The organism is Psychrobacter sp. 72-O-c, from assembly GCF_904846605.1.
In the GTDB taxonomy this organism is placed as follows: domain Bacteria; phylum Pseudomonadota; class Gammaproteobacteria; order Pseudomonadales; family Moraxellaceae; genus Psychrobacter.
The window spans coordinates 1-174,392 of record NZ_CAJHBI010000001.1; the positions used below are offsets into that span (position 1 = coordinate 1).

At 43.1% G+C, this 174,392-nt stretch carries 124 protein-coding genes, 1 other RNA gene and 1 pseudogene; 67 read left to right on the forward strand and 59 right to left on the reverse strand.

The features are described from left to right. A partial coding sequence (locus tag JMX97_RS00005) for a transposase (protein WP_201553879.1) occupies positions 1 to 405 on the forward strand: 405 nt, incomplete at its 5' end. Positions 406 to 530: 125 nt separating this feature from the next. On the opposite strand, the gene JMX97_RS00010 is transcribed toward JMX97_RS00005, so the two are convergent. Next, entirely contained in the window at positions 531 to 1,859 is a 1,329-nt protein-coding gene (locus tag JMX97_RS00010; protein WP_201553880.1) for a trypsin-like peptidase domain-containing protein, read from the reverse strand. A gap of 281 nt (positions 1,860 to 2,140) precedes the next feature. Here JMX97_RS00010 and JMX97_RS00015 point away from each other — a divergent pair, with 281 nt between their 5' ends. Together JMX97_RS00015 and JMX97_RS00020 are read left to right on the forward strand one after the other, a co-directional pair. Beyond that, positions 2,141 to 2,995, forward strand: coding sequence for a Nif3-like dinuclear metal center hexameric protein (locus JMX97_RS00015; protein WP_201553883.1), 855 nt, complete (start codon positions 2,141 to 2,143; stop codon positions 2,993 to 2,995). 1,132 nt (positions 2,996 to 4,127) lie between these two features. Beyond that, positions 4,128 to 5,336: a transglycosylase SLT domain-containing protein gene (locus tag JMX97_RS00020; RefSeq protein ID WP_201553884.1), complete on the forward strand. Its 1,209-nt coding sequence runs from the start codon at positions 4,128 to 4,130 to the stop codon at positions 5,334 to 5,336. 171 nt (positions 5,337 to 5,507) lie between these two features. Here JMX97_RS00020 and JMX97_RS00025 read toward each other — a convergent pair whose 3' ends face one another. The 3 genes from JMX97_RS00025 to JMX97_RS00035 form a co-directional block, all read right to left on the reverse strand. Further along, positions 5,508 to 8,486, reverse strand: a complete 2,979-nt coding sequence (locus JMX97_RS00025; protein ID WP_201553885.1) for a LysM peptidoglycan-binding domain-containing protein — start codon at positions 8,484 to 8,486, stop codon at positions 5,508 to 5,510. A gap of 263 nt (positions 8,487 to 8,749) precedes the next feature. Then, entirely contained in the window at positions 8,750 to 9,244 is a 495-nt protein-coding gene (locus JMX97_RS00030) for a hypothetical protein (protein WP_201553886.1), read from the reverse strand. 348 nt (positions 9,245 to 9,592) lie between these two features. Continuing rightward, on the reverse strand, positions 9,593 to 10,741 hold the full coding sequence (locus tag JMX97_RS00035; protein WP_201554053.1) for a hemolysin family protein: 1,149 nt from the start codon (positions 10,739 to 10,741) through the stop codon (positions 9,593 to 9,595). Positions 10,742 to 11,453: 712 nt separating this feature from the next. Between JMX97_RS00035 and yajC the strand changes: the two genes are divergently transcribed. From yajC to JMX97_RS00065, 6 genes are all read left to right on the forward strand, one after another. Next, positions 11,454 to 11,732, forward strand: coding sequence for a preprotein translocase subunit YajC (yajC, locus tag JMX97_RS00040; protein ID WP_201553887.1), 279 nt, complete (start codon positions 11,454 to 11,456; stop codon positions 11,730 to 11,732). A 527-nt stretch (positions 11,733 to 12,259) separates the two neighbouring features. Next, on the forward strand, positions 12,260 to 14,137 hold the full coding sequence (gene secD, locus JMX97_RS00045; protein WP_201553889.1) for a protein translocase subunit SecD: 1,878 nt from the start codon (positions 12,260 to 12,262) through the stop codon (positions 14,135 to 14,137). A 9-nt stretch (positions 14,138 to 14,146) separates the two neighbouring features. Further along, positions 14,147 to 15,409, forward strand: coding sequence for a protein translocase subunit SecF (gene secF / locus JMX97_RS00050; RefSeq protein ID WP_201553891.1), 1,263 nt, complete (start codon positions 14,147 to 14,149; stop codon positions 15,407 to 15,409). Between the two features lie 198 nt (positions 15,410 to 15,607). Then, positions 15,608 to 17,044, forward strand: a complete 1,437-nt coding sequence (locus JMX97_RS00055) for an MATE family efflux transporter (protein ID WP_201553893.1) — start codon at positions 15,608 to 15,610, stop codon at positions 17,042 to 17,044. Positions 17,045 to 17,246: 202 nt separating this feature from the next. Continuing rightward, complete coding sequence (locus JMX97_RS00060) at positions 17,247 to 17,891, forward strand: AzlC family ABC transporter permease (protein ID WP_201554055.1); 645 nt, start codon at positions 17,247 to 17,249, stop codon at positions 17,889 to 17,891. After that, positions 17,881 to 18,240: an AzlD domain-containing protein gene (locus JMX97_RS00065; RefSeq protein WP_201553895.1), complete on the forward strand. Its 360-nt coding sequence runs from the start codon at positions 17,881 to 17,883 to the stop codon at positions 18,238 to 18,240. Before JMX97_RS00060 ends, JMX97_RS00065 begins: the two co-directional genes overlap by 11 nt. Positions 18,241 to 18,359: 119 nt before the next feature. Here the strand turns inward: JMX97_RS00065 and purF are convergent, their stop codons facing one another. From purF to JMX97_RS00120, 11 genes are all read right to left on the reverse strand, one after another. Next, positions 18,360 to 19,895 carry an amidophosphoribosyltransferase gene (gene purF / locus JMX97_RS00070; protein WP_201553897.1) on the reverse strand — a complete coding sequence of 512 codons (1,536 nt, stop codon included), beginning with the start codon at positions 19,893 to 19,895 and terminating at the stop codon, positions 18,360 to 18,362. A gap of 276 nt (positions 19,896 to 20,171) precedes the next feature. Beyond that, positions 20,172 to 20,669 (reverse strand): CvpA family protein, encoded by a 498-nt coding sequence (locus tag JMX97_RS00075; RefSeq protein ID WP_201553899.1) that lies wholly within the window; start codon positions 20,667 to 20,669, stop codon positions 20,172 to 20,174. Between the two features lie 84 nt (positions 20,670 to 20,753). Further along, complete coding sequence (locus JMX97_RS00080) at positions 20,754 to 21,788, reverse strand: quinone-dependent dihydroorotate dehydrogenase (protein ID WP_201553900.1); 1,035 nt, start codon at positions 21,786 to 21,788, stop codon at positions 20,754 to 20,756. Positions 21,789 to 21,977: 189 nt separating this feature from the next. Further along, positions 21,978 to 22,562 (reverse strand): DUF4870 family protein, encoded by a 585-nt coding sequence (locus JMX97_RS00085; RefSeq protein ID WP_227671378.1) that lies wholly within the window; start codon positions 22,560 to 22,562, stop codon positions 21,978 to 21,980. Positions 22,563 to 22,797: 235 nt separating this feature from the next. Further along, positions 22,798 to 23,358 carry a type II secretion system protein GspM gene (gene gspM / locus JMX97_RS00090; protein ID WP_201553906.1) on the reverse strand — a complete coding sequence of 187 codons (561 nt, stop codon included), beginning with the start codon at positions 23,356 to 23,358 and terminating at the stop codon, positions 22,798 to 22,800. A 136-nt stretch (positions 23,359 to 23,494) separates the two neighbouring features. Then, positions 23,495 to 24,832, reverse strand: coding sequence for a type II secretion system protein GspL (gene gspL, locus JMX97_RS00095; RefSeq protein WP_201553907.1), 1,338 nt, complete (start codon positions 24,830 to 24,832; stop codon positions 23,495 to 23,497). Between the two features lie 172 nt (positions 24,833 to 25,004). Continuing rightward, positions 25,005 to 25,463, reverse strand: a complete 459-nt coding sequence (sixA, locus tag JMX97_RS00100) for a phosphohistidine phosphatase SixA (protein WP_201553908.1) — start codon at positions 25,461 to 25,463, stop codon at positions 25,005 to 25,007. 57 nt (positions 25,464 to 25,520) lie between these two features. Next, positions 25,521 to 26,897, reverse strand: a complete 1,377-nt coding sequence (locus JMX97_RS00105) for an NAD(P)H-dependent glycerol-3-phosphate dehydrogenase (protein WP_201553909.1) — start codon at positions 26,895 to 26,897, stop codon at positions 25,521 to 25,523. A gap of 173 nt (positions 26,898 to 27,070) precedes the next feature. After that, positions 27,071 to 27,664: a nitroreductase gene (locus JMX97_RS00110; RefSeq protein ID WP_227671385.1), complete on the reverse strand. Its 594-nt coding sequence runs from the start codon at positions 27,662 to 27,664 to the stop codon at positions 27,071 to 27,073. 84 nt (positions 27,665 to 27,748) lie between these two features. Continuing rightward, positions 27,749 to 28,849 carry a cell division protein ZapE gene (zapE, locus tag JMX97_RS00115; RefSeq protein WP_201553912.1) on the reverse strand — a complete coding sequence of 367 codons (1,101 nt, stop codon included), beginning with the start codon at positions 28,847 to 28,849 and terminating at the stop codon, positions 27,749 to 27,751. A gap of 229 nt (positions 28,850 to 29,078) precedes the next feature. Beyond that, the gene (locus JMX97_RS00120; protein ID WP_201553913.1) at positions 29,079 to 29,738 is read right to left on the reverse strand and encodes an alpha/beta hydrolase; all 660 of its coding nucleotides are present in this window, start codon (positions 29,736 to 29,738) and stop codon (positions 29,079 to 29,081) included. A 317-nt stretch (positions 29,739 to 30,055) separates the two neighbouring features. On the opposite strand from JMX97_RS00120, the gene JMX97_RS00125 reads away from it, so the two are divergent. The 3 genes from JMX97_RS00125 to xseB all read left to right on the forward strand — a co-directional run bounded on the left by JMX97_RS00125 (position 30,056) and on the right by xseB (position 32,502). Further along, a complete protein-coding gene (locus JMX97_RS00125; protein ID WP_201553914.1) occupies positions 30,056 to 30,436 on the forward strand; it encodes a hypothetical protein in 381 nt (126 codons plus the stop codon). Between the two features lie 170 nt (positions 30,437 to 30,606). Continuing rightward, complete coding sequence (gene xseA, locus JMX97_RS00130) at positions 30,607 to 32,175, forward strand: exodeoxyribonuclease VII large subunit (protein WP_201553915.1); 1,569 nt, start codon at positions 30,607 to 30,609, stop codon at positions 32,173 to 32,175. Positions 32,176 to 32,244: 69 nt separating this feature from the next. Further along, the gene (xseB, locus tag JMX97_RS00135) at positions 32,245 to 32,502 is read left to right on the forward strand and encodes an exodeoxyribonuclease VII small subunit (protein ID WP_201553916.1); all 258 of its coding nucleotides are present in this window, start codon (positions 32,245 to 32,247) and stop codon (positions 32,500 to 32,502) included. Between the two features lie 10 nt (positions 32,503 to 32,512). Here the strand turns inward: xseB and pncB are convergent, their stop codons facing one another. The 5 genes from pncB to JMX97_RS00160 form a co-directional block, all read right to left on the reverse strand. Beyond that, positions 32,513 to 33,772: a nicotinate phosphoribosyltransferase gene (gene pncB / locus JMX97_RS00140; protein WP_201553917.1), complete on the reverse strand. Its 1,260-nt coding sequence runs from the start codon at positions 33,770 to 33,772 to the stop codon at positions 32,513 to 32,515. A gap of 334 nt (positions 33,773 to 34,106) precedes the next feature. Further along, the gene (gene msrAB / locus JMX97_RS00145; RefSeq protein WP_201553918.1) at positions 34,107 to 35,924 is read right to left on the reverse strand and encodes a bifunctional peptide-methionine (S)-S-oxide reductase MsrA/peptide-methionine (R)-S-oxide reductase MsrB; all 1,818 of its coding nucleotides are present in this window, start codon (positions 35,922 to 35,924) and stop codon (positions 34,107 to 34,109) included. A gap of 421 nt (positions 35,925 to 36,345) precedes the next feature. Continuing rightward, a complete protein-coding gene (locus JMX97_RS00150) occupies positions 36,346 to 37,278 on the reverse strand; it encodes an ATP-binding cassette domain-containing protein (RefSeq protein ID WP_201553920.1) in 933 nt (310 codons plus the stop codon). A gap of 82 nt (positions 37,279 to 37,360) precedes the next feature. Then, positions 37,361 to 39,331 carry a glycine betaine ABC transporter substrate-binding protein gene (locus JMX97_RS00155; RefSeq protein ID WP_201553922.1) on the reverse strand — a complete coding sequence of 657 codons (1,971 nt, stop codon included), beginning with the start codon at positions 39,329 to 39,331 and terminating at the stop codon, positions 37,361 to 37,363. A 338-nt stretch (positions 39,332 to 39,669) separates the two neighbouring features. Continuing rightward, complete coding sequence (locus tag JMX97_RS00160; RefSeq protein ID WP_201553924.1) at positions 39,670 to 41,148, reverse strand: coniferyl aldehyde dehydrogenase; 1,479 nt, start codon at positions 41,146 to 41,148, stop codon at positions 39,670 to 39,672. A 360-nt stretch (positions 41,149 to 41,508) separates the two neighbouring features. Here JMX97_RS00160 and JMX97_RS00165 point away from each other — a divergent pair, with 360 nt between their 5' ends. The 3 genes from JMX97_RS00165 (at position 41,509) to JMX97_RS00175 (ending at position 44,037) form a co-directional block, all read left to right on the forward strand. Continuing rightward, positions 41,509 to 42,429 carry a lipoyl protein ligase domain-containing protein gene (locus JMX97_RS00165; RefSeq protein ID WP_201553925.1) on the forward strand — a complete coding sequence of 307 codons (921 nt, stop codon included), beginning with the start codon at positions 41,509 to 41,511 and terminating at the stop codon, positions 42,427 to 42,429. Positions 42,430 to 42,814: 385 nt separating this feature from the next. Further along, positions 42,815 to 43,345: an inorganic diphosphatase gene (locus JMX97_RS00170; protein WP_201553926.1), complete on the forward strand. Its 531-nt coding sequence runs from the start codon at positions 42,815 to 42,817 to the stop codon at positions 43,343 to 43,345. A gap of 227 nt (positions 43,346 to 43,572) precedes the next feature. Further along, positions 43,573 to 44,037, forward strand: a complete 465-nt coding sequence (locus JMX97_RS00175; RefSeq protein ID WP_201553927.1) for a hypothetical protein — start codon at positions 43,573 to 43,575, stop codon at positions 44,035 to 44,037. Positions 44,038 to 44,263: 226 nt separating this feature from the next. Here the strand turns inward: JMX97_RS00175 and JMX97_RS00180 are convergent, their stop codons facing one another. From JMX97_RS00180 to JMX97_RS00195, 4 genes are all read right to left on the reverse strand, one after another. After that, positions 44,264 to 45,151, reverse strand: coding sequence for an SDR family NAD(P)-dependent oxidoreductase (locus JMX97_RS00180; protein ID WP_201553928.1), 888 nt, complete (start codon positions 45,149 to 45,151; stop codon positions 44,264 to 44,266). A 177-nt stretch (positions 45,152 to 45,328) separates the two neighbouring features. Then, complete coding sequence (gene dusB, locus JMX97_RS00185; RefSeq protein WP_201553929.1) at positions 45,329 to 46,369, reverse strand: tRNA dihydrouridine synthase DusB; 1,041 nt, start codon at positions 46,367 to 46,369, stop codon at positions 45,329 to 45,331. A gap of 97 nt (positions 46,370 to 46,466) precedes the next feature. Next, on the reverse strand, positions 46,467 to 48,515 hold the full coding sequence (locus tag JMX97_RS00190; protein ID WP_201553930.1) for a BCCT family transporter: 2,049 nt from the start codon (positions 48,513 to 48,515) through the stop codon (positions 46,467 to 46,469). A 369-nt stretch (positions 48,516 to 48,884) separates the two neighbouring features. Further along, positions 48,885 to 49,352, reverse strand: coding sequence for an HIT family protein (locus tag JMX97_RS00195; RefSeq protein WP_201553931.1), 468 nt, complete (start codon positions 49,350 to 49,352; stop codon positions 48,885 to 48,887). 313 nt (positions 49,353 to 49,665) lie between these two features. On the opposite strand from JMX97_RS00195, the gene JMX97_RS00200 reads away from it, so the two are divergent. From JMX97_RS00200 to JMX97_RS00210, 3 genes are all read left to right on the forward strand, one after another. Then, positions 49,666 to 50,418, forward strand: coding sequence for a hypothetical protein (locus JMX97_RS00200; protein WP_227671377.1), 753 nt, complete (start codon positions 49,666 to 49,668; stop codon positions 50,416 to 50,418). A gap of 179 nt (positions 50,419 to 50,597) precedes the next feature. After that, positions 50,598 to 52,484, forward strand: coding sequence for a dihydroxy-acid dehydratase (gene ilvD, locus JMX97_RS00205; RefSeq protein WP_201553934.1), 1,887 nt, complete (start codon positions 50,598 to 50,600; stop codon positions 52,482 to 52,484). 266 nt (positions 52,485 to 52,750) lie between these two features. Next, entirely contained in the window at positions 52,751 to 54,001 is a 1,251-nt protein-coding gene (locus JMX97_RS00210; RefSeq protein WP_201553936.1) for a cation:proton antiporter, read from the forward strand. Between the two features lie 9 nt (positions 54,002 to 54,010). Here JMX97_RS00210 and JMX97_RS00215 read toward each other — a convergent pair whose 3' ends face one another. From JMX97_RS00215 to JMX97_RS00230, 4 genes are all read right to left on the reverse strand, one after another. After that, positions 54,011 to 55,438, reverse strand: a complete 1,428-nt coding sequence (locus JMX97_RS00215; RefSeq protein ID WP_201553937.1) for a serine hydrolase domain-containing protein — start codon at positions 55,436 to 55,438, stop codon at positions 54,011 to 54,013. Between the two features lie 189 nt (positions 55,439 to 55,627). Further along, on the reverse strand, positions 55,628 to 56,266 hold the full coding sequence (locus JMX97_RS00220; RefSeq protein WP_413786377.1) for a serine/threonine protein phosphatase: 639 nt from the start codon (positions 56,264 to 56,266) through the stop codon (positions 55,628 to 55,630). Positions 56,267 to 56,342: 76 nt separating this feature from the next. Beyond that, positions 56,343 to 57,260, reverse strand: coding sequence for a MaoC family dehydratase (locus JMX97_RS00225; RefSeq protein WP_201553938.1), 918 nt, complete (start codon positions 57,258 to 57,260; stop codon positions 56,343 to 56,345). Positions 57,261 to 57,639: 379 nt separating this feature from the next. Then, positions 57,640 to 59,040, reverse strand: a complete 1,401-nt coding sequence (locus JMX97_RS00230; RefSeq protein WP_201553939.1) for a 3-oxoacyl-ACP reductase — start codon at positions 59,038 to 59,040, stop codon at positions 57,640 to 57,642. Positions 59,041 to 59,679: 639 nt separating this feature from the next. Between JMX97_RS00230 and JMX97_RS00235 the strand changes: the two genes are divergently transcribed. After that, positions 59,680 to 61,497: an acetyl-CoA C-acetyltransferase gene (locus tag JMX97_RS00235; RefSeq protein WP_227671376.1), complete on the forward strand. Its 1,818-nt coding sequence runs from the start codon at positions 59,680 to 59,682 to the stop codon at positions 61,495 to 61,497. 330 nt (positions 61,498 to 61,827) lie between these two features. Beyond that, positions 61,828 to 62,841 carry a polyphosphate kinase 2 gene (gene ppk2 / locus JMX97_RS00240; protein ID WP_265089420.1) on the forward strand — a complete coding sequence of 338 codons (1,014 nt, stop codon included), beginning with the start codon at positions 61,828 to 61,830 and terminating at the stop codon, positions 62,839 to 62,841. Between the two features lie 132 nt (positions 62,842 to 62,973). Here the strand turns inward: ppk2 and JMX97_RS00245 are convergent, their stop codons facing one another. The 10 genes from JMX97_RS00245 to rsmG form a co-directional block, all read right to left on the reverse strand. Beyond that, positions 62,974 to 63,321 carry a PilZ domain-containing protein gene (locus JMX97_RS00245; RefSeq protein ID WP_201553940.1) on the reverse strand — a complete coding sequence of 116 codons (348 nt, stop codon included), beginning with the start codon at positions 63,319 to 63,321 and terminating at the stop codon, positions 62,974 to 62,976. A 51-nt stretch (positions 63,322 to 63,372) separates the two neighbouring features. Next, positions 63,373 to 64,503 (reverse strand): DNA polymerase III subunit delta', encoded by a 1,131-nt coding sequence (locus JMX97_RS00250; protein WP_201554073.1) that lies wholly within the window; start codon positions 64,501 to 64,503, stop codon positions 63,373 to 63,375. A gap of 105 nt (positions 64,504 to 64,608) precedes the next feature. Then, the gene (gene kdsB / locus JMX97_RS00255; RefSeq protein ID WP_201553941.1) at positions 64,609 to 65,463 is read right to left on the reverse strand and encodes a 3-deoxy-manno-octulosonate cytidylyltransferase; all 855 of its coding nucleotides are present in this window, start codon (positions 65,461 to 65,463) and stop codon (positions 64,609 to 64,611) included. 57 nt (positions 65,464 to 65,520) lie between these two features. After that, a complete protein-coding gene (lpxK, locus tag JMX97_RS00260; RefSeq protein WP_201553942.1) occupies positions 65,521 to 66,735 on the reverse strand; it encodes a tetraacyldisaccharide 4'-kinase in 1,215 nt (404 codons plus the stop codon). 177 nt (positions 66,736 to 66,912) lie between these two features. Then, positions 66,913 to 68,700, reverse strand: a complete 1,788-nt coding sequence (msbA, locus tag JMX97_RS00265; protein ID WP_201553943.1) for a lipid A export permease/ATP-binding protein MsbA — start codon at positions 68,698 to 68,700, stop codon at positions 66,913 to 66,915. Between the two features lie 248 nt (positions 68,701 to 68,948). Next, a complete protein-coding gene (locus JMX97_RS00270) occupies positions 68,949 to 69,380 on the reverse strand; it encodes an ExbD/TolR family protein (protein WP_201553944.1) in 432 nt (143 codons plus the stop codon). A 231-nt stretch (positions 69,381 to 69,611) separates the two neighbouring features. Continuing rightward, entirely contained in the window at positions 69,612 to 70,325 is a 714-nt protein-coding gene (locus JMX97_RS00275) for a MotA/TolQ/ExbB proton channel family protein (protein ID WP_227671373.1), read from the reverse strand. Positions 70,326 to 70,460: 135 nt separating this feature from the next. Then, positions 70,461 to 71,612, reverse strand: a complete 1,152-nt coding sequence (locus JMX97_RS00280) for a ParB/RepB/Spo0J family partition protein (RefSeq protein ID WP_201553946.1) — start codon at positions 71,610 to 71,612, stop codon at positions 70,461 to 70,463. 193 nt (positions 71,613 to 71,805) lie between these two features. Next, the gene (locus tag JMX97_RS00285) at positions 71,806 to 72,585 is read right to left on the reverse strand and encodes a ParA family protein (protein WP_201553947.1); all 780 of its coding nucleotides are present in this window, start codon (positions 72,583 to 72,585) and stop codon (positions 71,806 to 71,808) included. A 124-nt stretch (positions 72,586 to 72,709) separates the two neighbouring features. Next, positions 72,710 to 73,429 (reverse strand): 16S rRNA (guanine(527)-N(7))-methyltransferase RsmG, encoded by a 720-nt coding sequence (gene rsmG, locus JMX97_RS00290; RefSeq protein WP_201553948.1) that lies wholly within the window; start codon positions 73,427 to 73,429, stop codon positions 72,710 to 72,712. A 415-nt stretch (positions 73,430 to 73,844) separates the two neighbouring features. Between rsmG and JMX97_RS00295 the strand changes: the two genes are divergently transcribed. The 3 genes from JMX97_RS00295 to JMX97_RS00305 all read left to right on the forward strand — a co-directional run bounded on the left by JMX97_RS00295 (position 73,845) and on the right by JMX97_RS00305 (position 78,806). Next, positions 73,845 to 76,592 carry an AAA family ATPase gene (locus JMX97_RS00295; protein ID WP_413786378.1) on the forward strand — a complete coding sequence of 916 codons (2,748 nt, stop codon included), beginning with the start codon at positions 73,845 to 73,847 and terminating at the stop codon, positions 76,590 to 76,592. A gap of 235 nt (positions 76,593 to 76,827) precedes the next feature. Further along, entirely contained in the window at positions 76,828 to 77,961 is a 1,134-nt protein-coding gene (locus JMX97_RS00300) for a helix-turn-helix transcriptional regulator (RefSeq protein ID WP_201553949.1), read from the forward strand. Positions 77,962 to 78,152: 191 nt separating this feature from the next. Further along, entirely contained in the window at positions 78,153 to 78,806 is a 654-nt protein-coding gene (locus tag JMX97_RS00305) for a TerD family protein (RefSeq protein ID WP_201553950.1), read from the forward strand. 162 nt (positions 78,807 to 78,968) lie between these two features. On the opposite strand, the gene JMX97_RS00310 is transcribed toward JMX97_RS00305, so the two are convergent. After that, positions 78,969 to 79,949 carry an ion transporter gene (locus JMX97_RS00310; RefSeq protein WP_201553951.1) on the reverse strand — a complete coding sequence of 327 codons (981 nt, stop codon included), beginning with the start codon at positions 79,947 to 79,949 and terminating at the stop codon, positions 78,969 to 78,971. Between the two features lie 723 nt (positions 79,950 to 80,672). On the opposite strand from JMX97_RS00310, the gene JMX97_RS00315 reads away from it, so the two are divergent. Continuing rightward, positions 80,673 to 81,302, forward strand: a complete 630-nt coding sequence (locus JMX97_RS00315) for an OmpW/AlkL family protein (protein ID WP_201553952.1) — start codon at positions 80,673 to 80,675, stop codon at positions 81,300 to 81,302. Between the two features lie 202 nt (positions 81,303 to 81,504). Here the strand turns inward: JMX97_RS00315 and JMX97_RS00320 are convergent, their stop codons facing one another. Together JMX97_RS00320 and aceE are read right to left on the reverse strand one after the other, a co-directional pair. Next, on the reverse strand, positions 81,505 to 83,292 hold the full coding sequence (locus JMX97_RS00320; RefSeq protein WP_201553953.1) for a 2-oxo acid dehydrogenase subunit E2: 1,788 nt from the start codon (positions 83,290 to 83,292) through the stop codon (positions 81,505 to 81,507). 36 nt (positions 83,293 to 83,328) lie between these two features. Continuing rightward, a complete protein-coding gene (aceE, locus tag JMX97_RS00325; protein WP_201553955.1) occupies positions 83,329 to 86,142 on the reverse strand; it encodes a pyruvate dehydrogenase (acetyl-transferring), homodimeric type in 2,814 nt (937 codons plus the stop codon). Positions 86,143 to 86,966: 824 nt separating this feature from the next. Between aceE and JMX97_RS00330 the strand changes: the two genes are divergently transcribed. The 8 genes from JMX97_RS00330 to JMX97_RS00365 all read left to right on the forward strand — a co-directional run bounded on the left by JMX97_RS00330 (position 86,967) and on the right by JMX97_RS00365 (position 107,438). Beyond that, positions 86,967 to 87,431 (forward strand): hypothetical protein, encoded by a 465-nt coding sequence (locus JMX97_RS00330; RefSeq protein WP_227671371.1) that lies wholly within the window; start codon positions 86,967 to 86,969, stop codon positions 87,429 to 87,431. Between the two features lie 56 nt (positions 87,432 to 87,487). After that, positions 87,488 to 89,500, forward strand: a complete 2,013-nt coding sequence (locus tag JMX97_RS00335; RefSeq protein ID WP_201553957.1) for a DUF11 domain-containing protein — start codon at positions 87,488 to 87,490, stop codon at positions 89,498 to 89,500. 155 nt (positions 89,501 to 89,655) lie between these two features. After that, entirely contained in the window at positions 89,656 to 94,992 is a 5,337-nt protein-coding gene (locus JMX97_RS00340; RefSeq protein WP_201553959.1) for a DUF11 domain-containing protein, read from the forward strand. A gap of 1,086 nt (positions 94,993 to 96,078) precedes the next feature. Next, the gene (locus tag JMX97_RS00345) at positions 96,079 to 97,617 is read left to right on the forward strand and encodes a hypothetical protein (RefSeq protein WP_227671370.1); all 1,539 of its coding nucleotides are present in this window, start codon (positions 96,079 to 96,081) and stop codon (positions 97,615 to 97,617) included. Between the two features lie 671 nt (positions 97,618 to 98,288). Further along, positions 98,289 to 98,753 carry a hypothetical protein gene (locus tag JMX97_RS00350; RefSeq protein ID WP_201553962.1) on the forward strand — a complete coding sequence of 155 codons (465 nt, stop codon included), beginning with the start codon at positions 98,289 to 98,291 and terminating at the stop codon, positions 98,751 to 98,753. A gap of 79 nt (positions 98,754 to 98,832) precedes the next feature. After that, entirely contained in the window at positions 98,833 to 100,935 is a 2,103-nt protein-coding gene (locus JMX97_RS00355; RefSeq protein ID WP_201553963.1) for a hypothetical protein, read from the forward strand. Between the two features lie 167 nt (positions 100,936 to 101,102). After that, the gene (locus JMX97_RS00360) at positions 101,103 to 106,493 is read left to right on the forward strand and encodes a DUF11 domain-containing protein (protein ID WP_201553964.1); all 5,391 of its coding nucleotides are present in this window, start codon (positions 101,103 to 101,105) and stop codon (positions 106,491 to 106,493) included. A gap of 111 nt (positions 106,494 to 106,604) precedes the next feature. Beyond that, entirely contained in the window at positions 106,605 to 107,438 is an 834-nt protein-coding gene (locus tag JMX97_RS00365) for a hypothetical protein (RefSeq protein WP_201553965.1), read from the forward strand. Positions 107,439 to 107,639: 201 nt separating this feature from the next. On the opposite strand, the gene JMX97_RS00370 is transcribed toward JMX97_RS00365, so the two are convergent. The 4 genes from JMX97_RS00370 to glpK all read right to left on the reverse strand — a co-directional run bounded on the left by JMX97_RS00370 (position 107,640) and on the right by glpK (position 112,651). Then, entirely contained in the window at positions 107,640 to 108,332 is a 693-nt protein-coding gene (locus JMX97_RS00370) for a TetR/AcrR family transcriptional regulator (protein WP_201553966.1), read from the reverse strand. A gap of 218 nt (positions 108,333 to 108,550) precedes the next feature. Then, positions 108,551 to 109,579 (reverse strand): endonuclease/exonuclease/phosphatase family protein, encoded by a 1,029-nt coding sequence (locus tag JMX97_RS00375; RefSeq protein WP_201553967.1) that lies wholly within the window; start codon positions 109,577 to 109,579, stop codon positions 108,551 to 108,553. Between the two features lie 483 nt (positions 109,580 to 110,062). After that, positions 110,063 to 110,572 (reverse strand): hypothetical protein, encoded by a 510-nt coding sequence (locus JMX97_RS00380; protein ID WP_227671382.1) that lies wholly within the window; start codon positions 110,570 to 110,572, stop codon positions 110,063 to 110,065. Between the two features lie 474 nt (positions 110,573 to 111,046). Further along, positions 111,047 to 112,651, reverse strand: a complete 1,605-nt coding sequence (gene glpK, locus JMX97_RS00385; protein WP_201553969.1) for a glycerol kinase GlpK — start codon at positions 112,649 to 112,651, stop codon at positions 111,047 to 111,049. Between the two features lie 516 nt (positions 112,652 to 113,167). On the opposite strand from glpK, the gene JMX97_RS00390 reads away from it, so the two are divergent. The 5 genes from JMX97_RS00390 to JMX97_RS00410 all read left to right on the forward strand — a co-directional run bounded on the left by JMX97_RS00390 (position 113,168) and on the right by JMX97_RS00410 (position 119,575). Continuing rightward, on the forward strand, positions 113,168 to 114,844 hold the full coding sequence (locus JMX97_RS00390; protein WP_201553970.1) for a TolC family protein: 1,677 nt from the start codon (positions 113,168 to 113,170) through the stop codon (positions 114,842 to 114,844). Positions 114,845 to 114,917: 73 nt separating this feature from the next. Then, positions 114,918 to 115,796, forward strand: a complete 879-nt coding sequence (locus tag JMX97_RS00395; RefSeq protein WP_201553972.1) for a YihY/virulence factor BrkB family protein — start codon at positions 114,918 to 114,920, stop codon at positions 115,794 to 115,796. Between the two features lie 66 nt (positions 115,797 to 115,862). Then, a complete protein-coding gene (locus tag JMX97_RS00400; protein WP_201553974.1) occupies positions 115,863 to 117,074 on the forward strand; it encodes an HlyD family secretion protein in 1,212 nt (403 codons plus the stop codon). Between the two features lie 3 nt (positions 117,075 to 117,077). Continuing rightward, on the forward strand, positions 117,078 to 118,379 hold the full coding sequence (locus tag JMX97_RS00405; RefSeq protein WP_201553975.1) for an ABC transporter permease: 1,302 nt from the start codon (positions 117,078 to 117,080) through the stop codon (positions 118,377 to 118,379). After that, a complete protein-coding gene (locus JMX97_RS00410) occupies positions 118,379 to 119,575 on the forward strand; it encodes an ABC transporter permease (protein WP_201553976.1) in 1,197 nt (398 codons plus the stop codon). Before JMX97_RS00405 ends, JMX97_RS00410 begins: the two co-directional genes overlap by 1 nt. A 157-nt stretch (positions 119,576 to 119,732) precedes the next feature. Here the strand turns inward: JMX97_RS00410 and sthA are convergent, their stop codons facing one another. Further along, entirely contained in the window at positions 119,733 to 121,292 is a 1,560-nt protein-coding gene (gene sthA, locus JMX97_RS00415) for a Si-specific NAD(P)(+) transhydrogenase (RefSeq protein ID WP_413786379.1), read from the reverse strand. A 247-nt stretch (positions 121,293 to 121,539) separates the two neighbouring features. Next, complete coding sequence (locus JMX97_RS00420; protein ID WP_227671369.1) at positions 121,540 to 122,436, reverse strand: pyruvate, water dikinase regulatory protein; 897 nt, start codon at positions 122,434 to 122,436, stop codon at positions 121,540 to 121,542. 792 nt (positions 122,437 to 123,228) lie between these two features. Here JMX97_RS00420 and ppsA point away from each other — a divergent pair. From ppsA to JMX97_RS00450, 6 genes are all read left to right on the forward strand, one after another. After that, positions 123,229 to 125,613 carry a phosphoenolpyruvate synthase gene (gene ppsA, locus JMX97_RS00425; protein WP_201553978.1) on the forward strand — a complete coding sequence of 795 codons (2,385 nt, stop codon included), beginning with the start codon at positions 123,229 to 123,231 and terminating at the stop codon, positions 125,611 to 125,613. A 161-nt stretch (positions 125,614 to 125,774) separates the two neighbouring features. Continuing rightward, positions 125,775 to 126,776, forward strand: a complete 1,002-nt coding sequence (locus JMX97_RS00430; protein ID WP_227671364.1) for an RDD family protein — start codon at positions 125,775 to 125,777, stop codon at positions 126,774 to 126,776. A 306-nt stretch (positions 126,777 to 127,082) separates the two neighbouring features. After that, positions 127,083 to 127,502 carry a 30S ribosomal protein S6 gene (gene rpsF, locus JMX97_RS00435; RefSeq protein WP_201553979.1) on the forward strand — a complete coding sequence of 140 codons (420 nt, stop codon included), beginning with the start codon at positions 127,083 to 127,085 and terminating at the stop codon, positions 127,500 to 127,502. A 16-nt stretch (positions 127,503 to 127,518) separates the two neighbouring features. Further along, positions 127,519 to 127,746, forward strand: coding sequence for a 30S ribosomal protein S18 (gene rpsR, locus JMX97_RS00440; RefSeq protein WP_201553980.1), 228 nt, complete (start codon positions 127,519 to 127,521; stop codon positions 127,744 to 127,746). 25 nt (positions 127,747 to 127,771) lie between these two features. Then, a complete protein-coding gene (gene rplI / locus JMX97_RS00445; RefSeq protein ID WP_201553982.1) occupies positions 127,772 to 128,281 on the forward strand; it encodes a 50S ribosomal protein L9 in 510 nt (169 codons plus the stop codon). Between the two features lie 353 nt (positions 128,282 to 128,634). Then, positions 128,635 to 129,984, forward strand: coding sequence for a questin oxidase family protein (locus tag JMX97_RS00450; protein WP_201553984.1), 1,350 nt, complete (start codon positions 128,635 to 128,637; stop codon positions 129,982 to 129,984). Positions 129,985 to 130,170: 186 nt separating this feature from the next. On the opposite strand, the gene ssrA is transcribed toward JMX97_RS00450, so the two are convergent. Both ssrA and JMX97_RS00460 read right to left on the reverse strand, forming a co-directional pair. Continuing rightward, positions 130,171 to 130,529, reverse strand: a transfer-messenger RNA (tmRNA) gene (gene ssrA, locus JMX97_RS00455). 132 nt (positions 130,530 to 130,661) lie between these two features. Further along, positions 130,662 to 131,333: an alpha/beta hydrolase gene (locus JMX97_RS00460; protein WP_201553986.1), complete on the reverse strand. Its 672-nt coding sequence runs from the start codon at positions 131,331 to 131,333 to the stop codon at positions 130,662 to 130,664. Positions 131,334 to 131,712: 379 nt separating this feature from the next. Here JMX97_RS00460 and JMX97_RS00465 point away from each other — a divergent pair, with 379 nt between their 5' ends. The 3 genes from JMX97_RS00465 (at position 131,713) to JMX97_RS00475 (ending at position 134,690) form a co-directional block, all read left to right on the forward strand. Beyond that, a complete protein-coding gene (locus JMX97_RS00465) occupies positions 131,713 to 132,546 on the forward strand; it encodes a response regulator (protein ID WP_201553988.1) in 834 nt (277 codons plus the stop codon). Positions 132,547 to 132,599: 53 nt separating this feature from the next. Continuing rightward, positions 132,600 to 134,324 (forward strand): two-component system sensor histidine kinase CreC, encoded by a 1,725-nt coding sequence (gene creC / locus JMX97_RS00470; RefSeq protein ID WP_201553990.1) that lies wholly within the window; start codon positions 132,600 to 132,602, stop codon positions 134,322 to 134,324. 180 nt (positions 134,325 to 134,504) lie between these two features. Then, a complete protein-coding gene (locus JMX97_RS00475; protein ID WP_201553992.1) occupies positions 134,505 to 134,690 on the forward strand; it encodes a hypothetical protein in 186 nt (61 codons plus the stop codon). Between the two features lie 127 nt (positions 134,691 to 134,817). Here JMX97_RS00475 and aroC read toward each other — a convergent pair whose 3' ends face one another. Further along, entirely contained in the window at positions 134,818 to 135,921 is a 1,104-nt protein-coding gene (gene aroC, locus JMX97_RS00480) for a chorismate synthase (RefSeq protein ID WP_201553994.1), read from the reverse strand. Positions 135,922 to 136,061: 140 nt separating this feature from the next. Beyond that, positions 136,062 to 137,240, reverse strand: coding sequence for a 50S ribosomal protein L3 N(5)-glutamine methyltransferase (gene prmB, locus JMX97_RS00485; protein WP_201553996.1), 1,179 nt, complete (start codon positions 137,238 to 137,240; stop codon positions 136,062 to 136,064). 520 nt (positions 137,241 to 137,760) lie between these two features. On the opposite strand from prmB, the gene JMX97_RS00490 reads away from it, so the two are divergent. Continuing rightward, the gene (locus tag JMX97_RS00490) at positions 137,761 to 139,197 is read left to right on the forward strand and encodes a L,D-transpeptidase family protein (protein WP_201553998.1); all 1,437 of its coding nucleotides are present in this window, start codon (positions 137,761 to 137,763) and stop codon (positions 139,195 to 139,197) included. Between the two features lie 168 nt (positions 139,198 to 139,365). On the opposite strand, the gene JMX97_RS00495 is transcribed toward JMX97_RS00490, so the two are convergent. Continuing rightward, positions 139,366 to 139,584, reverse strand: coding sequence for a hypothetical protein (locus tag JMX97_RS00495; RefSeq protein ID WP_201554000.1), 219 nt, complete (start codon positions 139,582 to 139,584; stop codon positions 139,366 to 139,368). 392 nt (positions 139,585 to 139,976) lie between these two features. On the opposite strand from JMX97_RS00495, the gene JMX97_RS00500 reads away from it, so the two are divergent. The 5 genes and pseudogenes from JMX97_RS00500 to JMX97_RS00525 all read left to right on the forward strand — a co-directional run bounded on the left by JMX97_RS00500 (position 139,977) and on the right by JMX97_RS00525 (position 147,248). Then, on the forward strand, positions 139,977 to 141,722 hold the full coding sequence (locus JMX97_RS00500) for a TIGR00341 family protein (RefSeq protein WP_227671362.1): 1,746 nt from the start codon (positions 139,977 to 139,979) through the stop codon (positions 141,720 to 141,722). Between the two features lie 195 nt (positions 141,723 to 141,917). Then, positions 141,918 to 144,590, forward strand: a complete 2,673-nt coding sequence (alaS, locus tag JMX97_RS00505) for an alanine--tRNA ligase (RefSeq protein WP_201554002.1) — start codon at positions 141,918 to 141,920, stop codon at positions 144,588 to 144,590. Between the two features lie 296 nt (positions 144,591 to 144,886). Then, on the forward strand, positions 144,887 to 146,173 hold the full coding sequence (locus tag JMX97_RS00515) for an aspartate kinase (protein WP_201554004.1): 1,287 nt from the start codon (positions 144,887 to 144,889) through the stop codon (positions 146,171 to 146,173). 368 nt (positions 146,174 to 146,541) lie between these two features. Beyond that, positions 146,542 to 146,709, forward strand: a pseudogene (csrA, locus tag JMX97_RS00520) (carbon storage regulator CsrA); the annotation flags it as partial. A gap of 164 nt (positions 146,710 to 146,873) precedes the next feature. Further along, the gene (locus tag JMX97_RS00525) at positions 146,874 to 147,248 is read left to right on the forward strand and encodes a HopJ type III effector protein (RefSeq protein WP_201554008.1); all 375 of its coding nucleotides are present in this window, start codon (positions 146,874 to 146,876) and stop codon (positions 147,246 to 147,248) included. 172 nt (positions 147,249 to 147,420) lie between these two features. Here JMX97_RS00525 and JMX97_RS00530 read toward each other — a convergent pair whose 3' ends face one another. Continuing rightward, positions 147,421 to 147,732, reverse strand: coding sequence for a YeaC family protein (locus JMX97_RS00530; protein WP_201554009.1), 312 nt, complete (start codon positions 147,730 to 147,732; stop codon positions 147,421 to 147,423). A gap of 41 nt (positions 147,733 to 147,773) precedes the next feature. Continuing rightward, on the reverse strand, positions 147,774 to 148,778 hold the full coding sequence (locus tag JMX97_RS00535) for an NAD(+) kinase (protein ID WP_227671361.1): 1,005 nt from the start codon (positions 148,776 to 148,778) through the stop codon (positions 147,774 to 147,776). Between the two features lie 320 nt (positions 148,779 to 149,098). On the opposite strand from JMX97_RS00535, the gene JMX97_RS00540 reads away from it, so the two are divergent. Then, on the forward strand, positions 149,099 to 149,821 hold the full coding sequence (locus JMX97_RS00540; protein ID WP_201554013.1) for a Bax inhibitor-1/YccA family membrane protein: 723 nt from the start codon (positions 149,099 to 149,101) through the stop codon (positions 149,819 to 149,821). A 138-nt stretch (positions 149,822 to 149,959) separates the two neighbouring features. Here JMX97_RS00540 and JMX97_RS00545 read toward each other — a convergent pair whose 3' ends face one another. Then, a complete protein-coding gene (locus JMX97_RS00545) occupies positions 149,960 to 152,851 on the reverse strand; it encodes a heavy metal translocating P-type ATPase (protein WP_201554015.1) in 2,892 nt (963 codons plus the stop codon). Positions 152,852 to 153,326: 475 nt separating this feature from the next. On the opposite strand from JMX97_RS00545, the gene mrcB reads away from it, so the two are divergent. From mrcB to purH, 6 genes are all read left to right on the forward strand, one after another. Beyond that, on the forward strand, positions 153,327 to 155,813 hold the full coding sequence (mrcB, locus tag JMX97_RS00550) for a penicillin-binding protein 1B (RefSeq protein WP_201554017.1): 2,487 nt from the start codon (positions 153,327 to 153,329) through the stop codon (positions 155,811 to 155,813). A 34-nt stretch (positions 155,814 to 155,847) separates the two neighbouring features. Then, entirely contained in the window at positions 155,848 to 156,684 is an 837-nt protein-coding gene (locus JMX97_RS00555; protein ID WP_201554019.1) for a tetratricopeptide repeat protein, read from the forward strand. Positions 156,685 to 156,803: 119 nt separating this feature from the next. Then, positions 156,804 to 157,730 (forward strand): 50S ribosomal protein L11 methyltransferase, encoded by a 927-nt coding sequence (gene prmA / locus JMX97_RS00560; RefSeq protein ID WP_201554021.1) that lies wholly within the window; start codon positions 156,804 to 156,806, stop codon positions 157,728 to 157,730. A 182-nt stretch (positions 157,731 to 157,912) separates the two neighbouring features. Beyond that, positions 157,913 to 159,220, forward strand: coding sequence for a zinc-ribbon and DUF3426 domain-containing protein (locus JMX97_RS00565; protein ID WP_201554023.1), 1,308 nt, complete (start codon positions 157,913 to 157,915; stop codon positions 159,218 to 159,220). A gap of 278 nt (positions 159,221 to 159,498) precedes the next feature. After that, positions 159,499 to 159,798: a DNA-binding transcriptional regulator Fis gene (gene fis, locus JMX97_RS00570; RefSeq protein WP_201554094.1), complete on the forward strand. Its 300-nt coding sequence runs from the start codon at positions 159,499 to 159,501 to the stop codon at positions 159,796 to 159,798. 279 nt (positions 159,799 to 160,077) lie between these two features. Next, positions 160,078 to 161,658, forward strand: a complete 1,581-nt coding sequence (gene purH, locus JMX97_RS00575; protein WP_201554025.1) for a bifunctional phosphoribosylaminoimidazolecarboxamide formyltransferase/IMP cyclohydrolase — start codon at positions 160,078 to 160,080, stop codon at positions 161,656 to 161,658. A gap of 304 nt (positions 161,659 to 161,962) precedes the next feature. Here the strand turns inward: purH and JMX97_RS00580 are convergent, their stop codons facing one another. Together JMX97_RS00580 and JMX97_RS00585 are read right to left on the reverse strand one after the other, a co-directional pair. Continuing rightward, a complete protein-coding gene (locus JMX97_RS00580) occupies positions 161,963 to 163,837 on the reverse strand; it encodes a SurA N-terminal domain-containing protein (protein ID WP_201554027.1) in 1,875 nt (624 codons plus the stop codon). Positions 163,838 to 164,167: 330 nt separating this feature from the next. Then, positions 164,168 to 164,440: an HU family DNA-binding protein gene (locus JMX97_RS00585; protein ID WP_201554029.1), complete on the reverse strand. Its 273-nt coding sequence runs from the start codon at positions 164,438 to 164,440 to the stop codon at positions 164,168 to 164,170. Between the two features lie 527 nt (positions 164,441 to 164,967). Here JMX97_RS00585 and JMX97_RS00590 point away from each other — a divergent pair. From JMX97_RS00590 to fdx, 8 genes are all read left to right on the forward strand, one after another. Next, positions 164,968 to 165,612 (forward strand): hypothetical protein, encoded by a 645-nt coding sequence (locus tag JMX97_RS00590; protein ID WP_201554031.1) that lies wholly within the window; start codon positions 164,968 to 164,970, stop codon positions 165,610 to 165,612. A gap of 655 nt (positions 165,613 to 166,267) precedes the next feature. After that, positions 166,268 to 166,768 carry an Rrf2 family transcriptional regulator gene (locus tag JMX97_RS00595; protein ID WP_201554033.1) on the forward strand — a complete coding sequence of 167 codons (501 nt, stop codon included), beginning with the start codon at positions 166,268 to 166,270 and terminating at the stop codon, positions 166,766 to 166,768. Further along, positions 166,765 to 167,991 (forward strand): IscS subfamily cysteine desulfurase, encoded by a 1,227-nt coding sequence (locus JMX97_RS00600; protein WP_201554035.1) that lies wholly within the window; start codon positions 166,765 to 166,767, stop codon positions 167,989 to 167,991. Before JMX97_RS00595 ends, JMX97_RS00600 begins: the two co-directional genes overlap by 4 nt. 140 nt (positions 167,992 to 168,131) lie before the next feature. After that, the gene (gene iscU, locus JMX97_RS00605) at positions 168,132 to 168,545 is read left to right on the forward strand and encodes a Fe-S cluster assembly scaffold IscU (protein WP_201554037.1); all 414 of its coding nucleotides are present in this window, start codon (positions 168,132 to 168,134) and stop codon (positions 168,543 to 168,545) included. Between the two features lie 257 nt (positions 168,546 to 168,802). Further along, on the forward strand, positions 168,803 to 169,123 hold the full coding sequence (iscA, locus tag JMX97_RS00610; protein ID WP_201554038.1) for an iron-sulfur cluster assembly protein IscA: 321 nt from the start codon (positions 168,803 to 168,805) through the stop codon (positions 169,121 to 169,123). 180 nt (positions 169,124 to 169,303) lie between these two features. Further along, complete coding sequence (hscB, locus tag JMX97_RS00615) at positions 169,304 to 169,885, forward strand: Fe-S protein assembly co-chaperone HscB (RefSeq protein ID WP_201554045.1); 582 nt, start codon at positions 169,304 to 169,306, stop codon at positions 169,883 to 169,885. A 198-nt stretch (positions 169,886 to 170,083) separates the two neighbouring features. Beyond that, positions 170,084 to 171,961, forward strand: a complete 1,878-nt coding sequence (gene hscA, locus JMX97_RS00620) for a Fe-S protein assembly chaperone HscA (RefSeq protein ID WP_201554047.1) — start codon at positions 170,084 to 170,086, stop codon at positions 171,959 to 171,961. Between the two features lie 174 nt (positions 171,962 to 172,135). Then, on the forward strand, positions 172,136 to 172,474 hold the full coding sequence (gene fdx / locus JMX97_RS00625; protein WP_201554096.1) for an ISC system 2Fe-2S type ferredoxin: 339 nt from the start codon (positions 172,136 to 172,138) through the stop codon (positions 172,472 to 172,474). Positions 172,475 to 172,616: 142 nt separating this feature from the next. Here the strand turns inward: fdx and JMX97_RS00630 are convergent, their stop codons facing one another. Both JMX97_RS00630 and JMX97_RS00635 read right to left on the reverse strand, forming a co-directional pair. Continuing rightward, positions 172,617 to 174,017 (reverse strand): adenylate/guanylate cyclase domain-containing protein, encoded by a 1,401-nt coding sequence (locus JMX97_RS00630; RefSeq protein WP_201554049.1) that lies wholly within the window; start codon positions 174,015 to 174,017, stop codon positions 172,617 to 172,619. A 226-nt stretch (positions 174,018 to 174,243) separates the two neighbouring features. Beyond that, positions 174,244 to 174,392, reverse strand: a 149-nt coding sequence (locus tag JMX97_RS00635; protein WP_201554051.1) for a zinc ribbon domain-containing protein, incomplete at its 5' end; no start/stop codon positions are given.

Genomic DNA, 174,392 nt, shown 5'->3' on the forward strand with positions numbered 1-174,392 from the left:
CAGTTCTTATCAACCTATATCTTTGGGGCTTTCTGTCCTGCTACAGGCAACAGTGTTGGACTGGTTCTGCCATTGGTAAATAAACATACCATGCTCTTGCATATGCAAGAGATTAGTAAAGCGGTTCCCGAAGGTCGACATGCCGTTGTGGTGATGGACGGGGCGTTGTGGCATCAACCAAGCTTGAATCTACACAATGTGACCATGCTTAAACTGCCGCCTTATTCACCTGAGTTAAACCCGTCTGAAAACGTTTGGCAGTATCTTAAGCAGAACGAGTTGTCTAATCGCTGTTATGAGAGCTATGAGTCTATTGTTGATGCGGCTTGCTGTGCTTGGAATAAGTTGCTTGAGCAGCCAGAGAGGGTTCGCTCCTTGACTACTCGAACTTGGGCGCAACTTTAATTATTGGGATTGGTATAAGTTATAAGTCCTTTAAAAACCCTTTAAAAATAAGCAATAAAAAGCGCGCTATCTTAAGCAAGATAACGCGCTTTTTATTGCCTGAAGATTACTTTAAACATTCATTCCTACTGAGATTGGGGCGCACCGTCTCTCTCAAACAACTGTAGCAACTCTTCACGCATACGAACCCGCTCTTCTTCCGACATCGTCGGCTGGTTTTGATTTTGGCCGTGATAGCTTGGCTGATCCTCAAAGCTTTCATCATTGATAATTTCGGGCGTTTCAACAACTTCTTGCTGTGGGCGCTCGGCTAGCAAAATTTTGATTTGTTTGTTTTTGCCATTACGCAATATTTGTGCGGCTAGCTCAGTCGTTGGTGGTTTGCGAGCAACATACTGAATCAAGGTATTGGCGTCAGTCATCTCAATCCCATCAATAGTTAGGATAATATCACCAACCCGTAGACCACTTTTGGCCGCAGGGCCTTGATCGATAACTTTAAGCACTTCTACACCGGTTGAAGTCTCAAGGCGAGTTGGATCACGCAGTTGTGATTGTATCTCGATACCCAACCAGCCGCGGCTGACACGGCCGTCTTTGATCAAAGCATTCATTACCTGCTCAACCAGCGCCGTTGGAATGGCAAAGCCAATACCCATAGAGCCGCCGGAGCGTGAGAAGATAACGGTATTGATACCCACCAATTCACCACGAGCATCGACTAGCGCACCGCCAGAGTTACCGGGGTTAATAGCAGCATCGGTTTGAATAAAGTCTTCAAATTTATTGACCCCCAGTCCGGTACGACCCGTCGCTGAAATGATACCTTGGGTGACCGTTTGCCCAACGCCAAAAGGATTACCAATAGCCAATGCTAAATCGCCCACTCGAATGGGCACTTCACGAAATCCAAGTGGCGTAAGACCAGTCATATCAACTTTAATTACCGCCAAGTCACTATCAGGATCGGTACCGATAACTTTGGCACGGCTCTTGCGACCATCATTAAAGGCCACGGTAATCTCATCGGCTTTTTCTACTACATGAGCATTAGTGACGATATAACCATCCGCTGATACAATAACCCCAGAACCTAAGTTGGTAGGCCCTTGACCGGCTGCTCCGCCACCATGATTTTCAAAAAAACGGCGCAATACGGGATCATCCATATAAGGATGTTCCGCCATCACTTGGGTGGTATAGATGTTAACCACTGACTGCGAGGCACGAGCAACCGCGTTATGATAAGAAGAGATAGGTGCGGGCGTGTCGGCAACAGGCGCGGATGCTTGCTGCTCAGCAGGCGTGGTTCTAGGTGGCTCCCACGTTGCCTCCGACGGGGTCTTCATACTCGTGAACAACCAAACAAACGCTGCAATCAATACCAACAATAAAATCCAAGGTAACCATTTTAAAAAAGCGGCCTTATCTTTGGTGTTTGGGGATGACGACATATAGAAAACCTCTATAAATTTTATATAAACAAGCGTTGATAAGGGCTATCAGCTGAGTGCTTCAGATGGACGCATTCACGTATGCAAATTATAACTGGCAACGCAGTCTAATAGTAATGCATCGTGTACCATTTCAGTTAGTGTGCTTATCAGAATATTTTCAGCGGTATGATAATATGACTATTACAAGGGTTTTGGCTATTACTCTATCTATTTAAACTGTCAATAATACCGACAATTCAGCAAACCCACTAATAATTAAAGCACAACAGGAAAATATAATGACAACCAAAAATACTATAGTTGAACCATCGAATACATCGATAACCGCGCAAGCATTAACGCAATTTTGTGATGAGTACTTATCTGCTGACGCCTTTAAAGACTACGCTCCCAATGGCCTGCAAGTTGATGGTGGACGACCTATTCGACGTATTATCACTGGTGTTACTGCTTGTGAGGCCTTAATTGACGCCGCAATTGCAGCTAACGCCGAAGCCATTATGGTACATCATGGTTATTTTTGGAAAGGGGAACCTGCCCCCATAGTAGGCATGAAAGGTCAACGTATCCGTAAACTGATGCAGCATGGCATCTCTTTAATCGCCTATCACCTCCCCCTTGACGGGCATCCCGTCGTCGGCAATAACGTTAAACTTGCTGAGATGCTAGGCATGACCATTACTGGAGCACTGTACCCTAATGAGTCGCATCCGGTAGGCAATATTGCCACTTGTACCCCGCAAAGTGCGCAGAGTCTAATTACTTGCATCACTCAAGCATTAGGCAGAGAACCGCTGCATATCTCAAGTAGCTATCAACATTCTAATATTCCCACTGGTATCCCGACTGATAGCGAAAATAATACTGCCGACTCAAAGCTGCTTGAGCGTATCGGAATATGTACTGGCGGCGCACAAGACATGATTGAACAGGCAGCAGCAATGGGCTGTGATGCTTTTATCTCAGGTGAAATCTCAGAACGCACCACCCATATTGCACGTGAGCTTGGCATCGATTATTTTGCCTGCGGTCATCACGCTACAGAACGCGACGGTATCCAAGCATTGGGTGAGTTAATCGCCCAACATTTTAAACTACCAGTAAGCTTTATTGATATTGATAATCCAGCCTAATAAGTGACTAAATAAATGGTTAAGCTCATGGAATAACGCATGATTATGATGTATTCATCCATTAAAACATAAGACTTATTATGATTTGAAAAGCCAATGAACGTTATTTCCTAATTCAACTTTGCGTAATAAATACAATATGATAGAGCTTGACCATTTTATTAAAAATAAACTTTAGTTTATTAATTACAGTATTAAATAGATTGTTTTTTAACCGTCTACAGCCTAATTGTTAAGTTTTATCGCTCTTTTCTTAACTTAACTTGAATACTGCGACTAATAACCGCATATTAGTTACTTGTAAAAGAACGTTTTGTCATGAAACTTCCCATTTATTACAGCTTCCGGTTATAGCGCTAGATAAATGGTCATTATTTACATACTCATCACATCATATGATATATAGCTTCGAATATACGAAATAATCATTTTTTGTTTGCTATTTACCAATAATAATGACTGATGAGAATCGAAATAATTACCTGTAGAAACACTGTGATTGCACTATATATACTCAGCGTCACCGTATCTCTTATATTTAGCATAGCAACAACGGTATAGCACGATTTTATAAATTAATTTATTAATTGAGTGACAAATTTTATAAAGTCGGTTATTTATTCGTGTTGCTAGAACATAGCGTATCAGGAAAGACTATGCCCTATAAGTTATGTATAGAGTATACAACCACTGATAATAGCGCATTAAAAGTTGATTCAAGTGTTAGTTGTATTTTTTAACGACTACATCAACGTCAGTATTACTGCCCACGCCTATGTCTCGATAACTTATTCATGACCTTACCTATGTTTAATATAGTTGTTTAACCTGTTTTTGAGTGAAGGATCATTTAATTTTTATCCTTATTCGTGCTGTGCGTCATTACTTTTAATTTTACGCTAGCAAATGGGTTATACCGCCATTTTTATATTGTTTTTTTGTATGACTAACTCATGCAAATAACCTCTGTCAATGGCTTCTATATTCAATCAAAGTGATACCACTCTTATGCTATTAATAAGTGTGATGTCATTTAAGATGTAACTTTAGCGTATGCCTGTCCTATGATTATAGGTCTACGCTGATAACGCATTTTTACGGTAAGTAGGATGGCTAAAATTAGGAGACCTCAATGCAACGTATTACTTATCGTGTCAAAGTATCTGCGCAAGGTGCCAAACGCCGTATCTCTTACCTACTGCGTCCGGCCAAGCGCTCACTTAGCACCAGAAGTAACCTCGTTCCATCCGTTCCCCACCTTTCATCATCTCGTTTTGGAAAGTCTAAAAAATTAATACAAGCATCTAGCATTGCTTTGTTATCCCTACCTGCCGAGAGTCTAACGACAATGGGCGATCCGGTGCCAGCCTATGATCAGGTCATGCTGGAACAGACGTTAACTATCGCGGCTGTGCCTGGCGACAGTACCTACTTTGCCACCGATGGCTTCCAACATGGCTTCGGTTATGACTTGGTACGCAGCTATGCTGATGAGCTTGGGGTCACTGTTGATCTAAAAGCCTATGCTAGTGAGGAAGCGGCACTAAGAGCGCTACAGTCGGGTGATGCGGATATGGCGCTAACGACTGCTAGTACCCAGCTAAGAAGTCAGCTTGGCTTATCCTCGGTGAATTTAAGCTGTGGTTATGATACCAGCTTGACTGAAAATGGCTTGAACCCAAAAATCAACTGGACGTTTAACGGAGCAAATGATCCGTTAGCACAAAAAGCCAGCTATTTTTTATGTAATGGTATCAAGCTAGAAGAGACCCAAAAACTAGCGGCATTCTATAACCAAAGCTTACTCAAAGATGCTTATAGTCAAGAGCATTTTAAGACCACCCTGACTGAGAAACTGCCTGATTATCAGTCTTCTTTTGAAGAGCAGGCGCAAAACTACAATCATGATTGGGAGCTATTGGTAGCGATGGGCTATCAAGAGTCGCATCTTGATGCCAATGCCGTATCACCAACAGGGGTGCGCGGTCTTATGATGCTGACTAATAGCACGGCAAAAGCCATGGGAGTCTCTGACCGCGTTGACCCTAGCCAGAGTATTAGTGGCGGCGCGCGCTATTTAGAGCAAATGAAGTCCGACTTTGCGGATGTGCCAAAAACAGATCGTATTTGGTTCGCGCTAGCCGGCTACAACATGGGTCCGAATGCAGTAAAGCGCATTCAGCGTGAGCTTAGTGCTGACGGTATTGATGACAAGAGCTGGGCGAACGTCTATGCCTATCTATCAGAACATAGAGCATCGAATAGCCGTTACGGTCAGGCTATGCACTATGTAAGCAACATTAGAAGTTATCTTGAAACTATTAAAACCGAGACCGTTTAAGACCGAGACCGTGTAATTAATACTGGAATGGTTTGATAACACTTTCTAAAAAAGACTTTAAATAAGAAATTTTTAAATAAAAAATCTTCAAATAAAAAAGCTGCCTTATCACTAAGGCAGCTTTTTCTATGAGTTAAAATCCAGTTAAAACCATAATTTTTCTAGCAGATATTAACGATTTGGTACGGTCAGACGCTGACCACGCTGTAACATTGTATCTGGCGCGATCTTATTCATATCAGCCAGCTCTTGCGTTGAGACCCCATATTTCCGTGCCAATCCAATCAAGCTATCGCCTGAGCCAACGGTATAACTGACCGTGACTTTCGGGACCTTGATGGTTTGCCCACGCTGTAACTGTGCATTAGCCGCGATATTATTGGTCGCCGCTAAATCTTCTACTGAAACACCCAAGCCACGTGCTAAAGCAATCAAACCATCACCTGACTGAACTTTATAGTTTTCTGTATTACCCAGCTTCTTGCCACTACTGCTAGTAGTCGCTGTATTGCTGCTCTTGCTAGTTGGGATACTCACGCTACTACCACTGGTAGGAATAGTGATAGTACGGCCAAGTATCAAGTTTGAGGTACTGCTCAAACCATTCGCTGATGCTAAGTCGCTCAAACCAATATTATAGCGTTTGGCAACCCCAGTCAAAGTATCACCCGACTGCACTTTGTAGCTGGTCGGTTGATCGTTTAATTGACGGTTTACTTCTGCTTTAGATACCGGCACTTTAATCGTCTGTCCACGTTGCAAACGAGCCTTAGCATCAAAGCTGCTGTTAACGGCTGCCACTTGCTGTGCACTAACTCCTATACTATTGGCAATACCGATTAAAGTGTCACCTGACTTTACCTTATAATTACTGGTAGGTGTTGAGCTGCTTGTATTACTACTGGCAGCAGTAACGTCTGCGCTGGCAGGCACTTTCAGCGTTTGACCCACATACAGCGAGTCTGTGGTACCAATGCTATTGAGACTGGCTAAAATATCGATTGAGACATTGAATTGCCGTGACAATGCAATCAGACCATCGCCAGATTGTACTCTGTAGTTTTTAGTCGCGCCTGTTGGCTTGCTGCTAGGTTTCGAAGATGGTGCCGCTGGCGTACTTACAGGTGCGGTCACTTTACCTGATATCAACCATAGCTTCTGGCCTCTTAACAAGTCAGCACGGCTGCTCAAATTATTATAGGTTGCCAACTGGGTCACTGACAAACCAAAACGGTTAGCGGTACCAATAAGAGTATCGCCCCCTTGTACCACGTAGCTTTCTGGTTGATTTGCGCTGTTCGTACTGGCACTGCTCAGTGGTTCAATTGTTTTGGCATTATACAGATATAAAGTACTACCAGAGAGCAATTTTGAGCTGGCATCTATTTGGTTCCATTCTGCGATATCACGCCAGCTAACACCGGCTCGGCTGGCGATATTAGACAAAGTATCGCCACGTTTTACAGCGTAGGTGGTACGTTGACCTTGCGGTTTTGGTTTGCTGGTTGAGGTTTTAGGGAAGCTAAGCTTTTTCTCTTTGCCGCTAGCTTCTAATATAGACTGCTGCGTCTGTACTGCCGATAATTTAATGTTACCGTCAATGGCGCTAACCACATTCGTTTCAGGCGTTTGTGTCTGAATTTGATTAACAATAAAGTCGCGCTCTTCTTTACTTAGTGGCGGTTCTTGAACAATGGTATTATTTTGGGTAATCGTGGCTGAGGTGGTCGGTAAGCTATTACTTCTTTTTAGCTCAGCATTGATTTTACTGGTTTCTTTACTGGTCAGAGGGGGTTCGGTACGGACTGACGCGTTACTACTATAAACAGAGCTACTAGTGGGCGTACTGGTTGGGGTGATATAGCTGGTCGTCTGCTGAGGTACGCTAGCACTGGCTGCATAATCGGCTAAACCACCACCCGTAGAGGGCAATGATGAGCTGGTATAAGGCTTGTTATTATAGCTAGGAGACGTTGGACTTGAATAGCTAGGGGCAGTCGCATTACTATTAGCGTTGCTTGAAGCAATGACATTGCTGCTACCATTACCTCTCAATGCACTTAACTTAGCATCGAGATTAAGACTGACATCATTAGGAATGATGATCCGCTGTGGACCTGAAGAATCAATACGTGATGAAGTTAGAGCTGTATTGAGCTTTTCCAGCTCATCGTAACTAACTCCTGTTAATTGTGACACTTCAGCTAAGCTCACACCATAATTGGCTGGCACACTACGAAAATGCTGTCGGTTGGCAATCGCTGGCAAATAGACACCATATTGCTCAGGCTTAGCGACGATTTCAGCAACGGCTAAAAAGCGTGGGACATAGTTCATGGTCTCAGTAGGTAATCTGAGCGACCAATAATCGGTTGGCAGACCTTGAGCAGCATTAGCATCAATGGCTCTTTGAACACGCCCAGGGCCGGCGTTATAAGCGGCTAAGGCCAACTCCCAACTGCCAAATTGATTGTGTAGTGCGGTCAAGAAGTCATAAGCGGCGCGTGTCGATTCGATCACATCACGGCGACCATCATAGCTACTACTTTGATTCAGACCATAAATACGGCCAGTACTCGGAATAAATTGCCATAAGCCTGCCGCAGCAGCGCTACTCGTGCCACTAGGATCATAGGAGCTTTCAATAACAGGTAACAATGCCAACTCAGTAGGAATATTACGACGCTCAGCTTCACGTACGGTATGGTACAAGTACCGACTGGCGCGCGCAGTCAAGCGGTTTAGGTAATCCTGCCGGCTGGTAAACCAGCTCTTTTGTCCTTCGATACGCTGGTTATAAACGGCTTTACTCCCATTCATCTGGTAGCCAGCACGTAAGCGATTCCACAAGTCCCCGTATTGTTGAATGGCAAGTCTATTGTCTTCAACCATCGTCATATCGGATGCTTCCAATAAATCTGCTAGCTCATCTAAGCTATCAGCATCTAAATATGCGGTTGAATAGTCAGCACTGGTAGTTGGTTTTACAGACTGGTTCGCAGGGCGTTTGCTGACCACAGGCGAGCTATGGGTAGCACCGGTATTTTTCACCGTCGACGTGTTACTACAAGCACTAATGAGTAAGGCCGACACCGCAAGTGTCAGTGGTAAAGCGATAAAGGAGCGAGAAGTTGATGACACAGTAGACATGATAGTAGAAGCTTCCTAACGACAAGAATAGATAAAGGAATAATTAATTGACAGTATAGTATGCAATATAAACCAAAGACCAGTTTAATGTAAAAGATAATGGACAAGACTGACGGGAATGCTGATACCAGTCATCTCTATTCACCCCGATTACCAATCGCGTTTACTTATTACCTCAACTAATCACAGATATTAATGACCGGTTTACTAATGATTAACTCACTAACCACAGCTATTAATCAATAGTTATTAATGGCTAGCTACTAATCAATAGTCACTTGCGATACAGCGCGTAAGAGTACCGCGTTGCCCGTTGATAAGGCCAACGTTACTCTAGAAGTAGTCACAAATGAGACATTTTTACCGTCTTTTACCCAGCTCTCATTTGTGGTTACATTGGCTTTAGCCTGTGATCCAGCAATAACAATGTTATCAACAGTGATATCGTAGCGATAATTCGAGGTTTGGTTCCAGCTGTTTTGCAATAACCTTAAATACGCATCTTTGTCTAAGCTGGTAGATTTGCCTTTTCTTGACAATGAGATCAGCGCATCATCAGAAACCAGGCGCGCCACTTGGTTGGTATTTTGGCTGTTGGCGGCTGATTTCATAGCCGAGGCGTAGTTTTGTACTAAGCCTTCGGTCATAGTAGCCGCTTGTGCACTGATGCTTGCTGTACTTGCTACAGCGATTAAAGCAGTGGCGCTAGCAGCTTTGATCAATAGAGCAAATAGCCCTTTTCCCCATAATCGTTTCATCATAGTCCTTAGGTAGCGTGGCCTTCCATTAGCACAGTTTTTAGTTAGCACAACTCTTAGTTAAAAAGCCTTTAATAAAAAAGCTCTTATCGATATTATTTTCGTCATCGTGGTTAGCCAATAATATGCTTTAGCCTAGCATTTAATCCTCACAGCCATGTAACACCATGTGTAATTCTTGCGTGTACCCTAATCCTGAAGTGAACATAATGAATTTGCCCATAACGGGTAACAGTTAGGGTCTTATGTTGTTACCGCTAGCATTCCCATTGCGGTGTTTATAATGCTACTTTTATCCTATTGCGTTTAAGTTAGCACTATACTGAGTATTCTTCTTTAGAGCTTGATCTAAGTATTAACATCATCATACCCTTCATCATCACTAAGCTTCATACCTAAGCGCTCTACTCGCCTATCCATCATTTGCCGTGCCAGTGCCTGCATGTCTTCTACTCGGTCTATCTCATCAACAATTTCAAGACCTAATAAAGTTTCGAACACATCTTCTAAAGTAACCAGTCCTTTTACTTCACCATACTCACCGACGGTAATAGCGATATGAATACGATTTTTTAGCATCAAATCTAATAAATCAAACAGCTTCATTTTTGAGAATACATAAGTAATGTCTCGTTGAAACTGAGTCAATGGCTTGTGCATGGCATGATTAACTTTCGCTAATAGCATATCCGTTTTTAATACAAATCCGGTGATATTATCAAGCTCACCATCATAGATTGGCAAGCGTGAAAAAGTTAATTTTGGTCGATCAGCCATTACTTCGGCAATAGTTTTGGTTTGCTCAAACGCCAGCATTACCGAGCGCGGCGTCATAATATCCTCAACCTTAATCGCGCCGAACGCTAATAAGTTACGAATGATACGCGCCTCTAGCGGATCGATTTGGCCTGCTTCCTCACCGATACTGGCAAGGGCAGAAAACTCTCGACGACTAAAAACGTTAGCCTCTTTACCGCGTACCAAGAACCTAGTCAAACGCTCGGACAACCAAATAATCGGGTATAAAATGACAATAATACCGCGTACAAAATAGGTTACCAGACCGCTTAGCTGTCGCCAATACATAGTACCTAACGTTTTTGGGATAATCTCTGAGAATATCAAAATAGCAAAGGTCATGATCGCAGAGAATACCCCAAACCAGGCGCTGCCGAAAACGATCGTTGCCTGCGCACCTGCTCCAATAGAGCCTAAGGTATGAGCCATAGTATTCAGGGTCAAAATAGCAGCTAGCGACTGATCGATATTATCGACTTTTAGGCGTCTTAGCATGTCTGCTTTTTTAGGATTGCTTTCCTGAACATCGGCAATATATGAAGGAGTCATGGTCAGTAGTGCAGCTTCTGCCAATGAGCAGATAAAGGAGATACCAATGGCTATTAAAACAAACAGCATCAGAAATAGGACATTGGCAGTGGTTGGCTCTGCTAGCGTCTCGGCTGCCATTGCAGGATAAGGCAACATCGTCACCAGCATTGCTAACAGTAAAGTTGCAAGTGCTCCTATAGCTCCAAAACGGCCTTGATAGCGCGTCGTCGGGGGAGGTTTAGCAGACGCTTCTTTACGATAAGCGCGTGGACGACACAAACGTGGTGTAAACAAAAAAGTGGTGGACAAGTTAGGTAACCTAAACAAAAAGAGAGAACGAAAAAGGATGAAATCTGCGACCATATATAAAACATTAACTAAGTACTGTTTATCATCTATCTCACTAAAAACTGCTACTAAACACGGCATCAATTGATATTACTAATCAATTTTTATAAAATTTAGTAGAGATAAAAATAGCCATTTGATATTAGCATTGATACTGCTGTTTAACAATAATTTGTGATGATATCTGTTTTTTTCATGCTATCTGTTTTTCAAAAACAACAATTTATTATAGATAAACTAATGTAAAGTAAATACAGCACTTAAGTATGACTGTTAATATTAACACCGCTCGTTATTACAGTCGATGTTTATGGCATCTCATACGCCTGAATTCAATATCTATCTGCCTATTAGTTTTGTACATTCTCCTCTTTAATAGGCCAAAAGGATTGTCGTGATAGATAACGACTGATAGTATGCCGATGCGTCAAGAAAAATACGTTCATCCCATGATTAACAGTTACTAAGTCTGGTATTTTTTGTTACTATGCGTCTAATTTTATTATTGTCTATTATATATTGAGAGAGAGATATGGAAGTATTCGGTCAAATCTTATTACCAGTAGCATTTTTTGCCATTTTTTACTTTTTGGTAATCCGTCCGCAGTCTAAACGTACTAAAGAACACCGCGCGATGGTCAGCTCTTTAACCGTTGGCAGTGAAATAATCTTTGCGGGTGGTCTGATGGGTCGTATTAAAAGTCTTGAAGATATCTATGCCGTTGTTAGCTTAAACAATAATACCGATGTTAAGGTGCAACGCGCGTCTGTGATTTCAGTGTTGCCTAAAGGTACTATTGAGAGCGTATAAATAACAGCGATTATGACTTATGGTAGTTGTTAACAACCATGATTGATCACAGTCAGATTTGATTACTTTCTGACTGCTATTAGAGTCGTTGTATTTATCTATTATCATCGTATTTATAAAAATGACCGTTCATTGTTTACGGTCATTTTATGCTATTAGCCAGTCAATTAAAGCAAGAATACAGTCAAACAGGCTTCATTTAATGGGCTTGTCGTTACACCTTAAATTTTTAGAAATGGCTCAACTAGTTTTATAAATAACTTAACTTGCAGTTATAAAAGTAATATAAGCTTTTAGAAAAAGCTAAGTAGCTATTCTTAGAAGCTATATCGCTTTGCACCTTAAAATATTTTATACGCTACCGTTTTATGCTCTATTATCATAGCGGATGATCGCGATGGTGGGCAATTGCAAATGATAAAGATGCCAATTACTAAACATGGCAGTCACCCATTGCGATCGCTAACATCCCATCTGCTAACTTGTGGCCTGCGTCGCCAGTACTTTATCAACCTAAAGAAGTGATTATGCAATATCCCGCTTGGAAATATTTCGTCATCCTCATCGTGCTAATCGTTTCCGGTCTGTATGCTGCCCCAAACCTTTACCCTGATGAACCTGCCGTGCAGATCACCAGTGCAGCGGCAGGTACACAGCTGTCTGAGGGTATCTTGACCCAGTCACAAAGCCTGCTAGAAGAAGCTGGCGTGAGCTATCATGATGGCACATTTGAGGGTAATAGTGCCTTGGTACGCGTCGACAATCCAGTCGAGCAGCTCAAAGCACAAGAAGCATTAAGACAGAACTTGGGTGATGACTATGTGGTGGCACTCAACTTAGCGCAGACAACGCCGCAGTGGCTACGTGATATCGGTGCTAAACCGATGAAGCTAGGACTAGATTTACGTGGCGGTGTCCGCTTTGTGTTAGAAGTCGATATGGATAAGGCGCTCGAGCAGCGCCTAGAAAGTGCTAGCCGCGATGTGCGCCGTGAGCTACGTGCTGAGCGTATTGCGGTTAAGGGTATCAAAACACAGGCGCAAGGTATCGTGCTACATTTTGCCGATACGGATATTCGTAATCGTGCCCAAAACATCCTACAAGGATCAATGGGTAATAACTTTAGTCTCCAATCCTCTATTGATGATCAAGGTCCGGCGCTAATCATGGCGTATAACGATGCGACATTAGATGAGATTAACAGCTATGCGGTCAATCAGAACTTGACTACCTTGCGTAACCGAATCAGCGAGCTTGGTGTTACTGAAGCTTTAGTACAGTCACAAGGTGCCAGTCGTATTGTGGTTGAGCTGCCTGGTGTGCAAGATACTGCTGAGGCCAAGCGTGTGTTGGGTCGTACTGCAAACCTTGAATTCCGGATGGTGGCAGAAGACAGCGAAGACTTCATGGGCGGGATTCCGCCTGCTGGCACTGAAGCCTTTCCGTTTAGAACGCTTGATGGTCCACCAGTACTGTTAGATCGTCAAGCTATTGTCACTGGTGATAAAGTGACTAATGCTCAGACTGGTCTTGATGAAGGTGGTATGCCCGAAGTCAGTATCACCTTAGATAGTGCTGGCGGCAAGCTGATGCAAGATGCCACGCGTACTGCAGTTGGCCAGCAAATGGCCGTATTATTTATCGAAAACAAGCAAAAAATTACTTATGAAGAAGATCCTACTACTGGTGAGACGGTCGAAGTACGAACGCCTTATGCTGAAACTAAAGTGATCAACCGTGCCAATATTCAAGCAGTACTTGGCTCGTCTTTCCGTATTACTGGTTTAGACAGCAGTGCTGAAGCGGCAGAGCTTGCTTTGTTATTGCGCTCAGGCGCATTAGCGGCACCCATGTACTTCGTGGAAGAACGCACTATCGGCCCGTCATTAGGACAAGAGAACATTGACAAAGGTCTGTTTTCTACCCAAGTTGGCTATCTGTTAGTTTTTGCCTTTATGATTATTTTTTACCGCTTATTTGGTGTGATTGCTAATGTGGCACTGGCAGTTAACGTCATTATCATTATCGCTATCATGTCTATTTTAGGCTCATCACTGACCCTACCTGGTATTGCGGGTATCGTATTAACTATTGGTATGGCGGTCGATGCCAACGTGCTGATTTTTGAGCGCATACGCGAGGAGCTGGCAAATGGGGTGCGGCCCAAATCTGCTATCGTGGCAGGCTTTGATCGTGCCTTTAGTAGTATTTTCGATGCCAACATCACCACTTTATTAGTCGCATTTATCCTGTTTGCTATTGGTACCGGTCCAATTAAAGGTTTTGCGATCACTTTAGCAATTGGTATTATTAGCTCATTATTTACTGCAATTTTAGTCACGCGGGCACTGGTACAAATTGCTTACGGTAAGCGCAAATCTATCAAACGTTTGAGCATCGGCTAGGAGAAACATATGGCGATTGAAAAGAATAATCCCACGAAAAAACCAAACACGCCGACCTCGAACAGCTCAGGCGGTGGTTCAGATGACGATAAACGTCGCCGCCGTAATAAGCCGCGCCGTGATGGTAAAGGTAGCAACAACCAAACCAATAAGTCTACTGCTTCGAAATCGAGTAAAGGCAAAGGTCGTCGCGCCGGTCAAAACAGTCAAGCATTAGCAACACAAGGTCCTAATTCTACTACTGATATCGATCCTAATATCTCGGCAGATGACGCAGCTGATGACGCGGCAGCAAAAGCAGAAGGTGGCATCAAAGCCATTGGCAATCAGCGCCTCATTCCCTTTATGAGTTTAGAAAAGCCGATGGCGATTTTATCTATCGTTTTAATTATCGGTAGTATTCTGGCTATTGCGATTAATGGCCTTAACCTAGGTCTTGACTTTACCGGCGGGGTCTCAGCAGATGTGCGCTATGAGCAGCCAGCTGAACAAGTGGAAGTGGTTAAAGCACTTGCTGATAATGGCTTTGATGATTCCGTAGTGCAGTATCTTGGTACACGCCAAGAGCTGTTAGTGCGCCTGCCACCACAGTCAGATAATATCAATGGCCTAAATGCTAGTTTGAATCAAGCGCTTGATTTACCCAATAATAATGCTGAAATTAGTAACGTTAATATTATTGGTAGCCAAGTCGGCAACGAGGTGTACTTAAACTCATTAATGGCAGTGGCCTTAGCGCTAACCTGTATGCTGGGCTATGTTGCCCTACGCTTCCAGTTTAAGCTAGCAATAGGCGCAGTAGCTGCCCTCTTCCATGATGCTATTGTGACGGTCGGTGTTTTTGCATTATTCGGTTTCCCATTTGACTTAACAGTACTGGCCGCTGTACTCGCGCTTATCGGTTATTCATTGAACGATACTATTGTCGTCTATGACCGTATTCGCGAAAACTTTCGCCGCGTCCGTGGTATCAGCCCTCGTCAAACGATTGATTTATCATTAACAGAAACCTTACGCCGTACCATTATGACCATCTCAACAGTGATGTTAGTGGTGTTAGCCATGATGTTCCTAGGCGGTGATGGTTTATTCTGGTTCGCGGTAGCACTGTTCATTGGCTTGATTGCGGGTACTTATTCTTCAATCTATATTTCAAGCTCTATTCCTCTAAGTATGGGATTATCACGTGATGATTTTGTGGTAAAAGTAAAACCAGAGTTTGAAGAAGAAATTGTTACCTTTAATGATCCAAAGATGTTTGAACAAGATTGATAGTTAATTAGGGCTAACAGTCAAAATTTTTAGTCTATTAACCTTATAAGTATTATCATGACAAAAGCACCTAATAAATAGGTGCTTTTGTCTTTATGTGACTATCGAATCGTAGCTTTTTTAGAGCACTCCCACCCTATCGCCAAAGTTTAAGGTGACGGGCAACATTTTCTGTGTTTCAGCATAAGCGACCCTAGAATGCCAACTGCTACGCCGTCTCGCGCCATGCCGCCTATTGATACCCGCTACTCGCGGATCATTGCCATTGCCTTGCCGGTCTTATTGGCCAATCTAGCCATGCCGCTACAAAGCGTCATTGATACGGCGATTGTTGGCAATATGAACGATACGGCTAAGCTTGCGGGTATGGGTTTGGCGATACAGCTGTTGTCTCTATTACTGGTTAGCTTTAATTTTTTGCAATATGCCTCATCTGGGCTGTCCGCTCAGGCACTAGGGCAACTGGCTAATAATGGTGAGCCGTCGACAACCAACACCTCGAAAAATGACACCTCAAGTAATAAGCTGCAGAAGCAATCACCACTACTGTCTATTTTACAGCGAGCATTAGTATTAGCGTTTATCATTGGGGCAATACTACTACTCGCTAAACCGTGGCTGATTGATTTTGGTTTACAAGCGTTATCAGCCAATCCTAAAAGTGGACTTGCGGCAAAAATTTATCTAGACGTACGATTTTGGGGTGTGATAGCTGAGCTGATGAACTTTGCTTTTATTGGCTGGTTTGCAGGGCAAGGTAAGACCCGTTATATGCTATATCAACAAGGTTTTATCGCGATACTCAATATCATTCTTACCTTGTTCTTTGTCTATGGCATGCAGATGGGACTGGTAGGCGTGGCACTAGGGACGACTATCGCCTTCTGGTTGGGAGTTGTTCTAGCTTTATGGCTGAGCCGCCGTCACTTGCAACTGACCTGGAGAGCGCTATTTACCGCTGACCCGCAACATTTTGCTAAAGAGAAAATGCTTAGGCTATTTTCGCTAAATAAAGATATTTTTATTCGCACGTTAATTTTAACCTTAAGCTTTGCATGGATAACACGCTTATCGGCTCAGAGTGGCGATTTGATACTGGCCGCCAATGCTATTTTATTACAAGTGTTAAGCATTTCAGCCTTTGCGCTTGATGGCGTGGCGGTCTCAGCAGAGACGTTGAGTGGTCAGGCCGCAGGACGGCGTGATTGGCCGCGCTTTCGTATTATTGTCAAGCGCACCGGTGTGGTCAGCTACGGTCTTGCCTTGATATTAAGCGCGATATGGTGGCTTGCGATGCCAACATATTTGCAACTAATGACCAATATTGAGCCAGTCTTTACCCTTGCTTATAATTATCATGTGTATGCGGTATTGCTACCCTTAATCGGTGTCGGGGCATATTGGCTCGATGGAATATTCTTTGGATTAACCGCTGGCAATGTGATTCGTAATGCAGCATTAATATTAGCCGTTATCTTTTTTCCGCTCAGCTGGCTACTCTATCAACAATGGGGTATGACCGGTATTTGGCTAAGTGTTTGGTGCTTATTACTCCTACGGTTCATTATTCTTAGTGGATTTTTATACCGCGCTCATATCACTGGTAGCTATGAAAAATTACAGCCCCATTTATAAGCAGCACGAGTTATAAGCAATGCAAATTATAAGCAGTACAACTATTTAAAAGTCGTCATTCATTATCAAACCAAAACAACGACTACAAAATTAATAATCGAGCTAGAAAAATTTAGGACATCCTGTGACCACTTATTCTAAGCAGCAACGAGAGCCGTCCTATCAATGGGCTGAAGGCTTTAAAAAAAGTATTCCGGTAGCGATGGGCTACCTGCCTGCGGGTATTGCCTTTGGCGTATTGGCTCAAGTTGCAGGCGTACCAATATGGGCGACCATTATGCTCAGTATCGTACTGTATGCGGGTGCCGCTCAATATGCCTGCTTGCCTATGCTTAGCGCCGGATTGCCAATTGGTAATATCGCGACCAACATTGCCGCTATTAATTTACGCCACGTATTTTATGGTGTACCTCTATTACAATACTTACCAACCCATAAACTTGCCAAAACTTATTGCTTATTTGCCCTCACTGATGAGACTTTTTCAGTGATGACCAGTTTGCCTGCGAATACCCGGCAAGCACTTATACTGCCGGTAAGCTTATTTAACCAAAGCTGGTGGGTACTGGCGAGCGCCGTTGGAGTAATGATAGGCAGCGCTCTCAATGATCTAGTACCAAACTTGGACTTTGCGCTTATTTGTTTGTTTGTGATTTTAGCTTATGAGCAGTTTCAGAGTATTAAACGTTATTTTCCGATTGGAATTGCCGTTATCGCCTTAGTTATCGCCTCACTATTTACCAGTCATTGGTTGTTATTAGTAGCGATTGCGATTTGTATGTTGCTGATCTTAACGCGTGCATTTTGGATACAGCGGACAGTAATAGGAGATTCTAATGACCAGTAGCTATCTGATTTTCGCAACCTTGGCAATGGCAGGAGTCACGTTTATCACTCGTGCTATTCCAGCACTGATACCACAAAAACTACTTGATAAACCTTGGTTACATCGTCTTAATGAGAGTTTACCGCTATCCGTTTTGATATTATTAATCTTAACCAGTCTTTCTTACCAAGATTTATCAGCGAATATTGGCTTGAGTAGCACGGAGCTGCATTTATTGTTGGCGCAAATTGGTGCCCTACTACTAGTGTTGCTGGTCTATCATGTCAGTCGCCAGCTGCTAGTGAGTATGGTGGTTGGTATCGCCGCTATTAATGGGTTATTGTGGCTATTTAACTATTTTTTAGGTTAGTTTATTGTTAGATGAGTTAGTACAAATTAACTTAGTTTTAACGAAAAAGGCTGAATTCCTTATAGAATTCAGCCTTTTTGTATTTTAAAGTCAGTATTGTTTTTTAACCGTTTGGTAAATTAAAACTCTTCTACACCCATCATATCAACGGGGGTATCAGCAACAATCTGCATCCCCTTCTTACCTGTTTTAGCAGTTTCATTGCGCTGATCTTGTAGATGATCAAGATAGGCTTCGTTAATTTGACCCGTAACATAACAGCCATTGAATACTGCACAGTCAAAACCTTCAACCTTACTATACTTAGTATCTTTTACCGCATCGATAAGATCATCTAAATCTTGAAAAATTAAGCGGTCTGCACCGATAATATCACGTACTTCTTCTACAGTATGACCTGAGGCAATCAGTTCGCTACGTACCGGCATATCAATACCATAGACATTAGGGTATTTCACAGGCGGCGCCGCACTGGCAAAAAACACCTTTTTAGCGCCTGCATCGCGTGCCATTTGAATAATTTCATGACAAGTAGTACCACGGACGATAGAATCGTCGACTAACAAGACATTTTTGCCCTTAAATTCTAATGGTACAGGGCTGAGTTTTTGACGTACAGATTTTTTACGTTGCTGCTGACCTGGCATAATAAAGGTACGACCGATATAGCGGTTTTTCATAAACCCTTCACGGTACTTGATGTTCATCTTTAGAGCTAATTCCATCGCGGAAGTACGCGAGGTATCAGGAATAGGTATGACCACATCAATATCGTGATTTTCACCCCATTCAGCAAGGATTTTATCCGCCAGTTTCTCGCCCATACGCAACCGTGATTTATAGACTGAGATATTATCCATAATCGAATCGGGACGCGCAAAATAGACATATTCAAAGATACAAGGCGTATATTCTTGCTGCTCCACACACTGATGAGTATGTAATTGATGATTTAAGTCAATAAAAATGGCTTCCCCTGGTTTAACATCACGAATAATGCTAAAACCTGAGCCAGTAAGCGCTACTGATTCTGAGGCAACCATATACTCAGTACCGCCATTAGCCGCCAAACGCTCACCAAAAATCAGCGGACGGATACCGTTTGGATCACGGAACGCGAGTAAGCCATGACCAGTTATCAGTGCGACCACACCATAAGCCCCTTCACAGCGACTATAAACCGCTTTTGTTGCTTCAAAGATATCATCAGCAGTCGGATGAGTTTTACCTAAGTTTTGCATTTCGTGCGCTAACACATTCAACAATACTTCAGAATCTGAGTCGGTGTTTAAATGGCGGCGGTCATCTTGATACAAGGACTTGGCCAAGCTCTCGGCATTGGTCAAGTTGCCATTATGTGCCAAAGTAATACCATAAGGTGAGTTGACGTAAAATGGTTGAGCCTCAGCGCTGCTTGAGGTACCAGCAGTAGGATAGCGGACGTGACCGATACCAAACTTTCCGACCAACCTAACCATATGATGGTTCATAAAAACGTCGCGTACCATGCCGTTTTCTTTACGTAAATATAAGCGCCCGTCCTGCAAAGTAACAATACCTGCCGCATCTTGTCCGCGATGCTGCAACATGGTTAAGGCATCATAAAGAATTTGGTTGACTGGCTCATGAGCTGCAACCCCAACGACTCCACACATAGTTATGTCCTATTTTAGATCATACATTAGTAACGCAATGACGGCACCATTACTGACAATAATATCTGTCAGACGATCGGCACTGATGATTTTTTTGCTGAAATTAGGCTGTTATAAATTAGGCTTTTACTAAAAATAAAGTCTTGCTGATAGGCAAAAAAGATAAGTTATTGATGATTAATAAACTGCCTTTATAGGCGCTAAATGCTGTTAAATAATTTTTTATCAAGGTCAGTTAATCAATACTCGATTTATCGAAGCTCAGTCTATCAAAGCTTACGACTGATTAACTTGGTCCCAAGCAACCCCGAACGCATCTGTTACTAAAGTTTTTGCCATTGGCGCATAAGGTAGCAATTCAGGAGCAAGTACTGAAGTCTGCCATTGTGGCATCTGTACTAATAAAGGGGCGCTGACACTAAGTATGACCAATATCATCAGTACATTTTTGGCTGCGCCCAGTACGCCGCCTGCCATCTTATCAACTACCCCAAGCCGCAAGGTTTTAAGCACCCCTGAAAATACAAAGGCCACTATGTGCATGATGGCTAATACGACTATTACTACCAATAAAAAGGCCGATGCCATTTGTAAGACAGGGTTTTGAACGATACCTGCTAGTTGTGGAGCAACAGCGCTTGCCAACTGGGTAGCCGCAATAAGGGCAATAAACCACCCAATTAAACCTAATGCTGTCTTAATCAGCCCAACCTGAAAGCCTCGCCATAAGCCAATTAAGACAACGATGGCAATCACAATATCCAGACCACTCATGCTTTCCGCCTCATTATTCTATTAACTTCAGCCTATTGATTGTGTTTATTTGCTGTCCGTTTGGTATTTTTAGGCCGACTTTATCTAACTTTCCATTGCATCATAATAACCACCGATTGCCTGAATACAAGACTGTACCAGTCCGGGGCCTCTATAGATAAGACCAGTATAGAGTTGCACCATATCTGCGCCTGCTTTAATCTTCTTAACGGCTTTTTCACCACTATCAATGCCACCAACGCCAATCAAAGCTACTTTACCATCTAGCTGGTCAGCAAACTGTTGTAAAATTTGAGTGCTAATGTGGCTGACGGGACGACCTGATAAGCCGCCTGTTTGATTGCCGTCGTGCAAATCTTCGACACCGACCCGGCTCAAAGTAGTATTGGTCGCAATCAAGCCATCAATCTCAAAATCTAATAACTGCTGGGAAATATAATCGACTTGTAGCGGATCTAAATCAGGCGCGACTTTTAGTACTAGTGGCACATAAAAACCATACTCTGTTGCCAACTGATCATGACGGTTCTTAATAGTATCTAATAAATGAGTTAACGCTTCACCACTTTGTAGGTCACGTAAATTTGCAGTATTTGGCGATGAGATATTGACCGTAATGTATGAGGCGTGAGGATAGACACGTTCTAAACAATAGACATAATCATCAGCTGCATTTTCGACCGGCGTACTGGCATTTTTACCGATATTAATTCCAATATTACCTTTATATTTACAGCGCTTGACGTTTTCAATAAGATAATCAACGCCTTGATTATTAAAGCCCATCCGGTTAATAATCGCATCCGCTTGCTTAAGTCTAAATAATCGCGGTTTATCATTGCCAATTTGCGGCTTTGGAGTCACAGTACCTACTTCAATAAAGCCAAAACCTAACTCTGCCAAGGCGTCAATATAGTCGCCATTTTTATCCAAACCTGCTGCTAGTCCGACCGGATTAGAAAACTGCAATCCCATACAATCCGTCGGCTGCATAGATTGGCCATAGACCAAACCTAAAGCACGCGCTTTATGGGCTTTATCCAATAAAGACAAGGTCATGTCGTGAGCGTGTTCAGGATCCATCTTAAATAAAAACGGGCGAAGTAAGGCATAAGACATAGTGGCGATAAACCCTGCTTAAAGAGAAATAATGAATGGGACAAAATGAATAGGATCAGGCGCTGCGATTATATCAGCTTAACAGGAATAAGACCAAAGTTTCATACGCCAACACTTTATATAAAAGGGTTGGCAAGCGCTCATAAACAAAGACTTAATTATCATCATAAAGGTCTAATTTAATAGCAATTAGGGTACGGGGCGACCATCTGTCAGCGCAATCCAGCCGCGTATAATACGGTAAAGATGCCAAACAAACGTAAAGACCATAATCAACAGACCAAGACCGGTGAATAAAAATGAGCCAATGGTTATATTACCACTGTCCGCCATGATACCGACCCCCAAACCGCCCAGTGCAAACACGATCAATAGTGCTCCGATGGCAAACAAGACAATACTGTACCAGAAAGTCTTAATTTGCCAATCAAAATGGGTTGCTAACCATGTGCCATTGGCATCGTGCCGCTTCGCATAGTTCATCACAATCGGTACAATCCACAGCAGTCCTGCGGTAAAATAGCTGACCACATACAATAAGTAAGTCACATGGTTGTAGGTGATTAAAGAGCGGCGCTTATTATCACTCATCATGCCATTTTTTCCCTGTCGTGTAAGCTCGTGATTGGTCTGCTCATAATTAGGCTGCTCATGATTATACTGGCCACCAAAAGAGGCTTCATAGTCAGTAGTAGGATCAGCTGTCTGAGATTGACGATACAGACGCTCGTTAGATTGAAGGTCAGGAGATTTAGGATCAGAAGAATGATTCATAATAAATATCCATAACTTAAAATAACTTCTAATAATAACGTAGCCACTAGGTATTTAATTGTGGCGGATAAGACTGTTTTCAAGATACAGATATTGAAGTATAAATTCTAGAAACCGTTACCAAAAGATAAGACGCTATCGCCTAAACCCTAGCCTATCATTAAAATTAAAGGCTTATGAGACTGCAATGCCACTAAGAGGCTGTATTTAAAAGACCCTATTTAAGAAACAGTACTTAGGAGACAACCGTCGCTTGTACTTGAATAGCTTTAGTGGCTAGATCTTGCTGCATAGATAGCTGAGTAAATTGCCAGCCTTGCTGTTCAAGCTTGCCAAGTGCCGCGCTCACTACCGCTTGGCTAGGATGAGTAAAGCTCAGTTGCACCGCGTCCCCAGCAGCAACCACTTGTGCGTTATTGATACTAGAGGCATTCAATAACGAGCTGACACTACTGGCAGGTGGCATTTCTGCATCACCGCTTTGCGTATTAGCAGCGCTTAAAGCATTGCTATTAATATTGCCCGCTTGCGTACGTAGCCAAAAATAATCAGCGACCTGCTCTTGATAGTCAGACTTACTGTCTTTAGCCGCTTGATGAACGCTATAGCCACCATAGCCACCAACGAATAGTAGTAAAAATACTAACAATATACCTAAGGCAACTTGATCACGTGGCGGCAAGGCTTGCCAGCGTGTCCACAGCATATTCTGATAGCTGTTCATACGCTCTGATAAGACGTTCGCAGAACTACTGTCTTTAGCACGACTTTTGGCGCGACGCTGTAATAGTTTCATTACCTGACCTTTATTACTAGATGGGTTGCTGATGGATGAATTGCTAATAGTTGGGTTGGTAATAGATAAACGTTTAATGGATAAATAAAACTAAAGTTAAACCAGGCTAAGATTAAGCATATCTCCAGTCAAATAATTAAGAGTCAGCCATTTTATCCTGTGTCGCGCTGTCTTCCATGATATTTACTGTGATTTGACCACTAAACTGCCCTTGCTCATTACTATTGACCCGCTCTAAATTGGCAGTCAAACCTTGTGCAACCAGGGTACTGGTAAACTGATCAAGACTACCACGATCCGGCGAAATCAAGGTAAAGCTAAGCGCAGACGGCTGCATAACTAAGGCTTGCGCTTGCATTGAGGATTGTTTAATCAGTGGTGATATTCGTGCCAATACCGCCATATGCGAGGCTGGTGCTTGACTGTCGCTACGTAGTTTTGGTTGCAGTTGCACTTGTAGCTTGGTACGCGTGCTGAGTGGTTCATTAGGGAACCAAGACTGATACTGGTCAGCAACCGCTATCTTAGTGGCAACCGCCGCTTCGTTATAGCGATAACTTTGCACACCATCGGTCGCAATTTGTAGCACTAATGCCGATAACGCTACCATCATCGCCACGCGTAGATAAGGAGACAGCTGCGAGTCCGATGATTTGGTAAAGAAATTAAGCGCATGGCGCTCAGGACTGTCAACAGGCGTAGGAATAGTGGGCAGCGTGGTTAATAGCAATTTGTGCTCAGCTATAAGCGCTGCTGTTTGCTCGGTAATAGTGGTTACTGCTGTTCCTGACATGGGTTCTGATGCTGATGTGGTCTTTTGTAAAGCTATACTACTATCATTATCTACAACGTCAGCAAACGCATTAACAGAAGCATTGGTTGGAGAGCTGATTGAGGAGCTGCCAGACGATTCAATAGATGGCAACACACAAACTTCGCTCAAATGCGGCAATCTTTCAAAAATTAAAGGTAAGTAGCTGACTGCCATCCCTTGAAGTAGCGATTGCCGTAGTAGCATCGTCTGCTCATCTTGATATAAGACAACTTGCTGCCCGGCGCCCTCTTCTGGAGTGGGTAACAATAAAAAATCAGGCAGTAACGATATAATGCTTAATCCAGCGAGAGTAGCACTCTGTTGCCAAGTCTCAATATCACTTTGAGCCAGTGCATATAGATAATGGGCATTGGCATGACTCATTTGCCGGACTAACAGCTGTTCAACAGGTGTTAATGACGTTTCTTCAAATAAATATTGCTTACCGCTACTGCCTAATTGTTTAAGCTGAGCAGTATTGAGCGCCGTATCTACTTGTAATACATGACTTGAGGGAAAATACAAACACAGTGATTTATGTCCACGAATACTATAAACATCATGCAACTGCTGCCAACCATCGACTGACTGCCACTGTTTTGTATCGGCATGCCAAACAGTTAGCGAACTATGCTGCGCTCTTAACCAAACGTGTAACACTAAGCGCGTCCTTACTTGTTAAACTGCTAATTTATTTAACTACTGATTTGTTAAAACAGGGATAAAAGTAAAATCTAAACGGTTGTTATAAAAGTTGCTATTAAACTTGTCGTCGATATTAAACAGCATTGATGCTCAATTAAATAACAATATGGCAGTGCGGCTATAAATCTTAGTGCGGCTGAACAGGAATAAAGCGGTCAATCTCAGTTGCCATTCCCGACATTACAAATTCCATTTCAAACACCCTAGCCTCACCTAAAGAAAAGCTCTCAGGGTGATCACCAGTCAGAAGACCAGCAATATTAGCGACGATAGACATGTGACACACTACCACCAAACACTCTGCTTCAATATTCGCCAGTTCGGCTAAAGCGGTACGTGCGTCATCAGAAGGCGTAATATTATCTTGCACAGTGGTGACAACGTCAGGCGCGCGCGATTGCAATTGAGCTAGGGTCTGCTGCGCTCTATCATAAGGACTAACCACAAAAGAATCTGGCGCGTAGCTTTTAGTAATATAATCTGCCGTTTGCGCAGATTGCTGTTGTCCGAAATCGGTCAATTGCCGCGCGCTATCTGGGCGCGTTTCATCTTCTGCTTGACCGTGACGCATCAATATAATTTTCATATCATTCCCTGATTTAGGTCTCGATTGAAACCTTTATTCCTATTATTTTTATAACGTTTAGTCTTTATTTTTATTAACATTACTATCTTTAGAAGCTTTATCTTTATCAGCTTTATCTTGAGCCAGTTCATTGTCGGAAGCATCAGTGTGCGAGTCGTCATCAACCGAGTTATTGCTTATCGCTTGCATTTGTGCCGTGAGCGCGGCATTGCTATGGTCATGAGGCATCACAAACTCGACGTCGCTACGAAATCCCGCTTCCATCAAGTGCAAAGCGACGCCAAGTGCGGCTTTATCTTCATAAATTACCGCATATAGAGCATGGGTAATGGGCATATAAATACCCTCTTTGCTGGCTTTTTCGTGCACCTGCTGAATAGTGTTTACCCCTTCAGCCGTCTGGCCCAGTTTCTTAATTGCGGCATCGATACTCATACCGCGACCAAGCATATTGCCAATGCGGTAATTACGGCTTAACTCTGAACTACAAGTAGCATATAGGTCGCCAACACCAGATAGGCCTAAGAATGTCAGCGGATTAGCGCCCATGTCGACCCCAAAACGGCTCATCTCGGCTAAAGCACGCGTTAACAACATCGCTTTGGTATTTTCACCTACTTCATAAGCGGCTGCCATACCCATCGCAATCGCATAGATATTTTTAAGCGTGCCACCAAGCTCAACACCGCGAACATCATCACTGGCAAATACTCGAAAAAATGCACTGTGTAGCGCCGCTTGTACCGCATGACGTAATGGCTCAGAATTACTGGCAATCACGGTTGCGGACGGCATACTTTTCATAATTTCTATGGCTAAGTTGGGTCCTGACATGACTCCAAAATTGACCTCAGGCAGCTCATCTTTGATGATGTCACTCATGAAGGCAAAAGTATCTTTTTCCATACCTTTGGTCAGTGAAACGATCGACTGCCCTGTGATAAAAGGAGCGATACTTTTTAAAGTCTCACGAAAAGCCAAACTGGGTACAGCAATGAAGATGATGTCTTTATCTTTGACTGTCTCTTCTAAATCATGGCTGTATTTGAGGCGATCATCAAGTTTATAGCCGGGTAGATATTTTTTATTCACCCGGAGCTTGGCCATCGATTTGACGGTACGCTTATTACGTACCCATAGCGTGGTATCACAGCCATTACGTGCGGCTAAGTTTGCCATCGCCGTCCCAAAACTACCGCCACCTAAGAACGCTAGGCGCAATTTAGCAGGGTTGTTGTGGATTTGCGCCATGTTTTTGGCTACAGCAGTCTCAACGGTACTAGGATTTAGTTTTTTACGGCCAAGACCTGACGCAGCACGTTCAATGATACTTGCCAGCAACCTATTTTGTTTTTCAACAGTATTTTTCTCTGCTTCGCTATTGTCAGTACTTGCATCTGTATCGTTAGAATTATTATCAGTTGAACTGGTCATAATCATTTATCCGTGTTAGCCGACTTATATGGTTTATCGCTATTATTTATAGCACATGTAGTGCACATATGGTGAGGCTAATTTGCTTAATTAAAAGCAGCCTATTTGATAGTATTAATATTTTGATAATGCCAAAGTAATGCGAAAGCTTTGATATTGCCAACGTTTATTTATCACTCAAAGCGTAGCAACGGCTCAATATCCATAGGTTTACGTACGGGTTTATCACAGGGGCTGGTGCCAGTATAAACAAAAGCCGTGACATAATCATCTTCTGCAACTCCGAAATATTCTTTTACCGCAGGCTCATTACACAGCAGACCCGTACGCCATACGGTACTGAATCCTTGCGCCTTTAAAGCCAGAATAAGATTTTGTACTGCCGCACCCGCGCTCAGCATTTGCTCGAAGGGTGGTACTTTTTTATGGTCTTGCATCTTAGTAACGACGGTAATAATAACGGGTGCACGTAGCGGCATATTGTAAGTTTTTTGCTGGGTTTTCTCAGACAGTGTCTCGCCTTCTCTAACCGCTTTCGCTTCAGCAGCAGCAAGGAATGCGCGCCCTAGTTGATGACGGGCATTGCCTTCAGTGACAATAAAGCGCCACGGTTTCAGCTTTTTGTGATCAGGCGCAGTAGCCGCACACTCAATGGCAGCTTTAATCTGGGTATGAGTAGGCGCAGGAATATCTAGATTACCAATACTACGTCTTGATTTAATCCAATTGATCAGCTGTTCGTCAGTGACTTGGGCGTTATCTGACATCTCATCTTCGATACGAGCCTGCTCGTTATTTTGCTGTATTTTATTATCGTCAAGCGTGCTCATGAGTTATCCTTATCTGTAATTTTAAGCCGCGTCATCAAGGCGATGTTTCATTTTTAGGTAGTCTTCTGACTGCATCTCGAGTAGCCGCGAGCGGGTACGCTGTATTTCAAACGTTAGCTTTTCGCCTTGATATAAATCAAGAATAGACTGCTCTGCCCGAATCAATAACTTTACGCGGCGATCATAAAATTCATCAACCATATAGATAAAACGGCGAGTCGGATCGCGAAGATCATCATCTAGTGCGGGAACTGCATTGACCAGTACCGTGCTAAATTGACTGGCAATTTCAATAAAGTCAGCGGCTGAACGCGGCTGCATGCATAAATGGCGAAAGTCACAAAACAATATATTTTCAGTGCGAGCGTTGATTTTAACTTCACGGCCATTAATGGTAATGGGTTCATTGCTAATCTTTAAGTTATTCGAGAGACTAGCAAAGCGGTTGGCCAGCCAGTGATGGTTGCTTTTGGTCATAGGCGACTTATATAGCTCGGCTTGCTGCAATACTCGCAGGCGGTAGTCAATACCAGAGTCAATATTCATTACGGTAGTATGACGCTCAACCTCAGCAATCGCAGGCATAAAACGGTCGCGATGTAGGCCGTCTTTATATAGTCCCGATGGCACAATATTTGAGGTAGCCACCAAAGTAATACCACGGTCAAACAGCATGGTAAATAAATCACCCAAAATCATGGCATCGGACACGTTAGAGACAAAAAATTCATCAAAGCAAATAATGACCGCTTCTTCATAAATAATATCTGCAACTTTCTCCAGTGGGTTACTTTCGCCTTGTATCTGGTTAAGCTCATGATGCACACGCTGCATAAAATGATGAAAATGTTGGCGCATTTTGCGATCGATGGTTAATGAGTCATAAAAAATATCCATCATCCATGTCTTACCACGCCCAACGCCTCCCCACATATACAAACCTTTTGGTGCCGCAGGTTTGGATTTTAGAAAGCTAAAAAACCCTTTTTTCTGTTCCGCAGTATCGTTGAGCTGGTGATATAAATCATCTAGGTAGCTCATGGCCTGATACTGCTGTTCATCTCGGGTAAAGTCATCAGTACTGATGGCTTGCTCATAGCGCTGCAGTGGAGATAATCTCATAATGCGACTCGTCATTAGACAAAATAAATAATAAAGTAATATGTTGATACCGTCAGTTGCCACTAACTTATGGTTTTCACACTGAGACAGTGGCGACTGATATGTCAGAATGGCTCATCATAGCCATTCTTTAGGTTAACACGGCTTAAGGCATTGCTTTAATAAATAGGTATTGCTATAAAATTAGTGCTGTTAAATACGATAAAAATAATTATATTTTGGGGAAGAGCTAATCTACGTTACCAAAGCTATGCTGCTCTAATAAGCGCTTGAGTTCAGACAATCGACCATGGAAAAAGTGCCCAGCGCCTTCGACTACACTGACCTCAATTCCCAAACGTTCCGCAAAGGCTTGCATATTAGCCGGATCGATTACCTCGTCAGCGTCACCATAAATCTCAAAAGTCTTTTCAATAGGCAAGCTTAAATTTTCGCTACTATTCTTCTCTATCGATGGTGAGATAAGGGCAACTTTGGCAATCTCAAAATCGCTCAAACCCCACACATGCGGCGATAATAGAACTTGTTCAGCGACACGTGCTGTTACGTAGCCCCCAAAAGAAAATCCACCAAGCCATAACTTACGCGCATTGGTTTGCCCAGCAATCCATTGTAGCACGGTCATGGCGTCCAGCACTTCCCCTTCAGCATAATCATGTTCACCGGTTGACTGCCCCACACCGCGAAAGTTAAAACGTACCACATGCATACCATGATCGCGCGCAAATCGGTACATAGTAGTAACGACTTTATTATTCATTGTCCCCTCGAACAGCGGATTAGGATGGCAAAGTAGCGCCACCGTATCAGTACTAGAATCGTTTGGGTTGTCTTGTTGCCACAGCGCATCGATCTCTAACACGCCGGCAGGAGCAGGAATTAATGGCATAAGTTTAAATACTAGTTAAAAAGTTGATTCAATTATCCTAGATATGATTTATATTTCAAGTGATTTGCTGTGTACTGACAAGATTTGTCCTATTTCACAGTGATCCGTAGTACTTTTTACAGTTAGCGGCCCCTCTTTAAGCAGGCATTCAATAACTAGAATAATTTTGCAACGAAGTTACAATAAAACTCGAAACATGGCCGCAACACCGCACACAATAACCGTCTAGACGCTCATGATACAAATAGGGTAACTTCATAATATTTACTGCCCAGATTTTGATTTGTTTTACTTTTGACTTTTCACAGGAACCTTTTATGACTATTTTAAACACAACGTTTACCAAAACAGCCACTTTAACGGCAACGTTAGCCGCTGCACTCGCTTTGAGCGCTTGCCAAAGCACCCCATCATCACCAGTAATTCAGCGTGCCAACTCTATTTATGAGACCACAGGTATTGCCACTACCAAAGTGAAAGCCCAACAAAACGCGCTCGACAGTGCCAAGAATACCTGCCGCAGTAAACAAGTTATTGTCGTTGAGGATAAGGTTAAATATAATGGCATTTTAGATGAAAATACGGGTCGTATGATTGGTCAAGTGGGCGCAGTCGTCGGTTCGATATTTGGTACCGGCTCGCCTAACTTATCTCGCGATGATGATTATGAATATATGATTAAATTCCGCTGCCAATAAGTGTTGATGCTAATAAATTAAGATAATAAGCTGTTAGCAAATAAGTATGCGATAAGGACACCGTCTTAATCGTATGCTTATTGGCTTTCTTTTTATATATACTCTGTTGGCCAGCAAGCTTTTAAGCTAAACTCTCAACCACACCTATTATCTATAATCGGTCTGATATTATGCGCAAACCCAATTTGGCACAAATCAATACTAAACACGCCAAAACATTAGCCCCTGCCAAGGACTTAGCGACCCTCGAAGCCGAGCTTGCTGAGCGAGAAGGCAGTCTTGAAGAAAACCTTGAAGATACCGTGCTGCGTCTCAGTGATTACTTGGCGGCGGTTGGGATGGTCATCAAACAAACCTTTGATCACCGCGTTTGGGTCAAAGCTGAGATTCGCAATTTGTCTAGCAAAGGTGGACATTACTACTTTGAGCTGGCTGAAAAAGACGATGATGGTAAAGTGGTCGCTAGCTGCCGTGGTAACCTTTGGCGCTTTAAAGCCGCCCGAGTCTTGGCAAAGTTTGAGCGCGCAACGGGTATGGCACTCAGCCGTGACCTGACTGTTCTGCTCAAAGTGTCCGCAGGCTTTCATGCGCAATATGGCTTTTCATTAACGATTGAAGATATAGATCCCAGTTATACCTTAGGTGATTTGGCGCGGCAATATGCCGAGATGGTAGACCGTTTGGCTGGCGAAGGGCTGGTGAATCTGAATCAGCAACTGCCAGCCCCATTTGATATCGAACATGTCATCGTTATCGCCCCTGAAAAGGCCGCAGGATTGGGCGACTTCCAAGCCGATGCGGACAGATTGGCAACAGCAGGTGCTTGTCAGTTTCATTACCATAATGCGACCTTCCAAGGCAATCACGCGCCAGCCGAAATACGCCAAGCGATTATCAGCGCCCAGCAACAGTTCTACGCCACTTATCAGCGTCTGCCAGATTTACTGGTTATTATTCGCGGTGGCGGTGCGGTGGGTGATCTTGCCTATCTGAATGATTATGAGCTGGCAGCCTTAGTCGCCGAGCAGCCTGTCCCGGTGTGGGTAGGCATCGGTCATGAACGCGATAAGGTTATTTTAGATGAAGTGGCTCACAGTAGTTTTGATACGCCATCGAAAGTCATTGCTGCCATTAGTGCTCATTTAGCACAGCTGGTCACTCAAGTGCTCCATTACCAAGCACAAATCAAACAGTCAGCCCAGCGTCAACTGACTCTGGTTGAGCAACAAACCGCGCGGCAATTAAGCCAAATACAATCACAAACTATCGGGCGATTGACGGCAATGCGAAAAGATAGCAATTTTGCTTGGCGTAGTATTCAACAAAGTGCTCAGCGGCAGGTCAAGCAAGCAGCAAGACTGACTACTGAATGGCAAGCTCAAACAAAAATAGCGGCTTATCATCAATTAACAAGCGCGCATGTTGAGTGTGACAGCTATCAAAAAACTACCATGAAGAATGCCCAACAGCAGGTTATTCAGGCACAGCGTAATAGTGAGCACCTACGTGATATCGTGCTATTACATCGACCTTCTCGCGTGCTTAAGCAAGGCTATACTATGCTTACTGATGAGAAAGGCAAAAAGATACTAACAAGTAGCGACCAGCTCCACCCTGAGCAGACCATTCATATTATCTTAAAAGATGGTAAAGCAACGGCGCGTGTTTTGGATGTTAAGAGTACTGATATTGAAAGTGCTCATCTTGAGACCGCAGCAATTGATAGTTTGCCAAAGTAATAACACATCCTTATCTAGCTATTTTTTTCATACTTTATTATTTACTACTCTAAAACCTTAGGAACTATTATGAGCACTGCCCCCACTCGTAAACGCAAAAAAGCCGCCCCAAAAACCTTTAAGGCAGCTTACGATATTCTGAAAACCAATGCCGCTGAGCTACAGCAACAAGATGAGCCTGATATTGACAACTTAATGACTACCGTTGAAGAATCAATCACCGCTTATCGAGTCTGTGAAACTCGCATCAATGCGGTTCAACGTGCCTTAGATGCTGCCTTTTCTGAAGAAGATAGCACCACTATCGAAGACAGCAACGCTAATTAACGTTTGGTTTTTATTCAGTTTCAGGTTTAGGTTCATCAACATCAAATACTTGGCGCAAATAAGCCAAATAGGTATCGTTATTAATCATGGTTTTGCCAGGGCTATCAGATAGCTTAGCAACTGGCTGGCCGTTACATTCGACCAGTTTTAGGACGATATTAAGCGGAGTCAAGCCCATATCATTGGTCAGATTGGTACCAATACCAAAGCTGGTCTTGATACGGTCTTTAAAGTATTGATGCAAATCCCATGCTTTATTGAGATCCAAACCGTCACTAAAGGTCAATATCTTAGTATTCGGGTCTATTTTTAATTTTTGATAATGGGCTATGGCTTTATCACCCCAGATATAAGGGTCGCCGCTATCATGGCGTAGCCCATCAAAGAGTTTGGCAAAGTACAAATCAAAATCACGCAAGAACGCATCCATTCCTACTACGTCGGTCAAGGCAATGCCCAAATCACCTCGATATTCATGCACCCAAGCTTCAAGGGCCGCTTTTTGGGAGTCGCGTAAACGCACATCTAATGCCTGAAAAGCCTGCATAAACTCATGCGCCATGGTTCCTATCGGGGTCATTCCTAGTGTTTTGGCAAGCAGAACGTTTGATGTGCCACTGACAATATTGGGCTCAGCATTATGTAACGTAGCCACCACATGCGCCTGCCAAACCTTACTAAAGCGCCGACGCGTACCAAAATCTGCAACAATAAAGGGTGGTGCATTGGTCTTGTGCTTCTGAGTTGTCTGCTGTTCAGCCTTTTGTTGCTTAGCATAGCCATGCAACAGAGCCACTTTTTCATCGAGCCGCCGCTGCCCTTCTTCAATCACAGTGGGATCTGATAATGCATTGAAATACAGCTCATTGACGATAGCCAATACAAACACTTCAAAGAACATCGCCTGAATCATCGGCCCTTCGATGTCAATAATCAAGCGACCTTGAACATCGGTGCTGACCGTAATAAAGCGACGCTTAAGTTTGAATAATTCCAGGTAATCAACAAAATCTGAGCGCATAAAACGTAAGTCACGCAAATAATCTAGCTCATCGGGCAAAAAACGCAATTCACATAAGCTGTCTAATTGCTGCTCTAAAGCGTCCTTAATATCGGCAAGCGGATAAGCAGCATCCTTGTTATTGCGACAGCGAAAACGATACACACCATGAGTCTGCGGAAACTGATGCAGCATGGCTTGTAGCATAGTAAATTTATACAAATCGTTATCAAGTAATGAGGTAATAATAGGTGCATGGGTAACGGTCATGTTACAGCCTTAAACGCAAAAACAAGAAATGAACATCGCTCAATTAGTTAAGCGACAAAATATGGGGGCGAGTGTTACTAAACGCGGTTAATAATATTGTGTATGGATGAATAATGAACTATTAATAAGCTATTGAGTATAACGAAATTTAGGGTGCTTTTCTGAGTTCGCACGCTATAACAGCAAAACTACTACGATTAATAAGATTATCTACAACCCCGTTTATATCACATAAGCTATAAAAAAAGACGCTAAGGATATCCTTAACGTCTTCTTTGCAAATTAGATTGTATTTATATAATAGCTATTAATAAATAGTAATCACTGTTGATAACTACGATTTCGCCGGTTTAACCAACTTCACTAATGGCGCGTAGCCTGATTGCGGCATGACATCGACTGGAATGAACTGCAACGCTCCGCCATTGATACAATAACGCAGACCGCCGCGATCTTTGGGTCCATCAGGGAATACGTGTCCCAAATGAGAGTCAGCTACCCGTGAGCGGATCTCGGTACGTACCATATTAAATGCTTTATCGTCATGTTGAGTAATCACTTGCATATCGATCGGCTTGGTAAAGCTTGGCCAGCCGCAACCTGAAGCATATTTATCCGTTGATAAAAATAGTGGCTCACCGCTCACAACATCCACATAAATACCTGGCGCAAATAAATCATCATATTCATGGCTGAATGCCCGCTCAGTACCGGCATTTTGAGTAATATCATACTGCGCTTTAGTTAATGTATTTTTGAGCACATTCTTATCGAATCCAGCATAGCGCTTGGCTGCTAAGGTTTCAGCGACCGTACTAACAGGCGCAAGCTTAGTTTTTGCAGTAGCAGCAGGCTTGTCATCAGCAAGACTTAAATCAATATGACAATAACCGTTTGGATTCTTGGCGAGATAATCTTGATGATACATCTCGGCCACGTAGAAGTTATCTAGCGATTCGTTCTCTACCACAATTTTTTGCTTGTATTTGCTTTGTACTTGCTTAACGGCGGCATCAACGACGGCTTTATCATTTTTATCAGTGTAATAAATACCAGAACGATACTGCACGCCACGGTCATTGCCCTGCTTATTAAGACTGGTCGGATCAATCACGCGGAAGTAGTACTTTAAAATAGTCTCAAGATCAGTTTTATCCGCATCATAAGTTACTTTCACGGCTTCAGCATGCCCTGAACCGCTGATAACCTGCTCATAGCTTGGATTGGGTTTATTATCGGCACCATTAGCATAGCCTGACACCGCATCTATAACGCCGTCAACGCGTTCCATATAGGCTTCAACGCCCCAGAAACAGCCACCAGCTAGGTATATTGAGCGGGTATTGATCGCCTTGCCTTGATCGTTATAATAAACGCCATCTTTTTGCTTGATGGTTTCAATTTTACTGTTGCTATCTAATGCTTGTGTTGCAGCAGGTTTAGCGCTGCTCGCTTTAAGTTCCGCAAAATCGTTATTGGCATTTTCGGCTAGCGAGTACGCTTGCTCTTCCGACATATTACCTTTCACAAGATAAACTAGATTACCATTTTTATCTAATATCGCCCAGCTTGGATAAACCTGTACGCCAAGCTTATTGACAAGCTTACCTGAGGCATCAATCAACACCGGCAATTGCGGATAATCGGCTTGAACACCGGCATACCAAGTGCTAAATTCGCCATCAGCTTTTTCATTAAGATGACCCGGGCTGGCAACTGTTACGACATTTAGGTCTGCAAATTTGGGATCCGTACGCCAGCTTTCCGTTTCTTCGAGGGTACCCAAACATAGTGGACACCAGCTTGCCCAAAATTTGACTAAGGTTGGTTTATTGGGATCAATAACCGCAGCACCATTTTTGCCCAATCCTTTAGTCAGCTGTGGCAATGCCTGCATTTGCCCCAACGTATCGGATGGCAGCATATCGCGTGAGCTGGTTACTCCCGTGTTTTGACTGCCTACTTTAGTACTACTGCTAGCACTATGTTCTGCATTACTTATCTGACCACATGCCATTAATAGACCTGCGCTCAATACACTAGTTACTCCAAATGTGCTAACGTTTCTTAGCCAACGTGAGGGCTGATGCGGCGTCTTTTCTAATTTATTTTGGGTTAAATGCTTATTATTATGGGAATCTTTATGTAGCATAGCTTGTCCTTTTTACGAAGCCTTTCAGCTATATATTGCATGGTAGCTAACCGTCTATTTTAGTTGTTTTAAATACTTTCCTTACGTCTAACTGTTTTCAATATCAACGATATTCTAAATAAATAAAACGAGGAAAAGATATCAAAATAGTTTCGATTGGCAGTCTTAATTCATAGCTAACCAGTAAAAAGATATTAACGGCAAACTTATTGGTGAGATAATAGTACGGAAAATTTTGTGTGAATACAATAAGATAATATTAATAATAAAGGGTTATAGTTTATTTATTATTAACAGTTGCATACGATTTGATACGCTTACCAGACAGGGATGTGATGGCAGGAATATAAAATAGTGATTGTCTAGCGCATAGATATTTGCTTGACTGTTATATGAAGATGAATGTAGAAAATTAAATGCTTTATGTCTTAGCACTCATAAACTGCGCTACATAATCATCGGCCGGATTATGGCGTAAATCGCTTGGGGTGCCGGTTTGCACCAAACGTCCGCCATTTAGGATGCTTATACGCTGGCCAACTTTGACTGCTTCATCAATATCATGAGTGATAAACACAATGGTCTTATTAAGACGCGCTTGTAGCTCAAGCAGCTGATCTTGTAATTGGGCGCGAATTAACGGATCAAGGGCAGAGAATGCCTCGTCCATGAGTAAAATAGGCGTGTCAGTGGCTAACGCTCTTGCTAATCCCACGCGCTGTTGCATACCACCTGATAATTCATCAGGATAGCTGTTCTCTAAGTTAGGCAGACCAACTTCATTCAACCAATGCCGTGCGATTTCATGGCGCTCGGCAATACTCATCTTACGTACGCGCAGACCGTAAGCCACGTTTTGTATGACCGTCATATGCGGTACTAAACCAAAATGTTGAAACACCATACTGGCTGTTTGCTGGCGATACCCTTGTAACGCCTTATCATCGAGCTCTAATATATTGATAGCTGACGATGAAGAAGTGTTCTCTGTTGGCATTTTTCCTACATTTTCAACGGCCGCTGTTGATGTTGATAAAGCAGGTTGCGAGATATTATTTGAATCGCTGTTTAAATTAACACCAGTATCGACCCATATTTTGCCGCTAGTAGGATCAATTAAACGATTAATATGTCTTATTAGGGTCGACTTCCCCGAACCTGAGAGTCCCATAATACAATGTAGCTCGCCAGCTTTAATCGCTAAATTAATATCATAAAGTCCTACCGAATAACCTGTTTTTTCTTTGACCGCAATGCTGTCCATACCTTCGGCCAGTAGTGCTAGCGCGGACTGTGCTTGGGTCGCGTTGGCATTATAAATTTTACTGATATTCTCTAGCTGGATATGATTCATTATTATTCTCGTTGTTTTTTAGCAGCGATTTTATAGTGATTGGTTTTTACAGTAAGTGGTTTATGAGACTCTAGACCACTCTTTAACCAATCTGTCTCCTACCCGCCTTGATGGTTTTTTGACGTGCACGCTTACCTTGACCAAAGGCTTGGGTTATACGGTCAATGATAATCGCTACAATGACGATTGCGGTACCTGCTTGCAAACCTTGACCGATATTTAGGGTCTGAATAGATTGCAATACATCTTCACCAAGACCAGGGGCACCAATCATAGATGCCAAGACCACCATTGCTAGCGACATCATCACTGCTTGATTAATACCCGCCATAATACTTGGTAGCGCTTGCGGTAGCTTAATCCAAATCAGCAATTGCCAATGAGTACTGCCAAATGAGCGTCCGGCCTCAACCATCTCATGATTCACTTGGGTAATACCTAATGTCGTCAAGCGAATGAGTGGCGGCAGTGCATAAATAACAGTGGCAAACAGCGCCGGCACTTTACCAATGCCGAATAACATCAGCACCGGTATCAAGTATACAAAGCTCGGCATAGTCTGCATCACATCGAGTATCGGTGTAATAACTTTGCGTAACAATCTGCTGCCCGACATGGCAATACCAATGGGAATACCAATGACCACGGTCACTAAGACCGATACGATCAATAGCGCTAAAGTATCAATCAATGCGCCCCATAGTCCAAATGCACCAATCAAGAATAGCCCTGCTCCGCAAGCCAGTGCAAACCATATCTTACGCACCCCAAACCAAGCTAACACGGTTACTAAGGCAATGATTAGCCACGGTGGAACAAAGGTTAAAAACCGTTCAATAGGCAGCAGCAAATACTTCAAGGCGACGGTACTAATACTGCGAAAAACGTCACCATAATTTTTGACTACACTGGCCAATGACTCATTAAGAGAGGTTTCAAGCGACCACGAGGGAAAGTTTGATGACAGACCTAAGATATTGTCAGACGGTGTGACCGTATTAAGCGGTGAATTGATGCTGGTATCACCGGCCCCATCTGCTGTCAGGCTGATACCCAGTTTGGCAGCAAGAGCGGTTGCCGCGTCTTCAGATAACCAGTCTTGCCAGACATTCGGATTATCACGCAAAAACTTAAGCGCTTGCTCATCGCCACTGCGCTTACTCTCAGTCATCTCAAGAATAGCGCCATTCAGCTCCTTAGGAGTGAATTGTACTTTTTTGAATACCTCAGATAGCTCAGGATTAGCCTTAAGAAATGGCGTCGATACTGCAATTTTGAGCGGTGATACTGGAGCGCCAGATATACAATCTGAGGTACCGTTAGCCAACAGCAAGTCTTGCCAGCAAGCCTCGTCATAAGCGGGGAATTCTATGGGTGCAAAATCATATTTGGCAATCAAACCTGTCGGTTGCCAATAATAAAATAATAGTGGTTTACGCTGCTCAAAAGCTGATGCAATCTCAGCATCAAGGGCAGCGCCGGTACCGGGATGGACATTATTAAAGGTGTTGTCCAAACCAGTATTCTCAAGCAGGCGCGTATTGAAAATCTCACACGCCCAGCCTGATGGACAGTTCATAAAACGAGATTTGTTTGGATCTTCAGGATCCTTAAACAGCTCAGCATATTTTGGCAAGTCTTGATAGCGGCGTAGACCTGGGTTTTCATCAATCACATACTTAGGAACGTACCAGCCTTGAGTGGCACCGCCTTCAAGCGTATCACCGATGACCGCCACCTTATCATCCTCGATGGCTTGCTCCATGATAGGCGAACGCCCTACCCACTGCTCACCAATGATTTGAATATCATTTTGCGATAAGGCAGTCTCTAACGCCGGCCCAGCTCCTGGAACCTCTTCAACAGTACAGCCATAACCGCTCTCAGCGATATACTTGAGCACACCAGTTGTAAACTGCCCACTCTCCCATGTTAGCGCGCCAAACTTAATTGGATTCTCGCAAGCCGATGTTGTGGTCGAGGCCGCCGATGTGGATAGGGGAAACAACAACGAGCTTATCAACAGTAAGCTTAATGCAATCCATTGGCGCATAGCATATCCTATTTATTGTTATTTTTTACTGAGCTGCGGCGGTTGTTTTCTTAACACTCAACTCTACGATTACCCAATTTTATGACTAAAAGTTATGGTAGACAGTTAATTTAAACTTATCATTGCTATCCTTTAGCCTTACTACGAAGTGTAGCGATTTATGCGACTGATAACAAATACTTATTTATCAATTATTAAATACCACTTTTGGTTAATAGGATGTGTATAAATACAAATTCTGACTTTAATAACAATTTATAATAAATAGCCATCAAAAAAAATAGCGCCTATCATAATAAGCGCTATTTAAATGGGAAGAAAGGGTTACTCCACAGGCTTTATTTTAACATTAGCGCCATGCCTTTTTTAAACAGTGCACCATAAGGCGGCAAGAGCAAATTCATACCGTTAACTTTGGCTTGTACAAAAACAGGCTTCATGTGACTTAAGCGCTCAAAACCTGCTTGACCGTGATAGGTGCCAAAGCCGGAATCACCAACACCGCCAAACGGTAGGTCGTGCTGTAATAAATGCAGGAGCACTTCATTGATAGCGACACCGCCTGATACTGTACGCGTACGTACTTGGTCAATATCATGATCATTTTTACCAAAAACATATAGCGCCAATGGCCGTGGACGCGCATTAATAAAGTCAATGGCCTCATCAAGAGTCTCATAATGCATCAAGGGTACAATTGGTGCAAAAATCTCGTTTTGCATCAGCTTACTGGTTGGGTCAGGTTCCGTCACGATAAGCGGCGGCATCAAACGCGTCTCAACGTTAGACTCAACATCGGTTAGCGGATGTACGCCTTCAGCTGGTAAGCTGTCGAGATAGCCTTGTACTCGCTTAAACTGTTGGTTGTTAATGATATGGCTATAGTCTGGGTTATCGCCAATATTAGGATAGTGTTCTTGCATCCACTCTTTTGCTAAGCTAATAAAACGCTGATGATGCTGACGCTGAATCAGGACATAATCAGGGGCAACACAGGTTTGACCGGCATTAAGCGTTTTACCCATCATCACCCGATTGACCGCAGCTTCAAGGTTGACATCATCCAAAACAATTACTGGCGACTTACCGCCAAGCTCAAGCGTAACTGGCGTTAAATTGGGTGCGGCAGCAGCCATGATTTTTTTGCCCACTTCAGTAGAGCCGGTATAGAGCAAATGATCAAAGGGCAGTTTGCTAAAAGCTTCAGCGATATCGACTTCACCCAGCACCACACTCACCATATCCGGTGAAAAGTAATGCGCAACCGCTTCTGCAAAGGCTTCTGCAAATTGGGGTGCAGCCTCGCTCATCTTAATCATGATTCGATTGCCCGCTGTTAGCGCATCAATCATCGGGCCTATCGCTAGATATAGCGGATAGTTCCATGGCACCATGATACCTATCACGCCTAATGGCTGCGGCTGAATTTCGTTATGAGCAGGCATATAGAGTGTTGAGATGCCTACACGCCGAGTTCTCATCCATTTTTTACCGTTCTTTTTAGCGTGACTGATACCGGCAAAGCTTGGGAATAGTTCTGCAAACTGGGTTTCTGACTCGCTACGATAGCCAAAGTCCGCACTGATGGCTTGAGCGATATCTTTTTGATTGTCACTGAGCATCATCTCTAAATTATCTAAGTGAGTTTCTCTGGTCGCCCAGTCAAGTATAGGCTGGGTACGGCTCAACGCTTGCAATCGCAAAAACTGCCCTTGTAGTTGCTCGGTGGTAGTAATAATGCTAAGTGAGTGGTTAGTGTCGCTCGTGGTTTGAGTGCTGCTGCTTTGAGTACTGTTAGTTTCGTTATTGGCTGTCATGTGTCGTCCTTGTCATGCGTCCTAGAGTCAAAATTATATACTTAAAACAAAACTCTATATTTATCGTAAGGTACTTTAGTAGTGATGCCTAAGTATTAAGTCTGGAGATAAATCCATTAATCACCATTCAATGTAGCGTATTGACTAGCGAATAGAAAGTGCGTTTGGCATACTGGCGGGTCTGTATAAAATGAATGTTGGTCAAAATATTAGTAAACATTTTTTTAGCATCAGCCTGTTTAATAACATCACCTTATGATGCTTCAATTTAAATTTGGGCGATGATATTAAAAACTGCTAAACTCGATGACATCAATAAACTACTTTCATAATCGTTAAAACCATAAGATGCAGACTGTAATGCCAAAAACTACGCAAAAAATTAATGAGCATTTTATTAATGAAACCCTTATTAGTAAATCGCTGATAGCTGCTGATTATAATACCACCCATTATGCCATGCTACAGCGTACCTTAGAACGTATCGCCTTAAAAAAACAGCAAGGCTTGCGGACTCCAGACGAGCTATGGATAGTCGACCATAATGACGTCTACACCTTAGGGCAAGCAGGTAAAGAAGAACATATCTTACAACGCACCGACACCCCTATTATCAAGACCGATCGTGGTGGACAAGTGACATGGCACGGACACGGGCAACTGGTAATTTATTGGCTGTTTGACTTACACAGTTTGGGTTGGAGTGTACGCAATCTAGTTACGCATGCGGAGCAAGCTATCGAGGACGTGGTCAATGACTGCCTAAATAATCAATCATCAGGTTCAATAGACTCATCTACAAACACCAATGCTAATACCAGTGCTAATAATAATGATACAAATATAAGCGCCCATGCACGCCGTGATGCGCCAGGCGTATATTTATACAACAGCTCATATGCTGATATGTCTAATATTAATAGCAAGATTGATAGTGGTGATAAATCTGAAACACCAGCTGCTGCTGATAATAACAGTGCCATTATGCTAGGTAAAATTGCCTCGCTAGGCTTTAAAATTAAGCATGGCTTTAGCTATCATGGTATTGCGCTAAATTTGGATTGTGATTTATCCGCATTTAACGCCATTAACCCGTGCGGCTATGCGGGTATGCAAATGCTACGACTCGCTGACTTTACCGCCATGAAGGATGCAATGGATAAGAAAAATGAGCAAGGGGCCGAGCAACTAAGCTATGAACAAGTCACCCAAAAATTGATTGATAATATTGCTCAACGTCATGCCGGGCAAATCAAATTGCGTCCAATAGCGTCAAAATAGCGGTTTTGAAACTGTTTTCTTTCTTATATTCTATACTCCACTCTCAACTCCCATAATTTTTGGCGTAGACACCATCTTGCCAAATCATAATCAAGCAGCAGTTTTGGCAAATTGTTACGATTGGCTGGGCTAAAAGCGCCAGCCTACGATAGCCCATATTAAGTTGAGAGTCGCGTATTCTATATACAGTATTAGCAGCCATAACTTGAGTCTTATTTTGCATAATATCGTGCGCGCTTAGACTTAAGTATAGCGAGAAAAATTAAACCAAACTTGTTATAATCGCAGTCAGTACAAATTAAGCGCGGTCATAACCTCACCGTGCTTTCATAGATATTCATACCACTCTCTAACCTTTAATAACAAAAGCAAATAGGAACCCTTTATGGCAGATTTTAATAAAATTTTAGATGCAGGCGACGTAGATGGCGGTATTATCAACGTAGTTATTGAAATCCCAACCGGTAGCAGTCATAAAATTGAATGGAATCGCGAGCTGGCTGTGTTCGAGCTTGATCGTATTGACCCACAGATTTTTGCTAAGCCATGCAACTATGGTTTTATTCCGCAAACGCTTGACGAAGACGGTGATGAGCTTGATGCTTTGATCCTTACTGAGCAGCCATTAACCACGGGTATTTTCTTAAAAGCCAAAGTTATCGGTGTCATGAAGTTTGTTGATGATGGCGAAGTGGATGATAAAATTGTGGTCGTGCCAGCCGATGATCGTAACAACGGTAACGCTTACAACAGCTTAGAAGATTTACCAAAGCAAATTATTGAACAACTACATTTCCACTTTAGCCACTATAAAGACTTAAAGAAAAAAGGCACTACTGTGGTCGAATCATGGGGTGATGTAGCTGAGGCCAAAGAAGTCATCAAAGAGTCTATCCAACGCTGGAAAGACCTGTAAGTCATCACTGACTCTTGATGAATTAATACTTTATGATCAATAAGAACCATTTACCGCCATCATCACTGTGATTGCGGTATTTTTTTGCTTGAAATTCGCTCAGTCATAAAATTGTAGGCGTAAAGTTGCCATCATAACGTTACGATATAAAGTTGCTATAATAAACCGTATTATAACTATAGCGTTTTGACGCCCGCAGACAATAGAAACAAAAATAAAGGACAACCATGTTTAATTCTGATCCTAACTCGAAACCCGTCAGCGCCAAACTGCCAAAAGAGATCATCATGATGATCGAAAAAAACAATCTAGTTATGGCGATTAAGGCCTTGGCTGCTGATGAGAATATCAGCATGGATGCGGCCAAAATACGCATTGATGCTTATGAGACCGAGCTTAAGGTCAAGCAGCAGCAAAAGTTAAATACTATTGCTACTAAACAAGGCATTCCTAACGGAGCAATTAGCTTTGATAGGGAGCCGGCTGAAGACAGTAATGAGCGACTGATAAAAAACCGGGTCAAAACCACCCCAGAAGAGCAAAACTTTAAAAGCCTACAGCGTGGGGTCGATAGCCAATTAAATAATTTGGGCTATAAAAAACCACTTGTACCCTACTGGGCTAAGCGGTTGCTGATTATTGCTATTGTTATGGCAGGACTGTTTTGGATACTGTGGCGGGTCTTTGGCTAAGGCACACCATCAATTAGACTATTAAGCCAAACAGACTGCTATATTATAAGTAGGATTATTCGGCTTGGCTTGCGCGTTTTCTGGTTACTTTTATAAGTTGCTCTATTTATAAATTGCTGTGTTTCTAATATTTCACGAAATAAAGACGGATACTTCGGTATCTGTCTTTATTTTTTTATGTTGCAATCTTTGCGCTGAGTTTGCTAGCACTGGTACCCAACCTACCTTAGTGAAGTTCACCAGGAATAATTTTTGCAAACGCACGCTGAGCAAGGTTTGGCTTAGAGTCTGTGGTTTGCGCAGCATTTGAGCTTGGAAAGATACGATAACCAATGGATTGAATACCAACGTTAAATGCTGGCACCAATGAATAAGTCGCTGACGCAAATTTACCCATATTACAAGCAATACTATTTGGTTTATTCACGACGGCTTCTGCCACCATTAATGCGGCTTCCTCTGGCATAAGGGCGGGCATATAGCGGTACATTTTGGTTGGTGCAATCATAGGTGTACGTACCAGTGGCATAAAGATATTAGTCACGGTAACTTTGTCACCTTTAACTTCAGCGGCTAAGCAACGGCTAAAAGCATCTAGCGCTGCCTTTGATGCCACATACGCTGCAAACCGTGGACTGTTTGCCAACACCCCAATGGATGAAATATTAATAATTTGACCTGATTGTCGACTAATCATCATCGGTAAAAAACAAAGGATGGTTTTGACCGCCCCAAAGTAGTTGATATCCATAGTGCGCTCAAAATCATGAAATCGGTTGACGGATTCATGAACCGAGCGACGAATCGAACGACCCGCATTATTTATCAGGACATCGACATAGTCGAAATCAGCGATAATTTGACTGGTGGTTTTTTCAATATCGTCCATATCCGTGAGGTCGCAAGGATAGTAACTGGCTTTTCCGCCAAGCGCTTCGATTGCGTCTTTAACGCTTTTTAGTTTCTCTTCAGTACGTGCTAGTAAAATCACATGAGCACCACATTCGCTCAGCAAATAGGCAGTACTCTCGCCAATACCGCTCGATGCACCGGTAATAAGAATGTTTTTGCCTTTAACCGCTTTGGCAATTGCCGTTTTTGAGGGAGCAGCCATAAAATTTCCTTTTTATTTATTATACTTCCATTGATGTTTAGTTTTAGCATAGCAAAAACAGGGTGTTTGTAGATGAGAAAATAACGGCTGAAGAAAAAAAGACAGTAGCGCCTATCAATAACGCCTGATAGCACTGAAACTGTCATAAGTGTTATTCGCTTTGCTTCCATTCTGGTTTTATAATAAATCGGTATGCGCGCTCAAGAATGAATCGACTACCCGAAACTGTCCAGCGGTACTTTCCTCACCATACATCGCTTGGCGAAAGGCATTGGAATTGGGAATGCCCGTGGTATACCAAGCGATATGCTTGCGAGCAATTCGGCAACCAGAGTACTCACCGTAGAAGGCGTACAACTCTTGTAGATGGGTCAATACAATGTCTCTTATTTCGCTGACAGTAGGCGCAGCAAGCATCTCACCCGTACGCAGAAAATGTTCGATATCACGAAATATCCACGGCTTCCCTTGAGCGGCACGCCCAATCATCACCGCATCACAGCCTGTCAGCTCATAGACCTGCTGGGCTTTTTGTGGACTGTCAATATCACCATTAGCAATGACAGGAATGCTGACGCTTTCTTTCACTTCACGTATCAGATCGTAACGGGCATTCCCAGTATACATATCCTCACGCGTGCGCCCATGAATCGCAATCGCAGCAATCCCCGCTTGCTCCGCTCGGCGCGCAACACGTAAAATATTCTCTCGTCCATTCTCATAGCCCAGTCGCGTCTTTAAGGTGACTGGAGCATTGACCGCATTCACTGCCGTATCAAGCAGTCGTGCTACTAAGTCCTCATCTTGCAGTAAGGCCGAACCGGCAAGTTTACGACAAACCTTCTTAGCCGGACAGCCCATATTAATATCAATAATTTGCGCCCCATTGTCAATTTGATAGCGAGCAGCTTCGGCAAGTTTATTCGGCTCTGCCCCCGCTATCTGTGCTGAAATGGGTGCTATTTCGCCATCAAAGTTGGCACGGTAGAGCGACTTCTTACGCGCATACAGCGCCGTATCAGCAATTATCATCTCACTGACGGCATGACCAGCGCCAAACGATTTGCATAACTTGCGAAACGGATTGTCCGTCACGCCTGCCATCGGGGCAACCATGAGACGGTTTTCAATCGTCAAGCCGCCAATAATTAATGGCTGCAATAAAGGATGCTCAGAATTTGATAAAGATGCGGATAAAACGGGAGTATCAACGGACATAAGAAAACGGCTTGCCTCTTAATGAAAATAAGTCAATGAAAACAAGCCGTTATTCTAAGCATTCGTACGCATATTGCAAGTTATTAACATGAATAACTTACTTATCAAACACACTGCCCTGCTCTAGGGTAATATCTTCATCATGCTCTTGCATACGCCACGGTAAACTGTCTGGTGAGACATTCAAGAAGTGTAGATATTTCTCAAACTGATCAATGATGTCGTTAATTACTGACTCAGACTCATAGCCATATAAATCATAGGTTTGACCACCACGGCGCAGATATACTTCAGCGCGATGATGATGCTCTTGCGGCAGTTCATTAGCCATACCTTCAGTATAGTAGTCCGGTACATCATGCTCAGACAAACGCACTTCATACCAAAACTCGACATCATCGCCACGCTGTAATTCTAGTACCGCGCGATTATTGACCGCATCATAATTGACATGAGTCGTCCAGCCGGTTTCTACAAATTTTTCTGACACTTCTACCATTGAGGGCATAACCACCCCTTTGATATAGCTTAAGACCTTATCACGAGTCGGCTTATCAGTCATATAGTCAATACGCTCGCGCCATGCTGAGGGTTTGAGTAGATGCGGTGGTATTCTATTATCGTTAGCAAGGCTCTGGTTACGATGTCCTTCAATACGTAGCGCACGCCACATCCCGAACATCGAGATTAATATAATAATTGCAAAGGGTAACGCACTAACAATAGCTGCGGTTTGCAATGCGGTCAGGCCACCAGCTAGCAGCAACACAGATGCTACCGCCCCTTCGGTTATTACCCAAAACGACCGCTGCCACCATGGCGTATCGCTGCGACCGCCAGCGGCTAACGAATCAATAACCAATGAGCCTGAATCCGATGAGGTCACAAAAAAGGTGATAATTAATAAAATAGTTAGTGAGGATACAAACTCAGTAAAGGGTAAGTTTTCTAACAACTTAAATAAGGCAATAGCTTGGTTGTCTTGTACATCACCAATTAATGAGGTGTAACCTTCTACCATGATCATATGTAGCGCGGTATCACCGAATACCGAAAACCAAAAGAAGGTAAAAAAGGTAGGTACTAGCATCACACCAAACACAAACTCGCGAATGGTACGACCACGACTAATTTTGGCAATAAACAGACCAACAAATGGCGCCCATGCGATCGTCCAGGCAAAGATAAACAACGTCCAACTGCCCATCCAGTCGCTGCTTTCATAAGCCTGCAGACTAAAGGTGCGTTCAACGATATTACCCAAGTAGCTGCCGGTATTTTCCATAAAGGCATTGAGAATAAATATAGTCGGGCCGACGATGAATACAAAAACCATCAGCGCAGTCGCCAACACCATATTCAAGATAGATAAGCGCTTCACGCCTTTATCCATTCCTGCTAACACCGATACCAGGGCCGCTGCTGTAATCAAAGCAATAGCAATGACCTGTACCGTCGTGTTAACTGGAATCAGATCTGGTAACAGATAGTTTAAGCCCGCGTTAATTTGCGATACCGACAACCCTAAGCTGGTAGCAATACCAAACATGGTACCCACAATCGCAAACACATCAACCGTATGGCCGATAGGACCATAGATTTTATCACCGATTAATGGGTATAGCGTCGAGCGTATTGACAGCGGCAAACCATGACGAAAGGCAAAATACGCCAGTGATAATCCGACTACCCCGTAGATGGCCCAAATATGAAAGCCCCAATGGAAATAAGCAATTTGCATCGCTTCTTTGGCAGCTTCAATGGTCTGTGGATCAGAGAGCGGCGGACTGGCAAAGTGCATTACCGGCTCTGCTACCCCAAAGAACAGCAAAGCAATTCCGTAACCTGCCGAAAACAACATAGCAAACCACTCTAGGAACTTATACTCAGCCTCAGCGTGATCTGGACCTAGCTTAATACTGCCATAAGGTGAAAATGCCAACACAATAATAAACATCAAAAACAATGCCACGGCCAGCATATAAAACCAACCAAAAGTATTGGTAGTAAAATTCAGTACAGTACTGAATAGCTCGCCAGCAGCTTCAGGGTTAACAGCAGTGCCAATTACTAATAACAACATAATGACCGCTGCCGGCACAAAAACCGGCAGTAAAATAGTAGATCGAGGTAATTTATTCTTCATAAAAATGGTCTCTTAAAAATCTTACAAAAGCGGTTGTCCTTAAAGCGATCCCTAGCAAGGGGCCACTCCAAATAAAATGAAAATATCTTTTGACAGCACAAAACCTAATGCTTACAACCAGAATCTAATGACACTTACAATCAGAATCTAATAATGATAGTGATTAAAGGTCAGAGCTGCCAATCAGTAGCAAATAGTAAAATGCATGTGAGGTTTAACACACACATGGTATAAACCCCAGAACTACCACTATTTTGTAACATTTTTTTAACACGTGTTACATCATTATTACCAAGCAATAAAAAAGGCAACTTGTTAGTTGCCTTTTTATATTGTTAAGAAATACTGAACTTTAAACGAGTCAGTCTATTAAATACTACTCGTATTATGGGTCACTTGAGTAGCAATTACAGCAGCGAGTTGTTTGGCCGTCTCAGCAAGCTTTTCTTGATCAGCCATTTTTGCCGCATGCATACCAAGTTCTTGGACGCTGGCAGGAATAAGATGCACGTGATAATGAAAAACGGTTTGTCCTGCCTGCGCGCCATTAAACTGCATCTGAATAATGCCTTCACGCTCAAATACTTGGCGCTGCGCTTGCATTATTTTTTTGGCCGTCATTAATACAGCCGCGGCATACTCGGGCTCAAGCTCACCTAAATCAACCGCTTTTTGCTTGGGTATTACCAATACATGACCTTCTGCTTGTGGCATGATATCCATAAAGGCGAGGGTTTTATCGTCTTCATATACCTTATGGTAAGGAATCTCACCCTTTAACATTTTGGCAAAGATGTTGTTGTCGTCATAAGTAGTTTGTTGATTGTTCTGACTCATTATTTCTTCCTTAGTTTTTCGATAACTTAGTTTTTTGATAAGCTGGCTATTTGATAATAGTATTTGACAGTGATTGCTGTTAAGTACGGTATCCACAATATAGTGGACGAAATCTGGTTATAGTACAAGTTGCTGATACCGTGAAGTAAGTTGATTGTTAAAACTTAGCAGTAGCGCGTTATAAATAACAAATCTCGTGTCATCAATAATAACGCTTGTATCTTAAGCATACTAATTTATTAGCGAATATGCCCTATTAAATGTTATATTAATCACACGTTTTATTAACTTTAAGTTTATGGAATCGATTGCCTTGTCCACTCAATTATCAGATCATACTGACACTTATGTAGAACCACCTAATGCGATAGAAGCGGCTACCTCTAGTAGTGAATCGCAACAGCCTACTTCTGACAATAGCAATAGCAAAACTATCGATCCCAACGCTATTATATTGGCACAAACATTGACAGATCCTGCTATTGGCTGGCGTATTCATAATTGCAAAATAAGCAAAAAAACGGTGACCCAAGAGTTACCGATGCTGTTTTTATATCACTACGATAGTTTGGATGACAGTGTCAAACAGGCACATCCGTTAACGCCAGTCCTACTCGCACAATTTAATACCTCAATGACTGCTGAGGCTGCTGCCAAATTGATTGGCATTACAAGCGACTTAGTCGCCAGCCCTTGGCATGTAAAAGTTATTGGCTCATTAGTAGTGTTTAGCGAAATATTACAATTAGCGGTACGTCTACATTGGACCAATACCGGCAAAAGCACCCAACAGCTTTATACCCAAAGCGCAGAGGAAGCCGTGACTGCGGCTTTTAAAGACTGGCAGTTTTTTGGTCGTATTGATGTGCTGTATAAAAACGACAAACAAACACTAGTCAGTATTGATGAGCGAGCCGAAGACAATGAGCAGCTAGTTGCTATTGAGGCCAGATCTGACTATCAATTCCTGCCAGCAACTCATGCATTAGTGGTTATTGCCAAACTAGAGGCTGACAAAGCCGAACTACCTTGGTTTGAAACAGCAATTTTAGAACGGCTTGAGTAGTGTTATGTACTTAAGTCCTTTATGATTATTGGCTGATTATTTTCAGTTATCCATAGCTAATGGTATGGTAACGACTTAGTATTATTCACTAGTACTCACTCTCCATAAAAAGCACACTATCAACGTCACACCTGAAGGTGAAATTTTGATACACCTCGCCTAATTGTAAGGAACATTATATGGATTATCTCTCAAAAACATCTACCGGCGGTCGTAATATGGCAGGTGCGCGAGCACTATGGCGCGCAACTGGCATGACTGATGGCGACTTTGGCAAACCTATTATCGCTATTGCCAACTCATTCACTCAGTTTGTGCCCGGTCATGTCCATCTTAAAGACTTAGGGCAACTGGTCGCGCGCGAGATTGAGAGTGTTGGGGGCATTGCGAAAGAGTTTAATACCATTGCGGTCGATGACGGTATTGCCATGGGACATAGCGGTATGCTGTACTCTTTGCCCAGCCGTGACTTGATTGCTGACTCTGTTGAATATATGGTCAATGCCCATTGCGCTGATGCCCTAGTTTGTATCTCTAACTGCGATAAAATTACCCCCGGTATGTTAATGGCCGCCATGCGCCTCAATATTCCTACCATCTTTATCTCAGGCGGCCCGATGGAAGCGGGTAAAATTCTCGCTAGCACGGTCGGAAAAAGTCATAATAATGAAGACAGTGGTGGCAGTACCATTCGTAAGCTTGACCTTGTTGATGCGATGATGGATGCGGCAGATGAGAGTATTAGTGATGAAGATGTCGCCGCTATTGAAGTCTCAGCTTGTCCAACTTGTGGGTCGTGCTCCGGTATGTTCACTGCCAACTCTATGAACTGCTTGACCGAAGCATTAGGATTGGCATTACCGGGTAATGGCTCGCTGCTCGCGACTCACTCACTACGTCGCGATCTGTTCTTAGAAGCGGGACGTACTATTGTGTCCCTTGCCAAACGTCGCTATGAGCAAGATGATGATTCAGTCCTACCGCGCTCAATCGCTACTAAAGCGGCCTTTGAAAATGCGATGACCTTAGATATCACTATGGGCGGCTCGACCAATACTATTTTGCATCTACTTGCTGCCGCTAATGAAGCAGAAGTCGACTTTAAGATGCCTGATATTGACCGTTTAAGTCGCAATGTACCTTGTCTGGCTAAGGTTGCCCCTGCCTCGCAAAAGTATCATATGGAAGATGTGCATCGCGCTGGCGGTGTCTTTGCGCTATTGGCCGAGCTTGACCGAATCGACTTGCTCAACACTGATTTGCCGACGGTTCATAGTCCAACGTTGAAAGCCGCCATTGATAAGTGGGATATTATGAATCCTGACAATACTGAGGCGCGGGCAAGATATATCGCAGCACCAGGCGGCGTACGTACCACTGAGGCCTTCTCACAATCAAAAGAATGGTCGAACCTCGATGTTAACCGTGAGTCAGGCTGTATTCGTAGTGCCCAGCATGCTTATTCCGAAGATGGTGGCCTTGCCGTCCTCTACGGTAATATTGCAGAGCGCGGCTGCGTGGTCAAAACTGCCGGTGTCGATGACAGTATCTTAGTATTCACCGGACGCGCGCGTATATTTGAATCCCAAGATGACGCGGTAACCGCTGTACTTGCTAATAGTATCGTGGCCGGTGACGTGGTTCTTATCCGCTATGAAGGTCCCAAAGGTGGTCCCGGTATGCAAGAAATGCTCTACCCGACTACTTATCTGAAGGCTAAAGGCCTCGGTAAAGCCTGCGCGCTATTCACTGATGGTCGTTTCTCGGGTGGTACGTCAGGTCTATCCATTGGTCATTCCAGCCCTGAAGCGGCTGAAGGTGGCGCGATTGGTTTGGTTCAAGAAGGCGATACCATTCATATCGACATTCCTAACCGTACCATTAACATGCAGGTTAGTGATGATGACATAGCCGCGCGCCGCGAAGAGATGGAAAGTCGTGGACGTGATGCGTGGAAACCCACCCATCGCCAGCGTCATGTGTCACCTGCTCTGCGTGCTTATGCGGCTATGACCACCAGTGCCGATACCGGTGCGGTGCGTGATGTGACCCAAGTCGAGCGCTAAATAAGCATTTAAACCACAAGCGTTTGCACGATTGCGCTATGTTTTATTAACGCCTCTATTCCAAATTTCTCAAAAGCCTGCGTCATGCAGGCTTTTTTTTCACCAAAAAACAACGGAGCTGGCGATCTGATAACTATTATTTGCGGAAATGTGCGTGTTTTATTGTCATGATAAGCCGCTTGCTATAAGTTGACTATAAGTTTTAGCAAACTCTGTTCTAAGCGCTTGCCCCAATTAAAATTCACATACCCGTGTGCACAAACCTTATGGCTGAAAAATATAATTTATTTTTATTAATCTGCGGTATCGCATTCTTATTTGGCGCACTATTCCCTATTGTATTTAAGCGCGCCCCTATTTCCTTACCCATGTTGCAAGTAACTTTAGGGATTGTAGTAGGCTATTTCTGGATAACACTCACTTTTTTAGATCCACTTGAAAATGGTATGATTATCGAAAAGCTCACCGAGATTGTGGTGTTAGTCTCCCTAGTCGGTGCCGGTATTAAAATCGATACGCCATTATCTTGGCGATTATGGCGACCAACCGTAAGGCTATTGCTCATCACTATGCCAATTGGTATTTTCGCGATGGCATTCTTAGGCTACTACGCATTTGGGCTCAGCATGGGCGCAGCGATTTTGTTAGGTGCTGTACTTGCGCCTACCGATCCAGTGCTGGCCTCCAGCATTCAAGTGGGGCCACCTAATACCGGCGGTGAGGATACGCCGCGCTTCGCGTTAACTTCAGAGGCAGGACTAAATGATGGCTTGGCTTTTCCCTTTGTTTATCTGGCGATAAAAATAGCAGAAGCCTACAGCGAAGGAAAGCGCTTTGATGGCGAGATGTTATGGTCGTGGTTTACCCATGATGTACTGTGGAAAATTGGTGCAGGGGTATTGGCGGGCATCATAGTCGGTAAAATCCTAGCGAAAATAGTATTCTCAAAACACACGAACGAGACCACCATTTCTCAAGGTTATGTGGTGATTGCGCTGACGTTGCTGGCTTACGGACTGGCCGAATTGGTGCACAGCTATGGTTTTATTGCGGTGTTTGTCGCCGCATTTGCATTTCGTCGTTCAGAGTGTGAACACGCCTATCACCAAAAACTGCATGATTTCGCCGAGCAATCAGAAGGTCTGTTGATGTCCTTGGTGCTGATAGTTTTTGGTATGCTTATTGGTCAGGGCTTACAGTCTGGGGTCGAGCTGACATGGCGAGTTTATATCGTTAGCTTTACGTTTTTATTACTAATACGTCCAGTTGGCGGTATCATTGCGCTATCAGGGCTTAATATGCCTCGTACAGAAAAATACGCTATATCGGCTCTAGGCATCCGCGGTATTGGCACCTTATATTACTTATCTTATGCCCTCAATCAAGGTTTTTTTGGGGACGAAGACGCGCTTAAGTTGTGGGTGGTGTGCTCTATCGTGATTTTGGCATCTATTTTCGTCCATGGTTTAAGTGCACCTTGGTTATTAAAAATGACACCAAAAAATGCGCACGATTAACGTCTGTCATCAATCGAGCGTCTCTGTATCTATCACTTCCAGCAAGGCTTCCGTCAGCGCAAACTGGCGGATATCATTAAGCATAGTGACATCAAAATTGTGCACAAAAGCGAATGACAGTTGTCGCGCCGGATCACACCAAGCTACTGAACCGTTGTAGCCCATATGCCCAAACCCTTCTGACTCACTGGTATTGATCCCCTGTACCTGACGCTCATCTTGGCAAAGATGAAATGGACGATGGTAACCCAAGCGCCAGTCCATATTACTTGGCATGACGGCGTCCATACCTGTGACTTGTGGCGCGGATAACTGCGAAAATGTTGCGCTGTCAATGAGCGTCCTCCCCTGCCACTTGCCACCATTTGCCAGCATCGCGTAGACAGTAGCCAGTGCCTTTGCGGAAGCAACACCATTAGCGGCTGGTATGGCCGCTTGTAAGGTCTTCGGTCTATAATAGTCAATGGCCTGCTGACCATTAGGAATTAATGCCGCTTTATAGTTTTTTAAATTGAGCTGATTATGATCAAAGTACAGACGGTTTATTTGCGTCGTATTTAGCTTGGCTTCTACCGGTGCTATCTTGCGGCTCATTGCTTGCTGTTGCCAGCAGTTATAACTGGTCAGCTTGGCATAAGTACTAAGCGTCTGCGCAGACTCAGCTTTTAGAACAGGTTTATGACGTTTGCTACGGTGTTGCGGGCTGTCTTGCTTTGTCGCATGAAAGTTTTTAACCAATTTTGCCACATCATCTACTTTATCAGCGGGCACACCAAAGTAGCAGCTCTCAGGAATACCTAATGGCTCAGTTAGATAATGACGTAGCGCTGCGGCAAGCGACATATCTGTAACCGCCTCTATCAAACCGCCCAATACCCATCCATAGATCAGTGCGCTATAAGCACTTACATATGAGCCACTGACGTACGAGCTACTGACATATGAATCAGGCTCAGCTGTCGGCATGGCGGCGACTTTAGCGACCATTTCATCCCAATCGAGTAATGTCTCACTATCAGCATCAATAGTAGTAATCGCAAATAGACTGGCTTGATGCGACATCACCTCGCGTAAAGTGATATCTGCTTTGCCATTAGCCGCAAATGCAGGCCAATAGCTGGCAATCGGCAGGTCATGATTTAATAATTGACGGGTTACCAAAACATGAACCAACGTTGCCAGCACTCCTTTGCCGGTAGAGAAGTTCAGAGACAAGGTATCGGTCTGCCATGGCAACTCTGCCTGCGCCATACCGACACATGCCTGCGCAATACACTTCCCAGCTTGGTACACCACTAGCGCGCCACCTGCTGGCGCATCGTCAAGCTGCAAGTCTGTGAGTAGCTGTTGCATGCGTTGCTGAATTTTAGGATTGATGGCAGTGCTGTTCTTATGACCGTTATCTTTAGGACAGTTATTGGTATTGCTATCTATCATGACTGCCTCTTATTTATTATTTGTCTAATTACTAGTGCTGATTAGAATAGTGAAAGCTTTAAGATAAAGTCCTAAAACTAGGCCTTGCTGATATAAAAAAAGGCCACCTATTGGTCGCCTGTTATTTTTAAAAAACTATGTTTTTATCGTTCAATATAACTGCTGCATACCTAATATATATCTAACTACTTAGCGTGGCACTAACAAACGGTTATGAACTTCTTGTGTCAGCTGTGGCATCGTCAGACCATGACTGCGTCCACGCTCCATAGCCGTCTCCATCTTGCGCCCACGTAGCCAGCCTGCTCGTAGTGCCATAGCTGCACCAACGCGATTACCAGTTCCGCAATGCATAGCTACTTTTTTGCCATGATATTGGCGCAAAATACTATCAAACGCTAATATTTTTAGCTGCTTCAAATCATTAGTACCGCTTATTGGCAACTGCTGATAATGCATGCCAGATTGCTCAACAGCGGCGGCCTCATCAAAACTTAGCTCATCATCAGGCTGCAAGTTAATCACTAACTCAACCCCAGCATTCGCCAAAGCGGTAACTTTGTCATGATCGAGCGCACCACAGACAATAGTTTGTTCATCAGGACGAAAATAAGGCTCAAGAACGGCCGCAAGGTCGATACCATTATCAGCATCGATGTTTTTGCTATGCTTTATCTTATTAGCATCACTATCGCTACTCACAGTACTTTCAACGTCGTTAGCAGCTACTTGATCAGTAGTAGACACTGGAGCTGATAAGCTATTAGAGACAGCTGTACTCGTGGAACTTTGGAGGCTGGTAGAATCTTTATGTGAAGTCATGGTCATAATTTTGATAGTTAAATATAGTGGTTGAGTAAAGGTTGACAATCATTGGCACTTATATTGGTAGTTGTGTTGCTACTTACTTATCTTCATTGAGCAGCTTAACAACACCTGCAAGATGCGGTTTATCGTTTTTCGCGCTATATAAACCAAAATTACAGCTGTCTTCTACGCTCTCAAGTTTCGCTACCGGTTCGGCAATTAGCTCCACTTCTGCTGGCAAGAAAATAGGTAATTTGAATGACACTTCAACCGTACAAGCATCCGGTAACTCGCCCATCATCGCCAAGCATTTAGCCTTTGACCACATACCATGAGCAATGGCTTTAGGAAACCCAAACGCGCGCGCTGATAAGGGATGTAAGTGAATAAGATTAAAATCACCAGAAACAAAAGCATAACGGCGTCCAATATCTTCAGGCACTTCAAAGATGCTATGCACCCCTTCTTCATCTACCATTGGCTTAACAGTCACCGGACGCGGGGCGCTTTTAGTGCTCACGCTGTTGTCAGGTTTTTTGCTGCGTGACAAATAGGTCGATGTCCCTTGCCAAATCACATCTTCATGTGACTTGATAGTCGTGACAAAATCAAACTGCTGTCCTTGGGCATGATCGCGCAAATTATCAAACGTCACTGACATCGCAACGGTCTCACGCTCGCCAACAGGACGATACTGCGTGACGCTATTGTCCACATGTACTAGACCTAACATCGCAAAGGGGAACGGCTCTTTGACCATCATGTTCATTTGCAGCGCCTGTGACAGCACCGAAAAGTAGGTGACAGGTACTTTTCCATCATCAGCGAAACCGCATATTTTACGATAATCCTCAAGGTTACTCTGATCAATGTGCAGATCGTCCACATAGTAAGTCGCTTGTGGCAACTCATCTTTACCGACTTTAGCGTTATCACCGATAGGCAATAAGCTTTTGATAATATTGGCGTAGGTGGTATGCGCTTTTGGCAACGCATCATAGTGTTTATCTGACATAAATCTATCCTAAGTGGGGCTTGAGCAAATTTTATTAGCCCATCCATGCGGCTATAGAGGGGCTTATTTTATAGTATTTTATTGAACGACAGATTAGACGACGCGTTCAATCAAAGCTATATGCAAATACAAAAATAAGCGAATACAAAAGTGGCAACTGCTAATTCAGCGTGTTAGGCCTGTGTTTTTATCATAAAAAAGCCACCCTTGGGCAGCTTTATTACAATTTATAAGCAATTTTTTCGTAAGCATATGTGAGCTAAATTAAAAATAACTATTAAAATCAGGTATTTAGCATTATTTATATATTATAAATACAACTCATTATGTGTTGATAGTATCTAGCTATTTCGAGCTCATGGTTACAGATAAATGACAATTAAGCACCAAGTAAGCTTTGACCACAAACACGGACGGTATTACCGTTGAGGCCACCCGAAGCAGGTGATGCAAACCAGGCAATTGTTTCAGCGACATCGACTGGCAACCCACCTTGACTCATTGAGTTCATACGGCGGCCTGCTTCACGAATCGCAAATGGAATCGCTTCAGTCATTTGAGTTTCAATAAAGCCTGGCGCCACCGCATTAATGGTCATGCCTTTTGCATTGTTTTCTAACTGTTTAGCCGTCGCATCAACCAGTCCAATAACCCCTGCTTTAGAAGTCGCATAGTTGGTTTGACCAAGGTTCCCGGCAATTCCTGAGATTGACGACACACAAACAATACGTGCGTCATCTTTTAAAACATCATTGGCAAGCATGTAATGATTAAGCTTAGCAATACTAGCAAGGTTGATATTGATGACCATATCCCACTTTTTCTCATCCATGTTAGCGAGCGTCTTATCACGAGTCACGCCAGCATTGTGAATAACAGCGTCAAGACCACCGCGTTTTTCAGCAGCATCCGCTATTTCTTCGCCGGCATCCTCATTAGTGATATCCAGCATCAATGCTGAGCCACTAATCTCACTAGCCACTTTTTGTAAGTCAGCTTGCTGCTGCGGAACATCCAGACAAATCACATGAGCGCCTTCACGAGCCAATAACCGGGCAATTGCTTCACCAATACCGCGGCTTGCGCCAGTGACCAGCATGGTTTTTCCACCTAGCGGTTGCGTCCAATCGACATCAAGGGTATTGCCCTTACCAACACGTACTACTTCTCCTGAAACATAAGCTGAGCGCGCTGAAGTAAAGAAGCGCAGCGTTGAGTCAAGATTTTGCTCAGCGTCTTCAGCGACGTAGATGAGCTGCGCCGTAATACCGCGTTTAAATTCTTTACCGACAGATTTCACAAAGCCTTCAAGGGCACGCTGGGCCATTGCGGTCTCGATATCATCAATAGCTTCAGGTGGACGACCGATAATGATGACGCGACCTGATCTCTCAACGCGACGCGCAACCGTGTGAAAAAACTCATAAACCTGTTTAAGCTCATCAGCGTTACTGATATTACTGGCATCAAATAATAATACTTTGAACTTATCATCACCGCCCGTGTTGGCTTTTGCTTCAATATCCGCATCAGCAAGAGCGTCCTTGATGCTATCAGAGCTATTAACAAATACTTCGGCATGTAGATCCGAAAAAATACGAGCTACTGATTCACTGATACGCTTATCGTCACCCGTGGCTGAACCAACGAGTACGCTGCCTCGAACCAGACGCTGACCACTTTCGAAACGATCAAGATTTACTGGTAAGGGTAAACCTAAGTTTTTCGCAACTTTTTTGCCAAGAGAAGACTGAACAAAATCACCATAACGGTCTGACATAACATATTCCTGTAGTTAGTGGTTAAATTAAAATAAGGGTAAACAAAAAATATAATGCGCCTAACAAAGTGCCCAACAATGCGCTCAAGCGCTTAACATAGGCAGTTATTACTTAATACTTATTACTTAATATAGGCACTTATTATAGGGGCTTACGTATAAAGACTCATAGCCATTATAATTATTAAAAGTTATTAGTAGTTAATAAATAGCTATAAACTGTCTTAACTATACACGCCCGTCGTAAACAAGTCCAAAATCCAGTAATCTCTGTGAAGATCTTCTGTCGACAAACCAGTAGCCTACAATAATCTATAGACCAGACAGTTACCTTCTCTATATTTAAAAAATTAACGCTTATGTTAAGATAAAACCTATAAGTTATAATTGCTTTACGTATTGATAACAATATATTATCGAATATGCTCTGAGGCAATATCAGCAATCGTTACCGACCTGTTTGTGTACTAAAACCCTGTCTAAAAGTAAGTAACCGTTACCTGACTTGCTAAAGACATACAATAACACGGTAAAAGTTATTATCATAAACAGCTACCATCTTATATATTAATAGCATGTTTTACTTATCGCAGCTGTTTTCCTATTACATTTTCATCTATATATTTTAAGGACAATTTTATGACTAACGAAAAGAACAGCCCTGTTATTGAGAGCACTGTTGTCAAAAAGAACAACACAGTAACTGACAATAAAGACACTAGTAACCAAACTAAGAACAACGATAAAGACAGCAATGGTCATTATGACTCTATCGCTGAGCTCAAACAGGCAACTGATATTGTCGATACTGAGGACGAATCAGCGGATGGTGATAAAACAGACAGTCAAAATGAAGAACAAGCACAGAAAAAAGCCAAGCTTAAAGAGGACTTGATTGAGGAGTCTAATGAGCTTAAAGAGCTTAATGCATTAGATACTACTGCCCATTCAAAAGCTGCTGACATCGATAACGATACTAAAGAAAACAACGTTACTGAAAAAGATGGCGAAAAATCAGCAGAAAAAGAGGCCGACTCTAAAAAAGCTAGCACTGATAAAGCTAGCACTGATAAAGAACACACAGATAAAAGCAACAGTGATAAAAAATCCGACAAAGCCGCGGTCAAAAAAACGCGTACCGCAGCTAAAAAGACTAATAGTACCAAACTCGTTTCAGGCCAGCATCGTGTTGCTATCTTAGGCGGCAACCGTATTCCATTTGCTCGCTCAAACGGCCCGTATGCCGATGCTAGCAATATTGATATGCTTACTGCCGCGCTTAATGGTCTGATTGAACGCTATAATCTGCAAGACGAGCAACTGGGCGAAGTTGTCGCTGGTGCAGTAATGAAGCTAAGCCGCGACATCAACTTAACCCGTGAGTCGGCACTCAATACCGCTTTAGATCCGCATACCCCGACTTATGACATCTCACAAGCTTGCGGTACCGGTCTACAAGCAACGTTTGCCTCTGCTAATAAAATTGCATTGGGCATCATTGATTCAGCCATTACTGGCGGCGTTGACACCACATCAGATGCCCCTATCGCTATCGGCGACGGTCTACGTAAAGTCATTATTAAGCTAGGCGCTGCTAAAAACAACAAGCAACGTTTGCAGGCATTGATGGGTCTTAATCCAAAAGACTTAATCGATTCTCCACAAAATGGTGAGCCACGTACGGGGTTATCGATGGGCGATCATCAAGCGATTACTGCGCTTGAATGGAATGTCAGCCGTGAAGATCAAGATGAGCTGACGTTTAATAGCCATAAAAACTTAGCACGTGCCTATGATGAAGGCTTTTTTGATGATCTAATCACGCCCTATAAAGGCCTGACTCGCGACAATAATTTGCGTCCAGACTCCACCCTTGAGAAGCTGGGCAAACTTAAGCCAGTGTTTGGTAAAAAAAATGCCAATCCAACCATGACTGCGGCTAACTCTACCCCATTAACGGATGGTGCTTCGTGTGTGCTATTGGCTAATGATGAATGGGCAGAAGCGCACGGCCTTAAGCCTCTTGCTTACATCGTGCATCAAGAAACGGCCGCCGTTGACTTCATTGGTAAATCTGGTAATAAAGAAGGCTTACTGATGGCCCCAGCATACGCGGTACCGCGTATGCTCGAGCGTGCGGGTCTTAGTTTACAAGACTTCGACTTTTATGAGATTCATGAAGCGTTTGCCTCACAAGTGTTATCAACACTAACCGCTTGGGAAGATGATACTTTCTGCCAAGAGCGCTTGGGACTTGATTCGCCATTAGGATCCATTGACCGTAGCAAGCTAAACGTGAATGGCTCATCACTCGCTGCCGGACATCCATTTGCCGCAACTGGCGGTCGTATCTTAGCCACTGCTGCTAAATTACTGGATCAAAAAGGCTCAGGTCGTGCCCTTATCTCTATTTGTGCCGCTGGTGGCCAAGGCGTGACTTGTATCTTAGAGAAGTAATAGCATCTATTTCTTATCTGATTGAGTTCTAAAACTTACCCTTTAATCGCTTGGTTAGAGGGTATTTTTTTGATTATTAATTGTAATTGTTCTTATAAAGAAATAGAAATAATGGATAGAATGAATAAACAATCATAAAGCATATAGCCGATCCAAAATAAAAGGACTACCCTATAAAAGGACTACGCTTGTAGCAACGTGCCATTTTTAAATTGGATTAACTATAGCTTGTTTTGCCTGAAGATTAGATTTTTAGGCTCAAGATTAGATATGCTAAAGTAAGTAGTAACAATAACAAATGAATCTGAACTGACTCATAAGGAGTTTACTATGGCGAGAATACCTTCAACAATTGACCCAAAATCTCTAACGCCGCAAGAACGTAGCGAGCTAAGCGCAGCTGAACAAAGTAACTTCATTGAGCGGATGGATAAAGAAATTTTTAATGATGAGCTGCGCCGTAAAATGCATGAAGATTTAATCGATACTTATGACGAAGAGCTTGAAAGCGAAGTAGATGATTATATACGCGATTTTCGTTTTGATGGCTTTGAGATGACTGAGCAAGACCGGCTTGATCGCCGTATGTATTTCCAAGAGCTGGTACGCTTGCAACGTGAGCTGATTAAATTACAAGATTGGGTGGTTGATCGCGGTGAGCGTATCGTAGTGATATTCGAAGGCCGTGACTCTGCCGGTAAGGGCGGTGCGATCAAACGCATTACCCAGCGACTAAATCCACGAGTTTGCAGAGTAGCGGCTCTACCTGCACCAACAGAGCGCGAGCAGTCGCAATGGTATTTTCAACGTTATGTAGCCCACTTGCCAGCAGCTGGCGAGATCGTGCTGTTTGATCGCAGCTGGTACAACCGCGTTGGCGTTGAGCGAGTAATGGGATTTTGTACCGATGAGCAGTACGAGGAGTTTTTTCAATCGGTGCCCGAGTTTGAGCGCATGCTAGTACGCTCTGGTATCCGCTTGGTAAAGTATTGGTTTTCGATCACCGATGATGAGCAGCATTCGCGCTTTATGAGTAGGATTCATGACCCACTTAAGCAGTGGAAACTGTCGGCAATGGACTTGCAATCTCGTCGACGCTGGGAGGATTATACTAAGGCGAAAGAGACCATGTTTGAGCGTACCCATATTCCCGAAGCGCCGTGGTGGGTAGTTGAGGGTAATAGTAAAAAACGTGCGCGCCTAAACTGTATCGCTCATCTGCTTGAGCAGATACCCTATAAAGAGGTGCCGCGTGAAGAGGTAGAGTTGCCAGATCGCAAACGTGATGATGAGTACTATCGCGAGCCTATTCCGGACGATATGTATGTGCCCCCACGTTATTAAAGGGAGCTACTACCAGAATATTATGACGATATAATATATACCATTGCCAAAAACTAAAGAAGACAAGTGCAGGCATTACAATGAGTAGGCTTAACGAGTCTGACACTCTTAGCTTACTCTTTGGCAATGGTATTACATAGTATAAGTAGACTGCAAACCATCAATTTTACCGACTAATAAGCGTTCAACTTCGTTCTTGATTCTTTGTCCTGCGACATCAGTGCCCATCTGTACGGCAAAACCTACTGGACGACTGGCTTGGGCTTTTTGATTGATCCAGACCACCTTACCATTCATTGGTAAGCGTTCACTGGAATTGGGCAGCGTAACGGCAATAAACACCTCATCACCCAGCTGCTGAACGCGGTTAGAGGGAACAAACAAGGCGCCATTACTTATAAAAGATAAGTAGCTGGCATATAACGTTGCGACATCTTCAATATGACAGGTAACAATCCCGCCACGTCCTGGCATTGCCATGATCCGCTCCTTAGATTAAATATGTTTATAAGTACGTTACAGTCAGTTCAACTACAGAAGCGCCAAATCTTGCATTAGCTTATCATAGCCAAATTTTTCTTGCACATTTTGTTGTAGTGACATTTTCGTCTGTTGTAAGCTAGTTGCTAATGCCTCTAACGCGCTATCGGAAGGTTGATAGTCTTTTAGTGCTGCCAACAAATTGACATCTTTTTGTACCGCCTTAAGCCCCAAACAGACACGCCGGATATCGAGTAACATCAGCTCGGACAACTTGATAAATTCTGCGATACTGAGCTGGTTTTGCCAATAGTCGCTTGCTGCCACACTACTACGTTTGCCACTACGTAGCGCTTGCCACGTGGTCAACCACAGTGCACGTTTGCTATACCATGCTGCCTGAGCTAAATCGATGGCCGCTAAAGGAGCGCCATTTGCCAATTGTAACAGCTGCTCAATCGCCTCAGTACCAACAGCTTCACGGTTGACAGTGCTACCCAACGCCTGGGTGACATACTCCAGTGCAACCATGGCATCAATAGATTGCAGTGCCAGCTGCTGGACACGGCTTTTAATAGTCGGTAGGAGCTGCGCAGGAGTATCACTAATAAGAAAAAGGTGGACTTGCGATTGCGGCTCTTCTAGGGTCTTGAGTAGAGCATTAGCGGCGGCAATGGTCATTTGCTCAGCGTGGTCTAACACACAAATTCGCATCCCTCGCCCGCCTTGATAGATAAAAGGCTGCAATGCACGGATGTCATCAACCTTTATCGTCAGCGCGGCATTGCTTACTGATTTGGCAGACTTTTTATCTGATTTACTCTTTTTTGTGGTGCTGCTTGATGCTTCCCTGCTATTAGCATGGTCGGCACTGATTGGCATAGTGATAATAGGCAACACTTGCAAGCTTGGATGAGTACCAGATCTGAGCCATTGACAGCTGTCGCAATCGCCACAGGCACCTAAGGGATGACTGCTACGTTCGTGACATAACAACCATGCCACTAATCGCCAAACAAACGCACGCTTGCCCATCCCTTGCATACCCGCAGCCAGCAGTGCATGCGGTAATGACTGCGGCGGTGTTAATACTCGATTAGTAAGCTGTGTCCATAATGCTTGCTGCCACGGTAATAGAGGCGCAAAATAGATACTATCTGTCATACTCGTTGTATCTGTCATGTCACTCACACTTACTGCTCCATAACTTGATAGGCACTTGGAATTCTCAATAATTTTAAAACTTATCTCAAGAACATAGCTTAGCTTAACTTATACTTAGGCTATTTATTTTATGTCGCTTCGAAATTCAGTTAAGCTCATAGCATTTAAACGGTCTAAATCTTCTTGAGTATCTACGCCTGCCGGTAACTGAAGCGCGGCCGCAGCGATAGCAATATTACCGCCATTTTCTAAAATCCGTAATTGCTCTAAGCTCTCAAGCATCTCAAGTGGCGTTTGGGGCCAGTGGACAAACTGCTGTAATAAGCTAACCCGGTAAGCATATAAGCCTAAGTGTCGATAGGCATGCTTTGGCGGTGGCAATTGTGATAGCTCTTTTGTTGATAAACCCTGACTCTTGCTTTCCATAGCCAGTGCTACATCACGATCGCAGGGTATAGGCGCACGGCTAAAATAGAGCGCGCGTTGCTGCTTGTCATGAGTTTGACTAACCACTTTAACTACCGATGGACACATAAAGGTATGATAATCGTCAATAGATTCATATAAAGTCGCCATGACGCTACCGCTATCTTGTACCAATAAGGTCTTGACCTGTTCTAATAGCAGCGGCGGTATTAATGGCTCATCGCCTTGCATATTGACCACGATATCATGATCTGCCCAGCCCTTAATTGCGGCGACCTCAGCTAAGCGATCTGTACCTGATGCGTGGTCAGCGCGCGTCATTACTACCTCATATCCGGCATCCATACATACCTTAGCAATACGCTCATCATCAGTGGCAATACACATATCATCGGCAAAATGGGCCACCTGCGCCTTTTCAGCTACCCAAAGTATCATGGGCTTACCGTGAATGTGCAATAGCGGCTTGCCAGGTAGACGTGTGCTTTTAAAACGCGCAGGAATGACAATATGAGTTTTGGCGGGCGTTACTGATGTTACGGCTGACGACATGATTAATTCCTATAATAAGTCATACAAATAGCTCATATTAAGAACTTATACAAAATTCTAGGTCGTGCTTATTGTGCTCTCTTTATCACTCTCAATGTGAATACCCAAAGTCGTTAATTGCTGATGTAGTTCATGATAGCAACCATCAGATAACACCGCTGTCACTGGCAATACCCATAGCCTGCTTATTAGTTCTTTGTAATCATCGTTGAGCGCTTGCTTAGTTTTGGCTTCCAACGATAATTCATTTATTAGTAGGGTCTTTATTTTTACCGCATCTTTGCTAGTGACGATGATTGGGTGCTGGGTATATTGCAACAGCTCAGCAAGGCTAAAATCATAATGATCAGGATAAGAGTGCGGGATAACGTCAAAGCCAAGCGTGCTGAGCGTATTAAAAAACCGCTGCGGATAGCCAATACCGCTAACCGCATGGACTTGACTGCCTTTAGTTGGTGCTGATTTATCAATTGACACTATCTTATCAGTTAATATCTTACTATCACTTAGCAGTTCGTTATTCACCTGAACACTAGATAATAAAGGTTGCCATAAAAGTTGTAAGCTATCTGGCTGTAACTGCATGGTTAAACGCGTACTTAAAGATTGATCGTTGTATTGATGGCCATATTTTTGATTGGCAGGCGTTACTGTGCTATTGGTTTTTTCATGATAGATCACATTAGCATTTTTTAGCCGCGACATTGGTTCCCGTAAAAATCCTGTCGGTAGCAGCTGCTGATTACCAAAACCGCGTGCCGTATCTACCACAATCCATTCAATATCTCGTTGCAACGCATAATGCTGTAAGCCATCATCCGCTATTATCAGCTGTAAATCAGGGTACGCAGCTAATAGCATAGTAATCGCTTGCTTACGATCGGGGCATACCGCCATCGCCGCGCCGGTCATATTAACAATCAAGCAGGGTTCATCACCAACTTCACTAGGTACACTATCTGCAGTGACTAATGCTGGCATTTTGTTACTATCACCACCATAGCCGCGACTAATGACCCCGACCTTTACCCCATGCTGCTGTAAATAACTGACCAAAGCTATAATTAGTGGCGTTTTACCACTGCCACCGACCGTAATATTACCGATTACCATCACAGCAGTGGGCGCACGATAGCTGGAAAATAACCCCGTTTTGTAGGCCTGACGCCGCAACATCATTAGCAAACTATATAGCCAGCTAAAAGGCAGTAATAGCCATAACCAAGCAGCTTGACGTTGCCATGCACGGGTCATTGTCGTTTCAATGCTCATGGGCTACCACTTCACCTATCATTGCTTAATTATGGATTATTGTACTGTCATTTATTAGAAATTTGACCACGCGTCTTTATTTAGCAGCTTTTAAATTATCTGACGTTTAAAAGACTATTTATTACTTAACGGTCCTTTAATAACTGGCTATTCAATCGTTTTATCAAAAGCAAAAAGCTACTCAAAATCTCTTTCATACATTTGCGCGTAATGACCTTGCTTTTGCATCAGTTCGCTATGCGTACCAATCTCGACAATCTGGCCGCCATTCATCACTGCGATGCGGTCGGCGGATTCAATAGTGGTTAAGCGATGAGCAATGACTAAGGTCGTGCGATTTTTCATGACATTATCGAGGGCTTGCTGGATGAAATATTCAGACTCATTATCAAGCGCGCTGGTGGCCTCATCTAAGATTAAAATGGGCGCGTCTTTTAGAAGAGCACGAGCGATAGATAAACGCTGACGCTGTCCACCAGACAGCTGAAGACCTTCCGCGCCAATCTCACTCTGATAGCCGTGCGGCATTTTCATAATGAAGTCATGAGCAAAAGCATCTTTAGCTGCAAGCTCAACTTCAACCTGTGTTTTTTGCGCTAAGCTACCATAAGCAATATTATTAAATACGGTGGTGTTAAACAGTACCACTTGCTGATTGACCATCGCAATCTGCGAACGCAAACTCTCTAAAGTAATGTCCTCAATCGGCATACCGTCCATCGTAATTTGCCCTGAAGAAGTGGTTAGGGTGCGCGTTAGTAAGTTCACTAAAGACGACTTACCGGCACCACTACGACCAACCAATGCGACGGTTTCGCCTGCCCGTATGTCTAAGTTAAAGTCTTGTAAGGCCACAGTCGAGTCTGGGTAGACCAAGCTGACATTCTCCAAATGAATCGCGCCTGATAGGGCCGGATTAAGTTTCCCTGTGTCCTCTTCTTCAGGCTCGTCGATGAGCGCAAATATAGACTCACCAGCAGCAATACCTTTTTGCAATTTTTGATTAACATCCGTCAACGAGCGCACCGGCTTGCTGAGCAAACCTGCCGCCGCAATATAAGAGATGAACTCACCTGCTGAGATGTTATCAATGACTGCAGGACGTAGCGCAAGCCACACCACTACGGCCATCGCAATTGCCATCAATAGCTGTACCGCTGGCGTATTAATGCTGTTAGTAACGACTACCTTCATGCCTTGGCGTAGGTTCTTTTTTGAAGTAGCGTCAAAACGCTTCGCTTCATAAGCTTGCCCGCCATAATTTTTGACCACCTGATAACCGCCAATCACCTCATTAGTGATGTGACTGACATCACCCATAGTTTCTTGGATGCCCTTTGACAGTTTGAGATAGCGCCTAGAGGCAATACGAATCAGCCATAATATTGGCGGTAACACTAAAAATAAAATTAAGGTCAAACGCCAATTGCTATACAGCAAAAAGCCCATCAAAGCTAAGACCGTTAAACCATCACGCAACAAGGTCTTCAACGAGTCGGTACTGGCAGCGGTCACCTGCTCCACATCAAAGATAAGCTTAGAAGATATCGTACCTGCTGGATTGGCTAAATAGAACGAACTCGGTAAGCGCAGTAGTTTATTAAATACCTGCACCCGCAGCTCATAAACCAGATTCCGCGATACTAAGGCCGTATAGTAGTTACCTAAAAAGCTACCCACACCGCGCACAAAGAATAGCGCGATAATAATGAATGGAAATAAATCTTGCTTGCTTTGGTCGTTTTGGTTGATAGCGTCAGTGATGTATTGCAATAATTTAGCAATCCAAATCTCGGTTCCCGCATTGATGGCAAAACCGACAACGGTTAGCATCAGCGCCCACCAGTACGGCTTTAGATAGCTCAGCAAACGCAGTAAGGTCTTGTGCTTAGGTGGACTAAGTGGCGGTGCTGGTGTTTTTTTAATAGAAGTCTTTGTAGAGTCAGATTGACGAGCTTGGCTCATAAAAGCCTCAATTCGGATATAAATACGTGAGTTTTTCACACTTAGAGCGTGGCGGTATATAACGTCAGTAGCATGCGTATAAAACAGCAATACAAGACGTTTTGATCAACGGTTTAAATACGACAGTTGACCGCAGTAATGGGCGATAAAGTATAGCATTTTGTTATTAAGAGTATCTGTACTGGAATGATGTAGCATTTGGACAGTTCGCTCCAACCACAAAATCGCTCATAAAACCCAAACGAAAATTATTGTGGTAAAGTCTGGCCGAGTGGTACCACTGTACTGATATTTAGATTTAAAAACCCCAGTTTACCAGCGATATCCATCACCCGCACTACCGATTGGTGAGTCGCGTTGGCATCCGCGGCAATAACAAACAGCATGTCACGATTGCTGCCCGCCTCTTGCTGTAGCATATTGGTCAGCTCAGCCTCACTACTACTAGCGAGGCTAATACCGTTAACCAGATAGCTGCCATCTTCTTGCACAGCCACCTCAATACTGTCCTTTTGCTCCATCTGTGCCACACCCTCAGCTTCAGGAAGGATAATATTTAAGCGGCTAAAATGATTAAACGAGGTCGCAAGCAGCAAGAATATAATCAAAAACAACAAGCAATCAATCATTGGGGTCAGATTAATTTCAAGTGGCTCGACGGTAGGTTTTCTAAAGCGCATAGCAGTCTCTTCAATGTATAGTTGAGCGCCTTTAAAACGAATACAGTATGGCTGGGAGAAATTTTCGAAGCCTCTGGGTTGCCGCAATCGCACAGCAGGCTAGAAAATTTTTACCCGCTATACGAAATCATATGTGTATCCATTTTATTTGGTACTGACTATACCTAATAGGATATGTCTAATACAATTATCAGCATCAATAGACAGCTATTAAAAAGTAACCGTCGGATTTTAATCTAGACCTACTGTGTCACTGAAGCGCCTATCGTCTGAATCGCTATACAATGCTGAATTATGAGTGGAAATAGGTACGGATGGCTTATGAGCACTATCTAATAGCTGATAATCATATAAATCTTGAATCATAAGCCCTGCTTGAGTCTCAAACTGGGCATTAATATCAATAATACGACGCTGAAAATAGCGATAGGCGACCAGCGCTGGTATCGCTACAATCATGCCCGCGGCAGTGGTGATCAAGGCTTGTGATACACCGGCTGCCAGCAACGTTGGATCCTGCATTGCACCGTCGGTAATCGCCAAAAACGAAGATATAATCCCTAGTACCGTTCCCAATAATCCTAGCAGCGGCGCAATCGCACCTATGGTGCCCAGCATATTAATATTCTTTTCTAACTGGTGAACTTGTACGCTGGCACGATTCTCCATATGCATGGTCATCGACTCTAGACCATATTGGCGATAGAGCAAACCGATCGCCAGAATATCACCCAGTGCGGTTTTTTCTTTGACGTTCATCAGCTGCGTACGCCCAATATCACCGTTTTCGCGCAAACGCGTAATCAGCTGTTCGCGTAATCTAGCCGGCGCGATTTTATTGAACTGTAAGGTATGGCTACGCTCAATAATAATAACCAGAGCAACTATCGAGCACACAACAATAGGCGTCATCAGCCATCCGCCCGCTTTTACCAACTCCCACATAAACAACTACTCTCTTTTATATTCTGGTAAAACAATACTACAAAATCGCTTAAAACCTAGAGGGTTATGGCGACTTGTTTATTATTGTGAGTAATACATTAGGCTAATAAAAGCAGACGAACAAATAAATAAACATTAAGCCTGCGCTTCTAGATATTTAATTAAAGCGGCAAACTCATCTTGATTGTGAAAAAATATCTCAACACTACCCTGACCGTCTTTTTTATGTTTAAGCTTTACCTCTGCCCCTAGCACATCTGTCAGACGCTGAGTTAAACGCTCAGCATCATGAGTCTGCGCTTGCTCAGTACGGCTAGCCTTCGGAGCGGGTTGTAAGATTGATTTGACTAATTTTTCAGCTTCACGGACGGTTAAGTTCCCATCAATGATTTTTTGAGCGATGATAGGCTGCTGTTCAGACGATAACGCTAACAGCGTCCGCGCATGACCCATATCCAGCGCACTAGCCGCCAGATGATCTTTAACAGTATCGTGTAGCTGATTTAATCGTAATAAGTTCGATACCGTCGTCCGCGCCTTACCAACAACCTCAGCAATCATGGCATGACTCATACCAAATTCAGTATGAAAGCGCTGTAATGCTGCGGCTTGCTCAATCACAGATAAGTCTTCACGTTGAATATTCTCGATCAGTGCCAGCGCGATGGCCAGCTCATCAGATAGCGCACGTTCAATCGCTGGGATGACCGTTTTACCGGCCATTTTTGCGGCACGCCAGCGGCGTTCACCAGCAATAATTTCATGAGTAACGATCGCAGCGCTTTTGTCTTCGTTTGCTAGCAAGGGACGAATAACGATCGGTTGCATGACACCATGCTGTTCAATAGAAGAAGCCAACTCTGCAAGAGCCGTTTCGCTCATATCACGGCGCGGTTGATATTTACCCGCTTGCAGTCGCGTCACCTCTATTTGCACTAAGCTTATTTGATCTTCATTGCCGCTATTGTCTATACCGCTGCTACGGTTCCTAGTCCCATTACGGACCGATCGTGGCGGACGGCTACTCGAACCACTAGCTTCTTTAGCAAGCTTTTCATAAGATTTGTCACTGGCTTTTTCGCGAGAAATTCCGCGACTGGTTTTGGTAGGCTTATTTGCGTCCAAGGTCACTTCTGGTATTGACTCTGAGGCCGCATTTGACAAGGTGTCATCATGCGCAACCGTATCATCTTGTAAGGCAGAGGCGGTAATTTTCTTTTCTTTTTTGATTGACCCTAGTAAGGCATCTAAACCTCGATTGGCAGCCAACCCTCGTTTCTTCGCCATGATTACCTATCCTCTAACGCTAAAATAAAAGCCAAATGATTGTTAATAAGTGCTTATTGGTGACTGTATTAATTAATAAATGCGAAGATTAACACATGTACTGTTTAATAATTTATTGTTTAATCGTTGTTTAATCGATTTTTAGCATAATTTTTACAGAATACTGTTTTAGCCTATTGTTTTTAAAATACTATTACCGGCTTTGCTTAATAACCTCAGCAGCTAGCTTTAGATAAGCTTGTGCGCCTTTTGAGCTTTTTTCGAACGCCAGTACCGGCATACCATGGGCTGGTGCTTCAGCCAAACGGATATTTCTTGGAATATGTGTTTTGTACATGATATCGCCAAAATGCGCATCAAGCTCAGCAGATACATCATTGGCCAAGGTATTACGCGCATCGAATAAGGTTCTGACCACACCGCGTATATACAGCTTAGGATTCAGCTCCGTTAAACGCTCAATTGTCTGTGATAAATCTGCTAGACCTTCCAGCGCATAATACTCACACTGCATCGGAATAATGACCCCATCAGTGGTCACTAACGCATTAATAGTCAGTAAGTTCAAACTTGGTGCGCAGTCCATAATAATATAATCATAAGGCTTTGTTTTACCGTTGACTTGGTCAGTCACTAGATCCGCCATAGCCGTCTTCAATAACTCATGGCTATTGGTTTGACCCATTAAGGTAATGTCCATACCTGCCAGCTCACGATTAGCAGCAATAACATCAAAGCCTGCTGGACTTTTGACAATAGCCTCTTGAAGCGATACGCCATCAAGTAGCACATCAGTAATCGTCAGTTCAAGGTCATTCTTATCAAGACCAGTACCGGTAGTGGCGTTACCCTGTGGGTCTAAGTCAATCAGTAGTACGCGCTTGCGCTTGGCAGCCAAACTCGCGGTCAAGTTTACCGCCGTCGTGGTTTTACCAACGCCGCCTTTTTGATTCGCAATTGCTATGATTTCCATACACTCACTCAATTTAATTAATATAACGCTCGACGCTTATTCTTAAGCTTTCTTAATCTAGTGCTTTATCCACCAGCATCTCTGACTTCATAGCCAGTTTCATAGCCACTTACTTGCCCATAACTTAGACACTTTTATGGGACAGTTCAATCAAATGGCGGCTATCTTCTAAACGCGGTACAGTAAGCTTGATAGTCTTAATCTGCCAGTTTTGATCCAACGCTTGTAACTCTTCAACAGTCGGTTCTTTGCCTTTCATCGCACACAGGCGACCATTATCTGCTAAGCGCGGTTGAGCTGCCTCTACAAAATCTATCAAGCTGGCAAAAGCCCTAGAGGTGACCACGTCATACTCAGCGTCATGCGCTTCAATCCGAGCAGCAATCGGTTGCACATTGGTCAAGCCAAGCTCACTACTGATCTGTTTGATAAAGCGTATCTTTTTCTGATTGCTGTCTAAAGCCGTACAATGACGCTCAGGCTGACAAATCGCGATAATGACTGCAGGTAACCCTGCGCCAGTACCGATATCTAACAAAGACCCAGTCGGTAAATGCGCTATAATAGCCAAGCAATCGATGACATGCTTAATCAGCGCCTCTACGGGATCGGTAATAGCGGTTAAATTATACGCTTTATTCCATAATAAAAGCTTATCCAAGTACAACAATAGGGTGCGCTGCTGCGTGTCGCTTAGCGGTAGCGCCAACGTTTGCACTGACTGAGCCAATATGTCAGCAAGCATCGGCAACTGCGTGCTAAGCTTAACAAAGCCAGTCGGGTCAATATTAGAGAGACTCGCGCTGTTAGTAGAGTTGACAGAAGACTTAGCAGATGCTGACATAGAACAAGTTATCCCGTTTTGGCATGTGAACCGCCTATTTTATCATGAGGTCGGCGCGTTGAATAGTTGCAGATTGCGCCAATGTCCGCCATCTTATACTATCTTCGTGGTTATTAATGACTTATTCGTCTTTTGTCGTACTAAACTTATAATGCTAAACGGCACTTAATCCTCTATTTGACATACCAACACAATATTTTAGATACGACTTAGAAGCGTCATTTATTGTTTATTAGTCCTACTCAAGACCGACAATGAACAGCTTATTTTTACTTTTTTACCTTGAACCAATCATGATATTTACTACTAATCCTTCTATTTGCTATACCTAACTTTTTTGATGACTCACTATACGCCCATGAACGAAAAGCTAACTGAACAGCCAAATACTATTATGACTCAAAGCCCTAAATATATGACTCAAAACTCAAAAGATTATAAAAATATGCTAGCTTCTACCGTTGACTTAACTGAAACTGAGCAAACCTTGCCGCCTACCCCTGATCCTATATTTGTAGAAGTGAACCAACGCTGCCAAATAAGTGCTGATCGGCTCAAACGCTACAGTGACTCTAAAACGCTACCGAGGGATACGCGCACTGCACCAGATTTAGATATCGGCTTTGGGCAGCAACGTGCGCTCAAGGCGCTACAGACCGCACTCGATATCAAGGCTAGCGGCTATCATGTGTTTGCTGCTGGCGAAAATGGATTAGGCAAGCGTACCGTTATAAGGCGCCTACTACAACGTATTGCTGCAGACGCGCCGACACCTGATGATTGGGTTTATGTGCACAATTTCACCGACCCTCGGACTCCAGTAGCATTACGCCTGCCTGCTGGTCAAGCGGTGCTGTTGCAACAGCAGGTCAATAACTTATGGCAACAGGCCAAAAAGCGGCTAACTCAGCGCTTTCGTAGTGATCAATATCAAAGCAAAATAGAGATTATAAAAAACGATACCCATCAAAAAGAGAGTTACGCTTACGAGGCGCTAAATGCTGAGGGTAAGCAGCATGACTTGACGCTGACCTTTCGTCCATTTGATAATAAAGCGGTCTTTGTGCACCCCAGTCAACTGACAACAGAAAGCAATAATACGGTTGACGACTGGGTCAATAATGATGCGAAAAAGGCTGCTAGTAATAAGCACTCAAAGACTCAAACAACCTTAGATAAAGCGAAAAATTCTAGCAAAGATATTGAAAATAATAACGACTATGAAGCTGAACTCAATAATTTCGCTCAAAAGAATCATATGCAAAAGCGACTCAATCAGCTGACCATAGAATTAGAACAGCTAGAAGATGAGGCCAATGACGCTATAGAAGTACTGCATCGTAATATTGCCCGCCGTGCGCTACAGCCTTTGTTCACACCTATTCGTGAGCAGTTTGCTCTACTACCGTCTGTCATTGATTGTCTTGACGCAATGTTTGCCGATATGGTTACCCATGTCGAGCGTATTGTGAATGGTGATGATGAAGAGTTTATCGCAGCAGTATTGGCAACCACGCCAAGCCGTTACGCAGTAAACGTCATGGTCAGCCATCCGCCTGAAAACGGGGCACCAGTCATCTTTGAAGACTTGCCCACCCATTTAAACTTGCTCGGTCATGTTGAGCAAATCACCCAACTTGGCACAGTCACCACCGATGTCAGTATGATTCGTGCGGGTGCTTTACATCGTGCTAATGGCGGCTATTTGTTATTAGAAGCCAGTCATTTACTTGAGCACCCCTATGCCTGGCAAGGGCTAAAACGTGCGCTACAATCGCGCAAAATCAAGCTATCAAGCCTTGAGCAAATGCTGACCTTAACAGGTAGCTTATCCTTAGCTCCTGCACCGATAGAACTTGATATTAAGGTGATTTTGTTAGGGGAAGCGGATTTATATTATGAGTTGTTAGAGCTAGAGCCCGAGTTTGACGCGGTGTTTAAAGTACGCGCTGACTTCCATGATGATGTCACTCGCACCAGCGAGCATGAACTGGCCCTCGTGGCAAAAATGGCTGATATTATCGATTACGCCAACCTCTATCCGTTTGATAGTAGCGCTCAAACGGCTCTGCTTGAACATCTAAGTTTGCAAGCGGAAGATCAAGACCGCTTAAGCCTACATAGTGACCGCTTAATTAAGCTGCTGCATGAATCTAATCGTCATGCCCGTCTCAACGATCAAAATATCGTTGATGCCAACCATGTTACCCAAGCCATTGCCGATATGGATGAGCGCTCAGGCTATTTGCGCGATCTGTACTGGGACGAGCTCAAAAACGGCCAGCAGCTCATTAACACTCAAGGTCAAGCGGTCGGTCAGGTCAATGCCTTGACTGTAGTCAGCTATGCGGATAGTGAGTTTGGTATGCCAGCGCGTCTAACGGCAGTGATTCAACCCAATATCGGTGCTGGTGATATTCTCGATATTGAGCGCGATGTCGATTTAGGCGGCAGCTTGCACGCCAAAGGCATGCTGATTATGACCAGCTATTTACGTGCGCTATTTAGCCAGCATCACGCGCTAAATTTTAGTGCCTCTTTAGCGTTTGAGCAAAGTTACGCGCATATTGATGGCGATAGCGCCACTGTTAGCGAGGCCTGCGCGTTATTGTCAGCCTTAGCAAACGTGCCGATCAATCAAGCATTTGCTATTACTGGCTCTATGAACCAGCTGGGTGAAGTTCAAGCGGTTGGCGGTATCAATGCAAAAATAGCAGGCTTCTTTGATGCTTGCCGTGAGCAAGAATTAACCGGACAACAAGGCGTGGTCATACCGATGGCCAACGTCAAGCAGTTAGTGCTACGTGATGACATCATCGATGCCGTTGAGGCAGGATGCTTCCATATTTATGGTGTAAATACTCTTAGTGAAGCCTTAACTCTAATGACTGGGCTACCTATCGATAGCATGAATAAAAAAAATCGCTACCGCAAAGGAACCTTATTTGGCAAGGTTCTAAGCCGCTTGACGCTATGGGATGACAATCAAGACACGGCTGATGATGCGGATGATAAAAAATCTAATAAAAAAGCCAAGAACAAGCGCAAAGCTAAAAAACAGAAAAAAGAAGATAAGAGAAAAAAAGAAAAAAACAGAAAAGAGCGAGAGGATGCAAAGGACCGTACAGAAGGCGATATAGAAAGCAATAACTTAGAAATATAGTTTAATTTTTAACCCTACTGCTATGATGTGATGTGATGTGATGTGATGTGATGACTAGGGTAGATTTAATAGTACTCTAGGCAATAGGTCTGTGAGCAATAGTACTTTAAATAATAGCTCCTAGACGCTACTGCCCTTTTCTGCGATGATAAACAAACGACAATCAGCCTGACAGATAGAAAGAAGAACAGAAAGACCTCGATACTAGGACTGACTTCATAAAGGTTATCTCTTAATGACTGTACAAAATACTGACGCCGATAGTCCCCAAAATCAGCCCTCTCATGATGAGCAGCAGTCTGGTACGCTGCCAACTCCAGCTAATAACGTCTCTGAGGACACGCCTGATAGTCGACATGGTGCGGCGACTACTGCGCGTCAGTGGCAAGTGCTATCACAGCTACAGCGAAATCGCTGGGTAGGTACTACTCATGTTTATGAGCAGCTCATATTAGCCGGATTTGATATCAGTTTACGCACTGTTCAAAGGGATTTGAATGCGTTGGCCAAACGCTTCCCTATCGAAAAAAACAATGCCAATCCACAAGGTTGGCGCTGGAAAGATGATGCACCCTTGCAAAGCTTACCGCATATGAACCTATCACAAGCGGTCGCCTTTAACATGGTCGAAGCCAACTTAACCCAATTGCTACCGCCGGTTATTTTAGGAGAGCTGTTTCCCTGGTTTGATTTGGCGCGGCGACAGCTCAAGAATAGCAAGGTAACTCATTCATGGATTGACAGAGTACGTATTGAGCCCGCCACCCAGCCCTTGATTGCGCCTCATATTGATTTGGACAGCAAAGACAATATTTACCATGCTCTATTTTATCAGTTACAAATTAGAGCCTGCTATACCCGCAGCAATAAATCACAAGCCAGCGAGTATGTCTTAAATCCCATTGCTATTATTCAGCGCGGGGTCATTATCTACTTGCTCGCTACCCGTACCGATGATCCAGATATTATTATTCGTACCTTTGCTCTACATCGATTTGCCAGTGTTGAGGTGCTTGATAGTACCGCACAGACTCCTGATAACTTTCAACTCGACCGCTATCTGGACGCTGGCAGTATGGGCTTTACCCATCCGCTACTGAGCCAGCTGCCCGACCATGGCAAAAATACGGCTATCGAGCTGCAATTTACCAAAAAGGCCGGCAAGAGTCTTACTGAAAGTAAGCTAAGCGAGGATCAAACGGTAACGACGAATACCGATGATACCCTGACTATAAATGCGACCGTCAATTTAACCTCACAGCTGGTCTGGTGGTTACGCGGTTTTGGTAAAGGTCTATTAGATGCCAAACCACAGCTGCTTCATCAAGTCGTATTAGATATAGAATTAGCTGAAGAGCTATCATTATAGTTGTTTGTTTAGATGTACCGACAGAACTAACGCATATAGTTAATACAAAATAAAATGCATACGTTAGTAATCAGATGCAGTTGGGAAGAATTTCTCCTAGCCACACTGTCTCTGTTTTAAAGTAGATCGACTATAGCCATCACTTATAGAAAACCCTAAAAAAAACAAATTAAAAATTAAGAAGGACTATTATGCCGACTACTACCTCACTACCGCTGCTTTCAGACAGTTTAAACGGGCTTGGCTTGACGGCTGATACCTTATTTTTTGCTTTAAACTATGAATTTACTAAGACCGAACCCAAAGGTATGCTGAAGCGCTTTAAAGAAAATCAAGGCGCGATTGATATCGATCTAGCTTGCGTACTGTATGATGATAATTGCACCATAAGCGACTTAGTATGGTTTAAGCAATTACGCGATAAGAGCGAAACGGTACGCCATCAAGGCGATAGCTTAGACGGTAAAGACCGCGGCGAGCAAGCTATGTATCATGCACCGTTAGATCAAGAGCAAATCCGCATTTATTTAGATAAAATTCCGGCACATATTAGCCACATTGCTTTAATTGCCAGCTCATACTTTGGTCAACCATTCAAAGCCGTTGATAATGGTGAGATCCATCTCAGCGACGATGAAGGCAACCGCGCTTTTGAGGTAAATCTAAAGCAGCTACCACGTGACTGTAGCACTATTTGGGTGGCAAGTTTACGCCGAGAAGTTGACGATTGGCATCTAACACTACAAAATTTACCTCTTCCCGCAGACGAGCTGCCCAAGGCGGCACAAGAAGTTGCACACGAACTAGCCCGTGCCTTGCCTGTTCCACAAGGGGTTGGCGGCTAATACTATAGTTGAGCCACTTTAAAACGAACACAGTATGGCTGGGAGAAATCTTCAAAGCCTCTGGAGTGACGCAGGCATACAGCAAGCTAGAAAAATTTCGGCCAGTAGCACGTTGTTGTAAACGTATCTCTTTTATTTTGAATCAACTATACCTAAATCAATTTAGTCTAAAGCCTCACCACAATGCGGGCAGAAATTCTTTTTTCGCACTTCTTTTTCGCGCTGCTCGAGTGCTTGCTCACGCAGTACTTGTAACACAATATCTTGCGCTTGCTCTTTATCCAGCCCCAGCTCACGCCGAATTTTTTCGACCATCGTCTGGTTCTGTACCAAATCAAAGTCACCATCGACCAAAAACTCACGAAACTGCTGCTCGAGCTCATCACGGCGCTGGGCAAGCTCATTGGCAAGCCCAGTGGCTAGGATACCAGCCGGTAGCGCGGCTAGACCCACGCCTAATATCGTGATAACCGCCCCCAAAATCTTGCCGGCGTTAGTAATCGGCGTCACATCCCCGTAGCCTACCGTAGTCAGGGTAACTACCGCCCACCACATAGCTTTCGGTATCGATTCAAACTCTTCTGGTTGGGCATGGTTCTCAACCAGATAGATACCGCTAGAAGCGGTGACAATCATGATAATCAAAATAAAAATAACGGCTTGAAACGAGCCTCTCTCTTTACTAATGACCACCAATAAGATACGTAGCGAGGCAAAATAGCGCGTGAGCTTAAGGATACGAAATAGGCGAAGAATTCGTAAAAAACGCAAATCGATAGTGACAAAGAAGTTCAAAAATGCGGGGGCGATTGCTATTAAGTCGATCAACGCCGAAGGACTTTTTAACCAATCCCAACGCTGGCGCCACGTAGTGCTATTGGGTTTTGCTTCACCAATACTCCATAAACGCAGCAAGTATTCAATAGAAAAAACTAAGATTGAGAAGTTCTCAAACCAAGTAAAATAGTTTTGATAAGGGTAATACCACTGATCGACAGATTCAGCAATCACTGCAGCCACATTGGTCATGATTAAAAGAATTAGAAAATAATCAACGTAGCGACTAAAGAGCGTGTCATGCTCATCATTTTGTAAGATATTATAAACAAAAAGACGCAAGCGCCGTATAGATTGGAATAGCATGCCGTCCCTTAGCCGTATAATACCGTGAGAATATGAGTAAAAAGCAGGTGGTAATCAGTCAAAAAACCAAGTTACAACAATAATTCAGAACATGTAAATAAAGGTGCAAGCAGAGAATAGCAAAGTAAGGAATATAAAAATAAAAATAAGAATAAGAATAAGAATAGCTTTGAGTCCACCGCAGAACGATTAAACCTAAGGCTACTTATGACAGTTCTACGATAGCTACGCTGATTATACAAAATTTTCGTAGTAAATGTAGACCAAAGCTAGCAACAGTAGCCCCATGATAACCAGAGCCCATTGTAAAACTCGCTGCGTAACCCCTGTGCGATTGCTTATACGCTGAACAGGTAATAAAAACAGACCACATTCAGGACAACAGAGGTCAATTTGGTTTAGTACTACCGCCGATCGCGCATTGGCACAGCGAAGAGGAGAGTTACTACAATAGCCGCGCATAATATATAGCCAACCCTTTTATAAGGTATAGGCAGAATACGATACAAGCAAAAATAAATTAATAAAACACCTATAATTGTAACTTATTATGCGAATAATACCAGTTTCTATCCATAACCCTACAATTAGTAAGGAATTTGTATTATAATAAATTCAAGGTGTTACTGGTTAGCTCATAACTACAACATCGTGTATCGATAACTAATGTCATCCCTCATTAGAATTTTATCGATAATCATTTATTACGTTGAGGAACCAATGATGAAACTACAATCCCTAGTTTTAGCCGCTGCCGCTGCACTTACGATGACCACTGCTTTTGCTATCCCTGCTGGTACTTGGTCAGTTGCTGCTGGTGCACACTATGTTGACCCTAAAAGTGATAATGGTAGTGTCTTAGGTGGTGCATATGACGTTGATGTTGACGGCGATGTGCGTCCAACAGTCAGTGGTGAATACTTTATCGCTAATAACGTTGGTATCGAATTACTAGCTGCTATTCCTTTTCATCATGACTTTACGCTAACTGATGCTAGCGGTAATAAAATTGGAGGTAAGACTCAGCATTTACCACCTACCCTTTCTGTACAGTATCATTTTGACGGCTACAATATGCCGATGAATGTGAAACCATTTATTGGCGTTGGGGTCAACTATACTACTTTCTTCGATGAGAAGATCAATCTTAGTGGTGCTGATTTAGACCTTGATGACAGTATTGGTGTAGCCGGCCACATCGGTCTTGATATCCCATTCGCGGCGACTGAAGCTTTCCGGATTGATGCCCGCTATATGGACATCAAAACCGATGCCAGCTTGAATGGTGCAGATATTGGTGAAATAGATATCAGCCCTTGGGTCTATGGCGTTGCTTTTGTTAAACAGTTCTAAGATAGCAATGACTTTAAACCAAAGATTTTGAATAAAAAAGCTGGCTCTATGCTGGCTTTTTTGTGTTTTTCATTTAAGGATTTCAGTAACTCAAAACTCAAAACTCTAAATAAGACCCATAAAAAAAGACCATCCGTAGACAGTCTTTTTAGTAGTGTTAATTTGCTAAATAGCTTCTATCAAACAAATTTTACCGAAAAATTTATAGTAAGATACGGCGCGGATCCGCCAATAAGCTGGCAACATAGCGAGTGAATACAGCAGCATCAGCACCGTTAATGACACGGTGATCATAAGATAAGGACAGAGGAAGCATAAGGCGCGGCTCAAAGACTTGCTTATCCGCATTCCAGCGTGGCTGCATAGTGGCTTCTGAAGCCCCTAATATACCCACTTGTGGAAAGTTCACTAACGGTGTAAACGCAGTACCACCTAAAATACCTTGGCTTGAAATAGTAAAGCTAGCCCCTTGTAAATCCTTAGTATTTAGCTTTTTATCGCGAGCTTTTACCGCCAACTCACCAATCTCGATGGCAATCTGCTTAATGCCTTTATCCTGCGCATTCTTGATAACCGGTACAATCAGACCATCATCAGTGGCTACTGCAATACCCATATTCACGCTTTTTCGCAAGATAACTTGGGTATTGTCATCACTTAGATGGCTGTTAAAGCGTGGGTGCTGAGTGAGCGCATAAGCCGTTGCTTTGACAATAAAAGCTAAAATAGTCAGGCCAATACCTTGCGCTTTCATGCCACCTTTTAGCTCGCCACGTAACTTTTCAGTCTCAGTGATGTCCGATAAATCAAACTGCGTCACTTGCGGTAGATAAGTATTATAGTTAAGCTGCGGTATCGACACTTTTTGTAGACGGCTTAAATCTTGCGTTTCCGTCTCACCCCAAATCTCGACATTACTCATATCAGGTAATTTCGGTAAGCCTGAGCTTACTGCACTACTGCTAGTAGGTGCCGCTTGCTCGGTAGTCAGATTGTTTTTGACGTGGTCGAAAAGATCTTCTTTTAAGATACGATCATTCAGCGCTGAACCATTCACTTGGGTGATATCCACACCCAATTGACGAGCAAGTTTACGTACCGCAGGACCGGCGTAAACTTCAGCAGACTTCTCGTTAACCTGAGATTCAGTCAGCTTATTACCATCTGTGTTCGCCACTGCATTATTGGTTGCAGGCGTCGACTTAACCGCTGCTTGCTTAGGCTCACCAGTCGTTTGCGATGGCTTAGATGCTTTGTCAGTACTGGCTTTTGGTTCAGAACTAGCAGTCTTAGACTCATCAGCATCAGACCTGTTATTAGTACTGCTGCTAGTATTGCTATTGTCAGCTTCTGTGCTACTACCAACGATAATAATAAAGTCTTGACCGTTGGCAACCATATCACCGGCCTGTACTAAGATTTTTTCAATCTTACCCGCTTCTGGCGCCGGCACTTCAACTGAAGCTTTGTCAGATTCAATCAGTAAAATTGACTGATCAGCAGTGACCATATCCCCTTCACTAACCAAAATTTCAGACACTTCTGCTTCATCTACGCCTAAATCTGGTAGCGCGTGAGTGGTTGCTTTTCCAGCTCCAGCAGTAGGCTTGTCATCAGGTTTGGACGAGCTTGGCTCATCTTTAGCACCCTCAGTAGAGACATCAGTTTCTTTATCAGCGCTCGACTGTTCTTGCTTTTCAGCTTTAGGCGCTACTGTATTGTCTTTATCAGCCTCTTCACTGCTGTCTGAGCTATCACTAGCAGCATCGCTATCCAGCTCAATAAGTACCATCCCTTCGCTAATCTGATCGCCAACAGCGACGTTGATCTTGGTGATTTTCCCAGCAGCGGAGCTCGGTACTTCTACCGAGGCTTTGTCAGATTCTAATAAAATGATGTTGTCGTCTTTTGCGATGACATCGCCAACCTCTACCATAATCTCACTGACTTCAGCGCTATCAACACCCAAATCGGGGGCTTTAATGTCCATCCTTACTCTCCTTATCTTACGATTGCCTTATAGGTTTTATTCTGCGACGTCGTCATCATTGAGTAAATCAGCATCGGCTTGGTCTTCAGCACGGCCTTCACTGTTGATCTCGTCATCATCTTCATCGACAAACTCAGGGACAGGATTCGGATTCACATTGTCAGGTGCTGGTGCATCTGGGGAATGGTCATAATAAGGCTGCTGCTGCCATGCTGGCGGATGATCGATGTCGATATCCAAGCTAGAAATAGCGTCTTTGACCAAGCGCATTTCTACTTCGCCTTCATCAGCCAAACGTTTAAGCGTTGCCACAACGATATGAGCGGCATCAACGTTGAAGAAGCTACGTAATTGCTCACGAGTATCAGAGCGGCCATAGCCATCAGTACCTAGCGTGGTATAAGGACGGTTGTCCGGTAACCAAGCACGGATTTGCTCTGAGTAATTGCGCATATAATCTGTTGCTGCGACCACGATACCTTCGTGCGGGACAAGCTGCTCAGTGACCCAAGGCACACGCTCTTCATCCATTGGATGCAGACGGTTATAGTCATCACAGACCATACCATCACGTGTCAGCTCATTAAAGCTGGTCACGCTCCATACGTTAGCAGTAATATTAAATTCATCTTTCAATATCTGCGCCGCTTTTTGTACTTCACGTAAGATAACGCCGGAACCCAGTAACTGCACTTGGCTTGAGCTATTATCCTCTAACAGATACATACCACGTTTGATGCCTTCTTCTGCTCCTTCTGGCATCGCCGGTTGCTCATAGGTCTCATTCATCAAGGTCAGATAATAATAGACGCGCTCGCCTTCGCCATACATCCGGCGTAGACCATCATGCATTACGACTGCCAGCTCGTAACCAAAGCAAGGGTCATAAGACACACAGTTAGGTACAACGTTGAATAAAATTTGTGAATGGCCATCTTGATGCTGCAAGCCTTCCCCATTTAGCGTGGTACGGCCAGCCGTGGCACCTAATAAGAAGCCCTGTGCTTGACAATCGCCTGCTGCCCATGCCAAGTCGCCAACGCGTTGGAAACCAAACATTGAGTAATAAATATACATCGGAATCATCGGTAGAGCGTTAACAGAATAGCTGGTTGCTAGCGCAATCCAAGCACTCATCGCGCCAGCTTCATTGATGCCTTCCTCTAACATGTGGCCGTCTTTGGCTTCTTTATAGCCCATCAAAGCTTCACTGTCTTCTGGGGTATATTTTTGCCCGATAGCAGAGTAGATACCAAGTTGACGGAACATGCCTTCTAGGCCAAAGGTACGCGCTTCATCAGGTACAATCGGTACGACACGATCTTGGATGTCTTTATTTTTGAGCATCGCGGATAGCAGACGCACAAAGACCATGGTGGTCGATTGTTCTTTACCGTTACTGCCTTTTAACACCCGATCAAAAATAGACAGGTCGGGGATGTTCAGTGGTATATGTCCACTGCGGCGATTGGGTAAATGGCCCCCTAACGCTTCACGGCGACCTTTGAGATATTTCATCTCCGCTGAGTCTTCCTCAGGACGATAAAATGGTAGGGTTTCTAATTCCTCATCAGTAAAGGGCAAATCAAAACGATCGCGGAAATACATCAAAGCTTCTTGATCTAGCTTCTTGATTTGATGTGATTTATTGACCGCTTGGGCTTGATCAGATAAGCCATAACCTTTAACAGTTTTTGCCAAGATAACGGTTGGTTGACCTTTGGTTTTCATCGCTTCACTAAAGGCAGCGTAGACTTTCATTGGATCGTGACCGCCGCGATTTAGGCTGGCAATATCTTCATTAGATAACGCATCGGCCATTTCCTCAAGTTCTGGATATTTACCAAAGAATTCTTTTCGTACAAATTCAGGGTCACGCGCTTCATACAGCTGATACTCACCGTCGACGGTTTCTTCCATACGATGTTGAAGGACACCAGTAGGATCATTGGCCAGTAGATTGTCCCACTTACCACCCCAAACGACTTTGATTACCCGCCAGCCTGCCCCGCGGAATACCGACTCTAGCTCTTGGATAATCTTACCATTACCACGTACCGGACCATCAAGGCGCTGCAAGTTGCAGTTGACCACCCAAATCAAGTTATCTAGCTTCTCGCGGCCTGCAAGAGAGATTGCCCCTAAGCTTTCTGGCTCATCGGTCTCACCATCACCTAAGAAGGTCCAAATCTTACGACCTTCATCCTCAAGCAGACCACGGTTGATCATATAGTTCTGCACGTGGGCATGATAAATCGACATGATAGGACCCAGACCCATTGATACAGTAGGGAACTGCCAATAATCCGGCATTAAGTACGGATGCGGATAGCTTGATAAGCCCTTGCCGCTTACTTCACGGCGGAAGTTATCCAGCTGCTCTTCAGTTAAACGGCCTTCTAGATAAGAGCGTGCGTAGATACCTGGCGCTGAGTGACCTTGGTAATAAATCATGTCACCACCAAAATGATCGCTGGCCGCACGGAAAAAATGGTTAAAGCCAGTTTCATAAAGAGTAGCACTAGAGGCAAATGTCGCCAAATGACCACCTAAATCGTCATCATTTTTATTCGCTCGCATCACCATCGCCAAGGCGTTATAACGAATCAAGGCCCGAATTTTGCGTTCGATAGCCAAATCGCCGGGATACATAGGCTCATCTTCAACCGCAATGGTATTAACATAAGCTGTGTCTAATCGATTAAATGGCAGTCCTTCTTGTACCGCCATGTTGTATAGCGCCTTTAGCAAGAACTGGGCGCGATCCTTATCCGCATGTTTGATAACGGATTCAAAAGCCTCCAACCATTCCTGGGTTTCGGTGCTATCAGCATCCTTGTAATAATTCATCTTTATTAATCCTTTTTTATCAGTCATACCTACCTAATGGCAGGGTCTTATTAATAGTGTGTAATGAGGTACCGGCTTACTTACGACTTCCTTGCTACGCTCAAGCATTCCATTGTCTTATGCGGTTTATAGACAGCTAGGTTATACAAAATAGTGGCACTGTGCATTGACGTACGTGGTAAATGAGCATAATTATAAATAGACCCTACAGGCAACTCTGTATATTCGGTCATTAGATGATTAGCGTACTCTATTATAGACGCTTATAGTTCAATTGTTTATAGCTGTAGAGAAATGCCGATATAGCAAGTATTTTTCAAATAAATAGTGATTAGTTTTTTTAAAAATAATCGTACTGAACCCACATCTTTTTTTACCTTTGTCGATAGAAATTTTTATATGTTATATGCATAAAAAAACTTCGTTATCAGCATAATTCAGTCTATTCCGCCTAATATTTAACCAATTCGACTATGACCGTCTATCGTTAATTACCAAAAAAATACACTAGTATCCTATATTTTCATTGTTTTTTATCATCTAAATTAACCTTCTATCTATATTAATACACCTTTAGTCGGAATATAACTCTATTTACTTTACTTTTTTTAAATATTAAAGAACTTATTTACAGCAATAAATGTTACAATATCTACACATTTTTTACATATCATTTACATATTCACTATAAAGAATATGCCGAATTAAAACATTGAGAAGCATTAACTGATCGTCTGAATTATTCATATTTAGTAGTAATACCATTTGGTCAGGTCTCGTTTGCAAGCTCTTATATGACTTGCCTATCAACAAAGGATTTTACAATGAAAAACACCTACTTCCTAAAACAGCTGATGATGACTGCGCTAATATCTACTGCGTTTCTAAGCAGTGCGCAAGCGGCAGATGCTCTAAAAATGGAGCTGACAGCTAATAAAGTCGTTAAAGATGCTGAAGGTAAAGTAACTTACTTACCAGTACGTACCGCACCAGCGGGTACCGTCATTCAGTACAAAGCAATCTATACCAGTACTGTTAATCAAAGTATCAATGACCTAGCAGTGACCTTACCTATTCCCGCCAATATGACCTTTACTGGTGAAGTGTCTCCTAGCAGCGCTCAAGCCAGCATTGATGGTAAAAACTACGCTGACATGCCGTTGATACGCAAAGTCAGTGGCAAAGTGGTCAACGTTCCCTTATCTGAATACCGCTCAGTACGTTGGAACATCAAGCTATTACCCGCAAAAAAATCAGCTGCTGTTTCGCTTAACACGATTACTGACTGATACCATTAATAATTCACTTTGTATTTTTTGTTCGTCACCTTTTGGAGAAGTATCGCATGAAACCCAATGTATTTAAATATTCTGTCTTAAACGTAGGTATCGTCGCTGCTATGGGCGTTACTGGTGTCGCTAATGCTGCTGGCCCAGCTGCCACTACTACTGCCGCTGTTTTCGACGTTGTAAGTCAAGCAAGCGCTACTTATACTTTCGATAACACTTCACAAACTGCCACATCAAATAAAGTAACCGTAAAAGTATCTGAAACTGGATCATTTACACTTCTTGCTAGTACAGGAGCAGGTGATTTCAATGAGAATCTCACCATCAACCCTCAAGCAGATGAAACGGTAGATTTTATTCATACCTTGAAGAACACCGGTAACGTTGCTGATACTTATACTATTAATCTTAGTAATGGGACGAGTGATGACTTCGACTATAATACTGCTAACTCTACTATCAGTTATCAGATAAAAAATGCGGAAGGCACTGATGTAGGCGGCCCTACGACTATTGTTAGTGATGGAATGGGAACCATACCCCTTAAAGCACAAGAGTATGCAGTCATTACCGTTACCGCAAAAGCTGATACAAAACGCGTCATCGATGCGAATGGTATTCTTACCGTTACCGCTACCAGTACTTATCTAGCAGGTAAAAGTGCGACAGAAACCTCAGCAACTAACACTGATAATGCTAAAACCACTACCCCGGTCTACGCCATTACCAACTCTGCCACTACCAACCTTGGCAATAAAAACTTCGATCTTCAGAATGATAATGCTTTTGTTGACTATACTATTACCGTGAAGAACGAAGGTAATATTGATGGTACTGCTGTTAAAATTGTAGACACTTTACCAGATGGGTTAGTCGCTATTCAGTCTGGAGAAGCCAACTATATGGCGCCAACAAGCTCTAGTACGGTCACGCCTAGCATTTCAACTGATGGCAAAACCATTACTGTAGAAGGTCAGGATATTACAATAAATGACACTATCACCCTTACCTTCCGCGCGAAGAAAGATACGGCTGCAGTTAAAACCAGCAAATTTGCTACCTACGTTGTGATTAGCGACAGTACTAAAGATAACACTGTCTTTGATCTAGTCGATAGCTCAGATGATACCAATCAAGCAGGTGTAGTTGAGAATAACTACGAAACCGATATTATTGGTAATCTTTACAAAGGTAAAGGTGTCGACGCTAACATTAACTCTATTATCGAAGCTTCTTCGCAAACTCGTCAACTAGACATCAGTGAGGGTGATAGCAGAGAAGTTGCTCTATTAAGCGATAATATCTATACCTATACCATTACCAACAATGGTACAGATATCGACGAAGCTACTATTGCTGATCAAACTTACTTCACTATCGTCCCAACTACCCAAAATGATAAAGTTACTATTGGACGAGTGTTTGTAGATACAGTTAGTGATGGAAAATATGTTCCAGCAGACGATATTCTCTTAGAGAAAATTGATTTAACTGAAAACTATGATTTAAACGTAGCAACCGTTGATGGTCTAACACCTACGGAAGACGTCACTATCAGTGTAGAGGTTAAAACTACTGGTCTAGGTAATAATGATGGAGAAAACGATCTTCGTAAGTTTGAAGTGATGACCATTTCAGTATTACCGCAAGGTCCGATCAAGAGTACACCAAAACCTCTAGACGTCGCCACTACTTCTACAACCACGATGCAAGGTATCGATTTACAAAAATTCCAAGCAACGGCTGATTGCGGTACAGATGTAAGTACCCTTACTTGGGACAATAAGGAGACTACTGCAGCCGCAGGCCAATGTATTTTCTACAAGCTTGATGCAAAAAATACCTTTACCACCGCTAATAACGATATCACTAATGTTATCGTGACAGAGACGTTAGTCGATAGCGTTACTTATCAAGATGACTTTGTATCCGCCACTGATGGTACATCAGACGGAGCGATAGAATCTGCTTCTGGATCACCAGTTACTGGTACCTATGCTACTTTAATATTTCAGGAGACCGGTACTATCACCTTCTCAGCAAAAGTATCACAAACAGGCGCGAATTAATAATATTTGCTTAATATACTATTAATCCTAAGTTAATTTATTTATAACATTTCAAGAGGTTTTCCTAGCTCCCTGTTAGGAAAACTTCGGCATTTACCCTTGATACCATAGGGGTAAATGCACCATATTTTTTTGCATAAGTAGGATTACTGACTATGCCTCACACTATGTCATCGTCTCGTATCCCGCGCTATTCTATTGGCGCACTTACGATGTTGGTCACGTCGATGCTACTTATGCAAGCAAATATCGCTTATGCGGAAAACGGCAACGATGTTATTAATGTCAAAAACACGGCCATTGTCAGCTATACCACAACTGCTGGAAGTCAACAGCAGGGTTTCTCCAATAAAATCAACCTTATAGCTCATACCTTACCGCAATACGCACTTACCCTCTCGCAGCCGTCCGTGCAAACGGTCGGACTGGGCAATACAGCCGAGTGGACCAACCTACTGACCAATAATAGCTATAGTGATGAAACCATCGCCTTAAGCTATGACTATCCCGATACCCTATCGAACTTTACCGTTTATCAAGATATCAATAAAAACGGTCTTATTGATAAAGACGATGTCGAACTCAGCAATCCCAATCAAATTAAAATCGGTCAAGGTGAAAGCATTCAGCTTATCGTTCAAACCTTAACAGCTAGTGAAGCTCGCGATGGCGATAGTGCTGATATCAAAATCGGTGCGGTAGTGGTTGAGGATAAATCAGTAACGGCGGCGGTCACCAATAGTCTAGTCACCGTTGCTTCTTATCTTAACTTTACAACTGCTAATTTCGATGCGAGCAAAAGTAACTCACAAGTGGGCGATAATATTTATATCGAAGCCAGTTACGCCCAATGTAACGTCCAGCCTGATAAAAAAGATCAAGTATGGATAGCCATCACCTCCCCTATAACTGGTGACAAATACTCCTTAAAAGCGCTAGAGACCGGTAATAATACCGGTAAATATCGCCTATCCGCACCCACTCAAAAAAATGCTAATAGAATCACCGATGATATTATCCAAACCCTTCAAGGTGACACCTTAGCAGCAACTTTAGAAGGTTGTATTAATCCATCGGTGAGCGCAAATACCAACCAACGGTTAAGTCCCTCTGTGTTCAGCACTATTGATGAAAAAATCAGTAGTGAGGTTGCAATTGTTAATCAGTCCCCCAGCCTACAAGTCACCAAACAAGGCGATGTCAAAGCCGCCGAGCTTGGCGACTATATCAACTATAGCATTACCGTCAAAAATGACGGTGCCGCAACCGCGTATGATGTACAGCTAAAAGACGCGCTACCGCGTGGCTTTGATTATGTCAAAGGTAGCCTGCGCATAGATAAAGACATTGATAACGGCATTGATAACGACAGTATCGATATTGCCAAATCCCAAACCACTGAGTTTAAGACCGACGGTAAATACCAAGTTTTAAACTTAGGTGTTATAGAAAAAGATGACGTCAAAAAAATCAGCTACCGCGTACTTATCGGCACCTCCGCGTTAGGCGGTGACGGTATCAACCGTGCGGTCGCTCATGGCCGTGATGAGAATGATAAACCCCTCTCATCAATGGAAGCACAGTGGTCGATTGAGGTCAGCCGCGGGGTCATGAATACCGACGGCATTATCGTTGGAAAAGTCTACCACGACATTAACCGTGATGGTATTCAACAAAAACATGATGGCGAGCTGGGCGTCGCTGGCGTGCGTATTTATATGGAAAACGGCAGCTTTGTGGTCACTGACCCTGAAGGTAAATATAACTTTTATGGGGTTAGTGCCAAAACTCATGTTTTAAAAGTCGACCGCACTACCCTTCCTATAGGCACAGAACTGATTATCCAAAGCAATCGTAACGCAGGCGATGCTGGTAGCCGCTTTGTCGATCTAAAATATGGTGAGCTCCATCGTACCGATTTTGCCATCGTTGGCGGTATGAGCAGCATGGTCGACAGTACCGAACGCCTAAACGAGCGGCTGCTTGACCGAAGCAAATCTGTCGGTGCTAAAAATAACAGCTTAGAACAAGCAGTAAAAAGTGAGCTAATCTCAGAGCCGGACTATAATCGCAATAACCAAAACAACATCGATGCCAGCGGCTGTAAGTCTAACGATCTGTTAGAACGCGGCAGCGAATGTGATTCAGCGATTGTGGCTGAGATGGTCAATCCCAATGCCAATCGGGTGGACATGAGCGTTATCACTATCACCCCACCGAAGACGGAAGAGCTTGAAGAGTACCTTAAAAAGGTAGTGGATAACGATGTTGCTTTTATTAATTTAAGCAGTGGCCAGCAGCTGACTTCTTACAAGCAGCTGGTACAAGTGCAAGCGCCACTGGGATCGAACTTCACCCTTTATGCCAATGACAAAGCAGTGTCTGAGGAACAAATCGGTAAAACTGCCAAGCAGCAAAAACAAAGCGTCACCGCCTTTGACTATTATGCGGTTGATCTTAAACGCGGCCGTAATACCTTACGCGGGGTAGCCACCGATATGAATGGTGACGTTATTTCTGAGCAGTCTATCGAAATCAGCACTCCTGATAGCTTGCAAGCCATAGACTACCGCACTCAAGAGCATTTAGTAGAAGCCGATGGGGTTAGCGACTATCAAGTGGTCATTAGTTTAAAAGACCGTGACGGTCGTCCCTATATTTCCTCAACGCCTATTACTATCGATACCAATATTGGCCGTATCGACCTACTCGATAGCAGTAAAGACCAAGTGGGCACCCAAACTATCGTCAATGGTGGTGAGCTATTGATCTCCGTAATTTCTCCCAGCGTCCCCGGTAAAGGCGAGCTAGTAATTAATGCAGGCAGCAGCAAACAAATCATTCCGTTGCAGTTCACCGCCAAATTACGTCCGCTTATCGCCGTCGGTATTGTTGAAGGCGCTATCTCCTTAAAAGACTTTGATGGCAGTAATATTACCGATGCTCAAGGGGCGTTCGAACAAGAGCTGCAAGAATTCGCTGGTAATGACGATTACTCGGCGACTGGTCGGGCGGCAATGTTCCTTAAAGGTAAAGTACGCGGCGACTATCTATTAACCCTCGCTTATGACAGCGATAAAAAAGGCGAGCGACTATTTCGTGATATTGAGCCGGGCGAATACTATCCAGTTTATGGCGATTCCTCCGCCAAGGGCTTTGATGCCCAATCAACCAGCAAGCTCTATGTGCGCGTTGATAAAGGCCGCTCCTTTGCCATGTATGGTGACCTAAAAACCAGAATTGATAATGATGACGGCATCAAGCTTGGTCAGTACAACCGCACCTTAACTGGTGTTAAAGCCCAATATGAAAATAACAATACTCTTATAACTGCCTTTGCCGCTGAAACCAGCTCAACACAACGGGTTAATGAAACTCGCGGTTTGGGTATTTCCGGCCCGTATCCGTTGGCCGAAAACTTCGATGCAGTACTAGAGAATTCTGAAACCGTAGAGGTCATCACCCGTGATGCCAATAACCCAGGCCTCATTGTTAGGCGCGTGACCTTAACCCGCTTTGCCGATTATGAAATTGATCCGATCAGCCGTAGCTTATATCTCAAAGCACCAATTGCCAGTCAAGATTTAGAGGGTAATCCCATTTATTTACGCGTCACCGTTGAAATAGACGAAGGTGGCGAAAAATATTGGGTCGGCGGTGTGGCCGCCAATCAGCAATTGACCCCTAAAATGTCGATTGGTGGCAGCTATATTAATAGCGATGACCCGCTTAATAAAGAAGAACTTGCCAGCATCAATAGTGTGATTAAAATCAACGGTAAATTAAAACTGGTGGCGGAATATGCGAAAAGCAAAGCAGAGTACATCAATGTTCTTTCAGATAAAAAACCAAATTATCAGCCTAGCAATCAAATCAATGGTGAATCATTGAATGATAAAAATACTGAGGGTGACGCCTTACGTATTGAACTGGACTATGATGATAAAAAACGCACTCGGGCCAAAGCTTACTACAACGATGCTGATATTGGCTTTGTCACTGGTGCCTCACCGTTAACTGCTGGCCGTACCGAATCCGGGGTGGAAGTCACTCATGCATTAGCCAATAAAAAAACCGCCTTAAAGCTTGAAGGCGTGCGCACCAAAGACCATAGTACTGACGCCAGCATTGAGGGCGTGCAGGCCAGTATCGAGCAACGTCTAAGTAAAAATATCGTCGGTGAAGTCGGGCTGCGCTATTATAAGCAACAAGCCACCGACGCTGCGCGTAATATCCAAGGTGCCACTGATGTAGTTGACGTTACAGACGATACGATATTCAACGACGACATCATCAACCAATCGGCACTCAATGGCACTAGTGATTCTGACGAAGACCTTGAAGGTACCACGGTCCGCGCCCGTGTCACTGCCCGGCTACCCAAGCTCAATAAGTCCTTGGTGTTTGCTGAATACGAGCAAGATATTGACCATAGCTCGCGTAATGCTACTTCTATCGGTGGTGAAACCCCTTTAGGCAAGTTAGGCCGTCTCTACGCACGTCACGACTTAATCAATAGCTTGTCCGGCAGCTATGGTCTCGATGATAGCGACGAGCGTCAGCGCACGGTCATTGGTTTTGATGCCACTTATATGAAAGACGGTAAAGTCTATAGCGAATATCGCCTGCGTGATGCCATTAGTGCCCGCGAAGCAGAAGCGGCTATCGGTCTCAAGAACAAATGGTATGTTCAAAAAGGCTTAACGGTAAACACCTTGCTTGAGCGCGTTGAATCGTTAGAGGGCGAAAAAGACAGTACCTCAACCGCTGCCGGCTTTGGGGTGGAATACCTTACCAAAGAAAACTATAAAGCATCAGGGCGCTTCGAAAAACGCTGGGGCGAGACCAGTGATACGTTACTCGGTAGCGCCGGTATTGCCTATCGTTATACCGATGACATTACCTTACTGGCAAAAGATATCTATTCCCGCGTTGATTATGACGACGGTCATCGGACTATCAATCGCTTACAAATTGGCGGCGCTTATCGTGATTACGATAGCAACCAGCTCGATATGCTCGCTAAACTCGAATATCGTCTCGATGATAATGCTACCGGTGAGGATCCTTATCAAAAAGATGCGGTTATTTGGTCATGGAGTGGCAATTATCATCCCACCCGCCCATTAACCTTATCTGGTCATTATGCGGGTAAATATACGCAATACACTGCTGACGAGATTACCAGCGATAATACGGCGCATGCCGCTTATGCGCGTGGTCTTTATGATATCAGTGAACGTTGGGATGTGGGTCTACAAGCGGGTACTTATTGGAATAAGCAAGCTGATGATTTAGCTTATATGCTGGGTGCTGAGGTTGGCTATAGCCCAATGACTAATTTATGGTTGTCGCTGGGTTACAACTTTATGGGCTTTAAAGATGAAGATATCGCCTATGATGACAGCACTCAAGAAGGCGCTTATTTTAGACTGCGCTTTAAGTTTGATGAAGACTTGTTTAAGCGTCATAATCCTCGTAAAAATAAGTAGCCGACGTTATAGATGATATATTACGTTGCTACAGTCCTTATAAATATGACTAGATTTCTAGTAGAAATATTGCCGTAGTATGTCTGCGTTGTACTCACTCCTACAACTTTTATCTTCCAGTATACAAAGCCACTTTAGCCTAATATTTAGGTATTTCATCGGTTTGTAGTAGTCAACTATATTTAGACAACTCATAAGAGAGGTTTGTTGAAATAACAGCACTCTTTTTCTGCTGGAGTTAAATAATCGTTGCAGATATTATGAATGGCAACTTGGGTATTCCTCACGCCGTCGTTGGTGAGACCTACAATAAATGGATTAGTTTTGGAGTAGCAAGCGAATCTTACGCTAGTCATAAACATATCTTTTCGGGGACGGTGTCTATGGTGGTGTCCCTACTTTCTCAAGCAACTCAGTAGCCATTGACAGCAATGGCAAGATTATTACTAATAGCTTCATCTTAGGAGCCACCGGCTCTAATGATCGTAAAGCGATTCGATATAACACCAAATATGGTTCGACTACTGATAAATAAAATGACTTAGTGCTTACGTACAACCTCAGCTATTTATAGCAAATCCTACCTACCTAACTAACTTTAAATCCAAATCTCACCTAAAATCAAACAAAATTCTGTCTTTCAGATAGGACTTTGACCAAAAAGGACATACGGAGGTCTCATTAGTTACTTTTATATTGCTTCTTTTTGTAACAGGCTTACTAGAACCAATAAGTCTCATGCTTATACTTGAAATTTTCGTCACTCATACCCTTCAAACAGGCATTCGTCTTATTTTTGTATCTTAATTGTATTTTAGATATTACAATTACTTGGAGTATTATTGATATTATGCCAATATTTTTAGAGTTATCGTGAATTTGTCTGTTGAGCCATCAGAACTAAAATTCAAGGTAACTCATTGAGTAGCTTTAGTCTCTTTATTGATGAATTACCATAATTGTTAGGAAAACTCGGTCGTAAACAGGGATAACAATATGCATAAGGCGCAACGAATTTCAAAGATAATAAATGCTTGTTCATTTAATGGATCCCTGTCTCAAATACTGAGTTTGATAGGCTTTATAATGTTGTCATTGATAAGCAGCTCATCATTTGCAAAAGTTGATAATCCAGGCGCGGTTTGTTCTGCTGGTTTTTCTCAAGATAAACTAACAGATGGCGACTATACCAACTTACTTATGAGTAGTAGCAATAATAACTATTTTGATGTCGCGGGTAATGCTTCGGGAAGTATTCCATTACAAATAAAAATGGATCTTGTCGAATCTAATACCAGCAACACTAGTAATGACTTTAGCATTATAGGTGCTAGCCAATATAAACTTATAAATATTGGTAGAAACTTCCCTACTCCAACTGCCTATACAGATATTACACTGAGCTTTCGTAATAAGACGACCCAGCAGCCCCTCTATCTGACCAATGTCGCCATGAGTGCATTTGATGTTGATTATTCAAATTCTGGCAATAATTTATTCGATGATTATGTGCGCATCACAGGTACTACTCAATCTGGCTCTGTTATTGATGGCACACTACAAACAATAAGGGGGTCAAACGTTGCCTACTCTGAAGGATTAAACAACAGGACAAACATCAACTGTCCTTCAAGAGATTTTGACACACGCTGCCAAGGATCTATACAATTCTCTCAACCTGTCGATACAGTAAAAATTCGTTACACCAACAATCCTATATATGTTGGTAGTAACCCGTCTAGTCAAGAAATTCAACTTCGATTAGACAATTATTGTTACGTCCCTCAATATGTTTTCTCAGGTACCGTATTTGATGATAATGGTGGTATTACCAGTGCTCGAGCGAACGCTACTAATGCTGATATTACTACCAGTACCAGTCCTTATACAAACAACCCTAACTACTTTAACGGTATATTTAACCCTTCTGTCCCTAATGCCGAAACCGGTATTGCTGGTAGCACCGTTAAGCTAGCGAACTGTTCTAATATTAATACTGTTTATTCAACACAATCAGTAATCAGAAGCGGTGCTCCCATTGGCGAGTATCAAATCAGTATACCTATGACTACATTGAATAATACCAATCTCTGCTTGGTAGAAAGCCGTACTGGTAACACCTACCCTATTCGTACTACCGATAATAGAAGAACTGTCGGATTCGTAGCCACTACTTATAATTATCCAAATAATAATTTTGGTAGAGTGATTGCCGAAAATGTAGCTTTAGTACTAAAAAAATATCAATATATAAATAATTGCCCTTCTACCCTTAATTACACCAGTATTAACGACTCACCCAATCCTGTCACAGGCTTTAGCACGGCAAGTATTGAAAATATTGATCCAGGAAAATGTATTGCCTACAAGATTACCGCTACCAACCGTGCCTATATCAATATCGATACTTTTATTATGAAGGATGTCTTACAGAAAAAAGGAGTAAGTAGCGCTATAGTGACATCGGTACTTGCCAACCCAGTATCTGCATCGGCTGACTACGCTTCTGACAGCGTGGCTATCGGTCAAAATGGCACAGTGAAAACCAAGCCTCTTACTTTAGCACCAAGAGCGAAACGCGATTTTTATTTCAATACGAAATACGGTACGACTGCTAACCAATAGTATTACTCACCGCTTACAACCTCAGCTATTTATAATAAAAATTGCTTATATGACTATAATTCAACTAAAGCCCTGTCTATTAGACAGGGCTTTTACCATTTAACCCTTCCGAATTGCCATTTGTCGCTTTTATAGTGATTAATCCTATCTTTTCTATGATGATGCTAAAGAGTGGGCAAATGTACTTCCTATAGAACTGATGTTTATAATTAAAGTCTGTTAAATTTGTATTTCAATTACTAATCTCTTTGGATATTTCCTATAGCCGTGTATCTGATAAGTTTAACCTAACGAACGCCTCCACTTCGACAGCCCTTTTCAATAAAACTCTCAACAGCAACTCTGTTTTTCGGTACGGAATACAGAATTACTGTTTTCAAACAGTAGCCGCCACTGCTACAACCTCAGCTATTTTCAGTAAATCCTATCTACGTAACTCTGAATCTGACTTAAGTTCTGTTTGTTAGATAGACCTTTAACCATTCAGCCACCCAGAATCGCCACTTGTCGCCTTTGTAATGACTCTTTGTACATTTTTTGTGACAATGCTATCAAGAGATAATTCTCTTTCCCTTCAGCGCTACCTACAAACAATAATTTGCAAATCGTGATACTACGTAGCACGAAATTATGGCCGTCCTGATAGTAATGGTTTAAGCAAGGAATACGATATGAAAGGTTTTAATTCTTTACGCAATGCTTTAATAGCTACCGTAGCGTCTGTGTTTTTACTAAGTGCAGCCCATGCTGATGACTCCCTAAAAATGGAGCTTACGGCGAATAAAGTCGTCAAGAATGCCGAGGGTAAAGTCACCTACTTACCAGTCCGTACGGCTCCAGCAGGTACCGTTATTCAGTACAAAGCAACTTATACCAATACTGTCAAACAAAACATTAATGACTTAGCGGTGACCCTACCTATTCCTGCCAACATGACCTTTACTGGTGACGCTATGCCTACCACTGCACAGGCCAGCATTGATGGCAAGAACTACGCCAACATGCCGTTGATGCGTAAAGTCGATGGCAAATTGGTAAAAATCCCCTTTTCCGAATACCGTACTTTACGTTGGGATATCAAGCTATTACCAGCGAATAAATCTGCAGCCGTAGCACTTAATACAATCGTTGACTGACACGATAATTGATTGAGGCACGCCAGTTACAATCCTTGAATCCCAACCTGTAAATCTTTTTTAACTTTGGAGTTTTTATATGAAATCAAACACTTTTAATTATAGTCTGTTAGCCGTTGGTGTCGCTGCTGTTCTGGGTATCAGCACTACTGCTAACGCAGTCGACAGTGGCACAACAACAACGGACGTAAGTATCACCAACCAAGCTAGTGCCAGCTATAACGTTGGTACTGTAAAGCAGCCTGATGTTGTATCTAATGAAGTTAAGATCACCGTTTCAGAAAAGGTATCATTTTCATTAGTAGCTGACAATGACGATTCAGCAGCGGGTGGTCAGCAAGGCGATGATACAAACATCAAAGAAAAAGTAGCACCTAATGGATTCGCAGTATTTAGGCATACTTTGACTAATACGGGTAACCGCGACGATATCTATACTGTAAACCTGACCGGAGCTGATACAAAGTATAATCCGAGCAGCTCTACTGTCTCATTCGAGATATATAACAAAGATCAAGTTCCTGGTACAGATGACCCAGTTTTTACTGGAGAAAATATTTCCTATGCGGATACCAATGGTCAGGAATTTCCTCTAGAAATGGGGCAGTTTATCAAGTTTACTCTCAATGCCAAAACTATTGGTAACAAAGGCGAGGAAGTTCAACAACTAACCATATCTGCCAAGAGTAAAGCCTTAACTGATAATGGAGCTGGAGTTAACACTCTTACCAACACTGACGGCTCATTCACTAGGCTCCCTACCTTTGGTATCGTTAAGACCATTACTAATGGCCTAGACCTCAATGATATGGGTGATACTGCTACTTATAAAGTGGTCGTAACCAACCAAAGTACTGACTTTAGTACTGATGCGACTGACATTGATATTGCTGATTTCCTACCGGCCGGTTTAGTTCTCGCAGTACCTCTTACTTCCACTAATATCAGTCCCAGTAGTACTGCTACTGTAGGTGATATCGATGCTAGTGCTGCAGGTGATTCCGGCTTTAATGTTACTGGTAACACTATACCAGTGGGTCAAAATATCACCTTCCTCTTTACAGTCAAACAAGGTGGCTCAGGTACGCTTGATCCTGCCACTGCCATCAACCACGTCACCGTTACTGATGACTTAGATAATGGTGCGACTGATGGTAATACGCTTGTTGATAGTACAGACACTGGCAAGGAACTACTCGTTGATGTTTTCTACCCTACTACCGAGACTAACTATACCGACGGTGGTCAGCGAACACTTGAAACAGGTGATGACTCAACTGGACCATTGTCAATAGGAGGCACTATCCAGCGTGCTCTAACTCTAAGTGGTGTTACTGTCAGAGAAATTGCACCGACCTCAGGTACCCTTGGTCAAGTGACTCATACAACGGTCATTACCAACACGGGTAAAGACGTCGAGGGTAGCAACGCCGGCGAGTTAACGTTCACTATCGATGATAATGATGCTGATGCGCCAGATGCGATTAATATAGTACCTGGTAGCGTCACTGTCACTTATTATCCGGATGGTGATGACACTACAACACCAACTGTAGTAGATAAGGAAATCAAAGCTGTCGATGGAGTCTATGATATTAAAAGCGCATTGCCTGGTGGTATAGCCACTGATGGCACTGTTACGATTAACTATAAAGTCTCCTCAGTCGATGCTCCTCTATACTCACCATCGAACACTACTACTCCTACATTTGAAGACACTATTGTCACCTTGATTCCAAAGCTAGAAGGCGCACCTACAATACCTCCAGTAACAGATGTAACAACGGTACGCGGCTTAGTGCTGCTCAAAACCCAAGCGATAGATAAAACTTGTAGCGGTAGTGCAACAACATTCGTTTCTACACCTCTTACTGATGATGATGGTGCTAAGCCTGGTGAGTGTATTATTTATAAAGTCCAAGCTCAAAACACCTCTTCTGCTGATGCGAGCTCTTCAACAGGGGTAGGGTTTGATATTACCAATATAGTTATCTTAGACGCATTCTCCAACTTTGAGAATGAAGCTGACTATGAAGTAGACTCTGTAACTACTACTAAGGGTACAGCGGCTCAGAATTCAGATAATGTTACGACTACTATTGATACCTTAGCGCCTCAAGAAACGGCAACCATGCAGTTTTCAGTCAAAATCAAAACCGCTCGTGTGATTACAACACCATAAACTTAACTTGAGATTACAACTTTCAACTTAAATTAAACTTTTAATTTCAGCGTATATTTTTAAAGTCTATAAGTATCTACAGGTACTTATAGATATTCCCTAGCCTGGATTTACTTAGGCTAGAGGAATCTAGCACTCCCCATTTTGTTTTATTGGATAAGCGACATATGACAGCTCATTTAATGACATCGTCTAAACACATGCCATTGCGCACCGCCAAGGTCTCTGCGTTGACGCTAACTATGTTTCTTATGCAATCAAATACTGCCCTAGCGGCACCTAATCCTCTGCTACAGTTCATCGAGAACACTGCTAACGCCAGTTATATTATCAATAACGGTACTAACTTCAATCTAAGTAGCACTTCTAACCAAGTAAGTGTCCAGTCGTCTGCTTTTCCTCAGTATGGTATCTCCTTAGAATCGCCACTAAGAAAGACGGTAGAGCCAGGTAAGACAGTTAGTTGGAAAAACGTTCTTACAAACACCAGCTACAGCGATCAGACTATCGATTTGTCGCTTATCATAGCTAATAGCTTGTCGAACATAAAAGTCTATCAAGACTTGAATGATAACGGCATTTTCGATGGTGCAGATAAAGAAATTAAGTTAGATAAGAATCTAACCACTCAGATTACTTTGGGTCAAAGTGAAAGCATCGACCTCATCGTTGAAGCGCTATCTGACCCTAGTGCCGTAGAAGGTAGTACTGCCGATATCGAAATCGATGCCATTGTTGTAGAAGACCCTTCAGTAAAAGCCGCCACTGTAACAGATAGTTTAATTATTGTTACCCCTAGCATTAACTTTATGAGCAGTGACTGGGCGATCAATAGCAAAGGCACTTCTCAGATAGGCGAAAATATTTATCTACAAGCCAGCTATGCGCAGTGTAACGCTGACCCTGATGAGCAAGATCAAGTCTGGGTCGCTATTACGTCTCCTGCAACAGGTGATATCTATTCGTTAAAAGCTTTAGAAATCCCAGATGATGTTACGGGAAAATACAATACTGGTAAATTTCGCCTAAACGCGCGAACTGAAAATAACGCTAACGCTATTGATGACAAGATTGTCCAGACACTACAAGGTGATACTTTAGGAGCAGAATTGGTCGCCTGTATTGATCCTGAGCTTCCTCTAAACCAAAAGCCCAACCAATCTGACTTTACAACTTTTATCAGCGGCTATACCAGTAAGATCGATATCGTTGACGGAAACCCTAGCTTACAAGTCGAAAAAGAAGGCGATGTTAAAACAGCATCTTTAGGTGACTATGTTAACTACAGTATAACTGTTAAAAACGATGGAAAAGCGACTGCTTATGATGTTGAACTAAAAGACGCATTGCCACGCGGCTTTGATTATGTCGAAGGCACAGTTCGTTATACTGAAAATAGTTTAAAAATTGATAAAGCTCAGACTAATGATTTTAAGACTGAAGGTAAATACCAAGTCCTAAGTTTGGGTGATATGGATGTAGGCACAAGTAAAAAAATAACCTATCGTGTGCTTATCGGATCATCAGCACTCGGCGGTGACGGTGTCAACCGCGCTACTGCTCATGGTCGTGATAAAAAAGATGATGCTGGCAAGGTGCTTACTTCAAGAGAAGCCCAGTGGAAGATCGAAGTAGATCGCGGCGTGATGAATACTGACGGTATTATTATCGGTAAAGTCTATCACGACATCAATCGCGACGGTATTCAACAAAAGGCTGACGGCGAGCTGGGAGTGGCTGGCGTCCGTATCTATATGGAAAACGGCAACTTTATCGTCACTGATCCTGAAGGTAAATATAACTTTTATGGGATTAGTGCCAAGACTCACGTCTTAAAGGTGGACCGCACTACCTTACCTAGAGAAACAGAACTAATTATCCAAAGCAACCGTAACGCTGGTGATGCCGGTAGCCGCTTTGTCGATCTCAAATACGGCGAGCTACATCGTGCTGACTTTGCCATTGTCGGCGGGATGGCAGACAGTACCGAACGCTTAAACCAAGAGCTGGTTGCTCGTAGCAAGAGCATTAGTGCTAAAAATGATAGCTTAGAGCAAGCGGTTAAAAGCGAGCTGACCCTAGATCCTGATTACAATCGCGATTATAAAGATAACGTTGATGCGACTGGCTGTAAGTCTAATGATATATTAGACCAAGGTATTAATTGTGACTCAGCGATAGTAGCTGACATGGTCAATCCTAGTGCTGCACGTGTAGATATGAGCATTACGACTGTTGCTCCACCAGTAGAGAAAGAGCTCGAAGAATATTTAAAAGAAGTGGCTAACAACGACGTTGCCTTTATTAATTTATCAGCAGATCAACAACTTAGTACTTACAAGCAGATGGTACAAGTACAAGCGCCATTAGGCTCTATATTCACCCTTTACGCCAATGATAAAGCGGTATCAGAGCAACAAATTGGTAAAACCGCTGAACAAGAAAAACAAAACGTTACTGCTTTTGATTACTATGCGGTAGATCTAAAACGTGGACGTAATACCCTACGTGGCGTCGCAACCGATGTGAATGGTAAAGTCATCTCTGAGAAGACCATTGAGGTCTTAACGCCAGATAGTTTGCAAGCCATCGACTATCGTACCCAAGAGCAGTTAGTACAAGCGGATGGCGTAAGCGAATATCAGATGGTCATTAGTTTAAAAGACCGTGATAACCGTCCGTATATCGCATCAACGCCTATTACTATCGATACCAATATTGGCCGTATTAATCTACCAGATAGCAGTAAAGACCAAGCGGGCACGCAAGTTACTGTAAATGGCGGCGAGCTGTTAGTTTCCGTAATTGCGCCTAGTGTACCGGGTAAAGGCGAGTTGGTAGTTGATACTGGCAGCAGTAAGCAAGTGATTCCGCTACAGTTCACCGCCAAATTGCGTCCTCTTATCGCCGTCGGTATTGTTGAAGGGGCGATATCGCTCAAGGACTTCGACGGTGGTAATATTACCGATGCTCAAGGAGCGTTCGAACAAGAGCTGCAAGAATTCGCTGGTAATGACGATTACTCGGCGACTGGTCGCGCCGCTATGTTCCTAAAAGGCAAAGTACGCGGCGACTATCTACTTACCCTAGCCTACGATAGTGATAAAAAAGGCGAGCGCCTATTTCGTGATATTGAGCCGGGCGAGTATTATCCTGTGTATGGCGACTCATCAGCCAAAGGCTTTGACGCTCAGTCTACTAGTAAGCTGTATATTCGCCTTGATAAAGGCCGCTCATTTGCCATGTATGGCGATCTAAAAACCCAAATCGAAAATGATGATGGCATTAAGTTAGGTCAATACAATCGTACTTTGACAGGGGTTAAAGCCCAATACGAAGATGCCAATACCCGCATTACTACGTTTGCCGCTGAGACCAGCTCGTCGCAACGCGTGAACGAAACTCGTGGTCTAGGCATCTCAGGCCCTTATCCGCTCGCTGGAAACTTCGATGCGGTATTAGAGAACTCTGAGACTATAGAAGTTATCACTCGTGATGCTAATAATTCGGGGCTTATCATTCGCCGCGAGACCCTTACCCGCTTTGCTGATTATGAAATCGATCCTATTAGCCGTAGCTTATACTTAAAAGCGCCGATTGCCAGCCAAGATATTGAGGGTAATCCTATCTATTTGCGCGTGACTGTTGAAGTAGACGAAGGCGGCGAGAAATATTGGGTTGGCGGTGTGGCAGCTAAGCAACAACTGACTGATAAAGTGTCTATCGGCGGCAGCTATATTAATAGTGATGACCCGCTGAATAAAGAACAACTTGCCAGCGTTAACAGCGTGGTTAGGATCAACGACAAATTAAGACTAGTCGCAGAATACGCGATGAGCAAAGCTGAATATATCGACAAAGACTTGGAAATAACTGACCCAGATTTTAAAAACCCTAATTACCAACCAAGCAATCAAATTAATACAAAGTCATTAAATGATAGTAATACTGAAGGCAATGCATTACGTATCGAACTGGACTACGATAATAAAAATACGCGTGCTAAAGCTTACTATAATGATGCCGATATAGGTTTTGTCACTGGGGCTTCTCCGTTGACTGCTGGACGTACGGAGTCTGGTGTAGAGGTGACTCACGCACTCAATAATAAAACAACCGCGCTTAAGTTTGAGGGTGTACGCACCACAGACCATACTACTGAAGCCAGTCGCGAAGGCGTACAAGCTAGCGTTGAGCAACGCTTAAGCAAAAATATCGTTGGTGAAGTTGGTGTACGTTACTATAAACAACAAGCCACCGCCGCCTCGCGTAATATCCAAGCAGCAACCGACGTAGTAGATGTCACTGATGATACTGTTTTTAAGGACGACATCATCAATCAGTCGGCGCTTAATGGCGTTAGTAGTGCAGAGAAAGACATTGAAGGCACCACTGCCCGCGCCCGTGTTACTGCCCGTTTGCCCAAGCTAAACAATGCCTTAGTGTTTGCTGAATACGAGCAAGATATCGATCATAGTAGTCGCAATGCCACCTCTATCGGTGGGGAGACGCCACTAGGTAACCTTGGTCGGCTTTACGCCCGCCATGATTTAATCAACAGCTTATCAGGCAGTTATGGTCTTGATGATACCGATGAGCGTCAGCGTACGGTTGTTGGTTTTGACGCCACTTACATGAAAGACGGTAAAGTCTATAGCGAGTACCGCTTGCGTGACGCCGTTAGTGCACGCGAAGCTGAAGCCGCTATTGGTCTAAAAAATAAATGGTATGTACAAGAAGGTTTGACTCTAAGCACTTTATTTGAGCGTGTTGAGTCGCTGGAAGGCGAAAAAGACAGTACCGCGACCGCCGCCGGTTTTGGGGTTGAATATCTGGCAAAAGAAAACTATAAAGCCTCAGGGCGTTTTGAGAAACGCTGGGGTGATACTAGTGACACCTTACTCGGTAGCGCTGGTGTTGCTTACCGTTATACTGATGATATAACCTTACTGGCAAAAGACATTTATTCACGGGTGGATTATGATGACGGTAATCGCACTATCAATCGTTTTCAGCTGGGTGCGGCCTACCGTGACTATGACAGCAACCAACTCGACATGCTTGCAAAGCTTGAATATCGTCTCGATGATAACGCCACTGGGGACGACCCTTATAAAAAGAATGCGCTGGTATGGTCATGGAACGGCAATTACCATCCAACACGGCCGTTAACTTTGTCTGGTCGTTACGCAGGTAAATACACAGAATATACTGCGGATAGTATATCTAGTGATAATACTGCTCATGCCGTCTATGGTCGTGGACTTTATGATATTAGCGAGCGCTGGGATATTGGCTTGCAAGCTGGTACTTACTGGAATAAGCAAGCTGATGATTTATCCTATATGCTAGGTGCTGAAATTGGCTATAGTCCAATGACTAACTTATGGCTGTCACTTGGTTATAACTTTATGGGCTTTGAAGATGAAGATATCGCCTATGATGACAGCACTCAAGAAGGCGCTTACTTTAGATTGCGCTTTAAGTTTGATGAAGATTTGTTTAAAAGTGATGACCCGCGTAAAAACCAACGCTTAAATGATGAGCCTAGCTTGTAAATAGTTATAACTGGCTTATAATCTGCCTACAACTTACCGCTATGGCTATAGAATGACTCTATAGCTAGCTAGTGGCCAGTTAACTAATCATCGTAATACAAGGTTGGCGTTATGTTTAACCCTACAACTCTAGCGACTGAATCAGCCGCTAGCAGACCTCAGCTGTTTCAATTATTGACACGCACTGTGTTATCAGCGGCATTGTTACTAACACTTATGCCATCTGTGCAAGCAGCGGGTAACAATATTCCAGATAACGCTAAAAATGTCTCAACGACTACTTTTTCTGATGTTTTTAAAGAACGGGCAACTGCTTGTCATAACGGCATTGAAGCACAAACTTCGAATTCAAAACATTCCAATCACCAAAGTTCACAGCGTCAGAATATAGATTGTATGCTCACCCAGTTACGTGTGTATCAACAACCAGCTGACCACTCCTCACGTCAACAATACTTCGCCTATAAAGCTCAAGCTTGGCTCAATTATGCCTCCTATGAAGACAGCATCAAGAGTCGCTCATCTGCAGGCGTACATGCTTTACAGAGCGCTACTGCTATCTTGAAAGCGCTGCAAAATTCTGAAGAGAGTAGCCTCAACTTAACGATCGATATTCCCTCGACGTCTGCATTGATGCGCCCTGATCTGTGGGCGAATTTAGTTGCTCTAAAAGACAGTGGTGGCATAACGACTGCGCCACGTGAGCTGGCATTTAGTGAAGTCGCTTTAATTTGGGCAGCAGCTAACCACTGTGATCACGGCTGGCGCCAGTCAGCTAGCCAGTTCCGTATGGCCGATCGCTGGTTAGAACAAGCACGCGAAGCTTATGTCAATGCACACGATTCAAAAACCAACGCGGCACTTGAAGAGTTAATAAATGACTATTACAAACAGTATGCGCCATTAGATCCGAATGATGATAATTGTCGCGGTCAGGTATTGTAGTTGAACACTCAAACCCTAAATATAAAAGCGATACATAGATAAATGCGTGTGGCTGCTTTAAGTTGTACCGACTACATCTACCGATTGGTTTATTAAGCTTTATTTTTAAATAAGTTACTCTTAAATATTTACTTTGAAGAAAATTAATCAAAAAAAAGCTGGCATCTTGCCAGCTTTTTTATTGTGTTTTTATCAAATATTTTAACGATTTTTACGAGGTAACTTTTCTGGCAGATAGCAGCGTAGGTAGGCGATAGACGCTGTATTGGCTTCTTGTAGATAGTTATCTGTGATACTACCGTGACGACGATAAGACAAAGTAAAGATACCGTTCACTATGCTATAGGCAATCAGTAAAGTGTCCTGAATGTCTTCAAACTTTGGCATCTGATAACGCTCTGATAGACGCTTATATATCAAATCAACAATTTGATGGTCCATATCTTCACCAAAGCTATCGCCTTCAAAATCTGGTGTATTGGTATCGTAAATCAGTTTGGCTTTAGTGGTATCAGCATGATAGATATCTACGCAGCGGCTAATTAGAGCGTTCAAATACCCTTGCCATCTATCAAAATCAACAGTCTCAACGGTCGTTAATATTTCTAGGATTTCAATAGCGTTCAAAAAACGCAATGCTAAAAATATTGCTTCGATATTAGGAAAGAAATGATAGGCAGAAGCTCTTGGAATACCCGCTTCTTCGCACACAGCAGCCAAAGTAATATCGTTAATAGCATGAGTTTCACTCAGTTTTTTGGCACCCATCAATAGTTTTTGACGGCGTACGCGACCCTGCTGACTGGTAAACTTAAACTTATTAGGTACCAGTTTTTTTGCTAGCTCTGAATCTACCAACACGTCTTCTATTTTGTCGTCTGTATATTCACTCATTATGAATCTCTTGATGTTACGCCCTATCTTTATAAATATAGTCTTCGATGTATAGCATGCATCCTAAATTGTAGGATTATCTGCTATCATTCGGTAGTTTAGTGGTAAATATTACCGCTACCATATTCAACGAAGAAGCATCATAAACGCTTGTACATCATCAAGCAAGGGACGTGAATGGTTTAAAATATAATGTATAAATTAACTATATTGTGAGGTTAATCGTGAAGTTTAATTTTCGCTCTTATAATACCATGATCTGTAACTCTATCTGCATAGTCCCACTTCAAATGGTCGTTAAAATAATCTACTCGCTCAACCTGCCCAAGGGCAAATTTGCTGTCGGGCAAGAACTCTTCTGACACAAACAGCTGATCAATAACTTCTGGTATACCTTGATAAATATGGGTATAAGCCACATCCTTCATCCAGCCATAACGCGCTTGAACACGGGCGGCATCGAACAAGGCGACATCGCGCATACTTTTATCATAATTCACCTCGCCGGTCTCGGTCATTAATTGGGTAGTCACGCTTCCAGTGACATCATTCATGTCGCCCAACAAAATTAATGGCTCGCGAGTATGTTGCAGACGATCAATAATAGACATCCGAATTGATGCTGCTTCAGCTGCTCTCATACACAAACTGCGAAGCTTAGCACGGACACGAATATTTGGATCATCCATATCTTCTAATAGATTACCGTCTTTATCACGTAGGAAAAAGGCGCGTTTGCTTTTTAAATGAGCAGTAATAATGGTTATTGGTTGGCCAAAAGCATTTACACGTAGTACTAAAGGCGGACGGTTGAAACGTTGATAAGGCCCAACATCAGGGATATCAATAACCGCTTTAGGAGCAATTTCTTCTAATAAAGTAGTCTCTAACTGCTCGAAGCGGCTAATGATACCCACAGCAGGTGTTTTTTGGGCGCCTTTGCCTTGCGTGTATGAACTGTTTGGGTCATTGCTCGCTAGCGGAATCACCACGTGTTCTGGCTTAAAACCTAAAGATACCGCGACCGCTTCTAACGCCTGACTGTCCCAAACTTCCTGCACCGCAATAATATCGGCATGAGCTTTAGCTAGCAATTCTGTAATACCCTGCACTTTTTTATCATAGCTTTTATTATCATAAGCGGGTGCATTGTCATAATAAATACGATTAGGATTGGCTAAGTTAAGTAAATTAGCAGTAGCAATATAAAACTGCTTATGACTGTTGGTTTCAGTATGGCGAATCATAGGTTACCTATTGTTTTTATTTTTAGCTTTTAACGATACTTTCGAATTATTTATTTCTCAATCTATTTATTTCGACATCTTTAATCTAAGGATTATCAAGAGTTGGTATTTTATTTAAGAACAATTATTTAATGCTATTAATTTTTATACGTTTTTTAGTACTTACTCTATAAAAAATTTAGGTTTATCAGTTAAGAGTAATAAGCTTGAATCTGATCACGTTCACTTTTTTCGTACTTTTTTATACCTAATAAAAAAGCTTCCAGAGTAATCCCTGGAAGCTTTAAGATAACATAAATTATGTTGGTTAAAACTAGTGGTCAATAATTGCCTACAATTGATATAGCCTTAATAACAATTTAACAACGAGGTAGTAAGCTTTTGCATTGTTCGTTTACTTATTTTGCTTCAATCCTTACTTACTAAGGTTCTACCTCGTTACGCTTATCTATAATATTTTACTTTCTATAGCAAGCTGTTTATTTATGATACACGGGTCCAAGCATCGTGTGAGGCTCTACGCGCATCCTTCCATTCCATACGTGAATCGCCTTTTACCTCGTTCCATGAACGCTCTAAATCAGCTTCGTGATCTTCAAAACGGGCGTCGGCGGGATAGCGACCACGGTTAGCATAACCTACCGCATAAGCGGGATGCATGTCTCGATCAAAGTCATAGCCCTCTTTATGATAGTCGGCATTGGCATGTTCTGCGCGCCAGTACGCCTCTTCACGAGTTGGATCGATTGCTTCTGCTGATGCATGGCCTGCACCGCCACCTGCAATGGCACCAACAGCTCCGCCAATTAGCGTCCCTAGTGGACCTGCCATTGAACCAATAGCTGCCCCTGCTACTGCACCGCCAACACCACCAACCGTAGTGCCTACTGGATGCGAACCTGGTTCGCCAGTAATAGCGTCAGCATTTAATTCATCTTTGGATTCATCTGACATATCTTTTACTTCATGGCGGTCGATATTATCGCGGTCGATGTTATCGCGATCGTTCATTACTCTATCGTTTGTCACGCGATCGTCACCGGCCAACCTACGCTCATTATCGTCAATTATGCGTTCTCTGTCACCTACTTCAAGGTTGTCATCAGTAATTACACGATCGTTTGGATCTATTACACGATTATTAGGGTCTGTAATACGGCCATCGTTATTCATAGTATTGTCCTTAAATTATTTATTGTAATTTGCTTTTATTGATTGCCAATCTAAACTAATCTAAAACAGGTCAGCAGTCTTATTTAACTCATTTAAAGTATAGGAAATTAAATAGGAAACCCGATAGGCCGAATATGTAAATTGTGTCCAAATTGCGATGACCTTACGTTACAGCATGTAGCTTTATGGAGATTTTGTACGCTAGCCTAACGTTTTAAGTAACATATAATGTGTCCTATATTAATCCTATCAAATATAGAGTCCTTTACTTTATTCGTTGATTGGGTGATTCTTTTATATATCTATCAATGCTCTTTTAATGGCCTGTTGCCATTTATTAAGATGCTGCTCGCGGTTATCAGCTGACATACTCGGCTCAAATATACGATCGACTTGCCATGATGCTTTCATCGTTGCCTCATCATATAAGCCACTTTTTAGACCAGCCAATAAAGCCGCACCTTTGGCGGTAATTTCGGTATCTTTGGGTCGTAGTACGGGCACACCAAGTAAGTCAGCTTGAAACTGCATTAGTAAATCATTATTAGCCGCGCCGCCATCAACTCTTAGCTCGGTGAGAGGATGAGGACTGTCTTTTTGCATCGCAACTAATACATCATAAGTCTGATAAGCAACCGCTTCTAAGGCCGCTCGCGCAATATGCGCTTTGGTAGTACCGCGGCTCATGCCACTAATACTGGCACTGACATCAGAGCGCCAATAAGGGGCACCAAGTCCTGTGAATGCGGGCAGCACGACTACCGACTCGCTACTGTCTACTTGTAGTGCTAGCGCTTCGACATCACAGCTTTGCTTAATCATACCTAAATTGTCGCGTAGCCATTGCATGATCGCCCCAGCCATAAATACGCTCCCTTCTAGCGCGTAATTTATTTCTCGGTTAATACCAAAACTGGACGGCTGTAACATGCGTTTTCCGGACTGCATAATCTGTCCTAGTGATCGATTGTCTATACGACTAGGCCCAATTTTTCGTTGCCAAGCTATGGTAGTTAGCAATTGATGTTCACTCAGCTTAGGTGCTTGACCGATGTTCATGAGCATGAAGCAGCCGGTGCCATAAGTATTTTTGGCCATGCCGGCATCGAGACAACCTTGCCCAAAGAGCGCAGCTTGCTGATCACCTAATACCGCGTGGATAGGAATTTGCTTAGCGAACAGCCCTTTTTTAGTTTTGCCAAAGTCGCCATCAGAAGGCAGTACTTTGGGTAATATCGTCATCGGTATCTCAAAACGTGCGCACAGCTCATCCGACCATGACAATTTATGAATGTCATATAACAAGGTACGTGAGGCATTGGTAATATCAATGACATGCTCGCCGCCAGTCAGTTGATACATAAGCCAGCTGTCAATCGTACCAACCGCTATCTGGCCACTGCTTGCACGAGCTTTAATATTAGGATTATGCTCAAGTAGCCACGCAATTTTACTGGCACTAAAATAGGGATCTAGCCGCAAGCCAGTGATACGTTGTACTTCTTTCGCCATATTCTGATTGCTATTATCAGTACTATCACCGACACTCTCAGCAGCTAGGTTTTTACAATAGCTTGCCGTACGCCGATCTTGCCAGATAATAGCAGGGGCCAATGCTTTGCCCGTTTGTTTATCCCAAATGACAATCGACTCACGCTGATTGGTAATCGCAATACTAGTGACATCGGTTGCTAGTAGCCCTGCTTGATTAATCACATCATGAGCGCAGCTGATTTGCGTCTGCCAAATCTGTTGCGCATCTTGTTCCACATAGCCAGCTTTTGGAGTTTGTAGCGTCGTTGGCTTTTGCACCATTTTAATCGGACGCGCATGGTCATCATATAAAATCGCTCGACTCGATGTTGTCCCTTGATCTAACGCCAAAATATAGCCTGCCATCACCGACTCCTTTTTATACTATCGCTTATTTTGATAGCGTATTTTTTATAAACTGTATTCTTATAATAAGCATATTGATTGTTAGTGCGCGCATTTATAGCTAGCAAAAATATAGCATACAACATCACTATATGACGGTTGTAAAACCTACTATAGTAAAAAATTTGATGTCTTCAACCCTCAATCTATTATGAACAGGGGCTTGACGCCTAACAAATCTCTTGTCATTTATTAGGAATAAATAGTGCTATGGTTCACGCAATAAAATTATTTCTTTAACAGAAATAGACCCGGCATTCAATAGGAAACAAGATAATAGTAAGCCTTGACCCGTCACTATTGTGGCTCTACAGTGTACGCTTTGTTAGTGACGATGGCTTTTTTAACCACTAATTAATAGACTTTTGTTAGTAATTTCGTCATCATACCAATTTATACGTTATGGCAGATCAAAAATACTAACACTGGGCGCTATTTTAAAATACCTTACATTCTAATTAATGGCTTATGTTACTTATGAAATTTGTTTTTTGGTCTCTGCCTACTGCTGTGTTTGCTCTTATGCTGACAGGGATATCTGTACATACCGTAGCAAGCACTGATATCAACACGGAAAGCAGTCAGCCAAAGGATGCAGTGGCACCAACAACGATTACCCAAATTGTTGATGTTGATAATAATTTTAAACCTAATAACACCGCAACGAATGCAACAAATTTGACAGTAGCTGCAAATATTGAGACCAATGACAGCGCGCAAAAAAAAGGCTTGGCCACCCTTGTTGACCCCATTACTCATAAGCGCATTGATAATAGTTATGCGCTAGAAGTCTCTAGCTTTTTAAGCCTAGAGCAGGCACAAAATATCTTATTGCAAGTCTCGCCAAAACTTGCTGCCAATCAAGCCGCTATTGCCTCTAGTGAATATCAAACCGACGCTCTCAAAACCATAGATAACCCTTTTGTGTTCGCACGGGTATCTGCTAGTGCTTATAGCTTGCAAGAAGATATTAACTTATCAGGGCTAAAAAATGGGATCGAAAACGAGGTGAATAATGCGGTTAGTGATATTGTTCCGCCTACTCCGCCGCTACCCAATTTTGGCGAGTTGGTCGGTGAGCGTCTTCCAGACTCTTACGACTTCAAGCGTTCAGGTTCAACGACAGGCGCAGGTATTGGTGTCGTCTGGCCGATTTATACCGCTGGGCGCACAACCGCTTTAACGGGTGCCTCAAATGCACGCACTCAAGAAGCTGTAGCCGACAGTATATTAGATAAAAATGAGCTGTATAACACTCTGATTGATCGTTATTTTAAAGCGCAACTGGCTATCATCGCCGCCTATCTACGTGAAGATGCTTATGACACCTTGCAGCAGACCGATCATATGGCGAAGCGGCTGTTCGAAGAAGGGTTTATCTCGCGGGTAGATCGTCTAGAAGCACAGTCTGCGCTGGCGAATGCAAAGAGTGAAGCCGTTAATGCTAATAATGATGCCCGCCTCGCTATGATTGCCTTGCAGCGTCTATTACGCACAGATTATCGTATCAAGCCTACCACCCCATTATTTGTCTCCAGCCGTCCGTTACCAGATGTAGACTACTTCCAAAAGTTAGCACTTAATAATCATCCAGGACTACAGAAAGTTGCTGCTAAACGTGCGCAAGCGCAGCAGCTACACGCACTATCAGATACTGGCTATAAACCGACAGTAATGCTCTATGGCTATGGACAAGTCGAAAAAGACCCAAGCTGGGTCGCTGGCATATCTGCCAGTTGGAAGTTATGGGGTGGACTCGACAAAACGGCTTCACTAGCATCCAGCAAGGCCAAAATACGCCAAGCCGATTTGTCTGAGATTGAGGTGAGTGACAATCTGCTGCTATTGGTCGAAAAAAACTGGCACGATGTTAATAATGCCCAGTCTCGTTATCAGGCATTACAGAGCAATGTTGACTTAGCCGCAGAATTATTACGTCTGCGCCAACTTGGTCTGCAGGAAGGCGTGAATACCACCATTGATGTGGTACAAGCACAAACGCGATCGCTGAAGGCGCGTACCGAACAGGCGCAGGCTGCAAATAATTATGTGCAAGCACTTGCCGCATTGATGCAAAGCTGCGGTACGCCCTTAGCATTCAACGCTTATCTGAATGCTGCTGATATTCAGCTACCGGCATTATATAAAGAATAATATTTGTAAAAACGATGATATTGATGATATCGAAGACAACTGAATAAAGCGCTCACTACTATATGGCTATGCTATGAATAAACCTACTATGAATAACCCTACTCCAGCAGCAAAGTGGCAACACCTTATACTCAGAACATGGCGAAATACTAGCAAATCTAATGTTTGGGCACATTGCGCCAGCGTAGGTTTTTTTGGTTTTTTATCTATTTTTCCAGTAATGGCTGTGTTTGTGCTGATTTATGGTTTGGCCTTTTCACCTGCTGAAATGGAAGCACAAATCTCAATTCTGCGTCCATTCATGCCTCCGACAGTGTATGACGTCCTTGATGCACGCTTGAGTGAGCTGGTTGCGAACACCAAATCGCGCCTGACTTACAGTCTAATCCTCTCAACATCGTTGGCACTTTATGCAGGCTCTCGCGGTATCAAATATTTGATTATTCTCATAAACCTTGCCTTTCATATCACCCAAGAGCGAAATTTCATACCAGGCCTTATCCGCGCAATTGGTCTGACTATTGCAGCACTAGTCGTATCTATCATAGCGCTGGCATCGATTGCCGCCATTCCATTAATAGCCACGTATTTTCCTTTTCCGCAGATAGCAAAGACTATTGCACTTTGGAGCAGGTGGCCTATATTAGCGGTCATCATATTCTTTAGTTTTCTAGGCCTTTATCGTTTTGCGCCAAACCGCGAAACAGTGCGTTTCAAAAAACTAATACCAGGGGCTGCCTTGGCAACCGTGCTTTGGATTGTATTGTCTGTTGTGTTCTCAATCTATGTACAAAACTTTAATAACTATAGTGCTGAATTTGGTGCGCTTTCAGCTGCCGTAGTGATAATGCTGTGGCTTTATTATTCGGCGTTTATTGTGGCGCTTGGTGCTGTTTTTAACTCTGAACTCGTAGAAAGTGCTAAGGCCGATGCTATTCGAGTTTACCCTTAAACAGCTTGTTAAACGATTAAATAAACCCTTTATTCTCTCCTCTACTGCTTTAGGAAACCTGCTGTTATGTCCGAACCTCACAATGAATCTGATAATGACTCTGATAACACTAAAGAATTAGACCCATCAGATACTCTTGATAACGAGCAAACATCTAATGCAGTTGAAACTGATACCGTAGAGCAAATAGCGCCTAACTATAATCGTGTCAGATCAGAGGCAGTAACTGCAAAAAAATCAGCAGTGATGAAAAAGGCTATCCTTACGCTACTGATTATTATAGTGCTGGGCTTTATCGCTTATGGATTGTTTAAAAGCAATGAACACAGCGAGCCCGAAGTCATTACTTTGCAAGGGCAAATGCAAATGCAGCAAACGTCCATCGCGGCTAAAGTGCCGGGTCGTATTGCTCAAATATTGGTCACTGAAGGCGATACAGTCAGCGCCGGTCAGCAGTTGATTGAGATGGATTCACCTGAAATTACGGCAAAGATTAATCAAGCGCGTGCGGGTAAGCAAATGGCACAAAGCCAACTGGATAAAGCAGAGAATGGCGCACGCCCGCAAGAGATTGCGCAAGCAAAAGCAGCATGGCAAGCCAATAAGGCAGCGTCTGATCTAGCAGCAAACACCTATGAGCGTGTCAATCGCCTTTATGAAGAAGGCTTGATGGCACGGCAAAAGCGTGATGAGTCTTATGCTCAATATCTGGCCACCCAAGATCAAACGGAAGCGGCGCTCTTGCAGTACGACTTAGCGATGGAAGGCGCACGCAGTGAAGATAAATCAGCAGCAACCGCACAAGTAGCCCAAGTGGATGCCAAGCTAGAAGAAGCGCTGGTCGCTCAACAAGAAGCCAGTCTAAAAAGCCCTATTGCTGGTATTGTTGATAATGTTATCGTTAGCGCCGGTGAAGTCATCGGGCAAGGCGTGCCACTACTAACCTTAGTCGATACCAATGATCAATGGGTGGTCATCAATGTTACCGAAACCTATTTAAATCAGTTTGCTATTGGCCAGCAGTTTACCGGCACTATCCCAGCTCTATCATCACCTGAGCGTCCCTACTCTAAAAAGTTCACTGTCTATGCGACCTCATCATTATCTGACTTTGCCACCTGGCGAGCGACCAATAATGACGATGGCTTTGATGTGCGTACCTTTGAAGTCAAGGCACGACCAACGACTCCAGACTCGCGTATTCGTTCAGGAATGAGTGTCATCGTGCGCATCAATCCACAAGCTGCCAACAATCAGTCTATTAAGGCTCAAGAGTAAGCTATGCGCTTTATCGAGGCTTTTTTACGTAGTGCCGCCTATGAGCGGCGTTTTTTAGCCAAAAATCATTGGGACTTTGCGATGGTGGTTTGGATACCGCTGGCAACGGTATTACTAATTTGGTGGATATTTTCGCAGACTCAAATTACCAATCTGCCTATCGGGGTCATTGATCAGGACAATAGCCCGGTCGCTAATACGGTTGTGCGTTATTTAGAAGCCAGCCCTGATCTTACTGTCAAGCAACTCTATTACTCGCCAGCTGCCGCCGAATCGGCTATTTTGCAGCGGGAAATTTATGCGGTCGTTATTATCCCTGAAGACTTTGAACGTAATATCTTATCGAGTAAACCGGCACCTATTGTCTTGCAAGTGAATGCTCAGTACGGTACCCATTCCGGCATTATCCAAAAAGGCGTACAATCTGTCGTCGGCACCTTGTCCGCAGGCGTCGAAATACAACGTTTGGTCAAGCAAGGTATGGCACCATCGCAAGCCGCTATCGCTTACTCGCCTATTGGCATTCAACGCACTAGCTTATTTAACGCGGCGACCGACTATCAGCAATTTTTGGCATCAACGGTCATTCCTGCGCTATTACATATATTAGCGATGGTGATTGGTGCTACGACTATCGGTCGCGAGCTACGCGATAAGCAACTTGGCCGTTGGTATCGTTTTATTGATACTGGCCGCCCTGATTTAACCTTGTTGAAAGATGCTGAAACAGTATCAGTTCTAGAAAACAAACAAGATAGCGTGCCTAATACTGAACTATTATTACGCTCGAAGACGCCTAAACCAGTCAGTACCTTGGTATTACTATCAGGATTGTTGGGAAAATATTTTTGGCCGATACTGGCTTATAGTGTCTGGTCAGCGTTGGCTCTATGGTTGGCAACTCCTCACCAAACGATTGCTATCAGCTCGTGGATAGCGATTTATATCGGCCTTATATTGCTCATGACGCTATCATTTTGGCTTGGTGCCATTTTTACTTTAGGCTCGTTTTCATTACGGGCTGGATTGTCTGCTACCGGCTTTATTTCAGCACCTTCTTATGCTTTTGCTGGTGTGACTTTTCCTTATATTGCGATTAGCGATAGCGCCAAGCATTGGTCGGATGTATTACCGCTTACCCATTACCTTAAGCTACATATCGCCCAGCTACAAATGCAGGCACCAGTCGCCGTCTCTCTACCCATCGTTTACGGCTTAACCATAGCAACTTTGATTACGATGACATTGACAGCTTTGTTAACCAAACGTGCGCTTGCGCATCCTGAACGCTGGGGGGCACGCTAATGTCGCCACAATCAGAAAATAATCTATCAAAAACCACGTCAGCATCTACGGTCTTGCCAGTATCGGAGACATTTTGGGTAAGCTTTATCCGGACATTCAAAGATATCTTCGCCGATAAAGGCGTGATCTTGATGCTTATTATTGCGCCAATTATTTATGGTTTCTTTTATCCATGGCCGTATTCAACCGAAGTGGTCAATCATGTGCCGGTTGGTATTATTGATCATGACAATAGCAAACTGTCGCGCACTATTGTCCGTTATGCTAGCGCCAGTCCGCAGCTGGATACTGAGCGCTTTATCAATGAGCAAGCAGCTAAAGAAGCCATGTGGTCAGATCAAATCGCCGGCTATATGATTATTCCGAGCGGTCTTGAGCAGCAAGTATTATCAGGAAAATCGGCTAATGTCAGCGTCCTAGGTAATGGTGGCTACTTTATTTTAAATAAAAATGTTCAATTAGGATTTTTGCAAGCGGTAAGTACGGTATCAGCCGGGATTGAGGTTAAGAAAAAGGTAGCACAAGGGGCTTATCTACCTACCGCAGCACAAAATACTCAAGCAGTGCCGCTACAGATTATTCCTTTATACAATCAAACGGAAGGCTATGGTGCTTATGTGGTACCAGCAGTGTCTATTATCATTTTGCAGCAGACACTTTTGATGGCCACGGCTATGCTGATTGGTACGTGGTATGAACAACGCCGTCATGTCACTAGTATTCGCGGCTGGCTCGGGCGGATTATGGCACTCAGTCTGCTCAGCTTTATTATTGGCTGCTTTTATTACGGCTGGGCATTTGAGCTCCATCATTACCCACGCGGTCAAAATATGCTGGGCAGTTTGTTATTTTTACTGCTGTTTTGTCCGACCGTAGCGACGCTTGGCTGCGTACTTGGGCTGTGGTTCCGGCAACGTGAGCGTAGTATGCAGATCTTGATTTTCAGCTCGCTACCGATATTTTTCTTAAGTGGTTATCCTTGGCCTGCCAACCAACTTCCCGAAGCGTTACAACTGGTGCGCTGGCTGGTACCAACTACCCCTGCTATCAATACTTCTGTACAGCTCAATCAGATGGGAGCAAGCGTCTCGCAAGTTGCCACAGGATTTTATGCGCTTGCAGCTTTATGGCTATTTTACTTTATGCTACTGATGCTTTTCCGTTGGCGCACTACTCAAGATAAAGCGATTTATTAAAAATGTAGGGTGCATTGCATGTACCAATAAAGTGTGAAAGCTCCAATTTATATAAACAATAAAAATATCATTAACTATAGCCAATAAAAAAGCGCCTACTAGAATCGTAGACGCTTTTATTATCAGATTATTAGAGTGTTTCTTTATTTAGCCTTACCTAAAACACGCGGTTAAGACCATTCAACGCCGCTACCCGATATGCTTCTGCCATGGTTGGGTAGTTAAAGGTAGTATTCACAAAATACTCAAGAGTGGCATTGCATTTCATAACGGCTTGTCCAATATGAATAATCTCTGAAGCATGGTTGCCGTAGCAATGAATGCCTAAAACCTCAAGTGTTTCACGATGGAATAATATTTTTAATACGCCCGTACGTTCACCAATGATTTGAGCGCGTGCCAAGTGTTTAAAGAACGCTCGCCCGACTTCATAAGGGACTTTCTCATCAGTTAGCTCTTGCTCGGTTTTACCAATACATGAGATTTCAGGAATGGTATAAATCCCTGTTGGTACGCTAGAGACGGGTTCGGCATCACTGTCACCAACCATAAAGGCGGCGGCACAGCGACCTTGGTCATAAGCGGCGGAGGCCAGTGATGGCCAACCAATAACGTCACCAGCTGCATAGATATTTTCCACTTCAGTACGGTAAGTATCATCTACACTTAACTGACCACGGCTATTGGCTTTGAGCCCAACCGCTTCTACATTTAAGCCTTCAGTATTACCTGAGCGTCCATTTGACCACAAGATCGCATCGGATTTGATTTTTTTACCACTTTTTAGATGCAAAATGACATAGTCATCATGAGTCTCAAGGTAATCAATCTCTTCATTGCTACGAATGAGCACGCCAAATTGTCTAAAGTCATGAGCAATAGCGTCACTGATTTCGCTATCAAGATAACTGAGCAATTGGTCTTTGTTATTAATTAAGTCAACTTTATAGCCAAGACCTGTAAAGATAGAAGCATACTCACAACCAATCACACCCGCGCCGTAAATAATAATTTTTTTGACTACATAATCCATTTGCAGGATTTTGTCAGAGTCAAAAACGCGCGGATGACTGAAGTCTAGGATTTCAGGTCGATAAGGGCGGCTACCTACGGTAATTATGGCTTTATTAAAAGTGATGGTTTCAAAGGTATTTTCATCAGTTTCAACTCGTAAGGTATGAGCGTCAACGAAGCTCGCCCAGCCGTGAATGACTTCAATCTGGTTACGCTCATAAAATCGCGCGTGCGTGCTAACTTGTTGGCGAATCACTTGACGCGCATTGGCCAGTACTTTAGTGAGCGGTACTTGATGATAATCCATCGCTTTGGTGAACATCGGGTCACGGCGAAAGTTAATCAAGTTAAATACTGATTGACGCAGCGCCTTACTCGGAATCGTACCGACGTGGGTAGAGTTACCGCCGACTTGCTCACGCGGATCAATGACCGCTACTTTTTTGCCAGATTTGGCCAACTTCATCGCAGACGCTTCACCAGCAGGACCGGCACCTAATACTACGGCATCATACTCAAACTTATGCTTGTCATCTTTTAAGAATTTTGCGTCTTTATTAAAGCTAGTTTTGACATCGATTCTGGTATCATCGAGCGGATTGACCAAATCAGGGTGGTACATGACATCTTTAGTTACTTGTTCATGTGTTTGCTCAATTTTTTCTTTCTTATTCTCATCTTTGGTGTGCTCAGATGTCGTCATTGGCGCGCTGCCACTGTCTTTATTAGAAACTTCAGTATGAATATCTTCACCAGTATCATTGGTGGCGTCGTCTTTAGTTTTTTTTACCATGATGTTCTCTTTATTTGTTCGTTTATTTATCAGTTTGTTTGTCTATTGGCACATTTAGAGTTTTTTAGAGCACTTTTCTATGCTACTAATATGTGCCCACCATACGTTGCGATAAGATATTTTGCAATATCTCGTATCTAGTTGGTCTTATGTATCCTTAACCAATACGGCGCTTAAGACCCGTCATCTGTAGGATACGGGTGGCAATCTCTTCAACTGACATCTCTGAGACATCGAGACTTGGAATACCTTGCGAGGTATAAATACCTTGTATGGCACGCTGCTCTTGCTGACACTGCTGATAGCTCGAATAGCGACTGCCCGCGCGGCGCTCTTGACGAATTTTAACCAAGCGATCGGTATCAATAATAAGGCCAAACAGCTTGTCTTTATGCTCACGTAATGCTTTTGGCAACTGATTATCGAATAAATCTTCTTCAGTCAGCGGATAGTTGGCCGCTCGAATACCGAACTGTAAGGCCAAATATAATGAAGTCGGGGTTTTACCCGAGCGTGACACCCCAATCAGAATAATATCTGCCGCATGATAATGGCGTGTACGCGCACCATCATCATTATCTAAAGCAAAATGTACCGCATCGATACGTTCTTTGTAGGTCTCAGAGTCGACGTTATCATGCGCATGACCTGAGTCTCCATCAGGCTCAATACCCGTTTCTTCAGCGATACGCCCGATTAACCCCTCATACATATCCAAATTACAGCCATGCGCCGAGTTAATCTTTTCGCGGATATCAGGATTAACAATAGTATCAAAAACTAACGGCAGCAGACCATCGCGTTGATAGGCCATGTTGATTTGCTCGACCGCATCTTCAGCGCGCTCTAAGCTATCCACATACGGCAACACTCGCGTCTCAAAAGGCACCGAGGCAAACTGACTTAATATAGAACGCCCCAAAGTTTCAGCAGTAATGGCGGTACCATCAGAGATAAAAAATGCACTTCTTATGGTTTGCGAGTTGTCTAAACTTAATGCATGGCGGTTTTGAATAGTGGGCTTATCTTGTTCGGACGGATTGTTAGCGTACATAATTTAAAGACCTCGATAGTAGCGCTATGATGTATGATTTTTAGATGAATGGTATGTGATAAATAGCACTGTTATAAACAGTATTGTCACAGACTATGCTGAAGGACAGTGGTGGCTTTTTGTTGTTCAGGTATCTTCTTCATACAGATATCTTGGTCATAACCCTATAATTCAAGCTGGTCATTTTAGACTGTGATAAATGATAAGAATAGACAGTTGCGAGGACAGACATTGTTTTGCTTGTTATTGCTTTGCTAGCTGTTACTTTACTAATGAGAAGCCTACTACTATAAGTAACACCTTACATATATAATATCCTACATATATACTAGCTGACGGAATGCTAATAGCAGTCTTCGAATATCTTATTATACGGAGTTAGCATTTATAAATTCGATGAACATACGCGTCATCCCACGCTTGATATTTATGCCTTACATTATACGCATAATAGACGCTTAATAGAAATCAATGTTAGCATAACTGCCTACAGGCAAACCCATACAACTCTACTCAATATCAACGTTACTTACTGTACTAAAAATTAAGATATAAATAAGTGAATTACTGATGGTTCTATGTGAATCAGTTTTGTTACTGTGTATCGTTTGCTATTGATATTTCTTACTATTGAACCAATTGATTGATGAATTAGGGACCGATTATTACCGAACGCTATCGTTTGTATCTTTTTCATAAGTTTTTTAGCTCAACCTATCGAAATTATCCAAATATAGCGGTATAATCGACCCTTATAATCCTTACTAAATAACCTTATTTTCTGGAGTTATCATGGCAGCGCACTCTACAGCACTTGTAATCAATCTTGATCAGCTAGGAAAAAACGATATTGAGACGGTTGGTGGTAAGAACGCCTCGCTTGGCGAGATGATCAGCCATCTATCTGATTTAGGCGTTAGTGTTCCAGGCGGCTTTGCCACTACCTCAGATGCCTTCAATCGCTTTTTGACTGAAACGGGTTTACTTGACAAAATTAACAGTGAGCTTAAAGACTTAGACGTTAATGACGTTAACAAGCTGGCTGCTACTGGTAAAAAAATCCGGAACTGGATTATTGAGCAAGAGTTGCCAAAAGATCTTGAACAAGAGGTTCGCAAATCATTTGAAGAAATGAGTGATGGCAAAGATATTGCCGTCGCAGTGCGCTCTTCTGCCACTGCTGAAGATTTACCAGATGCGTCATTTGCTGGTCAGCAAGAAACTTTTTTGAACATTCGTGGCATTGATAACGTTTTAGTCGCTATTAAAGAAGTGTTTGCTTCACTATATAATGACCGTGCAATCTCTTACCGTGTTCATAAAGGCTTTGAGCATGAAGGCGTTGCCCTATCTGCTGCTGTACAGCGTATGGTACGTTCAGAGACTGGCGCGGCTGGTGTCATGTTTACGCTAGATACTGAAAGTGGCTTTGACCAAGTGGTGTTTATCACCTCAAGTTACGGCTTAGGCGAAATGGTTGTGCAAGGCGCGGTTAACCCAGATGAGTTTTATATATCAAAACAGCTATTAACTAATGGTAAGCCTGCGATTATTCGTCGTAACCTAGGTAGCAAGCATAAGAAAATGATCTATGGTGATGAAGGCAGTACTGCTAAATCGGTTACAGTCGTTGATGTTGAAAAACAAGAGCGTATGCAGTTCTCTTTATCAACTGAAGAGCTGACTTCACTTGCTAAGCAAGCGATGACTATCGAGAAGCATTATGGTCAAGCGATGGATATCGAATGGGCAAAAGACGGCGATACCAATGAAATATTTATTGTTCAAGCCCGTCCAGAAACGGTTAAGAGCCGCCAAGACAGCAATGTAATGGAACGCTACGTAATCAATACTACTGGTGCTAAAGTATTATGCGAAGGTCGTTCAATCGGTCAACGTATTGGTTCTGGTAAAGTACGTATCGTTGATAACTTGAACGAGATGGACAAAGTACAAGACGGAGACGTACTTGTTTCAGACATGACTGATCCTGATTGGGAACCGGTTATGAAGCGTGCCTCAGCTATCATCACTAACCGTGGTGGGCGTACTTGTCACGCGGCGATTATCGCTCGTGAGCTTGGCGTTCCCGCTATCGTTGGTTGTGGTAATGCTACTGAGCTATTGGTTGACGGTCAAGACGTTACCGCTTCTTGTGCTGAAGGGGATACCGGCTTTATCTATGAAAGCCAGATTGATTTTGAAGTAAAAACTAACTCTATCGAGTCTATGCCTGATCTGGCATTTAAAATCATGATGAACGTCGGTAACCCAGACCGCGCCTTCTCATTTACCCAAATGCCAAATGAAGGTATTGGTCTTGCCCGTCTTGAATTCATCATCAACCGTATGATTGGTGTGCATCCAAAAGCGTTATTGAACATGAACAGCCTACCACGTGAAGTGGCGCAAGCAATTACTGAACGTATTGCTGGCTATGCCTCACCAGTTGACTTCTATGTTGATAAATTAGTTGAAGGTATCTCAACTCTAGCCGTTGCTTTTATGGATCAGCCGGTTATCGTTCGTATGTCAGATTTCAAATCTAACGAATACGCGAACTTACTTGGTGGTAAACTATACGAGCCATCAGAAGAAAACCCAATGCTGGGCTTCCGTGGTGCGAGCCGCTATGTCTCTGATAACTTTCGCGACTGCTTTGAGCTCGAATGTAAAGCACTTAAGCGGGTTCGTGATGAGATGGGCTTGACCAACGTCGAGATTATGATCCCATTCGTTCGTACGGTTGATGAAGCGGCGCAAGTAATTGAAATACTTGAGAAAAACGGTCTTAAACGTGGCGAAAATGGTCTACGCATCATTATGATGTGTGAGCTACCAACCAACTGCTTACTTGCAGAAGAGTTCCTAGAGCACTTCGATGGCTTCTCAATCGGCTCTAATGACTTGACGCAGCTAACCCTAGGGCTTGACCGTGATTCAGGTATCGTTTCACATCTGTTTGATGAGCGTGATCCTGCGGTCAAAAAGCTACTGTCTATGGCGATTGATGCGTGCCGCAAAGCAGACAAGTACATCGGTATCTGTGGTCAAGGTCCATCAGACCATCCAGACCTTGCTTACTGGCTCATGGAGCAAGGTATCAGCTCAGTGTCACTTAACCCTGACTCAGTGCTCGATACTTGGTTCTTCTTAGCAGGTGAAGAAGTACAATAAGCTACCGCAGTAGGTCACCGCAGTAATTTATATTGTCATTAGGGTTTGTCCTATATTTACAAACATAGCTTATTTAATATAGAGCTTGTTTAATATCGAACATACCCTAATATCATCCTTTAAAGTAGCGACTTAAGATATGACTAACTATACAGGCAACTATGCAGATTTTCCTTGCTCGAAATAATGTACAAGCGGGTCCCTATGATTTGGATCAACTTAATATCATGTTGGCGTCTGGCGAAGTAACGCTTGATGACTTAGTATGGCATGACGGTTTAGATCAATGGCAGCGTGTCGGCAACTTAACCGGTAATCAACATACTTACCGCCCTACTGCTGTGCCTAATACTTCCATTACTAACGACTCTATTGTTAATAATGTGACTGTATTTCCTGAAGATTCTGATACCAATCCAAACGGAAAAAGTAATCAGGACGGCAAAAAACTGTCTATTGATAGACTTTACGGTAAGCCTGAACGGCCAAAACCTGACGCTAAGAACAGCAAAGCTGATTTGACAAGCAATCGTCATCAAACACCGCATAACAATGTGACCTTGAATAAGTCTAGCGCTGCCAAACCTACTTCAGGTAAGGATAAGGTAGTCGGTAATATGGTACTTGCGCCTATCATGTCGCGAGTATTAGCCACCGCAATCAATGCTTTGATGTATTTATTAGCGATTTTTCCGCTGGTGATGGCATTGACTAAAATGGATGTAGACTACAGTAAGTTTCAAGACATCCAAAATATGGACGCCGCTTACCAGTATTCAATGACTCTAATGGAGAGTGTTCCAAGCACCACCCTGATGATGTCACAAGTGCTAGTGTTTGGTCTGTTTGCTTTGCAGCTGATATTTATAACATTGCGTGGTCAATCGTTAGGGAAGCTAATTACCGGCATTCGAGTCGTGGATCAAACCACTCATCGTCTACCGTCTTTTATTAAACTTATCGGTATTCGCACCTTGTTGTTGTTTGTTATTTATAACTTACTGTTTTCGTTCACTAGCTTTTTAGGTTTTGTGGTCATTGGGATACATTATTATATGGCTTCTAAAAGCCCTGAAAATATCGGCTTACATGATAAGTTAGCTAAGACTTTAGTAGTCAAAGCAGACAGCAATCAGTTGGTTAAACAGCCCAAAATAAAATAACTTATAAGTACGGTTATTAAAAATAAATTATATGATAGTTGTCAAAAAGCAGCGCTCAGTCGTTGCTTTTTTTATTTACACCATCCATTGATAAGCATTTATTTATACTTATCTTTTTATAAACAGTCACGCGCTGATTAGCCTTTGTGTTAGTAAGCAGTTACTGTTATAATGTGGCGCTTTATAAAATAAGCTTAGCTCTTATTCTTCTTTGATTTTAATGTTTTATTCGAGCTGGGGCTTACTTTATAACTCTCCTTGCTATTGACATAGGGTCAATAGCTACTAATCCGTAAGGAGTCCATTATGCGACATTACGAAGTGGTGTTAATTGTACACCCAGACCAAAGCGACCAAGTGGTTGGCATGGTTGAACGCTACATTAAGCTAGTTCAAGACAATAACGGTATCATCCACCGTTTAGAAGATTGGGGTCGTCGTCAACTGGCTTACCCAATCGACAAGATTCATAAAGCTCATTATCTGTTATTCAATATTGAAACTAACGGTGAGACTTTAGCTGAGCTTGAAGAATTATTCCGTTATAATGACGCGATCATTCGTAGCCTAGTCATGCGCCGTGACGACGCAATCACTGAAGAGTCGCAGTTAGCTAAGAATGCCGATGAAAAACGTGCACGCAAAGCTACTACTACTACTAGCCGTCGTCCAGACAGTCGTAATGACGAGAATGACGACGACAATAACGACAACAGTGAAGACTAATTAAAGGAGAATACTTATGGCACGTTTCTATCGCCGTCGCAAATTCTGCCGTTTCACTGCTGAAGGCATCACTCACATCGATTATAAAGATGTTGAGTTGCTAAAACAGTATATCAGTGAGAATGGCAAAATCGTACCTAGCCGTATTACAGGTACATCTACTAAATATCAGCGTCAATTAGCTACTGCTATCAAGCAAGCTCGCTTTCTTGCGCTACTTCCGTATACTGACAACCATCAGTAATTCGACGGTTAACTAGGAGTGACTCATGCAAGTTATTTTGTTACAGCGTATCGTCAACCTTGGTAAACTCGGTGAAACTGTCGATGTGAAACCAGGTTACGGACGTAACTTTCTTATCCCTCATGGCAAAGCGTTACCTGCAACTGCAGTTAACATTGAAAAGTTCGAAGCACGTCGTGCTGAACTTGAAGCCGAAGAGGCAGTAGAGCTTAACGCCGCTCAAGAACGTGCTGATGCATTAACTGATGTTAATGTTATCATGCGCGCCAAATCAGGCGATGAAGGCAAACTATTCGGTTCTATCGGTACTCGCGATATTGCTGAAGCGTTGACCAATTCAGGCCTAGAAGTTGACCGCTCTGAAGTTAAACTTCCAGAGGGTGCTTTACGTCAAGTTGGCGAATATAACGTTGATATCCAACTACATCATGACGTTATTGCCAGCATCTTAGTGACTATCCTATCTGAAGATGGTGATGACCAAGATGTAGCAGTAGAAGAAGACCAGAGCGAAGACGACTATTCTGAAGAGTAATCTTTAGAACGTCAGATTCAGTTTGAAAAAGCCAGTAACTTAGCGTTGCTGGCTTTTTTTATGCTTATCAATATTTGCAAAGTTTTTATAAAAGTCCTACTTTATTTAAAAGCCAGCATCTACTGGCTTTATTTTTCACTAACACATAATCTCATTTTACTCAGACGAAATCTCCCCCATATCATCTAGCAACTAAAGTACTTCCACGTAAAACTATTTGATATGGAAGTAACAGTCCTTTACTATCAATGTTATTAACATATTTTTAAGATACTATTATGTTCTTATCAGGACGCCAAATAGTACGATAAGCGTCTTTTTTTTATGGGCTTATCACGAACTAGGGAATTCACATGACATTTTACTCAACGCCAAATTATTCTGAATACCTACATGAGTGGCTCAAGCGCGGCAGAAATTGGCACATTGAATATGAAGGCTATCTATCAAATCACATCACCCACAATTGGATTGCGTTAGATGCTGCGGGCGCTAACCACAAAAAAATGCAGTGGTGGGAGGATACTTATACTAAGAAAGCTACAAACAAAGCTACTAAAGCTACTAAAACTACTGGCAAAATAACTATCAGCGCTGCAAATAAGCTAGAAGCTCCTCGCAATAATCCAATAGACTACACAGAAATAACAGACACCAACTGGTTGAATAATTTGCAGTCTATTCGGATTGCTTTTCCTTTGTATCGCGATTTTTTTGATAAAAAGATAGCCGAGCTAGGCTTAAGCGCATGCCTAAACCGCTATTACCCTGCGCTGTCAGAAGGCATGGCCGGTGCAGCGTTGCATGCCACGATACACCTCGGTTGGGCGGTTGATGTTGAATCTGCTGATATGGCGGCTGAAGGGTTAGCATACATGGCAACCGCATTCCAACCTCTGGCTACTGGCTCAATCCACACCAAACATCAGCTTTGGTCGCCCGATGCGCCTAGCCCTATTCAAGCGCTTAAGCAGATATTAAATGACGATAGAATACCGCAACTGACTGAAACAGCCGATTCGTTAAGTAAAACCCAAGACTATAAAAAGCTAAATAGAGGTAGTTTTCAGCAGCGATTGATCACTTTTGATAATCCCGGGCAACCAATGTCGCTGTTTCTCAACGAGGTTGTGACGCTTAGATTACCTGATATGGGACATGATCTAACCACAGCAATCGAAGAGTTAAGCGTTATTGCAGCGAGTGCCTTACTGGGCAGCAACAACGAATTTTTTATACTGCATGGGTTAACGAGCCTACACGCTGTTTTATGTGTACTGCCGCATCTTGATGAAAATGCACAGAGAAATGCTTTAGGTTATTGGTTTAGAGCGCTGGTGGCTACTATCATAATTCAAGGCAGCCCTGGAATGAAAGATACCCTTGCACTGCTTGAGAAATGGAACGCAAATGAAGGTAATGAAAAAGCTAGCGGCTATCAGTTGAGTGACGAACAAAAAGCTTGGTGGCTGCAAACTCTGAAATCTACCACAGACAGTCTGGATGAGCATGTGCCGAAGGCGGTCTACGTTTTAAAGCGTTGGGCTGAATGGCAGTCGTTCTCTAGTGCATCGAATGATTTATATGCTAAAGCGGCTCGTAATATGGTAGCAGCCAATGCGAGTGGCGAAGTACAGGATAATTTACGGTTTAGTAAGAGATTATCAAAAGCCTCGCAAGATAATCGTAGAAGGTATGATTAAGTTACAGCACCATTGAAACCAATGACTGTCTTTAAATCCAATAAGCTCTCTATCCTTTAGCTTCGTGTAACTAAGCACATCAGCAACCGTAGTAGATGCTAAAAAATTCACGGTTTAAAAATGCAGTTATATTTAATTTATATATAAAAAAATCCGACCACATTAAGTGATCGGATTTTTAGTGTGTGGTGGAGATGGCGGGAGTTGAACCCGCGTCCGCCAGCATTACGCTCATGAATCTACATGTTTAGTTTCTGTCTATGGTTTTAATCCGCACCGATCCGACAGTCAGGATGGATTGGACGATTCTCTACTTTTGAACCCAAGCGATTGAGACAATCACTTGTGGCGAGCCTATATGCGGACGCCTCAACTTAGTTGACCAACTATAGGTGATCAGCAACCAAGTAAGCAGGGTTTAAGCTGCTAGAGCGTAAGTTTCGTCGTTTGCGACTATAACAATATATGTTGGATTAACGAGAGGACATATACTCTCGACATGCATCATTGAGTTTCATCACCAGCGTCGAAGCCAGAACATCCCCAATTGATGAGCATATTATATACGAATTAGTAGCTCTACATCAACCAATGAATGACCAATATTACATTAATTTACAGCTGATAAAGTATTATAAATCTGTACAGTATTTATGGTAGCGTCCCTGAGCGGAATATTAATCTAAAACCTTATTCAACCATACCCCAATACCTTGAATCTGCGGCATGCATACCTGATGAGCCATCGGATAAGTACGATAATCAACTTTATAGCCCTTAGATGATAATAATTGCTTCGCTTGCTCACCCAGAATGACAGGGACAACCGGATCTTGAGTGCCATGTTCAATCAAAACTGGCAAATCTTGATTCGCTACGCTGTAGTCGATATTATCATTGGTTGCCAGATAAGTAGATAATGCCATTAGACCTGCTAAACGCTGTGGATAGCCGAGTGCCACATGATAAGCGACTGCCCCGCCTTGCGAAAACCCAGCGATGACGATATGCTCAGGCGCAACACCACGTTCTATTTCGCGAGTGATTAAATCATGAATTTGTTGGGTTGATTGTTCAATCTGGGCAATATCAACTTTGCGCTCAAGGCTCATCTCAAATATATCGTACCATGCGGGCATCACCATGCCACCGTTAATCGTCACTGGACGCTGGGGCGCATGCGGGAAGATAAAGCGCACGGCCATATCATCAGACAAACCCAATTGCGGTACAACTGGCTCAAAATCATGACCACTGGCACCTAAGCCATGTAGCCAAATAACAGCGCGATCTATCGTTTTTTGGGCGGGGTTATGCTCGACGATGACGGCATCTAAGTAGTTACTCATATAATATCCTCTTTGCGTAATAAATTTATGTACATAAGAAATATGCAGGTCAAACAATACTTACCTTTATAATATGGCTGTCATTTTTAGGTTCTTATCCTTCCTATTGGGCGCTCAGTATACTATAGCTGCCATCACCGTTACTATTAAGCCTGACCGTTGCCATTATTCATAAACTTTCCATAGCTTTTGGTGAGTGACATCACAATATAATCGTACTTTTATGCTAGGATAATTTGATAGTTTTAGTATTCAACACTTCTGGCCTTTATGCTTTATGTAGCGTCATAAAGTAACTACAGCTAGTTTATGATGCTTTGAAATCGTTTTTCAACGACCACTTTTTTAACAGTTACTATTAAACAAGTATATAGCGCTTATGACTCATATTTTATTGGTAGAAGATGACCCTGCTATCGCCATGTCTCTAAAAGTCACTTGCAAACGTGAGGGCTGGCAAATCACTTGGCTGGATAATGCCAGCAGTGTACTGCCGTTCCTTCATAGTGAGCAGGCGCAGACGCTATCGGCTATTATTTTAGATGTTGGTCTCCCAGATGGTGATGGTCTGAGTTTATGTCAACAAATTCGCCATACCTCTGACATTGAAGGCTTAAAAGATACTCCTATCGTATTTCTGACCGCCCGTAGTGATGAGGTCGATCGGATTTTGGGTTTAGAGATGGGCGGTGATGACTACTGTACTAAGCCTTTTAGTCCCCGTGAGTTAGTTGCGCGTCTAAAAGCGATTTGGCGACGTGAACAATTACTCTCTCAGCAGACCACGACCAACAGCTCAGAAGCTTATCAGTCACTTATTTCCCAAACAGCCTCAGCAGATAACACAAACCCTGATAGACTCGCTCATAGCTCTAATAATAGCAATCCTATGTCAGCACAAGCCTTGACCTTTCAATGTGGCGCTGGCATTTGGCATTATCAACCGCTTAACTACTCACTAATGTGGCAAGATGAGAAGCTTGAGCTTAGTAATACCGAACGCAAGATTTTATTAACCTTACTACAAGCGCCCAATCAGGTCTTTAGCCGTGAGCAGTTATTGAGTGCGGTGAGTGACTATCCCGATCATCGCTTGGCGCGGACCATAGACAGTCATATTAAGTCCATTCGTAAGCAGCTGGCTGTGGTTGATGATAGTATCGATGTTATTCATACCCATCGCGGGCTTGGCTATGCGCTATGTCCTGCTTAGTAAGTGAAGCCGTCCGATTTGGAATAGCCGTATTCAAAATAGACCCCTGACACATGACATCACGCCGTCCTGACTCAATCGATCATAAAACTAATAGTAGCGCTAAGCCCAATCAATCTAATTGGTATGCCAAACTGCATCCGGTTGGTGCGGCTCAGCAGACGAGAGTGCCTAAACGCCTCCTTAACTTAAGTATATTTTTTAGGATTTGGCTGGCGGTTGCTTTGGTGCTCATCCTATGCGGTGCGGTGATTTTTACTCAGCTGTTTGGGTACGTTAAGCCAACAGCGCAGCAAGTTATTGAAGATACCTTGTTAGACACCAGTAAGTTGCTGGCGGCCAGTCTTCAGATACCGCTACGCTCAGGTCAGCTGTACAACGAGGCCTATCAGACGCAACTTGATGTCGCATTTATTGGCAAACCAGTATTCGGAGAAGTTACAAATTCGGACTATCAGCCAAAAACATACAGCAGCTTTCGGGTATACATCACTGATATTAATGGCATCGTCATTTATGACTCGCTACCCTCGCCTAACAATGCTAAAGGTGAAGACTATAGCCGCTGGAATGATGTCTATTTGACGTTAAAAGGACAATATGGTGCAAGAAGCACAGTGCGTGATAGTCAGCAACTTAACAGCTCAATCATGTATGTGGCGCAACCAATAAAAGACGCGTCAGGTAATATTATCGGTGTGGTGAGCGTGGGTAAACCTGTCGTGAGCGTATTACCCTACTTAGATAACACGCGCCAGCGGATGCTCATCACTGCCTTGTTTATTAGTATTTTTGCACTGATTTTAGCGGGGCTAGTGGCATGGTGGCTCAAGCAAAGTATTACCCTCGTCACTCAATATACCGGCGCACTGGCAGAAGACTCCAAAAAGCCCTATTTTTATTTAGGTCAGGAACTTAATAGCTTAACCGATACCATTGAAACTATGAAGCATCGGTTAGAAAACAGAGCTTACGTTACTGACTACGTGCATACCTTAACCCATGAGCTCAAAAGTCCTTTGACCGCTATTCGTGCCAGTAGCGAGCTATTAGAAGATGACGGACTCGATAGCGATGATCGGCACATGCTTATCCAGACCATCGGTGAACAAAGCATAAAAATGCAACAGCTAATTGATCGGCTACTGCTATTGGCTAAGGTTGAGCAGCCAACGTTTAAATTAAACCGTCAAGCGTTACCTGTGTTGCCAATACTTCATCGTTTAGCAAATGAAAGCAGCGCAAAGCTACAACAGCAACATCTAGCGCCTATTAATATCACCATCAATGACCAGACCTTCACCGCAACGACTGCTATATCATCTGACCTTTTATCAAAAACAACCGTCTATGCGGATAGCTTTTGGTTAGTACAGGCCTTACAGAACATACTGGATAATGCGATTCATTTTGCTGACAATATTGTCTCTATCAGTATCAATACCTCCACCTCACATTCAGTGACGATTGATATCTTCAACGATGGCAAGCTACTGCCTGATTATGCTGTCACTAAGGTTTTCGATCGTTATTTTAGTCTATCGCATCAAAGCATCGCTAATCAAAGTCAGCCAGATCAAATCTCTGCTGAAGAGCCAGCGAATAATGCATTCAACACTAGCCCAAAAAAAGGGACGGGACTTGGTTTAACCTTAGTAAAGCAAGTCGTTGAGCATCACGGCGGCACTGTTACTATCCTCAATGTCACCGCCGACCTTACTCTTGATCAAATTTCTGGTGTGACAGTAAGCATGACACTACCCTTAGCTAAGCCTTAAAAAGATAGCGACTGTTATCTACTTTCGCCCTCCTCTAAGGTTAAGGTTATTTTAGTCATCATTATTCAAAGACTTCGCCACGATCCATCAGTTTTTCATCGTATTCACACGTGTTTTATATCTCTTTGTTTTACTATAGTGCTACTAAAATTCATAAATGAGACAGAGAGATAACCTAGTATGAAAAATACATTTACTAAAAATTGTTTAGGCCACAGTCGTCAGCATTGTGCGCAAATACTATTAGCTCAAGGTATGGATAGTATTACCTTTGGACACTGGTTAGCGATTCCAAGCCAGCAGCTGTTACTTATTTTTCGGCATCAACACTGTGTCGCTGTTGATAGCTATCAACGCGCAGCTTGAGCCCTAACAGAGTTAACACGGTCTTTCTTTTTGAATATCCAAAAAAACCCTTTATGTTTCTTCTATTCAAACTCATGTGAGCTTGCTAGAAAAAATATAAAGGGCCAATCGTTCGACCATAAATAGCTTAAGTAATTGAGGTCACTGGTTGCTCAACATCGGCATTTTGACCACGATGACGTAGATAATGATCGAGCAAGACGATGGCTAGCATGGCCTCCGCAATGGGCGTTGCACGCACACCCACGCAAGGATCATGACGACCTTTAGTAAGCATATCGACCGCTTCACCTTGGGTATTGATACTTTTACCAGCGGTAGTGATACTAGACGTGGGTTTAAGCGCAATGCTGACGCGAATATCTTGACCTGATGAAATGCCGCCCAAAATACCGCCGGCATGATTGGCCGTAAAGCCGTCCGGGGTCATCTCATCACGAGCGCTATGACCGAATTGTTCAGCAACTGCCATACCGTCGCCAATCTCAACGCCTTTTACCGCATTGATACTCATCATAGCATGAGCAATTTCCGCATCTAATCGATCGAATACGGGTTCACCCAGTCCTACAGGGACACCGCTGGCAATGATTTCAAGGCGTGCACCGCAGCTGGTTCCTTGACGGCGCAAGCTATCTATCAGAGTCTCAAAGCGACCAACGGCTTCTTTATCCGCACAAAAGAATGGATTGCTATTCACAAACTCCCAATCAATCGTATTAGTATCTAATACTTCGCTACGTTCAGGACCTATTTGAGTGACATGACCACGGACTTGCACCCCTAGACGATCTTGCAAATACTTTTTAGCGATAGCCCCAGCAGCCACCCGCATCGCCGTTTCGCGGGCTGAGGAGCGCCCACCACCGCGATAATCGCGAAAGCCATACTTCATACTATAAGTATAATCAGCATGGCCGGGACGAAAAGTATCTTTAATCTCGGTGTAGTCTTTGGATTTCTGATTGGTATTACGAATCAGCAGCCCAATAGACGTGCCCGTCGTTTTGCCTTCAAATACGCCAGAGATAATTTCGACCTCATCGGACTCACGGCGTTGGGTTGAATATTTAGAGCTGCCTGGCTTGCGGCGGTCTAAATCAACTTGTAAGTCCGCTTCGCATAGCGCTAAACCTGGCGGCACACCATCTACAATGGCTAACAAACCAGCACCATGTGACTCACCGCAAGTGGTCACGCAAAAAAGTTTTCCAATACTGTTGCCTGCCATATCTGTCCTTAAACTTGTTGAATCTACTTGCGGGTATTTAGTTATTATTCATCAAAAACAACTATTCAATCAATACTAGCTTAACGGCTATTATTTTAGTGTTTAGTACTTTAATGACTAGTACTTTAATGACTAATATTTCAATGACTAGCATCTAATAGCTGTACATAGTTTGCAAACAGCTCACGGTGTTCCATTAATTCATCAAAAGTAATAGCAAACACACCATGACCGCCGTGTGCAAATTTCAGCCAATCGAACTGAATATCTGGATATGCTTGGCTTAATGCCCACTCGCTATCACCCACTTCACAGATCAACAAGCCTTCGGGGCTTAGATAATCTGCTGCCTCGAACAAAATACGATGTACCAAGTCCAGTCCGTCTTGACCAGCCGCTAGCGCATTTTCAGGCTCATATAAAAACTCAGGCGGCAAATCTGCCATAATGGCAGCATCGACATACGGTGGATTGGTAACGATCAACTCATATTGATTCTCAGCTGGTATCTTAGCAAATAAGTCAGATTCAATCACATTCACTTGATGACCGAGATCATGGTGATCAACGTTGACCATCGCTACTTCTAATGCTCCTTTGTCAATATCAACAGCATCAACCAGCGCATCAACGAAACGGGTTGCTAGCGCAATGGCAATACAGCCTGAACCGGTACATAAGTCTAAAATACGCTCTGGCTGCGACAATTGTTTCATCTCAAGGCCATGTCCATAAAACGCGGTTGAGTGATCGTTAACATTGGCACCAAGGGGCTTAGCCAGCTCGTTAGCATCAAAATACGGATGAAACTGCTGACGAATCAGCTCTGCTATTGGTGAGCGTGGAATCAAAACCCGCTCATCAACATAAAAGGGCAAATCACAAAAGTAAGACAGATTAATCAAATAGCTCAGTGGCTTACGTTCAGCAATACGCTCTTCTAACAGGCTAAGCACTGCGTTCTTTTCTGAGGTAGTCAAACGACAATCAAGAATCTGCTCATTGGCTGACCAGTCTAAAGACAAAGAATGCAAGACAATAGCGGAAGCTTCAGCAAACTCATCCGTCGTTCCTTGTGCCACTACCACGTCATAATTGCGCAGCTGAGTCACTGAAAAGCGAATAAAGTCGCGAATGCTAACCAGCTGCTGACGAGCTTCTTCAAGCTCCACATGCAGGGTGGCAAACTCACTATTCCCAATGAGAAGTCCGGCTTCATCCGTCTGCAAATCGTGATCCAAGTCTAAGTCTTGAGACTCATTATCACTGAAATATTGGTTCTGAAAATCTTTTGCGCTCATGATCTGGTCTTCTGGCATATCGCACCTTGTTAATATTGGTATTGTTAATACTAATTATGGAATTACTCGCTCATTAACTACATGCGGGCTGGTTGCACCGCTTTCAATTAAAAGCTTATCAGTTAAATAAAGCAGTTTAAGTATTATAGACGCAAACGTTAAACAGCGCCAATTACTGTAGTCTTTACTTTGACAAAAAATGGATTAGAGAAAGCATTCATTTAATGCAAGGTGGCTTTTTTAAACCAGCTGTATTGAATCAACTCTATCAAATCAGCTCTTATTAAAAAAGTACTATTAAAGCAGTTCTGTAGTCAACTCTATTTTTATGTAGCCGCCACCTTACCAAAAACTTGCTAGGCGCATAATCTGCGCAATAAAGCAGTTAAACCCTAGCTCAATTATCACCACATTGTTGTGAATACGTCAACAGCTGACGCTTGGCACACTATACGCAAAGAAAGGTGTGTCAAAAGTTTGCGAAGCGTTCAAATTATGCGCATAATAGCCCCATTGTAACCACCAACTGTGACTAAATATGATGAAAATAAAGCCACTTATTACCGCTATGTCTGTTGCCGTCCTTAGCGCCGGTATCAGTGTTAGTGCGCTTGCTGCGCCTAATGATAGTACACGCACCCTACCGGTACGCACGGCTGATAAGCTACCTAGCATTGCCAAGTTAGCTAGCCTCAATGTGCAAGAAAACCGTAGCAGCTCAATCGATGGCAGTGTGCCAGTCGCTACGGTTAAGCCAAAGTCTGAATCTGCTACCAATACTAAGCTTACCGATCGTATGGGGCAGCTTATTGATGCTAAGCAAGCGAATCAATCAAAATCAACACCAGAAGCAGTCGCTGCTGACAACATGAGCGCAGCAGAGCTGGCGCGTAAAGATGTACAATCTGATAGCACTGACGATATCAGTGAAGGTCAGGCCGTTGCCGCACCTAGCGATACTTCATCTATTGACTCGTCTGATCCATTGGCTTTTGAGCTGCCTGAGCATGAGCAGCGTCAAGACTTCAGTGATGATCCTACCATTAAGAATATCGAAGATATCGATGGTAAAAAACATACCACGCTGAACTTATCTAACTATGCCAAACAAGTTAACGGTGCCATATGGTCACCGAATATGAAAGTCAACTCGGCGATGACCATTAAGATGCAAGCCTTGCTGGATTGGAACCACGCCTCTCCTGGTGCTATTGATGGCGGTTGGGGTATGAACAGTAAAAAAGCCTTAATCAATTTCCAAAACATGAGAGATTTACCAGCAACGGGTAAGATGGATCAAAAAACATGGGATGCACTGATTAAAAACATCCCTGCCAACAAGCCAGTCTTGGTAACTTACACGTTAACCGACTCTGACATTAAGACTAATTTTGCTACCACGCCTTCAGGGTCAGAGGCCAAGTCAAAAATGAAAGGCTTGTATTACCAAGACATTAAAGAGATGCTCGGTGAACGCTTCCATATGGACGTGCGCTATCTTGATAAGTTGAATAAAAGCAAAACCTACCAAGCAGGCGAAACGATTACTGTACTAAATACCCGTTCGCCGCTTAAACAGCGTATCAACCGTGTGGTCGCTAATAAAGCAGACAAAACACTATATGCCTACAATGATGACAAGCTAGTCGCTACTTATCCAACTACCGTTGGTAGTGACGCCACCCCATCACCACGGGGTACCTATAAAATCATCAATAAGGTAAAAATGCCTTGGTATAAAGCGACTGTCGGTGAAGGCGATCAGAAAAAAATACACATGCTGCCACCCGGACCGAATAATCCAGTAGGCGTGGTATGGATGGGCCTGTCTAAGCCGTCCTATGGTCTGCACGGCTCACCTAAGCCTGAAGGCATTAGCCGTCAAGCGTCAGCAGGCTGCGTGCGCTTGACCAACTGGGATGTATTAGAAGTCTATGCCAATATCGAAAATGGCGCGACGGTTGAGCTAAAATAGAGTTGTTTGATTGGTAGAAGTATCTAACGGACACCAACGAAAAAAGACCTTTAAATAAGGTCTTTTTTTATGGCTGGTCTTTTACTGGCTAGTTTTTTATAAGCTATTTTTTATAAGCTATTTCTGTGAGCCATTGAGGTCATTACCGTTTATTTTAGATGATAGTTATTAGTGTATTTCTTTATAACCTTCTTCATTACCAGTAATGTTGCCAAGTCTTTTGGCAAAATACAAACTGATAGGTATACATATAATAAAGCCAAACGCGATAACTATTTGAATATGTAGTATCTGATTAAACCCTGTCACTAGTGCTGTAATCATGAGTACCCCAATAACTACAGTCAGTGCTATGGTAAAGACTACGGAGAATAGTGGCCAGTTCATGATTTAATCCTCATATTTTTTATGGGTATAATACCTTTATACACTAAATCCATACTAATAGTAAGTATTTAGCCTAAACGCCCAAGATACTTATGTCACAGGACTTTTATAAAAAACCATGATAATATTAGGGAGTTAGTTGATGACTTATAAAAATGTTTTATTTACATTAATTTTTTCCTCTCGTTTTCCCCGTTTTTTTCTCTTCTATCAAATTCCTATTTCTATTATCTTTGGGCGACTTGTCAAAACCGCTCACGACCTGCTTATTAACGTAACATCATCCGGTAGTAAAAAGCTCAGCCATCTTTTGTGATTTATTATTACAATTTTTTATAATTTATCATTACAATGGCTCCTCTCTTTTATTTTACTCATAAAGCCTTGTTATCATGACGTCATCTACGAACGCCCCACCGCCAAAAAAAGAGCCAGACACTCAATCGTCAACTCATGCGTTAGATAATGATAAAACTGGCAACAGCCATACAAGCCATCCTGTAGCAACTGATGAGCAGGTAGAAGTTAGCGAAGCTGATAAGAGTATAAAAAAGAATAAAGACGCCGGTGCACAGTATCCTGAAGTTGAAGTAGCCATGACTTCGCCCAGTCCCGACGTGGTCATCGCAACCTTGGAAACCCCTGACTCTCAGACTAAACTTTCTATGGAAGTACTCAAATCAGAGACACAAAACCAAGACGGTGCTCAAACAACCAATCAGGAAGCAGAAGCTGTTGCCGAACAAAACCCAACACCTGAGCCAACAGATAATACGTCTACTGACTCTATAAATATATCTAATAACTCTAAAAAGCCTGTTAACTCTGAAGACAGCAAGAGCGATAGCACTAATACCAACAACATGCCGCTTGAAGAAGATGTCAGCGAAAAAGAGCTTGATACACCGCCTCCCACTGCCGATGACAATCAGGACTCTGATGAAAACCAAAACTCTAATGGCAATCAAGAAGATGAGCTATCAGAAGCAGAATCCTTAGAAGAAGAACAAGAAGAGGTTAAAGAAGAACAAGAAGAGGTTAAAGAAGAAAAAGAATCGAAACTTGAGTCATATAAACAGTTCGTCGCTGAGCAATTTAGCAAGCAAAAAATTGACTACCCTGAAATACGGGTCACTATTGAGGCCAACGCATTACCAAGTAAAATGTATTTTGTCATGAATGTGCTGTCAGCCATTATTGCCAGTTACGGGCTGATTGCTAATTCAGCGGCGGTAGTTATTGGCGCGATGTTGGTCGCCATGATGCTAGGGCCTATTACTGGGGTAGCGCTGGCAATCATTGACTACCGAATGCCGTTACTACGCAAGTCGCTATTTACCGTAGCCGCTGGTGGGTTTTTGGTGATATTTGTGGGCTTTGTAGTGGGGTGGTTACATAAAGGTCAACCGCTGACCGCTGAAGTGTTATCGCGAACCCAGCCTACCTCTATGGACTTAATGATTGCGCTTGCCGGCGGCACGGCTGGTGCCTACGCCATGGTGTCGCCGCATTTATCTGTAGCGGTGGTCGGGGTGGCGGTAGCGACGGCTTTGGTGCCTCCACTAGCTTCAAGCGGCATCTTATTTGCCAATGGCGAGATGACACTTGGTTTTGGCGCAGCACTACTGGCATTAACTAATATTATTGCCATTCAATTTACCAACGCGATGGTGCTATGGTTCTTAGGATTTCGGCGCTTGGTCGATGATGATTATAAATCCAACACCTATTTGACTTTTTTGCGGCGCAATGCGGTGACTTTATTACTATTGATCGGTTTGGGAACTTATTTGACCATTAATCTTAATACCAATGCTCGACAACAAAACTTTGAGAATAACGTCAAAGAAACTATCAACAGTTACTTCAAAAACCAGGGTAATGTTCTGACTAATACTCAGTTTGATAGGGCAGATGGCAATGAAGTTGTGCGGGCAGTTATTCGAGGCGAGACCACGCCGAGCTCATATGATGTGCGCCAAATTGAAGCTACCATTACTCAAAATATGGTGGACAATTTCCCAGATTATTTGCCTATTAAGCTACAGCTGCGCTATCTACCCGTACAAGTGATTGAGTCCGACCCAATGATTCAAGATAAGCTTGATCAAACCGATGCCGCGATTTTGACTAACTAAGGTATGACACTAAATCTTGCGATAAACGTCCAAATAACATAACAATTGGACTGTCGTTTACTTAGTGCCTATTTGTGAATGATTAAACACGCCTTAGACGATTGTGCTAAAATCGCTTGCAAAATTATTTAATCCGTTTTTATTATTGTTCTTATTTAATCCGTTACTCATCCTATCCGTCAGTAAGGAGCCGCTGTGAGCCAGCCATTTCGCTCAGCCGATATTCGCCAAGCCTTTATCAATTTTTTTGTAAATAAGCAGCATACCCCCGTCTCCTCATCGAGCCTGATTCCACACAACGACCCAACATTGCTATTTACCAATGCCGGTATGAATCAGTTTAAAGAGACGTTTCTGGGCATGGAGCCACGTGATTATACGCGAGCAGTGACCTCGCAAAAATGTGTGCGCGCTGGTGGTAAACATAATGATTTGGATAACGTCGGCTATACCGCGCGTCATCATACCTTCTTTGAGATGCTGGGTAACTTCTCCTTTGGCGACTACTTTAAGCAAGCAGGTATTGGCTATATTTGGGAGTTTTTGACCTCAAATGAATGGTTAGCGATTGATAAAGACCGCTTGTACGTCACCATTTATGAGACTGACGATGAAGCGTACGATATATGGCACAAGGATATCGGCTTGCCAGCGGAACGTATTATTCGCATTGGTGATAACAAAGGCGCACCCTACGCCTCTGATAACTTTTGGACTATGGGTGACACTGGTCCTTGTGGTCCTTGTACCGAAGTGTTTTATGATCACGGTGCCGATATCGAAGGTGGCTTGCCTGGTACCCCTGAAGAAGATGGCGACCGCTTTATTGAGATTTGGAACTGCGTGTTTATGCAGTTTAATCGCCAAAAAGATGGCACCTTGCTACCGCTACCCGCCCCTAGTGTTGATACTGGTATGGGGCTTGAGCGTATTAGTGCCATTATGCAAGGCGTCCACGGTAACTATCAAATCGACTTATTTACCCATTTGATGGATGCTGCCGCCGAGATTTTAGAGATTAGTAATGAACAGCAAGCGTCCCTAAAAGTGATTGCGGACCATATCCGTGCCGTATCATTTTTAATTGCCGATGGCGTCATGCCTAGTAACGAAGGTCGCGGCTATGTACTACGCCGGATTATCCGTCGCGCGGTTCGTCATGGTAATAAGCTTGGCGCAGAAAGTGAGTTTTTCTATAAAATGGTCGCGCCTCTAGTGGCTGAAATGAGCGAAGCTTATCCAGAGCTTAAAGACCAGCAAAGCGTCATTGAAAACGCGATTCAAAAAGAAGAAAGCCAATTTGCCAAAACATTGGCGCAAGGGTTACGTCTATTAGCCACTGAACTCGAAAATTTGCAAGACGGTAACGTACTGTCTGGTGAAGCGGCATTTAAGTTATATGACACTTACGGTTTTCCACTAGATTTAACCGCTGATATTACTCGTGAGCGCGGTATTCGCATTGACGAAGCTGAATTTGATGAGCACATGCAAGCGCAGCGTGAACGCGCACGTGATGCTGGCAAATTTGATGTTGATTATAGTAGCGTCATCCAAGTAGATACCCCAACGACCTTTATCGGTTATGAGCAATTAGTAGAAGATAATGTCAATATCGTTGCCCTATATCAAGATGGTCAAGCAGTCGATAGCTTAGATGAAGGTATGGAAGGGGTTATTGTCCTTGACCGCACGCCCTTCTATGCCGAAGGCGGTGGACAGGTCGGTGAGCTGGGTGAAATTCGCAGTGCATCTGGTGTCTTTGAAGTGCAAGATACCAAAAAATCGGGGCAAGCCATCATTCATTATGGCGTGGTCACTATGGGCGAGATTAGTGCCCAACAAACAGCCGATGCCCAAGTGCTCTCCAGTATCCGTGCTGCTAGTGCTAAAAACCACTCTGCAACCCATCTACTTCATGCGGCTCTACGTCAAGTATTAGGCGCGGAAGTTACCCAAAAAGGCTCATTGGTCTCCAGTGAAGTACTGCGTTTTGACTTCTCTTACGACCAGCCTGTTACCAATGCAGAAATCACCCAAATTGAGCGCTTGGTCAATGAGCAAATTCAAGCCAATGCCCCTGCTTGTATCGAAAACATGTCCATCGATGAGGCCATGAATAAAGGGGCGATAGCGCTATTTGGCGAAAAGTATGGCAGCGACGTTCGCGTATTGACTATGGGCACCGATAGTATCGTCGATGGTCAACGTCAGCCCTTCTCTATTGAGCTGTGCGGTGGTCTCCACGTGCAACGTACCGGTGATATCGGGCTATTAAAAATTACCAGCGAATCGGGTATTGCCGCAGGCGTACGCCGTGTTGAAGCCGTTACGGGTATGAATGCGGTCAAATACGTTCAACAAAGCGAACAACAATTGAGCGAACTGGCCGGACAGCTCAAGGTTAAACGCCCTGAAGTGGCCCAGCGTGTCCGCACGATGGCAGACAAGCAGCGCGATCTAGAAAAACAGCTTGAGCGTTTGCAACAAAAAATAGCCAGCGCTCAAGCTGCTAATTTACTTGATGACGTGCAGACCATTGCGGGAACGCCAGTACTTATCAGCATTTTATCTGGTGTCGATAGTAAATCGATACGCACGCTAATGGACGATATTAAATCCAAACTTCCTGATAGTGTGATTGTACTCATTGGCGATAAAGACGAGCAGCTGGCATTAGCAGCCAGTGTTGCCAAATCTGTTACTGCTAAAGTTAAAGCGGGTGATATTATTCGTCATTTGGCAGATGAGCTTGGCGGCAAAGGTGGCGGTAAACCTGACTACGCCCAAGGCGGTGCACCAAAATCCGCAAATACGGCAGCAGTTATCAGCGCCCTACCTACTTGGCTTGAAGCTCAACTTAGCTAACAACCTTTTAACTGAGTATAGTGGTGGTGTATTGGGCACAAATCACGCGATTGGTTATACCCTCTATAACCAATCGCCATGCATCTAACCCTTACTGTGACTTAAATTTTGGGCGCAGATATGGTATAAAGTACAGCGCTCAGTCAATAAAGCAGTCAATAAAGAGCGATTCAGTTTTTATAATCCGGCTTCATTGTTATTAGCCTTAATCTAGAGCGTTCTTGATAAACAGACTCATTATAGATTAACGCTAATAACTCACAGATAGTCATTGATGAATAATAGGTAATATTTTTATGGCGTTAATAGTACAAAAATACGGCGGCACGTCAATGGGAAGTATCGACCGCATCAAAAACGTCGCGAAAAGGGTCAAGCGCTGGCATGATAACGGTCATCGGATTGTGGTCGTAGTATCCGCTATGAGCGGAGAAACCAATCGTCTCATCGACTTAGCACGTCAAATTAGCAGCGAACCTGATCCCCGTGAATATGATCAAATGGTCTCCACTGGTGAGCAAGTGTCTATTTCACTTCTTGCAATGGCGATTAAAGAGCTTGGTGTTGGTGCGCACTCCTTCACCGGTCGTCAAGTAGCGATTAAAACCGATGGTGCTCATAATAAAGCCCGTATCGAAAGCATTGATGATAAAAATATCCGTGAGCAGTTAGATGCTGGCAATGTGGTGATCGTTGCAGGTTTCCAAGGAATCGACGACCAGGGTAATGCCACCACCTTAGGCCGCGGCGGTTCTGATACTACTGGTGTGGCAATTGCAGCCGCATTAGGCGCAGATGAGTGCCAAATCTATACCGATGTTGACGGCGTCTATACCACCGACCCGCGTGTCACCTCAAAAGCCAAAAAGCTTGAAAAAATCACATTTGAAGAGATGTTAGAGATGGCAAGCCTAGGCTCTAAAATTCTACAGATTCGCTCAGTAGAGTTTGCCGGCAAATACGGCGTGCCGTTACGTGTGTTATCTAGCTTTGACGAAAACAACGATGGCAGCTATGACGATGACTTTAAGCAAAACGTCGGCACCTTAATTACGATAGACGAAGGAGACAACATGGAACAGGCAATCATCTCAGGTATCGCCTTTAACCGCGATGAGGCAAAAATTGTGGTACGCGGTGTGCCCGACCACCCGGGTATCGCCTCTGCTATCCTGAGCCCTATAGGGCGCGCGAATATCGAAATTGACATGATTGTTCAAAATCTATCGACCAATGGCACCACTGACTTTAGCTTTACCGTCAATCGCACTGACCTGGACAAAACCATGAAAGTGCTTAATGAGGAAGTTAAGAACGAGATTGGTGCTAAGGAAGTGTTGGGCAATAATGATGTGGTCAAAGTCTCCTTGGTGGGCGTTGGCATGCGCTCACACGCTGGCGTTGCTAGCCTCATGTTCCAAACATTGGCTGAAAACAATATCAATATTCAAATGATATCAACCAGTGAAATTAAAGTCTCTGTACTTATCCAAGAGCAATATTTGGAAAAAGCGGTCAAATCGCTACATACCGCTTTTGGTCTTGACCGTGAAGATGGGGATAGTAAAATTGCTGGGCAATAATAGATAAAATAGCAATCAACACTATTCAATCAGTTCTAATCTAATAGGGTCCTCTACGACCCTATTTTTTTCGGCTTCATAACTGCTACTTTCAGTATTTATACAGCAGTTTTATGAAAAGCCGTGACAGTATCTATTATGCCACCTATAATAGACTCTTCATTTGGGCTAAATGAATTTACCTATTATCACCACGACCCGCAGCCTTTTGGGCAATTTGCCTAGCTGTTTTGTTTTTTAACGGTAAAATTTTAAATAAGATTTTTTATTATAAACAGCATGATAGTTTTGTTGCGCGGTGATATCCTGCAATTGAGATATAACTTAATGAGCAATAATTTGTTAATGCGACATAAGGAGTGTGACGCATGTTAATTTTGACACGTCGAGTGGGCGAAACGTTAATGGTTGGCGATGAGGTTAGTGTGACTGTCTTAGGCGTCAAGGGCAATCAAGTACGTATCGGTGTTAATGCACCAAAAGATATTGCCGTACACCGTGAAGAGATTTATCAGCGCATTCAACATGAGCGTGCTGTACAGTCGCAAATGCAGCATCTTGAACAAGGCAGTTTTGCGCCTTCATTCGATGACGAAGACTACTTTAACCGTTAAGCTGTCACCCCTAACATTTAATCACTAAGCATAAATTAATCATCAAGTATTTTTTGCTTTTTAATCTGCTTTGAGGTCATTTATTTATGAGTATCCGCCAATCAGATGTATCGGCTCTACTTAATGGTTTGAATAAAAAAGCCATTGGATTTAATGATGTCATCAGCTTTATTGATGATTTCTATCGTTATGCGCCCGCACCTTTTACCAATGGTATGGTAATCAATGCCGCAGGCGAGAACGAAGGTAGCGCCAAAGTGTTCGGTTTTGCTAAGCATCATGGCCTAAGTCAACTGGACACGCTAAAGCTCTTCGGTGAGCATTATGCACAAGTGGAAGCGACGCCCAATGGTACGGATCATGCCAATATTCGTAATTTTTTACATTGGGGTTGGCAAGGGTTTTTGATGCAGAAAAATCCGTTGACTGTTCGTCCAAGCGTTGATACCACAGCGCTTTAATATTGTTTTAAGTTTAATGATTTAGACTAAAAAAAGCCACGCTATTAATGATAGCGTGGCTTTTTTATTATTTATAAAGGGCATAACTGTTGTTAGATAAACACTGATATTCAACCGCTAATAAATAATCTTTAATAAACAACCACTAATAAACAATCGCGACTAAATTGCTTTATTTATCACGAAATTTTACCGGTTGAATTGCACCTTTAGGATTGGGCATATTAGGATAATGATGCTCGTGCTCGACATCACACTCAGCGCCAACAATAGAGCCGTCGTTTTTAATGGGCTTATGCATGTAGCCGGTACGCTCAGCTGGCGCTAGGTGTTCATGTTCCCATACCATTACTGCTTGCATACAAGTTTCGCGTTGCTCAGTCGTCAATTTCTGACCATCAGGCCACTTTCCTAGCTCTATAGCCATACGGAATTTGTCGGCTATTTCAGGTGTTAAGCTTGCTAATATCGTTTGTTTGTCCATTTTTCTACTCTCCGCTACTATTTTTTATATTATATATGCGCTTATTCTTCATCCATAATATCATCATCAACGTCAAGGCTGAACTCTTCGGCATGTACATTCCAGTGCAATTTGGTGCGGCAGGCTTCATAAAAGTCGAATCCTGGTGGATGCAGCAAGGTGAGCTTGTCAGGATGCTTGCGAATATACAAGCGCTGCTCTTGCTCTAAAGGCACGCTTTGCTTACCATCAGCGCTAACCATAGGTTGGGTACGATTGTCCTCGTGGATGCGGATACAAATTTCGCTATTGCCACTAACAACAATAGGTCTGCTCGACAAGGTGTGCGGATGCATAGGCACCAAACAGATAGCATCCATACTAGGATGGATAATAGGGCCGCCACCCGATAACGCATATGCAGTTGAGCCGGTCGGCGTTGCCGCAATTAAGCCATCACTGTGCTGACGATAAACATCCTGACCATCAATCTTCATTTGAAAATCAATCATATGTACCGATTTACCGGCATGCAATACCACATCGTTCAATGCCATATCTTCGTGAATAATTTGGCGCCCTTCCCGAATCTCCATGGTCAACAAAAACCGATGATCCAGCTGATAGTCGCCCATCAGTACTTGGCGCAGTTTAAAGGCCGCTTCATCAGGTTTTACATCGGCTAAAAATCCAAGACGACCACGGTTAACACCCAATACTGGCACACGATAACGAGCCAAAGCTTCAGCAGCGTGTAATATCGAACCATCCCCGCCCACCACAATAACTAAGTCGCAAATTTCACCAATGAGACTGCGCTTGACGATTTTAACTTTTTCTATTTCAGTGAGGTCTAATGTTGGCAGATTAGAGGTTTGCACATCCATGATCAGGGTCAGCCCCATCTCATTAATAGTTTGAGAAATTTGGACTAGACTTTGGGTCACGCTACGTTTTCCTGCGCGTCCCATGAGGCCAATACGTCGAAAAGCAGGATTTTTAATAGCGTGAAACAGCTCTGATTCATGCAAATGCGGCAATCTTTCTGACTGCGCTGAGTTTTCCATAAAACGACTCGGCATAACAATAAAGTACGCGACAATGATAGCGATAAATGAACGATTAAACTAGCATGTTTTACTCATCATCGTTGTTAACTGTCGTAATCGACCCCATATATGAGACATCATGCGCGCTTTTTGCACTAATTGGTAACGCGTTCATGCTGATATTTGAGATTACTGCTTACTTGAGCCCATAAACTACTAAATAACGGCGCTAAACCTTGATTACTGTCACTTAAACACCGTTGACAATATGAGCGGTTTTGCTAAAGTAGCTGACATCTATAATTACTTAATTTACATCTTTTACTGAGGACATATGTATGGCCAATCCTATTGTCAGTCGCGCAGAGCTTGCGATCGGCGGCGAGCCGATGACCGTCAAAGGCGTGATACAAAAGACCACTCTATTACTTGGGCTGTCTGCCATTACTGGTGTGGGCTTTTTCTTTTATGCCCTTATGGCAGGACTGTCGCAAGGTTTTATCACCGCTACCGCCTTTGGTAGTATGTTCGCCGCGTTCGGTTTAGCACTATATATCACTTTTAAGCCCCAAAAAGCCAAAACCTTAGCAATACCTTTTGCACTGTTAGAAGGTATTTTCTTAGGTGGTATCTCGCTATTCTTTATGAGAATGTATCCAAGCGTGCCAGTCACCGCTATGTGTGCGACCTTCGTAACTGCAGCAGTGATGCTCGGACTGTATCGTTCGGGTCTCATTAAGGTCACTGAGAAATTTCGCTCAATCGTAACCTCAGCTATCATTGCCATTATGTTGGTTTACGTTGCGCAATGGGTGCTTTCTCTAGCATTTGGCTCAAGTTTGCCGTTTTTATTTGAGGGTGGCGCTATTGCTATTGGCTTTAGCTTGTTTGTGATTGTTATCGCCTCTTTTACTCTGTTATTAGACTTCGATAACATTGACCGCGGCGTAGCGGCGGGTGTCTCTGAAGATTACGAATGGTTGTTCAGTATCGGTATTATTACGACCCTAGTATGGATGTACATTGAATTTATGCGTCTGCTAAGCTACTTACAAGACTAATTTAAAGGTAGTTTCAAAAAGCTACTTATAACTGAGAATAAGAACCGTCTGTGGCTATAATATTTAGCTACAGGCGGTTTTTTATGGTCAAGAATTTGAGTTACTTTTTTGAGTAAGTAATTATTGGTTCAAATTAAACTAAGCACGTTTTAAACGTAACGCATTTAAAACTACCAGTAACGAGCTAAGCGACATACCAATGGCTGCAAGCCAAGGCGGGACGTAACCAAATATGGCTGGCAATAACACAACCCCGTTATAACCCAGTGCCCAGCGAAAGTTTTGTTTGATAATACGTTCGGTTTTATCAGCGATACGCTTAGCGGCAGCGATAGCTTCGATTTGACCATTTAGGATAATACTATCGCTTGAGACTTGCGCTAAATCAGCCGCGCCCGCGATTGAAGTTGAAACGTCAGCAGCGGCCAATACCGGTGCATCATTAATACCGTCACCAACCATCAGTACCACCGCACCCTTTGCTTGCAGTTGTTGGATATGTTCAACTTTCGCCGTTGGCGATAGACCGTTATATGCCGACTGTATACCTAAAGAGTCGGCAACGACGAGCGCCTGTGGACTAGGATCGCCAGTCAACATCACTGACTCAATACCCAGTGCTTTAAGCTTATCAAGCATTGGCTGCGCGGTATCACGTACCTTGTCATTGAAATAGAAGCACGCCAGCGCTCGCCATGAATCTGACTCCACATCATTATTAGTACTGGTATCAGCATCAGTTTGTAATGATGGTTGGCGACAAGATAAGACCACTGCCGAGCTGGCGCGATGTGCGGATAAGTCTGGATTCAAATCGTTACTAGTGTTGACGCTATCAGCCCTTCTATCTAAAGCAAAATCAACATGACCTATTCGGTAAAATACGCCATCAATAGTAGCCTCTACCCCGCCTGCTGGATAATGTTGCAAAGCTTGGGTTGATGGTAGATGTAACTGATAGGCCGCAGTCAGCAACGCATGAGCAACCGGATGACGACTGCCTACTTCAAGGGCGGCTGCTATTGATAATAGCTTGTCTGTTTGGGTAGTTGATTCTGTTGAAGCGCTAGTGGATGCTAGCAGCTCAATATTTAATAGATTGGGCTTACCATAAGTAAGCGTACCGGTCTTATCAAAGGCGACATGAGTAATCTCTGCTAAGGTCTGTAAGGTATGACCACGAGTGGTTAAAAAGCCATAGCTGGCCAGACGATTGGTAGAAACCGTTAGAGCAATTGGTGTTGCTAAAGACAAGGCGCAGGGACAAGTAGCTACTAAGACGGCTACCGTTGCCCAAATCGCTTGGCTGGGATCAACGATATACCAGCCAATAAATACCAACGCTGACAATACCAAAATCCGTGCTACGAACCAGCGCGCCAGCTTATCTGCTTGCTGCGCTAATTTTGGCTTTTCACTCATAGCTCGGTTCATTAACCGATCAATCAGGCCAATCTGGCTGTCGGCTTGTAATGCGGTAACCAGCATCTCAAACGGTTGGCTGTCATTCTGTGCGCCACCGACGATATAGTCGCCTTGACGCTTTGCAATCAAATCTCCCTCGCCAGTCAATAAGCTTTGGGAGACGGTGGCGGTTTGGCTGAGTAAGATACCATCACTGATAATCTCAGCACCTGCATCAATCATGATGATGTCACCGACTTGCAAACTTTGTGCGGTGACCATTTTCTTTTTTGTGGTAGAAATTGGATTCTGACAGCTCGACTGTTGCCAGTCTTGAGCAATACGAGATGTGACCTTATGCACATTGGCATCTATACTTTTCATAAAGTCTGGCAACGTACGTGGCTGAGAAATGGCTAACGAATCAGTTTGCAGACTTAAATTAGTAAGAGGCAAATTATCCATGCTATCTATGCTATCTATGCTATCTATGCTATCTATGCCATCTATGCCATCAAGCCTATCAAGCCTATCAACAGACTCATTAGGCACGGTATTGCCATTAATTTGCGCCAACTGCTCAAGAATCAGCTCGGCAGCGGCTTTATCTTCAGCGATTTTTTGTACTAAGACTGGCTCCACCACCACCAAGTCATTGGCCATAGTCGCCGCTTTTAGCCGCGCGTTGTGCTCAATATAACGTCCTGCCAGTAAGAAGAAAATAAACATACTGACCGAATCATAATAAGTCTGCCCGTATCCGGTAACAGTAGCGTAAAGACTAGCAAAAAAGGTCACAATCAGGGCAACACTGACGGGCACATCCATATTGACTTGTCGAGCACGAATCGCTGACCATGCGGAAGTAAAAAATGGAACACCGGCATAAAAGAACACTGGGATACTGACAAATAAAGATACCCAGCGCAGAAAATCACGCTGTAATATCAGCATGCCGCTATATTCACCAAAATACAGGGCTACCGCATACATCATCGCTTGCATCGCACCTAGAGCGGCTATACCTAACCGCAATAGCATCTTGTTAGTATGCTTTGCCAGCATGGCTTCATGAGTGTCTTGGCGATAGGGCTTGGCTTCATAACCAATCGCATTAATCACCGCTAAGATACGGCTAATTGGCAGTTTGGTTTCATCCCAGATCACACGCATACGCTGGTTGGTCAAGTTGACCTGACATTTATCAATACCATCAATCTCGTACAGCCGCGACTCTATTAGCCACGTACAAGCCGCGCAGCGTAGATTGTTCACTGATAGCTCAGCAACCGATAACCCATCTTGCGCGTAGACAAATTGTGATTTTATTTCATCATGGTCATAAGCTTCAAGGCGGGTCATTTGCGTGGGCAAACTTGCGGTACGGTTGATCTCTGAGCGATCAAGATAATACTGCTCAAGTCCCGCTTCAACGATACTTTGCGACGCTAGCTGACAACCCATACAGCACATCTCACGTGATGAGCCGAGTATATCAGCATGAAATGGTGGGCGCGGCACGGGATCACCGCAATGAAAGCAGTGGCCTGCTGTCGGCAGCACCAGTCCTTGGGTTATGGAGTGATCGTCGTAATGAGAGGCAGTAGATGACGAGGCGCTGGACATGGTAGATATAATTTCCTTTAAGCAGGCTTACTTTGACCTTGATGATACTGAATTTAGCTTGAATCAAGCTGATACAAATTTGATAGTAGCCGATAATCCATAGAAAAAACATTATGGCAATCCACATAAACAGTTAGCATAGATTGCTGTCTTATATGGCATTCATCCATCACATTAAAAGCTTAATAACTTTATATTAAAAGTCCAATAGCTTTAAATTAAAAGTCTAGTGGCTTCGGCTCTCATTTCTCATTCGTTTAGTGATTACTTAGCCTAGCGGTTGTTTAACGACGGTTTAACACTCAAGCCGTGTGATGATAAACCGCCTGACCATATATCACTAACCAGTATACACCTCCATAGAACTATACTCAGGAATAGCGAATGAATGAAGGCGTTGATGATGATAGATTGAAAAACTTATCAATTTACGTCATTATGAGGCAGTTTTTTATCTCAAAACGGTGTGTTATCAGTGCAAAAATCCCATTCTAAGCTATCACAGTCGCCTAAGTCTGCCGTAAGCACCCTGCCCTCACAGCAGCGGGGCTTGGTGTTTAGTAGTATATTACTAATCATCATCATCGCAGGTATGGTGTTATTGGCGCTGTATTTGGTCAAGCTTGACCGTACTATTACCCACAAGTTTGAAGGCAAACGCTGGGATATCCCTGCTAAGGTTTATTCACAGCCACTTGAGCTATATCAAGGTGCCAGTGTCGATAAAGATACAATGAAGACTTGGCTTGAGCTTCTCAATTACCGTAGTAATAAGGCCTATGATAGCACTGGCACTTATCGTAAATCAGGTAACACCTATTTTATCCATACACGGGGCTTTACTTATAGCGCCAATGATGTTGATAAAGAACAAGTCATTAAGATGACCATTGCCGGTAATAAGATTGAATCGATCCAAAGCACCTTACCTGCCAAGACCGGTATCATTCGGCTTGAACCCGTTAATATCGGTGGTATTTACCCCGATAGTAATGAAGATCGAATGGTCGTTTCTCTAGATGAGGTGCCACAGCCGCTGATTGATGCGCTAATAGCGACTGAAGATCGCGGTTTTTATGAGCATAAAGGGGTTTCAATACGTGGTATTGCGCGAGCCGTGATCAATAACTTCACCGGTGGTGCTAGGCAAGGTGGCTCAACCATCACGCAGCAGCTGATCAAAAATTTCTACTTAAACTCCGATCGCACGCTAAAACGTAAAGCCAATGAAGCCATGATGGCAGTGCTACTAGAGCTGCACTATAGCAAAGATGAAATACTGCAAACCTATTTGAACGAGATTTACTTAGGTCAGAATGGCAACCGTTCTATTAATGGTTTTGGCTTGGCATCACAATTTTATTTTAATCAGCCGCTCAATGAGCTGCGCTTAGATCAACAAGCCATGCTAGTCGGTATGGCAAAAGGCCCTAGCGTCTATAATCCACGTCGCAACCCCAACGACTCCAAGGCGCGCCGTAATATCGTGCTCAGTAATATGTTATCAGTGGGTACGCTGTCTCAAGAAGACTATGATGCTGCGATAGAGAAACCGCTTGATGTGGTTGATAAACCCGTTGAAGGAAAAAGTCAGTTCCCTGACTTTTTGGATATCGTCAAGCGTGAGCTGAATGACGTCTATTATTCAGATGATCTTAAGAACGAAGGTTTAATCATTATTAGTACGCTCAATCCTATTGCCCAACTAGCCGCAGATAAAGCCGTTGATAAAAAACTTGGTGAGTTGCGCCGTGGTAGTAGTAAAACCAAAGATTTACAAGGAGCATTGGTCAGTGCCAATCCTGAAACGGGTGAGCTAGTCGCTGTGGTAGGTAGTGGTAGCGAATTTACCGGCTTTAACCGCGCGGTCGATGCCAAGCGGCAAGTGGGCTCATTGTTAAAACCAATTATCTATATGACCGCGCTTGAAAGTGGTCGCTATAACTTGGCAAGCTCGGTCGATGATTCACCAATTACGGTCAATTTAAGCGACGGCACTGAATGGAACCCCAAAAACTACGCTGGTCGCGATCATGGTTATGTCCCTTTGACCACGGCGCTGGCCAATTCTTATAACCAAGCTACTGTGCGCTTAGGAATGGAATTTGGTATCGATACTTTTGCCAAGCAACTACAGCGTATGGGAATACAAGAAAAAATCCCTGCCTATCCCTCAGCATTACTAGGCGCAGTTAATCTTAGCCCAATGGATATGCTTGGTGTCTATCAAGTGTTTGCTACTGGCGGTTTTCGCACCCCGATTCATAGTATCCGTACAGTAATCGATGATCGCGGACGTATTTTGCAGCGGACTGGATTAAATACCCGGCGCAGTATCCCACCTGAGACCAACTATTTGACTAACTATGCATTGCAAGAGGTGGTCAAAAACGGTACTGGCAAACAGGCTAAATCGCTTGGCAGTAATTTAAATCTCGCTGGCAAAACCGGCACGACTAACGATTACCGTGACGCCTGGTTTGCCGGCTACAGTGGCAACTATGTCAGTGTGGTTTGGGTTGGCCGTGATGACAATAAGCCAATTGGACTTAGCGGTGGTACAGGGGCACTGCCAGTATGGGTCGACTATATGAAGCGGCTAAAACTGACGCCAGTATCCATGCCAGAACCAGAAGGTATTGAGTGGTTATGGCTTGAAAATAACTCCGGAAAACTATCCAATGAGCGTTGTTCTGATGCACGCTATCTGCCTGTCATGTCAGCATACTTGCCAGAAGAGGCCAGCAGTTGTGCTCTTGGCTTATACCAGCAGGAACGCGCACGCGAGCAACAACAGTGGCAAAATGATCAAGGATCTCAACAACAACAGCGCCGCCGCGAAGGGCTAGATATTCCAAATGGCGAAGCAATTGATAATCAGGATAACAATGCGACGCCAAACAATGGCGATGCGCAAAAACGTGCCGACACTTGGTATGACCGTGCGCTCGAATGGTTCTAAGGTTATTTTTTGAAATTTAAGAAAGGGCTTTAACATGCTGTCATCTATGCAAAAAACTGTATCATCTAAACACAAGCGAATTACGAGCGTACGGTCTGCTAAGCAGATCAAGCTCTCTGAAATGATGCTTGCCACCAGCGCCATTATCGGTATGCTAAGTTTAAGCGCCTGTCAAACTGTGCCGACTACAACCACAGCGACGTCTACTCAAGCCTCGTCAACAGCCGTCACTAACACGACAGCTGTGACCCAAACGCCTGCAGTCGACAGTAACGATTACGAAGACGACTACCCTATTGAGCCTTATGTTCGGCCCGAACCGTCCGCTGTGCCAAATCCATCAACCGAACAAACACCAGTATCAGTGCCACCCATGACCATACCCAGTACGGTCATCATAACGCCCTCTAATGATGATTATACAATCACGCCACCGCCAATAGTACAGCCAACATTCCCACCAGCAGTGCAGCCAGAATCGCCGTCACATAATGAGCTATTAGAGCGCGCACGGCAAAATTCAAAACAGCAAAGTCGACAAGCCCCTTCTAATAACAGTAACTTACCGGCATTTCAAAATTTGATGCAATCTGGTATTGGCCAGCTAAAAGCGGGGAACTTGACCGCTGCTGAGAGTAGCTTTACCCGTGCTCAACGTCTTGCTCCCAGATCATCAGCTGTCTATTTTTACTTGTCACAAGTGGCACTCAAAAAGAACCAACCTCGCAAGGCAGAAGCGATGGCTCGAAGGGGTTTAACGGTCTCAAAAGATACCAGTCGTCGCCGTGCATTGTGGCAGCTTATTCTGCGCTCAGGGCAATTGCAGAACAGTTCGCGGGTTATCCGTGAGGCCCAGCAGGCATTGCGTTAGGTGTTCGGCTTTTAGAAGCTCAATCTAAACAATAAATTTTAGATTTTTAGCACAGCACTTTTTTATTATTTTTATTATTCCCACCTATTTATTTTTTATTTTAATCTAAGGTTATCGTTATGGCATGGCAACAACTGCATTTACAATGTGAAAAGGCAAACGTTGATTTGGCAGAGACATTATTATTGGAGGCAGGCGCACTGTCCATTGCGTTAGATGATGCGGGCGATCAACCTTTATTTGAGCCCTTGCCAGGGGAGTCACCACTATGGGATGAGGTCATTTTGACTGGGCTTTTTGATGCCACCACTGAGGTAGGCAGCCAGCAAGTGGTTGAGCAGTTGGGCCACGAAATAGCCGCCCAAGTGCAAGCCAGTCGCACTTGGCTGACTGCCGTTGATGACAAGGATTGGGAGCGCGAGTGGATGACTCACTATCGTCCTATTGAGTGCGCCAATAATCTTTGGATTGTGCCAAACTGGCTCAAACCACCAAACCCTGATGCCACCAATATTATTATGGATCCTGGGCTGGCATTTGGTACAGGCTATCATGCCACTACCCGCCTGTGTTTGGATTGGCTGACAGAACAAGATTTAAGTAATAAGGTAGTCATTGATTATGGTTGCGGTTCAGGTATCTTAGGTATTGGCGCCCTGTTATTAGGGGCTCGGCATGTCTATGCGGTAGATATTGACCCGCAAGCAGTATTGGCTACCAATCAAAATGCCGCGCGTAATCATGTCGAAGATCGTTTGCAAGCGTTTTTACCTGATGAATTTACTGCCTATTGCACTCAGCATAATGTTGAGCCGGTCGATGTTATTGTAGCCAATATTTTAGCCAAGCCTCTCATCGGCTTAGCGCCTTATTTTGCTACCTTAATTGCCTCAAAAGGTCGTATTGTGCTAGCAGGATTGATTGAATCACAAACTGAGGAGGTCAGTGATGCCTATAGTCCTTACTTCGCTTTGGATGCTAAACACGCGTTTACGGCACAAGAAGACCAACATTGGCAGCGCTTATCAGGCACATTTACAGGCTAGCAACATTTAATTACATCTGTTACGATAGAGCAGTAGTTAAGGTTTGCACATTTAACACTGCTCTGTAGTTGCCTACAGGTTTACAACGTATAACAGATCTAAACAGTTGTATTAAAAAAATAGGCAGCTTTTGGTGAGTGGCTACGCGATATTGATGACTATCGCTTTTTGGATTCGACCATATGACCTCACCAATAAGAACTCAGTGCCCGCATTGCCATAATTTTTTTAATGTACCGCGTGCCCACTTAAACCGAGCGAATGCTAAAGGGCGCTGTGGTCATTGCCAACAGGTTTTTCTGATCAACGATTATCTGGTGGTCTCAGCTAATCATCAGCAAACGGATAAGAATAAAAAAATAAGTGTTACTAAACAAAATCCAAAAAATAATGAACGACAACCTGCCAGCACAATATCAAATCCTGACACTCAATCTGATAAAGTTAGTACAACTAATAACAGTCATAACAGTCATAACAGTCACGATAGCAACATTCACATCTCAAAACCTGCTAAAAAAGCAGAGACTGATTTAGATGATGATATTCTTATTCATGATGATATGGATATTGATGAAACTGCAGGCGATACTTCAGCCGATGACTCATCAGATGGTATGGACGTATGGCTAGCGCAAACTGGCACCGTAACAGACCCCCTTCCAGCGTCAAATAAACAGCAAAAGACCAGTCCTACAATGTCAGATAAAGGCATAGACTTGACTGCAAACCCCGCAGCCCAGATCAACGCCGAAACCAATCATGGAATAACAGCAAAACCTGCTCTAAGCTCAGTAGAGGCAAATGATATCCATGCCAGTATTAATGACACTTCTGACAATGCCTGGTTAGAGCAGCTCCTCAAAGAGCAAAATGACCATGAAGACGGTCCTCAAGCTGACACTGATCTTGCGCAACTACTGATTAAAATGGGCGTGCCCATCAACGACGAAGATAAAGTCAATCAAGAGCGTACCAGCAAAATTCAAGCGCGCATGCAATCTACGCAAACCCAAATCCAAATCTCAATTACAGCATTATTATGGACTATGGGATGCGTGGTACTCGTACTATTGCTTTTTGCCCAGTATGTTATTTTTAACCTAAATACCTTGATTAAGAACCCCGCTTACGCTGAGCGACTACAAACCGTATGCTCTATCGCTGCCTGTAGCTTGCCCAGTGCAGATCTAACAACCCTGAGAATTACCGACCTTAATCATAGAGCCAGCCAAGTCAGTACTACAAGCGCGTTCAGCGATGTACGAGCGACCCTAAGCAATCAAAGCTCGCAGGCACAGCTACTACCCAATCTTAAAGTCAGTGTTCACAGTTCTAACGCCCTCATTGGAGAATTTATTGCGATGCTCGATGACTATCTGCTAAGCCCGCAATATCAGCTAGCAGCGGGAGGTAGCAAGCAATTAATGTTTACCATAGCCATTGCAAACGACCAAATTGATCACGTTACTATTGATCCTATTTATTAATATAAGTGTTAACAAGGCGTATTTTAATAGCTTTAGCACTGGTTCATTAATCTCTATACTATTGATTTAGCACCCTATTTTTGATATATCATTGATTGGATATACAATAATTTTATTTTTTATTTTACTCCCTTTACTTTTAAGGACATCACCTTATGGCACCTCACGCGCAATACCCTGCCAACCGTTTTGCCCAAAGCTCTGAACATTCTAGTGACTCTACTGATCATAGTCATCGAGACGATTATTATCATTCAGCTAGTGAGTTAGAACAACCAATGAACAGCGATTCAGATAGTTACTCGACTAATCAATTAGATAGCCACTCAAACAGCCGTGAAAACAACGCGCATGAACCTTTACGCGTGCATGTTGAACGTGTGGTACGACAGTATTTTGCAACGTTGGGCGATGAGATGCCAACCGACTTATATGAACTTATTCTCAAGGAAATAGAGCGACCACTCTTGTCCGTCGTTCTTGAACAAACCCGAGGCAATCAAACCAAGTGCGCGCAAATCTTGGGGCTCAATCGCGGCACCCTACGCAAAAAACTTAAAGCCTACGATTTAATGTAGCAAGCTTTCAAGCTATAGAGCGACCTATATTTCACAGCAATTTGACTAGCGTTTTTTTATAGCCACGATACTTTCGCTGCTAATGTTAACGACTTAAGATTTATCGCGTAATCATTCACTGAAAATATTGATATAATTAATGCTTACCTATCAAAACCAAAACTCTTTATGCATGGTAATTCATAATCTAGACGTCATGAATCGTGATAATCTATGCAATAATAGTCATTACTATCCTGCCAGACGTTTGCGTCAGGCTTTTTTTATGGAACTGTTTTTATGAGTACAACCCCACTTGCACTACTGTCGGTCTCCGATAAGTCTAATATCGTTGAGTTCGCCCAAGGTCTTATCAAAGCAGGTTTTGGCCTACTGTCTACCGGTGGTACCTATCGTTTGCTCACAGAGCACAATATAGTGGTGACGGAGGTATCAGATTACACGGGCTTTCCAGAGATGATGGATGGCCGCGTCAAAACCCTACATCCTAAGATTCATGGCGGCATTTTAGGACGCCGCGGTACCGATGACGCCATCATGAGCGCCCATGGCATTGATCGTATTGATCTGGTGGTGGTTAATCTGTATCCCTTTGCCGAAACTATCGCTCGTGCCGATGTAACCATGAATGATGCTATCGAAAATATCGATATTGGCGGCCCTACTATGGTACGTTCTGCTGCTAAAAACCATGCCCACGTTGGTATTGTTACTAGTCCGAGTGATTATGATCGGGTCATCGAAGCTTTGGGTGACAATACTGATCTGAGCGCTGCTTTACGTTATGACTTGGCCGTTAAAGCATTTGAGCATACGGCCCAATACGACGGTATGATTGCTAATTTCTTAGGCAGCCGCGTTAATGAAACCCAACAGCCAGAAGCTTTTTCTCGTACTTTTAACTTACAGTTTGAGAAAGTACAAGACCTACGCTACGGTGAAAATCCGCATCAAAAAGCAGCGTTTTATATAGAAAATCAGCCGCTACAAAGCAAGCAAGTATCTATTGCTACTGCCCAGCAACTACAAGGTAAAGCGCTATCGTATAATAATATTGCCGATACTGATGCGGCGCTTGAATGCGTGAAAGCCTTTACCGCTCCTGCTTGTGTCATTGTAAAGCATGCTAATCCTTGCGGTGTTGCCATTGATAACGATCAAGTCGCCGCTTATCGTACTGCTTTTAGCACTGACCCTGAATCTTCTTTTGGTGGCATTATCGCTTTTAACCGTCAATTAACGGTTGCAGCAGCAAAAGCGATTATTGACAATCAGTTTGTAGAAGTTATCATCGCACCAAGTTTAGAGGACGGTGTCCTTCAAGCCACTGCCAGTAAGAAAAACGTACGTGTGCTGGTTTGCGGTGAACTAACCACCTCTGAAGAGCACGTCGCCCAGCTTGATTATAAGCGTGTTAATGGCGGTCTATTGGTACAAGAGCAAGACTCAGGTATTATTAGTGCCAGTGAGTTGAAAATTGTGACCGATATTCAGCCAACAGAAGCACAAATCGCTGACCTTTTATTTACTTGGACAGTGGCTAAATATGTCAAATCCAATGCTATTGTCTACGGTAACAATCAGCGTACTATTGGCGTCGGCGCCGGTCAGATGAGCCGCGTAAATTCAGCACGTATTGCTGCGATTAAAGCTGAGCATGCAGGATTGATCACTGAAGGTGCCGTTATGGCCTCAGATGCTTTCTTCCCGTTCCGTGATGGTATTGATAATGCCGCAGAAGTAGGCATCTCCGCTATCATTCAGCCTGGTGGCTCAATGCGTGATGACGAAACTATCGCCGCGGCTAATGAACATGGTATCGCTATGGTCTTCACAGGTATGCGCCATTTCCGTCACTAATTTGCTATTAACAAGCCGTTAAGATAACGATATTTTTTAAGAGATATAGTCGATTCAATTTAAAAACCATACAGTGCTACTGGGATGCTACTTTAACAAACGTTTTGCAGCCTCTGTCCCGCTTGCGAACAGCACGCCAGAAAAATTCATACCAGTAGCACGTTGCTATACACGACTCTTTTTTATTGTGAACTGACTATAACTATCCCATCGTTCATTAAAAAGCCACGGTATAAACATATACCGTGGCTTTTTTAATTTTTACTATTTTTTATTCAGTCATCTATGACTACTAACAAAGTCATTAACGTCCCTGTGCAGTCGCCATATTGGCTTCATTCACTTCAACTTTATATAACAAGCGCAAATAGTCTAAATAATCTTGTAGCTGATCTTGTCCTAAATTATCACGAACAATTGCGGCTGTTTGGGCTCTTTCAATATCAGATAGCGGTGATTGCTGTTCGGTTTTAATACGATCACCGACTATTACTGTCGCGCCTATTTCCGTCTCGCTTGCTAGAGCCACTACGCCATTAGCGGGAGCTTGCTGGCTGAATGCCAAACCGCGCTCTTTTTCTGTCAATCGTGTTGTTTGACGATTCACCTCACCCAATGATTGCAAGCTTACCGACTGCTTACTAATATCAGCGGCAGTTTTGATACCAGCCGCTAATTTTTTAGCATCTTTTAGTGCCAAGGCACTGGCTTTTTGCTGACGCAATATCTGCGTAATCTTGGGAGTTGCAGCTGCTAACGTCAGAGTCTGAGTCGGACGATAGTTGCTGGGCTGTACCCAAGCCATGCCCGCGCCTACTTCGATACCTGTCGTCACTGCCTGATCTTGAATTATAAATTCATCAAAAGCTTGCTTGATGACCGCTGGTTGCGCCAATACTGAAGTATTGTTTTCTTTGCGATAATCTTTGATACGTTTTAGCGCCACGTTTTCTTGCTGAGTGATATCTTCGATACTAAAACCATCCGCTGCCAAGTCATTAATTGCAGTTACTTTATCCCCATAAGCGGCTTGGCGCTTGTACTCTTTAGCTTTAGCTGTCAGCTCCTCACGCATACTGTCTAGGCTTGGTACTTTAATACCCTTGTCTTCGGTTACCGTAAATATCTGATAGCCAAAGCTGGTCTTAATCGGCGCAGTCACGTCACCGACACTTAAGCCTTGCAGGGCGGTTTCAACGGCCGTAGCGTCATTACCAAATACTGATGGGTTAAAGCGACCAATGGCACCGCCATCAGCCCCTGATGGGTCATCAGACTCTTGTTTGGCAAGTGCTGTGAATGACTCACCTTTATCAAGACGTGCTTTAATCTTTTGCGCGCGTGCTTTGGCATCATCACCAGTCACTAAGATTTGGCTGATTTTACGCTCATCAACCACTGCCAGCCCTTGCTTATAGCCTTCATACTGCTGCTGCAACTCTTCTTCTGTGATGTCTTCAACTTGAATGGTCGCGGGGCTAAGCTGAATATAAGCCAAATCGACCATGGCTGCACTCTTAAGGGTGTCTTTATTGGCGTTATAATACGATTGCACATCAGCTTTGGTCAATTTAACCTGCTGCTGATAATCCTGCCAATTGAAGCGATGCAACCAAATATTGCGCGCCTCTAGCTGTAAATCAATCAACTTACTGACCGCTTTCATCGGATAAATAGCCGTACCAACAATGCTGGCATTGAGCTGATCAAGGCTCAACTGATTACGGAACTCGGCAAACAGCTGATCTTTATTCATACCGCGCTGACGCAAAAAGTTCGAAAACTGCTCATTAGAAAAGTCACCATTGGCATCTTTAAAAATATCTTCTTGGCGTAACAGACGATTAATAGTGTCATCAGATACAGTCATGCCAAGCTTGCCAGCCTGCTGTTCTAATAAAGTACGATCGATCAAACCTCTTAACACTTGCTTATGCAGCACATCTTCATTTAGCAAACTGGCGTCATCAAGCTGATCCAAAATCTCAGTGCGCCTGCTGTTCACTGCACTTTGATACTCTGATGACCCCACACTTGCTTCACCTACTTGAGCGATTTGGTTGGGATCAACGCTGCTTTGGAAGTAGCTTTCAATACCCAATAGAGCAAGCGGCGATAGGCATAAAATCAATAAAATGCGACCAGGCCAGCTTTTTAAAAAATCGCGCAATTTATCCATAATTATCTCTGCTTTATTAACCTATATTGATGAAAAACCATTGTAATACTATTAATAATATTTATGCTATCTGAGCAGGCAATGGCAAAGTGAAGGACGTCTGTATTTTATAAACGCAAAGTAAAGCTCGTTTAAGCAACCTATTCTAAATAACAGAGTTACCGCGCGGCCTATGATACGTGATTTTTGGTGTAGACTCAAAATATTCACGCTATATAAGCCATAATTACATCTATAAAAAAAGCACCTCATATAAGGTGCTTTTTTATCAATTGCTGTGCAGCTATAGTCATAAGCTGCACAGCAGCAATTTATTATTTTAGTATAGGCTTAGTTCAAGCGCTCTTTTAGGTTTTTGCCGGCTTTAAAGCTAGGTACTTTGCTTGCTGGGATATTAAGCTCTTCACCTGTTTTAGGGTTACGACCAATACGGGCTTTACGGTCTTTTACGCTAAACGTACCAAAACCAACTAACGAGATGCTTTCATCAGCTTCTAAAGCTTGGCCGATACTTTCCATAACTGCATTTAGGGCATCACCAGCTTGGGTCTTATTTAGGCCACTTTTATCTGCAATGCTATCAATTAATTCTGACTTATTCATAAAATTTCCTTCAAGTTTAAGGGGTATAATAAAAGCTAACGTCAGGCATTGTATCGCTCTCGTGCTATTTAAGCAATAAGAACCATTGTACTCACGTATTAGCAGGTCACACATTGTTAACGTCTTTATAGCAAGGCAGCATAAGGAGCGCAAGCGATTTTACATATTTTCGAGTTCTATACTACGTATTTGACACTTAACGTTACGTAAAACACCTTTAACTTAGCAACCTAGTTGTTTAATTTTCCTTAAATCCGTTCATCCAGTTGATATAGGCTGAATTCGCTGAACATCGTATTTGTTGTTTATGCTAAAAACTTTAAGTACTAAAGGTTGACGTTTATTAATGATACTGTATTTACTTACCACCTAGCTTACTTACAGCGCAACAATTTGCTAACTGACAGAGACTAGCGTTACTTTTTATTATAAAGCAGTTATTATAAGCACACTACAACTGCACGTCTTGCATTAACTTTGACTCTTATTCTTCCTTTTAACCTGCTAAATAGAAATGGATTACCTACATGAAGCGTTCTACGTTGTCTCACTCTTTTCTTAATATCATTCTGGTGTTCATCGAGTCAGCTTTGACACTGTTACTACGTTTAGATCCTGAGCTACGTAAAGCAGCTTACCCGTTAGCCAAACAAGGCACTGTAGTTGGTCTCCGATTATATCTACCGCATGTTCAAGTCTTTGCTACTTTTACTTATAAGGGCGTGCTATTAGATGCCAACTTGCCCGCTGAGCGTAGTGAGCCCGATGTCATTATCAACGCTTATAGTATTCAAGTTCTAAACGCTATTACTACTCATGATAGCGAAACCACCGATAAGCTACAAATGCGCGGCGAGACAACTCAAGTACAGCTGGTCAAACAGTTCATTATGCAACTAGGGCTAGGTAGCTTGATTCAAAGCGTCATCAGAAAGGTTAAAGGCAATAAAAGTAAGCCTAAGCCTACTGATGCTGAGATGGAAGAGAAAAAAAGCGATTACAAACTGCGTATTAAAGAACAACAAACTCAAATTAGCACCCTGTCTATCAAAAACCGCGAGCTTGAAACCACGGTAAAAGAATTGCATAGCAAGCAAAAAACACTAATGATTACTGCTGTGGTCGCAGCTATTATTGCAATTGGATCACTTGTTGCACTATTTGTGAATTAAGCTGTTTATCAATTAACGAGGGTAAGTACTTCCTGTTATTTTTTGGACCATTCGGTAATCCATCAAAATGCTCAATCACAACGTTAAGCACAAATACCTACTCTGCTTGTATGAGCCGCAATCGTATCGGTACTTAACACCCATAGCTATAGCGGTATTCAAGACAGATACCCTTAGGACATGCTTACTTAACGAGTAAGCAATTAACACTTGGTCATTTATATAGTTACTTATGCGGTCACCTATTACAGTCGTTTATATAGTTACTTATGCGGTCACCTATTACAGTCACTTATATAGTCACTTAACATGGTTACTGAGCGATATCTGGTTTGATAGTATCTATCCCCTGTGTTTGTTTTTACAAGCACTCATCGGCCTATCCCCTCTCTCATATCACCTCGAAACACTGATTGTTTTTACTAATAGTGGTGTTAGATTAGATTAACCATTTAACCACATTTCAATCTTGACTAAATTAGTCAGGATTGAGTATAATAACTTTATCGCAGCACACATCGGGTTAACCATCTGTTGTTTAATAGCGATGACGTTTGTCTTAGTAGCGTATCATTTTATTAATAATGTATATGTGATATCGAACCTAAGCTCGTTATTAACCTTAGCTCATTACTCACCAGTTTGGAGATATTTTATGCGTTTAACGACCCGAGGCAGATATGCAGTCACTGCATTGTTAGATCTGGCAATACAAACCAGCCAACAAGAAGGTGCCGTGTCTTTATCTGATATCGCTAACCGACAGTCTATTTCAATATCTTATCTTGAACAGTTGTTTTCTAAGCTGCGTAAGCGTGGTTTAGTAACCAGTATCCGAGGCGCCGCAGGTGGCTATCACTTAGCAAAGCCATTAGATGAGATTGATGTCATGAGCATTATATCTGCGGTTGATGAATCGGTTGACGCGATGCAATGTGAAGGACGCGGCGATTGCCAAGGTGGTACAATGTGTTTGACCCACGATTTGTGGTGCGCACTGTCCAATCATATCGAACAGTACTTGAATAATATAACATTGGCACAATTACTAAATATGAAAAATGTGCAGTCTGTTTCAGAACGTCAGCATATTTCTTCTATTACAAAAGACATTAATACTATTACCTTATCGACCAGCGAGGCAAACCCAGCATGAGCCAACATAACAAACTTATATACTTAGATTATGCCGCCACTACGCCAGTTGCCAAGTCGGTTGCTGCTAAGATGAGCGAATATCTGACTGTAGATGGTATCTTTGGTAACCCAGCATCACGCTCACACGGCTACGGCTGGCAAGCTGAAGAAGCAGTCGAGACGGCACGTCAACAAGTTGCCGAAGTCATCAATGCTGATCCACGCGAAATCGTTTTTACTTCGGGTGCAACAGAGTCTGATAACTTAGCCATTAAAGGTGCAGCGCATTTTTATCAGTCACGTGGCAAACATATCATTACCAGTCAAATTGAGCATAAAGCAGTACTAGATACTTGCCGTGAGCTTGAACAAGAAGGCTTTGAAATTACCTATCTTGAGCCGCAAAAAAGCACAGGAATGATTTTACCGCAACAAGTCAAAGACGCTTTACGTGAAGATACGATTCTAGTGTCATTGATGATGGTTAATAACGAGCTTGGTACTATTACTGATATCGCTGCTATCGGCGAAATCACTCGCGAAGCTGGTGTTGTATTCCATGTGGATGGCGCACAAGCCGTTGGTAAAATACTTATTGATCTTGCAACTACCAAAGTTGATTTGATGAGTTTTTCTGGTCATAAAGCGTATGGTCCTAAAGGTATTGGCGCATTGTTCGTCAGCCGTAAGCCACGTGTCCGCTTAAAAGCTGAGCAACATGGCGGTGGACATGAGCGCGGTATGCGTTCAGGTACACTACCAACGCATCAGATCGTTGGCCTTGGCGCAGCATTTAGCTTAGCCAATAAACGTTATGAAGAAGACCATGCCCATGCGGCAAAACTACGCCAAAAGCTTTGGGATGGTTTACAAGATATTGAAGAGATTTATTTAAACGGCGATCTTGAACATAGCGTTCCTAATATCGTCAATATTAGCTTCAACTTCGTTGAAGGCGAGTCACTCATGATGTCGCTGAAAGACTTAGCCGTATCATCAGGGTCAGCCTGTACCTCAGCAACACTTGAGCCATCTTATGTACTTCGTGCTATTGGTCGCCCAGATGAATTGGCGCATAGCTCTATTCGCTTCAGCTTCGGTCGTTATACCACTGAAGAAGACGTTGATACCGTTATTGGTCAAATGCATGAAGCCGTTGATAAACTACGTGACCTATCGCCACTTTGGGATATGTATCAAGAAGGTATTGATTTAGATTCAGTAGAATGGGCTGAACATTAAAATAAAAGTAAAAGTACGGCTATAAAATATAGCCGTTAGACAATTAATCAGAAAATTACAGAATAAGCGTTTGACCCCAATTACCGATGAGTATGTAGACAGTTTGTATTACTACTCATCATCTAACTAGGAGAAGAACCATGGCCTATAGTGACCAAGTTATTGATCATTACGAAAATCCACGCAACGTTGGCAACCTTGATAAAAATGCCAAAAATGTTGGTACCGGTATGGTTGGTGCCCCAGCCTGTGGTGATGTGATGCGTTTGCAGATCCAAGTCGATGCCAATGGTATCATTGAAGATGCACGCTTTAAAACTTACGGCTGCGGCTCAGCGATTGCTTCAAGCTCACTAGTAACCGAGTGGCTAAAAGGCAAAAGTTTAGATCAAGCAGGCGAAATCAAAAACAACGATATCGTCGTAGAGTTGGCATTACCACCAGTAAAAGTGCATTGCTCAGTATTAGCAGAAGATGCGATTAAAGCCGCTATCAGTGACTATAAAGGCAAGCATAGCGTTGTTGAAAGCAATGAAGAACAAGCGATCAGCTAAGTTTACTTTAATGTATTCGCTCTTTTATATTAGTAAGACTATTATATTAAAGAGCTGCTAGCGCTAAGGAGGTGACAATAACGGTTATGTAATTGTCACCTTTTACTTTCTAGCTTATGTTGGTCAGGCTTAGCAAATGCTTTATTTTAAATATTTTTTAAACATTAGTTTTTCTGAATATTAGTTTTTAGATAATAATCTTCAAATATTTTTTAGTAAGATGATATTCTTATTATTGATAATCAATAGGAGTTGGCATGATTGAAATGACAGAACGCGCCGCTCAGCATGTTCAAGACTTTCTAGACAATCGCGGTAAAGGTGCTGGCATTCGTGTTGGTATTCGTACAGCAGGTTGCTCAGGTTTGGCTTATGTTTTAGAGTTCGTCGATGTTCCTGATGAGAATGATACTCGCTATGATAGCCGCGATGTAAGCATCTTTATCGACCCTAAAAGTTTGGTTTATTTAGACGGCTTATTGATGGATTATGAAAAAGAAGGCTTGAACGAAGGCTTTAAGTTCACCAATCCGAATCAAAAAGGTGAATGTGGCTGCGGTGAATCCTTTACAATATAAGAGTTCTTTGTGGTATAGCGTACCTAAGTGGCATTGGTTTAACCTTATAGCCATTATTAAGATAACTATTTATTAAAACCACCATTTATTAAAAAATACTTATTAAAGTCTAGGTTTAAGAAGGCTTTAAAAGTTAATCCTGCAAAACAACAATTAAAAATAGAAAGTAAGGCATATGTTATGACAGATCTCATCCCAGAAGCTCAGTTTGATAATTTCTTTGCCCTATTTGAGCAACCTGTACAATTTGAGCTGTCACAAGATAGTCTAGATCAGCATTTGCGCCTATTGCAGAAACGTTATCACCCTGATAATGTTGCCAAAAATCTAGCTGATGAAACAAAAGCTCAGCAGCATTCTGAGCAAGCCTCCGCACTGATCAATCAAGCCTATCAGGCTTTAAGTGCTCCTGACAGCCGCGCCGCCTATCTACTCGATATGGCAGGACAAGCCCAAACGCTTGAAAACTCAATTGCAGATCTCGATTTTTTAGAAGATGCTATGGAGCTGCGTATTGATCTAGGTGAAGCCATCGAAAGCAATGACCGCCCAGCATTGGAAAATTTGCATCCGCAAATTTTGCAGCGATTAAACAACCAATGTGAACGCTTTAATACCACCTATCAAAACGAAGAGTGGTCGGCAGCTATTGACGCCACCCAAAAGTTGAAGTTCCTAGTCAAGCTCGATGCCGATATTACGACTGCCCTTGATGATGTCGCAAGCGCGGCACAGCCAAATGATGATGATTTATACGTCTAATGATTGGCTAAAGCCTATAAAGACGGTTAAAATAACATCCAAAATATCATAGTATTCATATTTCTAAATGGCAGTTGTAAGTGCAGCTAAGCGGCGTTTATTATCAACCTCTATATTTGAGTGAGCCGCGCCAGTTATCGCTTTATTTATGTGGTATTTGTTCAACTTTACTTATTCATTTTATATCTGAGTTATCTTATGTCTTTATTGCAAATTGCTGAACCCAATCAAAGTGCCCAGCCACACCAGCATCGTTTTGGCCTTGGAATTGACCTTGGCACAACGCGCTCATTGGTCGCAGTGGTACGCTCAGGCAAAGCGCAAGTATTAGAGGCAGATACCAGTAAAGATACTTTACTGCCTTCAGTGGTCTATTACCCAATTACAGGTAGCCCGCTCGTTGGTTATAATGCTTTAGCCCATTTGCCTAATGATCCACAGAACACCATTATCTCCGCTAAGCGTTTTATGGGTCGCAGTCAAGACGATATCAAATTCTCGCATCCTTATGAATTAAGTGGTAGCGCCGATGCTATGCCAGCCTTTGTTACCGCTCAAGGCGAAGTGTCACCCGTTGAAGTGTCAGCACGTATTTTGGCCGTACTTAAGCAGCGCGCAGCAGATGCCTTACCTGAGGACAGTATTGAAGGCGCGGTCATTACCGTTCCTGCCTATTTTGATGAAGCCCAGCGCCAAGCCACTAAAGATGCCGCGCAAGCCGCTGGTATCAACGTTTTACGATTGTTAAATGAACCAACGGCAGCGGCGGTAGCGTATGGTCTGAACGCCCCTACCGGAGATGATACTGCTCGTTACTATTTAATTTATGACCTCGGTGGTGGCACTTTTGATGTTTCTATCTTAAAGCTTACCGATGGTGTGTTTGAAGTACTGGCAACTGGTGGTAATAGCGCCCTTGGTGGCGATGATATTGACCGCCTACTCACCAATTGGCTGATCAAACAGCTTAATATCGCGCCAGCAGATGTCAGCTTACATGACAAGTCAGTATTGGCTCAGCAAGCTAAAGGTTATAAGCAAGCTTTGACCGATGCTGAAGAAGTTAATATCGATATCATCGTTAATGAGCAGTCCTACAAAGGCGTACTACGCCGTGAAGACTTATTCACTATCGCTGACCCTGTCAGCAGTCGAACGCTAACGGTTTGCGAACAAGTACTACGTGATGCCAAGCTGAGCGCCTCAGAGCTGGATGAAGTTATATTGGTAGGCGGCTCAACGCGAATGCCAGCGATTGAACAAGTGGTTACTGAATTCTTTGCTAAGCAGCCCCTATGTCGTCTTAACCCAGATGAGGTGGTCGCATTAGGTGCTGCACAAACGGCACATCAATTGGTTAATGGTGATAGCGACAATAATTTACTGCTTTTGGATGTCACGCCTCTATCGCTTGGGCTAGAGACCATGGGCGGCTTAGTAGAAGTACTCATTCCACGCAACACTCCTATTCCTGTCAAAAAACGCCAAGTGTTTACCACTTATCAAGATGGCCAGACCGGCATGGTTATCCATGTCGTACAAGGCGAGCGTGAAACGGTAGAGAACTGCCGCTCGCTTGGACGCTTTGAGCTATACGGTATTCCACCGATGAAAGCTGGTTTTGGTCGTATTGAAGTGACTTTCAGTATTGATGCTAATGGACAACTAACCGTTAGTGCCCAAGAAACCACGACGAAGACAGAAAGTAAAATCGAGATTACGCCAGCGTATGGCTTATCTGATGAACAAAAAGAGCAACTGCTCACTGCCGGATTTAAACACGCAGAAGAAGATAAAAATGCGCGTTCTTTAATTGAAACTAGGGTAGAAACTGAACGAGAATTGCTGGCGTTACAGTCGGCACTATCTGAGTTTTCAGCCTTATTGACTTCTGAGGAACAGCAAACCTTGGCGGCACAGATGAAAGAGATGCAAACAGCTTTAGACTCTAATGATTCAATGCTTATTGAAGCACAACAAGCTCAGCTTAAACCGCATAGCGATGCCTTTGCTGCCCGCATTATGAATCAAAGTGTCCAGACCAGTATGGCGGGTACTAGCGCCCAAGATTGGTAGTATTTAAAATTAATAGTCTCAAAGCAACAACAACATTAAAGAAAAAAGTACTAAAGAAAAAAGTATAAAAGCAGAAAAATAACCTATAACACGATTATTTTTAGATTGTATTTATATTTTAGAACTTACTTAGATTTCACATTTTTTGAATTGATTAGCACTGGATATATGACCATGCCAAAAATTACTGTACTACCCCACCATGACATTTGCCCTGAAGGCATTGAAGTTGAGCTAGCAGCTGGCGAAAACTTATGTAAAGCTCTATTAGAAAAGGGCGTTAAGATTGAGCATGCTTGCGAGATGTCAAAAGCCTGTACCACTTGTCACGTAGTCGTCCGCAAGGGCTTCAATGGTTTGGATGAGATGGACGATATTGAAGCAGACTTGTTAGATCGTGCTTGGGGATTAGAGCCTGATTCTCGGCTATCCTGTCAGGTAATGCTAGATGACGAGGACCTAACTATTGAGATACCTAAATATACCCTTAACCATGCCAAAGAAAATCATTAAACACTAGTAGTTTTGACGACTACTAAGTTATATTTGCATCAAAAAGCCAGCTATTATAATAATAACTGGCTTTTTTTGTGATTAGTCTCACAGTATTTAGACTTGAGAGGCATAAAAATCTTTAACTCCCCTTTCTAATATTTTATTTACCAGTTTTGTTAAACTCGAGGTCAGCAATTTTCTTTTCCTGTTCAATACGTTCAAGTGCGAAATTCAGACCTTCTCTAATCTCTTGATAATCGCCGCTTTTCATATCTTTAAAGTTTAGATGCAGATTGAAGCCAGGCAGCGTATGATCGACCCACTTTGACAGGCGGCCTTTATTGGCATCAGGATCTAGTACTTGCCATGCGCTAACCTTACCATCAAAACCTTTGAGCTGATAAGCGCCTGCATACTCACACTCATAATCATGGCAAATATAATCGTAGGTGCTTTCACTAATCAATACATCCCCTTTGCTGGCGGCCGCTTCAAGCCTTGCTGCCAAATTGGCCTCTTTGCCAATAAGCGTATAACTGAGACGGCTATTACTGCCAAAATTGCCAACATGACAGTAGCCAGTAGTGATACCGATGCGCAGATATAACCCTTCAAAACCCATCAGTCGCCATTTTTGCCGTAAGGTGCGCATTTCTCGGCGCATATCGATCGCCATGGCCACACAATCCAATGCATCTTGACGCGCGCCGCGACTATCAGGTTCACCAAAAAAACAAACCATGCCATCACCAATGAACTTATCGATTACAGCGCCGTGCTTATTGGCGATTATCGTCATACAATGCATATAAGTGTTTAAGATATCAGCCAAATTGTCCGCACTTAAACTATCTGATAGCTCAGTAAATCCTACGATATCTGAAAACATAATCGTCAGCTTTGCGCGTTTATTGGAGACACTGACAGGGCTATCCGCCCTTACAATCGGTTCCCAAATCTGAGGAGGTATAAAGCGGGTTAGCTTGTTGATGACCGAAACCATAGTATTGAGACGCCCCGCTGCTTGTTGAGCACGCACTTCATAGCTGATGTATCCGTGATATACGTGTCGAAAATGACACATGATGACTATGATAGTTGCTAGCAACACCGTAGCTGGTAGCCAACCTTCATTACAGTCTATATCAGTGCTATTTAAAAGCACGCTAACATAATAGAAAACAACGGCCGTCACCATCGACACTGTAAGCAATTTTAGATGATTTTCAGAACTGCTAATAATGATACGGATGCCAATTAAGGATGCCAAACTGAATGACATCACGGTGCAAAACTGTAGCGATCCAATGACTACGGACAATAGAATAATGACAATATTAGACGTCCAAAAGCTCGTTCGACGTCGATAGTTATAAATAAGAATCATTAAACTTGGTAGGCAAACAACGATCAGCAGTGCCGTTGAGGTAGGACTAAACTCAGAATATAAAGCAAGCAGTATGACAGTAAGTATTAAAACAAAAACTTCCGGATAATCAAACCGATACACCCCAATGTTTTCCGATGAGATCTTCGGTCGCAAAGTATGTAGGAATGCCATGTTCGATTTTCGCTTCAGTAATGAAAACTAATAAGGGTAAACAAGCAATAAGGGGACAACTTGTCTCTATAGCAGCTGCAATCTAAGAACGTATAACGATTATGCTGATTTACTATTATACGAGTATAATCTTATGGAATATATGTCATTCACAACCAAAATACCCCCATCCATCATTCATTATCGTCTCTCAACCATAGATGTAAATGTTGACTTCCTCACCGCCCTAAACGACGGTGATTCCTACAGCTAGACGCTCAAGCCCGAGCGCGAGAATGTTTTTTGCCGCATTAACGTCGCGTTGATGAGTGACACCGCACTCGCAAAGCCATTCTCTTATTCTCAAATCTGTCCTACCTTTCGGACTGTTTTGGC

Bases quoted from the DNA above. Each gene is read 5' to 3' on its own strand.
- sthA (WP_413786379.1), bottom strand. From the start codon at position 121,292: ATGACGACATCTGAGCACACCAAAGATGAGAATAAGAAAGAAAAAATT.
- JMX97_RS00105 (WP_201553909.1), bottom strand. From the start codon at position 26,897: ATGACCAGTTCAACTGATAATAATTCTAACGATACAGATGCAAGTACT.
- JMX97_RS00320 (WP_201553953.1), bottom strand. From the start codon at position 83,292: ATGGACATTAAAGCCCCCGATTTGGGTGTTGATAGCGCTGAAGTCAGT.
- JMX97_RS00235 (WP_227671376.1), top strand. From the start codon at position 59,680: ATGACTAACGAAAAGAACAGCCCTGTTATTGAGAGCACTGTTGTCAAA.
- JMX97_RS00080 (WP_201553900.1), bottom strand. From the start codon at position 21,788: ATGTCTTATGCCTTACTTCGCCCGTTTTTATTTAAGATGGATCCTGAA.
- JMX97_RS00210 (WP_201553936.1), top strand. From the start codon at position 52,751: ATGGCTGAAAAATATAATTTATTTTTATTAATCTGCGGTATCGCATTC.
- iscA (WP_201554038.1), top strand. From the start codon at position 168,803: ATGATTGAAATGACAGAACGCGCCGCTCAGCATGTTCAAGACTTTCTA.
- JMX97_RS00060 (WP_201554055.1), top strand. From the start codon at position 17,247: ATGGGCTACCTGCCTGCGGGTATTGCCTTTGGCGTATTGGCTCAAGTT.
- JMX97_RS00405 (WP_201553975.1), top strand. From the start codon at position 117,078: ATGCGCTTTATCGAGGCTTTTTTACGTAGTGCCGCCTATGAGCGGCGT.
- JMX97_RS00230 (WP_201553939.1), bottom strand. From the start codon at position 59,040: ATGTCAGACCGTTATGGTGATTTTGTTCAGTCTTCTCTTGGCAAAAAA.
- JMX97_RS00315 (WP_201553952.1), top strand. From the start codon at position 80,673: ATGAAACTACAATCCCTAGTTTTAGCCGCTGCCGCTGCACTTACGATG.
- JMX97_RS00190 (WP_201553930.1), bottom strand. From the start codon at position 48,515: ATGAAGAATAAATTACCTCGATCTACTATTTTACTGCCGGTTTTTGTG.
- msrAB (WP_201553918.1), bottom strand. From the start codon at position 35,924: ATGCTACATAAAGATTCCCATAATAATAAGCATTTAACCCAAAATAAA.
- JMX97_RS00300 (WP_201553949.1), top strand. From the start codon at position 76,828: ATGACTGTACAAAATACTGACGCCGATAGTCCCCAAAATCAGCCCTCT.
- ppsA (WP_201553978.1), top strand. From the start codon at position 123,229: ATGGCAGCGCACTCTACAGCACTTGTAATCAATCTTGATCAGCTAGGA.
- JMX97_RS00525 (WP_201554008.1), top strand. From the start codon at position 146,874: ATGAGTATCCGCCAATCAGATGTATCGGCTCTACTTAATGGTTTGAAT.
- JMX97_RS00460 (WP_201553986.1), bottom strand. From the start codon at position 131,333: ATGAGTAACTACTTAGATGCCGTCATCGTCGAGCATAACCCCGCCCAA.
- zapE (WP_201553912.1), bottom strand. From the start codon at position 28,849: ATGAGATTATCTCCACTGCAGCGCTATGAGCAAGCCATCAGTACTGAT.
- JMX97_RS00280 (WP_201553946.1), bottom strand. From the start codon at position 71,612: ATGGCGAAGAAACGAGGGTTGGCTGCCAATCGAGGTTTAGATGCCTTA.
- JMX97_RS00245 (WP_201553940.1), bottom strand. From the start codon at position 63,321: ATGGCAATGCCAGGACGTGGCGGGATTGTTACCTGTCATATTGAAGAT.
- yajC (WP_201553887.1), top strand. From the start codon at position 11,454: ATGGAAGTATTCGGTCAAATCTTATTACCAGTAGCATTTTTTGCCATT.
- rplI (WP_201553982.1), top strand. From the start codon at position 127,772: ATGCAAGTTATTTTGTTACAGCGTATCGTCAACCTTGGTAAACTCGGT.
- JMX97_RS00075 (WP_201553899.1), bottom strand. From the start codon at position 20,669: ATGAGTGGTCTGGATATTGTGATTGCCATCGTTGTCTTAATTGGCTTA.
- JMX97_RS00475 (WP_201553992.1), top strand. From the start codon at position 134,505: ATGAAAAATACATTTACTAAAAATTGTTTAGGCCACAGTCGTCAGCAT.
- JMX97_RS00375 (WP_201553967.1), bottom strand. From the start codon at position 109,579: ATGATTCGCCATACTGAAACCAACAGTCATAAGCAGTTTTATATTGCT.
- ppk2 (WP_265089420.1), top strand. From the start codon at position 61,828: ATGGCGAGAATACCTTCAACAATTGACCCAAAATCTCTAACGCCGCAA.
- hscA (WP_201554047.1), top strand. From the start codon at position 170,084: ATGTCTTTATTGCAAATTGCTGAACCCAATCAAAGTGCCCAGCCACAC.
- sixA (WP_201553908.1), bottom strand. From the start codon at position 25,463: ATGAAAATTATATTGATGCGTCACGGTCAAGCAGAAGATGAAACGCGC.
- JMX97_RS00155 (WP_201553922.1), bottom strand. From the start codon at position 39,331: ATGCGCCAATGGATTGCATTAAGCTTACTGTTGATAAGCTCGTTGTTG.
- JMX97_RS00020 (WP_201553884.1), top strand. From the start codon at position 4,128: ATGCAACGTATTACTTATCGTGTCAAAGTATCTGCGCAAGGTGCCAAA.
- prmA (WP_201554021.1), top strand. From the start codon at position 156,804: ATGGCATGGCAACAACTGCATTTACAATGTGAAAAGGCAAACGTTGAT.
- JMX97_RS00285 (WP_201553947.1), bottom strand. From the start codon at position 72,585: ATGGAAATCATAGCAATTGCGAATCAAAAAGGCGGCGTTGGTAAAACC.
- JMX97_RS00350 (WP_201553962.1), top strand. From the start codon at position 98,289: ATGAAAGGTTTTAATTCTTTACGCAATGCTTTAATAGCTACCGTAGCG.
- JMX97_RS00120 (WP_201553913.1), bottom strand. From the start codon at position 29,738: ATGCCATTAATTCCTGCTCCTGCCGGCGTGTTAGAGATCGATGCGCTG.
- JMX97_RS00310 (WP_201553951.1), bottom strand. From the start codon at position 79,949: ATGCTATTCCAATCTATACGGCGCTTGCGTCTTTTTGTTTATAATATC.
- JMX97_RS00225 (WP_201553938.1), bottom strand. From the start codon at position 57,260: ATGTCAGATAAACACTATGATGCGTTGCCAAAAGCGCATACCACCTAC.
- iscU (WP_201554037.1), top strand. From the start codon at position 168,132: ATGGCCTATAGTGACCAAGTTATTGATCATTACGAAAATCCACGCAAC.
- JMX97_RS00055 (WP_201553893.1), top strand. From the start codon at position 15,608: ATGCCAACTGCTACGCCGTCTCGCGCCATGCCGCCTATTGATACCCGC.
- JMX97_RS00175 (WP_201553927.1), top strand. From the start codon at position 43,573: ATGTTTAATTCTGATCCTAACTCGAAACCCGTCAGCGCCAAACTGCCA.
- JMX97_RS00400 (WP_201553974.1), top strand. From the start codon at position 115,863: ATGTCCGAACCTCACAATGAATCTGATAATGACTCTGATAACACTAAA.
- JMX97_RS00590 (WP_201554031.1), top strand. From the start codon at position 164,968: ATGAAGCGTTCTACGTTGTCTCACTCTTTTCTTAATATCATTCTGGTG.
- JMX97_RS00035 (WP_201554053.1), bottom strand. From the start codon at position 10,741: ATGCTGGTGACGATGTTGCCTTATCCTGCAATGGCAGCCGAGACGCTA.
- JMX97_RS00180 (WP_201553928.1), bottom strand. From the start codon at position 45,151: ATGGCTGCTCCCTCAAAAACGGCAATTGCCAAAGCGGTTAAAGGCAAA.
- JMX97_RS00010 (WP_201553880.1), bottom strand. From the start codon at position 1,859: ATGTCGTCATCCCCAAACACCAAAGATAAGGCCGCTTTTTTAAAATGG.
- JMX97_RS00600 (WP_201554035.1), top strand. From the start codon at position 166,765: ATGAGCCAACATAACAAACTTATATACTTAGATTATGCCGCCACTACG.
- JMX97_RS00580 (WP_201554027.1), bottom strand. From the start codon at position 163,837: ATGGATAAATTGCGCGATTTTTTAAAAAGCTGGCCTGGTCGCATTTTA.
- JMX97_RS00565 (WP_201554023.1), top strand. From the start codon at position 157,913: ATGACCTCACCAATAAGAACTCAGTGCCCGCATTGCCATAATTTTTTT.
- JMX97_RS00595 (WP_201554033.1), top strand. From the start codon at position 166,268: ATGCGTTTAACGACCCGAGGCAGATATGCAGTCACTGCATTGTTAGAT.
- JMX97_RS00540 (WP_201554013.1), top strand. From the start codon at position 149,099: ATGGCCAATCCTATTGTCAGTCGCGCAGAGCTTGCGATCGGCGGCGAG.
- rsmG (WP_201553948.1), bottom strand. From the start codon at position 73,429: ATGTCAGCATCTGCTAAGTCTTCTGTCAACTCTACTAACAGCGCGAGT.
- JMX97_RS00215 (WP_201553937.1), bottom strand. From the start codon at position 55,438: ATGATAGATAGCAATACCAATAACTGTCCTAAAGATAACGGTCATAAG.
- JMX97_RS00545 (WP_201554015.1), bottom strand. From the start codon at position 152,851: ATGTCCAGCGCCTCGTCATCTACTGCCTCTCATTACGACGATCACTCC.
- JMX97_RS00490 (WP_201553998.1), top strand. From the start codon at position 137,761: ATGATGAAAATAAAGCCACTTATTACCGCTATGTCTGTTGCCGTCCTT.
- JMX97_RS00515 (WP_201554004.1), top strand. From the start codon at position 144,887: ATGGCGTTAATAGTACAAAAATACGGCGGCACGTCAATGGGAAGTATC.
- JMX97_RS00150 (WP_201553920.1), bottom strand. From the start codon at position 37,278: ATGAATCATATCCAGCTAGAGAATATCAGTAAAATTTATAATGCCAAC.
- kdsB (WP_201553941.1), bottom strand. From the start codon at position 65,463: ATGTCGTCAGCCGTAACATCAGTAACGCCCGCCAAAACTCATATTGTC.
- fis (WP_201554094.1), top strand. From the start codon at position 159,499: ATGAACAGCGATTCAGATAGTTACTCGACTAATCAATTAGATAGCCAC.
- dusB (WP_201553929.1), bottom strand. From the start codon at position 46,369: ATGTCCGTTGATACTCCCGTTTTATCCGCATCTTTATCAAATTCTGAG.
- xseA (WP_201553915.1), top strand. From the start codon at position 30,607: ATGCGCAAACCCAATTTGGCACAAATCAATACTAAACACGCCAAAACA.
- JMX97_RS00170 (WP_201553926.1), top strand. From the start codon at position 42,815: ATGGCAGATTTTAATAAAATTTTAGATGCAGGCGACGTAGATGGCGGT.
- JMX97_RS00330 (WP_227671371.1), top strand. From the start codon at position 86,967: ATGAAAAACACCTACTTCCTAAAACAGCTGATGATGACTGCGCTAATA.
- JMX97_RS00295 (WP_413786378.1), top strand. From the start codon at position 73,845: ATGACTCAAAACTCAAAAGATTATAAAAATATGCTAGCTTCTACCGTT.
- fdx (WP_201554096.1), top strand. From the start codon at position 172,136: ATGCCAAAAATTACTGTACTACCCCACCATGACATTTGCCCTGAAGGC.
- rpsF (WP_201553979.1), top strand. From the start codon at position 127,083: ATGCGACATTACGAAGTGGTGTTAATTGTACACCCAGACCAAAGCGAC.
- glpK (WP_201553969.1), bottom strand. From the start codon at position 112,651: ATGGCAGGCTATATTTTGGCGTTAGATCAAGGGACAACATCGAGTCGA.
- JMX97_RS00195 (WP_201553931.1), bottom strand. From the start codon at position 49,352: ATGAGTCAGAACAATCAACAAACTACTTATGACGACAACAACATCTTT.
- JMX97_RS00340 (WP_201553959.1), top strand. From the start codon at position 89,656: ATGCCTCACACTATGTCATCGTCTCGTATCCCGCGCTATTCTATTGGC.
- JMX97_RS00530 (WP_201554009.1), bottom strand. From the start codon at position 147,732: ATGGACAAACAAACGATATTAGCAAGCTTAACACCTGAAATAGCCGAC.
- secF (WP_201553891.1), top strand. From the start codon at position 14,147: ATGGCGATTGAAAAGAATAATCCCACGAAAAAACCAAACACGCCGACC.
- JMX97_RS00630 (WP_201554049.1), bottom strand. From the start codon at position 174,017: ATGGCATTCCTACATACTTTGCGACCGAAGATCTCATCGGAAAACATT.
- JMX97_RS00450 (WP_201553984.1), top strand. From the start codon at position 128,635: ATGACATTTTACTCAACGCCAAATTATTCTGAATACCTACATGAGTGG.
- JMX97_RS00535 (WP_227671361.1), bottom strand. From the start codon at position 148,778: ATGGAAAACTCAGCGCAGTCAGAAAGATTGCCGCATTTGCATGAATCA.
- JMX97_RS00500 (WP_227671362.1), top strand. From the start codon at position 139,977: ATGACGTCATCTACGAACGCCCCACCGCCAAAAAAAGAGCCAGACACT.
- prmB (WP_201553996.1), bottom strand. From the start codon at position 137,240: ATGCCAGAAGACCAGATCATGAGCGCAAAAGATTTTCAGAACCAATAT.
- JMX97_RS00015 (WP_201553883.1), top strand. From the start codon at position 2,141: ATGACAACCAAAAATACTATAGTTGAACCATCGAATACATCGATAACC.
- JMX97_RS00390 (WP_201553970.1), top strand. From the start codon at position 113,168: ATGAAATTTGTTTTTTGGTCTCTGCCTACTGCTGTGTTTGCTCTTATG.
- lpxK (WP_201553942.1), bottom strand. From the start codon at position 66,735: ATGAGCATTGAAACGACAATGACCCGTGCATGGCAACGTCAAGCTGCT.
- JMX97_RS00345 (WP_227671370.1), top strand. From the start codon at position 96,079: ATGTTGTCATTGATAAGCAGCTCATCATTTGCAAAAGTTGATAATCCA.
- msbA (WP_201553943.1), bottom strand. From the start codon at position 68,700: ATGAGCCAAGCTCGTCAATCTGACTCTACAAAGACTTCTATTAAAAAA.
- JMX97_RS00495 (WP_201554000.1), bottom strand. From the start codon at position 139,584: ATGAACTGGCCACTATTCTCCGTAGTCTTTACCATAGCACTGACTGTA.
- secD (WP_201553889.1), top strand. From the start codon at position 12,260: ATGCAATATCCCGCTTGGAAATATTTCGTCATCCTCATCGTGCTAATC.
- JMX97_RS00025 (WP_201553885.1), bottom strand. From the start codon at position 8,486: ATGTCTACTGTGTCATCAACTTCTCGCTCCTTTATCGCTTTACCACTG.
- JMX97_RS00305 (WP_201553950.1), top strand. From the start codon at position 78,153: ATGCCGACTACTACCTCACTACCGCTGCTTTCAGACAGTTTAAACGGG.
- JMX97_RS00420 (WP_227671369.1), bottom strand. From the start codon at position 122,436: ATGTACGCTAACAATCCGTCCGAACAAGATAAGCCCACTATTCAAAAC.
- purF (WP_201553897.1), bottom strand. From the start codon at position 19,895: ATGTGTGGAGTCGTTGGGGTTGCAGCTCATGAGCCAGTCAACCAAATT.
- hscB (WP_201554045.1), top strand. From the start codon at position 169,304: ATGACAGATCTCATCCCAGAAGCTCAGTTTGATAATTTCTTTGCCCTA.
- JMX97_RS00370 (WP_201553966.1), bottom strand. From the start codon at position 108,332: ATGAGTGAATATACAGACGACAAAATAGAAGACGTGTTGGTAGATTCA.
- JMX97_RS00085 (WP_227671378.1), bottom strand. From the start codon at position 22,562: ATGAATCATTCTTCTGATCCTAAATCTCCTGACCTTCAATCTAACGAG.
- pncB (WP_201553917.1), bottom strand. From the start codon at position 33,772: ATGACCGTTACCCATGCACCTATTATTACCTCATTACTTGATAACGAT.
- JMX97_RS00395 (WP_201553972.1), top strand. From the start codon at position 114,918: ATGAATAAACCTACTATGAATAACCCTACTCCAGCAGCAAAGTGGCAA.
- JMX97_RS00335 (WP_201553957.1), top strand. From the start codon at position 87,488: ATGAAACCCAATGTATTTAAATATTCTGTCTTAAACGTAGGTATCGTC.
- JMX97_RS00555 (WP_201554019.1), top strand. From the start codon at position 155,848: ATGCTGTCATCTATGCAAAAAACTGTATCATCTAAACACAAGCGAATT.
- JMX97_RS00270 (WP_201553944.1), bottom strand. From the start codon at position 69,380: ATGCGCTTTAGAAAACCTACCGTCGAGCCACTTGAAATTAATCTGACC.
- JMX97_RS00360 (WP_201553964.1), top strand. From the start codon at position 101,103: ATGACAGCTCATTTAATGACATCGTCTAAACACATGCCATTGCGCACC.
- JMX97_RS00125 (WP_201553914.1), top strand. From the start codon at position 30,056: ATGACTATTTTAAACACAACGTTTACCAAAACAGCCACTTTAACGGCA.
- JMX97_RS00275 (WP_227671373.1), bottom strand. From the start codon at position 70,325: ATGTGGGAGTTGGTAAAAGCGGGCGGATGGCTGATGACGCCTATTGTT.
- JMX97_RS00585 (WP_201554029.1), bottom strand. From the start codon at position 164,440: ATGAATAAGTCAGAATTAATTGATAGCATTGCAGATAAAAGTGGCCTA.
- JMX97_RS00065 (WP_201553895.1), top strand. From the start codon at position 17,881: ATGACCAGTAGCTATCTGATTTTCGCAACCTTGGCAATGGCAGGAGTC.
- purH (WP_201554025.1), top strand. From the start codon at position 160,078: ATGAGTACAACCCCACTTGCACTACTGTCGGTCTCCGATAAGTCTAAT.
- JMX97_RS00465 (WP_201553988.1), top strand. From the start codon at position 131,713: ATGACTCATATTTTATTGGTAGAAGATGACCCTGCTATCGCCATGTCT.
- JMX97_RS00250 (WP_201554073.1), bottom strand. From the start codon at position 64,503: ATGACAGATACAACGAGTATGACAGATAGTATCTATTTTGCGCCTCTA.
- JMX97_RS00165 (WP_201553925.1), top strand. From the start codon at position 41,509: ATGCCAAAAACTACGCAAAAAATTAATGAGCATTTTATTAATGAAACC.
- JMX97_RS00160 (WP_201553924.1), bottom strand. From the start codon at position 41,148: ATGACAGCCAATAACGAAACTAACAGTACTCAAAGCAGCAGCACTCAA.
- ilvD (WP_201553934.1), top strand. From the start codon at position 50,598: ATGGATTATCTCTCAAAAACATCTACCGGCGGTCGTAATATGGCAGGT.
- JMX97_RS00410 (WP_201553976.1), top strand. From the start codon at position 118,379: ATGTCGCCACAATCAGAAAATAATCTATCAAAAACCACGTCAGCATCT.
- xseB (WP_201553916.1), top strand. From the start codon at position 32,245: ATGAGCACTGCCCCCACTCGTAAACGCAAAAAAGCCGCCCCAAAAACC.
- creC (WP_201553990.1), top strand. From the start codon at position 132,600: ATGACATCACGCCGTCCTGACTCAATCGATCATAAAACTAATAGTAGC.
- JMX97_RS00220 (WP_413786377.1), bottom strand. From the start codon at position 56,266: ATGACCATGACTTCACATAAAGATTCTACCAGCCTCCAAAGTTCCACG.
- JMX97_RS00355 (WP_201553963.1), top strand. From the start codon at position 98,833: ATGAAATCAAACACTTTTAATTATAGTCTGTTAGCCGTTGGTGTCGCT.
- JMX97_RS00110 (WP_227671385.1), bottom strand. From the start codon at position 27,664: ATGTCAGATAACGCCCAAGTCACTGACGAACAGCTGATCAATTGGATT.
- aroC (WP_201553994.1), bottom strand. From the start codon at position 135,921: ATGGCAGGCAACAGTATTGGAAAACTTTTTTGCGTGACCACTTGCGGT.
- aceE (WP_201553955.1), bottom strand. From the start codon at position 86,142: ATGAATTATTACAAGGATGCTGATAGCACCGAAACCCAGGAATGGTTG.
- gspM (WP_201553906.1), bottom strand. From the start codon at position 23,358: ATGAAACTATTACAGCGTCGCGCCAAAAGTCGTGCTAAAGACAGTAGT.
- JMX97_RS00030 (WP_201553886.1), bottom strand. From the start codon at position 9,244: ATGAAACGATTATGGGGAAAAGGGCTATTTGCTCTATTGATCAAAGCT.
- JMX97_RS00365 (WP_201553965.1), top strand. From the start codon at position 106,605: ATGTTTAACCCTACAACTCTAGCGACTGAATCAGCCGCTAGCAGACCT.
- JMX97_RS00430 (WP_227671364.1), top strand. From the start codon at position 125,775: ATGCAGATTTTCCTTGCTCGAAATAATGTACAAGCGGGTCCCTATGAT.
- rpsR (WP_201553980.1), top strand. From the start codon at position 127,519: ATGGCACGTTTCTATCGCCGTCGCAAATTCTGCCGTTTCACTGCTGAA.